The organism is Kordia aestuariivivens, from assembly GCF_014397005.1.
In the GTDB taxonomy this organism is placed as follows: Bacteria; Bacteroidota; Bacteroidia; order Flavobacteriales; family Flavobacteriaceae; genus Kordia; species Kordia aestuariivivens.
This window is the reverse complement of the sequence record NZ_JACGWS010000001.1, coordinates 346,030-576,715: the sequence shown is the minus strand read 5'-3', so window position 1 is coordinate 576,715 and position 230,686 is coordinate 346,030. Positions and strand designations below refer to the sequence as shown.

Annotated in this window: 219 protein-coding genes, 2 tRNA genes and 1 pseudogene (2 of these 222 running past the window's edge); 120 read left to right on the top strand and 102 right to left on the bottom strand. The window is 34.0% G+C overall.

From position 1 onward, the window contains the following. Both H2O64_RS02645 and H2O64_RS02640 read left to right on the top strand, forming a co-directional pair. On the top strand, window positions 1–450 hold the 3' portion of the coding sequence (locus tag H2O64_RS02645; RefSeq protein WP_187560582.1) for a M23 family metallopeptidase. 357 nt of this gene lie to the left of the window's left edge; the window shows 450 of its 807 coding nt (coding positions 358–807); its start codon lies off the left edge, out of view; its stop codon occupies window positions 448–450. Window positions 451–466: 16 nt separating this feature from the next. Beyond that, window positions 467–991, top strand: coding sequence for a hypothetical protein (locus tag H2O64_RS02640; protein ID WP_187560581.1), 525 nt, complete (start codon window positions 467–469; stop codon window positions 989–991). 195 nt (window positions 992–1,186) lie between these two features. Here the strand turns inward: H2O64_RS02640 and H2O64_RS02635 are convergent, their stop codons facing one another. The 9 genes from H2O64_RS02635 to H2O64_RS02595 all read right to left on the bottom strand — a co-directional run bounded on the left by H2O64_RS02635 (window position 1,187) and on the right by H2O64_RS02595 (window position 9,906). Continuing rightward, window positions 1,187–1,465: a tetraacyldisaccharide 4'-kinase gene (locus H2O64_RS02635; RefSeq protein ID WP_317173815.1), complete on the bottom strand. Its 279-nt coding sequence runs from the start codon at window positions 1,463–1,465 to the stop codon at window positions 1,187–1,189. Between the two features lie 540 nt (window positions 1,466–2,005). Next, window positions 2,006–2,164 (bottom strand): hypothetical protein, encoded by a 159-nt coding sequence (locus H2O64_RS02630; protein ID WP_187560580.1) that lies wholly within the window; start codon window positions 2,162–2,164, stop codon window positions 2,006–2,008. A 10-nt stretch (window positions 2,165–2,174) separates the two neighbouring features. Continuing rightward, entirely contained in the window at window positions 2,175–2,909 is a 735-nt protein-coding gene (locus tag H2O64_RS02625; protein ID WP_187560579.1) for a helix-turn-helix domain-containing protein, read from the bottom strand. A 57-nt stretch (window positions 2,910–2,966) separates the two neighbouring features. Further along, the gene (locus tag H2O64_RS02620) at window positions 2,967–4,256 is read right to left on the bottom strand and encodes an HlyD family secretion protein (protein ID WP_187560578.1); all 1,290 of its coding nucleotides are present in this window, start codon (window positions 4,254–4,256) and stop codon (window positions 2,967–2,969) included. A gap of 1 nt (window position 4,257) precedes the next feature. Beyond that, window positions 4,258–6,450, bottom strand: a complete 2,193-nt coding sequence (locus H2O64_RS02615; protein WP_187560577.1) for a peptidase domain-containing ABC transporter — start codon at window positions 6,448–6,450, stop codon at window positions 4,258–4,260. A 7-nt stretch (window positions 6,451–6,457) separates the two neighbouring features. Then, entirely contained in the window at window positions 6,458–7,732 is a 1,275-nt protein-coding gene (locus H2O64_RS02610; protein WP_187560576.1) for an amidohydrolase family protein, read from the bottom strand. Window positions 7,733–7,734: 2 nt separating this feature from the next. Then, window positions 7,735–8,874: a hypothetical protein gene (locus tag H2O64_RS02605; protein WP_187560575.1), complete on the bottom strand. Its 1,140-nt coding sequence runs from the start codon at window positions 8,872–8,874 to the stop codon at window positions 7,735–7,737. Next, window positions 8,864–9,475: a CPBP family intramembrane glutamic endopeptidase gene (locus H2O64_RS02600; protein WP_187560574.1), complete on the bottom strand. Its 612-nt coding sequence runs from the start codon at window positions 9,473–9,475 to the stop codon at window positions 8,864–8,866. The genes H2O64_RS02605 and H2O64_RS02600 overlap by 11 nt, the downstream gene beginning before the upstream one ends. Before the next feature lie 203 nt (window positions 9,476–9,678). Then, window positions 9,679–9,906 (bottom strand): hypothetical protein, encoded by a 228-nt coding sequence (locus H2O64_RS02595; protein ID WP_187560573.1) that lies wholly within the window; start codon window positions 9,904–9,906, stop codon window positions 9,679–9,681. Between the two features lie 1,076 nt (window positions 9,907–10,982). Here H2O64_RS02595 and H2O64_RS02590 point away from each other — a divergent pair. The 4 genes from H2O64_RS02590 to H2O64_RS02575 all read left to right on the top strand — a co-directional run bounded on the left by H2O64_RS02590 (window position 10,983) and on the right by H2O64_RS02575 (window position 15,302). Continuing rightward, window positions 10,983–12,575 carry a hypothetical protein gene (locus H2O64_RS02590; protein WP_187560572.1) on the top strand — a complete coding sequence of 531 codons (1,593 nt, stop codon included), beginning with the start codon at window positions 10,983–10,985 and terminating at the stop codon, window positions 12,573–12,575. Window positions 12,576–12,696: 121 nt separating this feature from the next. After that, window positions 12,697–12,855 carry a hypothetical protein gene (locus tag H2O64_RS02585; protein WP_187560571.1) on the top strand — a complete coding sequence of 53 codons (159 nt, stop codon included), beginning with the start codon at window positions 12,697–12,699 and terminating at the stop codon, window positions 12,853–12,855. 74 nt (window positions 12,856–12,929) lie between these two features. Beyond that, window positions 12,930–14,606, top strand: a complete 1,677-nt coding sequence (locus H2O64_RS02580) for a S8 family peptidase (protein WP_187560570.1) — start codon at window positions 12,930–12,932, stop codon at window positions 14,604–14,606. A 123-nt stretch (window positions 14,607–14,729) separates the two neighbouring features. Beyond that, entirely contained in the window at window positions 14,730–15,302 is a 573-nt protein-coding gene (locus H2O64_RS02575; protein WP_187560569.1) for a hypothetical protein, read from the top strand. 246 nt (window positions 15,303–15,548) lie between these two features. On the opposite strand, the gene lpxK is transcribed toward H2O64_RS02575, so the two are convergent. Both lpxK and H2O64_RS02565 read right to left on the bottom strand, forming a co-directional pair. Beyond that, a complete protein-coding gene (gene lpxK, locus H2O64_RS02570; RefSeq protein ID WP_187560568.1) occupies window positions 15,549–16,571 on the bottom strand; it encodes a tetraacyldisaccharide 4'-kinase in 1,023 nt (340 codons plus the stop codon). Window positions 16,572–16,614: 43 nt separating this feature from the next. After that, window positions 16,615–17,046, bottom strand: coding sequence for a hypothetical protein (locus H2O64_RS02565; RefSeq protein ID WP_187560567.1), 432 nt, complete (start codon window positions 17,044–17,046; stop codon window positions 16,615–16,617). A gap of 175 nt (window positions 17,047–17,221) precedes the next feature. Between H2O64_RS02565 and H2O64_RS02560 the strand changes: the two genes are divergently transcribed. Together H2O64_RS02560 and H2O64_RS02555 are read left to right on the top strand one after the other, a co-directional pair. After that, entirely contained in the window at window positions 17,222–18,316 is a 1,095-nt protein-coding gene (locus H2O64_RS02560) for a Nif3-like dinuclear metal center hexameric protein (protein WP_187560566.1), read from the top strand. Between the two features lie 2 nt (window positions 18,317–18,318). Then, window positions 18,319–19,098 carry a zinc ribbon domain-containing protein gene (locus H2O64_RS02555; protein ID WP_187560565.1) on the top strand — a complete coding sequence of 260 codons (780 nt, stop codon included), beginning with the start codon at window positions 18,319–18,321 and terminating at the stop codon, window positions 19,096–19,098. A 37-nt stretch (window positions 19,099–19,135) separates the two neighbouring features. On the opposite strand, the gene H2O64_RS02550 is transcribed toward H2O64_RS02555, so the two are convergent. Next, the gene (locus H2O64_RS02550) at window positions 19,136–19,939 is read right to left on the bottom strand and encodes a class I SAM-dependent methyltransferase (RefSeq protein WP_187560564.1); all 804 of its coding nucleotides are present in this window, start codon (window positions 19,937–19,939) and stop codon (window positions 19,136–19,138) included. 122 nt (window positions 19,940–20,061) lie between these two features. Between H2O64_RS02550 and H2O64_RS02545 the strand changes: the two genes are divergently transcribed. Then, the gene (locus H2O64_RS02545; protein ID WP_187560563.1) at window positions 20,062–22,002 is read left to right on the top strand and encodes a T9SS type A sorting domain-containing protein; all 1,941 of its coding nucleotides are present in this window, start codon (window positions 20,062–20,064) and stop codon (window positions 22,000–22,002) included. 476 nt (window positions 22,003–22,478) lie between these two features. On the opposite strand, the gene H2O64_RS02540 is transcribed toward H2O64_RS02545, so the two are convergent. The 9 genes from H2O64_RS02540 to H2O64_RS02500 all read right to left on the bottom strand — a co-directional run bounded on the left by H2O64_RS02540 (window position 22,479) and on the right by H2O64_RS02500 (window position 31,693). Beyond that, on the bottom strand, window positions 22,479–24,026 hold the full coding sequence (locus H2O64_RS02540) for a peptide MFS transporter (RefSeq protein WP_187560562.1): 1,548 nt from the start codon (window positions 24,024–24,026) through the stop codon (window positions 22,479–22,481). Window positions 24,027–24,140: 114 nt separating this feature from the next. Next, window positions 24,141–25,280 carry a hypothetical protein gene (locus tag H2O64_RS02535; protein WP_187560561.1) on the bottom strand — a complete coding sequence of 380 codons (1,140 nt, stop codon included), beginning with the start codon at window positions 25,278–25,280 and terminating at the stop codon, window positions 24,141–24,143. 109 nt (window positions 25,281–25,389) lie between these two features. Further along, window positions 25,390–26,478, bottom strand: a complete 1,089-nt coding sequence (locus H2O64_RS02530) for an amidohydrolase family protein (RefSeq protein WP_187560560.1) — start codon at window positions 26,476–26,478, stop codon at window positions 25,390–25,392. Between the two features lie 236 nt (window positions 26,479–26,714). After that, window positions 26,715–27,299, bottom strand: a complete 585-nt coding sequence (locus tag H2O64_RS02525) for a hypothetical protein (protein ID WP_187560559.1) — start codon at window positions 27,297–27,299, stop codon at window positions 26,715–26,717. 179 nt (window positions 27,300–27,478) lie between these two features. Next, window positions 27,479–28,267, bottom strand: coding sequence for an SDR family oxidoreductase (locus H2O64_RS02520; protein WP_187560558.1), 789 nt, complete (start codon window positions 28,265–28,267; stop codon window positions 27,479–27,481). A gap of 329 nt (window positions 28,268–28,596) precedes the next feature. Further along, window positions 28,597–30,042: an aldehyde dehydrogenase gene (locus H2O64_RS02515; protein WP_187560557.1), complete on the bottom strand. Its 1,446-nt coding sequence runs from the start codon at window positions 30,040–30,042 to the stop codon at window positions 28,597–28,599. Window positions 30,043–30,051: 9 nt separating this feature from the next. After that, the gene (locus tag H2O64_RS02510) at window positions 30,052–30,456 is read right to left on the bottom strand and encodes a RidA family protein (RefSeq protein ID WP_187560556.1); all 405 of its coding nucleotides are present in this window, start codon (window positions 30,454–30,456) and stop codon (window positions 30,052–30,054) included. 252 nt (window positions 30,457–30,708) lie between these two features. Then, entirely contained in the window at window positions 30,709–31,020 is a 312-nt protein-coding gene (locus H2O64_RS02505; RefSeq protein ID WP_187560555.1) for a GIY-YIG nuclease family protein, read from the bottom strand. Between the two features lie 124 nt (window positions 31,021–31,144). Beyond that, window positions 31,145–31,693, bottom strand: coding sequence for a DUF1697 domain-containing protein (locus H2O64_RS02500; protein ID WP_215907111.1), 549 nt, complete (start codon window positions 31,691–31,693; stop codon window positions 31,145–31,147). Between the two features lie 518 nt (window positions 31,694–32,211). Here H2O64_RS02500 and H2O64_RS02495 point away from each other — a divergent pair. From H2O64_RS02495 to H2O64_RS02480, 4 genes are all read left to right on the top strand, one after another. Beyond that, window positions 32,212–33,066 (top strand): CPBP family intramembrane glutamic endopeptidase, encoded by an 855-nt coding sequence (locus H2O64_RS02495; protein WP_187560554.1) that lies wholly within the window; start codon window positions 32,212–32,214, stop codon window positions 33,064–33,066. Window positions 33,067–33,175: 109 nt separating this feature from the next. Then, a complete protein-coding gene (locus tag H2O64_RS02490; protein WP_187560553.1) occupies window positions 33,176–33,808 on the top strand; it encodes an HAD family hydrolase in 633 nt (210 codons plus the stop codon). 161 nt (window positions 33,809–33,969) lie between these two features. Next, window positions 33,970–34,212 carry a hypothetical protein gene (locus H2O64_RS02485; RefSeq protein ID WP_187560552.1) on the top strand — a complete coding sequence of 81 codons (243 nt, stop codon included), beginning with the start codon at window positions 33,970–33,972 and terminating at the stop codon, window positions 34,210–34,212. Beyond that, on the top strand, window positions 34,194–34,508 hold the full coding sequence (locus H2O64_RS02480; protein ID WP_187560551.1) for a type II toxin-antitoxin system RelE/ParE family toxin: 315 nt from the start codon (window positions 34,194–34,196) through the stop codon (window positions 34,506–34,508). The genes H2O64_RS02485 and H2O64_RS02480 overlap by 19 nt, the downstream gene beginning before the upstream one ends. 15 nt (window positions 34,509–34,523) lie before the next feature. Here H2O64_RS02480 and H2O64_RS02475 read toward each other — a convergent pair whose 3' ends face one another. Both H2O64_RS02475 and H2O64_RS02470 read right to left on the bottom strand, forming a co-directional pair. Beyond that, window positions 34,524–35,228, bottom strand: a complete 705-nt coding sequence (locus tag H2O64_RS02475; protein ID WP_187560550.1) for a LytR/AlgR family response regulator transcription factor — start codon at window positions 35,226–35,228, stop codon at window positions 34,524–34,526. A 232-nt stretch (window positions 35,229–35,460) separates the two neighbouring features. Continuing rightward, complete coding sequence (locus H2O64_RS02470; RefSeq protein ID WP_187560549.1) at window positions 35,461–36,288, bottom strand: sensor histidine kinase; 828 nt, start codon at window positions 36,286–36,288, stop codon at window positions 35,461–35,463. 206 nt (window positions 36,289–36,494) lie between these two features. On the opposite strand from H2O64_RS02470, the gene H2O64_RS02465 reads away from it, so the two are divergent. The 11 genes from H2O64_RS02465 to H2O64_RS02415 all read left to right on the top strand — a co-directional run bounded on the left by H2O64_RS02465 (window position 36,495) and on the right by H2O64_RS02415 (window position 46,829). Next, entirely contained in the window at window positions 36,495–37,667 is a 1,173-nt protein-coding gene (locus H2O64_RS02465) for a metallophosphoesterase (RefSeq protein WP_187560548.1), read from the top strand. 343 nt (window positions 37,668–38,010) lie between these two features. Then, complete coding sequence (locus H2O64_RS02460; RefSeq protein WP_187560547.1) at window positions 38,011–38,643, top strand: hypothetical protein; 633 nt, start codon at window positions 38,011–38,013, stop codon at window positions 38,641–38,643. A gap of 4 nt (window positions 38,644–38,647) precedes the next feature. Then, window positions 38,648–39,637 carry a 2-hydroxyacid dehydrogenase gene (locus tag H2O64_RS02455; RefSeq protein WP_187560546.1) on the top strand — a complete coding sequence of 330 codons (990 nt, stop codon included), beginning with the start codon at window positions 38,648–38,650 and terminating at the stop codon, window positions 39,635–39,637. Window positions 39,638–40,079: 442 nt separating this feature from the next. Beyond that, entirely contained in the window at window positions 40,080–40,967 is an 888-nt protein-coding gene (locus H2O64_RS02450) for a dienelactone hydrolase family protein (RefSeq protein WP_187560545.1), read from the top strand. Between the two features lie 92 nt (window positions 40,968–41,059). Then, window positions 41,060–42,904, top strand: coding sequence for a hypothetical protein (locus tag H2O64_RS02445; RefSeq protein WP_187560544.1), 1,845 nt, complete (start codon window positions 41,060–41,062; stop codon window positions 42,902–42,904). Window positions 42,905–42,948: 44 nt separating this feature from the next. After that, window positions 42,949–43,395: a hypothetical protein gene (locus H2O64_RS02440; protein WP_187560543.1), complete on the top strand. Its 447-nt coding sequence runs from the start codon at window positions 42,949–42,951 to the stop codon at window positions 43,393–43,395. A 64-nt stretch (window positions 43,396–43,459) separates the two neighbouring features. Continuing rightward, window positions 43,460–44,113 carry a hypothetical protein gene (locus H2O64_RS02435; RefSeq protein WP_187560542.1) on the top strand — a complete coding sequence of 218 codons (654 nt, stop codon included), beginning with the start codon at window positions 43,460–43,462 and terminating at the stop codon, window positions 44,111–44,113. 88 nt (window positions 44,114–44,201) lie between these two features. Continuing rightward, window positions 44,202–44,591, top strand: a complete 390-nt coding sequence (locus tag H2O64_RS02430; protein WP_187560541.1) for a hypothetical protein — start codon at window positions 44,202–44,204, stop codon at window positions 44,589–44,591. A 97-nt stretch (window positions 44,592–44,688) separates the two neighbouring features. After that, a complete protein-coding gene (locus tag H2O64_RS02425; protein ID WP_187560540.1) occupies window positions 44,689–45,480 on the top strand; it encodes a hypothetical protein in 792 nt (263 codons plus the stop codon). An 8-nt stretch (window positions 45,481–45,488) separates the two neighbouring features. Then, window positions 45,489–46,211, top strand: a complete 723-nt coding sequence (locus tag H2O64_RS02420; RefSeq protein WP_262890622.1) for a phytanoyl-CoA dioxygenase family protein — start codon at window positions 45,489–45,491, stop codon at window positions 46,209–46,211. Window positions 46,212–46,301: 90 nt separating this feature from the next. Next, on the top strand, window positions 46,302–46,829 hold the full coding sequence (locus tag H2O64_RS02415; protein WP_187560539.1) for a TPM domain-containing protein: 528 nt from the start codon (window positions 46,302–46,304) through the stop codon (window positions 46,827–46,829). A gap of 5 nt (window positions 46,830–46,834) precedes the next feature. On the opposite strand, the gene H2O64_RS02410 is transcribed toward H2O64_RS02415, so the two are convergent. From H2O64_RS02410 to H2O64_RS02400, 3 genes are all read right to left on the bottom strand, one after another. Continuing rightward, window positions 46,835–48,238 (bottom strand): FAD-dependent oxidoreductase, encoded by a 1,404-nt coding sequence (locus tag H2O64_RS02410; RefSeq protein ID WP_187560538.1) that lies wholly within the window; start codon window positions 48,236–48,238, stop codon window positions 46,835–46,837. A 1-nt stretch (window position 48,239) separates the two neighbouring features. Beyond that, the gene (gene kynU / locus H2O64_RS02405; protein WP_187560537.1) at window positions 48,240–49,499 is read right to left on the bottom strand and encodes a kynureninase; all 1,260 of its coding nucleotides are present in this window, start codon (window positions 49,497–49,499) and stop codon (window positions 48,240–48,242) included. Window positions 49,500–49,602: 103 nt separating this feature from the next. Continuing rightward, window positions 49,603–53,358: a transglutaminase domain-containing protein gene (locus tag H2O64_RS02400; protein WP_187560536.1), complete on the bottom strand. Its 3,756-nt coding sequence runs from the start codon at window positions 53,356–53,358 to the stop codon at window positions 49,603–49,605. A 193-nt stretch (window positions 53,359–53,551) separates the two neighbouring features. Between H2O64_RS02400 and H2O64_RS02395 the strand changes: the two genes are divergently transcribed. After that, window positions 53,552–54,193, top strand: a complete 642-nt coding sequence (locus tag H2O64_RS02395; protein ID WP_187560535.1) for an O-methyltransferase — start codon at window positions 53,552–53,554, stop codon at window positions 54,191–54,193. 187 nt (window positions 54,194–54,380) lie between these two features. On the opposite strand, the gene H2O64_RS02390 is transcribed toward H2O64_RS02395, so the two are convergent. Further along, window positions 54,381–56,795, bottom strand: a complete 2,415-nt coding sequence (locus H2O64_RS02390; protein ID WP_187560534.1) for a TonB-dependent receptor domain-containing protein — start codon at window positions 56,793–56,795, stop codon at window positions 54,381–54,383. Window positions 56,796–56,944: 149 nt separating this feature from the next. Here H2O64_RS02390 and H2O64_RS02385 point away from each other — a divergent pair, with 149 nt between their 5' ends. Genes H2O64_RS02385 through H2O64_RS02375 form a run of 3 tightly spaced genes read left to right on the top strand, consistent with a single transcriptional unit; the run spans window position 56,945 to window position 59,427 of the window. Further along, window positions 56,945–57,646 carry a hypothetical protein gene (locus H2O64_RS02385; protein WP_187560533.1) on the top strand — a complete coding sequence of 234 codons (702 nt, stop codon included), beginning with the start codon at window positions 56,945–56,947 and terminating at the stop codon, window positions 57,644–57,646. A 3-nt stretch (window positions 57,647–57,649) separates the two neighbouring features. Beyond that, window positions 57,650–58,705, top strand: a complete 1,056-nt coding sequence (locus tag H2O64_RS02380) for a sensor histidine kinase (protein ID WP_187560532.1) — start codon at window positions 57,650–57,652, stop codon at window positions 58,703–58,705. Continuing rightward, window positions 58,702–59,427: a LytR/AlgR family response regulator transcription factor gene (locus H2O64_RS02375; RefSeq protein WP_187560531.1), complete on the top strand. Its 726-nt coding sequence runs from the start codon at window positions 58,702–58,704 to the stop codon at window positions 59,425–59,427. The genes H2O64_RS02380 and H2O64_RS02375 overlap by 4 nt, the downstream gene beginning before the upstream one ends. A 201-nt stretch (window positions 59,428–59,628) precedes the next feature. On the opposite strand, the gene H2O64_RS02370 is transcribed toward H2O64_RS02375, so the two are convergent. The 6 genes from H2O64_RS02370 to H2O64_RS02345 all read right to left on the bottom strand — a co-directional run bounded on the left by H2O64_RS02370 (window position 59,629) and on the right by H2O64_RS02345 (window position 65,810). Further along, complete coding sequence (locus tag H2O64_RS02370) at window positions 59,629–61,146, bottom strand: S8 family peptidase (RefSeq protein WP_187560530.1); 1,518 nt, start codon at window positions 61,144–61,146, stop codon at window positions 59,629–59,631. A 37-nt stretch (window positions 61,147–61,183) separates the two neighbouring features. Beyond that, window positions 61,184–61,747, bottom strand: a complete 564-nt coding sequence (locus tag H2O64_RS02365; RefSeq protein ID WP_187560529.1) for a phosphatase PAP2 family protein — start codon at window positions 61,745–61,747, stop codon at window positions 61,184–61,186. Further along, window positions 61,747–62,019: a twin-arginine translocase TatA/TatE family subunit gene (gene tatA / locus H2O64_RS02360; protein WP_187560528.1), complete on the bottom strand. Its 273-nt coding sequence runs from the start codon at window positions 62,017–62,019 to the stop codon at window positions 61,747–61,749. Before tatA ends, H2O64_RS02365 begins: the two co-directional genes overlap by 1 nt. A 106-nt stretch (window positions 62,020–62,125) precedes the next feature. Further along, the gene (locus H2O64_RS02355) at window positions 62,126–64,399 is read right to left on the bottom strand and encodes a M1 family metallopeptidase (RefSeq protein ID WP_187560527.1); all 2,274 of its coding nucleotides are present in this window, start codon (window positions 64,397–64,399) and stop codon (window positions 62,126–62,128) included. 62 nt (window positions 64,400–64,461) lie between these two features. Beyond that, window positions 64,462–64,962 carry a DUF6702 family protein gene (locus H2O64_RS02350; protein WP_187560526.1) on the bottom strand — a complete coding sequence of 167 codons (501 nt, stop codon included), beginning with the start codon at window positions 64,960–64,962 and terminating at the stop codon, window positions 64,462–64,464. An 86-nt stretch (window positions 64,963–65,048) separates the two neighbouring features. Next, on the bottom strand, window positions 65,049–65,810 hold the full coding sequence (locus H2O64_RS02345; RefSeq protein ID WP_187560525.1) for a carboxypeptidase-like regulatory domain-containing protein: 762 nt from the start codon (window positions 65,808–65,810) through the stop codon (window positions 65,049–65,051). A 153-nt stretch (window positions 65,811–65,963) separates the two neighbouring features. Here H2O64_RS02345 and pepE point away from each other — a divergent pair, with 153 nt between their 5' ends. Further along, on the top strand, window positions 65,964–66,668 hold the full coding sequence (pepE, locus tag H2O64_RS02340; protein ID WP_187560524.1) for a dipeptidase PepE: 705 nt from the start codon (window positions 65,964–65,966) through the stop codon (window positions 66,666–66,668). Window positions 66,669–66,838: 170 nt separating this feature from the next. Here the strand turns inward: pepE and H2O64_RS02335 are convergent. Further along, a tRNA-Gly gene (locus H2O64_RS02335) sits at window positions 66,839–66,911 on the bottom strand. 50 nt (window positions 66,912–66,961) lie between these two features. Next, a complete protein-coding gene (locus H2O64_RS02330) occupies window positions 66,962–67,387 on the bottom strand; it encodes a GNAT family N-acetyltransferase (RefSeq protein ID WP_187560523.1) in 426 nt (141 codons plus the stop codon). A 159-nt stretch (window positions 67,388–67,546) separates the two neighbouring features. Between H2O64_RS02330 and H2O64_RS02325 the strand changes: the two genes are divergently transcribed. The 5 genes from H2O64_RS02325 to H2O64_RS02305 all read left to right on the top strand — a co-directional run bounded on the left by H2O64_RS02325 (window position 67,547) and on the right by H2O64_RS02305 (window position 70,939). After that, the gene (locus H2O64_RS02325) at window positions 67,547–67,996 is read left to right on the top strand and encodes a GNAT family N-acetyltransferase (RefSeq protein ID WP_187560522.1); all 450 of its coding nucleotides are present in this window, start codon (window positions 67,547–67,549) and stop codon (window positions 67,994–67,996) included. A 90-nt stretch (window positions 67,997–68,086) separates the two neighbouring features. After that, window positions 68,087–69,055 (top strand): TolB-like translocation protein, encoded by a 969-nt coding sequence (locus tag H2O64_RS02320; protein ID WP_187560521.1) that lies wholly within the window; start codon window positions 68,087–68,089, stop codon window positions 69,053–69,055. Next, window positions 69,048–69,776, top strand: coding sequence for a M15 family metallopeptidase (locus H2O64_RS02315; protein ID WP_187560520.1), 729 nt, complete (start codon window positions 69,048–69,050; stop codon window positions 69,774–69,776). The genes H2O64_RS02320 and H2O64_RS02315 overlap by 8 nt, the downstream gene beginning before the upstream one ends. 39 nt (window positions 69,777–69,815) lie before the next feature. Beyond that, window positions 69,816–70,577: a M48 family metalloprotease gene (locus H2O64_RS02310; RefSeq protein WP_187560519.1), complete on the top strand. Its 762-nt coding sequence runs from the start codon at window positions 69,816–69,818 to the stop codon at window positions 70,575–70,577. A gap of 200 nt (window positions 70,578–70,777) precedes the next feature. Further along, the gene (locus tag H2O64_RS02305) at window positions 70,778–70,939 is read left to right on the top strand and encodes a hypothetical protein (protein WP_187560518.1); all 162 of its coding nucleotides are present in this window, start codon (window positions 70,778–70,780) and stop codon (window positions 70,937–70,939) included. Window positions 70,940–71,020: 81 nt separating this feature from the next. Here H2O64_RS02305 and H2O64_RS02300 read toward each other — a convergent pair whose 3' ends face one another. Further along, the gene (locus H2O64_RS02300; protein ID WP_187560517.1) at window positions 71,021–71,413 is read right to left on the bottom strand and encodes an ankyrin repeat domain-containing protein; all 393 of its coding nucleotides are present in this window, start codon (window positions 71,411–71,413) and stop codon (window positions 71,021–71,023) included. Window positions 71,414–71,849: 436 nt separating this feature from the next. On the opposite strand from H2O64_RS02300, the gene gpmI reads away from it, so the two are divergent. The 5 genes from gpmI to H2O64_RS02275 are packed head-to-tail and all read left to right on the top strand — an operon-like array spanning window position 71,850 to window position 76,008. Further along, the gene (gene gpmI, locus H2O64_RS02295; protein ID WP_187560516.1) at window positions 71,850–73,367 is read left to right on the top strand and encodes a 2,3-bisphosphoglycerate-independent phosphoglycerate mutase; all 1,518 of its coding nucleotides are present in this window, start codon (window positions 71,850–71,852) and stop codon (window positions 73,365–73,367) included. A 35-nt stretch (window positions 73,368–73,402) separates the two neighbouring features. Continuing rightward, the gene (locus H2O64_RS02290; RefSeq protein WP_187560515.1) at window positions 73,403–73,984 is read left to right on the top strand and encodes a thioredoxin family protein; all 582 of its coding nucleotides are present in this window, start codon (window positions 73,403–73,405) and stop codon (window positions 73,982–73,984) included. A 43-nt stretch (window positions 73,985–74,027) separates the two neighbouring features. Continuing rightward, window positions 74,028–74,435 carry a BT0820 family HAD-type phosphatase gene (locus H2O64_RS02285; RefSeq protein ID WP_215907110.1) on the top strand — a complete coding sequence of 136 codons (408 nt, stop codon included), beginning with the start codon at window positions 74,028–74,030 and terminating at the stop codon, window positions 74,433–74,435. Next, complete coding sequence (gene map / locus H2O64_RS02280; RefSeq protein ID WP_187560513.1) at window positions 74,432–75,244, top strand: type I methionyl aminopeptidase; 813 nt, start codon at window positions 74,432–74,434, stop codon at window positions 75,242–75,244. The genes H2O64_RS02285 and map overlap by 4 nt, the downstream gene beginning before the upstream one ends. After that, window positions 75,241–76,008, top strand: a complete 768-nt coding sequence (locus H2O64_RS02275; RefSeq protein ID WP_187560512.1) for a methyltransferase domain-containing protein — start codon at window positions 75,241–75,243, stop codon at window positions 76,006–76,008. Before map ends, H2O64_RS02275 begins: the two co-directional genes overlap by 4 nt. A 29-nt stretch (window positions 76,009–76,037) precedes the next feature. Here H2O64_RS02275 and H2O64_RS02270 read toward each other — a convergent pair whose 3' ends face one another. The 3 genes from H2O64_RS02270 to ppk2 (H2O64_RS02260) form a co-directional block, all read right to left on the bottom strand. Further along, window positions 76,038–76,337, bottom strand: coding sequence for a hypothetical protein (locus H2O64_RS02270; RefSeq protein ID WP_187560511.1), 300 nt, complete (start codon window positions 76,335–76,337; stop codon window positions 76,038–76,040). Between the two features lie 132 nt (window positions 76,338–76,469). Continuing rightward, window positions 76,470–77,231, bottom strand: a complete 762-nt coding sequence (ppk2, locus tag H2O64_RS02265) for a polyphosphate kinase 2 (protein WP_187560510.1) — start codon at window positions 77,229–77,231, stop codon at window positions 76,470–76,472. A gap of 19 nt (window positions 77,232–77,250) precedes the next feature. After that, entirely contained in the window at window positions 77,251–78,099 is an 849-nt protein-coding gene (gene ppk2 / locus H2O64_RS02260; RefSeq protein ID WP_187560509.1) for a polyphosphate kinase 2, read from the bottom strand. A gap of 330 nt (window positions 78,100–78,429) precedes the next feature. On the opposite strand from ppk2 (H2O64_RS02260), the gene H2O64_RS02255 reads away from it, so the two are divergent. Next, window positions 78,430–78,828 (top strand): CBS domain-containing protein, encoded by a 399-nt coding sequence (locus tag H2O64_RS02255; protein ID WP_187560508.1) that lies wholly within the window; start codon window positions 78,430–78,432, stop codon window positions 78,826–78,828. Between the two features lie 67 nt (window positions 78,829–78,895). Here the strand turns inward: H2O64_RS02255 and H2O64_RS02250 are convergent, their stop codons facing one another. The 14 genes from H2O64_RS02250 to H2O64_RS02185 all read right to left on the bottom strand — a co-directional run bounded on the left by H2O64_RS02250 (window position 78,896) and on the right by H2O64_RS02185 (window position 93,522). Beyond that, window positions 78,896–80,143 (bottom strand): FlgD immunoglobulin-like domain containing protein, encoded by a 1,248-nt coding sequence (locus H2O64_RS02250; protein WP_187560507.1) that lies wholly within the window; start codon window positions 80,141–80,143, stop codon window positions 78,896–78,898. Between the two features lie 182 nt (window positions 80,144–80,325). After that, window positions 80,326–81,006 carry a DUF6624 domain-containing protein gene (locus H2O64_RS02245; protein WP_187560506.1) on the bottom strand — a complete coding sequence of 227 codons (681 nt, stop codon included), beginning with the start codon at window positions 81,004–81,006 and terminating at the stop codon, window positions 80,326–80,328. Window positions 81,007–81,023: 17 nt separating this feature from the next. Beyond that, complete coding sequence (locus H2O64_RS02240) at window positions 81,024–81,692, bottom strand: DUF6090 family protein (RefSeq protein WP_187560505.1); 669 nt, start codon at window positions 81,690–81,692, stop codon at window positions 81,024–81,026. Window positions 81,693–81,971: 279 nt separating this feature from the next. Continuing rightward, window positions 81,972–82,232, bottom strand: a complete 261-nt coding sequence (locus H2O64_RS02235) for a hypothetical protein (RefSeq protein WP_187560504.1) — start codon at window positions 82,230–82,232, stop codon at window positions 81,972–81,974. A 217-nt stretch (window positions 82,233–82,449) separates the two neighbouring features. Beyond that, window positions 82,450–82,692 (bottom strand): hypothetical protein, encoded by a 243-nt coding sequence (locus H2O64_RS02230; protein ID WP_187560503.1) that lies wholly within the window; start codon window positions 82,690–82,692, stop codon window positions 82,450–82,452. A gap of 123 nt (window positions 82,693–82,815) precedes the next feature. Further along, the gene (locus H2O64_RS02225) at window positions 82,816–83,844 is read right to left on the bottom strand and encodes an FAD:protein FMN transferase (protein WP_215907109.1); all 1,029 of its coding nucleotides are present in this window, start codon (window positions 83,842–83,844) and stop codon (window positions 82,816–82,818) included. Window positions 83,845–83,847: 3 nt separating this feature from the next. Beyond that, window positions 83,848–84,210, bottom strand: a complete 363-nt coding sequence (locus tag H2O64_RS02220) for a Na(+)-translocating NADH-quinone reductase subunit F (protein WP_187560502.1) — start codon at window positions 84,208–84,210, stop codon at window positions 83,848–83,850. A 248-nt stretch (window positions 84,211–84,458) separates the two neighbouring features. Next, window positions 84,459–87,227 carry an alpha/beta hydrolase family protein gene (locus tag H2O64_RS02215; RefSeq protein ID WP_187560501.1) on the bottom strand — a complete coding sequence of 923 codons (2,769 nt, stop codon included), beginning with the start codon at window positions 87,225–87,227 and terminating at the stop codon, window positions 84,459–84,461. A 147-nt stretch (window positions 87,228–87,374) separates the two neighbouring features. Then, window positions 87,375–88,685, bottom strand: coding sequence for an NADH:ubiquinone reductase (Na(+)-transporting) subunit F (gene nqrF / locus H2O64_RS02210; protein WP_187560500.1), 1,311 nt, complete (start codon window positions 88,683–88,685; stop codon window positions 87,375–87,377). A gap of 1 nt (window position 88,686) precedes the next feature. After that, window positions 88,687–89,403 carry an NADH:ubiquinone reductase (Na(+)-transporting) subunit E gene (nqrE, locus tag H2O64_RS02205; protein WP_187560499.1) on the bottom strand — a complete coding sequence of 239 codons (717 nt, stop codon included), beginning with the start codon at window positions 89,401–89,403 and terminating at the stop codon, window positions 88,687–88,689. A gap of 78 nt (window positions 89,404–89,481) precedes the next feature. Further along, the gene (locus H2O64_RS02200) at window positions 89,482–90,120 is read right to left on the bottom strand and encodes an NADH:ubiquinone reductase (Na(+)-transporting) subunit D (protein ID WP_187560498.1); all 639 of its coding nucleotides are present in this window, start codon (window positions 90,118–90,120) and stop codon (window positions 89,482–89,484) included. A 3-nt stretch (window positions 90,121–90,123) separates the two neighbouring features. Beyond that, window positions 90,124–90,876 (bottom strand): Na(+)-translocating NADH-quinone reductase subunit C, encoded by a 753-nt coding sequence (locus tag H2O64_RS02195; protein ID WP_187560497.1) that lies wholly within the window; start codon window positions 90,874–90,876, stop codon window positions 90,124–90,126. Between the two features lie 2 nt (window positions 90,877–90,878). Then, on the bottom strand, window positions 90,879–92,168 hold the full coding sequence (locus H2O64_RS02190) for an NADH:ubiquinone reductase (Na(+)-transporting) subunit B (RefSeq protein ID WP_187560496.1): 1,290 nt from the start codon (window positions 92,166–92,168) through the stop codon (window positions 90,879–90,881). A 4-nt stretch (window positions 92,169–92,172) separates the two neighbouring features. Then, complete coding sequence (locus H2O64_RS02185) at window positions 92,173–93,522, bottom strand: Na(+)-translocating NADH-quinone reductase subunit A (protein ID WP_187560495.1); 1,350 nt, start codon at window positions 93,520–93,522, stop codon at window positions 92,173–92,175. A 190-nt stretch (window positions 93,523–93,712) separates the two neighbouring features. Here H2O64_RS02185 and H2O64_RS02180 point away from each other — a divergent pair, with 190 nt between their 5' ends. Both H2O64_RS02180 and apaG read left to right on the top strand, forming a co-directional pair. Continuing rightward, complete coding sequence (locus H2O64_RS02180) at window positions 93,713–94,972, top strand: type IX secretion system plug protein (protein ID WP_187560494.1); 1,260 nt, start codon at window positions 93,713–93,715, stop codon at window positions 94,970–94,972. A gap of 143 nt (window positions 94,973–95,115) precedes the next feature. Next, a complete protein-coding gene (gene apaG / locus H2O64_RS02175; RefSeq protein WP_187560493.1) occupies window positions 95,116–95,502 on the top strand; it encodes a Co2+/Mg2+ efflux protein ApaG in 387 nt (128 codons plus the stop codon). Window positions 95,503–95,594: 92 nt separating this feature from the next. Here the strand turns inward: apaG and H2O64_RS02170 are convergent, their stop codons facing one another. Then, window positions 95,595–96,557: a hypothetical protein gene (locus tag H2O64_RS02170; RefSeq protein ID WP_187560492.1), complete on the bottom strand. Its 963-nt coding sequence runs from the start codon at window positions 96,555–96,557 to the stop codon at window positions 95,595–95,597. A gap of 104 nt (window positions 96,558–96,661) precedes the next feature. Here H2O64_RS02170 and H2O64_RS02165 point away from each other — a divergent pair, with 104 nt between their 5' ends. Continuing rightward, the gene (locus H2O64_RS02165) at window positions 96,662–97,264 is read left to right on the top strand and encodes a hypothetical protein (protein WP_187560491.1); all 603 of its coding nucleotides are present in this window, start codon (window positions 96,662–96,664) and stop codon (window positions 97,262–97,264) included. Continuing rightward, window positions 97,261–97,845, top strand: coding sequence for a hypothetical protein (locus tag H2O64_RS02160; RefSeq protein WP_187560490.1), 585 nt, complete (start codon window positions 97,261–97,263; stop codon window positions 97,843–97,845). Before H2O64_RS02165 ends, H2O64_RS02160 begins: the two co-directional genes overlap by 4 nt. A gap of 10 nt (window positions 97,846–97,855) precedes the next feature. On the opposite strand, the gene H2O64_RS02155 is transcribed toward H2O64_RS02160, so the two are convergent. Further along, the gene (locus H2O64_RS02155) at window positions 97,856–98,869 is read right to left on the bottom strand and encodes a DUF6695 family protein (RefSeq protein WP_187560489.1); all 1,014 of its coding nucleotides are present in this window, start codon (window positions 98,867–98,869) and stop codon (window positions 97,856–97,858) included. Further along, window positions 98,862–99,587 (bottom strand): NRDE family protein, encoded by a 726-nt coding sequence (locus H2O64_RS02150; RefSeq protein ID WP_187560488.1) that lies wholly within the window; start codon window positions 99,585–99,587, stop codon window positions 98,862–98,864. The genes H2O64_RS02155 and H2O64_RS02150 overlap by 8 nt, the downstream gene beginning before the upstream one ends. Before the next feature lie 210 nt (window positions 99,588–99,797). On the opposite strand from H2O64_RS02150, the gene pruA reads away from it, so the two are divergent. Beyond that, complete coding sequence (gene pruA, locus H2O64_RS02145; RefSeq protein WP_187560487.1) at window positions 99,798–101,423, top strand: L-glutamate gamma-semialdehyde dehydrogenase; 1,626 nt, start codon at window positions 99,798–99,800, stop codon at window positions 101,421–101,423. Window positions 101,424–101,517: 94 nt separating this feature from the next. Here the strand turns inward: pruA and H2O64_RS02140 are convergent, their stop codons facing one another. The 3 genes from H2O64_RS02140 to H2O64_RS02130 all read right to left on the bottom strand — a co-directional run bounded on the left by H2O64_RS02140 (window position 101,518) and on the right by H2O64_RS02130 (window position 103,499). After that, window positions 101,518–101,679, bottom strand: a complete 162-nt coding sequence (locus H2O64_RS02140) for a hypothetical protein (protein ID WP_187560486.1) — start codon at window positions 101,677–101,679, stop codon at window positions 101,518–101,520. A gap of 150 nt (window positions 101,680–101,829) precedes the next feature. Continuing rightward, window positions 101,830–102,003, bottom strand: a complete 174-nt coding sequence (locus tag H2O64_RS02135; protein WP_187560485.1) for a hypothetical protein — start codon at window positions 102,001–102,003, stop codon at window positions 101,830–101,832. 176 nt (window positions 102,004–102,179) lie between these two features. After that, the gene (locus H2O64_RS02130) at window positions 102,180–103,499 is read right to left on the bottom strand and encodes an Omp28-related outer membrane protein (RefSeq protein ID WP_187560484.1); all 1,320 of its coding nucleotides are present in this window, start codon (window positions 103,497–103,499) and stop codon (window positions 102,180–102,182) included. Between the two features lie 229 nt (window positions 103,500–103,728). Between H2O64_RS02130 and H2O64_RS02125 the strand changes: the two genes are divergently transcribed. Further along, a complete protein-coding gene (locus tag H2O64_RS02125; RefSeq protein WP_235982735.1) occupies window positions 103,729–104,217 on the top strand; it encodes a TlpA family protein disulfide reductase in 489 nt (162 codons plus the stop codon). A 43-nt stretch (window positions 104,218–104,260) separates the two neighbouring features. Beyond that, window positions 104,261–105,940 carry a DUF6029 family protein gene (locus H2O64_RS02120; RefSeq protein ID WP_187560483.1) on the top strand — a complete coding sequence of 560 codons (1,680 nt, stop codon included), beginning with the start codon at window positions 104,261–104,263 and terminating at the stop codon, window positions 105,938–105,940. Window positions 105,941–106,060: 120 nt separating this feature from the next. On the opposite strand, the gene rsmG is transcribed toward H2O64_RS02120, so the two are convergent. Continuing rightward, on the bottom strand, window positions 106,061–106,690 hold the full coding sequence (rsmG, locus tag H2O64_RS02115; RefSeq protein ID WP_187560482.1) for a 16S rRNA (guanine(527)-N(7))-methyltransferase RsmG: 630 nt from the start codon (window positions 106,688–106,690) through the stop codon (window positions 106,061–106,063). A 122-nt stretch (window positions 106,691–106,812) separates the two neighbouring features. On the opposite strand from rsmG, the gene H2O64_RS02110 reads away from it, so the two are divergent. Continuing rightward, a complete protein-coding gene (locus H2O64_RS02110; protein ID WP_187560481.1) occupies window positions 106,813–107,865 on the top strand; it encodes a fatty acid desaturase in 1,053 nt (350 codons plus the stop codon). Between the two features lie 89 nt (window positions 107,866–107,954). On the opposite strand, the gene H2O64_RS02105 is transcribed toward H2O64_RS02110, so the two are convergent. Next, window positions 107,955–108,683: a hypothetical protein gene (locus H2O64_RS02105; RefSeq protein WP_187560480.1), complete on the bottom strand. Its 729-nt coding sequence runs from the start codon at window positions 108,681–108,683 to the stop codon at window positions 107,955–107,957. A gap of 98 nt (window positions 108,684–108,781) precedes the next feature. Between H2O64_RS02105 and H2O64_RS02100 the strand changes: the two genes are divergently transcribed. After that, window positions 108,782–109,963 (top strand): pyridoxal phosphate-dependent aminotransferase, encoded by a 1,182-nt coding sequence (locus H2O64_RS02100; protein ID WP_187560479.1) that lies wholly within the window; start codon window positions 108,782–108,784, stop codon window positions 109,961–109,963. 548 nt (window positions 109,964–110,511) lie between these two features. On the opposite strand, the gene H2O64_RS02095 is transcribed toward H2O64_RS02100, so the two are convergent. From H2O64_RS02095 to trkA, 3 genes are all read right to left on the bottom strand, one after another. After that, complete coding sequence (locus tag H2O64_RS02095; protein WP_187560478.1) at window positions 110,512–110,769, bottom strand: hypothetical protein; 258 nt, start codon at window positions 110,767–110,769, stop codon at window positions 110,512–110,514. A 104-nt stretch (window positions 110,770–110,873) separates the two neighbouring features. Continuing rightward, the gene (locus tag H2O64_RS02090; protein WP_187560477.1) at window positions 110,874–112,364 is read right to left on the bottom strand and encodes a TrkH family potassium uptake protein; all 1,491 of its coding nucleotides are present in this window, start codon (window positions 112,362–112,364) and stop codon (window positions 110,874–110,876) included. A 9-nt stretch (window positions 112,365–112,373) separates the two neighbouring features. Then, entirely contained in the window at window positions 112,374–113,723 is a 1,350-nt protein-coding gene (gene trkA / locus H2O64_RS02085) for a Trk system potassium transporter TrkA (RefSeq protein ID WP_187560476.1), read from the bottom strand. 161 nt (window positions 113,724–113,884) lie between these two features. On the opposite strand from trkA, the gene ubiE reads away from it, so the two are divergent. Next, a complete protein-coding gene (gene ubiE / locus H2O64_RS02080; RefSeq protein ID WP_187560475.1) occupies window positions 113,885–114,613 on the top strand; it encodes a bifunctional demethylmenaquinone methyltransferase/2-methoxy-6-polyprenyl-1,4-benzoquinol methylase UbiE in 729 nt (242 codons plus the stop codon). Between the two features lie 5 nt (window positions 114,614–114,618). Continuing rightward, complete coding sequence (porT, locus tag H2O64_RS02075; protein WP_187560474.1) at window positions 114,619–115,338, top strand: type IX secretion/gliding motility protein PorT/SprT; 720 nt, start codon at window positions 114,619–114,621, stop codon at window positions 115,336–115,338. Here porT and H2O64_RS02070 read toward each other — a convergent pair. Continuing rightward, window positions 115,325–116,062, bottom strand: a complete 738-nt coding sequence (locus H2O64_RS02070; RefSeq protein WP_187560473.1) for a TrmH family RNA methyltransferase — start codon at window positions 116,060–116,062, stop codon at window positions 115,325–115,327. The two genes, porT and H2O64_RS02070, sit on opposite strands and share 14 nt — an antisense overlap. Window positions 116,063–116,100: 38 nt before the next feature. Between H2O64_RS02070 and tamL the strand changes: the two genes are divergently transcribed. The 4 genes from tamL to H2O64_RS02050 all read left to right on the top strand — a co-directional run bounded on the left by tamL (window position 116,101) and on the right by H2O64_RS02050 (window position 122,508). Further along, window positions 116,101–118,647: a translocation and assembly module lipoprotein TamL gene (tamL, locus tag H2O64_RS02065; RefSeq protein ID WP_187560472.1), complete on the top strand. Its 2,547-nt coding sequence runs from the start codon at window positions 116,101–116,103 to the stop codon at window positions 118,645–118,647. Window positions 118,648–118,966: 319 nt separating this feature from the next. After that, entirely contained in the window at window positions 118,967–120,034 is a 1,068-nt protein-coding gene (fbaA, locus tag H2O64_RS02060; RefSeq protein ID WP_187560471.1) for a class II fructose-bisphosphate aldolase, read from the top strand. A 329-nt stretch (window positions 120,035–120,363) separates the two neighbouring features. Next, window positions 120,364–121,221, top strand: coding sequence for an acetyl-CoA carboxylase, carboxyltransferase subunit beta (gene accD / locus H2O64_RS02055; RefSeq protein ID WP_187560470.1), 858 nt, complete (start codon window positions 120,364–120,366; stop codon window positions 121,219–121,221). Between the two features lie 99 nt (window positions 121,222–121,320). Beyond that, window positions 121,321–122,508, top strand: a complete 1,188-nt coding sequence (locus tag H2O64_RS02050; protein WP_187560469.1) for a hypothetical protein — start codon at window positions 121,321–121,323, stop codon at window positions 122,506–122,508. A gap of 52 nt (window positions 122,509–122,560) precedes the next feature. Here H2O64_RS02050 and H2O64_RS02045 read toward each other — a convergent pair whose 3' ends face one another. Beyond that, a complete protein-coding gene (locus H2O64_RS02045; protein ID WP_187560468.1) occupies window positions 122,561–123,388 on the bottom strand; it encodes a hypothetical protein in 828 nt (275 codons plus the stop codon). Window positions 123,389–123,630: 242 nt separating this feature from the next. Here H2O64_RS02045 and rpsO point away from each other — a divergent pair, with 242 nt between their 5' ends. Both rpsO and H2O64_RS02035 read left to right on the top strand, forming a co-directional pair. Continuing rightward, window positions 123,631–123,900 carry a 30S ribosomal protein S15 gene (rpsO, locus tag H2O64_RS02040; RefSeq protein WP_187560467.1) on the top strand — a complete coding sequence of 90 codons (270 nt, stop codon included), beginning with the start codon at window positions 123,631–123,633 and terminating at the stop codon, window positions 123,898–123,900. Between the two features lie 166 nt (window positions 123,901–124,066). Beyond that, window positions 124,067–126,301, top strand: a complete 2,235-nt coding sequence (locus H2O64_RS02035) for a polyribonucleotide nucleotidyltransferase (protein WP_187560466.1) — start codon at window positions 124,067–124,069, stop codon at window positions 126,299–126,301. A 127-nt stretch (window positions 126,302–126,428) separates the two neighbouring features. Here the strand turns inward: H2O64_RS02035 and H2O64_RS02030 are convergent, their stop codons facing one another. From H2O64_RS02030 to H2O64_RS02020, 3 genes are all read right to left on the bottom strand, one after another. Beyond that, complete coding sequence (locus H2O64_RS02030; RefSeq protein ID WP_187560465.1) at window positions 126,429–126,938, bottom strand: hypothetical protein; 510 nt, start codon at window positions 126,936–126,938, stop codon at window positions 126,429–126,431. Between the two features lie 148 nt (window positions 126,939–127,086). Beyond that, entirely contained in the window at window positions 127,087–127,464 is a 378-nt protein-coding gene (locus tag H2O64_RS02025) for a hypothetical protein (RefSeq protein ID WP_187560464.1), read from the bottom strand. A gap of 330 nt (window positions 127,465–127,794) precedes the next feature. Beyond that, complete coding sequence (locus tag H2O64_RS02020) at window positions 127,795–128,910, bottom strand: helix-turn-helix domain-containing protein (RefSeq protein WP_187560463.1); 1,116 nt, start codon at window positions 128,908–128,910, stop codon at window positions 127,795–127,797. A 157-nt stretch (window positions 128,911–129,067) separates the two neighbouring features. On the opposite strand from H2O64_RS02020, the gene H2O64_RS02015 reads away from it, so the two are divergent. The 4 genes from H2O64_RS02015 to H2O64_RS02000 all read left to right on the top strand — a co-directional run bounded on the left by H2O64_RS02015 (window position 129,068) and on the right by H2O64_RS02000 (window position 132,689). Next, window positions 129,068–129,829 (top strand): 7-carboxy-7-deazaguanine synthase QueE, encoded by a 762-nt coding sequence (locus H2O64_RS02015; protein ID WP_187560462.1) that lies wholly within the window; start codon window positions 129,068–129,070, stop codon window positions 129,827–129,829. 135 nt (window positions 129,830–129,964) lie between these two features. Next, on the top strand, window positions 129,965–130,828 hold the full coding sequence (locus H2O64_RS02010; protein WP_007096854.1) for a sigma-70 family RNA polymerase sigma factor: 864 nt from the start codon (window positions 129,965–129,967) through the stop codon (window positions 130,826–130,828). Window positions 130,829–130,961: 133 nt separating this feature from the next. Next, window positions 130,962–131,621, top strand: coding sequence for a ribulose-phosphate 3-epimerase (rpe, locus tag H2O64_RS02005; protein WP_187560461.1), 660 nt, complete (start codon window positions 130,962–130,964; stop codon window positions 131,619–131,621). A gap of 411 nt (window positions 131,622–132,032) precedes the next feature. Continuing rightward, window positions 132,033–132,689, top strand: coding sequence for a sensor histidine kinase (locus H2O64_RS02000; RefSeq protein ID WP_187560460.1), 657 nt, complete (start codon window positions 132,033–132,035; stop codon window positions 132,687–132,689). Here H2O64_RS02000 and H2O64_RS01995 read toward each other — a convergent pair. Further along, on the bottom strand, window positions 132,686–133,387 hold the full coding sequence (locus H2O64_RS01995) for a zinc-dependent peptidase (protein ID WP_187560459.1): 702 nt from the start codon (window positions 133,385–133,387) through the stop codon (window positions 132,686–132,688). The genes H2O64_RS02000 and H2O64_RS01995 overlap by 4 nt on opposite strands. Before the next feature lie 243 nt (window positions 133,388–133,630). Here H2O64_RS01995 and H2O64_RS01990 point away from each other — a divergent pair, with 243 nt between their 5' ends. From H2O64_RS01990 to H2O64_RS01970, 5 genes are all read left to right on the top strand, one after another. Continuing rightward, window positions 133,631–134,146 carry a hypothetical protein gene (locus H2O64_RS01990; protein ID WP_235982733.1) on the top strand — a complete coding sequence of 172 codons (516 nt, stop codon included), beginning with the start codon at window positions 133,631–133,633 and terminating at the stop codon, window positions 134,144–134,146. A 122-nt stretch (window positions 134,147–134,268) separates the two neighbouring features. Further along, a complete protein-coding gene (locus tag H2O64_RS01985) occupies window positions 134,269–135,561 on the top strand; it encodes an aryl-sulfate sulfotransferase (protein ID WP_187560458.1) in 1,293 nt (430 codons plus the stop codon). Window positions 135,562–135,691: 130 nt separating this feature from the next. Beyond that, complete coding sequence (locus H2O64_RS01980; RefSeq protein WP_187560457.1) at window positions 135,692–136,726, top strand: hypothetical protein; 1,035 nt, start codon at window positions 135,692–135,694, stop codon at window positions 136,724–136,726. A 252-nt stretch (window positions 136,727–136,978) separates the two neighbouring features. After that, window positions 136,979–137,473 carry an RNA polymerase sigma factor gene (locus tag H2O64_RS01975; protein WP_187560456.1) on the top strand — a complete coding sequence of 165 codons (495 nt, stop codon included), beginning with the start codon at window positions 136,979–136,981 and terminating at the stop codon, window positions 137,471–137,473. Continuing rightward, the gene (locus tag H2O64_RS01970) at window positions 137,457–138,074 is read left to right on the top strand and encodes a hypothetical protein (protein ID WP_187560455.1); all 618 of its coding nucleotides are present in this window, start codon (window positions 137,457–137,459) and stop codon (window positions 138,072–138,074) included. Before H2O64_RS01975 ends, H2O64_RS01970 begins: the two co-directional genes overlap by 17 nt. A 61-nt stretch (window positions 138,075–138,135) precedes the next feature. On the opposite strand, the gene H2O64_RS01965 is transcribed toward H2O64_RS01970, so the two are convergent. Genes H2O64_RS01965 through H2O64_RS01950 form a run of 4 tightly spaced genes read right to left on the bottom strand, consistent with a single transcriptional unit; the run spans window position 138,136 to window position 141,540 of the window. Next, a complete protein-coding gene (locus tag H2O64_RS01965) occupies window positions 138,136–138,552 on the bottom strand; it encodes a DUF2452 domain-containing protein (RefSeq protein ID WP_187560454.1) in 417 nt (138 codons plus the stop codon). A 17-nt stretch (window positions 138,553–138,569) separates the two neighbouring features. Continuing rightward, window positions 138,570–140,105, bottom strand: a complete 1,536-nt coding sequence (locus H2O64_RS01960; protein WP_187560453.1) for a cryptochrome/photolyase family protein — start codon at window positions 140,103–140,105, stop codon at window positions 138,570–138,572. Beyond that, window positions 140,106–141,404, bottom strand: a complete 1,299-nt coding sequence (locus tag H2O64_RS01955; RefSeq protein ID WP_187560452.1) for a DASH family cryptochrome — start codon at window positions 141,402–141,404, stop codon at window positions 140,106–140,108. Further along, window positions 141,397–141,540 carry a DUF2256 domain-containing protein gene (locus tag H2O64_RS01950; RefSeq protein ID WP_187560451.1) on the bottom strand — a complete coding sequence of 48 codons (144 nt, stop codon included), beginning with the start codon at window positions 141,538–141,540 and terminating at the stop codon, window positions 141,397–141,399. Before H2O64_RS01950 ends, H2O64_RS01955 begins: the two co-directional genes overlap by 8 nt. 93 nt (window positions 141,541–141,633) lie before the next feature. Here H2O64_RS01950 and H2O64_RS01945 point away from each other — a divergent pair, with 93 nt between their 5' ends. The 5 genes from H2O64_RS01945 to H2O64_RS01925 all read left to right on the top strand — a co-directional run bounded on the left by H2O64_RS01945 (window position 141,634) and on the right by H2O64_RS01925 (window position 145,424). Beyond that, window positions 141,634–142,419: an SGNH/GDSL hydrolase family protein gene (locus H2O64_RS01945; RefSeq protein WP_187560450.1), complete on the top strand. Its 786-nt coding sequence runs from the start codon at window positions 141,634–141,636 to the stop codon at window positions 142,417–142,419. A gap of 58 nt (window positions 142,420–142,477) precedes the next feature. Further along, window positions 142,478–143,035 carry a hypothetical protein gene (locus tag H2O64_RS01940; RefSeq protein ID WP_187560449.1) on the top strand — a complete coding sequence of 186 codons (558 nt, stop codon included), beginning with the start codon at window positions 142,478–142,480 and terminating at the stop codon, window positions 143,033–143,035. Between the two features lie 68 nt (window positions 143,036–143,103). Beyond that, a complete protein-coding gene (locus H2O64_RS01935; RefSeq protein ID WP_187560448.1) occupies window positions 143,104–143,454 on the top strand; it encodes a YciI family protein in 351 nt (116 codons plus the stop codon). Between the two features lie 3 nt (window positions 143,455–143,457). Next, the gene (locus H2O64_RS01930) at window positions 143,458–144,705 is read left to right on the top strand and encodes an RNA polymerase sigma factor (protein WP_187560447.1); all 1,248 of its coding nucleotides are present in this window, start codon (window positions 143,458–143,460) and stop codon (window positions 144,703–144,705) included. A 98-nt stretch (window positions 144,706–144,803) separates the two neighbouring features. Continuing rightward, window positions 144,804–145,424 (top strand): hypothetical protein, encoded by a 621-nt coding sequence (locus tag H2O64_RS01925; protein WP_187560446.1) that lies wholly within the window; start codon window positions 144,804–144,806, stop codon window positions 145,422–145,424. Between the two features lie 69 nt (window positions 145,425–145,493). Here H2O64_RS01925 and pckA read toward each other — a convergent pair whose 3' ends face one another. From pckA to H2O64_RS01900, 5 genes are all read right to left on the bottom strand, one after another. Beyond that, the gene (gene pckA / locus H2O64_RS01920) at window positions 145,494–147,098 is read right to left on the bottom strand and encodes a phosphoenolpyruvate carboxykinase (ATP) (RefSeq protein WP_187560445.1); all 1,605 of its coding nucleotides are present in this window, start codon (window positions 147,096–147,098) and stop codon (window positions 145,494–145,496) included. 31 nt (window positions 147,099–147,129) lie between these two features. Then, window positions 147,130–148,959 (bottom strand): SLC13 family permease, encoded by a 1,830-nt coding sequence (locus H2O64_RS01915; RefSeq protein ID WP_235982748.1) that lies wholly within the window; start codon window positions 148,957–148,959, stop codon window positions 147,130–147,132. A 301-nt stretch (window positions 148,960–149,260) separates the two neighbouring features. After that, entirely contained in the window at window positions 149,261–150,022 is a 762-nt protein-coding gene (locus H2O64_RS01910) for a LytR/AlgR family response regulator transcription factor (RefSeq protein ID WP_187560443.1), read from the bottom strand. Beyond that, entirely contained in the window at window positions 150,022–151,809 is a 1,788-nt protein-coding gene (locus tag H2O64_RS01905; RefSeq protein WP_187560442.1) for a tetratricopeptide repeat protein, read from the bottom strand. Before H2O64_RS01905 ends, H2O64_RS01910 begins: the two co-directional genes overlap by 1 nt. Before the next feature lie 21 nt (window positions 151,810–151,830). Beyond that, complete coding sequence (locus H2O64_RS01900) at window positions 151,831–152,415, bottom strand: hypothetical protein (protein ID WP_187560441.1); 585 nt, start codon at window positions 152,413–152,415, stop codon at window positions 151,831–151,833. A 283-nt stretch (window positions 152,416–152,698) separates the two neighbouring features. On the opposite strand from H2O64_RS01900, the gene H2O64_RS01895 reads away from it, so the two are divergent. From H2O64_RS01895 to H2O64_RS01795, 21 genes are all read left to right on the top strand, one after another. Next, the gene (locus H2O64_RS01895; protein ID WP_187560440.1) at window positions 152,699–153,529 is read left to right on the top strand and encodes an SH3 domain-containing protein; all 831 of its coding nucleotides are present in this window, start codon (window positions 152,699–152,701) and stop codon (window positions 153,527–153,529) included. A 14-nt stretch (window positions 153,530–153,543) separates the two neighbouring features. Continuing rightward, window positions 153,544–154,404, top strand: coding sequence for a GNAT family N-acetyltransferase (locus H2O64_RS01890; RefSeq protein WP_187560439.1), 861 nt, complete (start codon window positions 153,544–153,546; stop codon window positions 154,402–154,404). 15 nt (window positions 154,405–154,419) lie between these two features. Next, the gene (locus tag H2O64_RS01885) at window positions 154,420–155,082 is read left to right on the top strand and encodes a hypothetical protein (protein ID WP_187560438.1); all 663 of its coding nucleotides are present in this window, start codon (window positions 154,420–154,422) and stop codon (window positions 155,080–155,082) included. A gap of 28 nt (window positions 155,083–155,110) precedes the next feature. Beyond that, window positions 155,111–155,656, top strand: a complete 546-nt coding sequence (locus H2O64_RS01880; RefSeq protein ID WP_187560437.1) for a hypothetical protein — start codon at window positions 155,111–155,113, stop codon at window positions 155,654–155,656. Between the two features lie 103 nt (window positions 155,657–155,759). Then, a complete protein-coding gene (locus tag H2O64_RS01875) occupies window positions 155,760–157,298 on the top strand; it encodes a sulfatase-like hydrolase/transferase (protein ID WP_187560436.1) in 1,539 nt (512 codons plus the stop codon). A gap of 157 nt (window positions 157,299–157,455) precedes the next feature. Continuing rightward, window positions 157,456–158,370 (top strand): YitT family protein, encoded by a 915-nt coding sequence (locus H2O64_RS01870; protein ID WP_187560435.1) that lies wholly within the window; start codon window positions 157,456–157,458, stop codon window positions 158,368–158,370. Next, entirely contained in the window at window positions 158,371–158,838 is a 468-nt protein-coding gene (locus H2O64_RS01865) for a Crp/Fnr family transcriptional regulator (RefSeq protein WP_187560434.1), read from the top strand. 73 nt (window positions 158,839–158,911) lie between these two features. Continuing rightward, window positions 158,912–159,370, top strand: a complete 459-nt coding sequence (locus tag H2O64_RS01860; protein ID WP_187560433.1) for a hypothetical protein — start codon at window positions 158,912–158,914, stop codon at window positions 159,368–159,370. A 120-nt stretch (window positions 159,371–159,490) separates the two neighbouring features. Then, window positions 159,491–161,107, top strand: coding sequence for an alkaline phosphatase family protein (locus tag H2O64_RS01855; protein ID WP_187560432.1), 1,617 nt, complete (start codon window positions 159,491–159,493; stop codon window positions 161,105–161,107). 272 nt (window positions 161,108–161,379) lie between these two features. Next, window positions 161,380–162,726 (top strand): DEAD/DEAH box helicase, encoded by a 1,347-nt coding sequence (locus H2O64_RS01850; protein WP_187560431.1) that lies wholly within the window; start codon window positions 161,380–161,382, stop codon window positions 162,724–162,726. Between the two features lie 207 nt (window positions 162,727–162,933). Beyond that, complete coding sequence (locus tag H2O64_RS01845) at window positions 162,934–163,878, top strand: polysaccharide lyase family 7 protein (RefSeq protein ID WP_187560430.1); 945 nt, start codon at window positions 162,934–162,936, stop codon at window positions 163,876–163,878. Window positions 163,879–163,887: 9 nt separating this feature from the next. Next, the gene (locus H2O64_RS01840) at window positions 163,888–165,723 is read left to right on the top strand and encodes a T9SS type A sorting domain-containing protein (protein WP_187560429.1); all 1,836 of its coding nucleotides are present in this window, start codon (window positions 163,888–163,890) and stop codon (window positions 165,721–165,723) included. A gap of 108 nt (window positions 165,724–165,831) precedes the next feature. After that, window positions 165,832–167,886 (top strand): polysaccharide lyase family 7 protein, encoded by a 2,055-nt coding sequence (locus H2O64_RS24275; protein WP_215907108.1) that lies wholly within the window; start codon window positions 165,832–165,834, stop codon window positions 167,884–167,886. 30 nt (window positions 167,887–167,916) lie between these two features. Continuing rightward, window positions 167,917–168,264, top strand: coding sequence for a cupin domain-containing protein (locus tag H2O64_RS01830; protein ID WP_187560428.1), 348 nt, complete (start codon window positions 167,917–167,919; stop codon window positions 168,262–168,264). Between the two features lie 258 nt (window positions 168,265–168,522). Next, complete coding sequence (locus tag H2O64_RS01825) at window positions 168,523–171,600, top strand: SusC/RagA family TonB-linked outer membrane protein (RefSeq protein ID WP_187560427.1); 3,078 nt, start codon at window positions 168,523–168,525, stop codon at window positions 171,598–171,600. Between the two features lie 29 nt (window positions 171,601–171,629). After that, window positions 171,630–173,054, top strand: coding sequence for a RagB/SusD family nutrient uptake outer membrane protein (locus tag H2O64_RS01820; RefSeq protein ID WP_187560426.1), 1,425 nt, complete (start codon window positions 171,630–171,632; stop codon window positions 173,052–173,054). 16 nt (window positions 173,055–173,070) lie between these two features. Continuing rightward, complete coding sequence (locus H2O64_RS01815) at window positions 173,071–174,072, top strand: PKD domain-containing protein (RefSeq protein ID WP_187560425.1); 1,002 nt, start codon at window positions 173,071–173,073, stop codon at window positions 174,070–174,072. A gap of 7 nt (window positions 174,073–174,079) precedes the next feature. Further along, the gene (locus H2O64_RS01810) at window positions 174,080–174,991 is read left to right on the top strand and encodes a polysaccharide lyase family 7 protein (RefSeq protein ID WP_187560424.1); all 912 of its coding nucleotides are present in this window, start codon (window positions 174,080–174,082) and stop codon (window positions 174,989–174,991) included. Between the two features lie 165 nt (window positions 174,992–175,156). Next, window positions 175,157–175,858 (top strand): FadR/GntR family transcriptional regulator, encoded by a 702-nt coding sequence (locus tag H2O64_RS01805; protein ID WP_187560423.1) that lies wholly within the window; start codon window positions 175,157–175,159, stop codon window positions 175,856–175,858. A 209-nt stretch (window positions 175,859–176,067) separates the two neighbouring features. Further along, window positions 176,068–177,351, top strand: a complete 1,284-nt coding sequence (locus H2O64_RS01800) for an MFS transporter (protein WP_187560422.1) — start codon at window positions 176,068–176,070, stop codon at window positions 177,349–177,351. A gap of 26 nt (window positions 177,352–177,377) precedes the next feature. After that, entirely contained in the window at window positions 177,378–178,142 is a 765-nt protein-coding gene (locus H2O64_RS01795) for an SDR family NAD(P)-dependent oxidoreductase (protein ID WP_187560421.1), read from the top strand. A 53-nt stretch (window positions 178,143–178,195) separates the two neighbouring features. On the opposite strand, the gene H2O64_RS01790 is transcribed toward H2O64_RS01795, so the two are convergent. After that, entirely contained in the window at window positions 178,196–179,227 is a 1,032-nt protein-coding gene (locus H2O64_RS01790) for a LacI family DNA-binding transcriptional regulator (protein WP_187560420.1), read from the bottom strand. A 148-nt stretch (window positions 179,228–179,375) separates the two neighbouring features. On the opposite strand from H2O64_RS01790, the gene H2O64_RS01785 reads away from it, so the two are divergent. The 10 genes from H2O64_RS01785 (at window position 179,376) to H2O64_RS01740 (ending at window position 187,183) form a co-directional block, all read left to right on the top strand. Continuing rightward, on the top strand, window positions 179,376–180,422 hold the full coding sequence (locus H2O64_RS01785) for a sugar kinase (RefSeq protein WP_187560419.1): 1,047 nt from the start codon (window positions 179,376–179,378) through the stop codon (window positions 180,420–180,422). A 104-nt stretch (window positions 180,423–180,526) separates the two neighbouring features. Beyond that, window positions 180,527–181,195 (top strand): bifunctional 4-hydroxy-2-oxoglutarate aldolase/2-dehydro-3-deoxy-phosphogluconate aldolase, encoded by a 669-nt coding sequence (locus H2O64_RS01780; RefSeq protein WP_187560418.1) that lies wholly within the window; start codon window positions 180,527–180,529, stop codon window positions 181,193–181,195. Beyond that, window positions 181,192–181,722: a LacI family DNA-binding transcriptional regulator gene (locus H2O64_RS01775; protein WP_187560417.1), complete on the top strand. Its 531-nt coding sequence runs from the start codon at window positions 181,192–181,194 to the stop codon at window positions 181,720–181,722. The genes H2O64_RS01780 and H2O64_RS01775 overlap by 4 nt, the downstream gene beginning before the upstream one ends. Before the next feature lie 378 nt (window positions 181,723–182,100). Beyond that, complete coding sequence (locus H2O64_RS01770) at window positions 182,101–182,514, top strand: lysozyme inhibitor LprI family protein (RefSeq protein ID WP_187560416.1); 414 nt, start codon at window positions 182,101–182,103, stop codon at window positions 182,512–182,514. A 194-nt stretch (window positions 182,515–182,708) separates the two neighbouring features. Next, complete coding sequence (locus H2O64_RS01765) at window positions 182,709–183,476, top strand: XRE family transcriptional regulator (RefSeq protein ID WP_187560415.1); 768 nt, start codon at window positions 182,709–182,711, stop codon at window positions 183,474–183,476. Between the two features lie 4 nt (window positions 183,477–183,480). Then, on the top strand, window positions 183,481–184,863 hold the full coding sequence (locus H2O64_RS01760; RefSeq protein ID WP_187560414.1) for an exonuclease domain-containing protein: 1,383 nt from the start codon (window positions 183,481–183,483) through the stop codon (window positions 184,861–184,863). Window positions 184,864–184,959: 96 nt separating this feature from the next. Further along, window positions 184,960–185,634 carry a hypothetical protein gene (locus tag H2O64_RS01755; RefSeq protein ID WP_187560413.1) on the top strand — a complete coding sequence of 225 codons (675 nt, stop codon included), beginning with the start codon at window positions 184,960–184,962 and terminating at the stop codon, window positions 185,632–185,634. A gap of 3 nt (window positions 185,635–185,637) precedes the next feature. Then, entirely contained in the window at window positions 185,638–186,210 is a 573-nt protein-coding gene (locus tag H2O64_RS01750; protein WP_187560412.1) for a hypothetical protein, read from the top strand. A gap of 14 nt (window positions 186,211–186,224) precedes the next feature. After that, window positions 186,225–186,707: a GNAT family N-acetyltransferase gene (locus tag H2O64_RS01745; protein WP_187560411.1), complete on the top strand. Its 483-nt coding sequence runs from the start codon at window positions 186,225–186,227 to the stop codon at window positions 186,705–186,707. 20 nt (window positions 186,708–186,727) lie between these two features. Further along, complete coding sequence (locus tag H2O64_RS01740) at window positions 186,728–187,183, top strand: GNAT family N-acetyltransferase (protein ID WP_187560410.1); 456 nt, start codon at window positions 186,728–186,730, stop codon at window positions 187,181–187,183. Window positions 187,184–187,425: 242 nt separating this feature from the next. Here H2O64_RS01740 and acs read toward each other — a convergent pair whose 3' ends face one another. From acs to H2O64_RS01725, 3 genes are all read right to left on the bottom strand, one after another. Next, window positions 187,426–189,348 (bottom strand): acetate--CoA ligase, encoded by a 1,923-nt coding sequence (acs, locus tag H2O64_RS01735; RefSeq protein ID WP_317173814.1) that lies wholly within the window; start codon window positions 189,346–189,348, stop codon window positions 187,426–187,428. 129 nt (window positions 189,349–189,477) lie between these two features. Continuing rightward, window positions 189,478–191,253, bottom strand: a complete 1,776-nt coding sequence (locus tag H2O64_RS01730) for a sodium:solute symporter family protein (protein ID WP_187560408.1) — start codon at window positions 191,251–191,253, stop codon at window positions 189,478–189,480. Between the two features lie 34 nt (window positions 191,254–191,287). Then, window positions 191,288–191,548, bottom strand: a complete 261-nt coding sequence (locus H2O64_RS01725; protein WP_187560407.1) for a DUF4212 domain-containing protein — start codon at window positions 191,546–191,548, stop codon at window positions 191,288–191,290. Window positions 191,549–191,716: 168 nt separating this feature from the next. Here H2O64_RS01725 and H2O64_RS01720 point away from each other — a divergent pair, with 168 nt between their 5' ends. The 7 genes from H2O64_RS01720 to H2O64_RS01690 all read left to right on the top strand — a co-directional run bounded on the left by H2O64_RS01720 (window position 191,717) and on the right by H2O64_RS01690 (window position 197,304). Beyond that, window positions 191,717–192,430: a DUF6090 family protein gene (locus H2O64_RS01720; protein ID WP_187560406.1), complete on the top strand. Its 714-nt coding sequence runs from the start codon at window positions 191,717–191,719 to the stop codon at window positions 192,428–192,430. Continuing rightward, the gene (locus H2O64_RS01715) at window positions 192,427–192,933 is read left to right on the top strand and encodes a MepB family protein (protein WP_187560405.1); all 507 of its coding nucleotides are present in this window, start codon (window positions 192,427–192,429) and stop codon (window positions 192,931–192,933) included. Before H2O64_RS01720 ends, H2O64_RS01715 begins: the two co-directional genes overlap by 4 nt. Window positions 192,934–193,014: 81 nt before the next feature. After that, complete coding sequence (locus H2O64_RS01710; protein WP_187560404.1) at window positions 193,015–194,100, top strand: hypothetical protein; 1,086 nt, start codon at window positions 193,015–193,017, stop codon at window positions 194,098–194,100. 53 nt (window positions 194,101–194,153) lie between these two features. Beyond that, window positions 194,154–194,714: a Crp/Fnr family transcriptional regulator gene (locus H2O64_RS01705; RefSeq protein ID WP_187560403.1), complete on the top strand. Its 561-nt coding sequence runs from the start codon at window positions 194,154–194,156 to the stop codon at window positions 194,712–194,714. A 72-nt stretch (window positions 194,715–194,786) separates the two neighbouring features. Beyond that, window positions 194,787–195,197, top strand: coding sequence for a hypothetical protein (locus H2O64_RS01700; RefSeq protein WP_187560402.1), 411 nt, complete (start codon window positions 194,787–194,789; stop codon window positions 195,195–195,197). Between the two features lie 4 nt (window positions 195,198–195,201). Next, on the top strand, window positions 195,202–196,680 hold the full coding sequence (locus H2O64_RS01695; protein ID WP_187560401.1) for an alpha/beta fold hydrolase: 1,479 nt from the start codon (window positions 195,202–195,204) through the stop codon (window positions 196,678–196,680). 99 nt (window positions 196,681–196,779) lie between these two features. After that, the gene (locus H2O64_RS01690) at window positions 196,780–197,304 is read left to right on the top strand and encodes a glutathione peroxidase (RefSeq protein WP_187560400.1); all 525 of its coding nucleotides are present in this window, start codon (window positions 196,780–196,782) and stop codon (window positions 197,302–197,304) included. Window positions 197,305–197,387: 83 nt separating this feature from the next. Here H2O64_RS01690 and H2O64_RS01685 read toward each other — a convergent pair whose 3' ends face one another. From H2O64_RS01685 to H2O64_RS01675, 3 genes are all read right to left on the bottom strand, one after another. After that, complete coding sequence (locus H2O64_RS01685) at window positions 197,388–198,047, bottom strand: CPBP family intramembrane glutamic endopeptidase (protein ID WP_187560399.1); 660 nt, start codon at window positions 198,045–198,047, stop codon at window positions 197,388–197,390. A 124-nt stretch (window positions 198,048–198,171) separates the two neighbouring features. Then, entirely contained in the window at window positions 198,172–199,008 is an 837-nt protein-coding gene (locus H2O64_RS01680; RefSeq protein WP_187560398.1) for a LytR/AlgR family response regulator transcription factor, read from the bottom strand. A gap of 84 nt (window positions 199,009–199,092) precedes the next feature. Then, entirely contained in the window at window positions 199,093–199,941 is an 849-nt protein-coding gene (locus H2O64_RS01675) for a sugar-binding protein (protein WP_187560397.1), read from the bottom strand. Window positions 199,942–200,625: 684 nt separating this feature from the next. On the opposite strand from H2O64_RS01675, the gene H2O64_RS01670 reads away from it, so the two are divergent. Beyond that, window positions 200,626–202,371: a T9SS type A sorting domain-containing protein gene (locus H2O64_RS01670; protein ID WP_187560396.1), complete on the top strand. Its 1,746-nt coding sequence runs from the start codon at window positions 200,626–200,628 to the stop codon at window positions 202,369–202,371. Between the two features lie 184 nt (window positions 202,372–202,555). On the opposite strand, the gene H2O64_RS01665 is transcribed toward H2O64_RS01670, so the two are convergent. Then, complete coding sequence (locus H2O64_RS01665; RefSeq protein ID WP_187560395.1) at window positions 202,556–202,705, bottom strand: hypothetical protein; 150 nt, start codon at window positions 202,703–202,705, stop codon at window positions 202,556–202,558. A 211-nt stretch (window positions 202,706–202,916) separates the two neighbouring features. Between H2O64_RS01665 and H2O64_RS01660 the strand changes: the two genes are divergently transcribed. From H2O64_RS01660 to H2O64_RS01645, 4 genes are all read left to right on the top strand, one after another. After that, window positions 202,917–203,693, top strand: coding sequence for a GH25 family lysozyme (locus H2O64_RS01660; protein WP_187560394.1), 777 nt, complete (start codon window positions 202,917–202,919; stop codon window positions 203,691–203,693). Window positions 203,694–203,941: 248 nt separating this feature from the next. After that, window positions 203,942–205,147: an aminotransferase class I/II-fold pyridoxal phosphate-dependent enzyme gene (locus H2O64_RS01655; RefSeq protein ID WP_187560393.1), complete on the top strand. Its 1,206-nt coding sequence runs from the start codon at window positions 203,942–203,944 to the stop codon at window positions 205,145–205,147. Beyond that, on the top strand, window positions 205,144–206,205 hold the full coding sequence (locus H2O64_RS01650) for a fatty acid desaturase family protein (protein ID WP_187560392.1): 1,062 nt from the start codon (window positions 205,144–205,146) through the stop codon (window positions 206,203–206,205). The genes H2O64_RS01655 and H2O64_RS01650 overlap by 4 nt, the downstream gene beginning before the upstream one ends. Continuing rightward, window positions 206,192–206,803, top strand: coding sequence for a hypothetical protein (locus H2O64_RS01645; protein WP_187560391.1), 612 nt, complete (start codon window positions 206,192–206,194; stop codon window positions 206,801–206,803). Before H2O64_RS01650 ends, H2O64_RS01645 begins: the two co-directional genes overlap by 14 nt. Before the next feature lie 99 nt (window positions 206,804–206,902). On the opposite strand, the gene H2O64_RS01640 is transcribed toward H2O64_RS01645, so the two are convergent. Beyond that, window positions 206,903–208,474: a T9SS type A sorting domain-containing protein gene (locus H2O64_RS01640; RefSeq protein WP_187560390.1), complete on the bottom strand. Its 1,572-nt coding sequence runs from the start codon at window positions 208,472–208,474 to the stop codon at window positions 206,903–206,905. A 471-nt stretch (window positions 208,475–208,945) separates the two neighbouring features. Between H2O64_RS01640 and H2O64_RS01635 the strand changes: the two genes are divergently transcribed. The 3 genes and pseudogenes from H2O64_RS01635 to H2O64_RS01625 all read left to right on the top strand — a co-directional run. Beyond that, complete coding sequence (locus H2O64_RS01635; protein WP_187560389.1) at window positions 208,946–212,503, top strand: T9SS type A sorting domain-containing protein; 3,558 nt, start codon at window positions 208,946–208,948, stop codon at window positions 212,501–212,503. Window positions 212,504–212,647: 144 nt separating this feature from the next. Next, window positions 212,648–215,140, top strand: a complete 2,493-nt coding sequence (locus H2O64_RS01630) for a T9SS type A sorting domain-containing protein (RefSeq protein WP_187560388.1) — start codon at window positions 212,648–212,650, stop codon at window positions 215,138–215,140. A gap of 47 nt (window positions 215,141–215,187) precedes the next feature. Next, window positions 215,188–215,406: pseudogene (locus H2O64_RS01625) on the top strand (T9SS type A sorting domain-containing protein); the annotation flags it as partial. A 164-nt stretch (window positions 215,407–215,570) separates the two neighbouring features. Here H2O64_RS01625 and H2O64_RS01620 read toward each other — a convergent pair. The 8 genes from H2O64_RS01620 to H2O64_RS01585 all read right to left on the bottom strand — a co-directional run bounded on the left by H2O64_RS01620 (window position 215,571) and on the right by H2O64_RS01585 (window position 222,534). Next, complete coding sequence (locus H2O64_RS01620; protein ID WP_187560386.1) at window positions 215,571–216,353, bottom strand: cation-translocating P-type ATPase; 783 nt, start codon at window positions 216,351–216,353, stop codon at window positions 215,571–215,573. Beyond that, on the bottom strand, window positions 216,346–217,053 hold the full coding sequence (locus H2O64_RS01615) for an ABC transporter ATP-binding protein (protein WP_187560385.1): 708 nt from the start codon (window positions 217,051–217,053) through the stop codon (window positions 216,346–216,348). The genes H2O64_RS01620 and H2O64_RS01615 overlap by 8 nt, the downstream gene beginning before the upstream one ends. Continuing rightward, window positions 217,050–218,288: a nitrous oxide reductase family maturation protein NosD gene (locus tag H2O64_RS01610; RefSeq protein ID WP_187560384.1), complete on the bottom strand. Its 1,239-nt coding sequence runs from the start codon at window positions 218,286–218,288 to the stop codon at window positions 217,050–217,052. Before H2O64_RS01610 ends, H2O64_RS01615 begins: the two co-directional genes overlap by 4 nt. A 24-nt stretch (window positions 218,289–218,312) precedes the next feature. After that, window positions 218,313–218,756 (bottom strand): nitrous oxide reductase accessory protein NosL, encoded by a 444-nt coding sequence (locus H2O64_RS01605; protein WP_187560383.1) that lies wholly within the window; start codon window positions 218,754–218,756, stop codon window positions 218,313–218,315. Further along, window positions 218,753–219,367, bottom strand: a complete 615-nt coding sequence (locus tag H2O64_RS01600; RefSeq protein ID WP_187560382.1) for a hypothetical protein — start codon at window positions 219,365–219,367, stop codon at window positions 218,753–218,755. The genes H2O64_RS01605 and H2O64_RS01600 overlap by 4 nt, the downstream gene beginning before the upstream one ends. 106 nt (window positions 219,368–219,473) lie before the next feature. Next, window positions 219,474–221,438, bottom strand: a complete 1,965-nt coding sequence (gene nosZ / locus H2O64_RS01595) for a Sec-dependent nitrous-oxide reductase (protein WP_187560381.1) — start codon at window positions 221,436–221,438, stop codon at window positions 219,474–219,476. A gap of 27 nt (window positions 221,439–221,465) precedes the next feature. Continuing rightward, window positions 221,466–222,038, bottom strand: a complete 573-nt coding sequence (locus H2O64_RS01590; protein WP_187560380.1) for a fasciclin domain-containing protein — start codon at window positions 222,036–222,038, stop codon at window positions 221,466–221,468. A 7-nt stretch (window positions 222,039–222,045) separates the two neighbouring features. Beyond that, window positions 222,046–222,534 (bottom strand): c-type cytochrome, encoded by a 489-nt coding sequence (locus tag H2O64_RS01585; RefSeq protein ID WP_187560379.1) that lies wholly within the window; start codon window positions 222,532–222,534, stop codon window positions 222,046–222,048. A gap of 139 nt (window positions 222,535–222,673) precedes the next feature. On the opposite strand from H2O64_RS01585, the gene H2O64_RS01580 reads away from it, so the two are divergent. Continuing rightward, on the top strand, window positions 222,674–223,108 hold the full coding sequence (locus tag H2O64_RS01580) for an RrF2 family transcriptional regulator (RefSeq protein ID WP_187560378.1): 435 nt from the start codon (window positions 222,674–222,676) through the stop codon (window positions 223,106–223,108). 146 nt (window positions 223,109–223,254) lie between these two features. Further along, on the top strand, window positions 223,255–223,731 hold the full coding sequence (locus tag H2O64_RS01575; protein ID WP_187560377.1) for a tetratricopeptide repeat protein: 477 nt from the start codon (window positions 223,255–223,257) through the stop codon (window positions 223,729–223,731). 380 nt (window positions 223,732–224,111) lie between these two features. On the opposite strand, the gene H2O64_RS01570 is transcribed toward H2O64_RS01575, so the two are convergent. The 3 genes from H2O64_RS01570 to H2O64_RS01560 form a co-directional block, all read right to left on the bottom strand. Continuing rightward, window positions 224,112–227,105 carry a TOTE conflict system archaeo-eukaryotic primase domain-containing protein gene (locus H2O64_RS01570; RefSeq protein ID WP_187560376.1) on the bottom strand — a complete coding sequence of 998 codons (2,994 nt, stop codon included), beginning with the start codon at window positions 227,103–227,105 and terminating at the stop codon, window positions 224,112–224,114. Window positions 227,106–227,175: 70 nt separating this feature from the next. Continuing rightward, window positions 227,176–227,481 (bottom strand): hypothetical protein, encoded by a 306-nt coding sequence (locus H2O64_RS01565; protein WP_187560375.1) that lies wholly within the window; start codon window positions 227,479–227,481, stop codon window positions 227,176–227,178. 7 nt (window positions 227,482–227,488) lie between these two features. After that, window positions 227,489–227,734 (bottom strand): hypothetical protein, encoded by a 246-nt coding sequence (locus H2O64_RS01560; protein ID WP_114904660.1) that lies wholly within the window; start codon window positions 227,732–227,734, stop codon window positions 227,489–227,491. 303 nt (window positions 227,735–228,037) lie between these two features. Between H2O64_RS01560 and H2O64_RS01555 the strand changes: the two genes are divergently transcribed. After that, window positions 228,038–228,514 carry a DUF6155 family protein gene (locus tag H2O64_RS01555; RefSeq protein WP_187560374.1) on the top strand — a complete coding sequence of 159 codons (477 nt, stop codon included), beginning with the start codon at window positions 228,038–228,040 and terminating at the stop codon, window positions 228,512–228,514. Window positions 228,515–228,666: 152 nt separating this feature from the next. Here the strand turns inward: H2O64_RS01555 and H2O64_RS01550 are convergent. From H2O64_RS01550 to ftsZ, 3 genes are all read right to left on the bottom strand, one after another. Then, a tRNA-Arg gene (locus H2O64_RS01550) sits at window positions 228,667–228,740 on the bottom strand. 49 nt (window positions 228,741–228,789) lie between these two features. Next, on the bottom strand, window positions 228,790–229,242 hold the full coding sequence (locus H2O64_RS01545; RefSeq protein ID WP_187560373.1) for a GatB/YqeY domain-containing protein: 453 nt from the start codon (window positions 229,240–229,242) through the stop codon (window positions 228,790–228,792). 101 nt (window positions 229,243–229,343) lie between these two features. Continuing rightward, window positions 229,344–230,686: the 3' portion of a cell division protein FtsZ gene (gene ftsZ, locus H2O64_RS01540; protein WP_187560372.1), read on the bottom strand. It continues 598 nt past the right edge of the window; the window shows 1,343 of its 1,941 coding nt (coding positions 599–1,941); its start codon lies off the right edge, out of view; the stop codon is at window positions 229,344–229,346.

Genomic DNA, 230,686 nt, shown 5'->3' with positions numbered 1-230,686 from the left:
AGTTCATTTAGTGTTAATCAAGGCTACAATGGCTCTTTCTCGCACAAAGGACAAAATTTCTTAGATTTTACAATGCCTGTAAACACACCTATTCACGCCATTAGAGACGGCATCGTTATAAAAGTGAAAAAAGATTCAAGAAAAGGATGTCCAACGATATCCTGTGTGGATGATGGCAACTATATTTGGATAGAGCATGATGATGGAACAATTGCAGAATATGTGCATCTGAGGTATAGAGGTACAGCTTTGAAGTTAGGAAATCGAGTTAAGAAAGGACAAAAAATTGCATTTAGTGGTAATACAGGATTCTCACAAGCACCGCATTTACACATGGGAGTATTCATTAATCAAGTTAATGGAGAAAGAATAACGATTCCAATTAAATTTAATGTTGACAATTCAACAGCTATTGAACTTAAAAAAGGAGATAGTTACGTAAAACAATAAAGTATTCTATTGAAGAATGAAAAAATATAGTTTACTTCTCATTATTGTATTTATAGGTTGCACCACTACAAAACAAACAACTAAACTTTCAGAAAAAGAACTATTTGAAAAGCTTTCCAATGGTTTTATAATCCAAAAACTTCCCAATTGGACGTTTCATGGCTTTCACGGTGTTTTAAATTATACACCTACTGATTTGATGAATGTAGGTTATGAACGTATTTATAATGGTATTACAGCTTATAAGCGTCAACTAAAAAATGAAACCTTACAATCTATTGTTGATGAGTTCATAAGCGAACGAAAGTCTTATTATGAAATTAGTAAGCTTAAAAAGGTAAAAGAGCAAACCAAGTATGGAGAAAGTATTGTTGTCATATATACTTCTGTTATTAATAATATTGAATACAAAGCAATAAGACAATTCTATATATATAATAACACTCTTTATGGAGTTAGTTTCTCTGCCAAGTCAAAATTCTTTGATTTTTTTGTCAATGATGCCATTCACATGATGGAAACATTTACAATCACAAAATAAAATTTTCCCACTAAACATTCAATATCCAAAAAAGGTCTTTGCAAATTATAGCAAAGACCTTTTTTTTTATTAAATTAGCTTCATTATTAACTCAGAAACTGAATACGATTCTGAATACGATTTAGCTAAAAATTGAAATTTTAAAAAAGTTAACTAATTGATAATCAGTGCTTAAAATTATCGCTCCCAAATTGGTTACTCGCCTTTCTTGTTTATAAAGGTTTTTATTTTCTCTTGAAAAGATACTTCTTCCGCTAAAAACGCAACGGTAATTGGCAAATAATACAAGGCATCCAAACTTCCTTGCAAACGCATAAAATCCTTCTCTGTTGTCAAAATACGCTTACTTCCTGCTTTTTGTTTAATGGTTGTAATTTCGCTTTCGCTGAAATGGTGATGATCCAGATATTTTAAATGCACATACGACAATCCTTGATCGTTTAAATGTTGCAACAATGGTGTCGGATTGGCAATTAAGGTTTTACAAAAAAATAGATCCCTACTAAAACAAATATTGCAAAGAATATTGCTGCGGATAGAAACCCGTAGACAAACCCTTTGATAAATAATATTCTTTTAGCGTTCATATTCATTTCCCGCGTACTTCGATAAACTCAGCAACAGGCGGGAATCTTAGTTTTAAAAAAAGCAAAGCAGCCTTACAACTTAAGACTACCCTACTCCTGTCTAAATAGCAAATCATACATACGTCAAGAAAATTCAAATTATTGAATCCACTATACTTAATTCAAAGTCGTTTTGACATTAGTTTCTTGATTTTATGTACTCATTACTTCAGCTTCCCCAAACTGATTTCGTTTAGACGTATTTATTTCCCATGAAAACGGGAATCTTATTAATCAATTTTTGTCATTCCCGTGAAGACGGGAATCTTATTAATTATTTTTTTAAATTCCTATAAATATGAGAGTCCAGTTTTAAACAACAAGGCGGCTAGGTCAACCTTACTTTACCTCATACCGCCTTGCCTGTCTAAAAAAACAGCAATCCAACTTATTCTGTATCGCTATCAAAACGTGTTACATATCGTAAAATAGCTTTGTAAAGTTTAATAGTGTAATACCCAACTACAATCCAAAAAATAATTTTTAAAATTGGAAGTAATTGCGCTAAAAATAATAGCCAACTAAAATCATGCATGGTGTTATTCATTGTATCTAATTTATTCGCTTAGTAATTCATTCGTTTGCCTTAAAAAACTCGAAACGGTTTCGCCAGTTTTCTTCTGAAATGCTTTTGTGAACGATTCGGCGGTTGTAAAACCTGCCTCTTTCGCCATTGCCTTTATGGTGTACTTTCGGTAACTCGCATTATTCTCTAATTTTTGAATGCTGTACTGAACGCGTAAATCGTTGATATAATTCCGAAAGGATTTTAGCTTATGTGTATTAATCACTCTCGATAAATATTTGGTGTTCGTTTGTAATTGTTTGGCAAATTCATATAGTGTTATTTTTGACATCAAAAACCCTCTTTCTTTTTCAAATGCTTGCAAATTTTCTAAAATGGCAGCAACAATTGCTTCATCAATTTTGGCATTCTTTTCCCCGCTATCTTTTTGTTGACTGCTATTTTTTTCTAGTAGCGAAACAATCTTTTCAAGTCGCTTATCACCTCGTTTGTTCAAAAAACACAAAACACCAAATACTAATACCAACAACAATAATATGCCAGCCAATACATACACTCGTATTTCAAATGCTTGTTGCTTTTCTTGCAATGCTACCACCAATTTTTCGTGTGTTTCTCTTGTTTGAATACTATCCGTAGTTTGATTGTTTATTTTTACCAACGCTACTTCAAGTGACTTGGCAGTATGCTGTTCAGCTGCATGTAACTTGGCGAGGCTTGCAACACAAAAGCACAGTATATAAATTATGATATGTATACGTTTCATTGTAAAATGTATTACAGTTTAATTTCTAAAGAATTGAATTTTAGCATGACACACTCTTTATTTTATAATTTCTTTAAATTGATAAAATATGCGTTCTATGAGTCTCAAGTCTTCAGTGATGATTTCCGCGACTCCTTGCATTTCTTGTTTAAACGCTATTTCTTTATTGTACGTTGTGATTAATGTTTTAGGGAATTCAACATCTAACAAGTAAAACCCTTCACTATTTGGAACTAAAGAAATATCCTTTATTTTTCCCTTGAGCACTCCATATTCATTTTCGGGATAACTACTGAGTTTAACATTAACTTCTTGCCCAATCTTTACTTTTCCAGAATTCAGAGCTGGCGCTTGTATTTTACATATATAGGAAGCGTGTTCTTTTGGAACTATTGTAAAGATGAAATCTCCACTATTCACAGATTGATGCTTGTTCCAAACTTTCATAAATGAAACTGTTCCATTAATTTTTGATTTGAATAAATAGGTCAATTCCCATTGTTTAATGGCTGTTTTTAACTGATAAAACGATTGGATTACACTTTTCAAAAGATTAATTTCTTCTCTTGTATTATCAATGCGTGTTTGCTTTTTCACGTTGTCTGCATTACTGATATTTTCGCGAATTTGAGATATAGAAACACTCATGTTTTTATAACTTCTTTCAGCTTGTAAAAATTCTAATTTCTTGTTTTCATATTCTTGTGCTGAAATGATTCCTTTGTCAAATAGGTTTTGAGTTCGGGTTAAACCCTTCTGTTTGAACACCAGTTCTTCTTTATTTAATTGTCTTTGATTGATAAGCGTTTGTAGTCTATATTTTAATTGTGAAAGCGAATATGTGTTGGCTACATTGGTATTGAAAAAAGATTGAGATTCTTTGTTCAACATATACTGAACATAGTTATTTTCAAACACAGAAAATTCATTTTCTATGTCGCCTAAAAAAAGGATAGGCAATTCATCTAACGGAAAGTAGAACGAATCTTTTTTGATATGAATAGTATCTATAATTGATTTTAAGTGTATAATATCTGCGTAGTTAGCTGTATTTTCAATTAGTCCTAACGGCATATTTTCGGTGACTTCTTGATAATTTGACACAAATAGCGAATCTATTTTTCCCGAAACTCTTGCATATTCTTTTTGAGGTGGAATTTCTGTTGTCAAAACTGCTTGTGAAGTCACAATGTCGGGGTACTTTATTAAATAAGAAAGTATCAATATCACAATGATAAAGACTAGCAACAATACATTTCCAAACCTAAAAATCATTTTAGGTGGATCTGAAAGTACATCTTTTACTTCTTCGCTGTATATATTTAATTCTTCGTTTAAACCTTCCATATTATGTGCCTAACTCTAGTTGATTTTTTACCAATTCAAAGTATTTTCCTTTTTTGATAGTAAGTTGTTCGTGATTTCCTTCTTCTACAATTTTACCATTCTCTAAAACGATGATATTATCTGCATTTTTTACGGTACTCAATCGATGTGCTACAATTACTGAGGTTCTATCTTGTATAAAACCATTTAAGTTTTCCATAATCGTTTTTTCATTGTTGGCATCTAAAGCACTTGTTGCTTCATCGAAAAAGACGAAAAACGGATTTTTATATACAGATCTAGCAATCATAATGCGTTGCTCTTGTCCGCCACTTAACCTAATTCCCGAAGTACCTAGTTCTGTATTATATTTATTAGGAAGTCTTTCTATAAATTCTTCTGAATTTGAAATGAAGGATGCTTTTTTCAGTTTTTCCCGATCAATGATTTCATTCTGTTCAGATTCAGAAATATTTCCCGCAATGGTATCATTAAAGATGAATGTATCTTGCATTACCGCGCCACAATTCATTCGCCAATAATCATTATTTATACCATTCAGATTATTAGTATCAATCTGAATAGCACCTTTCGTGGGTTCATGAAACTTTAAAAGTAATTTTATCAAGGTTGTTTTCCCGCTACCACTTGCGCCAACAATAGCTGTTGTTTTTCCTTCGGGAAGCACGCAATTAATATTTTTCAAAACGTACGGTGTTGATTTACCTCCATATCGAAATGATAAATCTTTGATAACGATATCTTTGTTTTTTGGTAATTCTTTTACTTTTTTGTGTTTTGACTCGTCTTCGTCTTTTTTAGTATGTACTTGCATTAAACGTTCTAAACTTATCTTAGCATCTTGCCATACTTGTATAAAGCTAATAAAGCTTCTAAGTGGCGAATTAAGCTGTCCTACGATATATTGAATGGATAACATCATACCAAGTGTTATGTCTCCGTTTACGACTGCTGTTGCAGATAAAAAAGTAATGATGATATTCTTTAATTCATTGATAAAACCCGAACCTATTGATTGGTATTGACCAAGTGCCAGCGAACTTATTGACGTTTTGAATAAGCTTATTTGTATTTGTTCCCATTTCCAACGGTTCTTTCGTTGTGAATTGTTGATCTTTATTTCCTTAACACCATTAACGATCTGCACCAATGATGTTTGACTTTGCGCCCGTTCATCAAATCTTTTAAAATCTAATTCGGCTCTTTTTTTCAGGAAAAAGAACGTCCAACCAACATAGAGAACTGCACCAATAAAGAAAACAGCAAATATTGTCAGATTATAAAAAGCTAATACAAAACTGAAAACGACAAATAAGACACTCGAATAAATCATTCCAAACGTGGAAGAAGAAACAAAGTTCTGAACTCTTGAATGATCTTGAATTCGTTGTAAATGCTCTCCTGTATTTCGTGTTTCAAAAAAAGTAACAGGAAGCTTCAACATTTTATACAGGAAGTCAGAAACCATTTTTATATGAAATCTACTTGTAATATGAATTAATAACCATTCTCTAAATATGCGGACTAAGGTTTGTGATATAAATAGAATCAGTTGTGCAATTAGTATTAAGTAGATAAAAGGAATGTTTTGTGTATTTACTCCAACATCAACAATAGACTGCATTAAGAACGGAGTAATAAATTGGATGACCGTTCCAACAAGTAACCCTATAAAGAGTTGGTATATTAATTTCTTATGTGTTTTTATGTATGGATATAAAAATGAAAATCCTTTCTTCTTCGTTTTATCTTCTTCTAAACTATGAAAATGAGTATTTGGCTCTAGTATCAATACAAAGCCAGTACCGTCGGTTGAAGTTGACCAAGCCTTTTGAAAATCTTCATGCGAATACTGTAAAAGTCCTTGCGCAGGATCAGCTACATAAATTTTTGATTTAGATGTTTTGTAAACGATAACAAAATGTTTTTGTCGCCACGGAACTATAAAAGGTGTTGGTGCTTCATTGACTAAACTTTCCAACGAAATACGCATGCCTAGCGTTCGCATTTCTATGATTTCTGCGGCATCTGCAATCCCCGCCATGGTCACACCTTCTCGCGTTATACTTGCCTTGTTTCTTAGGAATTCTCTTGAAAAATTTTTCCCATGAAATTTGGCAATCATGCGCAAGCAAGTTGGTCCACAATCACGATAGTCTAATTGTCGAAAAAAAGGAAATTTATATGTAGTCATTAAAAGTTTACTTAGGAAGTATTTCTTTTGATAGTTTATTGATGGTTTCTCTATCTAAATAATTGTTATTGAAAAAGAGTGCTTCAATAGCATGTAGTGTTTCTAATTTTTCTAACGGATTATCGTTTAAAATTAAAAAATCAGCGTCTTTACCTTTTTGTATCGTGCCGTAATTTCCATTAAAAAAGTCTGCAAAATTACGTGTAGTCATTTCTAAAATTTGATAATTATTTAGCCCTGCATTTTTCAATAATTTCATTTCGCCAACAACACCAAAACCATTAACCATATACTTGGAAGAACTATCGGGACTTAGCAACATTTTTATTCCCAATTCATGCATTTGTTTTATGACTTTGTATTTTTCATCTAGGGTTTTTAATTCTTTTTTTACTTCTTCCTTGTAGGCTTCATTCCCTATTTTTTCTCTATATACTGTTGTTTTTTCAATCCAGGAATCGATCGTCGTTGTTGGGATAAATTTCATTCCCGCTTGATTGCGTAATTCTTCATACGAATAGCGTCCCGAACCCACGCTGTACCAACTAAGTGTAGGGCATATAAAAATATTTTTTTCTTTAATTTTTTGTAATCTGTCATTTAGTAAAGAAGGTCTTCCAATTAAACCGCCCAAATGTTCAAATGATGTATAGTTAGATTCAAATAAGAAATTATCTGAAACGTTTTTAGGAAAGTGTCCCGCTAATGATATATTCTGTGATACACAAGCAGCATTTAGTTTTCTAAAAGTAGCTTCATCTTTAATACTTAAGATTTTGATGAAATCGAATTTTTTAGCACTATTCATATACTCTGCTAATTGGGTATCATCAAAATTATATTTCCATGATATTGGTGGCGATGATATGTAAAGTTTTGGATAGAATGAGGTTTCCGTATTATACGTTTTTCTCCATGTGACATGATTCCAATTTCCTCGCATAGAGCGTACTTTTGTTACTCCATTTATGAGATTTAGTATAAAAAATTTTCGTAGTTCCGATTCATCTTTAGGTAAATGTACATGTGCATCCGATAGTGAAGGTATGATATATTTGCCTTTTAAATTAATGGTATTTTTTGCTTTTAGAGCACTTGAGTTGGCATCTGTAATGGCGATAATTTTTCCGTCTTTTACCAGTACATTTTTGTTTCTTAGCACTTTATTTTCAGTCATTGTAATGACGGAAACATTTGTGAAAGCGTAGTCTGCATCAACCTCTTTTTGAGCGTATACATTTTGTGTAATTAATACTACAATTAGTAATAATATCTTCTTCATAATTAAAATTTAAAAAATCCTTTTTGTTCTTTTTTCAAAAAATCATCAAAAGAATTGAGTTTGCAAAAATCATCATATCTAAAATCAACCTCTCTATTACTGAGGTCAAATACATAGTTTAGTGAATTGTATTTCTTCAAAATGGCTTCACATGTATCATCTAACAGTTTATAAAATGCTGCACCTTGTTTTGTGAAAACGGTGTCTTGGTCTAGTAATTCTAATCCTGTCCGAAAGCGTGAAAACTGATCTGTTAACCTACCTAATAACTCATGCTTATTCCGCCCAGAAAATACATTTTGAGATAACAGTTTGTCAAAGTTTCTCAAGCGTTGTGTGACCGTAAATAAACCATGAAAAGCACCGTAAATAGTTCTATAATCCCACACTTGTTCGGTATATTCGCGCATAACAATAGTATCTACATCAATTTTAAAAAAGTCTTTTCTTTTGTGTACGATATAATACAAATAATTGTGTGAACCTTGATGAATGAGTTCTTCTATAAAATAGATAAGATTATTAGCTCCTATTACATAAAAATAGAGCATTCCAAGCGTTTCAACAGAAGTAAAATTTAATATATTAGAATTATCATGCAAGTATATTTTTTTGTTGGCAAACGTTAATTCTTTGTAGAATTTCGGCAAATATTCTCGTATGATATCTATTGCAACAAATACTTCTTCATAATGCGCATTCCATACAGAATGATGTGTTGGGTTTTGGTTAACAATGTGTCCTTTTTCTACCACTACAAAATATTTTTCATGCGTTGGATGAACTTCTTTTACTATTTCAAAATCATCTTTCTCTAAAATGGGTTCATATAAGCTATGTTGGTCTTTTTTGAAATATCCAATCTTAGGTATATAAGCTATGTTATTTTTGTTATATGAATAGTTCGTTTTTATAGTTGTTTTTTCTAAGAAATACCCTTGCAGAATTTCTTCTAAAAGTTCTTTAGGTAACGGCTTATCTTTTTTACTATTAAAATAAGCAAATAGTAAAGAATCCAAATAAATAGCATCATCATCAAAATCAATACGTTTAAGCAAATTTGGAAATTCGCCATAAATTAACAACTTAATGGTGTTAACAATTTCTTCTTGATTTTCGTGAATGGTTTTTTTAATTTCCATGCGAATCCTTTTTAGGATATTTTTTAGATATAAAAAGTAACAAGGCTATTAAGGCAAAATGATACAGCAATATGGAAACACTTATGGTATCAGTATATTCAATTTTTAAAAATAAAAAACCAAGGTTTATAAAACTGTGTAACAATACTACTATTGATAAATTATTGCTTTTATGATATATGTACCCTATTAAAAGACTACTAAAGAATACTGTGATCGATTGTTCAAAAGCCATATGTCCAACGGCAAAAAACAAACTTGAAATTACAATTGCCCATGTTGCTGAAAATTTTTCTTTTAGCTTGTTTTGTATAATACCTCTGTATAGTGTTTCTTCTAAGAATGGTATGAGTAGTAGCGTTCTAATTACATAATAAAAGCTTATGCCTTTTTGTTCAAAAACGTTTGTTATTGGCATCATCAAACCTGTTTTATTTACAGAAAATCCATTAAGTAAATTCGGAATATTAAATATTGGATATAGTAATGTAATTAATAATCCAATTACTATTAGATACAGAATATGTTTTACGCTCACTATTTTAAATAGTTTCCGAATATCTATTCCCCACATTTTAATCATAATAATGATGACAATCAAAAAAGATAGGTCTATACTAAAAAAGGTAACCTCACTAGCATAATTGATACTAATACTGAAAATTTTGACTAGACTCAGTGTTATCAAAAATTGTAAAAACAATAATAGTAGAAATAAAAAAAATATTTTAAAAAACAACGTTACTTTCATACTTAAAAATATTAGAAATGGTGTTCTCTAACTGAACACCATTTCACATTAGATTAATGATATATCTGATGTACCAACCAAGTTCCCAATGGAGTATGAGTCCCTTGTGATGTTACAACGTCTTGTTGACATTGTTGACAACCATCATCTGCTGGTGGTGGCGGTGGTGGTGGATCGTCATGACATGCGTTTTCAGTTCCACCTGAAATAGAATTTAATAGTTCTTGTGAAACTACTTCGTCAGCTCTTTGTTGAAGTGCTTCAAATGATAATTTACTCATTTTAAATTAATTTAAGTATAACCTACTCGTACGTTTTTCGGTTTCCACGGCTTGTTACATAGAAATGAGTAGTGAGATATTAGTATTTAGATATTTTTCAATCTCTTATCTCAATACTAACTACCATTTACTATAAAAAGGAAAGCATTCCTTCTATAAACATTTGCCGTGATACTATTTAAAAAAATATGTATCTTTGATTTTCGACATCATATAGGCAAATGTTTATTTGTTTATTATAGACTCCCGTTTCACGGGAGTTTTTTGTGTCTTTATTTATTCAAAAACATTTTTTAGAGGTTGACGAACTATATATAATTACTGTTTTATGAATCGGATATACCCAATAATTGGTTTTTAAGTAACTCCGTTTTTTCAGTTTTCTCTATACTTCGGGTATACAGTTCTAGGATGGCGTTTTCAATAGCTTTGTTTTCGTTGAGTCCATTGAGTACATTCCGTATCATAGAAGTTCCATACGCCGTTCCCCTTCTATTGGTTACTTTTTGCTCCTTTAAAATTTCAACACTTTATCTGTATAGTTGTGTCCTAATACTTCTTTTAGCCTTTTCCGTTGCTCTTTGTGTATCATACATCCGTTTCTTTTTGTTCATCAGTGTTTACATTCCTTACGATTAAATATTCCGAAAATTCAAATTGACTTAGTATTCTAATCTCATGTTTGCTGTTTTTAAAAATTATGATTTCATTGTCAAAATGATGCGCATTCATTTTTTTGATGATGTAAATGTAATGGTGTATATGGCTACATGTCAAATTATATCACCCAACTTTCTGTGAATATTATTCAACTAAAAACACAAAAACCTGAAAAACAGACAATTAATTTATTATTGATTGTTTCTCATACTTACCCAACTTTCATAGAAAATAGAGTAATTGTAGTGTAAGAAATTAATTATTTTTTTAAATTGTTGGTTTAAATACGTATAACATGCATAAATTAAAAAATGAATCACTGTAATTCCCTAGTATTTTTTCTTTTTCTTCTGTTTTTTAACACATTATATTCTAAGCAATATGTAGACTCATTGTCAAATAAAAATTTTGATGAGTTGAAACAATTATTTTATGAAAATATTGATGATAAAACGGTTTCCAGAAACATTGCTCTTTATACTTTAAATAAAGCAACTAAAAATAATAATACTAGAGCAATTTCTAATAGCTATATTAGATTGTATGCAACTTATTATAATGATTTAGAAAAAGGTAAACTTTTTTTAGATAGTAGTATTGTTACATCAATAAAATATAAACATAATGATTTACTGGCAGAAGGATATTTTCTTAGAGGGAATCTTTTCTACCGATATGGTAAGGATGAGAAAGCTATAAACGATTTTCTTAAAGCAAGAAAATTTGTTGATAGAGAAAAAGAAATATACTATAAAATATTATATAATATTGGTGTTATTAAGTTGGACATAGAAGAAACCAAGGAGGCTTTAGCTATTTTCAAAAAATGTTATGAACATTATTTATCACAAATTCAGGGTAATGATTATGATTTTATCGAGACTCTTTATGGGTTATCAGTAGCTCATATTAATTTGAAAGAGTACGATTTGGCTTCAAAACACGCTAAAGAAGGGTATATGTTTTCTCGTTCTATTAACGATTCAAGTTACTTTCGTTTTACATATATAGAAGGTAATAACCAATTTTTAAAAGGAAATTTCATAGCGGCTAAAGATAGTCTTTACAAGTCACTAAATTATTTAAAAGAGTCTGATGATTTACAGAACTTGTCAATTGCATACTTTTATTTAGGAAAAGTATATCGAGAAGAAGGTAATAAAATAAAAATGATAAATTACTTTAAAAAAGTTGATAGTATTTTTGATGAGACCAATTATGTATATCATGAAGTACGACCTTCGTATGAATATATTATTAAATTTTATAAAAATAAAAATGATATTAAACAGCAATTGTATTATGTAAATAAGTTATTAATTGTTGATAGTTTAATTAATAACAGATTTAGAAAAATAAGTAAAAATATATATAAAGAATTTGACAGGAAGAACTTGGTTCAAGAAAAAAATAAATTGGAAATTAGCCTAGGGAATTCCAAAAAAAAATCACTTTATAGCACTATTCTTTTTGTATTAATTATCACAATCATTAGCATTATATTATACTTTAACTTCAGTAGGAATAATAAACAAAAAATAAAGTTTGAAGAATTACTGAAAAAGTTAGAGAATGAAAATACACCCGATGAATTAAATGTAAAAAAAGTTAAAGTTATTGAGAATAAAAAACAAAATTTGGATATTGACCAAGAAGTAGTTGATAGTATCCTTAACAAATTAGAAGAGTTTGAAAAAGACAATCATTATATTCAAAAAGGACTAAATGTAGCTTTATTAGCAAAGCAATGTAATACAAATTCTAAGTACCTATCTAAAGTAATAAATATATATAAAGAAAAAACATTTAGAAGTTATGTGAATGATCTTCGCATAGATTATACAGTAAAAAAAATAAAGTCTGATGGAGTATTTAGAAATTATACTATCAGAGCAATTGCAGATGAGGTAGGTTTTTCTAATAGTGAATCATATGCTAAGGCATTTTATAAAAGGACGGGGATTCATACTTCTTATTTTATAAAAAAAGTTAAAAATGTTCAGGGCTAACTATTCATTTTGTGAAAATTTACCCAACTTTCCATGAAAATTGGGTGGTTAATTCAGGGTTTTCAAGGTTTTGAATGAAATAACCTTTTAATTTACAGTTATAAATTTAAATCTATAAAAAATGAAAACACAAGGAAAACAAGAAACACAAAAATTAAGATTTGTTAAGTTTAAAATTTGTAAACTAAGCAATAGTATTTATGGAGGTGATGGTAAAACAACAACATCTGGTAAAATGGCATGCATGACATCAGGGGAACCAGGTTGTCTATGTCTATAAAAAAAAATGAGATATCAATATTAACATAGATGGTATAAACATAATACCATCTATGTTTATAATACTAATAACATATGCTGATTTATAATAAAAAAGTTTTCATTTTATTTTTTTTAATCTTGATGAAGTCATGTAATTCTCAGAGTTTAGAGTTCGAGGTTTTAATAAGTGATTTTAAAAAAGTAGTTGAAAACAAAAAACTAACTGAAACAGAATTTAAAAACTGGCATCATAAAAGTATTGTTAGTGATAGTATCATGGGAATTAGTAGTGAAGCTGTATATGATCTTTTGCCAAAGAAAAAAGAGGTAACTGTAATTGTTGCAGTTCTTGATTTGGAGGTTAATATTAAACATCCAGATTTACAGAATAAAATATGGGTAAACAAAAATGAGATACCAAACAATAATAAAGACGATGATGGTAATGGTTATATAGATGACATTCATGGTTGGAACTTTTTAGGAACTACAAATAAAGATTCAATATTATATCAAACAGCAGAGTCCACAAGGATAGTTCGAACATTTCAAGAAAAATTTAAAGAAAAAGAAATTACAGATATTCATGAGTCTGAAATAAGAAAATATAACCTTTATAAGAGAGCGGTTAAAAATTTAGAAGACAATTTAAAAGATGCTGATGCCAATATTGTTTTTTTTAAGGGCTTCAAAGAGCGCTACATAAAGTTAATTGATACAATGAATATTTTATTTAAAACTAAAGATTATACCTTAAATATGTTAGATTCTTTGGAAATGATATCTAAAGATTCAATAATCAAAACAAAAATAATCAAAACAAAATATTGTGTAGAGAGAAAGATAGATGAATCCTACATTGATGATATAATAAAGCAACATGAAGCTAATAAAAGGAAAAAGTTTAATTTAGATTATTTTGACAGAATTACTTTGGACAATCCTTTGGATATTAATGATAAATTTTATGGAAATAATAACGTTTTAGGTACCAATAAAATGAGTCACGGCACAAAGGTTTCAGGAGTAATAGGTGCTATTAGAAATAATAATTACGGAGTTGATGGAATTGCTAACAATGTTAAGTTAATGCCTATTATAGTTTCTGCGAATGGAAGTGAATATGATAAAGATATAGCCTTAGGTATACGTTATGCCGTAGATAATGGAGCTAAAATTATCAATATGAGTATTGGTAAAGATTTTTCAATGAACAAAGAATGGATTACAGAAGCGATTAAATATGCAGAAGCTAAAGATGTGTTACTAATTTCTGCTGCAGGAAATGAATGGGTTGATCTAGACGATGTAAACACATATTACTACCCTAACGATATGGATGAAAACAAAAATGAAATTTCAAACAATTTTATTGTAGTAAGTTCTTCTAACAATACTGATCGTTTAGTTTCTAATTATTCTAACTATGGACAAAATACAGTTGATATATTTGCTCCTGGTGAGAATATAAAAGTTTTAACTAGAGAAAGTACAGATGAAGATTCGGGCACATCACTTTCTTGTGCAGTTGTTTCTGGAGTAGCCGCACTTATTCGTTCTTACTATCCAAACTTAACAGCATCAGAAGTAAAACAAATTATCATGGAATCGGGAGTCACTTTTGACTTAATGGTTAGCAAACCTTCTTACGAAAAAGAAAAAGAATTGGTTCCTTTCAGCTCACTCTCCAAATCAGGTAAAGTAGTGAATGCGTATAATGCATTACTCATGGCAGAAGAAGTATCAAAAAAGAAGAAAAAACATAAATAACATTCCTACTTCGGCAAGCTTAGCAACTATATTTCGATATATTCAATAACTGCGCTAGGAAATAAAAAAGATTCCCGTTTTCACGAGAAATAAATAAGTTTCCCGCTTTCTCGGGAAGAAATCATGAAAAAAATAACGATACTAATTGTTTCTCTCTTATTCCTTGTAAGTTGCAAATCAGTGCATACAATATACAACAAAGAGAAACTACAAAATATAGATAAGTTAGGGTATGTAGCTCCTGTATATGAGTATACTGAAAATTTAAAAAACACCAAAGCTTTTAAAAAATTTAAAAAGTATTCAAATAACAAAATTGATTCACTATTTTCAGTAGAAGCAACTAAATATAAAATATCAAAAAAAGTATCTTCAAATGCGTTACATGATGTTGATATTCAAAATATATTTAATGCACATAGAAACAATCAAAAAATTGACTTCACAACTAATTTTAAGTCACTCCTTAAAGACAGTAAAGAAGATTATGTGATGATAATTTATTTAAAACCAAAATTTACGCTTGTAAATAGTTCATTTCTAGTGACGAGTGCTTCTAAAATGGAAGTGTTACTAATTGAAACAAATACAGAGGAAGTCATTTTTTATGATAGTGCATATTCATCTATAAGACACACTACAAAGCGACTGCTGGACAATGTGAATGAAATCTATAAAAAAATAAATGAGTTATAATTTTGGTACGTTTAATAATTGCGTAAAAAATCTTTACAATCACAAAATAAAATTTTTCCGCTAAATATTCAATACCTATAAAAAGGTCTTTGCAAATTATGGCAAAGACCTTTTTTTTTATTAAATTAGCTTCATTATTAACTCAGAAACTGAATACGATTCTGAATACGATTTAGCTAAAAATTGAAATTTCAAAAAATATAACTAATTGATAATCAGCACTAAAAATTATCACTCGCAAATTGGTTACTCGCCTTTCTTGTTTATAAAGGTTTTCACTTTCTCTTGAAAAGATACTTCTTCCGCTAAAAACGCAACCGTAATTGGCAAATAATACAACGCATCCAAACTTCCTAGCAAACGCATAAAATCCTTCTCTGTTGTCAAAATACGCTTACTTCCTGCTTTTTGTTTGATACTATTAATCTCGCTTTCGCTGAAATGGTGATGATCCGGATATTTCAAATGTACATACGACAATCCTTGATCGTTTAAATGTCGCAACAATGGTGTCGGATTGGCAATTCCTGTAATCAATACAAACGGTTGTTGTTTCAGTGAAATCAACGGAAGTTTTTCTGTTTCATTCTGAATAGTTTCTGCATACGCAATGGTGGTAAAGAATACTGCTTGATTCGCTTTCGGACGTAATTTTTGCACAATTTGAAGCATCTTGCTTTCCGAAACTTCTGTTGGACATTTGGTCACCACAATCACATCGGCGCGTTTTGCACCCGAAATAGGCTCACGAAGATTTCCCGCAGGCAACATAAAATCGTTTACATACAAATCGTGATACGGCGTTAATAAAATATTGAAACCAGCAGTAACTTTTCGATGTTGAAAAGCATCATCTAGCAATATTACTTCTGGAGGATTTGCCAAATTTCGCAATGCTTCAATTCCAACTGTCCGTTGTGTTTCAACCGAAACTACAATTTCATCTTTGAATTTACTGTAAAACTGTAGTGGTTCATCGCCAATATCAGAAGCGGTTGTTGTTTCATTCGCGACTAAAAAACCTGTCGTTTTCCGTTTGTAACCTCTACTCAATGTTGCCACTTTATAATCGTCTTTGGTCAATCGGATTAAATATTCAATCATTGGTGACTTTCCTGTGCCGCCAACACTTAAGTTTCCAACACAAATCACGGGAAAACTATATGAAGTAGATTTCAACCAACCTTTCGTAAACATCCAATTACGCACAAATACAATCGCTCCATAAAGCAAAGAGAAAGGCAATAATATGAATCGAAGTTGTCGCATAGAAGCGAAAGTATAATTTTTTGAGGAATTGAAACGCTAAAAGTTATTCCTTTTTAATGTAGACCTTATCATTAGATGCAAATAACATCAATTGTTTTTCTTGTTGCTCGCCATGTGTAATCAAGATTTTAAAAAACTTATAACTATCAGGGAATACTGAAATTTGGGGCGAAATTAAATTTTCGGTTTGGTATAATTTTCCTTGTGGCGATTCTTCAAAATCCGCAATTACAATATAATAAAAGCTCTTAAACGCTTGAATTTCGTCGTCGTCGCTCACACGTTCATCACTAACCACTTTAATGGCTTGCATTCTAAAATATTCGTTGCTTCTTGATAATACATTGTTTTCATTAATTTCCAAAACAACTTTAAATAGGCGTTCATCTTCAATCGAAATCAATCCGTTTCGCGACTGCGCAAAAGCAAAAAAATTAAACAGTAAAAATAGCAACGTAAGTATGTTTGTGTTCATAATTTGATATAATTAATTGGTTTATCCATTCAAATTAAGACATCAATCGCTAACTTCCATAAAATAGTTCGTAAGCGTCAAAATAAATTCGTAAGCGTTATAAAAAGTGTGCTTTTCTATGTTTATGACCTGTTTTTCTGATCTGAATTTTTATATTTGAATAAAAGCGCAAAAAATGATCGTTCAAGATATTATTTCACACATTGAAGAATTATGTCCACTCGCCTACGCGGAAGATTTTGACAATGTAGGTTTGCTGGTTGGTTCAAACACGCAAGAAGTTTCGGGCGTATTGATTTCATTGGATACACTTGAAAATGTGGTGGATGAAGCTATTAAAAATAAGTGCAATATGATTGTGAGTTTTCATCCAATTATATTTTCTGGTTTAAAAAAGATTACTGGAAAAACCTATGTGGAACGTGTGGTGTTGAAAGCGATTAAAAACGACATTGCTATTTACGCGATGCACACAGCGCTTGACAATTCGTGGAATGGTGTCAGCGATCGTATCTGTGATGAATTAGGCTTGACCGATAAATCAATTTTAATTCCACAAAAAGGAACGATTAAAAAACTCATTACGTTTGTACCAAAGAAAGATGCTGAAACGCTGCGCAATGCTTTATTTGCCGTTGGCGGAGGAAGTATCGGAAACTACGATCATTGTAGCTTTAATATAGAAGGTTTGGGAAGTTTTCAAGGAAATGAAGCTTCAAATCCGACAGTTGGCACAAAAGGTAAAACACATTTTGAAGAAGAAATTCAATTAGGAATCACGTTTGCGAAACATTTAGAAGGTACTATTATCCGAACACTTCATGAAAATCATCCGTATGAAGAAGTTGCGTATGAGATTACAACCTTAGAAAACACCAATCAACATATTGGTATGGGCATGATTGGTTCGCTAAAAAAACCAATCACTGAAATGCATTTCATGACGTTGTTAAAGACAAAAATGAACGTTCCGGTAGTAAGACATTCGGCTTTATCAGGAAAAATGATTCAAAAAGTGGCTGTTTTGGGTGGAAGCGGCAGCTTTGCCATTGAACATGCCAAACGTGCAGGCGTAGACGCGTATGTCACGGCAGACTTGAAATACCATGATTTTTATAAGGCAGAAGGACAGTTAATTTTAGCTGATATTGGACATTATGAAAGCGAGCAGTATACAAAAAATCTTTTATTTGAGTATCTTACGAAAAAAATTCCTAATTTTGCGTTCATTTTATCAGCAGAAAATACAAATCCAATCAAGTATTCATAGATATGGCAAAGAAGAAAGAAGTTACGGTCGAAGAAAAATTACGCGCGCTTTTTGATTTACAGTTAATTGACTCTCGTGTAGACGAGATTAAAAATGTAAGAGGAGAACTTCCTTTAGAAGTAGAAGATTTAGAAGACGAAGTAGCTGGATTAAATACAAGACTTGAAAAGTTCAATGGTGATCTTGATCAAGTTGATGTAGACATTAAAAGTAAAAAGAATATTATTGAAGAGGCTAAAGCCTTAATCAAAAAATATACAGAGCAACAAAAGAATGTTCGTAACAACAGAGAATACAACGCTTTATCTAAAGAAGTTGAATTCCAAGAGTTAGAAATGCAATTGGCTGAAAAACACATCAAAGAATTTAAAGTTTCTATTGATCAAAAGAAAGCTGTCATTGCACAAACAAAAGAACGTTTAGACGAAAGACAATCTCACTTGAAGCACAAGAAAGCAGAATTAAATGCAATTCTTGAAGAAACAAAAAGAGAAGAAGAATTCCTTTTAGGAAAGTCTGAAGAGTTCGAAAAATTAATTGAAGAAAGATTATTAGCAGCGTATAAGCGTATTCGTCACAATGTACGTAACGGTTTAGCAGTTGTAAAAATTGAAAGAGGTGCTTCTGGAGGTTCGTATTTTACAATTCCACCACAAGTACAAGTAGAAATTGCTTCTAGAAAGAAAATCATCACAGATGAGCACAGTGGTCGTATTTTAGTTGATCCAGCTTTAGCTGATGAAGAACAAGTAAAAATGAATAAACTTTTTGCTAAGTTTTAATTCCAAAAATATATCCATACAAAAACCTCGCTACGTACTAGCGAGGTTTTTTTGTGGCTTTTAGTTCGTATATCAGCGGATACAATTTATCTTTAGTTTCGTATAAACCTGCTGAGTTTTTAATTAAATCGGGCAATACATCGTACGGAGACGCATCGTGTTCTTCAAATAAGTCTATGGTCAATCCTGCGTTTATTAATGCGCTAATTACTTCGCCAAAACCGTGATTCCAAGCGTATTCTTTACTCACCATTTTTGTTTCTCCATCTTCAGCGTACGTACCTTCATATTCTTCGTAAATCACTTCATCTTGATTGTAAGCATATTTTAACGTTGGCGGCGTTTCTAAATAATTAAACATCCACACTATCGGATGAAATTCTACCATATAAAACGTTCCACCTTCGTTTAAACGTGAAGCGATAATTTCTGCCCATTTATTCAAATCGGGCAACCAACCAATCACACCATAACTCGTAAATACAATATCAAACGTATCGGTTACATGATTGTTTACATCATACACATTACAACTATGAAATTGCGCATCTAAATTCAGTTCTGTATTTAACGATTTTGCAAGTTTAATAGCTTCATCTGACAAATCGATTCCTGTTGCTTTTGCGCCCATGCGAGCCCAACTCAAGGTATCTTGTCCAAAGTGACATTGCAAGTGTAATAATGATTTCCCTGTTACATTAGGGAAGCGATTCAATTCGTATTTCATCAATGATGACTTGCCACTTTTAAAAGATTCCATTGCGTACATGTCACTTTTTGCGTGAATAGCGACCTTTTTATTCCAGGTTTCTTTGTTTATTTTGAAATAATTACTGTCCATTTTGTCGGTTTTTTATGCCTTTTATCGTATAATTGTTGTTGAATTTGATTCACTACCACAATTGTAAGGAATTTAATTTAATTGCACCCAAAATAAATCTTACTTAACAAACATAAATGACTATGAAGAAAACTACTTTTCCTATATTCAAAAGTATTTTTGCACTTTTTTTAATGATAAGTGCCACAGGTTTTGCTCAAAATGTAGATGTGATCCTTACGGTAGATTGGCCACAATGGTCCACCGAAAATAAAGTTGAATTCTACGATCCCGCTGGAATGCTATTGGTAACAATCGACAATGGTTTTGACGGAAGTGGTTCTGCTGTAAATCCTTATAATGAAACTACAACTGCGGTAAGTTACCCTATAAATAGTAGTACAACTGCTGGATATTACGTAATTGTATATGACACGTATGGAGATGGCTGGAATGGTGGTGGAAACCTAACTATTACTGCTGACGGAGATACAGCCTTGGCATTTGACGGAACTTTTGATACTTCTGCTACAAATTCTCAAATTTCACAAACAATTTACTTTGCTATAGAAGAAGCTGCACCGCCACCACCACCTTTTCCTGGAGTTTCTCAGTTTGATACAAGTGGAAACAACTATATTGAATACATTCCTGGAAACATGCCAATCATTATTTCTGCACCACATGGTGGAGTACTACAATCTGGACAAACCATTGGTGGAACTTTTTATCCAGATAATGACAGTGCGTTACCAGATAGGAATTGTGGTGGAAGCGTTGAAAGAGATGATAATACAGAAATTTTAATTCGTGAAATACAACAATCTGTATTTGACCAAACTGGATGTTATCCGTACATTATTATCAGTAACTTACATAGAAGTAAACTAGATCCAAACAGAGAACAAAATGAAGCAACTTGTGGAGACGCAGATGCATTGTTTTATTGGAATGCATTTCATAATTTTATCGATGATGCAAGTACAGATGTAATGAGCAAATGGGGAAAAGGTTTGTATATAGATTTACATGGACAAAGTCATACAGTTCCAAGAATTGAAGCTGGATACAACATTTCTGCTTCTGATTTAAATAATACAACTGCAAATCACTTAAACGGAGTTTCCAACTCTACCATTACAAACTTAGTAAGTACTAATTTAGGTGGATTGACACAAGAAGAATTGGTTCGTGGACCAAATAGCTTAGGTGGAATTTTTAGAGATACTGGCGGTGCTTTTTACAACGCACAAGGATATTCTGGTTGTGGTGTATCTTCTGGTTACCGTACAGTTCCTAGTGATTTTGACCAAGGTAGTTCTGATGCCTGTGATGATACACGTCCTAATAGCAATCAATACTTTGCTGGAGATTACTATAATAATATGCGTCACGGATCTGGACCAACTGCAAGCGATGGACTTGGCGGTGGTGGAACTATTGATGGAATTATGACCGAAGTAAACCGACGTGTACGTGACTTAGGAACCTACAACGGAAACTTTTTCGATAGCCGACCACAAACTTTAGTTCCGTTTGCAGATGATTATGCAACAGTGATTAAAAATTATATTGATTTGCATTACAATGATTTTGCAGCGTTTACCTATAGTACAAGTACATACGCAATGGACGATCCTGATCCAACACCAACAAGAACAACTGGTGTAACAGGTGTATTTACAGCAACGCCAGCAGGATTATCAATCAATGCTACTACGGGAGAAATTGATTTATCAATGTCTACAGATGGTTTATATACAATAACACATACTGTTGGCGCATGTGATTTATACAGTGCTTCAACACCTATGACAATTACAAATACATTGAGTACGCCTGATGTATCAGAAGCTACTTTTGCATTGTATCCAAATCCAACAACTGGAAACCTACAGATTGAGTCAACACAAACAATTTCAAAAGTAATTGTGTACAACTTAATTGGACAACAAGTAAAAACTTTTGAAATGCAAGCGGGTCAAAAATCAATTGATATTTCTAATCTAAAAACAGGGAGCTATTTCATTAACCTACAAAGTACAACTGGAAATAGCTATACAAAACTTATTGTGAAGAAGTAATTCGGATCAAAAATTAGTGCTAAATCTTGAAAAAGCCTCGCAATTGCGAGGCTTTTTTGATTTTGATATCTTTTACACATAGTCAATTGATTCTCAAAATATTAATATCTTTTATTGATCTTACAAAAAAGATATCTATATATTCATAGTCGCTACAATTCACGGAATTGTAGGATACAACATTATTTTTTCACTTCTTTCCTCAGTACTTTTGAACCATTGCCTTGAAATAGAAAGTATTACTAGAAACACATATTCGAAACTTATTGTGAAGAAGTAATTCTGATTAAAGTAAATAGTTAGTTAATATCTTTTAAAAGCCTCGCAAATTGTGAGGCTTTTTTGATACTATAAAATTACATCTCGACTGCGCTCGATGTGACATTGAGTAATAAAAAAAGACTGCTTAAAAAAGTTGTCATTGCGAACAGCGTGAAGCAATCTATTTCTTTTAAAAGCAGTCTTCTCATTTTTGATTAATGAACGCCGCTCATCAACCTTTTAATAAAAGGTGATATCATCATGACCAATATTCCAATAACAGCTGTTAATACGCCAAAAACAGCATATACAGACACATATTGATACAATTGTTCAAATGCTGCTCCGTTGGTTCCTGAAAAATTGGGTGTCAATCCTGTAATTGTTTCTGTGATTTGCCCAAAAATTCCGCTTGCAAACATGTTTTCTTCTGTTTCCGAAACTGTGGTTAGTTTGGCAATCTTCCCAGCAAAGAAATGCCCATAGAAAGAAGCCGAAAAGAACACGCCCATAATGAACGCTAAATATTTCTTTGGAGAAAGTTCCGTCATTTTAGACAATCCAATCGGAGAAATACACAATTCGCCCACGGTTAAAATCAAATAACCCACAAATAAATACCACATGTCCGTTTTGGCAAAGGCATCTACCGAATTGGCAGACATGGCAAATACAATAAATCCAAGTCCTAAAAGGAACAATCCTAATCCTGCTTTGATAGCTGAATTCGGGTTTTTATTTTTCTTGATTAAAACGGTCCACAACCACGAAAACGGAATTGCTAACAGAATGATAAATCCAGAATTGATACTGTTGGTTTGTGCCGCGTTCAATCCGACAAGGTTAATATTCCGATCTGCAAAAAGTGTCAAGGAACTTCCAGCTTGTTCAAAAATTGCCCAAAATAAAGCCATTAAAATGGTAAAATATGCGGTGACTAATAATCGCTTTCGCGCGATGGTTCCCACAGAACGATAAATATAAATCATCATTCCTGTAATCGCGATTGTGGCAATCCACACGATATAATGTTCGTATTGATTAAACTTGACAATTATTGCAAATACAGGAACTGCCAAGAATGCGCCAAGTGTTACTAATTGTCCTTTATTTAAACCCAGAAACTTCTCGTTGTACACTTTCTGATCAGGCACATTTCCTTTGTCTTGAAATACATTTTTATTTGTTCCACGATAGAAATAGAACAATCCTAATAACATTCCAAATCCTGCCAACATAAAGCCATAATGCCAACCATACACTTCTGCAAACCAAGCGCATAATAATGGAGCAACAGCGCCACCAATGTTGATTCCCATGTAAAATATGGTAAAGCCAGAATCGCGCCGTTTGTCTTCTTCATTATACAAAGCACCGACAAATGTGGAAATGTTTGGTTTAAAAAATCCGTTCCCGACAATAATCAGCGCCAACGAACCGTAGAAAAATACAGGCAATTCTATCGTTAAGAAAAAATGTCCCAACGCCATCAAAATTCCGCCAAGGAAAATTGCTTTTCGATACCCAATATAATGATCGGCAATAATTCCACCCAAAACTGGTGTTACATATACTAATGACATGTACGCCGCAAAAATCCCGATAGACATATCATCACTAAACAATAACTGTTTGGTCATGTATAAAATCAGCAAGGCTTTCATTCCGTAGAACGAAAAACGCTCCCAGAGTTCAGCAAAAAACAAGTAAAATAATCCTTTTGGATGTCCAAATCGAGTATCGGAAGCAGTAGCAGATGACATTGTATTTAAAATTAATTAGAATACAAATGTGTGCTTCCTATGCTTCAGACTAAAGTGATGTCGTTAAGTATAGTAAAAAATAATAAGTTGTGCGGATTTGTGTCTGAGACACAATTAATTACAAATAGCTTTATATTGATCATTTTCAACACTCTGCACGAACTCATGCAGCAAACCTTCATCAATCGTGATGTTTTCCGGAATCATCCGCAATCGGTATTTTCCTTCGCCTAAAAACGTAAATAAGTCCCTACGTTCGAGTTGTTGATGTGTTTCGAGTTGTAAAATTTCGTTGATATTTTCAATGATACGCGTCAGGTAGGTTTGGTTTTTTATTTCGCCACCAGCACTGACCAAAATACTTTGCAAATCGCCAGTTCCATGTGCGCGACGAATGGCAAACTTTAATAGGTTTTTATATTGTGTGGTTTTTGAGCCAAAATCTACTTGTGCATTGTTGATGTTTTTGGATGGAATACTGAGTTGAATCAACGACCAATCTAAGAATTTAAGGCGCATTTCGTTTGGTCGCGGCGTGTTTGCCAATTGAATTACCCAACTTGTCGCCAATACTAAAAACAAAGAAATCAACGAAGTTTTTGCGATAATCTTGATGAGGTTTGTGGTGAACTCATCATTAAAACTCAGAAATACTTCAGGCAACTGTGACACAAAAATTAAAATCATGATGATCACAGAAATCATTGCAACTGTCTTTAAGCCACGATGTACAAAGGTTTTATAAAATGAAATTAAGAGTAAAAAACATAAAAATCCTGACAAAACTAAATCGGGAATTGCATTGAGTTTAATATTGTGATAAATATTATCATTTCCATACACACTTGACATCAATAAGGTAATTGAAGTGACTGCAATGATGATTCCGACAATGATTTTTACATTTTTGGTATTGTTGTAGATGAATTTTGGTGCGTAATAAAAATAGAATAACGCTAAGAGTAAAAACAAGTTATTGACAATCGATAACAGATTCACACCAACTTGATACGTCATGGTTTCGGAGAACTCAAATCGCTGTGAAACGTACGCCCAAATTCCGGAAACTACCCAAACAAACATGGCAAGACTTAAGTATAACAATCCACTATCTACCCGTTTTTGCGAATCGTCTTCTTCTAAAATTTGACGAAATCGCTTCCGAATATTCGAGTAAATTGCCAATAACAAAATCGCTCCAATAAAGGAAATAAAAATATGTGCTAGGTTATGAAATTGCGCTACATCGGTCATTTAAAAAATATAATTAATGAATTGAAAGATTGAAAGAACATGCTGTGATTACATTTTCAAATCGACACATTTTCAAATTAACACATTGTTACATTGATTAATTGTTACATTATTCATCACCAAGTATTTTACGAACCAAATCTTTCTTAGCTGCTTCATCTTCACCAAATAACCATCGAAGTACATTGTCTTCCCAAATGTCATCGTGTTGTTTTTGATCAATAATATCGCGTTCCATTGATAAATCGAGGAGTTTTCCAGGGTATGAAGATTGCGCATCACTTACCATTTCTCCTAACGGATACGGATCGTCTAATCCCATAATAATTTGCTTACTTCCCTGACGATCAACCATTAATTTAAAAGAATCTGTATCGTGTACCAAGGTATCAAAGTAAATATTTGGATGTCCAACAGCTTTTCGCGGATGTACTTTTCCTTCAAACAAATCTGGTCGTCCATCAAATCCTTGAATCCGTCGTCCTAAGTTCATTTGCGCCAATTGTCCACCGTGTGCAAAACACGTTCGGATATGCGGAAAACGTTCTTGCATTCCGTTTAAAGTATAAAAATGATACGCATCGCCACATTGTGCCAACATCCAAATTAAGTGAAAACGCCAGTTTACATTTTCTAATTTGATCATTTTGTCGCCATCATACGGATGAATTTCAATAGCGAGTTTGTATTTATTTGCCAATTCAAAAATTGGATCGTTTTCTTCGTCAAACACCGATCGCCACTGTCCTATAGAATCCATAAAGTGTGTTGGCAAGCATAAAACGCGCAAGCCGAGCTCTTCCACACAACGTTCTATTTCCCATAATGCACCATGTATAAACCCTGGATGCACCACAAATCCGCAGGTAAATTTTGAAGGATGATCTTGTTGTACTTTTGCATTAAAATCATTCTGAAAACGCAGCGCATGTTTCATCGCTTCCAAACGCAAACCATTTCCATAGAGTTGCGAAAGGTTTAAAATGACCGCATGATCAATTTTATTGAGTTCCATCCAAGCTAGCTTTTCATTCAAGAAAAAACTAGAGTCTGTCACAGGACGTTTCCAATCGTCTTGCAACATATATTTTCGTTCATCATCTACCCAAAAAATCTTTTTATCCTTCATAAACTGAGGGATTTGTTCTGGGTAAGGCAACAAATGTGAGTGTCCGTTTATACGCAGTTTTCGTTTCAAGGTGTTAGTTTTTTTGGCGTGATTTCAATTGCCTTTCGTTTCGACATAATGATTCCTGAGCGAAGTCGAAGGACAATCCTTCACACGTAATTCATTCTATAAAAATACTATTTCTTATAGAAATTGTGCTGTATTTAACGTTTTAATATAGGGAAGTTAAAAAAAAACATAGCCTTTACTCCTTTTTGAATCTTCAAAAGGAATAAAGGCTACTATAATATATGGTTGGTTGGTATTTAACTTATGTGAATCTCTGATTTTTTTCGAGTATTTTTCAACGTGATTGTATTGTCAAACTTATTTTGATAAGCAAATGCAGTTTCACGTCCTTGTTTTTGCGCTACCACTTTCACAGGAAATGCAAACGAAGCTGCATCTAAATCCAATTCGTGTGATTCAGCATTTTGACTGATGCCTTCAACTAATCCGCTAAACTCATTCGCTAGTTTTTCATTTAGAATGTAAAATTTACTAGCACCATTGTTTTTAACTATTAATGCTAATTCTTTACTTTCAAAACCTAACATTGGCTTTTTCTGAAGTGGAATTGCAAAACATGAGCTGTTTAATTTTACTACTTCAGTTGCGTTGTACAAATATCCTTCTTCATTTAAAACTGCCATCAATCGTCCGTGAGTGTTCACAACTCCGCTTGATAAGTTTGAAATAGAAAGGTGTTCAACAGAACTTAACAGACGCTCAAATCCTTTTCCTATTTTGGAAATTGAGATACCGTTATTACTAGCTAAAGCACTACTAGGGAACATAGAGAGCGCACCTGCACCCATTACACTTGATACAATAAAGTTTCTTCTATTCATATGGTTAGTTATTATTTTGCAATGTTTTGCACATTGCTTACGTGTTTTTCAGATTGTTAATTTAAGACTTTTTTAACAAAATCGTGAATCAAATGTTAAAAAAATGCGAAGTCACGTATTTCTACCCTTAACGCTGTAAGATTTTAATTAACATGCTTATGCTTTTTACATACGTAAAATTACAATGACTTCGTTCTTCCACCATCCACAGGAACATTGATTCCGTTGATGTATGAAGCAGCTTCACTTGCTAAGAAAGCAATGGCATTTGCAATTTCTTGAGGCTTTGCAAAACGCTTGGCTGGCACCGCATTTTTCATCGCTGTACTTACCTCATCTTCTGTTTTACCCGTTTTTGCGGCTTTGTTTTTTATGATTTCTGTTAAACGTTCCGTAGCGGTTGCGCCTGGCAATACATTGTTTACCGTAATTCCAAATTGCCCTAATTCGTTTGATAAGGTTTTTGACCAATTAGCTACGGCACCTCTAATGGTATTGGAAACGCCCAAACCATCTAATGGTTGTTTTACAGAGGTAGAAATTACATTGATAATACGTCCGTAACCTGCATCTTTCATGCCTGCTACAACACTTTGCACTAATACATGATTGCATTTTAGGTGTTGCGTAAACGCACGCTCAAACTCGTCAAGTTTTGCATTGAAAACAGGTCCGCCAGCTGGTCCGCCTGTATTGTTGATGAGAATATGAAATGTATGATGTTCAGCAATGAATGCTACTATTTTTTTGCGCAATCCATCCGGATCTTGAAAGTCTGCTACGATGTAACCATGCGTTTGTCCTTTAGAAGTGTCTAATTCGCTTAACACATTTTTGAGCTTTTCTTCGTTTCTAGCGGTGAGTGTTACGTTTGCACCTAAAGCTGCTAGTTGTTGTGCTGTTGCTTTTCCAATTCCTTGTGTACTTCCGCAAACGAGCGCGTTTTTATGTTGTAAGTTGAGATTCATTTTTTGGTTGGTTGTGTGTGTGTTTTGTTGATTCGTTTTTTGTTATTCGTTATTTTGTTTACACTGAGCGGAGTCGAAGTGTTGATTTGCTTTTCCTCTTAACACTGCACTTTTAACTCTTAACTTTTTTGTTATTTGTTTTTGCTCTATTTGTCACATCGAGCGCAGTCGAGATGTAGTTTTAGCACAAAAAGTTCTCGACTGCGCTCGAACTGACAATTTAATCCTATTTTGATTTCAATAATACTCGACATGACATTATTATTAACTTTTAAAAAATTGACTAAAAAGTCTAAAAATCCAAAAATCTAACATGTCCAAAAATCTAATTACTTATACTTGATACATATATTTTTCGGTTCCGTGAAGAAACGTAATGCTTCCATGCCGCCTTCACGACCAACGCCTGAGTTTTTCATTCCGCCGAAAGGCGTACGCAAATCACGCATGAGCCACGTATTTACCCAAACGATTCCTGCTTCGAGTTTTTTAGCCATATTCATCGTGCGATTTAAGTTGTTTGTCCACAATGTTGCTGATAATCCATACCGAACACCATTTGCCATGGCTAAGACTTCTTCTTCTGAATCAAACGGCATCATCGTCACAATGGGTCCAAATATTTCTTCTTGATTCACGCGACATTGATCGGTTTGCACTTCAATCACCGTTGGTTCTAAGTAATATCCGTTTTCAGATCCTTCAACCACAACTTCATTTCCACCACATAAAACAGTGCCGCCTTCTTCTTTTGCAATGTCGATGTATGATTTTACTTTTTCCAAATGTGGCTTTGAAACCAACGCACCTATTTTCGTGGTTTCATCAAACGGATTTCCAACTTTTAAAGCTTTTACACGTGCCACAAAGTCCGTTTTGAATTTGTCATAGATGCTTCTTTCCACAAAGATTCGAGAACCACATAAACAGATTTGTCCTTGATTCGCAAACGACGAACGCACCGTAACGTTGAGCATTTCATCATAATCGCAATCCGCAAAGATGATGTTTGGATTTTTCCCGCCCAATTCTAGCGAAAGCTTTTTAAACATTGGCGCCGCAGTTCTGGCAATGTGTGCGCCAGTGGCAGTTCCGCCTGTAAAAGAGATTGCTTTGATGTTTGGATGCTCCGTAATGGCTTGTCCGGTAGTATGCCCCAAACCGTGAACGATATTTAAAACTCCTTTTGGCAATCCTGCTTTGGTGCAAATCTCACCTAATAGATACGCTGTCATCGGCGTGACTTCGCTCGGTTTTGCAACTACCGTATTTCCTGTCGCCAACGCTGGTGCAATTTTCCATGTAAAAAGATATAACGGTAAATTCCATGGAGAAATACAACCCACAACTCCGATTGATTGTCGCAAGGTGAAATTCATCGCGTTGTGTCCAATACTTTCGTGTGCTTCACTTGAAAATTGTGTGATAGCTTGCGAGAAGAATTTAAAGTTACTCGTCGCTCTCGGAATATCTATTTGCGTTGCTAAGCTTAACGGTTTTCCATTGTCCAGAGATTCTGCATACGCTAAGTCTGCTATGTTTTCTGCTATTAAATCCGCTATTTTACTAAGGATTCGACTTCGTTCGTCCAACGTTGTATTTGACCAACTTGGAAAGGCTGCTTTTGCTGCTTGATACGCCGCTTCTACATCTTCCGCAGACGAATTCGGAATCTGTCCGTAGATTTCTCCATTGGACGGATTGTAATTGTCAATCCATTCGTTGCTTTTGGGTGCAACGTAGCTTCCGTTTATATAGTTGAGAATCTTCTGCATTGTATCGTTTTATTGTTTTTGGTATGCCATTACTTTGATTTCCACTACCAAATCTGGATGTGGCAATTGATGTACCGCAACCGTCGTTCGTGTTGGGCCTGTTTCTTTGTCGAAGAATTCGCCATACGCTTTATTGTAGCCAGCAAAGTCATTCATGTTGACTAAAAACGAAGTGACATCCACCACATCAGCCAAACTTGCGCCTATACTTTGCAAGTTCTTTTCAATGTTTTTTAGGACTTCGCGCGTTTGCGTACCGATGTTTAAGTGTTTCGTGCCCATTTCGTCAATGATATCCACGCCAGCAATCGTATTATCTGGTCGTCGTGAACTTGTGCCTGATACAAATATAAAGTCGCCCACGCGTTTTGTATGTGGATATGCGCCTCTTGGTGTTACTTTTTTTTCTTGCATTACTCCTTGTTTATTTGTTGCTTGTTACTTCGCTTTGCTCAGTTTTTGTTGATTTGTTACGTCGCTTTGCTCCTATTGTTTATTCGTTATTTTGTTTACACAGAGCATTATTCAAATCTAATATAGTGCTTGAGCTTTGTCAGTTCGAGCGCAGTCGAGAACCTTGTAAATTACATGTATCTCGACTGCGCTCGATATGACAATTTTGATTCCATTATTAATACTCGATATGACAGCAGCTGCAATTTACTATTATTCTTTGTATTTAAAATGTGTTGCATTTCTACATTCTGATAATATTTGAAGCATATTGTTGTTTCCATCTATCAATGCTGCTTTCTTTTGACTACTCCATTTTTTAATTTTCTTTTCAAAATAGATTGCTTGTTCAACCTCATTGAATCCTTGTTGAAAAACTAATGCTAAAGGTCTTCTTTTATATGTAAAACATTCTCTGTTCAATCCTTCATGATGCTCATTTATTCTTCTTTCAAGATTGTTTGTCATTCCAACATAAAATAATTCATCTTTACATTTTAAGATATATACATAGTATGTTTTCATTGTTTTTTTGATTAAACACTTTGTCAGTTATTGCAAAGTCAAGAATCTATTAAGTTTTGATGCATCTCGACTGCGCTCGATGTGACAACTTCATTATATTTAAAATTTAGCATTTAACATTTATTTACTCCATCGCTTCCGCGAGATCTAACAATTTGTAAATCGTTTTCCAGTTTCTGGTGGTTGCTCGTATTTTGAGTTTACGCTCAAAGAAATTGTTGGTGAGTTTGGTGCGTCCAAAACCGCCTGGACAGTCTAAATAGATTTCTGAATTGATGATTTCGAAACGATCATCTTTGCTGTCAATTTCAATCGTTGTTGCTGAGGGAATTGTTGCTAAAAATGTAATTCCTTGTTTTGAAATGTCTGCTTCCGCAAATGGATTGTTAGCGATTGCCGTTTTCCATTGGTCAATTGTTTTTACCAACACAGGAACTTCATAATCGTATTGCTTTTTGATTGCTTCCGCGATTTGATTACCTAATTTTTCTTGATGTTGTTTCGCTGCTTTGAACACTACATTTCCACTTTGAATATAGGTTTGTACATCTGTAAAACCAAGTGTTGATAGTAACGTACGGAGTTCCGCCATGGGCAGTTTTTTACTTCCTGAAACGTTAATTCCGCGTAAGATGGCGATGTAAATCATGTTGGTTGGTTGTGTGCGTTTCAAAGATACATTTTTTGTTAGACTTGCTTAGATTTTTAGAGAATTGGATTTCTAGACTTTATATCTTTTAGTAGGATTGAACGTACATTTTAAAGGTATTTAAAAGCTTGTTATTAGCTTGCAGCTGTATTTCTTTAGTAAAAGGGAGCTTGTTGCAGGTCTGCAGGAACGTTTCCGACGCGTTGGAAAGCTTGTCGCACGACTGCGGGAACGTTTCAAACACATTGGAAAGCTAGTTGCAGGTCTGCGAGGACGTTTCAAATACGTCGGAAAGCTTCTCGCACGTCTGCAGGGACGTTTCAAATGCGTTGGAAAGCTTGTCGCATTGCTGCGAGAAGGTTTCGGGAGTATTTTTGTTGCGAATTATTCAATAAAACACATAAAAATTATGATTTTATTGCGGATTCTTTAAAATGAGGTTTTTAGACAGTTTAGGTTTCTAGACTTGTTAGCGCTGTTAGACATCATGTAACAAAGTTACTATCCATTCGTTATACTCAAAACCAACTAAAAGAACATTCATGTTTGTAAAAACTCCAGAACACAAAGAAGCTTGGAACACCATTTTTATCTTCTTAGCGATTGTCACAGTGATTAGTGCTGTGTTTCATTACGCAATCGTTAATTTGTATCCTTCACGAATTTATGTCGGTGCGCTTATGTGGTGTCCGGCAATAGCAGCAATCATCACGTTAAAATTGAGAGGACGCACTATTTCTTCTCTGAATTGGAATTGGGGACATTGGAAATATATTCGATGGTCTTATTTCATTCCTGCTTTGTATGTTTTGATTACCTATGTACTCATCTGGATTTTTGGATTAGGAGGATTGTCGAATGAAGAGAACATTATGGAATGGGCTACAGAACTTGGATTAGTTGGAATTGGAACATTAAAACCAACATTTGTCATAATTATAGGTGTTATTTTGCTAGGAACTGTAGGCGTTATAAGGGCAATGGCAACGGTTTTAGGAGAAGAAATAGGGTGGCGAGGTTTTTTAATCTATGAATCAAGAAAGGTGCTATCTTTTACAGGTGTTTCCTTTTTTGTTGGATTTATCTGGGCACTCTGGCATTGGCCAATATTAGTATATTACAGTGAAAATGTCACTTTGGAATTTATAACTTTTTTTGTTTTTGTAATTTCGATGTCATTTATTATGACCTACTTTGCTTTTAAATCTAAGAGTTTATGGCCTGGAGTAATCTTCCACTCAGTAAGTAATGTGTATGTTCAGAAAATATTTCCTCCGTTGACTAGAACGTTTGAAGAAACCGAGCATTGGCTTGGTGAGAATGGGATTATGTTTGCGATTGTAACATTGGTCTTTGGAATCTATTTTTGGAGAAAAGGTGTGAAAGAGCGTTTGTAGTTAGAGATTTAAAAATACAGCACTTAATAAAGAAGTGGCTAATTTAATTAACTTAGTACTATGATAAAAAGTAATCGTTAATTTCCCGACACGAATCATTCCAAATCCAATGAATAAATTATTAATTTTCGATTTAGATGATACTATTTTTGAGACTAAATCCATAAAAAAAGAATCTGTAAAACCAATTTTTGATCAGTTAGAACCGTTGCTTATCAATAAATTTGGAACAGCACTGACTGCACAAATTATTCCTGAGTTATGGAAATATCCTTTTGATTTTGTAGCTGAGAAATATAAGTTTGACAAACATCAAAATACTGAATTTGCGCGTTTTATCAATGAACATGAGTACAAACTAAACATACGAACCTTTGATGATTTTAGTGTGGTTGAAAATTTAAAACAAGAAAAAATACTCGTCACTACTGGATTTTCAAAACTGCAACATGCTAAAATTCATTATTTAGGAATTAAACAAAAGTTCAGTGAAGTTTATATTGATAACATTCTTAGTTCTGAAAGAGTTTTTAAGAAAGGAATCTTTCAGAGTATTCTTTTAGAGAGGAAAATTGAACCACAATTAGTTTATATTATTGGAGACAATCCGAATTCAGAATTAAAAGCGGGTTTTGAACTTGGGTTACATACAGTACAAGTAGCTAAGTTTGGTCAAGAAAAATCAGACTATGCGAACTATTGCATTTCAAATTTTAACGAACTTATTCCAATTTTGAAATAAAAAATCACTTCAACAACAAATTCACATTCATCTTATACATTTTCCCGATAGGAATTATAGCATCATAATTCGGTTGCCTTCAATACTGTTAATATTTTCTACCATATTAGGAAAACTCAATTGAATTTCGCATATTTAATATATACAATAACAACGTAGAAATGGCAACAATTGATAAAATACGAAATGAGCTGATCGATAAAATCCTTTCAATTAAAAACAAAGGATTTTTAGAAGCACTTGACACACTAGTTTCTTCAAGTGCAGCTGAATCAAAAATAGTAGAATTGACGAACGAACAAAAAATAATGCTTGAAATGAGTGAGGAAGATATAAAGAACGGAAAGCTTATTTCTCAAGAAGCTATGGATAAACGAAATCTTCAATGGCTAAACGAACAGTAGTTTGGACAAGAACAGCAGACCTTCAATTTGTCGGGATTTTAGAATACTGGGCTAAAAGAAACAAGTCTAGCAACTATTCAAAAAAACTTGTAAAGTTAGTTTCAGAAAGAAACCATCAAATTGCAAAAGAACCGTTTATTTCTAAAGCAACTGATTTTAAAGACATACGAGTTGCTTCCTTAGGAAATTTTAGTATTTTTTATAAAGTTACAGATAAACAAATCATAATTACTGCTTTTTGGGACAATCGACAAGATCCAAAAAAGCTTTTGAAAATATTACAGCACAACAAGTAATGTTTTTCAATAATCTCACCTTACCAACCCATTCACATTCACCTTATACATTTTCCCAATAGGAATTATATGTTCACCAATCATAATTCGATTGCCTTCAATACTGTTGATGTGCTTTTTGGCAACGGCAAACGATTTGTGTACTTGCAGAAAATCTTCGCTTGGCAATTGTGATATAATGTCTGAAAGCTTTTCACGAATGGTAATGGTTTCCGTTGCTGTGACGACTTTGGTATAGTTCCCAGAAGCTTCCACATAATGAATGGTGTTCATGAACACCTGTACGTATTTGCTTTGCGCTCTTAAGAAGATACTTTGTGACGCTTCACTCCTTTTTTCCACTACAGTAGATTTCACTTGCGATGAAACACTCACGGTTTTGTTGATTGCTTTTAGAAAACGTTCAAAGGAAAATGGTTTGAGTAAGTAATCGGAAATGTTCAATTCGTAACCTTCCAAGGCATATTCTTGATACGCCGTTGTGACAATTACTTTTGGTGGCGAAACCAAGGTTTTTAGAAAATCGAATCCTTTGAGTTTTGGCATGTTTAAGTCGAGGAAAATTAAGTCTACGGAATGTTCGTTTAAATATTCCATCGCTTCAAGTGCGTTGTAACAATGCTTTTTCAATTCCATATTCGGCAACAAATCACAATATCCTTTTATGATATCGTGCGCAATGTGTTCGTCGTCAATAATTAAATAGCTTATGTTCGCCATATTTCTTTAATTAAAATTTTGAATAGATTGTGAAACTGCCTTGTTAAATAATGTTAGTTCTACATAAGAATTTCGATACTAAAATAATAGCGTTTATTAAAATCAATTCTTGTCACTTCGAGCGCAGTCGAGAAGCTAAAGTACGCTATCGTTTCTATTAAATCTCGACTGCGCTCGATTTGACATTTACATTAAGCTAAGATTTTATATCAAACTGATCTTACATAACTAATCATGAACCTTGAATAGTTAGTTGCGATTTGTATACTTGGTTTTCGCTCGTAAAAGATACAGAATGTTTTTTTGGATAGACCAATTCGAGTCGCCTTTTGAGGTTTTTCAACCCAATTCCTGTTTCGTCCGTAATTGCTTCTGCATCAAAATTGTTCTCCACCGTAAAGTGAATTTCCTTCTGATTCGCAATCAAATTTACATTTACAAAAGCATGTTCATGCAGGTTTTCCACGCCGTGCTTAAAAGCATTTTCCAACAAAATTATAAACAACAACGGCATTACTTTCGCTGTTTCATCTTGAATGTCTGTATTGAATTGAATCGCTATTTCTTTGTGATAGCGCATTTTGTGTAATTCAATATAATTCTTCAGATATTCAACTTCTTCTGCAATGGTCACGCTGCTTTTTTGTCCATCGTAAATACTGTAGCGCATCATGTCGGACAGTTTCAAAATCAACGCTTGTGCTTTCTTTGAATCCTTATCGACCAAACCGTATAAATTATTCAACATATTGAAGAAAAAATGTGGATTTACCTGACTTTGCAAATGTGACAATTCCATTTGTTGCTGTTCCTTTTTTAACATCAAAATAGATCGAATTCGCATGAACAACCAAAATAATCCATAGGCTAACATCGCCATAAATAACATGATGTATAGGTCAAAAAGCCCTAAACTAATTAGAGGATGATAATTTTCTAAGAAAACCACCGAGTCTTTGTCCGTCGTAATTATTTCATAAATAGAGATGACTAACGGATATAATAATATCAAAGATCCAATGATGAATATTATTTTTTTATAGTGTTTTTTAAGTAGCATATTACAAATGTAACCGAAAACGATTCGCTGACAAAAGAAGTTGATAAACGACCTAATATTGAGGTTCTTTTGACCAAAATCTGTGATGAAATCATTTCAACAACACAAAAATAGTTTGTGTCACTTTTGAGGAACTGTTCAACCCAAATCCTTTTGTGAGAAGTGTTTCCCAAATAAGTTTGTGGAAACATTTTAAATCCATCATCATGAAAAAACGAATAGCACGATATGTAAAACATATCACAGTAACCATTTTATTTTTAGCGCTGAGCGCGATTGCGTTCGGGTTGTATCACGGCGCGTCACTTCACTATGGCGATCATCCTTCGCGCATGAATCTTGACAAAGAAGGTCCGTATGTATTTTATGAAAATGATAGTACACTTAGCGTGAAGTATCTCAGAGGAAATAAAAAAGATGGTTTTTACACAGCAACTAAAAGTTATGCCTTGAATGAAGCAATTCCGGGCAGTTGTTATTTTCCGTTAGAAGATACTACGTTCGATTTTACGATTGATGCAACACTTGAAACACCACAAACTGTTTACAACGACGGCAATCCAATTTTGGCGATTTCAGACATTGAAAGTGGTTATAAAACCTTTCGCGATTTCTTGATGCAACACCAAGTGATTGACACAGATTTGAATTGGACATTCGGAAAAGGGCATTTGGTGTTGGTGGGCGATTTTGTCGATCGTGGATTTTCTACCACGCAAGTTTTATGGTTTGTTTATAAACTGGAACAGGAAGCGAAAAACCACGGTGGATTGGTTCATTTTATCATCGGGAATCACGAATTGAAAAACATGCAAGCAAAGTTTGGCGCGGCTTCTCAAAAGTATTTAGGCGTTTCGGCAATTTTAGGCAAACAACAACACGATTTGTACAGTCAGGAATCATTTTTAGGGAAATGGTTAGCGAGCAAAAACGCCATTGAAAAAATCAACGGACATATTTTTGTCCATGGCGGCATTCATCCTGAAGTTGCTGAATTAGGTTTAAGTTTGGAAGAAATAAATACGATTTCGCGCAATCATTATTATACAGCGTATTTTCCAAAACCTCAAAAAACGACAGCACAATTGATCACTTCCACACGCAAAGGAATTTCGTGGTATCGCGGTTATTTTAGAGAAGATTTGTCACAAGTACAAATTGATTCGCAGTTAGAAATATTCAACGCAAAATCGGTGGTTGTTGGACATACCTTGCAATCGAAAGTGAAATCATTCTTCAACGGAAAAATCATTGGAATTGATGTAAAACATCCAAAAGATTATAATAAGAGTTGGCCAAATTCACAATCGGAAGGTTTGTTAATTGAGAATGATGTGATGTTTCGATTACTTCACGATGGAACTAAAACAGCGCTTTAATTTAAATTATTAACATAAATTCTACTTCAAAAATATTTTGAATTAAAACTCTATTATCAAATTCTTATTTTCATTTTCTTTGCTCGCACAAAGAAAACAGAAACAAAAGAAAGTGCGCTTTTTCCAGAGGTGTTTTTAGCTGAAAAAGCTAAAACCGCAAACATTTTTCTAAATTTTCTCCAAGGCTTCAAAAATTCTTAACGAAAAATGTTTACTACACTTCGGAAAAAGAATCCGTTGCGCACAATTTTAGACCGAACTCACTAAATAGTAACCTTCGCTGATATATATCATTGCTGTCCTTCAGGAAATCAAATAGTTTTGTCAATAAAGAATAGAAATTATGAAAGTACTTTATTACACATTGACATTATTACTTTTGGCAAGCTGTTCAACTGCAAGAATGACAGATACTTGGACCAATAAAGAATATACCAATTATCAACCTAAAAAAGTGTTGATTGTTGGACTTACCGAAAACCTAACTGCGCGACAAATATTTGAAGAACAATTAAAGAACGAACTTGCAGATAGAGGTATCGTAGCTGTGGAAAGTTATACGGTATTTAAACCTTCATTTACGAACTTAAAACAAACCCAGGAAGCTATTGAACAAGAAATCAGCAGAGTTTCTAAACAGGGATTTGATGCTATTTTAATTTCAGCAGTAAAAGGAGTTGATGAAAAAGAAACTTATAGCGGAGATCGATACAGAACAGATTATTACTGGAGACGTTTTGGGCGTTATTACTATTTACATCAAGATGTTTACTTAGTGGAAGGCTATTATAATAAGTATAAAGTGTATCATATTGAAGCTTCCTTATACAATTTAAAAGAAGATAGTGATAAATCGCTCGTTTGGGTAGCATCATACAATATTGTTGATCCCAAACAGATCAGTACTACAGTTACAAATTATGTTACTGCGATTATTAAATCCTTAGAACAAGAAGAACTTATCCGAAAAAAATGATATTATGAAAGTACTCGTTTATAGTACCCAAGATTTTATAGCGCCTTATTTAGTAAACGCCAATAAAGGAAAACATACACTCACTTTTATTAAAGAAGCTTTATCGTCAGAAACAGCTATGAAAGCAGTTGGCTATGATGCTATATCTATATTTTCTGCAGATGAAGCTAGTTTTATTACGATTGAAAAACTAAAAGCTTTTGGTGTAAAGTATATCACACTACGTTCTGCGGGTTATGACAATGTAAATTTAACAGCCGCTTCAAAATCACGTATTAAAGTAGCAAATGTTCCTGCGTATTCACCGTATGCAATTGCTGAACATGCTGCAAGTTTGTTATTGACACTCAATAGAAAATTAATAGCCTCCAATAAACGTGTTGAACGTTATAATTTTGATATCAATAATTTAATTGGGTTTGATTTGAATAACAAAACCGTTGGTATTATTGGCACTGGTAAAATAGGTTCCATTATGTGTAAAATTATGCATGGTTTTGGCTGTAAATTAATAGCGCATGATATTGAAGAAAATCACGATTTGATTACTCAGTACAACTTGGAGTATCTACCATTACAAGATGTATGTGAACAAGCTGATATCATTTCCTTGCATGTTCCATTAAACACGGAAACACACCAATTAATTGATGAAAGTTTACTCTCTAAAATGAAAGATGGTGTTGTAATTATCAATACTGCAAGAGGTCGTGTTATTCATACTGAACATGTAATTAATGCTTTAAAAAGTGGTAAAATAGGCGCTTTAGGAATCGATGTTTATGAAAATGAAAAGAATATTTTCTTTAAAGATCATTCTGATAACATTCCCGATGACATGATGCTTAGTACGTTAAATAAAATGCCAAATGTATTGATTACAGGACATCATGCATTTTTAACAGAAGAAGCATTAACTAATATTGCAGAAACGACTATCTACAATTTAGACTGTTGGAGTAAAGGTGAAAATACAGAGAATGAATTGAATTAGTTGTTCATAATCCAAACGCATTATTGTATTATAATTTAACGTGAGTTCGATATAAGTTTCATTTAAATAAAATTTAGTCAATACTTACTACACAAACTTTAAAATACTGAAAATCAGTTTTTTATTTTCTTTTTCTTTGCTCGCACAAAGAATACTGAATCAAGTTCAGCACAGGCTTCAACAAAAGAAAGTGCGCTTTTCCAGAGGTATTTTTAGTTTTTCTTTTATTGAAAACTAAAACCGCATGAATTTTTCTAAATTTTTTCCAAGGCTTCAAAAATTCTTAACGAAAAATTCCTGCTATACTGCGGAAAAGATGAAAATCGCCTTTGAATTTTATATCGAACTCAGGTTAATTTAATGTAAAAAAATAAAACAATCTATCACTGTTTAAAAAGTCTGACAAATTGCATAACTTTAGGACAACCAAAATTCTACGATTATGAGCAAGCTAAAGAAAGAAGACATCAAACAAGAAGTTTTTGATTTGTATGACGATTATGCGCACAGTAAAATCGGGCGACGACAATTTGTGGAACGACTTTCTTTGTATGCCGTAGGAAGTGTTACCGTTGGTTCATTGCTAAGTTTTATGACACCAAATTACACGGATACAATCACAGTTCCGAAAGATCATCCAAGTTTGCAATCTGATTATATCACCTACGATTCTCCAAAAGGTGGCGGAACGATTAAAGGATTGCTTTCCTTACCAAAAGATATTTCTAAAAAAGTTCCTGGCGTAATTGTCGTTCATGAAAATAGAGGGTTGAATCCGTATATTGAAGATGTTGGAAGACGCACTGCGTTGGATGGTTTTATTAGTTTGGCACCAGATGCATTAACACCTTTAGGCGGTTATCCCGGAAATGACGACGATGGAAGAACCATGCAAAAGAAACGTGATCGCAACGAAATGCTCGAAGATTTTATTGCTGCGTTTGAATACTTAAAGAAACACCCAAATTGTAACGGAAAAATTGGTGTTGTCGGATTCTGTTTTGGCGGTTGGATTTCAAATATGATGGCTGTAAAACTAGACGATTTGGCGGCGGCTGTTCCTTTTTATGGCAGACAACCAAATGATGAAGATGCTGCAAAAATTAAAGCGCCATTATTACTTCAATATGCCGAATTGGACAAACGTGTAAACGCAGGTTGGGAAGCGTTTGAAAAAGTATTGAAAGCAAATGAAATAGTACATACGGCACATTTTTACCCAAATGTAAATCATGGCTTTCATAACAATACCACGCCGCGTTACGATAAAAAAGCAGCTACTTTAGCTTGGGAACGAACCATTGCGTTTTTTAAGGAACATCTTGGGTAGTTTTAGGTTTAATGAATTTTATTTTGTGTGATTGCGGGAAACCGTAAAATTGTATTTGTAGTTTCCGTTATGTTTACACAAAACTACACTATATGAAACTAGATAAGATATTGGATAAACTTGGTTCTATTGAAAAGAATTCTTTTATCAAAGTAATTGATCTTATTATTTCTAAAAATCCAAAAAACGGTAAAGAGATTGACACCATTTTAAGTTCATCTGATAAAGGTTTAAAAGCTGTTGATAACCAAAACATTTCAAAAATATTTTCGCTCACTTCTAAAGAGTTTCAAACACATGTAAAATGTGAATTTCAAGATATTACTTCGCAATTAGATATCTTAATAGATATTATTATTAGAGATGGAAATTGTATCATGAAACAAGATTGGTTTTCACGCTTGTACGAAGCAGAAATTAAACACTTAGAATCTAGAATTAAAACACTTAATAAAGATTTTGAAAGTGATAAATCAGATTTATCTGAAATAAGAAAAAGAGATTATCGAATTTATAAATCGTGTTTGTATGTGGCTTATTATAATGATATAGACAATAATAGAGAATCTAAAATAAGTTCTGATGAATTATCAATTCTACTCACACTTTCAAAACAATTAGGACTTTCGCAAGAAGAAACAAAACTGATCAATTATTCTATTCTTCCTATTAAAAAATTAGACATTCAAGATGTTATTAAAAGTTTAAAAAACATTGGAGTTATTTTTTATTCTAATAAAGAAAATACCATTTATGTAGCTGATGAAATGGTTCGAATTTTACGAAGAGTAAGAGAAAAAGAAGTTGCCGAAAAATTCTATCGCAGAACACTTAAACTTTTACGCGAACCAATTATTAATCAAATCGCCAAGGAGCATAATATTGATAGAAAATTGTTGTATTCTGACAAAATCGAAGAAATTATTAAAGAAGGTGTTTCTTTTTCAAATCTTTTATATTCAGATATTTATAAAAACGGAAGTACACTTACCGAACGAAAACGAACGTTGAATGAATTGTGTGAAAAAGGGCTGAACATTAAAAACCTAAAAGGAAGTACCTTAGATGAAAAAATTGAAAATTTAATCACTCATTTTGACAATGTAGAACGCGATGAAAAAGTTGGAATCTCGGTTGATGGTTTTGATAAATTATTGACTGAACTTAACGAATCATTACCAAAATTAAACAAGGAAATTAAAAGTCAATTTCAATTACAGGATGAATATGTTTTAAAAGCTGATTTTCTGCTAGATTACAATATTAAGCCGCGCGATATTTTAGATTTAATTAGTAAAGAAGATTTAAAAAAATTCATTTTAGATAATAGAATCAAGCAACGTGGTGATGATATTTTAAATATTTTAGAACATTACAAAGATGTCGAAAACTTGTATTTAGAAAACTATGAAAATGTTGCTTACAGAGATTTAAATACATTGAAAGATAACGGAATTACAGTCAAAGAAAGTGAACTTGGATTAAAGTTTGAAGAGTTGACTAGAAATATTTTTGAAGGTTTAGGGTTTAATGTTGACGAAGATTTTAAGAAACAATTGAACACTAAAAAGGATATGATGGATATTCTTTTGAATTTAGATAACAACGAAATTATTATTGTTGAATGTAAAACAAGTAAGGAGAAAGGTTATAATAAATTTAGTTCCGTTTCAAGACAATTGAAATCGTATCAAAATTTAGCATTGAAGAATGATTTACGCATTGTCAAAATTTTATTGGTCGCACCGGAGTTTAGTGACGATTTTGTAACTGATTGTGAAATGGACACCGAAATGAATTTATCGTTAGTTACTGCGTCAACGCTGCTAAATATACACGAAGCTTTCAAAGAATCGAAATACGAAAAGTTCCCGTATGTGCTGTTCCGCGATATCGTCCTCAATGAAGAACGCATCTTAAAAGCATTAAGTAAATAAATTACAATTCCTATATTTATAAAATCAACGACTTATAAATAATCATGGGCTTCGAATGGCTTCCTGCTAAAAATTACAAGCGACATTATATTTGTTTAAAATGTCAAAAAGGATTTAAACGTGCTTCAAAAGAAGACATAAAAAACCCTGTGGATGATGATTTTTCAAACTTAATGAGTGATTATTACGAAGCAACTTCGCAAATAGATATTGTAAAATATATCAATGCAGCGTATGAAAAAATAAAAGTTTCCTGTCCGCAATGTAAAAACGCAATGAAGCAAGTTCATTATGATTTTGAAGTTCCTGCGCTACGTGACAACAAATCTTGGAAAAACTTACGAGCAACATTGCTAACTACAATTGACTACGAAACGTATATTCATTGGCATCGTATTCAATTGCAGGAAACTCCACCAAATACTTCAACATATCAATTATTGACTCAAAACCTTGAAAAATTGAGCAAGCTTACGCATTCAAAAAAGTAGCTTGTATTAAGTTTTAAAAAAAGATGTATATTGAATTTTAAACACTACATCTTTACTCAAATTTATGAAAGACGCACATGTACAATTGGCAAATCGCTGGATTCGTATCAACGAACTTGACGCTTCGTTTGCAAAGTTATTAGGAGAATTTAAAGGAAGTAATCTATTTGGTTATGTATACATAGATCATACGGCGGGAATTACACTTGATGTAATTAAGCTTTTTAATGTTGTTGAAGACGAAATTGTATTCCAAAAATCTCCTGTTGACGAAAATACGCGTATTATCTGTCGCTTTGATGATTTTATAAACGCTGGAGAAATTACAATCCTCACTGATAAAGGAGTCGCTAAACACAGCTTACAACTTCCGAACGATATTATGTCTGTCTATGCAAAATCGCATTTGGAAGCATTTAGAACTTCTGAGACTTTTCATCAATTTAGAGCCGAAGGTTTCCCAGATGATATTCAAGTATTGCTACCACCAATTGGGGACTTAAAACCTGAATTAATTTGGGTAAGAGTTGAAAATTATGAAAATAGTATTCTCACATGTCAATTGCTGAATAAACCGCATCAAAATTTTGGTATTGGTCTCAATGACACATTTACCGCATCGCCACAAGCTGTAGGAGATGATTATTATATTGTTGGACATATTTCGCCACAACAAGCATCAACACAAACCGCTAAAAAATGGTGGAAGTTTTGGTAAAACGCTATACCCAATTCTAGAGCATATAAACTATTTACTCAGAATATTGAGCAATTAAAAAATGTTCAAATTCTTAATACATCATGCAATGAACACTCCAAAAAATAACTTTAAACGTGTGCTAAAAATTTATGGCGCAAGTATAGTATTGTTCTGTGTGACCATGATAATCTCTACTATTATCTATGTAAAAATACGGATTGGTGATGATCCTGCTTTTCCGAAAGCTGTAATTTTAGTCTTAATAGGCAGTCTGTTTTATGCACTGTATTTTGCCATAACATCGACAACTCAGTTTATTGTCGTAAAAAAGCCATCTTATCATATACTTGCGTACTTTTCACCGCTGATACTTACGCTTGGTTTACTTATTTTTAACAATGTCCATAATACTTCTGAGTTTGAAATTGCAATTATTTTTTTGACTGCCCAACTATTTACAACTGTGATTTCATATTGGTTTTATCGCAAAAAATAATATAACAAAAAGAAAATAATTCTACATGCATTCTACAAATACATTGCTATAAAAACAACTCGCATTCACTATCTTTGATTTCTCATAATTCCTCTCAATGCAAACTAGACAAAAAGAAATCAACACAAAAGAGCTAACATTTTATTCTCAAAAAGCCATTGGTATTGCCACCTTTATTGGCGGGCCAATAGCCGCAGGTTATTTGATTAGAGAAAACTACAAAGCACTTGATCAAACTGAAAAAGGAAACAAGGCGCTTATTATTTCAATTGTTGCTATGATTACTGTGTTAGCACTTATTTTTTCTATTCCTGAACATATCATAGAAAAAATTCCTAAAGTAGTTATTCCTGCAATTTATACAGGTGCAATATATTTGATTGTAGAAAAAATATTCGGTGCTATTTTTAAGCAACACGAAGAAAATGAATATGCGTTCTTTTCGCGTTGGAGAGCCGCAGGAATTGGTTTTATATCATTATTGGTTTTAGTAGTTTGTCTTTTTGGATATGATTATGCAACTACTGATTTTGAAATGCAAGATTCTTATAATACTAAAATTGATCAGTTTGTAAAAAATGAAAATGAATCATTGGCTTTTTATAGTCATATGGATACTGAAAGTAGTTTTTCGCTCATTTTAGAACTGAACGATAAAGTCATTCCTGCATGGAAAGAAAATATAGTACTTATCAAAGAAGCGAATACGATAGAAGGTTTACCAGATGATTTAGTAGTACAAAATAAAAAATTGATACGCTATGCGGAATTGCGATTGGAAGCATTTGAATTGTTTAAAAAATCACTCAGTGAAGACACCAACAAATACGATGCACAACTTACCGCACTCCATGACCAAATTGATGAACAGTTGAAATTATTAAACTAACATTGCTTTTGATTGAAAATCCACACTACAAATCAACGCTTGAAGAAAAAGGTTTTTCTGTTTTAGATCGAATGTATTCGAATGCAGAAATTGACGCACTCATTTCATGCATTGAAAAAGCTGCTGCTGATAAAAAACTCGATGAAAGTTCGACGAATCTATTTGCGATCCGGCAAGTGATTACCAAAATTCCCGAATTAAAACCATTGTTGTTTACCGAGGAATTTCACGCGTTGCTAAAAATCCTTTTTAACGAAACTTATTTTTTAACCAAAGCGATCTATTTTGACAAACCGAGCGAATCTAATTGGTTTGTTGCATATCATCAAGATTTGAGTGTTTCTGTAGATCGAAAAGTTGACGTTTCAAACTATAAGAATTGGACCTTTAAAAAAGGGCAATATGGTGTACAACCGCCGTTAAATATTTTAGAAAACATTGTCACGATTCGCATTCATTTAGACAAAACAGAAAAAAGAAATGGCGCTTTAAAAGTCATTCCAACATCACACCTAAAAGGAATTTACAGACCTGAAACCATCGATTGGAACACAGAAGCCGAACATGTTTGTGAGGTTGAAAAAGGTGGCGTGATGCTCATGAAACCACTAATTTTACATGCTTCTGAACGTACTACGAATCATAAGCAACGTCGCGTGTTGCATTTGGAGTTTAGCACTAAACAATTGCAAAAACCACTAAACTGGTTAGAGTTTGATGCCACTTTCTAAATGCAGCAAACATTCAAATGTTAATTTTCATTAGCGATTAGAAGTAATTTCTTATATTGCAACTACCCAAACAGATCTTAATAACCTACTATGCAATTCAAAAGTCTCCTGCTTACCCTGTTGGTTACACTTTGTGTTAGCTGTGAAGCAACACACAAGCCGCATTATACTGCAGCTACAGCAGAAAATCGCGCAGACACTGTTTTTCCTATTCCGACCGGATTTATCAATGATTTTGATAATATTTTGTCAGACGAACAAGAAGCCATTTTACTGAATTTAGTGAAACAACACGAAGCCGAGACTAGCAATCAAATTTCTATTGTTACCCTCACTTCTATACAAGAATATAGTGGTTTGGAAGAGTATTCACTAGACTTAGCCAATAATTGGGGCGTAGGTCAAGAAGGTAAAAATAATGGCGTATTGATAGCATTGTATATGAAAGATCGCCGTATTTGGATTCAAAATGGTGATGGCATCATGGAAAAACTCACCGATGATGAAACGCTCGCTATTATCAATAAAACAATCGTCCCTGAGTTTAAAAAAGACGATTATTTTACTGGTTTTCAAAAAGGTGTTGAAGCAATTATTAAAGAGTTGAAGCAACCATAAAGAAATTAATGCTTCATCGTTTTCGCCACATTATCTTCGTCTAAAATTTCGTTGGTTTCTTCTTGTACTTTTTTAAGAATTTCTTGTAAATCCGCAGTTGTGTCAATTTCGTCATCGATAATTAAATTGAGTAACGCTTTATCTTGCGCACGTCCAATTTCCATAGCTTTACTGTATGGAATGTCTTCATTGAAGGTTACCATTGAATATTTAGAAAAATACGTTTCTGGAAATGCTTTTTCTAAATCAATTTCTAATTTTCGTTTTTCTTTAAAGATCGGATTCGCAACATGATCGCGCATTTCGTAATAATTGTCAATCGCTAAATCTGCAATGGCATCTGTATCTTTTTTACGTGTTTTCTCATACACTTTAAAGACCTTTTCCCAATCGCCTTCATACTGATCTAATACTTCGTTTAACACCACAACATCTTCAAAAGATGCGTTCATACCTTGTCCGTAAAACGGAACAATTGCATGTGCTGCATCGCCCATTAATAAGGTGTTGTTTTTGTACGACCAAGGAGAACATTTTACCGTTCCTAATGGTGCTGTTGGGTTTTCAAAGTATTCTGTAGTTAATTCAGGAATTAACGGCACTAAATCTGGAAATTCCTTTTCAAAAAATTCTTGTACAATTTCTTTTGTGGTCAGATTGTTAAAATTATATTCGCCTTCATCGTATGATAAAAACAACGTTACCGTAAAACTTCCATCTAGGTTTGGCAAAGCGATGATCATAAAATTACCTCTTGGCCAGATATGCAACGCATTTTTTTCGGTACGGAAACCGCCAGTTTTTGTCGCTGGAATGCTTAATTCTTTATATCCATGATTGAGAAAGTTCTGCGAATAGCTGAATAAAAATTTACGCTCTAAGTAATAACTTTTACGTAAAATAGAACCTGCGCCATCTGTTCCAATGATCACATCAGCTTTAAGTTGCATTTCTTTTTTTGTCTCGTAACAGTGAAATGTTGCTATATTTTCTTCAATGTCAATTCCTGTACATTCTTTGTTGAATACTATATCAACAGCTTCATGTTCTTCTGCTTCTGTTAATAATAAAGAATTCAAATCGCCTCTAGAAATGGAGTTGATATATTCGTCTTCACGACCAGAATAGTTTGCCATAAATGTATTTCCTTGTACATCATGTACCAAACGTCCGCGCATCGGAATGCATAACGGCATTACTTTATCTGTGAGTCCAACCATGTTCATGGCTTTGATTCCTCTGTCTGAAAATGCTAAATTAATCGATCTTCCCACAGAAATATCTACTTTTCGCAAGTCTGGACGACTTTCCATGACTGTTACTTTGTAGCCACGTTGTCCTAAACGCAGTGCTAATAAAGAACCGCATAATCCTGCGCCTACAATCAGTATATTTTCTTTCTTCTTCATGTTATAAACATTTTTTTAGTTCGTCTACCATACGGTATACATCTTCAAAGGTATTGTATAATGGAACTGGCGCACAACGAATTACGTCGGGTTCGCGCCAATCGGAAATGATATGTTTGTCAATTAATTTTTGATGTAATGATTTGTCAGCATTTTTAACTTGAATCGATAGTTGGCAACCGCGTTCTGCTGGATTTGAAGGCGTAATGATTTTGATTCGATCTGAAGCAACTTCATTGATTAGGTATTCAAAATATCCTGTAAGTTTCTCTGATTTTTCGCGTAATGCGTCCATTCCAACTTCATTGAACATATCCAACGATGCTTTAATAGCTGCCATGGATAGGATTGGCGGATTGCTCAACTGCCAACTTTCTGCACCTGGAATTGGATTAAAGTCGTAACGCATATTGAAACGTGTATTTTTATCGTGTCCCCACCAACCTGTAAATCGGTTCAGTTCTTTGTTGTGTGCATGACGTTCGTGGACAAATAATCCTCCTAAACTTCCTGGACCTGAGTTTAGATATTTGTACGTACACCAAACGGCAAAGTCAACTCCTGAATCATGTAATTCGGGTTGAATGTTTCCTGCACCATGCGCCAAATCGATTCCGACCATAGCACCTTTTGCATGACCGCGTTCACATATTTTTTTGATATCTAAGTATTGTCCTGTGTAATAGTTTACGCCACCAATCATCAACAATGCAATTTCGTCGCCTTGTTCCTCTAGCATGGTTTCCAAGTCTTCCATACGAAGTAATTGTTCGCCAGCTCTTGGCTTCCATTCTAATAGTCCTTCTTTTGGATCGAATCCATGAAATTTTAGTTGCGATTCTACCGCATAGCGATCAGATGGAAATGCGTCGCTTTCAATGACAATTTTGTATTTTGTTTTGGTAGGTTGATAGAAAGAAACCATCAATAGATGCAGATTCGTAGTCAATGTATTCATAATCACGACTTCAATTGGCTTTGCTCCTAGTATTTTCGCCATGTTTTCCGTGAGGAATTCATGGTATGGCATCCACGGGTTTTTTGCATCAAAATGTCCTTCTACGCCTAAGTTTGCCCAATCGTTCAGTTCTTGCTGAATGTACTCTTGGGTTACTTTTGGCTGCAATCCGAGTGAATTTCCGCAAAAATATAGCCATTCGTTGCCAGCAGCATCTTTTGGAATGTGAAATTTAGTTCGGTAGCTTTTTAGAGGATCTATTGCGTCTTGTGCTTTCGCGAACGCCAATGTATTTTGAAACATACTGAATGCTATTTTTACCAAAAATACGGATTCCTTTTTTTCTAAGAAACACATTTAGGAATAAAGACAACAGAATCATCTTTATTCCTAACTATTGTGGTTTTTATTTGTAGCCAATAAATCCTTCTTTCCCTTCAATGGTTTGTGCTACATATTTTTTGAATGCTTCGTATTCTTCTGGAAGGATTAGGTTTCCTTTGTCAACATTTGCTTCTACTTTTATATCTAAACGATTGTCATTTTTGAGTTCGTACGACATTTTATAAGAATGTCCTTTGTATGTTAACGCAATGTTTTTAGGATATTCAATGAATTTTTTTCCTTCCGGAATGTACAATTGGTATTCCGTAATGTATTGGTCTACATTTTCATATTGAATGTACTCAATTGGATAGTTTCTGGTTTCAAAATTAATGATACTATTGTTGTATGCATTTGAAATGTTTGGTATTTGAACGACACTGATAGAACCAATTTTCTTTGCTTTTTCTTCAAGCGTAGCAACCGTTCTAAATTTGAATACTTCACTTTCTTTTATAGCCGTGATATCTGTAATGGTATCTATGGTAATGTTTCCGCCAATTCTACCTTTTAAGTCGTCTTGCAAATCGTTTTTCATTAAATCATAACTACGATTTGTCAATACTCCAGAGTAGAAAGAAACCACTTCACCTTCTAGAGAAGTCACCGATTCTAAGGTTTGTTTGTCAGCTTCAATTGTAACTTTTACCGTGTTTCTAAAAATACTTGGCGTTCTTTTTACATTTTTCAATTTCATTAAATCGTACTTTTCATTTGTACTTGCATCATACGGAATTTTTAATGCGGTTGCGCCTTGTAAGCTTATTGGCAAAGCCTTGAACGGAAGGTTTTTGTCTGTCAATTCTAAGAATTGCGATTCGCCATTTAGTGTTACTTCTGCAATACAGTGATTGAAATCTTGACTTGGCAATACCAATGCGTTTTGTCCATAATCAGATGTTAAGACCAATACCAAGTTGGTGTCTAGTTGTGCTTTTTTAGCCAATGCTACAAATAAGGTTGAGAAATCTTTACAATCACCTAGTTTTGTTTTGATTGTTTTTGATGGTTTTTGTGGAATGAATCCGCTTTGTCTGAAACTTACGTAACTGTAATTTAAGTTTGTTGTGATGTAGTAATAGATTCGCTTAGCGCGCTCTTCTTCTGAAATTTTAGTAATATCTTTTTCAGGAAATAATTCTTTGAATACTTCTTCAACCGTAGTGTTTACGTCGATTTGCGTTCGCACTAAATCTGAATACCATTTTGCTATATCATCCCAAGAACCAATCGTACTAATGTGCAAGAAAAGTGCTAAATCAACTTCTCTTGGCATGAAGTATTCTTGCTCAGGAAGTACTTTTTCTGTGAATAATTCCCAAGTGTATAATGTGTAATCTCCTTTTGCTTCTTTGCGGTGTTTTAGTTCGCCATTAACAACTTTAAATGATATTTCTTGTTCTTTAGGAATTAGGATGCTGTAATTTGATTTTAAACAAGGTACAAAAGAATCAAACTGAAAAGAATCTGTGTAATCTTTGTAGAATCTACCATTTCCACTAAAATTGATTTCGTAATCTAAGTGAATGACATCGCCTATTTCCAATCCGTTGAATACTAAGTTGGAACCTTGACTGTCTGCTGGCGCAACCGAACCATCTTTTTTTACAATTTCAGATTTGATGATACTGTAACTTCCTGATAATCCTAAGTTGTATTCTTTAAATGTGCCAACACCTTCTTCCGCCGTGATTTCATACATAGAAGTGAAACGTGTTTTTCCACCACCTTCTTTGAATAATACCACATCTTTGTCATCTAGTAAAATGGTATATCCGTATCTACTTTCTTTGAGTTTTCCTTTTTCTTTAGCGATGTAATCATATATTTTTGGCTCGTGTAATTCTTCTAAGAAATCTTTTTGATTTTGAATGTCTTGAATTTTTTTACGCAACGACGAGTTTTCCATATTATGTAATAAAGAAGCTTTGTATGCCGCAACAGCTTTGTCTTTTTCGCCTAGTTTGATATATACATCACCTTCGTATCTGTCTGCTACAAACGAATATGGAAAGTTTTCTTTTAACTCTTTGATATACGGCAACGATTCTTCATGACGATCGTATTTGTGCAATTTTTCAATGATGTCTTTGATGGAAAAGTTGTCACCTTTTGAGTTTTTATAAATTTCTTTGTAGAGTTTTAAGGCTTTATCTTTTTTGTTTTGCTTTTCATAGTAATACGCCAAACTACTGATTGCTGGATAGTTGAAGTGTTTTTTAGTTAAATCTTCTAAGATGTCAATTGTTTTTTCTTCATCTTTCAAAATGGAAGCATATAAAGGCGCATACGTGCTTAATAGTTTTGGATAACCATCAGCCGCTTTGACTAATTTTTTCATGCTTTGCTCTAAGCCTCTTTGGTCAGAGTTTCGTATTTGCCATAACACTTCCGAAGATATTTTGAATACTTTTACATCTGTTGCTTCTGAAAAACGTTTTATGAATTTCTCCATTTCATTAATGTCCATACGAAACAATTCATCGGTATCTCGAAACTTATAAGTAAGCGATAAGTAATAATCTGGATCGTCTAATTCTAAGTTTTTGTTGATTTCTTTGATGGTCGTGTAATCTTTTTCTAAAGATAGAATCCCAATGTTTATTTTTCTAAGCAACGAACTCTTTGGATATGCTTTTAAAAGTGGCGCAATTACTTTTCTAGCTTCTTTGTAATTGGAGTTTCTTAAATACATTCTGATCAAACAGTAATCATAGAAAAAGTTATTTGGATTTGCAGCTCTTTTCGCTTTAAAGAAACGTTCTACAGCACTTTCAACTTTTACAGGATTTGCTTTTGTTCCTTTTGTATATTCCTGCACTTTACTACTATACGTTACATCTTTAATAGGCGTTCCGTTTTCGTCTGTAAGTCTGGCAATAAAATAGCTTATGGAGTTGCCTTCTGCATTTTTAATTAACAATCTACTTGTTCCTTTTGGCAAGGTAAACGCAACTGCATACGCATCTAAATCGGTTGTAACATCTTCGGTGTTTGTGTATAGTATTTCATCATTCAACCAAACTTTAAAAGCTGACGAATTTCCTACACGCAATACTACTTTTTTAGCTTCATTTGAGGTGACAAATGTTTGTGCATAATTTACACCATTTCCATATTCATCATGGTTTGTATAAAAATTATATCCGTCTCCGCCTTGAAATTTTGGTGTATACCAATTTACAAAACCATTGCTATTTGCGTTGAAATCTTCTTTTGAAGAAGCGTTCATTTCTGGTCCATATACCTCATCGAGTCCACTTTCGTTTAGGTTTTCAAAAACACCACAATATTGCCAAGCGTTGATGAAATCCATTTTTGCAATGTTTTCATGGTAATCATCCCAATTATTTTCATGTCTGCTAATAATGGCATTCATGTAATTCATAGCGTCTTTCAACGTTTGATTTTTGAATTCCATTTCACTGACATCTTTTACATTCTTCACAATTGTCGGATTGAATCCCGTATCAATGTATAGATTGAAAAAATACGTTTCATTCCATAATCCATACAAGTACATTTCAAAGTCTTTATCATTGATTACTTTGCTAATGAACGTGTCATCTCCGGATAACCTTCCGTTTTCAACATTTAAAATTTGTTGTGTAATGTGTGCTTCAATGTCGTTGTTGGAAGTTGCTTTTTTAAATTCTTTGAGTGCTTTTTTGCGATCGTTTTGCAATAGTGCATTCCAGTATTCTTTTTCTTGAGTTTGTGCTATACAGTTTAGGGAGATCAAAAAAGTAAATACAATTAGCCAATATGCTTTTCTCATAGTAATGGTTTAATTTTCTTGTGAATCTTGTAAGTCAAAAATATAACCCTTTTTTTACGTGGGCAAAAATAAACTGGCAAGCGTCAATATTTATGCACAAACATGCACTTTATCGATAGTTTGAGCATAGTTTTAGGTCATTTTCAAATTTTAGTTTCTATTTAATTGATACTTTTGCACAAATTCACGAGTTATGCATTTTATTCCAGAAGCTTTAGATGCTTACGTTGTAGCACATTCAGAGAATGAACCCGATTTGTTAAAAGCGTTGACACGCGAAACGTATCAGAAAATTTTACAGCCGCGCATGCTTAGCGGACATTATCAAGGAAGGTTATTGAGTATGTTGTCTAAATTGATTCGTCCAAAAACCATTTTAGAAATTGGCACCTACACAGGATATTCCGCATTGTGCTTGGCAGAAGGAATGCAAAAAGAGGGCGAATTGCATACGATAGATATTAACGAGGAACTCCACGATTTTCAACGCAAGTATTTTGATGCTTCTGAGTACGGAAAGCAAATTCACCAATATACAGGCGATGCATTAGCTATTATTCCAACACTAGAAACGACATTCGATTTGGTTTTTATTGATGCTGATAAACCCAATTATCCCGCATATTTTCATGCCATTATTGACAAGATGCGTCCAAACGGAATTATTTTATCTGATAATGTACTCTGGAGCGGAAAAGTATTGGAGCCTTTACAGAAGAACGACATTTCCACCGAAGCGCTTATAGAGTACAATACACTTTTAAAAGAAGATCCTCGCATAGAAACGGTCGTTTTACCTATTAGAGATGGTTTGACGATTAGTCGGGTGAAGTAGGTTTATGAGTTTATGAGTTTATGAGTGAAATTACTTTTTTAGGTATCCACTATGGTCATTTCGAGTGGTTTTTCGCAATACAATGAAGAAAAATTGTATCGAGAAACATGTTCTTTCAAAAATTTCTCGACACTAAATTTCTTTGAAATTTCACTCGAAATGACGGTTTGAACTATTAAATAGACTCCTAACCACCAATTCGGTTTTTTTCATCTTCTAAACTTCCATCGCGGTTTCTAGCTTCTTTTACTTCACTATTCCCAAATGAATATCGAATGTAAAAATTTATATTGCGACTGTCATTACCACCGCGACCATCTATCATTAAATCGCCAAATTGTGTGACACCTTGCCATGGAATTGTATACAACACATCATTCACTGTGATTTTTCCTGTCCAGTTTTTCCACGATTTTTGAACTGCAAGATTGAGTGAACCCAAACTTTTTGTTTCGTACGTTCCGCCCCAAATTGATGGACTGCTATACCAACCGCTTACTTCCAATTTTATGTCTTTTGGTAAGGAAAATGTGTTCTGAGCATAGAACCCAAATGTTTCTTGTTCTGTTGAAATAAAAGTTGGATTTGTCGCAGTGTATTTGTTATATGATCCATATACATTTGCGTATGCGCGCCACCAATTGTTTACTTTGAAAGGGTACGAAATGCTCAAATTATATACTTCTTGATCTGCTACATTACGCGTGCTCAAAAAGTTTCTATTTTCTCCAACAGCTTCGGTTACTTGTGCAAAAAAATCAGATACATACGAATAACTTATGCTTGTTGTTAAGGTGTATTTATAGGTGTGCGAAAGTTTAAAGTTATCGGTATATTGTGGTTGTAAAAAAGGATTTCCACGACTAAAACTTAATTCATCCAATTGATATTCAAAAGGATTTAAAACTTGATAATCAGGTCGTTGAATACGTCGACTGTAACTAAGTGCTAAAGAATTGTTTGCGCCAGCTTGATACGTAATTCCAGCCGAAGGAAAAAAATCTGTATATTTTCTGGAAACTGTTTGATTTTGATTTATGTTTTCGGCGGTTAAGTTTCCTTGAGAATCTGTTATTTCCACACGCAATCCGCCTTGAAATTTCCAATTGTTGAATCCGAAATTATATTTTGAATAGACCGCGTAAATTTTTTCATCATAGTTAAATTGATTACTGCGATCTAAATTGAGATTGCTATTTCCTCCAATTACATCAAAGAAATTAAATGTATTATCGGTCACCACCTGAGAAACCTTGAAACCAGTTTCAAACGTACCTTTCCCTAGTTTTTGACCATAATCTACTTTGGCAGCATAAATATCAATGTCAATCGGCGTTTCCTGATTCGTAATGATCGCATTGAGCACTTCGCCCGTTGGAGTTACATAAAAGTTAGGCTGATTGTTGAAGCGCTCACGACTGTAACGTCTGTAATCTAAATCGACACTAAAACTTTTACCTAACGTATCTTTGTAGCGATAATTGAGATTTGCGCTAAGATTGATACTGTTATTCTCTGAACTACTCGGCGAACGCAAAATACTGTCTGTAACTCCTGTAAATCTATCTATGATGGGTGTTCTACTGTTTGAACGCGATTCAGAATCTCGTAAGTTTACCGATATCACAGTTCCTAAGGTACTTTGTTTAGAAACGTAATAATCTGCGCCAGTTCTAAAGTTATTTGAAAAACCATCATATTCTGAATCGTTTTGCGCATCAAAAATTTTAGTTCCTTGTGTTCTGTATAAATTTATAAATCCTGTGGAACGACCTATGTAATTGGAATACGAACCAAAGATAGTCCACTTTTTGAGTCGCGTATTGACAGATACGGAATTGTTTGTCCGCGCAAAATCACCAACAGTTACTGTGCTGGAAATACTTCCGCGTGTTCCCAATCCTTTTTCTCTTTTTAGTTTTATGTTGATGATTCCTGCAGCTCCAGCAGCATCATATTTAGACGATGGTTGCGTAATGATTTCAATACTTTCAATCGTATCTGCCTGTAACGATTGCAAAAAAGCTGTCAAGTCATCGCCTTGCAAAAAACTTTGACGATCATCGATGTAGATTAGTACGCCCGCTTTTCCTTCCACGATTACGTTGTTATTATTATCTAATCGTACGCCAGGTGCTTTTCGCAAGATTTCAAGTCCGTTATTACCTGCGCTTCCAACTGTACCCGCAACATTAAAAATTGTTTTATCAGGTTCAACCTGAATGATTGGTTTTTCGGCTACAATCGTAACTTGATCTAAAGATTCTGTAGAAACCTTCATTTGAATTGGAGCTACTACAGTTGTTGACTTTGCAATATTTACCTCGGTTTGTATCGTTTCATATCCAACGAAAGATACTTCTAAAAGATATTTTGCAAGTTTTAAATCTTTGATCACGAAGTTTCCCTCACTATCGGTAATCGTTGCTTTGATGAGTATTCCTTCCGAAGTATTTAATAATACATTGACAAAAGGCAAAGGTTCGTTCGTTTCTGAAATTACACTACCTTTTATTACTAATGTTTCTTGTGTTTGACCGTACACAGATTTCGTAAAAGACAGCAAGAGAATGAAAATTATCAACGTGTATTTTGTATTCATAATGATTAAATTTTGAGCAAATATGGACATCAACATTCATTAACCAAATAGAAAACTGACGAACTGTCCTCTAGAAGTCATGAACCGCCTTTGGACCATTCGTGCATGTATAGGGCGACTCGTCAGAAGTTTGTTTCAAACACCAAACAATGATTGTAGTTTTGGAAGAAACGATAAAACAAATCATCATGAATACTATATGGATCTCAATCATTTCACTATTTTTTATTTTAGACACATGCAACGCTGAAACTAATGAATATAGTTATTTAAAGGTCGTATTAAGCGATCAAGAAACCATTAGTTATCCACCGGAAACTGGTTTTTTAGTGCAAGATTCAGAAGGCAAAACTATTTTAAATCCAACTGATTTGGAGCGATTAAAAGTATATAAAATCGAAACTCCAATTACTTTATTTGTATTTGTATCATGGAATAAGAAACCAGATGTATATGAGCTTAATAGTGGGAAATTAGTCTTAGGAAAGACAAACAGAACGTATAAAAAAGTTGCTAAAAACAACGGGGAAACTCCACCAAAAGATCACTTTAGTCGTCCTACAGATAGAGATTATGTTGTTGATACTAAACTAGATAAAAAGAAGAATCATACAGTATATTTACTGAAAGTAAAGTATTTTAGCTATGATGAAGAAACAGGTCACGACATGCGTCTTGAATTTTCAAATGGAATCATTTTTTATTTTAAAGATGGCAAAGCGGAAGCATGGCAAGATGGACATTCGCTCAACATAAAAGGTGCGTATGCAATAAAAATCCCGTATGGTTTCTTAAAAATAAGCTATAACCCATTTACTAAGAAAATGTGGTGGGCTACCAGTAAAAACTAACTTATGAATAAACGTATTTTTGGTATTAAAATTTTTGATATTGCGGCTCTTTTGGGAACATATCTCGTGTTATCTATAGGATATCACATCACACTTTGGTTTAATAGAACTGAGGAGTTTAGAGTGTATTCAGATTTACTGAATTTAGAAAGTTGGTTTAATAATGAAGGATTGCAATATATCATTATGCTTTTTGCAACTTCTGTCGTTTGGATCTTTATTTTTAGAATTTTCAGACAGTGGAAATTATGGCAACGACTGCTTTTACATTTTCTTGGCTTGCCATTTTTTGTACTTTTCTCATGGAAAATATTCTATCTTATTTGTGAATCTTTAGGCTATTGGCACATGAGCGGCCCTGGACAAGTTTGGGATATTTACATTCCGACACTTATCTATTTGATACAATTTTCATTGTTACATGCGTATGAATATTACGTCATTAATCAACGTAAAATGCAGTACGAGATTGAACTAAAAAATGTTGCACTCAAAAGTGAACTCAGCGCCATCAAAGCACAATTGAATCCACACTTTTTGTATAATGTGTTTAATACGATTAATGCCAGTGTTCCGAAAGAGATGGAAACAACACGTGAAATGATTGCTGAACTTTCTGATCTTTTCAGATATCAACTGAAAGCGAGTCGTGAAGATTTTGTCACACTCGAAGAAGAACTCGATTTTGTAAAAAAATACCTAAAACTTGAACAACGAAGATTTGAAGACAGACTTAAAATAAATATCAATGTCCCAGATGATTTACTTTCAAAAAAGATTCCACCCATGATTTTACAGCCATTGGTTGAAAACTCTGTGAAGCACGGAATCTCTCCATTAGTTGAAGGTGGAAAAATTGATATCATCATCAGCGAAAAGGAAGATAAGTTAATTTTTGAAATCAGTGATACTGGTGTTGGCATCAAAAATAAAGAGAATATTTTCAACCTTGGCGTTGGTTTGAGCAATACACAAAAGCGATTGCAGAAGATGTACAACTCTACTTTAGAGTTTTCTGACAACGTACCTTCGGGTCTTAAAGTATATTTTGAATTATGAAGAAAGTAGTCATTGTAGATGATGAGAAATCTGGTAGAACGCTCATCAAAGAATATTTGGAGTATCACAAGGAATTGATCTTAGTAGGCGAAGCTAATAATGGTGTGGATGCTATAAAAATTATCAATGAATTTAAACCTGATTTGGTGTTTATGGATATTCAAATGCCAGGACTTACGGGCTTTGATGTGTTAGAACATTTAGATGAAATACCCACTATTATTTTTAGTACTGCGTATGATAAATATGCGCTCAAAGCGTTTGAAGTGCACGCCGTTGATTATTTATTGAAACCCTATACCAAAGAACGTTTTGACAAAGCCATTAGTAAACTTAAAGACAATTCGCCAAGCCATATTGTTCCGTTGGCTAATGAGCACATTCTTTCTAAACCCACATTTCCTGATCGGATTATTGTGGAAAAAGGCACTAAATACGTCACCTTAGCCACCGCAGATATTAATTATATTGAAGCCTACGGAAGTTATTCTAAAATTTATGATGCTAAAGAAGGTTATTTAAGTAATAGAGGAATTTCACAGTTAGAAGAAAAACTAAATCCTGAACAATTTCTTCGGATCCACCGAAGTGTCATTGTAAATCTTCTGTCTATAAAAGAAGTTTCAAAATATGGAAAGAGTTATATTTTGATTCTCAAAAACAATCAAAAACTCAAGGTTAGTCGCAGTTATGCCAATAAGATTAAGGAATTGATTTTGTAAAGCTTATAAAAATATTCAAAAGAAAATGTTGAGATCTCGTCCTTCGACGAGATTAATTCTAAGCTTTTTTGCTAGTTCGATGTGATCTCGTCCTGCGACGAGATTAATTTAAAGCTTTTTAGGAAAGCTTTAAATTAAAAAAACTCTTGCCATACGACAAGAGTTTCTCCCTATTTACTAAACTAAATATGCCAACTGTTCTTATTGAACGGCTTGCAATGCGTTTATATTTCCATATCCATATTGGGAATTTTTGTTTGGATAGAAATCTGCAGATTGTTTCAATCTGTTTAATACTTGTGTTTTTGTCCAACTAGGATGTCTCGACCATACTAAAGCCGCAATTCCTGCTGTTGTTGCTGTTGCTACTGACGAACCTCCAACATAATCTGTTTGTCCGTTGTAGTAACTTAATACTGGTGTTGTTCTACTTCCGTTACCATCACGCTGCATCACTACGGTAAAATCAATTTTACTTCCTTTGTGACATATATCACACTCTTTATAGTAGTTAGCGTCCGTTACTCCTGTTACAGCAACTGTCTCATCCATTGATGCTGGAAATATAACTCCAACAAAGTTAGTAAAAGTTGTGGAAGTACCGCCCGCTGCGAAGATTAATTTTCCTCTATTATTTGCATATCGCACGGCATCCTCTATTCTACCTACTGAAAAGATGTGTCCAATAGACATCGAAATTATTTTTACGTCGCTTCTGTTTCCAAGTGCTTTTAGTGCATTTGCAACACCTTTTTGCTCATGATAACCATCTAAAAGTACATTTTTGGTTCCACGATAGCTAATTAAATTTGCATTATAAGCAACACCAACTGGCATTCCATTGTTATTTCTTGGTGCAGTTGCTACTGAAGTCATGCTTGTTCCATGTCCACATTTGTCATTTACTCCATCTGTTCTTGATGACCAAGGCCACCACGAATCTACATAAGTACCATATTTTTGAACGTATCGTCCAGATGAATATCCATCATTGAAGTTCCCGTTCATTAATGAATTGTTTGGTGTTAATCCAGTATCAATCACTCCAATTCCAACGCCAGCACCTGTACTGTAGTTCCATGCAGATGGAATACCGTGCTCATAAAACGTCCAAGGCACTTTTGCACCTGGCGCAACAGTTGTATAATCGGCAGAGTTTAACGTTTCAGAATCATATCCGCATCCTGCTCCAGATTTAGCTGTTACTTCATGGTCAAGATATCTATACCCAGCTGGTTCAATGTAACGAATTCCTTTTTGAGATAATAAATCTTCAACAGTTGCTAAGTCTTCTATTTTGACATCAATGATGTTGAGTTTGTCATCTTCATCAATTAGGAAATCGCTTGTTTTCTTTTGTCCTCCAGCTTCAACAGCTGCAATCCGCGCAATTAACAGGTCTTTAATTGCGTTAGCATTAGAGTTTTCTTTGGTAAAATCAGTATCATTAGCTCCATACCCAATGGTAAGGATTTGATCTCCATGAACTGTTGCACTCCATATCATGTGCGCGTCCGTGTTTGTCCATTCAAATTTTTCACGACTTGCAATGGTTTCATTGATTTTTGCATTGATTTGTGTTGGTGAAAGTGGCGTACGTTGTACTAAAACAACATTGTTTTCTTCTTCTAAGTTATCGATGATTGGTGCATCTTTAGAACAAGAAACTACGCCTAGAGCCGTCATAACGATGGCTAATCCTAGGTTAAGATTTTTCATGCTTTATTGTTGATTGGTTAAAATTTTAACGAATATATTAATAAATTCGTAATTTTACTATGCGCGCATTATAAATTCGATAAAATGCAACTCCAATTACAATTCCGACAAGCATTCCAATTAAAATATCTGAAGGATAATGCACCCCAAAATACAAGCGACTGTATATGAAAAATAAAGGCCATGCAAACAACAAATATATCCAAGAGAATACTTTTCTAAGGATTAAAAATAAATACGTAGTTAGCGCAAAAGAAACGGTGGCATGTCCTGAGAAGAAACTATAATTTTCTGGCTTTATGATAATATTGATAAATGGCGCAACCAAAGGATCATTGCAAGGACGAATACGTTCAATTCCAATTTTTACAAGTTCAACTAGTAATAAGGAGAAAAATAGGATGAAAAGTCCGTAACCAATAATGTATTTTGCTTGATGTTTTGGAAATTTTTTATAAATTTTATAGAAAACAAAAAGTAATAATGGAACCCAATAGATAAAGTTCGTCACGAAAACCCAAAAACTATGAAAGTGAATTTCGCCGAGATTGTTTATGTAGATTAATAATTCTTGATCATATGTAATTAATTCATCCAGCATTAAAGTTGCCTTTTGATAGGACCTGACATGTCTTCGATATCCTCTTTTACTTTATTAATTTCTTTTTGAACATCACCCGCAATATCAGTGTCAATACCATTGTCTTCTGCACTTTTTTGGATTTCGTGCTTTATTTCGTTCGTTGCATCTTTTAGCTGTCGCATTCCTTTTCCTAAGCCTCTCGCGATCTCAGGAATTTTGTCCGCACCAAATACCATTACTACAATGAGCATGATTACAACTATCTCTCCTCCACTAATAAATAATGCCATACTTCGTTCAATTATTCTACAAATATAAACAAGTAAATAGTATGTAATAAAAAAACCAGCAATTAAGCTGGTTTTTTATGTGTTTATTTTTAAAATAAGACTCTTACTATTGCTTCATCTTATCCTTTTTGAATTCATTGAAGTCAGTTTTCCCTTCTTTACTTGGCCACGTATTGTTTGATGTATCAATATCTGCAGTTTCAAGTTTAGGATCTAATTGAAGATTTTTGATTTGCTTGCTTGAAGCAATTACAATTTTAGCATTGTTATCATTTTTTCTCCAAATTTGAACAGGATATTTTATTAGTTCCGTAGTACCATCTTCATACGTACACTCAACAATAATTGGCATAACCAATCCGCCTGGCTTGCTGAATAATACTTCATAGAAGTACTTAGGATTGTCCATTGTAGCTCTTTCTTCCTTCGTGAAGTTATCCATTAAATATTCTTTTAATGGCTCATTTCCTTCAGTATCTAATACTGCTTTCCCTTCGTTTTCTTTTTTGTAACGCTCGTCACCTTCAGGGATAAAGTAAACGTAACTACCTCTATTCGTTGTACGCGTTCCAACTTGGAATTTTTTCACTTCTTCAATTGCGATATCAACATAGTCAGTTGTATAGAACCAACCTCTCCAGAACCAATCTAAATCGATTCCTGAAGCATCTTCCATTGTTCTAAAGAAATCTTCTGGACTTGGGTGTTTAAACATCCAACGTTGAGCATACGTTTTAAATGCATGATCAAATGCTTCTGGTCCCATAATAGTTTCACGCAAGATATTTAATCCTGTTGCTGGCTTTCCATAAGCGTTAGGTCCTAATTGATGTACGTTTTCCGGATTTGACATGATTGGTGATAATCTATCTTGACTTCCTTTCATGTAAGGTACAATTTTAGAGGGCTCACCTCTACGAGAAGGATATTTTCCTCCTGAATATTTTACAGATTCTGGATGCTCCTTTGCAAATTCTTGCTCTGCTAAATATTGCATGAATGTATCTAAACCTTCATCCATCCATCCCCATTGACGCTCATCAGAGTTTACAATCATTGGGAAAAAGTTATGTCCTACTTCGTGAATAATGACACTGATCATTCCAAACTTTACACGTTCAGAGTAACTTCCGTCTTCATTTGGACGTCCGTAATTCCAGCAAATCATAGGATATTCCATTCCTTGATTTTTAGCGTGTACAGAAATCGCTTTGTGATATGGATATGTAAATGTATGATTTGAAAATGTTTTAAGTGTACTTGCTACAGCTTTCGTAGAGTATTCTTCCCAAAGTGGATTTCCTTCTTTTGGATACATTGAGACTGCCATTACTTTTTTACCATTGATATCAACGGCTTGCATGTCCCAAATAAATTTACGCGAAGTTGCAAATCCAAAGTCTCTTACGTTTTCCGCATGGAATTTCCATGTTTTCTTTTTTGTAGAAAAACCTTTTTCAGCTGCTTCCGCTTCTTCTTGTGTTACAATGATGACTGGCTTGTCGTACGATTCTTGTGCACGCTCAAAACGATTCATCATTTCTTTTGTAAATACACTTTTTCTATTCTGTAATTTTCCTGTTGCATCCAGCACGTGATCTGCAGGAACTGTAATATTTACTTTATAATCTCCGAATGGTAATGCAAATTCACCATTTCCCCAGAATTGATAATTTTGCCATCCTTCTACATCATTGTAGACTGCCATTCTTGGGAAAAATTGAGCAATTACATATGCATAATTTCCATCTTTTTCAAAAAATTCATATCCAGAACGACCTCTGTTCGTTACGTGGTTATTGATATTATACCACCATTTGATAGAAAACGAAATTTTATCGCCCGAATTTAATCCTTTTGGCAAATCAATACGCATCATCGTTTGATTGATGGTGTATTTCATTGGTTTCCCTTTTGAATCTTTTACATAATCAATATTGAAACCTCCATCAAAAGTATCGCCCACATAACTACTTACAAATGTTGAAGTTCTTTGTAAACGCGGAATACTCGAACCGTTTTTAAGTCTTGCTGGCGAATTTTTAGCGCGGACATTTTGATCTAATTGTACCCAAAGGTATTCTAAATTGTCAGGAGAGTTGTTTGTATATGTAATAGTCTCAACACCATATAATTTTTTGTTCTTATCATCAAGCTCTATATCCATTTCATAATCAGCTTGTTGCTGATAGTAAGCTTTTCCTGGCGCTCCCGAAGCAGTTCTGTACATGTTTGGTGTAGAGAACTCTTGATAGAGTTGTTTGAACTTGTTGTTGTTGGTATGTCCTGGCTCTTTTTTGTCATCTTGACTATCTTGAGCTAAGGCAAAGTTTGATCCCATAAAAAGTAGGGCGAGAATGTAGAAGTGTATACGTTTCATTAGGCTTATAAAATAGGTTTGTATTTTTAACCCCGAAAAGTAACTATTTTAAGTGTTTTTTGTTAAAAATTTAACAAACCTTTATCATTTTCTTTTACTAATAATAAGCTTTTCCGCTGATTGTTGATTTTTACGTGCACTAAGTTCTGCTGATCTTCTTCTATTTCATATAAAATAGCGTTTTCAACTTCGAGAGAAGTTACGCTTTCAACACCTGTAATTTCTAAATAACAAACCGCAACATCATCTTCGTATTTTTTTCCGATAAAGTGGAATGTTTTCAATTCACCATTTACCCAAATTTTCAACTTCTTCGTGAGGTACTTTTTCATCATTTTTTCCACTTCTTCTGTTGCCTTTTCAGTGGTCAACTCTTCCTTCAAATCGTAACGCTCTTCTAATAATTTTTGAAAATCATCGATAAATATTCTGGTTGTTATTTGTAATGCTTTATCGGCTTTGCTGTGCTCAATATTAGTAACACTTACGTAGAATTTATGTACCGTTACAAACGATAGTAGCGGAATGGCAAGAAATAGCAATAGTATTTTTTGAATTTTCATTGAGATTTGTCTCTTTTATTTTCTTGTGACAAAGATATTCAAAAAGCATTCCAAATTACATCTGTTACTTTTTGTTTCAAGTTTAATTAGTCTTTCTTTTTGATAGATTCTAGAAAGTTTTTGCTTTGCTTCACCATAAAATCGATCATTAAAAATTCGTTTTTATTCGTAAAAATATCTTCTGAAGGCATTTGATCATCGCAATAATATAAAAACGCACTTATTTTATCTTTAGGGATACTTAAATTATCTGTGAAAAATTCATCTTTATAGCGATAACGGACTTCATTAAAACTCGTACGCTCGTAAATAGCCTTTTCTTTTTCTTTCTTTTTACCTTTTCCAATAATAGAATTTAGTAACATTCCAACAAGTCCTAAAACGTTCGCTCCTTGAAAGTTTGTTTGTCCTAATGCCTCATTTTTCACTTGTGAGTAGCGGTCAGAAGCAAATTGATAATCTTTATACTTTTCGATTTGTTCTTCTTGAAAATCTAAAAACTTATCTTTATTTTCTGGACTAATGACAACTTCATCTAATTCTTCAATTTTTTCATTAACCTCAACAACCAAGCGATTATTCTTGATAATTTTATCCGTAATTACAATTTCCCTAATGGTGTATTGCACAGAAGAAAAAACTAAAATATCATCTTTCTTCACAAGAATTTCAAATTCACCTTTCTGATTCGTGGTAGTTCCTTTACTTGTGGTATTATTTACAATATTTACTCCAACAACATTGACGTTTCTGTAAATTACTGCGCCACGTAAAATTTTACGTTCGCTATCTTGCGCAAGCAGTAGTGTCGAAATAAAAAGACAGAATATGAGTAATTGTTGTTTCATAGGTTTGGTATTGTTGGTTAAATAGTGTGGTTGTAAATACGGCATAAATAAATGAACAATTGTCCTTAAAAAAATCCCAACGTACATTAAACTTTTGTTAAATCCATTTAATCATTACTTTTACATTTCAGTAAAAATTAGCTCGGAAGCATCATGAAAAATATAATTATTGCCAGTACTTCAACCGTCCACGGAAGTGGTTACTTAGTCTATTTACTTGACGAACTTACTTCGTTCTATAAAGATACGGAAGAAATTTTATTTCTTCCCTATGCACGCCCTGGCGGAATTACACATGACGAATATACTGCTGCGGCTGCCAAAGCTTTTGAAAAGATTGGAAAAACGGTTCGCGGGATTCATGAATTTAAAAATCCTGTAGAAGCCATTGCCAATGCAAAAGGTATTTTTACAGGCGGAGGAAATACGTTTTTGTTAGTTTCTCAATTATACAAACATAAAGTCATGCAACCATTACGAGAAGCAATTTTGGATGGAACGCCCTATTTAGGTACAAGTGCAGGAAGTAATATTTGTGGACTTACGATGCAAACGACGAATGATATGCCAATCATTTATCCACCAAGTTTTAAAACCTTGGGCGTTGTTCCTTTTAATATAAATCCTCATTATTTAGATCCGATAGAAGGCAGCAAACACATGGGCGAAACGCGCGAAACTAGAATTAAAGAGTTTCATAAGTTTAATACACTTCCCGTTGTTGGAATTAGAGAAGGAAGCTGGATTCGTGTCATTGGCGATAAAAATACGCTTGAAGGTCCACTGACCGCAAGAATCTTTGAATATGAAAAAACACCGTATGAACTAGAAACGGGTTCGGAAGTTGTATTTCTATAAAATTGTAAGTTCGTCTTGCAGACTTCTTAAAACTAGATTTCATATCAACATGAGATCCCGCTTTTCAGCGGGATTAGTTCAACTTACAATTTTAAGTGCGTCTTGCAGACTTCTTAAAACTGAGTTTTCACTAATAAAAAAAGCCGACTCATTTGAATCGGCTTTTGAAGAGCGAAAGACCGGGTTCGAACCGGCGACATTCAGCTTGGAAGGCTGACGCTCTACCAACTGAGCTACTTTCGCATTGCGGGTGCAAATATAAAAAAATACTAACACCTTTTCCTAATATTTTTTTAGATTTTTTTCAAAAAATGATAGCCTAGCGCGTTAAATCCTTGATTATAATAGAACTTATGTGATGGAAAATTTTGCACATAGGTATTCAATTCTATGGTTGTAACACCTTTTTCTTTCCCATAAACTTCAATCCATTCAAACAATTGCTTCCCAATTCCTTTACTTCGGTAGGCTTCTTCAATATACACATGATCGGGTTCAAAGCTTTTTCCACAATAATGACGCGTCATGCTCCACAATCCAAAACAACCAATAAGTTGATCATTATCATAAATACCGAAAGCTTCATAATGCTGCGTTAACATTTCGGCAAAACGCGCTTTCAGTAAATCCATTGGCACTTTTTGTTGATTCATGATGTCCAAATATGGCAAAATGATTTCCGCTGCTGAGCCTTTGAGCAATTTAAAAGTAATTTGCATTTGTAAACTTTTTATTCAAAATTAATTTATTTCTGTAAAACTGAACTCCTAAATTAGTTATACTTTTGAGTGTTTTAAAAAAATATGTTAGTTTAACTAACCACTTTGAGTTCGTCTTATAGACTTCTCAAAATCGAGTTGCACTAATTTTTTGTGATTATGAAAGACACCCATTTTATCATTAAAGAGATTACCGCCAAAACTGCTTATAATGTAAGACATCCTGTATTGCGGGAAGGAAAACCAATAGATTCTTGCCGTTTTGATGGAGATGATTTACCAACCACTTTCCACTTAGGCTATTATATCGATACTCAATTAGTGGGCGTAGTTACTTTGTTAGAAAAAGCACATCCCCAATTTACCTCAGAAAATCCTTTTCAACTTCGAGGCATGGCAGTGTTGACCAATTTTCAAAAAAGAGGTATTGGTGATGCATTGGTAAAAAAAGCGGAAGAAATGATTCTCGCTCGTGGCGGAACCGCTATGTGGATGAACGCGCGTGAAATTGCGGTTCGTTTTTATGAAAAATTAGGCTATGAAAAATATGGTGAGCCTTTTACGATTCCAAAAATAGGATTGCACTTTATCATGGTAAAAACATTCTAATCAGAAAGATTAACGACTTTTTAACGGCAATTACGATCTAAAAAAAGTACTTTTTGCATTCCTTACTCCCTCAATCAAATTCATCGTATTATGAAAAAAATTATACTTCTACTCGGATTCATCAGTAGTAGTTTGCTTGCGCAAGATCAAACAAAAATCACTTTTAAGGCAAATTTTGATACACCTGAAATCTTCATTCAGCTACCTGAATTTTCAAATATTAATATGAGAGACATCACAATTTCTCCCACGAATGATGAAATTTTCTTTACGCTAGATACACCAAAGAGTGCGTTTAGAACCATTTTGACTTCCAAGAAAGTAAACGGCACATGGACCGCTTTTGCAGTTGCTTCTTTCTCCGGAAGCTACCATGATATTGAACCTGCATTTTCTCCAGATGGAACACAGTTATTTTTCGCGTCTAAACGTCCAAAAGGAACTGAAAAAACTTCTGAAAATGATTATGATTTGTGGGTTGTAACAAAAGAAAACGGCACCTGGAACAATCCAACGCGATTGCCAGAAACCATCAATACAGATAAAAACGAATATTATCCATCAATTGCTTCAAACGGAACTATTTATTTTACTGCTGAACGTGCTGACGCAAAAGGAAAAGAAGATATTTACAAAAGTGAATTTAAAAACGGAACCTATCAAACACCTGTAAGTTTAGGCGCTGGCGTGAATACAAAAACATACGAATACAATGCGTATATAAGTCCCGATGAATCTTTTATCATTTTTGGATCTTACGGACGAAAAGGAAGTTTAGGAAAAGGCGATTTGTATATCAGTTTCAACAAAAACAATACCTGGCAAGAAGCGGTTCATTTAGGAAAATTGATTAATTCCAATCAAATAGATTACTGTCCGTTTGTCTCTTTTGACCAGAAGTATTTCTTTTTTACGAGTGAAAAAACTACTATTCAAGCGACTTACAATCAACTATCTATAAAACAACTCAAAGAAGTTGTTACTACAGGAAGCAATGGAACTTCAAAAATTTACTATCTTCCGTTTGAAAAATTACTAAAATCAATTCAACTTGAATAGATCAAATTTTATTAAGCTTCTCGGACTCGGAACTGTTGCCTTGCATAGTTTACCGAGTATGGCATTTAACACCCAAAATTCGACGACATTGGAACTTATCGGAAAAGGAAAACCAATGGTTTTTGGTAAAGGATTTTCGTTACGAAAAGAAGCGTATGATGCATTTGTAAAAATGTCTTCCGCCGCAGCTAAAGACGGAATTGAAATTCATGTAGTTTCAAGCTATCGAAATTATGCACATCAAAACCGAATTTGGGAACGAAAGTACAAACGGTTTACACAGCAAGGTTTATCGCCTATAAAAGCAATTGAAAAAATTATAGCATATTCTACCATTCCGGGAACTTCCAGACATCATTGGGCAACCGATATTGATATTATTGATAAAAATACTAGTTATAGTGGTGATGTATTGATTCCTAAAAAGTTTCACGGCGACGGACCATTTTGCAAACTTCGCGAATGGCTAGAAACGAACGCAAACACGTATGATTTCTACATTGTGTATACAGATAAAGCGGATCGGAAAGGTTTTAAATATGAACCTTGGCATTATAGTTATGCGCCATTATCCAAACCGATGTTGCAAGAATATCAGAAATTAAATATCAAAGAAATGTTGCAAGCTGAAAAATTAATGGGAAGTGAGCATTTCAACGAAAACTTTATCAATTCATACATAAAAGAAAACATTCTGGATATCAACCCGGAGCTTTTATAGGAAGGTTTTGTACTTTTATAAGCATCTAAGCAACTTATTATGAGAGGAAATAGATTAAAAATTCGTTTGTTGATTGGACTCGCTATTGTCGGTTTTGCTTTTTTTAAGAAATGTGCAAGCCAAGAAACAAATCCATATACAAATCGTGTGCAGACCATCAATATGACTACTGACCAAGAAATTCAACTTGGTTTTGCCAATCGTGATGCAATGGCGCAACAACACGGCGGATTGTATCCTGATGCGGGCGCACAAGCACGTGTAGATATGATTGGCGAAAGATTGGTTGAGATGAGCATGGCGAAACAATCTGATTATAAATTTGAATTTCATTTACTTGCCGACAATAGAGCTATTAATGCGTTTGCATTGCCTGGCGGACAAATTTTTATCACTAATGCATTGTATAGCAAACTTGATGATGATCAGTTAGCTGGTGTTTTAGGTCATGAAATTGGACATGTTTTGGGTAGACATTCTGCGGAACGCATTGCAGAAACCGATTTTTGGCAAACAATTTCCACGGGCGCTTCTGTTGGTGCTGATATGGGAAACATGGTTGGCGGCTACGCACAAAATACCTTATTAAAAAATGGTCGTGAAGACGAATTGGAAAGCGACGAACTTGGCGTTTTATTGATGATAAATTCAGGGTATGAACCAGAAGCAATGATTGAAGTGATGAAAATTTTAAAATCTGCCGCAGGTCCAAATAGAGTTCCAGAATTTCAAAGCACACATCCCGATCCTGAAAATAGAATCCAAAGAATTAAAGAAGCGATTGCTGAATATAGACAGTAACTGTTAGCTGTTAGCCTTTTGCTCTTGACTATTTTTTCTTGGTTCTATACTCTTTTTTCTTGACTCATATAATCTAACATATTACTACTCAATTCTCAATATTGTGTTTCCAACAATACCATCATGATGGTAAAACAGTAACGCTTCTTCTCTTTTTATCTCTATATTGCTGATTGTTATTAACTTAATATATCAAAACCATGAAAAAAAAGACGAGTCATTTACAGTTAAACAAAAAACAAATTAGTACGTTGATTGCAACCGAAGTAACAGGCGGAATGCGCACGAATCTATGTCCAGAACCAACAGTACGAATCACAATATGCTATGGCGGGAATGTGTGTCAGAAATGGCCTGATTAATTTACTTTCTATTAAAAGTTTAAATACAAGAAAAGCCGTTTCTTCACAGAAACGGCTTTTCACATTAGGTAATCTAGCTTTTTACTTTGATGCTTCCACCAATACTTTTTTAACGTCTAGTGCTTTTGATAATTTTGCATAATCAATAGCTGTATGTCCATTTTTATCTTTAGAATCTAATTTTGCACCATTTTTCAATAATAATGAAGCAATTTCAACTCTGTTGTAACGTGCTGCATACATTAATGGTGTTTTTCCATTGGATGTTTTGTTTACATTTTCTCCGAATTGGATCATTTTTTTAACGGTATCAAAATCTCCTTTTGCAATTGCAATACAAAATGGATTTACTTTTACCACTGTTGTTACAGTTACTTCGTTTGATGTTGCAGTTTCGTTGTTTCCTTCTGTTGCGTTAGCCGTAGTGAATGAAGCTCCTACTATAAGAGCAATCATAAAAATTGTTTTTTTCATAATGTTTGTTGTTTTTTGAATTGATGATTGTTGATTTTTGTAATTTGATTACTCTTAAGAGACGACAGTCAGCAAAAATTGTTGCAAGCTTTTTTCTATTATAACACTTCTTTAACGATTCAGTCATATATCTGTTAAAACCATCACAAAAACTGAAACGGCGTTAACAGTATATATAGAAAGCTTTAAGGATTTCTTTTGTAGCTGTATTTTTTAAATCATTAAAAATTTTGAAAAAGAATCAGTATCAAAGTAAATTTGTCCAAGTTTTATAATGCTTTGATAGTAAAGCACATTTTTGCCGTTTTTATGAAAAAAGCAGCGTTTCGTTATGAATATGATAAACCTTTGCTAAAAAGATTGGTTTTTTAAGTTCGCGTTGTTATTATGTAATGAAATACACTTATTTTTATTTTTTTAAATCAATTTATCTCGAATGAATAAGAAAGTTATTTTAATGATTTTGGACGGATGGGGAAAATCGCCCAATCCAGCAGTTTCTGCAATCGCAAACGCAAATGTTCCATTTATCAATAGTCTATATAAAAACTATCCAAACGCAAATTTGTTAACGGATGGAATGAATGTAGGTTTGCCAGAAGGACAAATGGGAAATAGTGAAGTTGGACACATGAACTTAGGCGCAGGACGCATTGTGTATCAAGATTTAGCCAAAATCAACTTAGCAATTCAAAATAATACCCTGAAAGATGAAGTGGTTTTACAAGAAGCATTGCAACATGCGAAAAAGCACAATAAAGCAGTTCACTTATTAGGGTTGGTTTCTGATGGTGGCGTGCATTCACACATCACGCATTTAGAAGGTTTGCTGAATATAGCAAATGAGCATGAAGTAGAAAATGTATTTGTTCATGCGTTTACCGATGGTAGAGATGTAGATCCGAAATCTGGAAAAGGTTTCATTGCACAAACAGAAGCATTTTGCCAAAATTCCAATGCAACGTTAGCCACAGTTACAGGTCGTTACTTCGCTATGGATAGAGATAAACGCTGGGAACGCGTTCAATTAGCATACAATGCTTTAGTACACGGAAAAGGAACGCTAACTACAAATATTACGGAAAGTATTCAAGAGAGTTATGATGCTGGCGTGACAGATGAATTCATCAAGCCAATTATTTTGGCGGATGCACATAATGAAGCTGTTGCAAAAATTAAAGCGGATGATGTTGTGATCTTTTTCAACTTTAGAACCGATCGTGGGCGCGAATTAACAGAAGTATTGTCGCAGCAAGATTTTCCAGCGTTTGACATGAAAGCGCTTCCACTCTACTATGTAACATTAACTAATTATGACGCTTCGTATAAAAATGTTCATGTAGTATTCAATAAAGACAATATTAAAGATACGCTCGGCGAAGTTTTAGCCAAACATGGTAAAAAGCAAATTCGCATTGCGGAAACAGAAAAATATCCACATGTAACGTTCTTTTTCAACGGTGGACAAGAAACGCCTTTTGAAGGTGAAAAACGATTGTTATGTCCGTCACCAAAAGTGGCAACTTACGATTTACAACCAGAAATGAGCGCCTACGATATTCGCGATACGATTATTCCAGAATTGGAAAACGAGGAAACTGATTTTATATGTTTAAATTTTGCCAATCCAGATATGGTAGGACATACCGGAAACTTTCAAGCTGCTGTAAAAGCCTGTGAAGTTGTGGACGTATGTGCCAAATCTATTATTGAAGTGGCACAAAAACATGGTTATAGCACGATTGTAATTGCGGATCACGGAAATTGTGACACGATGATCAATCCGGACGGAAGTCCAAACACAGCACACACCACGAATCCTGTACCTATTATTTTGGTCGATGAAGACATTAAGCATATAAAAGATGGTGTTTTGGGCGATATTGCTCCAACTATTTTGGAAATGATCGGAATCCCTCAACCAGCATTAATGACTCAAAAATCGTTACTTTAAGAAAATTAGCAAACAAAATTCAAATCTTATTAAACATGAAAAAACTCTTATATATAGTTGTTGCCTTAAGCTTTTTTGCGTGTAAAAACGAAAAGAAAGAAATTAAAATCCCAACTACGGAAACAACTGCAACTACCGAGCAAACAGATTCAATTGCTTCCGAAGAAGAAGAAAAGCTGCCAATTTTGACAGGAATTCAAACACGCGCGTCAATTTCGGCTGCGCCGTATGATAGTTGGTTCAGTCCAACGTATGCTACTTATCCAGCAGACAAAGTAACGCTTGACAAAGTAAAACCATTACTTGCAGATGTCAACGTAAAAATATTTATGGGAACTTGGTGTGAAGATAGTCAACGAGAAGTACCTCATTTTTATAAGCTTTTAGACATTATGAAAGTGGACGATAAAAGTTTAGAATTGATTACGGTTGACGAAGAAAAAGTAACACCTGAACACTTGGAAGATGGATTCAATATTACCAACGTTCCTACGTTTATATTTTACCGTGATGGAAAAGAAATCAACCGAATTGTAGAATCGCCCATAGTTTCTTTGGAAGAAGATATGCTTAGCATTTTATCTGGTAAAGAGTATAAACACAGCTATGCTGAATAACACAGGAATTCTTTGTAGCTTTGCATGCACAAAATAGGAAGTGATGATGAAAGAAAGCTTACTTATTGCCGTTGATTTTGATGGTACTATTGTAGAAGACGCTTATCCTAAAGTTGGTACGCCAAAAATATTTGCTTTTGAAACGCTGAAACGATTAGAGCAAGATGGACATCGACTGATTTTATGGACGTATAGAAGCGGGAAGCATTTGGCGCAAGCTGTAGAGTTTTGCAAAGAAAATGGCATTGTTTTTTATGCAGTAAATAATAGTTATCCCGAAGAAGTATTTGAAGGGAAAATAAGTAGAAAGATTAACGCAGACTATTTTATTGACGATAGAAATATTGGCGGATTTATCGGTTGGGGCGAAATTTATCAATTGCTCACCAACGAAATGCCTAAAGTAGAATTAAAAAAGAAAAAAGGATTGTTTTCCTTTCTGAAGAAATGATCATACAAAAAACACGAGAAGAAATAGAATTGATGCGCGAAAGTGCGTTGGTAGTTTCAAAGACATTAGGAATGTTAGCCAGCGAAATTAAACCTGGCGTAACTACATTATATTTAGATAAACTTGCCGAAGAATTTATTCGTGAGCAAGGTGCAATTCCTGGATTTTTAGGATTGTACGACTTTCCCAATACACTTTGCGTAAGTCCAAATGCACAAGTTGTGCATGGAATTCCAAATAACACACCCTTACAAGAAGGTGATATTATTTCTGTGGATTGCGGCGCTATTAAGAATGATTTTTATGGCGATCATGCGTATTCTTTCCCTGTGGGAGAAGTGTCAATTGAAGTGAAAAAACTGTTGCAAGTCACCAAAGAATCTTTATATGTTGGGATTCGCGAGTTTAAACTTGGAAATCGAGTTGGTGATGTTGGACACGCTATTCAGCAATTTACAGAAGCACACGGTTATGGAGTAGTACGTGAATTGGTTGGTCATGGATTGGGAAAAAAGATGCATGAAGATCCTGAAATGCCAAACTACGGACGTCGCGGTCGTGGAAAGAAATTTATTGAAGGAATGGTCGTTGCTATTGAACCTATGACAAACATGGGAACGAAAGATATTAAGCATTTGCGTGATGGTTGGACAATTTTGACACGCGATGGAAAACCAAGTGCGCATTTTGAACATGATGTTGCGCTTGTAAACGGAAAACCAGAATTGTTATCTACTTTCAAGTATATTTATGAAGCCTTAGGTATTGAAAGTGATGAAGAAGCAGAATTCAGACAAGACCTTTCGTGAGAAAGCTTTTTAAATACATATTAAACAATATTCCAAGACCACTTTTAATTAAGATGAGTTATTGGGTTCGCCCAATTATTACATTTGTTTTGAAAGGAAATACCTTTACCGATCCAATTGACGGGAAGAGTTTCCGAACTTTTTTGTCGTATGGTTATGCGATCAATCGTGAAAATGCATTATCGCCAAGCACCTTGTCTTTGGAACGTCACAGATTACTTTGGCTGTATTTACAGCGAGAAACCGATTTCTTTACCAAACCACAGAAAGTATTGCATGTGGCGCCTGAGCAAGCTTTTTATAAACGTTTCCGAAAGCAAGAAAATTTAGACTACACAACGACGGATTTGTTGTCGCCGTTGGCAGATGTGAAAGCTGATATTTGCAATTTACCTTTTGAAGATAATTCGTTTGATACCATTTTGTGTAATCATGTACTAGAACATATTCCGGATGATACGAAAGCGATGCAAGAGTTGTATCGAATTTTAAAATCTGGCGGCATGGCTATTTTACAGATTCCACAAGATTTAGATCGCGAAGTTACGTTTGAAGACGATTCTATTACAGATGAAAAGGAACGCACGAAAATCTTCGGTCAGTACGATCATGTGCGTGTGTACGGACTTGATTATTTTGATAAGCTTCGAAGTGTAGGATTCAAAGTCGAAGAAGTTGATTATACGGCGACTTTTACTCCTGAAGAACTCGAAAAGTATTGTTTGATGGAAGGTGAGATTATTCCGGTTTGTTTTAAGAGTTAGTAGTGAGTATTGAGGTTTTAGTATTGAGATCAGCTTGTAAGTTCTAAGTAACATTCTGAACAAAACCCTTTTCTACCAATCGAATTGTATTTTTCAGTCACTAGTTTTTCATTTTTACCTGCTTCGGATGTACTTAACATTTCTTCAATATTTAATTTACTAATCTCTCCGAAATGATACGTATTATAACAATTTGTACATATTTTGAGATTTAATATTTGAATAGTATAAACTTCAGATTTCACGCCATTTATAATATCCACGTAGTGATGCTCGCAAGTTTCAAAAAATGATTGTTCTCCATGCTTTTCACATATTAATCTTCCCATTTCTTATTTTTATAATTAAATATTATAATTCATTAATGATTAGCAAGTTACCAGCTGTCAAGATTAATTATCTTGTTTAGCTATTTGAACTAGAATAAACAAGTTCAATGTCCTTTTAAATATGTGCGGTTATTAATAAAGAATTGTTGCCAAAATATGTTCAATTGCTTCTAATCGAGCACTCGATTTTTTGTTGGCATCAATTATTTTCCAAGGGGCATGTTTGGTATTTGTAAGCTTAAACATTTTCTCTTTATACGATGTATATTGATCCCACAACGCTTGGGCTTTTTCATCCACAGAAGACATTTTCCACCGTTTTAAAGTACTTTCTTTTATTTCCTTGAAACGTTTTGCCTGTTCTTTCTTTGAGATTGAGAAATAGAATTTAATGAGATAGGTATCAGACTGAATGAGCATTTTCTCAAAACCATTGACCTGAGACATGAAAATTTTATATTCTTTTTCCGTGCAGAAGCTATTTACAGGTTCCACTACGGCTCTGTTGTACCAACTTCTATCAAAGAATACAATTTCTCCTGGTTTGGGCAACTGGTTGATGTAGCGTTGAAAAAACCATTGATTTCTTTCATCGCTGGTAGGAATGTTTAGTGCAACTATTTTAAAGTGTCTTGGATTTATATATTCCGTAATTCGTCGTATGGCGCCTCCTTTACCAGCAGCATCTCTTCCTTCAAAAAGAATAACTACTTTTTTGTTTTCTCTTATGACCCAATTTTGAAGCTTTATTAATTCTTCTTGTTGTTTTTTTAGGTGATTGATATATTTTACTTCTTCTAAAACTTTAGGAATGTTTACTTTTTTGTTTTTCAAAAGTGCATGTAACCCTATTTTAGAATTAAGAAGCGTAATGTCTTCCTCTGTTAATTTCATCTTGTTCGTTGTTTTGGTTTTACATATCAATTTGAATAGCACTTCTGTGATATCTCATAATTATATTAGGATCGGGCAGCAGCGATATTTTTGATTCTCCTTTTCCATCATAATCAAATTGCGATAGCACATAGCGCATACTTTCTAGCCTTGCTTGCTTTTTATCATTCGTTTTCACGATAATCCAAGGACAAAAATTTGTATGTGTTTTACTGAACATCTGTTCTTTATAGTACGTGTATTTTTCCCATAGTTCTTGCCCTTTGACATCTACGGGACTAAATTTCCATTTTTTTAATGGATTACTTAATCGCGCATCAAACCTCTTTTTTTGTTCATCTTTAGATATAGAAAACCAAAACTTGATGATTTTTAAATTGTCTTCATATAGTAAATGCTCAAATTCAGGAACTTGCATAATAAATTTTTTGTATTCGCCTTTAGAGCAAAAGTCCATTACAGGTTCTACAACAGCTCGGTTGTACCAGCTTCTATCAAAAAACACAATTTCTCCAGGATTAGGCAAAACCTTTATGTATCGCCTAAAATACCATTGTCCTTTTTCTACTTCAGTTGGTTTTGTCAATGCTACAACTCTTGATGTTCTTGGGTTTAAGTGTTCTTTAAATCGCTTTATTGCGCCTCCTTTACCCGCAGCATCTCTACCTTCAAAGATTACAGCAACTCTCATTTTTTTCTGATCTAACCATTTTTGAAGGTTCACAAATTCAGCTTGTAAATCGACTAACTCCGCTTCATATTTTAATTTGCTTAGCGTTTTATCAATTGGAATATTGTTTTCTTTTGCAAGATTAATTAAATCATTCCTTGTTTTTACTTTTTTAAAATGGTCTGCGGTGAAGTTCATCTTCTTAAGTAGTTTTTTTATATAGTTTTTGCTTGCTGCCAACGTGTTTGTGCATGGCTAGCTCTAAAATAATAAAAGAAAACGAACTAACGGAAAATCAGTAATGTTTTCCAAGTACATACAGCATACACAGTTGATTGCAACTGCTTGTTATGGTTCGTTATTTTTACACTGCGCAGTTTACAAAAATTCTGATTGTCATAGCATGATTTTTATCATATTCAGTATGAACCTATATTCATAATTTTACCATAGTGAAGATGCAAAGCGCTGTCATTTGCTTTTTGTTTAAACTATCATACTATTATTACGAACTTAAAAACACTAGTTATGCGAATACAAGTAAAAGATTTTATGTCTTCTCCAGTCATTACTGCGACAGGAGAAAATAGCGTTCAAGAAATTAGAACATTCATGAAGGAAAAAGGAATTCATGCAATTCCTATTGTTTCGTATTCTAAGGATACAACACCTGTTGAAATGATTATTAGAGGAATTGTTACTGCTACAGATATAAATAAAGAAGTACATAACAATGCCATTGTGGAACATGTAATGACTTCTTCAAGTGTTCACGTTGTTCATATAAATTCAAGTGCTCAGGCAGCTGCCAAAATGATGCTACGGCATAAAGTGCATCATATTGTTGCAATGCATGAAGGAAAAATAGAAGGCATGGTTAGTTCTTTAGATTTTGTAAAATTAGTTGCGGAACATTCGTTGGAATAAAAACAGTTTTTCAACTAAAGAAAAGCAAAACACAATATTATTTATTGTTCCCTTACTCATAAGGGCTTTATCGTATTTTCCATTTTTTGTGTAAACCTCTTTTAACAAAAGGGATTTCATTTGCTAATATTCTTACTTTGTATTCTCCTAAAGCCACTCTATTTCCTCTATTATTTGTACCATCCCATGTATATGAATGGGAACCTTTTTTTAAAGACACATGATTAATAATCTCTTTAACGCAATCGCCCTTAAATTGCCAGTTTGCATGTTGAATATGTATACTTACTTTGGCATCGTCTATTAAGAAAAAGTTCAGTTCTACTCTTGTTACTATACTGAATGGATTTGGTGAAAAACGTATGTCAGAGACATATACTGTTGGTTCATTTGGTTTTGGGTCTGTACCTCCAAGTATTCCAAGTTTCTTTTTCAAGCCTTCTTTATATTCAAAATCAGATTCTCCAAATTCGCCTTCAATTTTTACAACATAGTTTCCTTGCATAACTGATTCTCCTTCACGAAAACCATGATCAATTTTTCCGTCCCACTCTAAGCAAACATCATCATTAGCCTTTAGGATTCCATCATTAAAATTTCTAATATTTTTTACATGTGACCATGGATTTTGGAAATAAGTATTCCTGTAGATATCAGCTTTAATCCTTTTATCATAACTTAATTTAAAATATATTTTAGTTTTTTGATCAAAAGGATTTGGCGAAATTCTAATATTACTTATTCCTACAGGCACACTAAAAAATAAAACGCTCCCAGTAGCCAATATAAGATTTGCGCTCGTATTAAAATTTGCGCTCATACTAGTATCTCCTGGTTCAAAACCTTGTGGTATGATATAACTCCATTTTGCAGCCCCATCTGCATTCGTTTGCTGTGATGGAAAGTTAATATAATCACAAGCTATGTCTATTTTGTGGTTTTGAACAGGTGAAAAATTCCATTCGCCATTTTCAAAAGCACATTGATGAAGCGTTGCAAATAATTCAATTTTGTCACCTATGTTTGCTTCTATACCACTGTAATCATTCGTTGAAAGTCCGTTGAAGATACCATGAAAATATCCAAAATAATATATAGGACTACTTACTTTTCCTTTATATTTTTTGTCTAAACTTCTGACTATTTCATCTTTTGTACCTAAACAATGACCACAAGGATCAAAACCGTGATCAATAGCGTGTTTTATACTATTTAGCGCAATCATATTGGCTTCTGGCATGCGCTTTATAGCGAAACAACTAGACTTATGAAATTCTTTGGTCTTTATGTTCCCAGTGATAGTTGATGTTTTCATAAGTGCTTTTTTTAATTAAACTTATGATATCAAAGCTAAAGTGAACCTTTATTTTAACCAATGATGTGCATCATAGTTATTTTAGAATGAAGTTTGTAATACATATACTATCGTTTAGCAAGTTGCAAAATGATATCTTTTCTCTTGGCTCTTTTCTCTAGATTCTTTTTCAGTCATTTTCCCTATTCCTTTTTCAATCGTTCTTTCTCAAATGCTGCTGTTCTTTTGAGTTGTTCTTCCAAATTCCATTCAAAATTAAATCTGTTTTTTAGGAAGATTGCAATAGGTTCGAGTCCAATTTTTGCGCGTCTTTTGTCAATGTTTACAGGATCGAAAACTGGCCACAGATTGAAACTTTTTGTCTCCGGATAGTATTTCATTTGTCCGCCATAGATTTGCAATTGTCCTTTGTCGGTTGCAATTCGGTCTTCTGCACGCACCAAAAATCTTGCTTCTAGTTTGTTGTCCAATACTGCTTTTTTCATCAATGGAATGTAGTGTTCACGTGTTTTTAGATCTGAATGTTGTAATACGTTACATATCGTTCTATTTCCGCGATCTCCGATTTGTTTTTGTTCGGGCCAACCGTAATTTTGAAGAATTTCTTTAATTTTTATAATATTCTGAGCGTGATTTTTCCGATACTGTTTCTGGTATACTTCCGCTTCTTTCGATTCCGCGCCATAGATATTCATCAGAGAATCCCGCAAACGTATTGGTGTTTGTTCTTTTTGCCGTATCGTATCTAAAATAGCGATTAAGTTTTCTGGCTTCTGAACGCTGTTTGTGAAGTCTTTTGAATTGTTCTTACTGAAACAAGCTATTATTAGGATGGAAAAGAATATCAATATCGGTTTCGCCATTATTATTGGGTTTTGCTTTAATTTAATTCTGTCTTTAACAACTTAATTAAGTTCCTTAAATCGGTTTCAGCTTGTGTATATAGTCCATCTTTTTCTTTTCCAATCATGATCATAATTTCAATATCATTGTGGAATTTATAATCATATAATTCCGCTGGCTTCATTACTTGGAATGGTTTCATTTGTATATATTCAGAGATTTTTGGGACAACTGAATACATATATTGTTCTTGATTTTTTTCTAACCTATTGATGTAACTGTAAAGCATTCCCATGTTTTGTAAACGCATCAAAATCTCCTTGTTTGAGATGAGTTCTAATTGACCACTAGTAGCCAATTTACTATACGCCGATTCTTCATTTTTGAAATCCGAAAAGAAGATAAGTTCGGTAGCTATGATTCCTAAAGTGTCTGTCAATTGCCTCAACGAATCATGTAAGATGATGTTACTTGCCTTAGCATATCGCGCTAAGTATTTGCTGTTGTACTGACGATTACCCTCAACGTCCGATAAGTCATTTTGCAATTCTTGTATGAGATCACCGTATAAGTTCTGTTCTACTACTTTTTTATTTTTAGCATTCTTCCAGTTATTTATGGATACCGCAATTAGAATTCCAATGACAACCAATATGATTTCTCCAATAGCATAGAGAAGGTATTTCTTGATTTTGTTTTCTTTCAAGAGATTTTGCCTAATTTTTCTAAAAATTTTTATCATTGGGTAAGTTTTGTATCAAGTAAATACTACCATAATTACATTTCGTTTTTGTTGATAGTCTAAGTTACACGTTTCTTATTTGGTGTCAAAATTGTGCGTAGGTTTTCATTTAGCTTTTAGCTTTTAGCTTTTAGCTTTTAGCAAAAATACTTTTTTATTGAAAGTCAATTGTTTTGTATGTAAAACGACCTTTAGTTTTTACACTAAAGGTCGTTTACTTAAATTTATATGATGATGATTTTCTTAACAGATTCCGTTTTGCGGACAAGAGATACTTAGAATACAAGTATTATCTGTTGGACTAGGGCAGTCACATGTATCTGTTGGACACGCACCTGTTGGACATGCATTTGTGAAGTTACAACCTACCGTTTTGGCACATCTTGTATCGACATCAATAAAGCATGAATTTGTTCCTCCACCTTTTATAACTCCTGATTCTAAGCTAGAAATTACTTTTTTGTTTAATGAAAGTCCGTTGTGATTTAGATTCTTTTTTTTCATGATTTTATATTTTTATGATTATAGCCTAAAGTTACCTTTATCCAAGCTATATTTCATCTTAAAAAACCACACTATATATACTCTAAAACCCTAATTAACATTTAATTATGTTAACTGAAAAGCTTCTAACAAACACCTTTTTGTTGTTTGTATACACAAAAACGACCTTTAGTATGTAAACTAAAGATCGCTTTTTTAAATTATAAGATGGTGTTTCTTAACAGATTCCTACTGGCTCACAAGAGATCGATGGAATACATAATTCTGTTGGAGCGCAACCATTTGTGTATGGACAACCTAAAGCAGTCTGACAGGTTCCTGTAGCTCCTCCGCAATTAGTATCTGCGTCAGCAAAACATGAGAAGGTTCTTCTTCCTCCTTTTAATTCGTCAGTAGAAAGATTGGAAACTAGTTTTTTGTTTAATCTAAGTCCGTTGTGTTGTAAATGCTTTTTTTTCATGATTTTGAATTTTAAAAATTTAATGACACAAGGTACTTTTATTTAGATTCAAATATTCCCGAAAAAACCCGACTTATTGTACTTTAAAACCCTAATTAACATTTAACTAACGTAAAAATAGGCTTACTTTTTTATGATTAAATCCTGAAATCCTTTTGTAGTATATTTTTGAATGTTTCCGTATTCATCTTTACTCACAACATACGCGTCTACATCTTTTAGCTTGCTTAAGAGTTCCTTCGTTTTTTCATAAGGCATTACCATAAAAGCGGTTGCATACGCGTCTGCCTTCATGCAATTATCTGCAACAACAGAAACACTTAATACATTGTTTTTCATTGGATATCCTGTTTTTGCATTCAAGATGTGTACATAATGATCACCCGTTTCAGGATCTACTCTGAATTTTCGATAGTTTCCAGAGGTTGCCATTGCTTTGTTTTCAAGTGTGATGAGTTCAATGTATTGACGTTCATCAGCATTTTGTATTGGACTGTCAATAGCTACTGTCCATTTTTTTACTTTGTGCGTATTTTTTCCTTTGGTTAAGATTTCGCCTCCAACTTCAATGATATAGTTTTTGATTCCTTTTTCATCAAACATTTTACCAATGAGATCTATGGCATATCCTTTTCCTAGCGAGTTAAAGTCAAACGTTACAGAAGGATGGTCTTTTACAACTTTTCGCTCACTTGTTACTTTTACCTTATCAAAACCTGTAAATGTCATAATGCTATCTACTTGTTCTTTGTTAAGGTTATTGATAGGTTTTTCTGGACCAAATCCCCACGCATTGACTAAAGCGCCGACACTAGGATCAAAGTATCCATCTGTTTTTTCATAAACTTCTCTTGAAAAGTCATACACCGTTTTAAAATAATCATCTATTACAACATCTTTTTCTCCTCTGTTAATTCTAGAAATATCAGAGGTTGGTAAGTATGCAGAAATCGATTGATTTACTTCATGAAATACATTTTCGATGTCTTCGCTGTAATTTTCATCTTCACTCGAAATTTCATATTGAATGGCGTAGGTAGTTCCTAATGCAAAACCTGTATTGGTTTGCATGATAACATCTTTGGGTTTGTCAACACAAGACGTTAGTAAAAAAGCTATACACAAGTATAGGGGCAATGTAACTGCTTTCATAATTTATGTTATTTGAATTAAACCATCATAGTCTAGTATGTATGGCTGGTTTTTTAGCACTTCTTCCAATGGATTGTCTGCATTACCAAGTCCAACGCCTGCAAAGAATAATTCGGCTTCAAACTTTTCTACGTGTTGCTTGAATGTTTCCATCCAAACAATATCGTATTCTTTTGGATCTTCAGGATAGGTAACAGCTTTTACAAGTACAAATTTCTTTTTGTTGTGTTCATCTATACAAACAAATTGGGGATGTTTGTTTAGTGTACTGTTTACTGCTAAAAATTCGTATCCTTTTTCTTCCAGTTCTTTTCCTACGATATTCATCGCAAGATTATGCAATTCTTGTTTTGTCAGCTTTTCCATATTTAGAAGCACTATACCAACACTTGCGAAAATATTGGTTTATTGATAGCGTTTAGTATTATTATTTCTTTTGTAATAAATCTCGATAAAGTGCAATTTTTGACGATGAAAATAACAATTATACAAAGATAGCCTGTGAATCAGAGTTTTCCGAATTTAATGATGATTTATATTGCAGTTAGAAATACAAAAGATACGATCGTGTAGTAATCGTATCTTTTGGTATAAATTGTTATGTTATTGTTTAATTAGTCCTTGTCTAAATCATATCCAAAGTTAATTCCTTTTTCCGCTCTTGGAACTCCTTTGGTCATCCACATTGGTGCTGGTGCATCTTTTAGATAATGATCAAAAAACTGCATCATTCTGATAGAAAGATCTTGCTTGTTTTTCGTTTTACGCAAATTATGACTTTCATTGTTGTACACAAGTAACCACGCTGGTTTTTGCAATCTACGCATTCCCATAAAGAGTTCAATTCCTTGATAGTATGGAACTGCTCCATCATTGTCGTTATGCATTATGAGTAGCGGAGTTTCTACACTTGGCAGACTGAATAATGGTGAACTTTCTACGTATAAATCAAATCCTTCCCATAAGTTTTTCCCTATACGACTTTGTGTTTTTTCATATTGAAACATTCTACTGAGTCCACTAGCCCATCGAATTCCGCCATACGCTGATGTCATATTACTTACAGGCGCACCAGCCATCGCAGCTTTGAATTTATTTGTTTTTGTGATAAGATATGCTACTTGATATCCGCCCCAACTTTGTCCTTGCAACGCCATACGATCACTGTCTATATATCCTTTCTTTTCCATGGCTTCTACACCCGAAATAACACAGTTGTACGCATCTTTCCCTGGTTGTCCTTCCTTATATACAATGTCTGGCACAAACACGATATAGTCATTACTTACTGAATATGTAAAATCTACTGTAGATGCACTCGGGCTTGGTATGTAATAATAGTTGAGTTCAGATGCACTTTTTTCGTAGAAATAGACAATCATTGGATACTTTTTTGAAGGATCAAAATCTTCTGGTTTGTATACGATTCCTTCTAGTTTTGTTCCGTCATAAGCTTTCCAAGAAACGAGTTCTGAAGTTCCCCATTTGAACTCTTTTTGTTGTGGATTTACGTCAGATATTTTTTTATATGTTTTAAAATTATCTGTAGTTACATACAAGTCTCCATAGTTATTGAAATTTTCTTTTCTGAAAACTAAAACGTCTGTTGATACTGCTTTTTTATAACCAAATATCAAATACGAGTCAGATTTGATTTTTTCAATAGGTTTTGCATCATCAAGTAAATAGATACCTTCCGTTTTTGTTTTTTCGTTGAAACCGTTTAAAAGTAATTTCCCATCAAGATAACTTGCTAACAAGCGGTTTTCATTGTCTAATCTTGATGTTCGAAATGTTATTTTGTTTCTTCTTCCTTTTTTAGTAATATTTTTAGGTTTTGTTCTTCCATCTAAAGAAACTTTCCAAATATCATATTTATCATAAAGCAATAGGCTTCCATCCTTATCATAACCGCCAGAACCATAAGCTCGTGCCAATGTTGGCGTATCATGATCTTCTCTTTCAAAAGCAACTTTAATATTTTTGGTCAAATTGTGTTTTTGAAGTGTCTCTAAATTAACAGAGAACCAATTTTTAGCTTCCAAATCAAAGTATACAGCATATTCACCATTCAAAGCTATATCAAGTGCTGAATTCGCTCCTTTTACCAGCAGTCGTTTTTCCCCTGTTGCTATATTGACAACATAGTAATCGTGCTTCCAAGGTATTGTCCAAGTTTCTAATTGATACGGTTTACTATCGTAACCTAGTATATATTTTTTAGCATACTTTCTATCTAAAGAAACACTTTCTAACGTATCACCTCTTAATTGCACATATTTCTGAGTTTCTGTATCAAAATAATAAAATCGTGTATCTTCTTTGAGCGATTCTTCTTGTGCTTTCTGTCTGGGTTGCGTTATTTTGTCTTGCCAATTCCAAACATCGACTTGCGGAATTTCATCATCTAATAGGGTCGTATCTTTTTTATGTTCACTTTTTAGTTTTGAATAGAAATAGAGTCGCTTTCCATCTTCCGAGAAGAAAGGCCCACTATTGTCACTTAATGTTTCCTTTGTTCCTAAACGCGTTTCTTCGTTTTCAACTAATAATTTCAGTTTGTTTTCTTTGTAGAGAAATAACTTAAAAGGTACTGAGTCTGTTTTTACAGAATCTCTTTCTGCAATGAATGTCAGTTGATTTCCTAGCTTATTTACATTTAGTTTTTTATAATCATATAATAAAGTATCTATCACTTTCATTGATTTAGAAATCAAATTGTATGCATATACTCCTTTTGCCTTTTTATCGTTCTTTTTATCTTTTGTAGTGTAATAAAAAGTTGTTCCATGTTCAGGAACTGCCACATCTTTTATGTCAAAAATCGTATCTCTACGCTTGGTTTTTAGGTTGTAAATAAGCGCATAATTATTTTTCCAAGCGGGCAAACTATCGCCTTTTATAGAATCTTTTTTGTTTTTAAATTTTTCGATGACCAGATAATCACTATTTTTTTTGGGCAAGCTGTATTTTTTTACACGCAAAATAGAATCGTATAGTGTATTGTTTGATGCATCATAGATATATAGAACATCTTTTTGCTGATCTTCCTTTTTTGTTTTTTCCTTTTTTTCAGCTCTTTTTGTAGCATAAGTCGCCTTCTGTTGAAAGATTACAAATTTTTCGTTTTTTGTAATCGCACTCTTATAGCCATTAAAATAGGTTGCTTTTTGCTGCGTTTCCGTGTCGTAAATTTCCAAATAGCCGTCACCTCTTTTGGTTGATGTTATTGTGGAAAATACAACAAGTTTCCCTTTATCGGAAACCTTTGTCCCATTTATATATTTCCATAAATCGTAATCATCATGTGTGATTGCTTTTTTTTGAGCGAACGAAATTCCTACTATAAAACAGCAGAGTAGTGATAGTAATTTTTGAATCATTTTGTAATCTAAATATTAAGAACACTAAATATAAGCAGATTATTTTTCTATTTATAAGTTTCTGTTGTGTTGACTTCATTTTTAACAAAAAAAAGATCGTTTACTGTGCGTAAACGATCTTTTTTATAATAGTTGTAATGAAGTTTTTTATCCTCCGAAATCATCAAATCGAATGCTTTCATCTGGAATACCGAAATCTTCTCCCATTTTTTGAACCGCTTGGTTCATTAATGGTGGTCCACAGAAGTATAATTCGATGTCTTCTGGCGTTTCATGATGGTTTAAGTAGTTATCAATTACACAGTTGTGAATGAATCCTACAAAACCGTCTCCAGCTTCATCATTAATATCTTTTTTCACTTTCCAGTTATCTTCTTCCATTGGCTCAGAAAGTGCCATGTAGAATTTAAAATTCGGGAAGTCTCTTTCTAATTCTCTAAAGTGCTCAATGTAGAATAATTCACGCTTAGAACGTCCTCCGTACCAATACGTAACTTTTCTTCCAGTCTTAATGGTTTTGAATAAGTGGTATAAGTGTGAGCGCATTGGCGCCATTCCAGCTCCACCACCAACATATAACATTTCTGATTCAGATTCATTGATGAAGAATTCACCGTAAGGTCCTGAAATGACTACTTTGTCTCCTGGTTTTTGAGCAAATATATATGAAGATGCAATTCCTGGATTTACATTCATCCAAGCATTTTTAGCTCTGTCCCATGGCGGCGTTGCAATACGAACGTTTAGCATAATTTCACGTCCTTCTGCAGGGAAAGAAGCCATTGAGTATGCACGTTCAACCGTTTCGTTATTTTTCATCGTTAAAGGCCATAGTCCAAATTTATCCCATTCTGCTTGGAATTTGTCTGGAGTTTCATGCTCTTCTGGATGCGCAGTAATGTCTATGTCTGCATATTTTATTTCACATGGAGGAATTTCTATTTGAATGTATCCACCAGCTTTGTAACCCATATCTTCTGGAATTTCTACTACGAATTCCTTAATGAATGATGCTACATTATAGTTACGAACTACGACAGCGTCCCATTTTTTAATTCCAAATACTTCTTCTGGAATCGTAATGTTCATGTCTTGCTTTACTTTTACTTGACAAGCTAAACGTGCTCCGTGTTTTAATTCTTTACGTGTAAAGTGAGGAACTTCTGTTGGCAATGCTTCTCCTCCACCTTCTAGTACGTGGCATTCACATTGAATACAGGTTCCACCACCACCACAAGCGGATGGTAAAAATATTTTTTCTGCTCCTAACGTAGTCAAAAGTGTGCTTCCTGAAGCTACTTCAATTTCGCGCTCACCATTAATGGTAATTTTTACAGGTCCTGATGGTGATAATTTTTGCTTTACAAATAGCAATAAAGAAACCAATACTAAAGTGATTAGTAAAAAGGCTGCTACGGTTGCTAATACTGTTCCTAATGTACTTGCTGCTAATATCATATTAATCAATTACTTTTGTATTGTTAGCGATTTCCTTTGTAGTACTGTTGTCTTTTACAGTTTCGATCTGAGCTGTTTTTTCTGTTTTCTCTTCTTCATCTCCACCTGTTAACATTCCTCCAAAACTCATAAATCCAATTGCCATTAATCCTGTAATGATGAAGGTAATTCCTAAACCTCTTAAGGCTGGTGGTACGTTAGAGTATCTGATTTTTTCACGAATGGCAGCAATGGCTAAGATGGCTAAGAACCATCCGATTCCTGAACCAACTCCGTACGTAGTTGCCAATCCTAGTGTTGCAATTTCTCTTGACTGCATGAATAATGATCCACCTAAGATGGCACAGTTTACCGCAATTAACGGTAAGAAGATTCCAAGTGAATTGTATAATGAAGGTGAAAATTTCTCTACGATGATTTCTACCAATTGTACCATGGTTGCAATGGTTGCAATGAACATGATGAATGATAAGAAACTAAGGTCGTAACTTGCATATTCTTCTCCCAACCATGATAAAGCGCCAGGCTGTAAAATGTATTGATCCAACAACCAGTTTAATGGTACTGTAATTGCAAGTACAAAAATAACGGCAGCTCCAAGTCCAACAGCAGTCGTTACTTTTTTAGATACAGCTAGGTAAGAACACATTCCTAAGAATGTTGCAAACACCATGTTATCTATGAATATTGATTTGAAAAATAATTCTATATGTTCCATATGTTTTCGTTTTTAGTTGTTTGTTGTTCGTTGTTGGTTTTTACTAACAACCAACATCTGTAAACTAGCAACTAATTTTTAGTCTTCTATTAAAGCTTTATTCTTTGTACGTTGTACCCAAATGATAATTCCTACCACAATTAATGCCATTGGTGATAATAACATAAATCCGTTATTTTCATATCCATAAGCATATAAACCAGATAACTCACCTGGAATTGGGTTTCCTAATACAGGAATTCCTAATAAAGTTCCTGAACCTAATAATTCTCTAAAGAATCCTACAATGATTAAGATAACTGCGTATCCTAATGAGTTTCCAATTCCGTCTAAGAATGATCTCCATGGACTGTTTCCTAAAGCGAATGCTTCAAAACGTCCCATAATGATACAGTTTGTAATAATTAATCCAACGAATACCGAAAGTGTTTTACTCAACTCGTAAGCAAATGCTTTTAGTACTAAATCAACTATAATTACAAGTGTTGCAACAACGATTAGTTGTACAATGATTCTAATTTTTGAAGGAATAATGTTTCTCATTAAAGAGATGACTACGTTTCCTACTGCTAATACAAACAATACGGATATAGACATTACAATAGATGCTTCTAGCTCTGCTGTAATTGCCAATGCTGAACAAATTCCTAATACCTGAATGGTAATTGGGTTATTATCTGCTAATGGGTCTAATATTAGTTTACTATCTTTTCCCATGACTTATTGTTTGTTTTTTAAGTTTTGAAAATATGGTAAGTACAGCTTTAAATCTTTTCTGATCATTGCTGTAACTCCGTCACCAGTAATTGTTGCACCAGCGATGGCATCAACTTCATTATCGGTTTTGTTCACGTTTTTAGGATCTGCATTTCCTTTTGCGACTACGATTCCTTTGAAAGCACCTTTATCGTTCAACAAGTGTTCTCCAATAAAATCATCCATAAAGAAACGCTGCTTAATGTTTGCTCCTAATCCAGGTGTTTCTCCTTTGTGATCAAAATAAGCTCCTTGCACAATCATGTTTTCGTCTAAAGCGACATAACCCCAAATTGCATCCCAAAGCCCTTTTCCTCTAATTGGTGCGATATAGAATGTTTTTCCATCTTTTTCACCAACAAATAAAGGTAATCTTCTCACCTTTCCGGCTTTAGCGTTTGCTTGTTGCTTTTTAACATCAATTAGATATGCAGTAGTATCTTGTTTTACTTCTCCATTTTCAATGACTAATTGTTGTTTGATATATTGGTCAAATAATTCAGGAGCTTCTTCAGTAGATACAAAAACTGCACTCGTTCCTTCATTATTGTTTACGCCCATTGCATACAAAATGTTTTGCTGTTTTTCTAAACGCTGATTTTCTGTAATTCTTGGCTTTAACGCTGATGCTAAATAAGCAAGTAACGCACCTACAACGAATACCATTCCAATGGCAAATAGTATGGTGTATGAATTTTTATCTGTTCTTTTTTCCATCGTTAAGCTGTTTTTACTTTTAGACGCTTCATTCTTTTCTTCACATTACCTTGAATCACATAGTGATCAATAGTTGGTGCAAATACATTCATTAACAAGATTGCCAAGAATACACCTTCTGGATATGCTGGGTTAAATACACGAATCATGATTGATATGAAACCAATTAAGAATCCGTAAATCCACTTTCCTTTGTTTGTTTGTGCGGCGGTTACTGGATCTGTTGCCATGTATACGGCTCCAAATAATATACTACCGATGATTAAGTGTTGCCAAAATGGAACATTCATTAATCCAAAGAACTTGCTTGATTCTTGAATCCATCCAGCACCTACAACTCCGTTAAATATTAATCCCATTGCTAAGGCACCAATTATAGTACTTAACATGATTCTCCAACTTCCGATTTTCGTAAAGATTAGGAATAATGCTCCAATGATGATTAAGAACTTTGAAGTTTCTCCAACAGAACCTGGTATTAATCCCCAAAACATGTCCCAATATGAATATAAGTCTGCAGCTCGATCACCGTATGTTGTAATAATCTCAGATCCGCCATTCGTTCCTGCAATGGTTAACTCTTGTCCTGATTTCGCATAGAAACCAAGTAGTGTTTCACCCGAAATAGCATCTACATTTTCTCCTGCAGCAATTAGCTGATCTCTGTTTACAGCATCATGAACCCAAACTTTATCTCCTGACATCCATGTTGGATATGCAAAGAATAAGAATGCTCTAATCGTTAATGCTGGATTTAAGATGTTCATTCCAGTTCCACCGAAAACTTCTTTTCCGATGACAACTCCAAATATTACCGCTACTGATAACATCCATAATGGAATATCAATTGGTACAATTAACGGAACTAACATTCCTGTTACTAAGTATCCTTCTTCTACTTCGTGTCCTTTGATCACTGCGAATAAAAATTCAACAGCCAATCCAACACCATAAGAAACAATTACGAGAGGCAATACTTGCCATGCACCAAGAATTAAATTGTCAAATGACCAAAAAGAAGCGCCAAAAAATCCGTTCGCAGCTTCAATTTCTCCTAATGCTAAGTAATGTTGGTACCCTGCATTGAACATTCCGAAAATTAAACATGGAACTAACGCCATGATTACGGTGTTCATCGTACGCTTTAAATCGTCCGCCACTTTAATGTGCGTTCCATTGTGCGTAGTTTCGTTAGGTAAGTATAAAAACGTATGCAAAGCATTGAACGCAGGCGCCATTTTGGTTCCTTTATACTTCTCTTTTATATCATGTAATTTACTTTTTAAGCTCATAGTGTTATCCTATTTCTTTAAGCATTAAGTCTAAACCTTCTCTAATAATCTTTTGATGTGGTTGCTTTGAAACACATACAAATTCTGTCAATGCAAAATCTTCAGGAGCAACTTCGTACATTCCTAAAGCTTCCATTTCATCTAAATCTGCATACATACAAGCTTTCAGTGTTTGCATTGGATATATATCTAATGGAAATACTTCTTCGTACGTTCCAGTAGTTACAAATGCGCGATGCTCACCGTTTGTATTTGTATTTAAATCGAATTTCTTATTTGGTGTTAACCAAGAAAATGTAAATGCTCTTGACGTACTTACTTTATTGAAGATTGGTTTATTCCATCCAAAGAATTCATAATCGTCACCTTCTGGAATTGCCGTTACCTGATTGTCGTAATATCCTAAAGCGCCATCTTCTGCTTGTTGCTTTCCTGACAATACGTTTCCACTAATAATTCTAGTGTTATCTAAGTTAATGTTGCTTGCAACCAGATCTTTTATGGATGCTCCAGCAATTGCTGTAACATACGCAGGATTCGTTATTTGTGAACCTGTAACTGCAATTGTTCGTGTTGCGTTGAATTTACCCGTAAGTAATACTTCGCCAATAATCACTAAATCTTGTGCAGTAACTGTCCAAACAGCTTCTCCTTTGTTTACAGGATCAATTTTGTTAATGTGTGTTCCAACGTTTCCTGATGGATGCGGTCCAGAAACTGTATGACTTACTGTTCCGGCAACATTTGCTAGTGGAGAATTTCCACCTTTCTTTGTGGCTACATGAACGTTTCCGTCAGTCAATTTTGTTAATGCGGTCAACGCAGCTGTCAATTCAGCTTCTTTCCCTGCTAAAACATAATCGAGATCCGCAGCTAAAGGAGCACTGTTATGTCCTGAAACAAAAATCGCTTTAGGCGACTTTTCTGCATTAGCAATTACGTCATACGGACGTTGTTTGATAAATGGCCAACATCCAGTAGCACGCAAATGCGCTTTTACTTCGTCACCAGACATTTTAGCAACCTCTTTTTTACCGAAATCATGATGTTCTTGAGTTGCGTCTGCTAAAATTCTAATTTCTAAAATTTTACGCTTTGCTCCTCGAACGATTTCTGCAATTTCTCCACTTACGGGAGAAGGAAAAAGTAATGCTTCGTCTAATTTGGAATGGAATATTGCCTGACCGGCTTTAACTTTATGACCAACTTTCACTAACATTTTAGGAATGATACTGTGAAAATCTTCGGGCTTTATCACATAAAAACTACTTGCCTTTACAGGTTTTGTAGTCTTTTCTGCTTCGCCAACAAGCTTAATATCTAAGCCTTTTTTTATGCGAATGTCTTTTGACATAGTTATGGATTTTTTTCTAAAAAACATGCAAATTTAAGTATTAATACACTCAACTAAAAGTCATATCATCACTATAAAATTTATTTATATTGATTCTAAATTAATATTTTCATTCCTCGTTTTCAGTCTACAAAAATCATTGCCCTGTTTAGGCATACATTTTGCTTATATTTACAAAAATTCTTTTTTAATGAAACATCGCAATTTTTATATTTTCACTTTTTCAGTACTCGTAAGCTTTTATTTACAAGCACAAGTTGAACCATTGGAAGAAGTTGCACCTCCAAATTTTATAAAAAGTATTGAACTTGCTGGCACAAATCAAGGCGATCAATTTCCGGTACTACGATTGGGAGAACCACTGAATGTTACTTTTGATGATATTAATGGCGATGAAGAGGATTATTATTATAAAATTGTGCATTGCAATTATGATTGGACACCTTCAAACTTATCGAAAGCACAATACATGAAAGGCTTTGACAATCAGCGAATTATAAATTACGAAAATTCATTTAACACCTTACAATTATATTCTAATTATAGATTAACGATTCCTAACAACCTTACAACATTGCTCTTGACAGGAAATTATATGCTTTCTATTTATAATGATGATGATGAATTGATGTTTTCCAGAAAGTTTATTGTGTATCAAAATGCTGTTAATGTTGGAGCAGCTGTACACAGAACGCGCGACCTCAGCACCATACAACAAAATCAATTGATTCAGTTTGAGATCAATTCGCCTAATCTATTTTTACGACATCCTGAGCGCGAAGTTAAGATTGCTATTTTACAGAATTACAAGTGGAATACAGCTATTACGAACATTAAACCACAATATACGCTTGGTTCAAAGTTGATGTATCGTTATAATACGGAAACAAGTTTTCCGGGCGGAAACGAATTTTACAATTTTGAGAATAAGGAAATTCGAGGTGGAAATGTTGGCGTTAGAACTATAGAATTACGAGATATTTATCATAATTATTTACATACCGATGCAACACGCGCTTCCGAACCATATACCTTCAATCCAGATATTAATGGTGATTTTTTAATTAATACCATTCAAGGAACAGATCCTTCTATTGAAGCAGATTACGCCATGATTCATTTTTCGCTTGCCAATTATATGACTTTAGAAAATAGCAAAGTATATGTGTACGGACGTTTTAATAATTATCAATTGACAGAAGAAAATCAACTATTTTATAATCCGGAAACAGATTTGTATGAAGCACAAATTTTGCTTAAACAAGGATTTTACAATTATAAGTATGTTGTAGTAAATGCTAAGAATGAAGTAGAAACTACGAAGATTAGCGGCTCTAATTTTGAAACAGAAAACGATTATTTAATCATCGTATATTTTCGAAAGTTTGGCGAAGTGTACGACAGTATTATTGGAATTGGTAGCACAAATTCGAGCGTAATTAAAAATTAAAGAATAATTTTTACACTGAAAAGCGTTAAAATTTTAACGACTTTGAATATAGTAAATAGAAAATTCGTATTTTTGAGTGTATTGATTTGGCATTTTGAAGTAATTACATAGAATGCTCGCAATCATTTATATACAAGCCACAGATGATTCAACAGGTAACCAGAGGTATAAAAATTTCCGTACAGACTAGTTTTGAAGGTACATTCTTCAAGAACTACAAGATGCATTTTGCGTTTGGTTATCAAATTACCATTGAAAACCAAAGTAAAGATTCTGTACAGTTAACATCTAGACATTGGAAAATTTTTGACGCTTTAAATAGCACTGAACTTGTTGAAGGCGAAGGTGTTATTGGAAAGAAACCCGTTTTAAAACCTGGAGAATCACACACCTATCAATCTGGTTGTTTACTTGCGTCGCCAATTGGTGCAATGCACGGTCATTACAATATGGTCAACTTTACAACTACAAAGAAGTTTAGAGTTTTTGTTCCTACGTTTAAGTTGAGTGCGCCTTTTGCGCTGAATTAGCATTTCGACTCCGCTCAATGCTCGGCTCAGGGTTCAAAAGCTTCTACATTCAGTATTCGATATTTTCAGTTTTAACTTCAATTTCATAATAATCACTCAAAATCCAACACATTTTCCGCTTCTATTAAATAGGTTAATGCTTGAATTTTTTTATACATTTTGTTGAAGAAGATGCGTTGTTCTTTTTTTCCTGCGGAAGATAATAGCTTCGAGTTTCGCATTTGTCGTTCTAAATGTTGATCAACTTGCGCTAAGGTTTGTGTGTCACTTGTTTTGTAATACGACAAGATGGTATATGGAACAAATAACGTTTTTATGATCGGCGTTTTGACTAAAACTGTATTGTTCATCAATAATAATTCGTTGTAATACAGTTTGTATTGTTCGTCATTCGCGACTTTATCTTCTATCATTTCCACTAGCTTTTTTAAATCGTCACACAAACGCAACGCCATCGTTTCTGTAAGTAGCATAGATTTGTAATAGAAGTGAATTTGTTTCATGGTACTATTAATTGTAGTGATATCCCAAATTTCGGTTACTTTTAAATTGGCGTACAATTCTCCCAAACGTGAAGCCGCCGAAACCAACGAAACCGAAGGTGCAAAGTTTTCAAAAGCAATCACTTTTTGTTCTTCGCTTAGTAATTGCAACCACACATACATTTTGAATCGCGATAAAACATTGTCGGAAGACGTATAAAATATAGGCAAATCTTTGGCTGAGTAAATGATTTCAGAGCCTTTCATCGCTAGTATTTGTTGTAAATTTTCATGAGAAGCCACAAAATACGCTTCCAATTCTGCTTGCGTTGTAATGGTTTGTGTTTTTTCTACGGCGACAACATTCTGCAAACCAATTCCGAATAATTGATCGATAGACATATTGAAATGACGTGACAATTTTATAGATTCTTCTAACGATAACTTACTTTTCAAACTTGTGCGCCTGTGTGCAGCATCATAACTGATGTCGAGTATTTCTGCGACGGTATCGATTAAGGAAACATTCGCGGGTAACGCGTCTTTTATTTTAGAGAGAAAGAATTCTTGCATGTCGTTTGCGATTTTCACAAAAATAAATATTCTTAGTTGCTATTCCTACGATTTATCTTGTAATTATTGCAATAAATTTGAAGTGTAATTCAAAATCATTCAACATGAAAAAAATACAATACATCGTTATAACACTTATCAGCATCCTTAGTTTAGCAAGTTGCGCTTCGTTTTCTGGAAAAATTATTCGAGATAAAACTGAGATACTAACCAAAGAAAGTATTCGAAATATTGAAGGAACGTATGAAATTCAATGTTATGATTCCTATTTCAAGTCTCGTGTAGGAAGAGAAATTATACAGTTTGACAAACCAAACAGCGATGCATTTATAAACAGTTTCACAAATACCTATACTATTGATTCTACGCTTGTAAAAAAGCTTGTGGTAGATATTAAATTTATTTCTGACAAAGAAATTTCATTCACATATAGACATCAAGATTCTATTGTTAATGAAACAGTTTTAGGCGTAAAACTTCGAAAAAACGGCATGTTGCATTTGAAAAACCGTGAAAGAGATATGATGGGCGTTCCGCTTATTTATGGAAATTTTGAGATTAGCAGATCTCGAATTGGACTTAGCAAAAGTAACGACCTCATCATTAATCATGTATATCATATTACAGGTGGAGCACTGATCCTACTTTCAGATTCAAGAACAAGAAATACTTCTTATTATTTTAAACGAATAGAAAAAACATCATGAAAAAATTACATCAACTAATTCTCGGAGTATTAATAATTAGCTTATCAAGTTGTGCTTCGTTTTCGAATAAGATTTCGAAAAAAGAAAGTGTAAGACTAACGAAGAAAAATATTCAAGATATTGAAGGAACGTACGAGTTTCAACCTTTTAAATCGTTTGGCGCAAGAGGCAACCGCGTATATGATGTTAGTAATGATATTAAAAACATTGATCAATACCTTGTAGGCGAAGCAATAGCATTTGGATCAAAAACTGATTATACTGTTGACCTAAAAGTGGTTTCGCAGCATGAGATTTCCTTCTCCTTTAAAAATAAAAATACACTTGTTTATGAAACGACCCTAAAGATGAAACTTAAATCAAATGGACTTATTCATTTAGATAATAAATATGTAAAAGCAACAGGAATTCCTTTTCTTTTTGGAGGAATCACGAGCAAAAAAATGCGCATTGGACTTTCTAAGGAAGGAAATCTTTTATTGAATTATGCGTACGATAGTTTTGGCTCTATTCTTATTTTTTCCGCAGGAACTTCATATAATCATAGTCACCATTATAAAAAAATAAATTCTTCCTTATGAATCTGGAAGTTTATTGAATGGCTAATATATAATCTTGCTGAAAGCTGAAATAAAATACTTTTCCATTTTGCAGAATATTACAATATAAACAGTTTGAATTGTGTATGAATTGATACGGTTTTTGAATGTCAAAAGCCGGATCGTTTACTTTAAAGATTCCGTCTACATCTATATTTCCGTAAGGCGCAATTCTTCTGATTCTATAACTAAAAGTTCTTGCCGGAAGCGAATGAATTTCAAACCAAGATCCGCATGCGATTCCGGGCAACCATTGCGCATGATCTTCAACTCCTTTGACCTGTTTTGGCTCTAAGGTTCCAATGAAATTAGGCGTATGATCTTTTAATCGATCCAAAAAACAACGTATGGTTTCTTTTCGAGATGTGGATGTAAAAATTTCAACACGATCTTCTATGACTTCATATACATGTTGCTGTGTATTTGCTAATACTACATTCCCAACCGTACTTGGTGTAAACCAAGTAGATCTTTTTAATGCCTTTTTGACTTTTTCATTCGTCAGTGAAGCTATTAAAGTAGTTGTTACAAATCGGGCGCAGTTACAAGATTCTTTTTTAAAAGCGGCATAATACATAGAGCCTTTTCGTTGCAAATGTGTAATACATTCTAGTGCTTTTTCATAGTTAATAGCATCACAAACAGAAGCAAGTAATTTTCCATCACCGTGTGTTAATTTTGGATTGTTTGCTAAAAATTGTAAAATTTCATCCAGATTTGCAATAGTTCCATTGACAATCCTAGCTTTTATTGGGAAATCGAGCTCTCGATCGCGCATTTTCCCTCGAACTCTTCCGTGAGGTTCCGCTGTAATGTATCGTCCAAAATCATGATAGGATAAAACTCCCGTTGTATTATTGATAAGCACCAAAGCGGCATGTCCTGCGCGAACATATTTTTTTTTACCTATTCCTATAAATCGTAAATACGGAGAATACCATTCTTCGGCAGTCATTACAATAGTATCAGGATACGCCAATGTAAGTATAGTACCAGAATTATTCATGCAAAGCCTCTATTGGATTAAAAGATATAACGCTATGCCTATTTTTTGTGAGATCATAATAATTCATTGCGATACTATCTTCGGTTTTTTCTATTTGCGTGATACTAATCGTTTTTATAATGCCTCTATCCATAATGACATCCACATTAGGATCATTAATACCTGCGGTTTTATGAAAGTTGAGCAATGTGTCAGCGTTTAATGTTTTTTCTTGTTTTAACTTTGAAAACCAATCGCGTCGCATTTCTTTCATTTTTTCAGTATATAATGTAGAAGATGACCAAATATGTGATGTTAATGGAAGCTTTTGGAAATGTTTTTGTGCGCCATCCCAAACAAGTTCAAAAAGTTGTAGCGTTTCATTCCAGTCAACAATAACTATGGTAAATGGCTCTATAAGATTAAGATTGTAACGATGTACTGTTTCTGTAATATCAGTAGCTGCCAAAAAATCTTTTACCACAACACCACGACTATGACGATATTCTGGTAAACGTGCATGATTTTTAAAACCTCCATTTAACAAACAAACGACACGTTTTTTATCACTTGTTCCAATCCACGTTCCGCCAGCAATTGCATCTTTTGGAAAAATCATTTTTGTATCCAATGCGTCATAAATACTAGGTGCATGTGTGACTCTCATTGGCGATTCATCTCGATTAGATGTCAACACAAACGCTGAATTTCCTTTATATATAAAACTTACTGTACACATCGTACTTTTTGTCTGACTTTAAGGAGGCAACTTACAAAATTTTCATTAAATATTGAACAAATTGCAACCTGTATGTTTTTTTTGAAAAATAGCTTTAAAATTAATGTAAAGTAGTAAACATGATAAAAAATGATCTCTAAGATTGAGGTGCTTTTTTTTTGTATCTTTGCACCTCAAAATTCTAATCAAATACAATTAAAAATATAACCTATGGGAAAAGGATTTTTTCAAGTTCCAACTGCAATTAACGAAACTGTAAAATCGTATGCACCTGGAACTCCAGAAAGAGCTGCTGTTATTGCTCAATACGAAACATATTTCAATGGAACTGTTGATGTTCCAATGTATATCGGTAGTGAAGAAGTAAGAACTGGGAACACCAATACAATGTCACCTCCACATGATCACAAACATGTTGTAGGAACGTATCATTTAGCTGAAAAGGCACATGTAACTCAAGCTATTGAAAATGCTTTGGAAGCTCGTAAAAAATGGTCGCAATTGGCATGGGAACAACGTGCAGCTATCTTTTTAAAGGCTGCTGAATTGATCGCCGGACCTTATAGAGCAAAGATTAATGCGTCGACAATGATTGCGCAATCAAAAACGGTACATCAAGCAGAAATTGATGCTGCTTGTGAATTGATTGACTTTTTACGTTTTAACGTAGAGTTTATGACTCAGATTTATGAAGAGCAACCAGATTCAGCAGAAGGAATTTGGAATCGTGTTGAATACAGACCTTTGGAAGGATTTGTATATGCAATTACACCTTTTAACTTTACAGCTATTGCTGCCAACTTACCTGCAAGTGCAGCTATGATGGGAAATACGGTTGTTTGGAAACCTAGTGATAGTCAAATTTTCTCTGCAAAAGTGATTGTAGATATTTTTAAAGAAGCTGGTGTACCAGATGGTGTTATTAATGTTGTATATGGCGACCCTGTAATGATTACAGATACTGTTTTAGACAGTCCAGATTTTGCTGGAGTTCATTTTACAGGTTCTACCTATGTATTTAAAGAACTTTGGAAAAAGATCGGAAACAAGATTCATACCTATAAAACATATCCAAAAATTGTTGGAGAAACTGGAGGAAAAGATTTCATTATAGCGCATCCAAGTGCAAATCCTAAGCAAGTTGCTACAGGAATTACGCGTGGAGCTTTTGAATTTCAAGGACAAAAATGTAGTGCTGCTTCAAGAGCATATTTACCAAAATCAATTGCTGATGAAGTATTAAAGTATGTAAAAGAAGATGTTGCTTCTTTTAAAATGGGTTCTCCTGCTGATTTAGGAAACTACATTACAGCGGTAATTCATGAAGGTTCATTTGACAAATTAGCTAAATACATCGATCAAGCAAAAACGGATGCAGACGCAGAAGTTATTATTGGTGGAAATTATGACAAATCGAAAGGATACTTTATTGAGCCAACAGTAATTGTGGCAAAAGATCCAAAGTATACCACCATGGAAACTGAGTTATTCGGACCTGTAATGACCGTTTATGTGTATGAAGATGCAGATTGGTCAGAAACATTAAAGTTAGTTGATGAAACTTCTGAATATGCATTAACAGGAGCTGTTTTCTCTGGCGATCGTTATGCAATTGATGAAGCTACAAAAGCATTGGAGAACTGTGCTGGAAACTTCTACGTGAACGATAAACCAACTGGTGCTGTTGTTGGACAACAACCATTTGGTGGTGCAAGAGCATCAGGAACTAATGACAAAGCTGGTTCTGCACAAAACTTATTGCGTTGGGTTTCTCCACGATTAATTAAAGAAACATTTGTAACACCAATAGATTATAGATATCCATTTTTAGGGTAAACTATAAAGTTATCATATTTAAAAAGCCAGTGTACATGGGATACACTGGCTTTTTCATTCTTCAATTATTGTTATTATTGGTGATTCAATTTGATTAGCAACCTACAAAAGTGCAACAAATGATCATTCCATCTTCATCTTCATAATAAATCTCGCTACATTGCTGAGATGGCATTCCGCCTTTTACACTTCCAACTTTAAGATTTGAAACTACATTTTTGTTTAAACTGATTTTTTTTAACGACTTTTTTTTCATGGTTATGTGATTTTGAATATTAATAAAATTAAATATAATCATTCAAATACATTTCCCGATACGGTTTCACCGTAATAACACACTCACTATCTGTAATTTACATAAAACAATAGTTCTATAAATAATTTTATTTATACTTACTTCAATATTTTAGCAATCAACAGACAAGCACAAACATTCGCCTTTATCATTAAAATAAAAGATCATAGTAGGAAGATTCGTAAGGTACACAGGATCATAACCTTTCCCTTTTACTTGCGTTGAAGTGAAATTTGAAATGCTTTTTTTGTTAAGTTGCAAATTGTTGATTTTTTGTTTCTTCATGATTTTATAAGTTTTGTTGTTATACTATCAAAACTATAAAACATTTTTAAATTTAAAGTACGGTTAAACCATAACAACACACTAAAGTTATAAATTCTGTATATTAAAAAAGCAGCTCTAGTGAGCTGCTTTTATTTTAAGAATTTAAGAGTATTCTAGCTAATTATAATTAATTATTAATTAAAGTCTTTGTCTTCTCCTGTGTGACCTCCATTAGATGCTACAATCTCAAAGTTATTACCAACGATCATTGCTACAACAGATATCTCACTTGGATCATCAATATTAGTAGGGATAGGAATATCAAATACTTGCGTATACTTTTGACCTGCTCCAGTATTTCCTGCAGGGATAGCATCTCCAAGCACAGCTGTAAGTGAACTTCTTAATGTGTGATTGTGTGTAAAACCACTTGCTTCATTAAGTGGATTAACACCTCCATAATAACTTGTACCGTTTACTTGATTAGCATCAATTCCACTTTCAAGAACATATACTACTAATTTAGCGTTTGGCAAACTTTCTGCAAATGCTGCACTCACATATACTTGTAAGTTGTTTCCAACTACCATTGAGTTTACAGATAACCCTCTAGATGTTGTCCCACTAGCTAAGTTAGTTACTTGAGCAACATTGTTTGGCTCTGGGAATGTCCAATCAATAGTACCATTAAGTACTGCTGTTGGGTAAGTTCCTCCTGGATTAATTTGAGCAATTAAGGCTGAACTAGCTGTATTTTGCATGTTATCACCAACATGTGCAGCAATAATAAATGCTTTATCTGTAGCAGCTTCAACTAATTCAATTCCGTAAGATACTCTAGGACAAAATTGGCACCATGTTCCAGTTGCATCCATAACAGCAACTGTTCTTTGAAATGTTCCTGGTGCAACTTCTTCAGTTACAGGTAAAGTAAATGCAGTAGAAGTTACTCCACCATTTGTAGCTGTAGCTACTAAATCTCCCATAACAGTTGCCATGTATCTGCTTCCTTCAATTTGAGTTCCGTTTATAGAAAGTGTAGCATCATCTGTAATTGTATAATCATTTCCTGAAGCATCTGTTCCAATAACAACAAAATCAGCTGTATCTCCTACTTTAATACTTGCATCTGGACTTTCTATGCGCAGTGCAGTAATTACTGGTGGAATTACTTCTACATTAATGTTAGCACTAGATAATGATCCGTTTGTAGCTCTTACAACATACGAACCCGTAGCTGTTGGTGTAAAAGATACTCCTTGAATAGAAGTATTATTTACTAAAATTGTTGAGCTAGTTGTTACGTTACTACCGTCGTTAGCTGTTACAGTAAATGTTACTGAACCTCCTAATTCAATTGAATTTTCACTTGCTGTAACTGTAATTGATGTGATTCCTGATCCACCACCAGTTCCAGGTGTTGTTCCGCCGTCTCCGTCATCACTACCACTACAAGAGTATGTAAATACAGCTATTACCGCGACTAAGCATTTAAAAATGTTTTTAATTTTCATAAGATTTCTTTTTTTATAATTTTTGGTTAAGGTGTAATTAGCGCTCTAAATTATATTAAATTTTTGTTAAATAAAAGAAAAAACTAATAAACAGTTAATCAATCAAATAGCCTATAATTTATATAGAGAATGTGGAGAAAATCGCAAAATTGATTTATTTTACTTTTCTTGCTTTTTTAACTTTTCCTTTTATATATTTACAGCATTCTCACTATTAAACTAAAAAATTATGAAGTCAATTATGAGTTTTGTTGTTGTATTCTTAGCGCTTACACTACAAATAAATGCACAGAAACAAATTCCAAATATCTCTGTGAAAACTTTGGATGGAAGCTCATTAAACATGGATGAAATCACAAAAGAAAAAGGAGTGAAAATTATTAGCTTTTGGGCTACTTGGTGCGTACCATGTATTAATGAATTGGATGCAATTAGTGAAGTATATGACGATTGGAAAGATGAAACAAATGTAGAACTCATTGCAATTGCTACTGATGATGCTAGAACCAAGAAAAGAATAAAGCCATTAATTAATGGTAAAGGCTGGGAATACAAAATTCTTTTAGATGAAAATCAAGATTTACAACGATCTTTAAATATCACAACAATTCCGCATGTAATTGTCATTAAAGATGGAAAAATTGTATTTCGTCACACAGGATATTTCCCTGGCGCAGAAGATCAACTATACGACGTAGTTAAGGAAAACTCGAAGTAAACCTAATAAACCAACCAAAAACTAAACTAACGAACATATTTACATGAAAAAATTACTATACCTTTCTTTTGCATTGGCTTTTTCTGTAGGATTTTCCCAAGACAAGGATGATGAAGAAAAGAAAGATTGGGGAGCACTAACTGGTGGATTTGAATCAATTGTCCAGTGGTACAATGATGACACTGGGCTTGGAAAATTTGCCGAAGATGAACATGTACGATCTAATAATTATCTAAAATTAGACTATAACTATGGAAATTGGTTTGCAGGAATTCAAGTAGAATCTTATGCGCCAATGCCTTTGTTAAACTATTCACCAAAACTAGACGACTCTGGCATTGCGCAATATTATGCAATGTACAAAACGCGAAAATTAGAAATCACCGCAGGTTATTTTTATGAGCAGTTTGGAAGCGGACTTATTTTACGCGGATGGGAAAACAGACCTTTAGGTATTAATAACTCCTTTAGAGGTGGGCGTGTAAAATACGATCCATCAGATGCATTATCGTTTACGGCAATGTATGCGAGACAACGTGATGGTTTTGAAGTGTCGGAAGGTGAAATTTTTGGATTTAATTCTGAAGTTGATCTTACAAATTTATTCAAATTAGAAACTTCATCACTCTCAGCTGGATTTAGTTATGTTGGGAGAAAAGAAGATATTCCTGAAGAATTTCAAAATACTGGCTTTAATGAAATGACGAATGCTTTTTCTGCACGACTTGATTATTCAGGAAACTCATTTTATTCTGGAATAGAATATATTACTAAAAGCAAAGATGCCGTTGTAAATACACAACGATACATAGCAGATTTTGTAGAACCAGGAAACGGTCTTTTAATAAACTTCGGATATTCTCAAAAAGGATTAGGAATCGATGCAACATTTAGAAGGTTGGAAAACATGAGCCTCTTTTCTGAAAGGGAAGCTTCTGGAAATGTATTCAATGAAAATATCTTGAATTATTTACCAGGATTGACAAAACAACACGATTATTTATTGACAAATATATACGTGTATCAAGCGCAACCTACTATTTCAGTTCCAGATCCATCTTTATTAAAATATGGTGAAATTGGAGGGCAGGTTGATGTTTTTTACAACTTTAAAAAAGGGACTCCAATTGGAGGAAAGTACGGGACAAAAATCGCAGTAAATGCTTCATATTGGGCTGGATTAAGAGGAGATTTTAATTTTACAGATAGAGAAGCAGAAATAGACTATTTCGGTTTTGGACAAAAATACTTTTCTGAATTCAGTTTAGAAGTTCGTAAAAAATGGAATCGTAAGTGGCAAAGTATATTTTACTATGTAAATCAATATTACAACGAACGTTATATAGTAGACAAACTTGGTGTAGTAAATTCTAATATTGGTGTAGTAGAAACAACTTACCGAATCAACTCTAAAAGATCGATTCGTGCTGAAGTGCAACACTTGTGGACACCAGACGACAACAAAAACTGGGTCGGAGGAACATTAGAATTTAATGTAACACCAAGACTATCATTCTACTTAAATGACATTTACAATTACGGAAACGATGACAAAGACGAACAAATTCACTATTATAATGTTGGAGGTAGTTATGCAAGAGGCGCTTCAAGAATTGCCTTAAACTACGGAAGACAAAGAGGCGGATTAGTCTGTGTCGGAGGTGTTTGCCGTTTTGTACCACAAAGCACAGGAGTTACTGTTAATATATCAACAGCATTTTAAAACGCTCAATTACCAACCAACCCCAACTAACTAATTACAAAAAATCCCTTATGTGTTATACATAAGGGATTTTTACTTTTATATGCTACAGAAAAGCTCTGAACTCTTACTTGTAATTTTTTAAGGTTTATATTTTAAAGGTACATGCACTACTTTTTTTGTTTCAAAAAATTCTTCTTCAAAATAATCTGGAATTGGAAATAAGGTTGCTTTCGCAAAATCTTTCAATTCTTCAGCAAGATCGCCTCCTTTTAAATATAAAATTCCATTCTTCAATTCGTGTTTTTGCTTTTTAGCAACTTTCTTTCGAACCCATTTTACAAAATCAGGCATATTGGTCACTGCTCTACTTACGATAAAATCGAATTCTCCTTTTACTTTTTCAGCGCGGATATGATGTGCAGAAACATTTGTAAGTCCAATACTTTCTGCAACAGCTTCCACAACTTTAATTTTTTTACCAATAGCGTCTACGAGTACAAATTGTACTTCTGGAAATAAAATAGCCAAAGGAATTCCAGGGAAACCGCCACCAGTTCCAACATCTAAAATTCGGGAACCCGCTACAAACGGTTGTACTTTTGCTATTGCCAAACCATGCAATACATGCCTAATGTACAATTCGTCAATGTCTTTTCTCGAAATCACATTAATCTGTGCATTCCATTCTTTGTATAAAGCTTCTAATTGCTCAAATTGTGCAATTTGTTCTTCTGTTAATTCTGTAAAATATTTTTGTATAATTTCCATATCTTCGACAAAACTAATCTTTATTTATGATTCTGTAAATTTATTGTTTTCAAATTACGATATTTGCAATATATTGTACCGTATAATCGTTACTACTTAAAGATTAAAAAATAGTTCCTCCCATGACGCATCAAAACGTTGATCAAGAAATTAAAGAAGCTTTAAAAAATTGGAAATCAATTATTGCAAAGTATAAAAAGAAAAGTACAGGAAAAGCAATTGGCCAAATAGCATCCTCTTTTTTACCATTCATAGCTGTTTGGGCATTAATGTACTTCACACTTGACTTTTCACTAATACTTACTTTCTTACTAGGAATTGTAAATGCATTTTTCTTAGTTCGAATTTTTATCATTCAGCATGATTGCGGACACAATTCATTTATAAAATCACAAAAAGCAAGTAATTTTATAGGATATGTGTGCAGCATATTTAGTTTTTTACCATTCAAATATTGGGCAGAAACACATACATTTCACCACGGACACAACGGACAACTAGAAAAAGAAGTCAGACAAGTTGGCGATTTACCAACACTAACTGTCGAAGAGTTTAGAGCAAAAAGTCGATGGGGAAGATTCAAATACAAAGTATTCAGAAGTCCAATTGTAATTTTTGTAATTGCTCCTGCATATTATTTAATAATTACCACAAAATATCCTTTTCTAAAATTCAATAACTGGAAAAGAACCACATACTTACTAATTAAAGATAATATTGTAATGATTGTTCCCTATTTAATATTAGGATATTTTATAGGTTGGGCAGATTTCTTTGCGGTTCAGTTTATCATATTATTCTTTTTTGGAATCATTGCCTTTTGGTTTTTCTACATCCAGCATCAGCATGAACACTCATATAAAAAATGGAAAGAAGATTGGGACTTTTTATTATCTGCAATCAAAGGAAGTAGCTACATAAAACTTCCAAAAATTATGGAATGGTTTACAGGACATATTGGAATTCACCACATTCACCATTTAAACAGTAGAATTCCAAATTACAACCTAAAAAAGTGTTTCACTGAGAATAAAATATTATCAAAATATGTGACTACACTTTCGTTTAAAGACGGATTGAAAATGATGTTTCACAAATTATGGGATGAAGAAGAACAACGTATGATTACGTTTAGAGAATATTACCGATTGGAAAAAGTGCGTTTTTCTAACTAAATCTACAAAACTATACAATATCAAAAAAGTCTACTTCGCGTAGGCTTTTTTCGTTTCACATAAACATTACACCTTATGCCAGTTATACTCTAAATGGTATTATATCCAATAATCAAAAGAAGTATCGTAAGGATTCCTATAATAGCCATAAAACTAAGCGCTGGATGAACAAGTTCTGCTCGATACTTTTTTATAGAACTTAAAAATCCACTATAAAAAACAACATAAAAAGCAATCATTCCAATAGCGCCAAGATATTCAAAATTTCCTTCGCATATCGTTACAACATGAACAATAGAAACTGCATGAGCACTCATAAAAATACACATCAACACAATAACTGAAGGCAAACGTAAATCTTTTTTGGAAATAAACAAGGTGTAAAAGAACTCGTAAAACGAACTAGGAATTACGGTTCTTGAAATGTAATGTAATTTATTTGTGATGATTTCCTTTTCAGAAGTTTCTTCGGGAAACAACACATGCTCTTCTTTATAATTTTTAATCAAAAAAATATCATTTAATAAATAATTATCTATTTTTCTTCGCTTGATAATATAATCAATCAATTTAGAACCAATTACTGCAAACAAACCCAACAAACCGAAAATAATCCCTAAATGATATCCAAATGGTGTGATTTTAGAAACTAAAAAATTAAAGCTTTCTGGCGGGTTTTTATAATAAATTGCGCCAATAGCTGTAATCAAAATCAAAAGAAATACCAACCGATCTAGTCGCTTCTTGGTCTCTAAAATTTGTGTTGTGACAGTTGACACAAAATACTCTTCTGAATTCAATTTTTCTTTATTATCCATTTCTATTGTTATTATTGACAACTATTTTTTATCCTAAACCAAAAATAACTAATTTCGCACAATTCAGTTACTAAACACAGAATTAACATAACACAACAATGGCACTATTATCTGAACGCGTATTAAACATGTCTACATCGGCTACGCTAGCAATGGCAGCAAAAGCACGAGAATTGAGAAATGAAGGGAAAAATATTATTGGTTTAAGTTTGGGTGAACCAGACTTTAACACACCTGAGTTTATCAAAGAAGCAGCAATTAAAGCAATTAATGACAACTACAACAGCTACACACCTGTTGATGGTTATGCAGAATTGAAAGAAGCCATTATTCATAAATTCCAAAGGGACAATCAATTAACGTACGAACCTTCGCAAATTGTAGTTTCTACTGGCGCAAAACAATCGTTAGCAAATGTTGCGATGGTTTTATTAAATGATGGCGACGAAGTAATTCTTCCAGCGCCATTTTGGGTAAGTTATAGCGATATTGTAAAACTAGCAGAAGGTGTTCCGGTACAAGTAGCAACATCTATTGAAACAGATTTTAAAATGACGCCTGCACAATTGGAAGCTGCGATTACTCCAAAAACAAAAATGATTTGGTTCAGTTCGCCATGTAATCCTAGTGGTTCTGTATACAGTGAAGAAGAATTAAGAGCGTTGGCTGAAGTCTTAGAAAAACACCCGAATATCTATATTGTTTCTGATGAAATTTACGAACATATCAACTTTACCAGCGAACATTTTAGCATTGCGAGAATTCCATCAATGTATGATAGAACAATTACCGTAAATGGAGTTTCCAAAGCATTTGCCATGACAGGTTGGCGAATTGGATATATTGGTGCGCCAACAGCGATTGCAAGAGCTTGTAACAAGATTCAAGGACAAATTACCAGTGGCGCCAATTGTATTGCTCAACGTGCAACAATTGCAGCCTTAGAAGCTTCTAAAGACAAAATTCAGTACATGATTGATGAGTTTCTAAAGCGCAGAGACATTGTGTTAGGATTATTGAACGAAATTGAAGGATTCAAGGTCAATATTCCTGAAGGTGCTTTTTACGTATTCCCAGATGTTTCACATTTCTTTGGAAAAACATTGCGTGGAAAAACGATCAATAACGCAACTGACTTTTCATTATACTTACTAGATGAAGCTTTAGTAGCAACCGTAACAGGTGACGCTTTTGGAAATCCAAACTGTATCCGAATTTCGTATGCTGCTTCAGAAGAACAATTAAGAGCAGCTATCAAGCAAATTAAAGAAGTTTTATAAAAGAAAAATTAGTTCACAACATATACAAAAGCTGTTTTCTTAGGAGAGCAGCTTTTTTTTAAACTATAAGAAGTTGCAATAAGAGATTCCCGATTTTTCGGGAATAAAAACAAACCAAAAAATGTTTGATAAGGACATCTTTTGGCTTGATTAAGATTAACTATATAATATTAAGGATTAAAAGTGAAATTGTCAATATACTACCACTAAGCATGATAATAGTGTTTGGAAACTTTCGTTCATAACGCCAGAAAAACTCTTTAATTCCGAAAAACAAAAACGTATTAAAGGCGTAAAAAATAACAATGCAATAATTTAAGTCTATTCCAAACAATGTTCTTGATATAGGCATTTCTGCTGAAACGTCCATATTTACAAAAAGCATGACCACTGTACTTGTTAATAAAAGTATGGTGGCCAACAAACAAAATTCTAAGAAGTTGAATGTCTTTCGCATTGTGTTTTAATATCTTGTGATTTACAGATGTAAAGATGATTAAAACATTTGAAGTGCAAAAGGGGATTTTTCCCCTTTTTTTTACCAATTTTTAGATGAAAGCAATTAAATAAGCGATGACGAACACAGAGACCTTTAAAATGGTTCCAACTGCAGGCATGAATCGATATTGATTTGTTTTTACAGTTTGCTTTAAACTAAATAATGACTGCGATTTTAAGTTGCGGAAATTTTCTTTAATTTCTTCTTTATAACTAGAAGTTAACATTCCTCTGTAAAAGAAGTTTGATTGTTCTTGTGACGATTCTATGGGAACCGTAATTGATTGTAATTGATGTGTTGATTTCATGATATTGTTTTTTTTGATTGATACTAGTAAGACGCATGAACATAAATTATGTTACAAGATATTTCAAAAAAATTTGTAGAAATCATTTTTTAAATCACTGTAAATTAGCGATTTCTCCAGAAGAATGGCGTGATTAGGATTAATACCGTAAATAATTCCAAACGCCCGAGAAGCATCAAAAAGGCACACCACCATTTCCCAAAAGCAGGTATTTTATTATAATTTTCAAGCGGATTCAAATCGCCCAAAGCTGGACCGACATTTCCTAAAGAAGAAGCAGCTCCTCCAATTGCCGATTCAAAATCTAAACCTACAAATCCCAACACTAAAGCACCAATAATAAATAACAACATATACAGAATAAAGAATCCTAGAATGTTATATACAATATGTTCAGAAACTGATTTATTATTATATCGCACTGGAATAATTGCGCGCGGATGCAACGTTCGTTTAAACTCTAACAACCCATTTTTGATCATTAATAAATGGCGCACTACTTTTACACCTCCCGAAGTAGATCCTGCGGAACCTCCAAGAAACATCAATCCAAAAAAGAAAATCGTTAAAAAAGTAGTCCATGATGTAAAATTGGCGGTTACAAACCCTGTAGTAGTTACAACTGCAATGACTTGAAACAGCGAATGTCTAAATGAGCTTTCAAATTCTCCCCAAACCATGGGATGATACGCCGATTGTGAAACATCAGCTTGAAAATAGACAATCATTGTTGCTATTATAGTAAAAATTCCTATGAGAATTGCATAGACTTTAAACTCTTCATCTTTGATAATTTTTTGCACTCTTCCTTTAAAAGCAAAATAACTCAATACGAAATTCGTTCCTGCCAAAAACATAAATAGTATGATGATGTATTGAATAATTGGTTGTCCGTTCCAGTGTGCAATACTTGCATCTTTTGTGGAAAATCCTCCTGTAGATAACGTACACAATGCATGATTGATAGCATCAAAAAACGACATTCCAGCAATATTCAATAGAATAGTTTCTGCAACCGTATATCCTACATAAATTAACCATAAACGCTTTGCGGTATCTGTGATTCTAGGATGCAATTTATCAGCACTTGGTCCTGGAGCTTCTGCGGCAAATAACTGCATTCCTCCTATTCCTAATAAAGGAAGAATAGCAATCGCTAATACAATAATTCCCATTCCGCCAATCCAATGTGTCATACTTCGCCAAAACAGAATACCTTCCGGCAAGCCTTCTATTTTTTCAAGAATTGTAGCTCCTGTTGTGGTATAACCAGACATCGTTTCGAAGAAAGCATTGGTAAAACTCGGAATCGTTTTTGTAAATAAATACGGAAACATTCCCGAAAGGGACATAAAAATCCATCCAAAAGTGACGACAATATATCCTTCACGTTTTTTGATTTCTTTTTTATGATCGCGTGTGGTTAGCATTAAAAGTGAGCCTACCAAAATGGTTACCAAACCTGCTAAGAAAAGTTGAAATGTTACACCATCTTTATAGATATAACTAACCAATGTTGCGATAAACATAAAGCCACCATTACAGAGTAATAGCAATCCCATTAAGTGAAATATGATTTTATAATTTACCTTCATTATCAACGATTAGAGAAACATACTTTCTACTTTGTTAATGGATCGTGGTAAACTACAAACGACGACTCTATCGCCTGATTTTATGAGGAAATCTCCCAAAGCGATCAGTCCTTCACCTTCGCGAATAACACCACCAATAATGGCTGATCGAGGAAAATCTAAGTCTTTAATTCTTTGATTGCATACGCGAGAAGTAGGCTTTACAATAAATTCTAATAATTCCGCATTCATATTGTTGAGTCGTGTCATATCCACAACATCACCTTTACGAATGTGTCTAAATATATTGTTTGCCGCCAGTAATTTTTTATTGATCAGCGTATTAATTCCGATCGATTGTGAGAGTTGAAAATAATCCATATTTTCAACCAATGCAATCGTTTTTCGAATGTTTTTTGATTTTGCCACCAAACACGACATGATGTTGGTTTCAGAATTTCCAGTAACGGCAATAAACGCGTCCATATCGTACACGCCTTCTTCTTCCAACAGTTCAACATTTCGTCCATCACCTTGAATGACTAAGGCATTTGGCAAATCGTCTGCTAAATCAAAAGCTTTTTCTTTGTCTTTTTCGATTAATTTTACATTGAATTTATTCTCGCAAAGATCACGTGCAGTTTTGAAACCAATATTACTTCCTCCAAGAATCATGACATTCTTGATATCTTCTTTTACTTTCCCGATTAATTTGTACAATTCCTCTACACCTTCTTTGGACGTAATGAAATATACTTGATCGCCTTCTTTAAATAATGTATCTCCGCGAGGAATTAAAGTATATTGTGTTCCAAAACGCTGAATTGCGATCGGCACAAAGTGTAATTCAGGAAATATATTTGCGGCTTCTTGAACACTTTTTCCAACAAATGGCGCGGTCCGTTGCAAAGTTGTTCCAACCATTGTTAATGCACCATCTTCAAATTCGTAACTATCATTAAATGCAGATTGATCTAATAATAATTTTATTTCGGCAGCAGCTAATTTTTCAGGAGAAATTAATTCATCGATTCCTAAATCTTTAAATCGTAATTCTTCCTGATTGTCTATAAATTCTGTGTTTGAAATTCGCGCAATGGTTCGTTTACAGCCCAATTGCTTTGCCAATACACATATGGTAATGTTTGTAGTTTCTGAAGAAGTTACCGTAATTACCAAATCAGCAGTTGCTACTCTGGCTTCTTTTAATATACTTATAGATGTAGCATCTCCTCTGATCACACGAATGTCTAAGTGTGCATCTGCGTATGCTAAGTTTTCCTTATCACAGTCTATTAGGGTAATATCTTGGGATTCGTAAGAAAGGAGTTTTGCTAAATGATATCCAACCTCACCAGCTCCTGCAATAATAATTTTCATTTATTCAACTTATTGAAAAAGTATACAAATATACAGCAAAAAAGCGATTCTATGCTAATACTTTCATTGTTGCCTATCAGAATCGTATTTCAGACAGAAATTATAGGCATTGCAACACAACATTCATCTAAGGATTATTTATATTTGCCAAAATTTCCTATATGTCGAAGAATGTAACACCGTATAAAGAGTCTAATCTGGGCAAAAAAGAGCAGGTTACAGAGATGTTTGATACGATTTCAAAAAATTATGATGGACTGAATCGTGTGATTTCTTTTGGTATTGATATTAAATGGCGAAAAAAGGTCGTGAAATTAGTTGGAGCAACGAATCCAAAGAGCGTTTTGGATATTGCTACTGGAACTGCCGATTTAGCAATTAATTTAGCCAAAACAAGTGCTGAACGTATTGTTGGACTCGATATTTCACCAGGAATGCTGGAAGTAGGAAAACAAAAAATTCAAAAGAAAGCATTGAGCGAAAAGATAGAAATGGTGTTGGGCGATGGCGAAAAACTACCGTTTGAAGACAATTCTTTTGATGCAATTACAGTCGCTTTTGGTGTTCGGAATTTTGAAAATTTAGAACAAGGCTTGCAAGAAATTTTAAGAGTTTTAAAGCCGAGCGGAATTTTTGTAGTGTTAGAAACTTCTGTTCCTGTAAAAACGCCGTTTAAACAATTTTATAAATTTTACACAAAAAATATCCTACCACTCATCGGAAAATTATTTTCTAAAGACAATTCTGCCTACGGATACTTATCAGAATCCGCAGCTGCTTTTCCCTATGGTGAGAACTTCAACAATATTTTACGAAAAATTGGGTTTATAGATGTGAACGATAAACCACAAACGTTTGGTGTAGCTAGTATTTACACCGCAACAAAATAGATTTTATGAAGAAGATTTTAATAATCATCTGCTGTATTTTTGCTTTGCAACCAGCATATTCTCAGTTATTTAGCAAAAATAAAGTGCGAAATGATGCCAGTGGAGGAAATGGTCAGATTGACAATAACACCTTAACTTGGGGTTATTTTTTAGGGTTTAATAGTTACGATTTTAAGTTTACATACAACACAAATGCGGATGCTATTCAACTAAAACCATCAACAGGTTTTAATGTTGGATTGGTCGGTGATGTAAAGTTGAACGATTATATGAACTTGCGTTTGGAGCCAGGGATTTTCTTTTCAACACGTAATTTAGAATATCCTGCAAGTTATGGATTGACAGATCCTGTGGATCAATTGCGCGAAATAAAATCGAGTTATGTACACATTCCGTTGCTTTTAAAGATAGGAACCAAACGTATCAACAACTTTAAGCCGTTTATTGTGGGCGGATTTTCTACTTCGCTGAATTTATCGAGTAATGAAAATAATCCGGATGATAATAGTAACAATCAGTTTCGTATGAAAAAAACGACCTATTATTACGAATTAGGTTTCGGAGTTGATTTTTATCTTTATTATTTTAAATTCACACCTTCTATACGTGGTGTTTTTGCTTTGAATGATGAATTGGTTCGTGATGTAGATCCAAACAGTCCTTGGACTGGAAACATTCAGAAAATGCAATCGCGCGGAATATTTATTAATTTTACGTTTCAGTAAACGCACTTCGCTTAAACTCATTCAATAAAATTCCAGTTGCCATGGCAACATTTAAACTTTCGGTTTGTTGAATTTCTCCAAATCGTGGAATGGAAATTTTTTGTGTAATATATTTTGAAACTGCTTCAGAAACGCCATTGGCTTCATTTCCCATGACTAAAATTCCATCAGTTGGCAAATTAGTTTTGTATACATTGCTTCCATCCATAAAAGCACCAAATACAGGAAGTTCTGTTGCTGCTAGATAGTTCTCTAAGTCTGTATACACAATATTAACTCGCGTTAACGAACCCATAGTCGCTTGAATTACTTTTGGATTGTAACAATCAACAGTTGCTTCAGAACACACAAGATGTTTCACGCCAAACCAATCACACAAGCGAATAATTGTCCCTAAGTTTCCTGGATCGCGGACATCATCAAGTACAACGATTAAACCTTCTGTATCAACATTTACAATCTCAGAAGTTTTAAAAAGTGCTAACGCTTTGTTGGGCGTTTTAAGAAAACTTATCTTTTTTAATTCTATCTCAGAAATAAGCATTACTTTTTCATCGGCAGCAAATAAGTTTTCATCTGTGGTAAATAAAGAATCAAGCTCAAAAGATGAGTTTAAAAACTCATCAATGACCTTTTTTCCTTCCGCAACAAACAAACCTGTTGATTTTCGGCACTTTTTTTGAGATAGGCTCGTTATTATTTTTATTTGTCTTTTGCTAACCATGCAAATAGTTTATTTTTGAATTTGAAAAATACCACTTATTGAAATCTTATTTAGCAAAAATATCATTATTTATTATAATTGGCGCATTCATTAGTTCTTGTAACTCTATTAAACGAGTTAAGGATGGTGAATTGCTACTGGTGAATAATAACTTAACGGTGAATGATGAAAACTCAAACGATCCAAACGCGTTGAGTCAGATGTATCAAAAACCGAACAGTCGTTTTTTGAACTATCCGTTACGTCTCAATATTTATAATCTTGCGGGTTTAAATCCCGATTCTACCTTTCAGGCTTGGCTTGATAGAAACCCGAATAGAAAGCCACGCTTGCACAAAAGATATTCTAAGAAGCAAGTGAGAGAAATGCGAAATTATAAACTAGGATTTAATAATTGGTTGAAGAAAACTGGGGAAGCTCCTGTAATTATTGACGATAAAAAAACCAAGAAAACGACCAATCGTTTAAAAGTATACTATCAAAATAAAGGATATTTTAACGCGAAAGCTAATTACGAAATTATTCCTTCTGAAAAAGAAAAAAGAGCTAGTATAGATTATACGGTAACCACTGGAAATCCGTATTTTTTAGATAGCTTACAAGTTCAAATTTCGTCACCCGATTTAGATTCTATCTACAATTTACACAAAGACAAATCGATTCTCAAGCAAGGAAAACAATACAATACAGGTGATTTTTATAACGAACGCGAACGTTTAACCGTTTTATTTAGAAATTCTGGAATTTATAATTTTCAGTTGAACTCTATTAAACCAACTGTTGGAATTGATTCTTCTAGCGCAGATCGCGATTATAAACTTCCTGTGTTATTAAAAATAAACAACTTGCGTGAACGAAAAAATGATACCATTGTTGAAACTGAATACAAAGTACATCGCGTTAAGAAAGTAAACATTTATACGGATTATACATTTGCCAATTCGCGATCAAAATATATAGATTCTATTACCTATAAAAATTATACTATTTACTCAAATGACAAGTTGCGTTTTCGTCCAAAAGCGATTACGGATGCAATTTTTATCAATCCAGGAGAAGTATATCGTGACAATGACCGATCGTTAACGTACAAACACATTAGTAACTTACGGACGTTTAAATATCCAACCATTCAGTATCAATACGAAAATGACAGTCTCACAGATTTAGTCACAAATATATATTTAACGCCGCGAAAGAAATTTTCATTGGGTTTTGATATTGATGTCACACATTCCAACATTCAAGATTACGGATTTTCGTTTAGCACATCGTTAATTAGCCGAAATGTATTTCGCGGTGCGGAAACCTTAGAAATTTCTGCAAGAGGAACTTTAGGAGCTTCTAAAGATGTGGCAGATTCGGAAGATCAATTCTTTAATATTTCTGAAATTGGCGCAGATATTCGATTGAATTTTCCGCGTTTCTTCTTTCCGTTTAATACAGATAAAATTATTCCGAAATATATGTTACCAACAACGGTTTTATCGTTAGGAACAAGTGTGCAGCAAAATATTGGATTGGACAGACAAACCTTTACAGGATTGATTCGGTATAATTGGACACCGAGCAAGAAAAACAGTTTTAACCTAGAATTATTCAATCTTCAATTCATTAGAAACCTAAATGCGAGCAACTATTTTAATGTATACCAAAGTTCGTACGATCGTTTAAATGGCGTTGCACAAAGTTCTAATTATATTGCTGATGATGCTTCTTTAAATATCGCAAATGGTGAAACTGATCAATTTATTGAAGATGTTATTTCTAATAACTTTGCTGTAACAGCCAATGAACTTTCTACGGTATTAAGTGTTGAACAACGACAATTCCGATTGACGCAAGACAACTTAATTGCTTCTTCTAAAATCAACTTTTTACACAATAACAAAGAAAATATTTCGGACAATACCTTTTTTCAATTCCGAACAGAACTTGAACTTGCAGGAAACTTATTATCTACCATTGCAAACGTTGCAAACTTAGAAAAAGACGCACGTGGAAAAAACAAACTTTTTGGTGTTCCGTATTCGCAATATGTCAAAACAGAATTCGATTTCATCAAGCATTGGGAACTTTCTGGAAAGCAAGATGTATTGGCTTTTCGTAGTTTCTTCGGAATTGCCATTCCGTATGGAAACTCAGAAAACATTCCGTTTGCACGAAGTTATTTTGGTGGAGGATCCAATGACAACAGAGCGTGGAGTGCGTATCAATTAGGTCCTGGACGTTCGGCAAGTGTGTTAGATTTTAACGAAGCCAACTTAAAAATGACGTTTAACTTAGAATATCGTTTTGATTTGGTTGGAAGTTTTAAAGGTGCATTTTTTGCAGACGCTGGAAATATATGGAATGTATTTGATGACATTGAAGATGAAGAGCGCGAATTTAATGGACTTGAATCGTTGCAAGACATCGCACTTGGAACAGGTTTTGGAATTCGATACGATTTCAGTTTCTTCGTCTTGCGATTTGATGTTGGTTTCAAAACGTACGATCCGGCGTATCCAATAGGCAATCGTTGGTTTAAAGATTACAACTTCGGAAATGCAGTATACAACATTGGGATTAATTATCCTTTTTAATTATTTGGCTCTTGGCTCTTAAAAGAAATCTTATTTAATTTAAAATTCAGCATTCAAAATTTACAATTCAAAAAAAGCGATAACGTTTTCGCCATCAAGCAACTACAAATCACACCCTAATCTTTCCTAAAAAACTACCAACAACAAATCAATTTTTCAGTGAAAACGCAAATAATTTGATAGTATTTCAAGTATCAAATCGCTTTTAATTATCAAATTCGTAAAAGTAGCTTGGCATTCGCTTCTAAAAATAGCAACTACGTAAAAACTCTTTACATTTTTAGTACTTTTGTAAACCAAACAAAAAAAACTAAAGCAGATGAGTCATACAATCAAAGCAGGAGTTGCTACTGGAAACCAAGTGCAAGAAATCTTTAACTTAGCCAAAGAAAAAGGCTTTGCTTTACCAGCAGTAAATGTTGTAGGATCAAACACTATCAATGGTGTTTTAGAAACCGCAGCAGAACTAAACGCTCCTGTAATTATACAATTCTCAAATGGAGGCGCACAATTCAACGCAGGAAAAGGATTGAGCAATGAAAATCAAAAAGCAGCTATTGCAGGTTCTATTGCTGGCGCAAAACATGTACATGAAATGGCAGAAGCGTATGGTGTTCCTGTAATTTTACATACCGATCACTGTGCAAAGAAATTATTACCTTGGATTGATGGTTTACTAGACGCAAGCGAAAAACACTTCGCCGAAACTGGAAAACCTTTATACAGTTCACACATGATTGATCTTTCGGAAGAACCATTAGAAGAAAACATCGAAATCTGTAAAGAATACTTAACGCGCATGAGTAAAATGGGCATGACGTTAGAAATAGAATTAGGAATTACAGGTGGTGAAGAAGATGGAGTTGACAACAGCGATGTGGATGATTCTAAATTATACACACAACCAGAAGAAGTTGCGTATGCATACGAAGAATTGATGAAAGTAAGTCCACGATTTACCATTGCAGCAGCTTTTGGAAACGTTCACGGTGTTTACAAGCCAGGAAACGTAAAATTAACGCCGAAAATCTTAAAAAATTCGCAAGAACACATCTCTAAAAAATATAATGTTGAGCACAATCATATTGACTTTGTATTCCATGGTGGTTCTGGTTCTACGTTAGAAGAAATCAGAGAAGCTATTGGATATGGAGTGATCAAAATGAACATTGATACAGATTTACAATTTGCGTTCATGTCTGGAATTCGTGATTATATGTTATCGAAACAAGACTATTTAGCAAAACAAATTGGAAATCCTGATGGTGACGACATTCCAAACAAAAAAACATACGATCCAAGAAAATGGTTACGTGAAGGCGAATTGACATTCAAAGCGCGTTTAAAACAAGCTTTTGAAGATTTAAACAACGTAAATACATTATAATATTTGGGCGTTCCCTAAAGGTCGGGCTTTCGGTAGTCGCTCTCTTCGAGGAGCTTCAACAAAACCTCAATCCCTAACGCGGAAGTTCCCGTGAAAACGGGAATCTCACAAAAGTGAGAAACTCAAAAAACCTCGTTCACATTGAAATACAATGTGTTAACGAGGTTTTTTAGTATAAAAAAGATACTTATCAATAGATAGCGGATTCAAATTTTGAGTTTAATTAATAAAAACAGTAATTTTGTGGGCTTGGAAAAGTAAAAACTAACTAATTGATCCCAACGATGACGATTGAACATTCAATCGAACATCATAAATCACAAATCATTATGGCTTGGTTTAAAAGAAAAGAAAAAGGAATTCAAACTTCTACGGAAGATAAAAAAGATACGCCCAGAGGACTTTGGTACAAATCACCAACGGGTAAAATTGTAGATTCGGAAGAATTGGCAAAAAACTATTACGTAAGTCCTGAAGACGGTTATCACGTTCGAATAGGTAGTAAAGAATACTTCGAAATATTATTTGATGAAGGAAAATTTAAAGAATTAGATAAAAATCTAACTTCAAAAGATCCTTTAAAATTTGAAGACAGTAAAAAATACGTTGACAGATTAAAAGCTGCCAAAGAAAAAACAGGATTAAAAGACGCAGTGCGAACTGCCGTTGGAAAATCGAAAGGAAAAGATTTAGTCATTGCCTGTATGGATTTCTCTTTTATCGGAGGTTCTATGGGAAGTGTTGTGGGAGAAAAAATTGCGCGTGCCGCAGAATATTCGCTTAAAAACAATGTTCCATTCATGATTATTTCAAAATCTGGTGGTGCACGTATGATGGAAGCTGCGTTATCATTAATGCAATTAGCAAAAACTTCTGCAAAATTAGCACAATTAGCAGACGCTGGAATTCCATACATTTCATTATGTACTGATCCAACTACGGGAGGAACAACTGCTTCGTTTGCAATGCTTGGAGACATTAACATTGCAGAACCTGGCGCATTAATTGGGTTTGCTGGACCAAGAGTTGTACGTGATACAACAGGAAAAGATTTACCAGAAGGTTTTCAAACCTCAGAATTCTTACTAGAACACGGATTCTTAGATTTTATTACACACCGAAAAGAGCTCAAAAATAGAATTAACTTATACATTGATTTAATTCAGAATCAACCGATACGAGCATAATTTTGTTTTAAAATACATTTTATTAAAATCCCCAACATTGGGGATTTTTTCATTTACCACTTCTAAGTACTTTCATGTTAACAATAAAAAACTAACGACATGAAAACAAAACTACTCGTACTTCTATTAGTATGCGCTCCATTTTTAGGGATTGCTCAAAATTCTGGAGATTCAAAAAAACTTATACGCAATATAAGTTTAGATTTATTCTCCTATACACATGGATCATTTACAACTGACAATACTACATTAGATATGATTGAAGATTTCAATTCTTATCTTAAAACTATCGGAAAAATAGGTGAAATTAATTCGTTATCAGGCTCTATAAATTTTGGAATCATTGGAAACGAATCAGATAATGCTGACCAATATACCATTCAAAGTGGCATGAATTTTAACAGCGGTCTTTTTCCATTAAACGTAGAAGCTTCTATGAATATACAAACACAAATTCAAAATGGTGAGTTTAACGAAGTAGTTTCTAATATAGATCTTTCTGTAGATTATCTATCAGAAAACACTACTCATGAAGGATATGCATTTGTAATAAGGAGTAGAAATACGTTTTTAGGCGTCAATCAACGTTATGAAATTGGCGGTGGATATGTCGCAAACTTATTCAAAAGTACAATGAAAGAAGGACAAGCGTTGATAAATAGTATTAAAAAATGGGAGGGGAATTATTCAAAAAATACGCTAGATAATATAGATTATTATACCCATTTAAAAAAAACTTTTGGTGCTGATGACATTGAAAAATTGTTTACAGAAACGGAAAAACATAAAAACACTGTCAAGGTAAAATACAGTCGATACCGTTTTGCTTTTTTAATTGGATTTAATACAGAAGTAGAACAAACTAAAGAGAATTTAGAATTATATGCCAATGACTCAACATTTACTAACAATTTCAAAGGAACTACTATTTTTAGACTGGTTTTAGCTCCTAAGTTTGAACTGAGAGGAGAAAAGTTTAAATGGTCAAATACGTTATTCGGAAAAATCAGAGTTGCTGGCGATGATGAATCTTCAATAGACAATACAAGCCTAATTACAGATCCTAACGATTTTAGAGAAAGTAAACTGACTGATTTTTGGATTCAGTTCCAATCAAAATTTGAATTTAAGTTATCAAAATCACTTTCATTATTGGCTACTATCAACTATATATACGATAATGCGCCCAAACGACAGTTTTATTTAGATGCCAATAACAGCAATCTATTAGCATTTGCCGAACAGCGTTATTTGGGAACTGCTATGAGTCTAAAATATTCTTTCTAATAAAAGGCATCCAATTGGATGCCTTTTTTCATTGCCTAAAACGCTTAAATTGTTAGTTTAAGTAAATTGTTTGTGTATCTCCATTCGGATTTGTCCAAGAAGCTTCGTTATCACAACTTCCATCACCAAAAGCCAATGTTCCTGTTGCATTATTTCTAGATAACAATACAGTTCCGCTTACAATAAAAGGACACGTTAATTCGCGTCGTAATGCGGTGGTAATTGTAGCTGCGTATATGTTTCCTAATACATTTGTAGTTGTTACACTTCCTGTAATAGAATATACATTGTCTGTCCAGGTTCCAGAGCCAACGCCTTCGATCCATTCGCGAATTCGTGTTCCATCACGTGTGTACGTAGCGCCATTTGGCCAAGTAACCTGCATGTTTACAATTGCTGTTGATTGTGGATTCCCTACATCATTTGATAATACGCGCTCTACACTTCTAGTTCCTTCAACCAGTACATCATTTCTGTGAAAATTATCAAAAGTTACTGAAATCATTCTTCGTGCTGGATCGCTATCAATTTCGTGCGTCATGGTCACAACTCCGCTTAGTACATTTCCGTTTGGCAATTCGCAACCAGTACCGAAATCTAAAGTACGTTCTCTAAAACCTGCGGTAAGTACTGTTGTAATGGTAACACATGCTGGTAAAAAGGATACACTCGATTCATCTTCTTGATATGCTTCTTCTACGATAAATCCAATATCATCGGAAATTAAATCAATATCGGCACTCTTTTGTGCCAGTTCGGTGTTTATTGCAACTTCTTCTTCTACTATTGAAGTTGCATCTTCGTTTTGACAAGCTGTCATTACTAAGAGACTTAATACTAAAAATAAAATCCCTTGTTGCTTTTTGAATGTGGTTTTCATATGTTTTTGTTTTTAGTGTTTAAATTTTGTTAGATGAAATTCGCCAAGAGTCTTATTAGTTTGGTACCAACTAATTGTGATAGCTCATTTCATAATTAACATTTTTTAACTTTTATGATTCTAAGACTCTTAGCAATCAAAAAGGTTTAATTATTAATTTGGTTTCAAAAAAATAGTACTATATTTGCCGCTTGATACGAGATACGTATTAATACATAAAAATCATTAAAATTAATATTGGCATGTACTTAACTAAAGAAGTTAAAGCGGAAATTTTCGCAAAGCACGGGAAATCTGCAACAGACACTGGAACATCAGAGTGTCAAATTGCATTATTCACACACAGAATTAATCACTTAACGGAGCATTTGAAAAAAAATCGTAAAGATTATAATACAGAGCGTTCATTAGTAATGTTGGTAGGTAAAAGAAGAAGCTTACTAGATTACTTAAAGAAAAAAGAGATCAACAGATATCGTGCGATAATCGTAGAATTAGGATTAAGAAAATAAAAACTAAAGAGGCTTCGTGCCTCTTTTTTTATATGCAAAAGTGCCTTCTAACAATAATTTAGAAGTAATAAAAAGCTATTATTACTGGTTTTTCATTGGGTCAAAACAACAACTACACACAACAACAACACAACGACCTTTGTTTAATTAGAATTAAAAAAAATTTATGATTCCAAAAGTTTTTAAAGAGGTCATAGACCTAGGAGACGGAAGAGAAATCTCTATCGAAACCGGAAAGTTAGCAAAGCAAGCACACGGTTCAGTGGTTGTTCAGTCTGGAAAATGTATGATGTTATGTACAGTTGTTTCAAACTACAAACAAAGTGATGTTGATTTTTTACCATTAACGGTAGATTATCGTGAAAAATTTGCTGCAGCAGGTCGTTACCCTGGTGGTTTCTTCAAAAGAGAAGCAAGACCAAGTGACGGTGAAGTATTAACAATGCGTTTAGTGGATAGAGTTTTACGTCCATTATTCCCAAAAGATTATCACGCGGAAACACAAGTGATGATTCAGTTAATGTCTCATGACGAAAACGTTATGCCAGACGCAATGGCAGGCTTAGCGGCTTCGGCAGCTATTCAATTATCAGATTTTCCATTTGAATGTCCTATCTCTGAAGCAAGAGTAGCACGTGTAAATGGTGAATTTATCATCAACCCAACAAGAACGCAATTAGCAGAATCTGACATCGATATGATGATTGGAGCTTCAGCTGATTCTGTAATGATGGTTGAAGGTGAAATGGATGAGATTTCTGAAGAAGAAATGGCGGATGCTATTAAATTTGCTCACGAAGCAATTAAAGCTCAATGTGCTGCACAAGTACGTTTAGCGGAAGCTTTCGGTAAAAAAGAAACGCGTGAGTACGAACCAGAAAGAGAAGATGCAGATTTAGAGAAAAAAGTATATGACATGGCGTACGATAAAGTATACGCTATCGCAAAAGCTGGTTCTGCTAAACATGAAAGAAGTGCTTCTTTCGCAGAAATTAAAGATGAAATTAAAGCAACATTTTCTGAAGAAGAATTAGAAGATTTCGGTGATTTAGTTTCTAAATATTACAGAAAAGCTGAAAAATCGGCAATTCGTAACTTAACCTTAGATGAAGGTTTACGTTTAGATGGTCGTCAAACTAACGAAATTAGACCAATTTGGTGTGAGATAGATTACTTACCATCTACACACGGTTCTTCAATATTTACGCGTGGAGAAACGCAAGCATTAGCAACCGTTACTTTAGGTACGTCAAGAGATGCAAACAAAATAGATATGCCATCTCATGAAGGTGAAGAGAATTTCTATTTACATTATAACTTCCCTCCTTTTTGTACAGGTGAAGCAAGACCGTTAAGAGGAACTTCTAGAAGAGAAGTTGGTCACGGAAACTTAGCGCAACGTGGTTTAAAAGGAATGATTCCTGATGATTGTCCATATACAGTACGTATAGTATCGGAAGTATTAGAATCTAACGGTTCCTCTTCTATGGCAACTGTTTGTGCTGGTACAATGGCATTGATGGACGCTGGAGTTCAAATGATCAGACCAGTTTCTGGGATTGCAATGGGATTAATTTCTGATGCAGAATCTGGAAAGTATGCGGTTTTATCTGATATTTTAGGTGATGAAGATCACTTAGGAGATATGGACTTTAAAGTTACTGGAACAGATGCTGGTATTACAGCATGTCAAATGGATATTAAAGTAAAAGGATTATCATACGAAATTCTTGTAAATGCATTACAACAAGCACGTGACGGACGTTTACATATCTTAAGTAAATTGACAGATACGATTGCTCAACCAAATGCTGACGTTAAAGAACACGCACCAACAATGGTTACGCGTAGAATTCCTAACGAATTCATTGGAGCCTTAATTGGACCTGGTGGAAAAGTAATTCAAGAAATGCAAAAAGAAACTGAGACAACGATCGTTATTAACGAAGATCCAGTGACTGAAGAAGGTATCGTAGAAATTTTAGGTGTTGGAAAAGCAGGTATTGATGCTGTATTAGCAAAAATAGATTCTTTATTATTCAAACCTGAAAAAGGAAGTATTTACGAAGTGAAAGTTGTAAAAATGCTTGACTTTGGAGCGGTTGTAGAATATACAGAAGCACCAGGAAACGAAGTATTATTACACATTTCTGAGTTAGCTTGGGAACGTACTGATAATGTAACTGACGTTGTTAAAATGGGCGAAGTTTTAGACGTGAAGTATTTTGGAGTTGATCCAAAAACACGTAAAGAGAAAGTTTCTCGTAAAGCTATCTTACCAAAACCTGAAGGGTATGTTGCAAGACCACCAAGAGATGACAAACGTTCTGGTGGACGTGATAACAGACGTGACGACAGAAAACCTCGTGAAGATCGCAAACCAAGAGAAGATAAAAGTTAATCTTTTCTCACATATAGTAAAAAACGCCTCGAAATTCGAGGCGTTTTTTTTGTTGAAATTTTGTCTCGTCTGTTAGAGCTAATGAGCTAGATTGACTAGAAAAGCTAAAAGCGTTACTGTATATTTTTCAAATATCATATTGAAAAAAAATTCCGCCGCCTCTAACAATTTTTGCTGAATTTATATTTGCTCGAAATTGAATTCCTATTGAAAAATGATTTCCCAACATAAATTTTAATTTAGATAGTAATGGAACTCCTATCGTCGTTTTCTTTTCATCTTCAATTTCATCATTAAAATGTTCCGTTTTAAATAAAAAATATCCTAATCCTGCGTGTCCTTCTAATCGCAACCAATTTTCTATTTTCACTTCTCGTCCCCACAATAAGCTATAATCTTGAAAAGAATCTTCTGAAGTTTTATTATCAAATGGAAATGTAAGTTCCGTTCCTGCATAACCCGATAGTGTATAAATGTTTTTAGAATTCATAAAACTTAAATCTGCATTGATAGCCAAACCTGCATTGGTGACAGATAATGGATTGATAGCTATTGATCTAAAGTTTAACCCATTCTTTTCTTGTGAGAATATAAACATTGGTACGACCATGCATACTATAATAATATATTTTTTCATAATAAATAATTTTAATGTTAATAGATACTAAAACTAGTATACGTCAGTATTATACTGATATCTGAAATATCACTTAATACGATAAATCAAGATGATTTTATTGATTGCCAATTATTTTTTATACTAAATAGATAGAAGCAAAAATCTGCTATCCACCAATATTTATAGAAAGACCACTTTGACTAAACTGAATAAATCCGATGATGAGAAAGCTTGCAATCGAGGAAAGTAGAACCGTGTAAATCGTAGATAATGTTCTATTTTTTAAACGAATTCTATCAATATCTGAAATATTAACTTGCAACGTATCACTTCGCTTAAGTCCATAATAAACTCCATCTTCCTTGAAAATTTTCTTATACTTTATTTTACCTCCAGATTTGGTATGTATTTTTACTCTATGCTTGCTTGCAACTGCTTCATCGATTGTGGAAGACTTCGTTTTGTATACTTGGCAACTTTGAAAAAGCATCAATAAAATTAGTAGCATACTAAAAAATCGAGATTGTTTTTTGAGTGTTTTCATAATAATCGGTTTTAAAATTAATATGAAACGAATGTAACCGTGATTTAGAAGTTCAACATCCGAAATCTTGCCTAATGGAAAAATTCGGACGTATTTAGTTGGTTCTTTTTTGATGAAACTACAATTCGATACGTGATGTTTCAACCTAAAACTAAACATCAAAAAGTTTTCAAACTAGCAAGAAACACGAATGATTCAAGAAAAATTGACTTAAAGCACGATTGCTTTCAGCTTGACTGATATATGAAAGAAAATTGATGCAGAAAATTTAAGTTAGCATGCAGTTTTTTGAATGTCCGAAATCTTATTCGGATGAAAATTCAGGACATATTAGTTTGCTTTCCGATATTCTGAAGGTGTTAAATCGGTGAACTTTTTGAACGCTGTGTAAAAGGTTGATCGCGAATTAAATCCACATTCTAAACCAATGGCGACAATGGTATAATTGTCAAAATCGTCATCTTTTAATAGCGCTTTTGCTTGCGAAACACGCAACGAATTAATGTAATCAGAAAAGTTGTATTCGCTATATGTATTGATCAGTTTTGATAAATGTCCTGCGCTGATTTCCAATTCGTCAGACAATTGATCCAAGCCCAATTTCGCATCTAAAAACCGTTGTTCAGCAATGATATAATTTGCAATACTCTCAAATTCTTGTTGATGTTTCTCAGACAAGCCATTTTCAGTTTGCTGCACTGGTTTTTGAGCAGTTTCTGGTTTTAACTCCGCTAATTTTCCGCGTAGCAAAATTCGATCATGCACCAATGTATATCTAAAAAATCCTTGATAACCAATCCAATATAACAATATGGAAGTCGCCAAACGCAACGGATAATAGACGCGGAAATCATCAAAAAAGTTATTTAACACAATGGCTAAAATCCAAAAACTTAGTACAAATCCGCCTAAGATTAAAAACAGTTTCAACCATTTTATATCGTCGTAGCTTACAATGAAATCGAGTAATTTTCCCTTTTTGAAGACAATCTCAAGACATTTATAAAATAGAAATATAGAAAATCCTGCGTTTACAATTTCTTCAATAGAAGTATAACTTTTTATCAATGACACTTCTGCTTCGGTAGTATTCATAATAAGAATTGTACGCGAAATTAATTCAATCACAAAAAGTACAATCGCAAACGTTAAAAAACCTTTTACTTTATCTTGAATTTTTAAGTAATGAATCAAAAACATATAGAACATTGGCATAATAAACATATACCAAGGCACGAGAAATTGTCTTAAAAAGAAGATGTCAAATCGAAATTCTTTAGCAATTAACCATGCTTGCAAATTGTTTAACGATAAAAAGAAGACGGTTAAATTTAAAAAGATAATAACCTTATCTACTTTTTTTTTCGATAACAATGTCACGCTATTAAAGATAAATCCTTGAATCGCGCCAGCAATCAATAAAAAATTAAAAAAATTGGAACCCATTAATTTTTATTTGTTGTGAATGTAGGAAACTCAATCTAAAATTGAAAAAAAATTACGTTTTATTTAACAATTCAGACTTTTAGTAACTATCTGCTTTAGGTGTTGTGTCTATAGTTTTAATACTTTAATTTTGTTACCTGTTTTACACGTACAATTTATGACTACATTAAAAATTGCAAATCTTGACGGGAAACCTGAAATTTTTCATTCCATACAAGGAGAAGGAAAAAATATTGGGCAACCAAGTGTGTTTATCCGAACGTCACTTTGCAATTTACACTGTATTTGGTGTGATACCGATTATACATGGAATTGGGAGAAAACGCGTTTTGCACATGTAAAAGATACTGATCCGTCGTATAAAAAGTTTAAGATGGAGGAAATGATTATTTCGCTTACGCTGGAAGAAATATACGATGAAGTTGCCGCAAGTGGTTGCAAAAATATTGTCTTAACTGGCGGTGAACCGATGATGCAACTCGAAGAATTATCAGATTTAATGGAATTTTTCAATACGAAAGCTGACGATTATTTTTTTGAGATTGAAACCAACGGAACTCTAGTTCCTGACGCTCGATTTGAAGCATTGATCGATCAATATAATGTATCGCCCAAATTGGCAAACTCTAACAATCCTAAAAAACTTCGCGAAAAACCAGAAGCCTATAACTACTTTTCCACGAATGATAAAGCTGTTTTTAAGTTTGTAATTACCTCCGAGAACGATCTCACGGAAGTGTTAGAAATTTGCGCAACCTACAAAATTCCGAATCGAAAGGTATATTTAATGCCCGAAGGAACCAATCCGGAAGCATTACAAAAAAAGCAACAATGGCTCATTGAAATCTGCAAAAAGCATCAATTTAATTATACAGATCGTTTGCACGTGCATATTTATGGTGATAAAAGAGGCGTTTAATTCATTAATTATGAATTAATTACACTATTTTATTAGTTTTATTTAAAATAATACTGAAACTTCTGTAACATTTTTATGACTTCATACGTATAACCAAGAGCGTAAGCACAATGATTAAAATCCCAAGTAAATTACATGAGACAACTTAAAATTACCAAGCAGGTTACCAACAGGGAAACTGCATCCTTAGACAAATATCTTCAAGAAATCGGTAAAGTTGACCTTATTACAGCAGACGAAGAAGTTGAATTAGCACAGAGAATTAAAGCTGGCGATCAAATAGCGCTAGAAAAATTAACAAAAGCTAACCTTCGTTTCGTAGTTTCGGTTGCAAAACAGTATCAAAATCAAGGATTAACACTTCCTGATTTAATTAATGAAGGGAATTTGGGTCTTATTAAAGCTGCACAACGTTTCGATGAAACACGTGGTTTTAAATTTATTTCGTATGCCGTATGGTGGATTAGACAATCTATCCTTCAAGCATTAGCAGAACAATCTCGTATTGTTCGATTACCATTAAACAAAATTGGTTCTATTAACAAGATTAATAAAACCTTCGCATATTTAGAACAAAGTCATGAGCGTATTCCTTCTGCAGAAGAAATTGCAAAAGAATTAGACATGACCGTGAATGATGTAAAGGAATCTATGAAAAATTCTGGGCGTCACGTATCAATGGATGCGCCGCTTGTAGAAGGAGAAGATTCTAATTTATATGATGTATTAAATTCTGGTGAATCGCCAAATCCTGATAAAGAGTTATTACATGAGTCTTTAAAAACAGAGATTGAGCGTGCATTAGAGACGTTAACACCAAGAGAAGCAGACGTAATTCGTTTGTATTTCGGATTAGGAAACCAACATCCAATGACTTTGGAAGAAATTGGTGAAACTTTCGACTTAACTCGTGAGCGTGTACGTCAGATTAAAGAAAAAGCGATTCGTCGTTTGAAACACACTTCACGTAGTAAAATACTAAAAACATATTTAGGATAAATTCCTAAAACCGCACAGCAGTTTAGTTTTTATAACATAACTGTTCGTTTTTTGATTGATGAATGACGCTCTCGCTTTTGCGAGAGCGTTTATTTTATACTACTTTTGTGCGAACAACAATACACTACAAATTATGTCTACAAAACGAATTGCGCCTTCTATCCTAGCCGCAGATTTTGCCAATTTACAACGCGATATTGAAATGGTCAATCACAGTGAAGCCGATTGGTTTCATATTGATATTATGGACGGCGTTTTTGTTCCGAATATTTCTTTTGGAATGCCAGTTTTAAAAGCAATTAGCAAACATGCTACCAAAACGATTGATGTGCATTTAATGATCGTTGATCCGGATCGGTATATTCAAACGTTTGCTGATTTAGGTGCAAATGTATTGACGGTTCATTACGAAGCGTGTCCACATTTACACAGAACGCTACAAGCGATCAAAGCTGCTGGAATGAAAGCTGGAGTAGCCTTGAATCCACATACTAATATAAATCTCTTAGAAGACGTTATTAAAGATATTGACTTGGTGTGTATTATGAGTGTGAATCCTGGATTTGGTGGACAATCGTTTATAGAAAACACATACGATAAGGTTAGAAACTTAAAAGCGTTGATTACCGAAAAAGGTGCGGCAACTGAGATTGAAATTGATGGCGGCGTAAACGACCAAAATGCAAAAGATTTGATTGATGCTGGCGCAGATGTGTTAGTGGCAGGAAGTTTTGTATTTAAGTCTGAAAACCCAACCGCAACGATTGCAAATTTGAAGAAAATCGTTTCTTAAGAAACATCATTTTATACAAAAAACGAAAGGCAGTATTGATAAAATACTGCTTTTTTTGTGCTCATTTTTTTAGACTAAAAACTTCAAATAGACTTTTTCTAGTCAAGTTTAGTGTAAAAACTAACTTTAATTTCATGTATTTCAACTGTATTTTCACGGAAAAACACTGCAATTCGTGAATTTTAACGATCATACTGCAACATGCACAAGAATGTCATTAAATCGTTAAAAATCAATAATTTAACTCAAAAAATAGGTTTCTACTTTCCGTGAATGTAGAACACGCTTTTCACGGAAAGCCTACAACAACTGTTTGATTATCCTCTGTAACGATGTTACATTTACAAACACCTATATAACAAACCCTAAAAGCCAGCATCATTAATTATAAACTTAAAAAATGTATTGCACATGACATTAAATGAATTATCGTTACGATACGATCTATTGAACTCTCAAATGAATCCGCATTTTATTAATAATGCAATTCAAAGTATCTGTAACGCCATGACCAAAGGAAATGTAACTCAGTCTATAAACTGGCTAAATAGACTTTCACATTTGTACCGATTGGTTCAAAAATCAACAAAGCGCAAAATGATTGAACTGCAAGATGAAATTGAAATTTCAAGATTGTACATCGAATTGCAAAAAGATCTTTTTGACAAAGGCTTTTCATACACAATTGAAATTGATCCGCTTTTAGAAGATGATTTGCAATACACAAAAGTGCCGCCGCTTATTTTTCAACCGCTCATTGAAAATGCAATTTTACATGGATTAAAAGGTAAAAAATGTACTGGAGAAGGTGAATTATGTATCAAGATTACGATAGAAAAAGAAATGCTATACGTTTGCATTACGGATAACGGCGATGGCATTACAAAAACAAAAAAAGAACTCAACGAAGGCTCGGGGATTTCACTAGAAAATATCAACGAGCGACTAAAAATCATTAATGGAGATACTTATAAAAAGAAGCTTCTAGATGTGCGAACATTGAAAAATGACACAGGAATAGCACTTGGCACACAAAGTTGCCTTAGAGTCCCGCTGATTCAACTTTAAAAGCCAGCCACATCCATATTTAACATCAGTTTCACCCGATGGTAAATAGTTGGCAGTTTTGATCTGAATTCCTCAGGTGTCTCAAAGAAATGTTCGATCAAAACGGATAAAAATTCATATTGATTTTCAAATGCATATTCACGAAGATATTCCATTTCTATCAAGCGTTTTTGAGCATCTTTATTTCGGAGCGAAAGCAATAATAATTTGTAATGTTTTAAAAACTGTGAAGCACTATAACTGCGTTCTGTCAAAAAACTAAAATGCAGCGCGTGCGTAAGTTCATGAATTCCTAAATTGAGATTATCATCTTCAACCTTGATTCCTTCCTGAAAATCTTCCCACGAAAAAACAATGGTTTTATAACTCGGATTCGCTTCTCCTTTGTGATATTCTTGTGTAATGTTTGAAAAATAATGTTCTGGATACACCAAAATTGTCTCAAATTTCGATAATAAATACCGATTAAATCCAAACGTAATCATAATGGCTGTTGCCGAAATTAGCAATTCCATACGTTCGGTTACTAACAATTCTTCACGACCTACAAACGTATGATAGCGAATGAATCGCAAGACTCTGTGTTCAAAAACACGTTGCTCTTTTGGCGTTAGTTTGTTATAAAAAGAAATTTCTTCCGCAACAATAGCACGCTGCCTTTCGGAAAATTGATCCGCAGACAACACAAAACGATGCATACGCAATGTTTTATAAAAAAATCCTTGAAAAAGGTTTAGTAACAATAGCAAAAATTTAAGGAATTCGTGCAGTAGCAATGCATGATATTAATTGATAAAAAATGACTTATTGGCTAAAATAAATATTCTAGGTTATAAAACGGAGAATCATTGAAATAATTTCGCACACACTTTTTAAAACTTTTATAGAACCACATACTAGATTATATCACCTACACGTTAGTTGTAAAAACCGATCATACCATGAAACCCAATCATATATTCGTAGTACTCGCATCATTTTTATGTATCATGATAAGTTATAGCCAAGAAAATCGTGATGATCATTTTTATACATCCACAAACATTGAAACAGGGTATAGTTACAGTTTTGGAAAACCAAACAATAGAAATTTTCACTTACTTTCTATCGGAATTAACAAAACAAATTATGGTGGAAGACATGGCGGCGGCTTCGCTTACGGAATTGGAACAGACATTGGACTTAATACAAGAAACTTCACTATTGGACCAAAAATTAACGGTTTTATATACTATCAATTTATTGTAATTGGATCTGAATTAATAATGTATACTGACTTTTCACAAACATCCATACGATATGTTCCTATCATCGGAATTGGCGGGGAAAAGTTTAAACTAACCGTAAATCCACAAGTCATTTTAAGCAATAAAGATTTTCAACCAATTGATAAAGGTTCCATACAACTTACGGTGAATTTTCCATTAGATCGGAAACAAATAAAATTTAAAAAGTAAGGTATCTCTTAAAAAATTGACAAAATTAGATAGAAAATAATTGAAAAATAAAAAACCCTATATTTTTCAATAGAATATTCTCAATAATTCCATACTTTTATAGACTTTAAAAAGAAATGAAAATGAAAATACAATCAACACTAAAACACTTTTTAGTTGCAAGTTTAGTTGCATTTGCAAGCTGTTCAGATGATGATCCTGCAACCACAACGGATCCAGATCCAGTTGTTCCAACACTAGCTGTAGAGGTAGAAATATATGACCCTGCCAAAATTCATGACAATCTAACATTGGCTGTTGTGAACGGTTCGCAAACCGCTTTTTTAATGGACAAAGCTGGTCAAAAATTACACGAATGGACTTTTGACGATAACTTAGGAAATGATTTGGAACTTTTACCGAATGGAAAATTATTAGGTCTCTTTAAAGGTTCAACTCCATCAATCACTTTTGGTGGTTTTGGTGGTGTGGCAAGAATCATCAACTTAGATGGTTCGATAGATTGGGAATATACATTAAATACTGATGATTTCATTTTGCATCACGATGTAGAAATGTTACCAAACGGAAACATATTGTTGTTAGTTTGGGAACGCATCGACGAAGCAACTGCTGAACTACAAGGTTCTGCAAATCCAGGTGATATTTATCCAGAGAAATTAATGGAAATTAATCCTGAGACCAATGCAATTGTTTGGGAATGGAGAAGTTTTGACCATATCATTCAAGATAACGATGCTATGTTTCCAAATTATGGCTCAGTAAGTCAAAATCCACACAAAATCCATATCAATTACAATCCTGCAAATAACGGAGATATCATGCATGCCAATGGTTTTGATTATGATACAGCTAAAGATGTCATCTATTTAAGCGTAAACTTTTTCAGTGAAGTTTGGGTGATTGATCACAGTACAACAACCGCAGAAGCTGCTTCAAGTACAGGTGGAAACTATGGAAAAGGTGGCGATTTATTATACCGATTCGGAAATCCGTTAGCGTATGGAAATACGGTTGGAGAAGTAAGAAGCGATAATAACCATTTTCCTAATTTACTTGAAAATGGTGTTCCTGGTGAAGGAAATATGTTGATTTTTGTCAATGGGTTTAATGCAGGAGCGTCTAAAGTAATGGAACTTGAAATGCCAGAAACCTTTTCGCTTACGCCAGATGCTGACAACGAACCAAATGTAGTTTGGTCTTTTGAACATCCTGATTTCTTCGCAAGTAAACTATCTGGTGCAGTTCGTCTCTCTAATGGAAATACCTTAATATGTGAAGGCGATTTTGGTTTTTGGGAAGTAACACCTGAAAAAGATATTGCTTGGCGCTACAATGGTGGCGATGGTGCAGGTTTCTGGAGATGTTACGATTACGAAGTAGATGATCCAGTATTAAATAGTTTAGGATTATAAAATTCAAGATTTCTTTAAGCAAAACTTAATTGTGAAGTTTTAGCTATACCATAAAATACCTATAAGTTTAGTGTAACAATTACATCAATTGTTACACTAACTCTTAGTACCAAAGCTAAAAAAGAAACGCATGATTATTACACCGCTATTCAATCGCAACTTGCTACGATTTGGAATTCCTGCGCTACTATTCATCACACTTATACTTTTTGTAAAATCACCTTATTTTCAGTTAGATTCCACTGCATTAACTTTAGGAATCACACTTGATTTATTAGTCACAATTCCGATTATTTACTTTCTATTAATCAGAAAAACTACAATTCCAAAAACAACGATTGTTCCGATGATGATACTGGGACTAATCATTGGAATATTTGTCTTACCAGAAACAAATCATCAATACCTCAACGCTTTCAAAACTTGGTTTTTACCAATCATAGAAATTAGTGTTGCTACATTTGTGATTGTAAAAGTGCGAAAAGCGATTCTTTTTCATAAATCACAGAAAGATACTTCGCTAGATTTTTTCACTACACTAAAAAAGACCTGCGCAGAAATCCTTCCGAAACCTGTAGTTGTACCTTTTGCGACTGAAATTTCGGTATTCTATTATGGTTTCATCTATTGGAAACGTAGAAAACTAGCCAAAAACGAATTTAGCTATCACAAAGAAAGTGGTTCTGTTGCATTATTTTTTGTGTTAATTATGCTTATCGCGATTGAAATTACGCCAATTCACCATTTGTTGGCAAAATGGAATGTGGTTGTTGCTTGGATTCTGACAATTTTAAGTATCTATTCAGGTTTTCAAGTATTTGGATTTGCAAAATCGTTGATGAAACGACCAATTAAAGTCACGAAAGACAGCGTATTATTGCGTTACGGAATCATGCAAGAAGCTACAATTCCACTCAGTGAAATCAAAGAAATAAAGCTTTCTAAGAAATCATTCACTAAAGAAGATAACATCACTCGATTTGCATTATTGGGCGAACTAGAAAGTCACAATGTAATTATCGAAGTTTGCAATGGACAAACACTTCACGGATTATTTGGGATTAAAAAACAATTCACAAAATTGGCGCTTCACGTTGATAAAGACATTGCTTTTAAAACTTTTGTAGATGCTGCTTTGAATATTCAAAAAGAAACACTTTCATAAAAAAATAAAATCTTCATGTAATAATTTTCATTTTGAGCCACTAACGAAGTGTAGACAGTTTATAAAACAGTAAAAAAGCTCAATATGTTAGTTCATTTCTATTTTCACACGATATTTATTTATGTATTTTCATTGTTGATGAATACAGGAATCAACACAAAACTATTCGTAGTTTCATTGATGTGTAGTTTACTACTCGCTAGTTTTAGCATTTTAAAATTCATTCAAGCACAATTGAAATACAACTTTTAAATGAGTCACGATTTTTACACTACACACATTCTTCCGCATGCAGGAATTATCATTAAAATTTGCCGTGCATATAGCAATTCGCAAGAAGATTTTGAAGATTATTACCAAGAAGTGTGTTTGCAAATTTGGCGAAGTCGAGATAATTTCAGCGAGAGATCTGAATGGTCAACTTGGATTTATCGTTTATCGTTGAATGTGTGTTTGACACTTTTAAAGAAAGACAAAAAAAAGACAAAGACGTTTGTTTCTGATGTCATTCCAAAAGAAGTCGTTGAAGACAGTCAGTCGTTTTTCAAAGAAGAATCGTTGAATGAATTGTACAAAGCGATCAAACAGCTCACAGAAATCAACAGAGCTATCATTTTACTGTACTTGGAAGAGAAATCATACCAAGAAATTGCAAATATTATCGGAATGAATGCCAATACAATTGGTGTTCGCATCAATCGAATCAAAGAACAGCTTAAAAAATTATTACATGGAAAAATCAATTGAACACATTTGGAAAGAAGGATTCGTCAATAATGACACCTTAGTCGCACCTAAAATTCAAAACCTATACAATCAAAAATCGAAGCATTTAGGCGATAAACTAATTCGTATGCTAAATACGGAACCAAAAGTTTTGCTCATCATGGCTATCGTTTTCATTTTCGGAAATTACGCTATTGGCAATGATTTCTGGTCGGGAAGTATCGCTTCTATTTGGTGTATTATTTGGTATTTTATCATCAAAAAGCAAATTCAGAATATTGAAAATGCAAACAAGGAAACCAATTGTTATGAATTCTTAAAATCGCTGCATAAACTGCTATTACGGAGTAGAAACGAAATAACTAAAATGCTTTGGATTGGAACGCCTATTTTAATTTTACCAATGGTAATTTACACCTATTACAATCAATATGAGAAGACTTTTGGTGAGATTTTCGGTGTAGAAAGTTTGTCATATCCAAACGAATTATTATTTATCATTGTTCCGTTAGGAACTATATTTTCGGTAGTTATTTATCGTTTATCTTTTAAATATGGATATGGACCAATTGCTAATAAGTTGAAACAACTCATTACAGATATTGAAACACTGAAGAACTAAATTCAATATTTAAAAAGTTTTAAAAACGTCCTGCAGAATGTATTTTCAGCAGGACGTTTTTTTATGCTTCTTTCTTCACAACTTCCCACATTTTATCAGCATTCAAGCGGAAGCTTTCTACATAATCAAAACGACATTGATCAGGCGCAATGATAGACAAAAATGGCAATTGTTTTTTATCGCGATATAAATGATAAATTTCACCAACAATTGGTTCAAAGTTAAACTTTGCGCTATAAATCAAATTGTTATATTCAAACTTTTCCATCAACGCGTCATACTCAGCTTTGAGTTCTTCATATTTCGCTTTGACTTGCTTATTTACTTTATCAATATTGACATTTTTCCAAGTCACTGTATCAGGCGTTGTAATAACTGGCGCGCCAACATCAGTAGCATACGGCTTTAATGCCGCATCATATTTTTGTGTTTCTACATCAAAAACTACATTATCTGGTTTCTTATCTTCTTCTTGCATCTTTCGTTCTTTTACAATTAGTAATCATCCGGATTTGCGATGATTGCTTGTGCTCTATTTTTTAACGCTTCTAACTTTGTTTCGTCCATTTTATCTAACAAACTAAACATCATCGACATGCGCTGATTATCTTTTAAATATGTTCTTTTTTCGTCTAAAAAATTCCAATACAACGAATTGAATGGACACGCATCATCTTCCGTTTTTTTAGACACTTTATATGCGCAACCTTTACAATAATTGCTCATTTTATTAATGTAGCTTCCGCTAGACACATATGGTTTTGTGGCAACCAAACCGCCATCTGCAAATTGACTCATGCCACGCGTGTTGGTAATTTCAACCCATTCTATCGCATCAATATAAATTCCTAAATACCATTCGTCAACCGCGTCAGGATGCACTTGTGCTAACAAAGCAAAATTTCCTGTAATCATCAACCGTTGAATGTGATGCGCATACGATTTTTCTAAACTTTGTGTAATAGCATGTTTCAAACAATTCATTTTCGTGTTTCCTGTCCAATAAAAATTAGGAAGCGAATTGGTATTGTTTAATTTGTTCAAAGTTCTATAATTTGGCATTTGTTTCCAATACATTCCGCGCATATATTCGCGCCAACCCAAAATTTGTCGCACAAAACCTTCTACTTGCGAAATTTCAATCGTGTCTTTATTCGATCTCCAATACGAAACCACCGTTTCTATGACTTCTTTCGGATGCAACATTTTGGAATTCATTGCAAACGACAACCGACTGTGAAATAGGAAATGTTCTTCCGTATGCATTGCATCTTGATAATCGCCAAAATGAACTAATAGAGTTGAACAGAAATAATCGAGTAAATCTAACGAATCTTCTCTATTTGTGGTCCAATCAAAATTTTCTACATCAATACTTCCAATAGTTTCAATATCTGCTTTTTGAATCATTTCGTAAATCTCAGCAACTGAATTTTCAATAGTTTTTGCTGCTGGAATTTCGGGCGTTCCTTTCCACTTTTTACGATTGCTCTGATCAAAATTCCACTTTCCTCCTTCTGGATTTTTCTCGGTCAACATCATAATATCGTATTTCTTTCGCATATCGCGATAAAAATATTCCATGACCATTTGTTTCTTTCCTTCAAAAAATTGAGTGAAATCGGTTCGTGAGGTTAAAAAATGTTCGGTGTCAAAAGCTTCTGTTTCAATGTCTAATTCATCACAAAAGTCCGTTAATTGTTCGTCCAAACGATATTCATCGGGCAATTGATATTCAAATTTTTCTATGTTGTATTCTTTGATAAGTTGTTTCAAATTCGCCACCAAATCGTGTTGATTCTGTGAATCATCCAAAGTATAATACACCACTTGATGTTTTTCACTTTGCAACCAATCTGAAAACGAACGCATGCTTTTAAAAAACGCCACCACTTTCTGAATGTGATGTTTTACATAATTCGTTTCTTGCTTCATTTCAGCCATGAAATACACAATATTATCGTTTGTGTTTTCATACCAAGAATGTTTATGATTTAATTGATCGCCAAGTAATAATCGGAGTGTTTTCATCTAAAATAAACTTGTTTGTAACCAACGGTTTTGAAACTTTTTGTTTGCATCATAACGTTCCGCTTGCAATTTCACATTAAAGGTTCGGTTTCTCGGATCGTTTCCAACGCCTGCAACATACATCCAATTTCCATAATTGCTGTGTACATCATAATCGAGCAGGACAGATTCAAAATACGCGGCGCCAATCCGCCAATCGAGTTGTAACGTTCTAGCAAAATACGAAGCTACGTTTTGGCGACCGCGATTGCTCATCCAACCGGTGTGTTTTAGTTCTAACATGTTTGCGTTTACGAAAGGTTCAGAAGTTTCGCCATCAATCCATTGTTGAATTAGTTTTGAATCGTTTTTCCATTCGTAGGTTGCACCCAAAATACCTTCAAGCTTGAAGATTTTATTTTCGTGTTTTAAGGAAATATATTTAAAAAAGTCGCGCCAAATCAATTCAAAAATCATCCAATAGGTAGATTCATTTTTCACGATTTCCGACTCATATTTTTTAACTTCATGATAAATCATCCGTGGAGACAAACTTCCGTTTGCCAACCAAGCTGAAAATTTAGAACTGTAATCGGTTCCAACCAATCCGTTTCTAGTTTTTTTATAGTAGGATAATTTTTTCGTTTCCCAAGTATAGTTATGCAAACGTGCCAATCCAGCTTTTTCGCCGCCTTTAAACGGAAACGCAGTTCGTACATCTTGCTCAAATTCGGCTAAACCTAAATCTTTTAATGTTGGGACTTTCGTCAGATGGTCTACACGATTTTTTCCTGGCATTTTAGAAATTGTTTCTAACGGACGAATGTTTCCGTGTTTTTCACACTTTTTTCGAAATCCTGTAAAAACTTTTGGAATCTTCTCAATTTCGTACGGAATATCTTCCGGATGGTATAAAAACTGATCGTAGCTTTCTACAAAATTCACCTCAATTTCAACATTCGCTTTTACATTTTCAAGTACTTTCACTTCTTCCGAAGTCCATTCTTTTTGCAAATACACAGAAGTTATGTTGTGAACCTTGATGTATTCTGGTAAAATAGTTTCAGGCTTTCCAACATGTACAAAAAGTGGAATATTTAGTTGGTTTAATTCATACTGTAAAGCATCAACTGTTTCTAGTAGGAATTGTCCTCTATATTTTTCCGTTTTCACAAATCCAAACCGATCTTTTTCAAAATGACGCGGATCAAAACAATAAGCCGCTATTACAAAACTGTTTTCTTTACTCGCTTTTAGCAAAGAAATTTGGTCGTGTACACGCAAATCATTTCGGAACCAAACAAGTCCAGTTTTAGTCATTTTTACTATTTTTATTTCTACGACAGCGTTCACTACAATATTGAACTTCGTCCCAAACACGTTCCCATTTTTTCCGCCAATTGAAAGGTTTTTGGCAGACTTTGCATATTTTTGATGGAAGGTGCGTTTTCTTCATTGTTTATTTTGTTTAACAAATGTAGTGAATAATTAAACAAAATTATTTACTACAGAAAGAATTGTATCTTTCGTACGCTAATTTGAAATGATTATGAATATTAAGTATACGCTTGGCGCGATTGTTTCCGTTCCGTTGTTGCCAATTTTGTATGTCCAAGGGAAAAAAATTCAAAAAACGATTCCACAATTGCCTGAAGCGACAGGAATTGAAGGAATCGTAGAAGTTTCAAGCAATCAAACATTCCGGTTGATTACTATTGGCGAAAGTACGATTGCTGGTGTCGGCGCTACCACGCACGAAAATGGATTTACAGGAACACTTGCCAATGCATTGTCAGAACAAGTACAATCTTCTATTTCATGGAAAGTGTATGCAAAAAGTGGCTATACAGTAAAACATGTAAAAGAAAAAATTGTACAATACATTACTGAAGAACCAGTTGATTTAATCGTGATTGGACTTGGCGGAAATGATAGTTTTAAGTTGCATACTCCAAAACAATGGAATGCAGACATTCGTGAGTTGATTTCAAATATTCGTGAGAAATATGCTAAAACACCAATTGTATTCATAAATATGCCGCCAATTAAAGAGTTTCCTGCGTTTACGAGCACAATCAAGTTTGTGATGGGAAACTTGGTATTACATTTTAGTAAAGAACTCGAAAAAATTGTGAACGATTATGAAAATGTGCATTACCATTCGAGAATCATCAAGTTTGAAGAGTACATTGAGCAAATGAATTTAGACGCAACACCAGCCGATTTTTTCAGCGATGGTGTTCATCCATCAGAATTCGCCTATCAAATTTGGGCAAAAGATATCGCGAATTATATTTTGGAAAAAAGAATCCTTTTGACGAAAAACTTATCTTGATAAAATTTCAATCGACTTATAACTAATACAAAAAAATCAATAGTTAAAAATAACATACATGCGTTTACAGTTTACAATCATCACATTCATATTGCTTAGTTTTTCTTCTTGTAAAAAAAATACTGAAACACTTGTTGATGCGTTTATTGACACGCGAAACAACTATGATATTGAGTTACTAAACACAATGATTGACAAAGATTATCAAGAACTTTTTCAAGATGAATTTCTTGAAATTGAAAATAAAGAAACATTACACAATCATATTCTTTGGGCAAAAGAATTAAGTTCAAAAACGACTATTGATGAGGTTATTTTGGCAAACGATTCGTTAATTACAACTATTGAAAGTAATACAAATTATATGGATATTGCCTTGAAAAGAACGCCAAGAACATTTAAGGTTACCTATTACATCAAGAATGATAAAATTCAAAAACAATCTTTTGATACCTTAGTTGGTTACAATGAAAAAAACATTCATGATCAAAAGTTATTAAATGAATTTGAAGTGTATTGTGAAGAAAATGATCTTGGTTATTACACTATGGAAATGACACAAGAAGCTGGGAAATTATTTAGAAAAGCACTAGAATTGTATGCAAATCGAAAATAATTAAAAAATATGTCCTCTTTTATAATTTCTAAAACGTCTTAGAAGTATAACATAAAAAATAGATACTTATGAAAGAATTTATGATGATTTTCGTCGGAGCCGATTATGCCGATTTAGGGCTTTCGCCAGAAGAATTACAAAACCGCATGGGAAAATGGTTCGCATGGGGAAACAAAATGGAAGAAGCAGGAATCCTTCGCGGAGGAAACGCATTGAATCCTCAAATTCGTAGAATTGTTGGAAAAAATCGTACGGTAACAGATCTTTCTTCTGCAGAAGTAAAAGAAATTATTGGCGGTTATTATACCGTGGTTGCCGAAGATTTTGATGCGGTACAAGAAATTGCACAAGATTTTCCAGATTACGATTTGGGCGGAACTGTTGAAATTAGAGAAGTAACCGTTTTTGAAGATCACTAGAAAATGGAATCAAAACTCATAGACCATTTATTCCGTTATCATAGCGGGAAAATGGTCTCTGTGTTAACTCGAATTTTTGGATTGTCGCATCTTGAAATTATTGAAGATGCGGTACAAGATACGTTTATCAAAGCAAGTATTTCGTGGCGACACCAACAACCTGAAAACCCGGAAGCTTGGCTTACAAAAGCGGCTAAGAATAGAGTGTTGGATATTTTCAGAAAACTCAAAGCGGAAAAAAATCTACTTCCAAATTTGCAACAAAGTCGCGATTTTATTGCCGTTAACGAACTTTTTTTAGATACCGAAATTGAAGATGCACAATTACGCATGATTTTCACAGCGTGTCATCCAAATTTAGATCCAAGAGATCGAATTTCGTTTGCCTTGAAAACAGTTTCTGGGTTTAGTATCAAAGAAATTTCTTCTGCATTGTTGACTAAAGAAGAAACGGTAAAAAAGCGTCTTTCCCGTGCACGGAAAACCATCAAAGAATCCTCTATTAGTTTTCACATTCCGCAAGGAAAAGCATTGCCCGAACGTTTGGAAAGCGTGATGGAAGTATTGTATTTGATTTTTAACGAAGGTTTTCATTCCAATAGTAAAGAAAATTTAATTCGTAAAGAATTGTGTGGTGAAGCCATGCGTTTGTGCAAAATGTTACTTAAAAATGAACATACACGCATTTCCGCTGCGTATGCGTTATTTGCCTTAATGTGTTTTCATTCGGCACGATTGGAAGCCAAAATTAATTCCGCCAATGAAATTCTCGATTTGAAACATCAAGATCGGAATTTGTGGCATTCTCCGTTGATTCAACTCGGAAATACCATGATGACAAAAGCTGTTATTGACACCGAATATTCTTGTTATCATTACGAAGCTGCGATTGCTGCCGAACATTTACGCGCATCACATTTTGACGAAACCGATTGGGCAAAAATTTTGTATTGGTATGAGTGTTTGTATGTCATTCAACCGATTCCGATTCACGTATTGACAATGGCAGTTGTCTGTTTGCAAAATTTAGATTTCGCGAAAGCAAAAACCTATTTAGATCAAGTAGAAGCAACTGATTTAGCACAACGAAGTTATTTGTATTACGGAACACTTTCCGACTATTATTTCGCCATAAAAAATATTGAAAAAGCCATCACACATCTTGATTTGGCACTTGCAACGGTTACAAATTCTCTTGAAAAAGAATATTTAGAAAAGAAACGAGCTGTTTTGATTCAAAAAAAAGAATAGTTTCGCACCACAAAAAAATTACAAATTCATCTCCTATATTTTTAAATTTCCCCTAAAAAATAGTAGGTTTACACTTAAACTTAATTAATATTAAAGGTATGAGATTCACTTTTACACTACTTTCCTTCTTTCTTATTGGAAATATTTATTTCGCACAAGCACAAAAATCAGATCCTACAAAAGAGCCAAAAGCAGGAATTGTGATAACGATTAATGGAAAAGAGCATAAAGTTTCCGAAGGCGATGAAGTAAAGCAAGATGGTGCTACGGTTTCTGTAGCTTTAGCAAAATCTAAAAGGTTTAATAATGGAACGATTTCTTTTGATTATCCGACAAGTTTCGGGTTTGAATATGAGGAATCATTTGGTTATAAAAACTGGACATTTGACGGAAATAATTTTGTGATTATGTACTTTGAAGTTGCTGAAGAAAATACCTTAGACAGTTTTGTTGACGAAATTGCAGGACGTTTTGGAAAAGGCAATTGTACTATTGAAAAGACAAGCTTAACACTTGGAGGAAGAAAACTTTTAGGGAAAAGAATCAACGTGAATTTAATGGGCGAAAAGCTAACGTTAGATTTGTTGGAGGTTAAAATGAAAGGTGGTCAAACACGAATTATTGCTTTTCAAGATTCTAACGACGATTATGGAAATGCAACGCAAGAAGGAAAAGAAACAATTGAAATGATTGATAAAACAATGTCTTATAAAAAATAAGACGCTTCGCACCTATAAAACAAAAAAAAGGAGCTTCGTTTGAAGCTCCTTTTTCACATTAATAATCTACTAAAAATGCTCTTCTAAATGATGGTGCTCATCAACAAGAGGTCCGCCTTCCATAATACTTTGCGAAGCTTGGTGTGCAAATTTTTCAAAGTTTAAGTGAAAAGAGTGTGCCAATTGTATTGCTTTACCAACATAAGCACTTTTGTTTTCCCATGTATTTATTGGGTTTAAAATCTCTGTTGGTACTCCTGGACATTCTTTCGGCAAGTGTAATCCAAAAATAAAGTCCTGATCAAATTCTACATTATCTAAATCGCCATTTAAAATAGCTGTAATCATTGCACGTGTGTATTTTAATTTAATACGTGATCCAACGCCATAAGGTCCAGCGCTCCATCCTGTATTTATTAACCAGACATTGACGCCTGCATCTTGCATTTTTTTACTTAACATTTCACCATATACTGTTGGATGCATTGGCATAAAAGGTTCGCCAAAACATGCAGAAAATGATGGTACAGGTTCTGTAATACCAGCTTCTGTTCCAGCAACTTTTGCAGTATAACCAGAAATAAAGTGATATGCTGCTTGTCCTGGTGTTAATTTAGATACTGGTGGTAATACACCAAAAGCATCACAGGTCAAGAAGAAAATATTCTTTGGATTCTTTGCAAAGGATGGTTCTTGAATATTATCGATATGATAAATTGGGTAACTTACACGTGTGTTTTGTGTAATACTGCTATCCATATAATCTACATCTCCATTTTCATTGAATACTACATTTTCTAGTAAAGCACCTGGTCGAATCGCTCTAAAAATATCGGGTTCTTTCTCTTCTGTTAAGTCGATTACTTTAGCATAACAACCACCTTCAAAATTAAAAATAGTATTGTCTGCTGTCCAGCCATGCTCATCATCTCCAATTAGTTTTCTTTCTGGATCTGCAGACAATGTTGTTTTTCCTGTTCCTGACAATCCGAAGAAAATAGCAGTATCACCATCTTTTCCAACATTAGCTGAGCAATGCATAGGTAGTACTTTTTTCTCCACAGGTAAGATCATATTTAGTGCAGAAAAAATACCTTTTTTCATTTCACCTGTATATGCTGATCCACCAACTAAAGCTATTTTTTTAGTAAAGTTGATGATGGAAAAATTTCCTTGACGTATACCATAAGCAGCAGGATCTGGACAAACATAACCTGGTGCACATAATACTAACCAATCTTCATCAAAGTTTTCTAATTCTTCTAAAGTTGGTCTTAAAAACATATTAAAGACAAACATATTAGACCATGGATACTCTGTTATAGTCCTGATATTTGTTCTGTACTCTGGTGCTGCGCACACATAGCCATCTCTAGCATAAATTTCTTTACCAGATAAATAGGCTACAACTTCTTTTTCTAATTTATCAAAATTCTCTAAAGAAACTGGTTTGTTCGTTTTCCCCCACCATACTTTTTCTGTCGTATAATCGTCCTTAACGATAAAACGGTCTTTTGGTGATCTTCCAGTGTACTTTCCTGTGTTAATGGCAAGTGTTCCGTTAGACGTTTCTTTTCCCATGTTTTTCTCAACAGTGATTTTTTGAAGTTCTTCTGGAGATAAATTCCAATGCACAGTTGCATCTTTGATTCCGTAGCGTTTTAAGTCTTTCATTTTATTCAATTTAAAAGATTACTATAATGTGTTAAAATGGCCATATTAGTGGCACAAGTATTAGTGATATAATTAAAAACATAAGTGATAATGGTGCTCCAACTTTTAGATAGTCCATAAACTTATAGCCTCCAGCTGTCATTACCATAGCATTTGTTGTCGTTCCGATTGGTGTAAGAAATGCGGTTGATGCACTTACTGCAACTACAATCATAAATGGTGCAGGTGACAGATTTAGCGAACTTGCTGCGAGAATGGCAATTGGTGCCATTAATACTGCTGTAGCCGAGTTGTTTATTACTTGACTAAATAACGTGGTGAGCAAAAACACACCTCCTAATAATGCAACAGGATGGATGTATCCTAAATATTCTACCAATGCATTGGATATCATTTGTGCTGTACCAGTTTTTTGTAAGGCAATACCCATTGGAATCATAGCTGCAATCATAATAACGCTTGTCCAACTAATGCTTTTGTATGCTTTTGAAACAGGCACACAACCTGATAATAATATTACGCCTGCCGAAATAAGCGTGGCGATGGCGCCAGGTACAATTTTAAAAACCATTAAAATAATCATTAGTACGAGTGCTCCAAGTGCGATATACGATTTTGAACTAAGATTCTCTACATTCTTAGCCATACCTTCAGGACTACCAACAATTACTAAATTTTCATGTTGTTTTTTAAGGTCTCCTATGTGTTCCCAAGTACCTCGAATTAAAAAAGCATCACCTGCTTTTACAATTATTTCCTTGTCTTGTAATGGCTTATTGTTTCTAGAAGCTGCCAATAACTGAATGCCAAATCGCTGAAAATAATCTCCTAGCCTGTATTTTCTACCTACAAGAATAGATTTTGGATTTACAATAACTTCGGTCATTCCGACCTCTTGATTAATTAAATTATGTTTTAGCTCATCTGTAATAGGCTCTAATGGTAGCAGTCCTAATCTGAACTTTATCATCAATTTATTAATTGCTTCGGTATCACCTTTGACCGTTATGATATCGTGATAGCGTAGTTCTGTTTTATGACTCGGGAATTCTTCAAAAGCAGGAACCCTTTTTAATACATTAGGATGTCTTCTTTTTAATCGAATTATCGATACCTGATATTCTTTTTCAAATTGCCAAGAATCAATTGTCGTGTTAATGAGTGGTGACAAAGATCGGATACGCAATCTGTAATAATCATCGTTTATTTTGTAAGCAGCAATCCATTTATGCAAAGTAGATTCAATATCCACAGGTTTGTTATTGGTTTTATTTTTTGGTAAAAGCCTGTATCCTACAAACCGAAAATATAAAAGTGTTATCAGTAATAAGGGTACACCAATCAATCCAAATTCAAAAAAAGAAAATCCTACAAATCCAGCATCAGTCAACGCGTTATTAGCTATAATATTAGGTGGTGTACCAGTTAAAGTTAGTAAGCCTCCTGTGTTTGAGCCAAAAGCTACTGGCATGAGCATTCTAGATGGTAACGTTCCCATACTCCAAGCCGATGAAATGGTGAGTGGCATTAAAGTGGCAACTGTACCTGTATTACTGACAAATCCAGATAAAACGCCTGATCCAAAAGTGATAATAACAAGCAATTTAGCAATACTTTTTCCAGCCCATTCTACGAATTTTTTACCTGCTATCGCTGTCCATCCAGTTTGTGCAATCCCTTCACCTATAACAAAAAGACCAGCAATCATAATTACCGTTGGATTGCTAAAACCACTTAAAGTCTCCTTTAGGTCTAAAATGCCAAATAGAAACAAACTCAGCATCGAAATTAATGCTACGATATCTGGAGTGAATTTTCCCCAAATAAAAAGACCAATGGTAACTGCTAAAATGATAAGCATTAAAGACATAGTAGTGAGTTATTTATAAAATCAAAGTTATTGTGGGTCAGGGAAAATAATTATGATTTATATCATGCTTTCAGTAATAGCACTACTTTTCAATAATTAGGAAAAATCAGTTGAAATATTTACAGATATCAAATACGAAAACGTAATAGGAATGTTGAGTTCATAAAATTTGATAGTGATTAGATCAATTTTATTATGAAACAAAGAAGACAATGAGTATTAATTGGATAAAACCAAATCATAAAATAGTAGCTCAATACTTCTCACTACCATTTTTTTGTTAGTATAATTTTTAAATCGTTCTAAAAAGTTTGAATATATGTTCTTTTTGCGATTTACTTACTGGAATTTTGTGCGTCCCCACAAATAACATATTGCCTTCAAATCCTGTAACTTGACTGATATTGACAATGTAACTTCGATGCGTTCGGATGAAGTTTGCAACAGGCAATTGTTGTTCAACCTTTTTCATGACAACAGCATATACAAAGCGTTCCGATTTTGTATAAATGGTACAATAATTATTATCTGCTTCTATGAATAATATTTCAGCCAACGGAACACGCTCAAAGTGATGATTTTTTTTTAAAAACAAACTGTCTTTTATTTGCAATACTTGCGATGTTTCCACATTGGATTCTTTACTTTCAAATACATCTTTTCCAGGTGTTTTGTTGGAGAAATTCATCAATGCCAATTCAATTGCAATTTTTACTTGTCGATCATTAAAAGGCTTCAAAATATACGCATACGGATGTACTTTTTTGGCGCGTTCTACTAGTGAAGAATCTGCGTGTGATGTTAGGAATATAAATGGAAGGTGATATTTTTCATTGACAATTTTCGCCAATTCAATGCCATCTTGATCGCCTTTTAAAATAATATCAATCATAATGATATCAATATCTTTTTGTGCTTCCAAAATGGCCACAGCTTTTGCAACCGAAGGCGCAATTCCGACAACTTCATAGTTCATATCGGTCAAACGATCGCGAATATCGTGTGCCAAAATAATCTCATCTTCTACTACTAAAACTTTTACTGTTGCGCTCATTAGTTTAATTTTATTTTCATTTCCCAATGTGTTCCTTTTGTGTTGATACGTTCCATAGTTCCTTCCAATTGTTCAATTAGAGATGTAATCAACTTAATTCCGAAAGAATTATTTTTTTCGTTATCAATTTTTGTAAATCCAACACCATTATCAATGACTTGAATGTGTAAGTCTTCAACAGCTTCTTGCATGATGACAATTTTCAACAACGGATCTTCAATATCTTTGTATGCGTATTTTAATGAATTAATGACCATTTCATTGATAATTAGTGCCAATGGAATTGCAACATCAATGCCGATACTAATATCTGCAATGGAAAAACTTGGTTCAAATTTTACGTTATATCCTTCAAACAATCCTAACACCAATTCTTGAATATAATCTTTAAGCGCAATTTTAGTATCCACGCCTTCTTGGTATAACTTTCTATGCACTAACGACAACGCTTCTACTCTATACTTTCCAGATATAATCGCTTCTTGTGCCGGATGACCTGTAAGTTCTCTACTTTGTAAATTGAGCAAGCTTGAAACCATTTGCAAATTGTTTTTCACTCTATGATTTAACTCTTGCAACAACAATGCTTTTTCTTGTTCGCGTTTGCTAATCAGTTCTTTTTGATCGGATAAAACTTGATTCGATTTTTTAATTTTTCGATTTCCTCGATATAACAAATACGCAAAAAATAATAACAATACAAATCCAGAGATTAAGGCAATTCCCCATCTTTTTTGATTTGCGTTTGTAATATTTAAGATGTTTATTTCTGACTCGCGTTTTGTAATTTGATAACCAGCTTTGAGTTGTTCACTTTTTTGAATATTTTCTTTATTGACTAAACTATCTTGATATTTTTGATATATTTTTTGATACTTTAATGCTTCCTCATATCTATTTGAATTTTCATATAAATTAGTCAATGATGCGCTAAAATCTCGAATTTGCTCTTTAAGTCTGGCTTCTTTTGCCATTGTATATGCAACAAGAAATTGTTCTTCGGCTAATTGTATATTGCCTTCTTTTCGATATACATTTCCCAATTCTGAGATATAAATTGACGTAGAATATGCATCTTTTAGCTTTGTAAGAATTGTAATGGCGTCTTCTAAGTTTTCTTTTGCTTCATTAAGCTTTTCCTGTGCAGCATAGACCATTCCCAAATTCCCCAACGTATAACCTTCAATTTCTTCATCTTTTAAGGATTTGTTTAATCGCAAAGCGTTCTCTAAAGTTGTTATTGACTTCTCTAATTGTCCGTTTAAACGATACGTGTCTCCTAAATTTATCAGCGCTAAAGCTTTATACAAATCATCACCAATTTCAGAATAAATTTTTTCTGCTTTTTGAAAGTATGTAATTGCCGGATCATATTCTTTCTCTCCAAAATGATAAGCCGCAATTTGCGCATACGATGCTGCTTGTTTATCTTTCAGGTTTAACGAATCATAAATATGTAATGCCTTAAATATTCCATCTAAGGCATTATTTTTATTTCCTAATCGCTGTTCAATAGCGCCAATTTCTTCCCATGCTTGCGCTTGCAAAACAGGATCATTAATTTCGGTTGCTATTTGTAATGATTGCCTAGCATAATAAGAAGCTTCATCTTGTTGCGGATGGTTAGATGCAATGCTTATCAATAAAGTAACTTTCTCCTTTTTGGATAACTTTTGAGTTTCAAGGACTGTCAACAAACTATCAGTTCGCTGTGCATTTTGTGCAAAACAAGAGAAAGTTAGCATTAGAAATCCTATAGAAAATAGTAGCTGTTTATTAAAAGTCATATATGCTTTTTGATATTAATTTTAAAATGTTCCTCCGCCTCTACCACCAGACGTAATTTTAATCAATGGATCAATCACAAAATAAAAAGTTCTGAGTTTACTTTCCCCAGATGGTTCCGTAATATCGATTGTTGATTTAAAAATAACCTCATAGGAAAGGAACGAAGTTAGGATATCAGTTCCAGCACCTTTGGCTACTGTAATAGCGCATATATCATCAATAGGTTTTATACTTAAAGAGCTATCAGGAAGTTCTAAAATGTTTTCCGGACTTGTATCAAATACTTTTTTCCATGGATCAAGAATTGTTACAGAACTTGCATTAAAATCTTGCCCGACATTGTGTATTCTACAAGCGACTAATTCTAATTCCATTTTTTCAGGAACAGAACCGTCAGGTTTAACTAATTGAAACGCGATTGTTTCGCCACTTTTAAATTCGTATAAATTGGCATCGTTAATGGTAACAAACGTATCTATAGGAATTGGCTTTGCTGAAGTTCCTAAAGCAATATCTGTTTTAGTGATCGCTTCATGTAAACGTTCTACTTGAACTGCAAATGAAATTTTGCTATTGTTTGGATAACTTGTTGATGTAATATGCATAATAAGTGTTTTTAAGTAGTTGGCAGCATATATTTGTTTGGTAAAACACTGTATACTACTCGCTACAAGTTAATGAAATATTGAATCTTAATTAATTTATTATTTAAAGACGCATCAAATGTGACTAATTATCAAACCTAAAAGAAAAAAAATGAGTGAATGGACATATTTCTTTAGTAAACGTTTACTATTTTAATGACAAGCTTTTTTTCAAACTTCAAATTCTCTAAAGTCTTTTAATATTTCTTACATTGAAACATAATTCTAATCAACGAATAGCAACATGAAATTTAATTCCCTAACTTTAAAATTGTGCACGCTTTTTATACTTTTTTCATTAATTTCTTGTGAAGAAAAAACAAAGCAAGAAACACCAAAAACAACTCCTGAAACGACTTCAGAAACCACAGAAACTCCAAAAGAGAACAATACCTATTATGCTTGGGTTGACAATATCAACGTCCGAAATGCTTCCAACACAAAAGGAAAAGTAATTGGAACATATTCATCTAGCGATCCCTTAGAATTTACAGGAACCAAATCTGACGCAAAAGACATCATTGTACTTCGCGGTGTAGCATACGATGAAAATTGGCTAAAAATAACCACAACAGACAACAAAGAAGGTTGGGTTTTTGGTGGCGCTGTAAAAAAAGAAGGCGATAAAAAAGGAAATGGAATCATTACAAAAGATGTGTTTGACTTTCCTTATTTTGGAAATTTCGATGTAACAAAATGGACAGATTTAGGTGTTGTAAAAAGTGAAGCTGGTGACGCAGAAACGAGCACATTTCGCTACATGAAAAACAATCAAATTCTAGAAATTGAAAAAACGGATGTTGGAGAATATGGTTATTATTATACATACAAATTGATGGACACCAAAAATAAGCTTCAAAAAGAACGCAAATTCAGCTTTCAAGCAAATATGGGCGATAACGGAGATCTGATGGAACTCACAGAAATTGTAAAAGATTTTTCAACTAAAAAAGAATACTCGCGCAAACAAATGCTTACGAAGCATTTTATGCAACTAAATTCCAGACCCGAAATGGTAAATGGTGTTTGGAAAGAATCAGGCTTGGAAATAGAAACCAAAAGTGCCTCAGAATAAAAAGTTATAGTTAAATGAACATAGACGAACTCAAATTCGAAAAGTTAAATTTCAACGGTGTAAAAACGCTGGCAACTTGGGCGCAAGAAGAAGGCTGGAATACAGGTCCGCACGATGCGGAAGTCTATTTTGCAACAGATCCTGATGGTTTTTATGGTTTTCATCACAACGGCGAATTGATTGCTGGTGGCTCTATTGTTTCATACAACGGCGAATTTGGTTTCATGGGCTTTTTTATCGTAAAAACAGAATACAGAGCACACGGAATTGGGCGAAAACTATGGTATCACAGACGTGACAAATTGCGTTCCCGATTGCACAAAAATGCTGCTATCGGAATGGATGGAGTTGTCGCAATGCAAGCATTTTATCAAAAAGGTGGTTTTGAAATTGCGTTTAGAGATGTTCGCTACGAGAAAAAAGGAACGGCTTTTACCATTGACAAAAATATTTCTCCCATTGAAGAAACCGATGTTGAAACTATTTTAAAATATGACAAACAATGCTTTGGATTTTCGCGTCCGCAGTTTCTAAAACCTTGGTTGCAACTTCCACTCACAAAAACATTCAAGTATATTGAAAATGGCGAACTCAAAGGATTTGCGATCATTCGAAAATGCAATACAGGTTACAAAGTTTGTCCATTATTTGCGGACAATCTTGAAGTTGCAGAAGCATTGTATAAAGCCTGTTTAAACGCTGTTATTGGCGAATTGGTATACATAGATATTCCCATGATAAATGAAGACGCAAAAGCATTAATCAAGAAATATGAAGCAACCTATATTTTTGAATGTGCGCGGATGTATTTAGGAAATCCACCAGCTATAAACTTCAATAAAGTATTTGGAATTACCACTTTTGAATTGGGGTAAAAACTAAAAAAACAGATGGAACACAAAAAAATAGAAGAAGCGTATAATGAAACTTTCGGTGGACTTACCATGTTTTATAGAGATTGTGAATTGAATCCTGATTATATTTCGAAATACAGGATCAATCAAATTTTACTAGAAAGAAGATTTACAGATGTTTCTGGTTTCGCAGAAGGATTGAGTACAAATTTACGATACGCAATTGCATCTAACAAAGCCAAAGATTTGACGCAAATAAATCCTGCTGTTAGAAAATATCGATTTCATATTATTTCGGCACCATCAAATTATAAAGTGTTAGATATTTATAAAATTGGAACACAAACACAAATTCTATTGCTTCATTTTGATGAAAAATTTAAATCTATTTTTAGCGGAACGACTTCAAATATTGAAGAAAAAGTTATTGGAATGGGACGTGATAGTTTTGACAAAAAAATACAAATGAGTCCAAACGCTGCTTTACACGAAAACGAATGGAAAGATCGTACGCAATTTCCAATTGGAATGTCTGATGATGGTCATTTTTTCTTGGCTTCTACCGATACAACAAAGAATGAGGAAAAGCCCGAAAATATAATTCCGAAAAAGGAAACTCCCAAAAACGATGTTTCACCACAAGAACCTTCAAACCCTACAGAAGAGAAAAAAAGTTTTTGGAAACGTCTTTTCAGCTAACAATTTTAAAATACAAATATACTTCAACATGAATTTTAAAGATGCCGATTTTTATGAAACAAATGCTGAAAACAAAAAACAACTTAAAAAAGAATACCTAATAGCTTACTCTTTTTCGCCAGGTTTGTATGATGATTTGCGAAAAATAAATCTGTTTCTTGACAACGATTTGAATTACCAACTATTTGTATTCTTTTATGAACAGCCGAAAATATTTTCAGAAGAAATAAACGAGGAATTGGTAAAAAAAAGTAGAACATTTATTCAACACCAAAGTAAATTACCAAGTGGAATTAGAACTCTTATACATCAATTCTTAGCACATTCAGAAGCATCTTTAAAAACATCATACTACAACAATAAAAATTTGTTTGGAATTCTTGATAGAACCGAAAAATATTATGAAATCCGTTATAACGATGTATATTATTCTATTGAAATGGGTTTGGATTGTATCGATAAAAAATTATTTGTCACAGAAGTAGATCAACTATTTTTACAATTGACAGCAGCTATTGAAAATTGGTTACAGCAACTGATTGATGGCTTTGTATTCTCACACAACGAAAATTAAAGAATTCTTAAGTACTTCCACTAGCTTTTACAACTACGTAGTTGCACCCTTTTGTAGGTGGAAAATTTATAAGATATTGTTAGTAAACTAAAAACAATTTCTTATGAATTTCTCCAAAAAAAGAGCCAAATTACCTGAACAACCCGATCTCATTTTAATCATTACTGATCAAGAACGAGCAACTCAAAACTTCCCAGAAGGTTGGGAAAAGGAAAACCTGAAAACCATGACATTCTTAAAAGACAATGGTTTTACTTTCAACAAAGCATTTTGTAATTCGTGTATGTGTTCACCAAGTAGAACCACACTTTTCACAGGCGTTTATCCGTCACAACATGGCGTAACGCAAACGCTTACTTTTGGCGGACGTTACTCAGACGCAGAAACACAATTAGATCCAAGAATGAACAACATTGCGCGTATGCTTTCTGGCGATGGTTATGATGTGCAATATCGTGGGAAATGGCACTTAAGTAAAGGCGAAACTGAAAATGGTTTGACAGCTTCCGAAATTGCACTGACAGGTTTTAAAGGTTGGATAGCTCCTGATGCTGGAGAAGATGTAAAACCACAAAATTTTGGTGGCGGTTATGCAAATCATGATGAAATCTACATTCAGCAAGGAATTGATTTTTTACGTCAAGTACGAACCGAACGGGAAAGTGGCGCAAAGCGCGTTCCTTTTTGTTTGGTGCTTTCGTTGGTAAATCCGCATGATGTATTAGCGTATCCAAATGGTGTGAATTACGGATATTCTAAGGAAGATTGGTCTGGAAGAAGTGTTGGATTGCCATATTCTGTGAATGAAGATTTATTGAAGAATGAGAAACCGATGGCGCAATTTCAAATTGTACAATCGGCAAATATACTTTTAGGCGATTTACCTACTGATGACGATAAACTCAATTATATCAACTTTTACGCACATACCTTAACAAAGATTGACAAACAGATTGGCGAATTTATTGATGAATTGTATCTGGTAAGTGACAAAGGAAACCGAATGGCAGACGAAGCTTTATTGATTCGGATCTCAGATCATGGCGAAATGGGATTAGCTCATGGCGGCATGCGTCAAAAAGCATTCAATGTATATGAAGAAACGCTCAATGTTCCGATGGTATTTTCAAATCCGATTCTATTTCCAAGTAAAGATCAAAATGGAGTTCCTATTCCACAACGCACTTCAAATGAACTTGCTTCTTTAATAGACATTATGCCAACAATGGCAGAAATTGCCAATGTAAAACGTCCTTCAAAAGCATTGCAAGGAAACAATCTATTGCCCATTATTACAGATGGAACAGGCGTTCAAGATGAAATCATGTTTACATTTGATGATACAAAAGCAAGTTCGGCGGATCATGCTTCGGCAGTTTTAGCGGCAAATCGCATTCGCTGTATAAGAACCAAAGAATGGAAATATTCGTATTACTTTCACGCTTTAGGAAGTTATCCAACACGTTACGAATTGTATCGCTTAACGGATGCTGAAGATAACGAAATGGAAAACTTAGCGTACAATCCAGAATATGCAGCTATCAGAATTGAATTGGCTAAAAAACTACACGATGCTGAAAAACGACTGTTGCACAGAAACGCTGTTTCTTATGGACCAATTGCGTTGAATCGGAATAATTAAGAAAGTAAAAATCTAGTATAAAAAGCTGTTCGCATTTGTTTGTGAACAGCTTTTTATATTCAGACAAAAGTTATAATATCAAGTTAAATTAGGTATTGAATTGCATTGCTTTCACTAATTTTGCATCATACTTTATACAACTACCTAAAACCACTATATGAAGCAACTTTTCTCAGAGATTTTTCAAATTTTCATAGGAATTCTATTGGCGAGTATTGGCTTAAAAATGTTTTTACTTCCAAACGGATTTTTAGATGGTGGCGTTACCGGAATTGCGATTTTAGTCAGTGAACTTTTTGCCATTGACATTTCTATCATTTTACTCGTTGTTAGTATTCCGTTTTTAGCATTAGCCTGGTTTACGCTGACAAAAAGAATCTTTGTAAAATCGATTCTATCCATTATCGGATTGGCAATTTTTATTCACTTTGAAAATTTCTCTTCAGTTACAGATGATAAACTCTTAATTGCAATTTTTGGTGGTTTATTTTTAGGCGCAGGAATCGGATTAACCATAAGAAATGGTGCTGTTTTAGATGGTTCGGAAATATTAGGGATTTTCATTAACGATCGATTGGGAATTAGTATTGGAAAAGTAATTTTAGGCTTTAACGCCATTCTATTTGCAGTTACAGCGTTGTTACTTTCTGTGGAAATTGCCATGTATTCTGTATTGACATTTTTGGTCACAGCCAAAATTATTGATTTGATGATTGAAGGTTTTGAAGATTTCGTCGGACTCATGATTGTTTCCGAAGCATCGGCAGAAATTGAAGACGAACTTATTCGCATCGTTGGCACAGGAGTTACCTTGTACAAAGGCGCACGCGGTCATGGAAAACGTGGCGCACAAACAGAAAAAGACATCATTCACACTGTAATTAATAGAATTGACATTCGCAGAACGTATAATTTAATTGACAAAATTGACAAACACGCGTTCATTATTGAATTTGATGTAAACAATATAAAAGGTGGAATTCTGACTAAATATTTGACCAAAGAAGGACTCAAGAAACTGTCGCCAGCATTATATAAACAAACTGAGGAATCTGAAGAAAAAGCAACATAAATGGCTACGATAACTGTCAAAAAAGGAGAAATAATTCAACGAAGTGGTGCTTTAAATTCTAAAGTATATTTTGTAAATAGTGGGTTGCTCCGCGGTTATACCATTGACGAAAAAGGAAAAGAACATATTTTTATTTTCGCGCCCGAAAATTGGACAATTGCAGATGCGCAAGCTCCTGAATTTCCATGTGATTTATTCATTGATGCACTTGAAGATTCAACAATTACAGTATTTCAAAAAGATATTACGCAAGAAGGGAAAAATGTAGAAGCTTTAATAAAACGCATGTCCGTTTTACAAAAAAGAATCATCATGCTCATGAGTTATTCGGCTATGGAACGCTTTGAACATTTTATAGAAACCTATCCAAACATTCTTAAAAGAGTTCCCCAAAAAATGATTGCTTCCTACCTTGGAATCACACCAGAAGCTTTAAGCACGATCAAAAAGAGAAAAGGGAAAAAATAAGTGCGTTCTTAATCTACATTAATGGAAAATAGCTATTTGTTCTTCATTTTTGCTTAACTAAACAAATTAAGCAATGAAAAACGCATCACTTTTATTAAAAATTTCAGCTATTTTATGGATCATTTGGGGATTAGTACACATATTAGCAGGCGTACTTACTATGAATTTTATCTTATCAGGAGACATTCCAAGTTCCATTGCAGGAATTGCGGATGCTGTTGATCCAAGTACGTTACAAATGATATATCCTGAAGCTGCCGGCGCAATTATTGGACAACACGGATTTAATTTATTTTGGATTGGAATTGCAACATTTGTAAGTGCTTTTTACATCTGGAAAGGAAACAAAAACGCTATATTCTTTGCTGCAATTACTGGTGGATTGACAGACTTGGGATACTTTTTGTTTTTAGATTTAGGTGGATTTGTAAAATTCGTTCCTGGAACTGTAATGACAATCATTTCGTACTCGGCAATCATTATAAGCTTTTATGTCTATTTTAAAACGAAAAAGGACGCCTCAGCTGAATAATACGCTTCACAAGAATCTTGAAAACTTATTCTTACGTATAGTTCTCCATTTCAATACTTGTATTTGGATTACAGCATATTATACTATAAATTGAAAGTCTAAACCCTTCAAAACTATAAAATGGCTGCCACCGAAAGCAAAAGAGCTTCTGAAAAAAATAAAATTAAACATGTAATTGTTGTCATGTTCGAAAACCGATCGTTTGACCACATGTTAGGTTATTTATACAACGACAGTTATAAAGACAAGAACGTAGACAAAAAGAACATTAACAGATCGCCGCTTGGACATCCATTCGAAGGATTGACAGGAAAAGAAACCAATCCTGACAATAATGGAGAATCGATTCAAGTATTTCCGATTGATAAAAATGACAAATACGCCTATTACATGCCAAAAATGAATCCTGGAGAAGGGTTTATGAACACTAATTTTCAGCTATTTGGTGGATTAAATCCTCCGTATCAATCAGGAATTGCGCCTAATCAAGGGTTTGTGCGTGATTTTGAAAATAAGATTGCAGAAAAATATTTTGGCGATCCACCACTTAAAAAGAAAACAACTAGCAATTCAAATAGTTCATCGCATCCTACTAAAAAAGTATACGATAAAACATACGATCACTCCAAAGATTATAAAAACGAAAACTATAAAAATTGGTATCAACATCATTCACCTCCAACATCAGGTATAGAAATTGTGAGTAAGTTTTCTGGCACAGCTCCTAAAGATATTATGGGAATGTATACACCAGACTTATTACCGATATTATCAAACCTGGCAAAAGGATATGCAGTTTGCGATCAATATCATTGTTCGGTTCCTTCGGAAACACTTCCAAACAGAGCATTTATGCACATGGCAACCTCAGATGGTCATTTGTATGATGAACTAAAATCATATAGCGCCAAAAGTATTTTTAAAAACCTTTCTGATCATAACCATTCATGGGGAATTTTTGCTGATAAATTACAGAAACCGTATACCTATAGTTTTTGTCAAGATGTAGCTGACAATCCAACTCCGGAAAATTGCTTTTTTGGAACTTTTGAAGACTTTAAATTAGGGCTAAATAATGGAACACTGCCTGATTATACTTTCTTGGAACCATCGTGGGGAAGTTATGGAAATAGTCAACACCCAAACTACGATGTAGCAGCTGGAGAAGCATATATGCTTGAAGTTTACAATGCCGTACGAGAATCAAAATATTGGGAAGACACACTTTTAGTAATTAATTACGACGAGCATGGAGGTTGCTATGATCATATAACGCCACCAGAAGGAGCCGTTCCTCCAAGTCCAACTACTCAAAACAAAAATGGATTTAAGTTTGACCGTTTTGGCGTACGAGTTCCATGTATTTTAATTTCTCCTTGGATAGAAGCTGGAACGGTGTACAGAACAAAAAGTGAAACACCACTTGATCATACTTCATTGCTCAAAACAATTGAAGTTTTATTTGATTTACCTCCACTAACTGGTCGTGATGCAGCAGCTTCAGATGTATTGGATGTATTGACAAGAGAAGAAGTTCGAAAAGACAATCCGATGGAAGGTATTAAACCTCCTGTTGCAGATGCATCAGTAAAAATTCCAAATCACGCATCTCAAATTGTAAGAGCGCAAGCGGATGCTATTACAGATAAAATAAACAGAGATAGCGGAGCACAAAATACAACGCCAGCATTTCATTCTGATGAAGAAGCTGCAAAATACATTCATCAAGAATCATAGAATTTAGTGTAAACTATTTATTTACTAAAAAAGCTCAACAGTATTTATGTTGGGCTTTTATTTGAAACAATCTCCCCAATAATTATAATTCCAAGGAGTTGCGCCAAAAAATAAAATTAAGAAGCTAAAAATGAAGTTTTTAACCTAATATATTCTAAAAACTGCTTACACACCTTTTCACAAAACATATATCGAACGCACATTAACACAAAAAACCGCTTTCATCATGCTAACATGATGAAATACATTACCTTTGCGCAAAATTACACAGGATGTCTACTTTTCAAGATTTTGACTTATCTTCTCAATTGCAATATGCCATTGAGGATTTAGGGTATATAACACCAACTCCAATTCAAGAACAATCATTTTCAGTGATTCGTGGCGGGAAAGATGTGGTAGGAATTGCACAAACAGGAACAGGGAAAACATTTGCCTATATGTTGCCTATATTGCGCGATTTAAAATTTTCAAAACAAGTCAATCCGCGAATTTTGGTTATCGTTCCAACAAGAGAATTGGTCGTGCAAGTGGTAGATCAAATCCAATTGTTTTCCAAATACATTAACTTGCGAACTCTTGGTGTTTATGGAGGCGTTAACATGAATGCGCAAATGCAAATCTTAGCGCAAGGAGTAGATATTGTTGTAGCAACGCCAGGACGTTTATATGATTTGGTATTGGCTAGAGCTTTGCAACTAAAATCTATCAAAAAATTAGTCATTGATGAGGTAGATGTAATGTTGGATTTAGGATTTAGATTCCAAATTACCAATATTTTAGAATTACTTCCTGAGCAACGTCAGAACATTATGTTTTCGGCAACAATGACCGATGATGTAAGTGATTTAATTGATGATTTCTTTACAACACCACACAGAATTTCGATTGCAGTAAGTGGAACGCCTTTGGATAATATATCACAAACGTGTTATCAAGTTCAAAACTTTTATACGAAAGTAAACTTGCTAATAGATCTATTAAAAGATAAAGAAACCTTTAGTAAAGTTTTAGTATTTATCTCGAACAAACGCATTGCAGATCGCTTGTTTGATTGTTTAAAACCTGATTTTGGCGAAGAAGCTTGCGTAATTCACTCCAACAAAACACAAAACTATCGTTTGCGTTCGATCAATCAGTTTAATGAAGGTCAGAACCGAATTTTAGTAGCTACGGATGTCATGGCACGTGGATTGGATTTAGACATGATTACACATGTAATCAACTTTAATACGCCAAACTATCCAGAAAATTACATGCACCGAATTGGTCGATCTGGAAGAGCTGAAGCCAAAGGAAATTCTATTTTATTCTACACAGAAAAAGAAAGAGAATATAAAGAAGCAATTGAAACGTTGATGAATTATGAAATTCCTGAATTGGAATTTCCAGAAGATGTTGCAGTTTCGACGTTATTGGCTCCTGAAGAACAAACTAGAATTGGTGAAATTAACAATCCATCAAAAACTACAGGACTTGCACCAGGTTTTCACGAGAAGAAAGAAAAGAACAAAAAAACCAATCAAGGTGGTTCCTATCGAAGAGAAATCACACGAAAATATAAAAAGCCAAAAACAAAAGGCGATAAGAATTACAACATGCGTAACAAGAAGAAGTAAGTGTCAAAACTTACTTCTTTTTTTTTGATCCATTTTTTTCAATACGCTACATCTTCACATTTAGGGTTTCATACCACTTACAGTTTGAATTTACTGTAAAAGAAAATGGTAGATGGTATTATTTCATCAAATCATTTTCTCGCAAAAATTTGCAGCATTCAGAAATATCAGTATATTTGGTAAACCAATCTGGTTAACCAATTTAAGATGTATCCAAAAAATCATACCTTAAGCACTATTAATAAGGCAGTTATCTGCGTGATTTTTCTTGTTGCATTGGCAAATTGTTCAAGTAATGACGATTTAGAAAGACCAACGTCTTCAACTACAGATACACCGACAACGCCGCCAGATACGCCCCCAACAACTATAAACTATGCAGATATTGATTTTTCATCATGGAAAGTAACACTTCCCGTAGATGAAAATAATAATGGTGGACCAGACGAATATCAACCCGCAGATTTGATCAATTTTGGATATCAAACCTTAGCGCCTGTACAACCCTTTATGTATGATGACACAGATGATGAATCGCTGGTATTTTATACGTATCCTGATATTTCTACGACAAATAGTTCATTTTCGCGAACAGAATTACGAGAATTGATCAATCCATCAAACTCAAGAGAAAACTGGACGTTACTTGAAGGTGGTACAATGCAAGGACGCCTAAAAGTTTCCTCCATTTCAGAAAATTCCAATTCAGGTGATACCTATCATAAAGTAATTGTCATGCAAATTCACGGAATCATTTCGGAGGAAGATATGGATATACATGGTTTTGCATCCAACAACGGACCGCCATTAATCAAAATCTATTGGAAAGATGGATTTGTTTGGTCGCACAAAAAATCTTTAGTTGATGAAACCACAAGCGGTGACGATTTGCTAGATACTTCAAGTAGTACTTGGTACGACATCAAAGAAAATCTAGGATATGTAGGCTTTGGAGCATTTGACTTTAAAATTGTGGCTTCCGATGCAAGAATTACCGTGACACTAAATAATGAAACTCCTTTTGTATATGAAGATGTAAGCTTGGACAAATGGCCATTTGAAAACTATTTCAAAGCTGGTAATTACTTAACAACAACAGATGCTAATGCATTTTCTTATGTAAAATATTACAGTCTTTACTTAACTCATTAAAACAATAATATGAAAACAAAATTACTTTTATTAACATTACTTTTTGCCTGTTTTATTGATTTTGCACATTCGCAGACAACACTTACTTTAGGTACAGATACGTCTTCTTCAGCAACTAGAGGTCCTTTTCAACGTTCTGACAGCGGTTCAAGTTCTGTATATTCTCGTGCTAGTATACTTTATACTGCAACGGAATTAGCGTCTTTAGCACCTTCTGCGACAATATCTCAAATAAACTTTGACTTAGGTTCTACAAACATTATTACAGCTTCAGGCGATGCTACGATGACAATTTATATGAGAAATTCTAGTGCCACAGAAGTAGTAGCTAACGGTAGTACTTGGACAGATGCAATAAATGGAGCTACTATTGTAGGGACGTACACATTTAATACAACAAATAATTTTCCTGGTGCCGAAGGATTTATGAATTTTGTTTTATCCACAGATTTTAATTACACAGGCGGCGCTTTAGAAATTGCTGTAGATTGGGATAGTTCAGGTTTAGTACCTCTAGATCCTATGACACCAAATGTATTATTTTCTGGTAATGGCTCATTAAATTGGCATTGGAGCAATACAACGCATCAATCACTTAATTACAGAGCGGGTTCTTCATCTGCTCCATCTACGTTAACCAGTAGAAAAGCGCAACGTGTAAACACACAGATTGTGTATAATGGAGCAACTACAGGACCAACAACTGGTCAAGTAATTGGAGAGTTTCCAATAATGGATGGCGGTATGGAATCGCAAACTGCAGGTAATATGAGTTCTGCTGGAAGTGGTCAAGCAGGTATGGCTCAAACCGAATGGACAGTATCATCAACAGGTAATTCTGAGGTTAGAGATATGACAAATGACGCCATGTTAGCAAGAACAGGAGATTTTTCAGCAGCATGGGCAGTAACACCTGGAGCTAATAATGTGCGTATGCAATCGCCATCGCCAACGAATCCTACAATTCAAACAGGTACAGCTTATACAGTTCAATATTTTTATTCTGCACCAATAGATCCAGGGAACGATTTAGATGCAGGTATTTATTTAAATAACACATCCGGAGGTGTAGCTGGAAACACAACAGATGCAACACCTTTTGTAGCTGACACATATACTAAAACGTATAGAGAAATTACAACTGGCGCTACCTTTAATGCCTCTAATTGGGCAGTAGCAAGACTTGATGGCGATGATAATAATTATACTGCTACAGTACGTATAGATGACTTTGTAGTATATTCAGGTACTTATGATAACACAGCACCAAGCGATCCAACGGCTGGTACTTATGCAGATAATTCGGGTGTGGCTGCTATTGGGTGGACAGCTCCTTCAGGCGGTGTTGACAATGGTGGTTATGTTGTTGTAAAATATACCACAGCACCAAATGCAGATAATGACCCAAATCAAAATGGTATTTATGAATACGGAAATACAATAACCAACGGAACAGGCGGACTTTCGGGAACTGTAATTTACATTGGTACAGACACTAGTTTTACAGATACGTACGTTTCTGGTAATTATTATAAAATATATGCAGTTGATAAAGCATTTAACTATTCAAATGAAATCGTAATTTCGGATGCTACTTTAAGTTTGGATGATACTATAGTTTCTGATTTCAAATTATATCCAAATCCAAGCAAAGGCATTCTAAATATTCAAACTAATACTATTGATTCAGTTTCTGTAAGCATTTATGATATTTTAGGCAAAGAAGTATTAACTGCTGATAGAATAAATAATACTATTGATATTTCTAATCTTAAAAACGGAATGTATATCGTTAAAATGACAATGAATGATATAAGTATTACTAAAAAAATAATTAAAGAGTAATTTTTCAATCCTAATAAAAGTTTATTTTATGAAACACATGCTGATGTATTTAATCAAGCAGTTTCAAACAATAATCAATTACAATTATTACCAAACACATTATATAATATGAGTTTTAAAATATCCAAGTCAGTTTTTGTCCATTATCCATTAATGATAAGTGCTATTTTGTTATTTAATTGCTGTACTGAAAGCAAAAAACAAAACCCTACTAACAAAACTGAAAATGTAGCGACAAGTCGTAATGCAAACGACATTATACCATTTTTTCAACATTGGAATTTAATCTTAGGTGATGGTTCAAATGTAGGTCAGGCAACTAATTATAAAGATAAAAATTTCTTTTACACTGTAAACGATGACAAAGAAGATTGGGTAGTATTTAAAACACCCAATGCCGGAAATACGCATGGTACTTCGAACAATACAAGAACCGAACTGGCGCAATTAAAAAAGTGGTCACCAATGACTGATGCCACAATGAATGCTACGTTGAAAGTAATGAATGTTGCAACTACAGGTGACGCTAGTGTTGCGGCAACGTACTCGGTTGTGGTTGGTCAAATTCATAGCGCAGATGGGCATGAGAACGAGCCGCTAAAAATATTTTATAAAAAATTTCCAGGACATACCAAAGGTTCTGTCTTTTGGAATTATGAAATCAATACTGCGGGTGATGATAATTCAAAAAGATGGGATTACTCCTATCCTATTTGGGGTTATGACTTTTCTGTTGTTGGGGCTGATGAAAATACTTATCCGCCAGAACCAGAAGATGGAATTGCTTTAGGAGAAGAGTTCAGTTATAAAGTGGAAATTAAGGATGGCATAATGCATCTAAGCTTCACAAGTAAAGGACATGAGACCAAAACATTCACTAAAAATCTTATTTCCTCTGAATATACAAACCGTTCAGACATGCCAACGCAAGTCAAGAATTTATTTGTGCCGATAGGTCAAGATGGGATTGAGCGTAAAAATGCGTACACTGAAGAAGGTCTCTTTTTTAAATTGGGATGTTACAATCAAACGAATGGAAAAGATCCTAAAGTAAATAAGGTATGGTGTTCTGGTGCTGAAACGCATGACGGTGATATTCAAAAACAATATGCAGATGGTAATTACGCTGAGGTTTGGTTTAAATCAGCAAGTATTACTATCAGCGATGACGCCATATCTAATGCAGGGTATTTTAAAGCGAATGATGGTTTAAGTACAAAATCAGTGTATCCAAGTGAAGTGATTCCTTTTATGGATAAATTTAAAATATTGATGGGAGATGGAACTAATGAGGAAAATCTTGTCAATCTTGAGCATAAAGATTTTTTCTATACTGTAATTGACGGTACGAGGCGTTGGGTGGTTTACAAAACCCCAAATTCTGGTGTTACTTCAAAAAACTCCAGCAATACAAGAACGGAGTTGCAAGAAAAAAGAGAATGGACTCCTGAAGAAGGAGGTAAACTAACTGGCTCCTGCAAGGTTATGCAAGTTTCCATTTCTGGCGATGCCAGAGTCGCAGCCTCTTACGCAACTGTAGTTGGACAAATTCATAGCGGAGAAGGACATGAAAATGAACCGTTTAAATTATTCTACAAGAAATTTCCAGGGCATAAAAAAGGGTCTGTATTCTGGAATTATGAAATTAATACAGCAGGTGACGATAATTCTGGAAGATGGGATTACTCCTATCCTATTTGGGGACACGATATGTCTGTTGTTCGAACAAGCAAAAATGACTATCCTGCTGAGCCTGAGGATGGAATAGAATTAGGCGAAGAATTCAGTTATGAAGTAAATGTCTATAAAGGGATCATGTATCTTACTTTCAAAAGTGATAATCACGAAACCAAAACATTCACTAAAAACCTCATTTCATCTGAATATGTAAAAAAATCAGATCTTCCAGAGCAAGTAAAAAAATTATTCGTACCAATAGGACAAGATGGTGTTGAACGTGCTATTGCGTATAGCGGAGAATTAAATTATTTTAAACAAGGTGCGTATAACCAAACCAATGGAAAAAGTCCTGAAAAAAATATGGTATGGTGTGCAGGCGCAGAAACCTATGGAGGTAATATCGCTAAACAATATGAAAATGGTTGTTATACGGAAGTATGGTTTAGAGAAGCAACAATAGGTCCAGGTACACCGCCAAAATAAATCGAATTAAAAATATATAACTATACTATTATGAAAACATTTGGAGCAAGTACTAATTTTATTTTTGGCGACACACTCGATTGGGAAGTTGTTGGAGAAGGCTTAAAACGGAAAATTATGGGCTATGATGATAAAATCATGCTCGTAAAGGTACATTTTGAAGTTGGAGCTATCGGAATCATGCATGAACACTATCATTCACAAGTTACCTATGTGGAAAGCGGCGCGTTTGATGTAACGATTGATGGCGAAACAAAACGACTCGTTGGTGGGGATTCATTCTACATTCCACCACACGTAATGCATGGCGCTATTTGTATTGAAAGTGGCGTACTTATTGACGTTTTCAGTCCTATCCGTGAAGATTTTATGGAATAAGTTAAATTTATTTTTTATTTAACAAATAATTAATATATATTTGGTAAACCAATCTGGTTAACCAGTTTTGAATACTATAAAAAAAAGGACAGGTGCACGCCTATCCTTTTTAGTAATTACTTCTTTGGAGGGAAGTAAAATTATACATAATCACTTAACGTAATCTGTACATTGCTAAAATACAAAAAAATTGAATTTTAACAGCACAATTGCGGTGCTAAGTGATTAGTTAATATTAACTAATTAAAAAAACCTATTATGAATTTAAAAACTAAGCTAACCTACATTGCTTTGCTACTCTTCAGCATTTCAATGTATGCACAGGAATCCTTCACATTGAAAGGAAAAGTAGTTTCTAAAACTGACAATCAACCTGTGCCTGGTGTTAATGTGCTTAATGTAAAGACAACTAAAGGTACTGCAACTAACTTTGATGGACTCTATGAAATCTTAGTAACAAAAGGTGATGTAGTACAATTCTCGTTTTTAGGATTTGTGACGCAAACTGTAATTATTGACAACCAAAAAACACTCGATATTTCGTTGGAAGATGATGCATCTGCACTTGATGAAGTAATTGTTATTGGGTACGGAACACAAAAGAAAAGTCACTTAACAGGAGCAATTTCTAAAGTAAAAAATGATGATTTAGATCAAATCGCTGTACCACGTGTGGATGAAGCTTTAGTCGGACAAGTTTCTGGTGTAAACATTCAAGCTACAGAAGGTGAAGCTGGTTCTGCACCAACCATTCGTATTCGTGGAACAGGTTCTATCTCTGGTAGTTCTGATCCTGCAATTGTTGTTGATGGTTTGGTAGTTGACAATGACTTCTTAGGTTCTTTGGATATGAATGACATCGAATCATTTGAGGTATTAAAAGATGCCGCTTCTGCTTCTATCTACGGATCTAGAGGTGCAAATGGAGTTATCTTAATTACAACGAAACAAGGAAAAGAAGGGAAAACAAAATTCTCTTACAATACATTCTTTGGTTTTAAAGAAGCAAGACAAAGTGATGACTACTATTTTACCGTTGCTGAAACAGCTGCTGCTGAAATGGCCGCTACAGGAACACTTTCTGATAGAACACGCTACAAACAATTAATCGGAGTTGATAGAGATTGGCAAGATGTCATTTTTGACGGAGGAACCATTACAAGTCACTCTTTCAATGCTCGTGGTGGAAATAAAGAAACAAAATTTAGTGCTTCATTAGGATACATTCATGATGAAGGAGTTTTACTTACAGATGACTACAAAAGATATTCAATGCGATTAAAAGTAGACTCTAAAGTAAGTGACAAACTAACAATTGGAGCTAACTTAACACCAACCTACACAAACAGAAGACGTTTTGATGGTTCTACACACGATATCTTACGTCAAACACCTTGGTTGCCTTTATACGTTGATGAAAACAACATTCAATTTGTAAACAGATTGAGAGATGGTGGTGTATATGCAAATGTTCAAATTGGAGATTATGCAGTACAACGTATGTTTGATGATTTCGATTTAGATACAATGCAACCTGTTGCTTCTGGAGGAACAGATATTAGTAATACATCAAACACGAATCCAGCTGCAAAAGTATTGGAGCGTGATCGTAATGATTACAAATTTAAAATAGCAGGTAGTTTTTACGGAAACTATAAAATTACAGATGGTTTATCATTCAGAACAACATTATCTGGAGATTACCAAAACACGAAAAGAGATCGCTGGCAAGGTGTTTTATCTAGTAGAAATGGAGCCTCAGCTACACAATTAAATGAGTCAACTCAAAATAGAATTCACATCGTAACAGACAACATTCTATCTTTTAACAAAATATACGACAAACACGAAATCAGTGCTATTCTAGGTTTCTCTGCTGAAAAATGGGATACCACTTTTGAAAGTGTTTCTGGAGCAGGTTATGATTCAGACTTAATAAGAACTATTGCTGGAGCTGATCCAACAACAGTTGTGGGAGACTCCTATAAATTCCCAGAACGTTTATTATCATATTTAGGAAGAGTTAACTATGCGTATGATGACAAATATTTAGTTTCATTAAGTATACGTCGCGATGGATATTCTGCTTTTGGAGAAGACAATAAATACGGAAACTTCCCTGCAGTTTCTGCGGGTTGGATAGTAAGTAACGAAGACTTTCTAAGCGAAAGCGAAGTAGTTTCTAACTTAAAACTACGTATGAGTTATGGTGTATCTGGAAATCCTTTCTTTAACACTGGAAATGTATTAGTAGATAAATTTCCATACTTATCATTATTAGAATCTTCTACAGCAGTAGTAGATGGAACAGTTGCAACAGGATTCAATCCAATCAACTTAGCAAATCCAAACTTAAAGTGGGAACGTTCAGTAGAAATTAACCCAGGAATTGATTTTGGATTATTTAACAATATCATTACAGGTTCTTTTGAATATTACAAACGAACAAGCGATCAATTATTAATTGACAATCCTATTTCAGTAACCACAGGATTTGATAGTGGATTGATTAATATTGGAGAAGTTGAAAACTCAGGTATTGAAATAGAATTACGTTCGCGTAACATTACCAAAGAAAAATTCAGATGGTCTACAACACTTTTGGCTTCTAAAAATAAAAACGAATTGGTAGATTTTGCTGATTCTAACGGACAAATTCAAAATGTAGATAGTAAAAGAGCCGCAGAATGGATCAACCTAGTAGGAAATCCTATTTCGTCTTACTATGGATGGGTTGTAGATCGTGATATTCCTTTAGAATATATCAGCAATCCATACCATCCAGTTGGTGGAGAAGCACAAGATGTATATGTAAAAGATTTGAATGGCGATGGTGTTATTGATGATGATGACAAAACAATCTTAGGGAATCCATACCCAGACTTAGTTTGGAGTCTTACAAACGACTTTAAAGTTGGAAGTTTTGATGTAAGTTTTATGTTTCAAGGTAGCCATGGTGCTGAAATCAGAAACATGGGAGATCAGTACTTATTCAACCATTTCAACAGTTCGCAAGATTTCATAGCAACTACTCCTGATCAAGAATTTATCAAGGAAAAAATCTTTACAGACGATATCATCCAAGATGCTTCTTATGTAGCATTACGAACAGTAAACATTGGATTTACATTTCCAACAGATTTACTTTCAAAAATATATTTAACAAAAGCCAGAATATATGTTACTGGGCAAAACCTACTCTACTTTACGGCAAGTGATTACACAGGATTCAATCCAGAATCTGTAAATACTACTTCGCCAACAACGTATGGATATCAAAGAGCAGGTTCGCCAATAAACAGAACCGTTACATTTGGTTTAAACGTTGAATTTTAATCTAACACATAACTAAAATGAAAAATAGTATGAAACAAACAAAAATTGTAGCATTATTAATATTGCTGGTTACTGTGTTTTCTTGTGAAAAAGATTACTTATCACCAGAACTAGAATCATTAGTAAATGCTGAAACATATTACACTACTGAAGCACAGTTAGAAACTGCTTTGATAAATATGTATGATGGGATTCAAGGAGTGAATTCAACATCTTCAAATGATTACCACTCATTACAAGTAGAATTCTATCTCACTGAAATGCGTAGTGATAATACAAGAACCAAAGCTTCTGAAGGTGAAGCAGCGCAATTTGAAAGTTATAATATTGTAGCTACAAATGGTATTGTAGCCGATTATTACAGAAGTTTTTACAATGTAATATTCAGAGCAAATGTAGTATTAGAAAACTTAGGTGTTGTATCTGAAGCTAACAGACCACGTTTTGAAGCGGAAGCAAAATTTGTACGAGCGTATGCGTATTTTAATTTAGTTCGTTTATATGGAGATATTCCATTAGTAGACAGAGTTATTGGAAATACAGACACTGAAATTTCTTTTACAAGAGTAGCAACAAGTACAGTGTATGATCTTATTGTAGCTGACTTACAAACTGCTGTTGCAGAATTAGACAATACATACAAAACAAGAGGTTCCAAAGCGGCAGCGCAAGCTATGTTGGCTAAAGTATACCTAACACTAGGCACAAACTATCTAGAAGCACAAACGTTATGTGAAGCTGTGATGAATAGTGGTTTTGCATTAGAACCAAACTTTAAAGATGTTTTTTACAATGAATTAAACAATGAAATCATCTTTGCCATAGGATACTTTCCAGATACTGAAGACAGTCAAAACTTTTCAGCAGAATGGTTAAACGCTGTTGGAAGAACAAGTGGAGTAAACTATACAACTGCTGATGTACGTGCTGCACTAGATGCTTTAGGTGGAAACAGAACAATGTTTTCGTACAGAGTAGATATAGAGCAACCATCACAATTTCAAGCTATCAAATACTTACCAGATGGTGATGATACTTTAGGAATTGCAGCAACATCAAGTGATCCAACCAAAGCTGGAAACGACTGGATTGTATTAAGATACTCTGATGTATTACTAATGCATGTAGAAGCTATCATGGCTGGCGGAAATGATACATCTGTACAAGCAGCAAGAGACTCTTTCAATGAAGTAAGACTCAGAGCTGGCATGCCAACAATTGATGCGCCTAACGCAATCTCAAAACAAGAATTACTAGACGAAAGACGTGTAGAATTAGCTTTTGAAAATCACCGTTTATTCGATTTAATTCGTTTCAATGAAGCGCAAAATGTACTCTCTACATTCTCAACGACAAACGGATATAACTATACAGCAACAGATTTACTATTGCCTATACCACAAAGAGAAATCAACTTAAGTAACGGTGTTTTAACTCAAAATCCAGGTTACTAATAAATCATAAAAGACAATGAAAAAACAAATCAAAAAAATAGTTGGGTTCACTGCAGCATTAGCACTTGTTTTCGCATTTCATTCATGTGATGATTTGGAAAAATATGAACTTCCAGAAGCAGGTTCAATAGCAGATGCTACACCACCAGAAGCTGACTTTTCCTTTACACAAGGTGCCGGTCCAGATGAAGAATGGAAAGACTATACCTTTGCGAACCTATCAACAAGCGCAACTACATATAGTTGGGATTATGGTGATGGAAATACATCTACAGATGTAGATGGCGCAAATACATATCCAGGAGAAGGAACATATACAGTAACATTAACAGCTTCAGATGCGTTAGGTGTTGTAAGCGAATCTACGCAAATTGTAGAAGTAGTTGAACCACCAACACCAGCAGTTCCAGATCCAGTTATAATAAATGGTGATTTTGATAAACTAGCGAAACTAGGGTCATCAAACCTTTGTTCTTGTTCAGGATGGGATAATGATGATATTGGTGAACAAGGAGAATCAAGTTCTGGTAATGGAGGTTCTGATAACGTTGTTAAATTTGACAATAATGAACCAGATCATGTATACCAAGAATTTGCAGTTACACCAAATGCAGATTACTCAATAACAATAGTTACATCACATAAAACAATAGCTAGTACTCCTGGCACTTACCCAGGTAGCACGCTTGAAATAAGAATTTTAGCAGGTGCAGGTTATAACGCTGGTTACACACCAACGTATTATACAGCTGCTCCAGATTTTCCTAATTCAGGGTATGGATATACAACTGTTGCACAAGTAGAAACTGCTGCAAATAATCTTTTAGTAGAGACAATACCTAATCCGAACGATGACGATTATTTTACACAAACATATACATTTAATGCAGGAGCTAATGACAGTGTTGCGCTCTTCATCAGAGGTATTGGAGGAGATAGTAGTGTTGGAAGTTATGGATATAGCAGTGGAGATGAAGAAATACGAGCTGATTCAGTAACAATTACAGCTGTTAACTAAGACAAATATGAACTTTAGAACACTATTTATTTTATTCTTTTCTTTTAGCCTAAGTATTGGTTTTGCACAGTCAAATAACAATGCCGAAACTGATGTTGTTAAAAAGGAAACAAAAAGGGAGAAGAAGAAGAAAAAAAAGAAGAAAAAGTTTAAACTACCTAAAATTGATTTATCACATTGGAAAGTGACAACGCCTGCGGGCAATGGAAAAAAACCGCAGGAAGTGTCGCCTCCAGAAATATTGGACTATGCAACCAATAAAGACTTATTACCATATATGTACAATGATTCTGTACGTGGCGCTTTAGTTTTTTATGCATATCCAAGCAAAGCTACGACGGCAAATACAAAATATTCGCGTTCAGAATTGCGAGAGCAAATGGAACCTGGTGAAAACAACGTCAATTGGACATTCAAGCAAGGTGGAATCATGAAAGGCAAATTGGCGATTGATGAAATTTCTCGTGATAAAAACGGAAAATATCACAGAGTAATCATCATGCAAATTCATGGTCGCCTCACAAACGAACAACGTGATTTAATTGGTCAAAAAGATAACAATGCGCCACCAATCTTAAAAATATATTGGAAAGATGGTAAAGTACGTGTCAAAACAAAAGTCTTAAAAAACTTGAGTGCTACAGATACCGAAATACTTCATGAAGATGCTTGGGGTGATGATGAAGGATTTACGTTCGAGCAAAAAGTAGGTTTCAAAAAATTTAGGCTCGAAGTGCGCGTCAGTGAAGGAAAAATGACAATAGTTTTAAACAATAACGAATTCAAAACGTATGAAAACATTCACATGAAAAAATGGGGAATCTTTGAGAATTATTTCAAAGCAGGAAACTATTTTCAATCACGTGATGAAGGTTCATTCGCAAAAGTTCGGTATTACAGTTTAGAAGTAACACATTAATAAAGTTAATTTAGTTTGAATAGATGCTTTTCATTGAATTTTACTGATCTAAATACAGGTCAGTAAGATTCAAGTAAAGATTTTAAAGCGGTTAATAGCTATTCGTAAATTAATTTTATAAATTTAACAAGCTTAATCTGGTTAACCAATTACAGAAGGAAACGTATGAAATTAGATATCCTAACAAAAACAGAAACACTCAATATTCAAAAGGAAATCATCTCTAAAATTAGAGACTTAATCAACCTGAAAAATTTAGAGCCTGGAGATAAACTTCCTTCTGAGCGTATGTTATCTGAAAAATTTGAAGTCACCCGAAGTAATGTCAGGGAAGCTATTCAAAAACTTGAATTCTATGGCTTACTAAAATCAATTCCGCAAAGCGGAACGTTTGTAGCAAATATTGGTGTGATAGCAATGAACGGAATGATTGAAGATATTCTTCGTTTAGAAGAACCCGATTTTAAATCGTTAGTAGAAACCAGAATTTTACTTGAACTCAAAACTGCTCGATTGGCAGCCTTGAGAAGAACTGATGAAGACCTTCAAAAAATGAAAAATGCTTTAGATGCGTATGCTGAAAAAGTACGTAATGGTGAAGATGCAGTTCAAGAAGATTTATTATTTCACTTAGCAATTGCTAAAGCCAGTGGAAATAGTACTATGAATACATTCATGCTGATTATTACACCAGAAATCATTACAAACTTTGAAAAATATCATGTGTGCGATAGCAATCAAGCGCAAGCTGGAATCATTGAGCATACAGAAATTTATGAAGCCATCAAAGCGAAAGATTCGCAATTGGCAAAACAAAAAATGAAAGAACACTTTAAAATATTATATCAATACTGTTATAACATTTAAAAGAAAAAATACACTCAATTCTTGAAGGTGCACAACTTCAGCATTGAAACAAAAAAAAACGGAGGGATTGTAATTTTATATGTAGAAACGTAACACACCTTTCTTCTTAACACAAATTACACACACAATACGAGTGAGCAAATTTGCTCTAAAACAATCAAATACAATTCTTATAACAATATAAGGACTGCATATCTCATACATAAAATATGAAACTAAAAGGATTACGGTGGTGGATTATAGGGTTAATCTTTATAGCTACAGTTATAAACTATATCGATAGAACTGCTTTTGCTTTACTATGGCCTGAAATGGGTAAAGATTTAGGTATGGATAAAACTGATTACGCATTAATGCTTAATTTCTTTTTATTTGCCTACGCAGCAAGTAAATTCTTATCAGGAAGATTGTACGATCAAATCGGAACTAGAATGGGATTTGTAGTCTCTATAGTTGTTTGGTCGGTATCTGCTGCTTTTCATGCAGTAGCAAGAGGTATCGTTTCCTTATCAATAGTTCGTGCATTACTTGGTCTTGGAGAAGCAGGATTATGGCCTGGTGCAGTAAAAAGTAATGGAGAATGGTTTCCCGTAAAACAAAGAGCATTAGCACAAGGTATTTTTAATGCTGGAGCTTCCATAGGTAATGTAGTAGCTCCGGTTATTATCGTTTCATTATATGCCCAATTTGGTTGGAAATCTACCTACATCATACTAGGATTATTAGGGTTACTTTGGATTATTCCATGGCTCATATTAAACAAAACAAAACCAAAAGACCATCCTTGGATTACAGAAGACGAAAGGAATATGCTGCTTAACGACCGAATAGAAAACAATAATGTAGTTGTTGAAGGAGAAAAAAGCTTAGCTGTTTTACAAATATTGAGTTACAAACAACCTTGGGGAGTTTTACTATGTAGATTTTTTATAGAGCCAATTTGGTGGTTCTTTGCAGGTTGGATGCCTATATACTTATTCAATAAGTTTGGATTAAGTATTGAAGAAATTGGAAAAACGATGTGGATTTCTTATTTAATGGCTGCCGCAGGCGGAATATTAGGAGGATTATTTACACAAATAATTATAAAACGAACCTCTGTAGACTTTGGTCGTAAAGCAAGTATAGTATTAGGAAGTGTTCTAATTATAATTGGATTTGTTTCCATTATACTATTTGTAAATAACTCTAACTATATGACATTCATATACCTTGCAGGTTTAGCACTCTTTGGTTTCCAATTTGCCATAGGTAATATTCAAACATTATCAAGTGATTTATTTAAAGGACCATCAGTAGGTACACTAGCAGGATTAGCTGGTACGGTAGCAGCATTTTCACCTATGATAATGAACTGGTTTATTGGACAAATAACAGAAGGAGGATCATATACGCCAGCATTTGTAGCAATTACGGTGTCTGTAGTACTAGCAGTACTGTGTATTTTCTTTTTCATTAGAAAAGTAAAACTTGTAGTAGATACAGAAAAATAAAAAAATAAAAAATAAAAAAAATTAATATGAATAACAATAAAGGAAAAGTAGCCGTAATTACTGGAGCTACTGGTGGTATTGGTTTTGAAGTAGCAAAAAGATTAGGAAAAGATGGATATACTGTAGTTTTAAACGGTATAGATCAGAATGCAGGAGATAAAAGAGTAAAGGAACTTACCGCTGAAGGAATCACTGCTGAATACCGTAATTTTGACGTTACAAAAGAAGAATTAGTAGCATCAAACATAAAAGAAATAGGAGAAAAATATGGTAAAATTGATGTGCTAGTAAACAATGCTGGTGGATTAGGCGGAAGATCTCGATTTGAAGAAATGACCACTGAATTCTACAGATTTGTCATGGCACTAAACCTTGATTCTGTATTTTTTGCTTCAAGAGCAGCCATTCCTTTTCTAAAAAATGGAGAACATCCTTCAATAATCAACTATACATCTAATGCAGGTTGGACTGCTGGAGGACCTGGCGCAGGAATCTACGGAACATCAAAAGCTGGTGTTCATGCAATGACGAGAGCATTGGCAAAAGATTTAGCGGAATATGGTATTCGAGTAAATGCAGTATCTCCAGGTACAATTGACACGCCATTTCACGCGCAAATAAAATCGACAAAACCAGAAGTTTTTGCTTCTTGGGCTAATAATATTATGTTAGGAAGATTAGGACAACCAGAAGATGTTGCCGGAGTAATTTCTTTCTTAGCAAGTAAAGATGCATCATTCATAACAGCGGAAACCATCCAAATTGGTGGTGGACAAGCTTTAGGAATATAAAATAATAAGAATTTTGGTATTTTTATTTAGTAATTAGGCGTTATTGTGAAAGGTCAATAGCGCTTACTTTTTTTAGATGAATCGCGTTCAATCAATTCTGCATCTAAAATAATCTTATTCAGGGTTTGCTTTAAATCGTCCATTTTAACGCGTTCCAAAAAAGTTTGTGCTGCCAACTGCCCTATTTGTTCACTATGTTGATGAATACTCGTAATTGTTGGTGTGACTAAAGATGTAAAAGGTTCGTTCCCGAAACCTATCAGGCAAATATCATTTGGGACATTAATATTCTTCTCTTTCAATAATTGCAAAGCGCCCAAAGCGGCATAATCGCCCGCAATGTAAACAGCATCAGGCGGATTATCTAATGCTAATAACTCTTGCATTTTCAAGCGTCCATCTTCCAATGTTAAGCTACTTTCAACTAGTAAATCATCTTCATGAGGTAAATCGTATTTGCGTATTGCATCTACATAACCTCTAATTCTATTATTAAAAATTCGAGTATGTCTAAAACCACCAATATGTGCAATCCGTTTGCATCCTTTTGAGATCAAATGCTCCACAATCATAAAACTACTATCATAATCGTTAATTCCGATATAATCGACATTCAAATCGTTTTCACCTCTATCAAATAAAATCAATGGAATGCCTTTCGATTTAATCTTTTCATAAAAAGAAAGATCAACAGTTTCATTCGCCATCGAAGCGATAATTCCATCAACTTGGGTAAAAAGCAAGGTATCAATATTATTACATTCCTTTTTAAAAGACTCGTTAGACTGCGTAATGATAATATTATAGCCTTCCTTATTCAGTACTTCTTCTATATTTTGAATAACGGAGGAAAAAAAATTGCTGCTCGTTCTCGGTACAATAACACCAACCAACTTACTTTTCCCGCTCCGCAATGCACTTGCTAAGTGATTTGGTTGATAGTTTAATTCTTTAGCAACACGTTTTACGGCAGCTTTCGTTTTTGCACTTATTCTAGAATCATCATGAAGCGCTTTTGAAACAGCTGCAGCTGAAATATTCAACACATTTGCAATGTCTTTTATTGTAGTTTTTTTTTTATTCACTTAGTTTTTATATATTTGCTTAAACGTTTAAGCAAAAATAGCATTTTACTTTACATAATCAAAACTTAGTGGTTTTGATTTATTTTTAACGATCTGCTTAAACGTTTAACCAAAACATAATTAATCAACTTATAAGACCTCATAAAAAATGAAAAAAGTAGTTACTTTCGGAGAAATCATGCTCAGACTAGCACCTCAAGGATTTTTAAGATTTTCGCAAGCCAACAATTTTGATGTTGTATATGGTGGTGGCGAATCTAACGTAGCAGTATCATTAGCAAACTACGGTGTTCCTGTGGATTTTGTAACACGTTTACCAAAAAATGATATTGGTGCATGCGCCATGATGGAAATGCGCAAAAGAGGCGTTGGTGTCGATAAAATTATTTATGGTGGCGATCGTTTAGGAATTTACTTTTTAGAAACTGGAGCCGTAAGCAGAGGAAGCAAAGTAGTATATGACAGAGCACATTCTGCCATTTCTGAAATCAAACCAGGAATGATCGATTGGAGAGCTGTCTTTAAAGATGTAGCTTGGTTTCACTGGACAGGCATTACGCCCGCAATTTCTCAAGGTGCTGCAGACGCATGTTTAGAAGCTGTAAAAATTGCGAGCGAAATGGGCGTAACAATTTCAACAGATCTAAACTATCGCGCTAAACTATGGACATTTTGTGATGAAGCACATCGCGAAAAAATAATGACTGAACTCACCGCATATTGCGATATTATACTAGGAAACGAAGAAGATGCAGAAAAACATTTCGGGATTCACCCAGAAGGTTTAGACGTTCACAAACACGGACATGACGTAAAAGCAGAAGCTTTCTTATCTGTTTGTAAACAAATGATGGCAAAATTTCCAAAAGCAACCAAAGTAATCACCACACTAAGAGGTTCTATTTCGGCTTCACACAATACGTGGGCTGGCGTTTTATATGACGGAACAAAAATGTACGAAACACGTCAATATCAAATTACGGATATTGTAGACAGAGTTGGTGGCGGCGATTCTTTCATGGGCGGATTAATCTACGGATTACTAAAATACCCAGAAGATGACCAAAACGCATTAGACTTTGCAGTGGCAGCTTCGTGTTTAAAACACACCATCAAAGGAGATGCAAACTTAGTAACCGTTCCAGAAGTAGAAAAACTAATGGGCGGAGACGCTTCAGGGCGAGTTGCACGATAATTTATAAATCGTCATTACAAACGAAGTGAAGTAATCTGTTCAATTTTTACTCAATATTCAAAAGATTCTCGTCTTCACGGGAATGAAAATAAATAGTTAAAAAAATGGCTCAATATACAAGATTAGAAGTAGCAGCAGTAATGAAACAAACCGGATTGGTTCCGTTGTTTTATAATAGCGATATAAAAATTAGCAAACAAGTAATCAAAGCGTGTTACAATGGTGGCGCACGTTTACTGGAATTCACCGCAAGAGGCGATTTTGCGCATGAAGTCTTCGGAGAACTCAACAAATATGTACTCAAAGAAATGCCCGGAATGATTATGGGCGTTGGTTCTATTACAGATGCAGCTTCTGCTTCAAGATTCATGGCGTTAGGCGCAAACTTTATTGTGACGCCTGTACTACGAGAAGACATTGCAATTGTATGTAACCGACGAAAAGTATTGTGGTCACCAGGTTGTGGATCGCTCACAGAAATCGCGAAAGCAGAAGAAATGGGTTGCGAAATCGTAAAACTATTTCCAGGAAGTGTATACGGACCCGGATTTGTAAAAGCCATCAAAGGACCACAACCGTGGACGAGCATTATGCCAACTGGCGGCGTCTCTCCTACTCGTGAAAACTTAGAAGGATGGTTTTCTGCAGGTGTAACGTGCGTTGGAATGGGCTCAAAACTAATTCAGAAAAAAGAAGATGGCACCTTCGATTTAGAAAAAATTGAAACATTGACAAGAGAATCTATTCAAATTATAAAATCATTACAAACATGAATGTTTCGCAATCGGCTATGACACTAAAAGAATTATCACAATTGTCGGGTTTTTCAATTTCGACGGTTTCCAAAGCGTTGAATAATAAATTTGACATCAGTCCGACAACGCGAAAAGTAATTCAGAAAATAGCGTCTAAGCACGAATATGTTCCAAACAATTATGCGGTTGCCTTGCGGAAGAAACAAACGAAAACCTTCGCGATTATCATTCCGCAAATCAATACGCCTTTTTACAGTTGCTTTTTACACAACATTGAAAAAGTAGCGACTAAATTTGGCTATCGCATCATGCTGTTTCAATCTTATGAGGAGCACAAACGCGAACAAGAATGTTTAAAAATGATCAACGACGGAAGCGTTGACGGCGCGATTGTTTTATCGTCTAATTGCCTAAAAAACATCACCTCTCGTAGAAAATATCAACTTCCTATTGAGTGCGTTCAAATCTCAGAACAGTTTGAAGAAACAGCACTCAAACGTGAATGCATGACAGTATTTTCAAACTTACTCGCTGCAATTCACTAACTTACTTTCCGAAAAAATGTATCTTAAAGTTGCGTTAATTCGATTTAAATGATAAATTGAAATATAAGTAACGAATTCTTTTTCCGCAGTGTAGCAGGTGTTTTTCGTTAAGAATTTTCGAAGCCTTGGAGAAAATTTAGAAAAACGCATGCGGTTTTAGTTTTCGATAGAAAAACTAAAAACACCTCTGGAAAAAGCGCACTTTCTTTTGTTGAAGCCTGTGCTGAACTTGATTCAGTATTCTTTGTGCGAGCAAAGAGAAAGAAAATATAAAAAAATGATTTTCAGCAATTTACATCTTATATAATAAGTGTTTACTAAATTTTATTTGAATGAAACTTGCATCAAACTCACATTACATTAAACACCATTATCATCATGAAAAACCTATTCTTATTACTTTCCCTATTCATCACATCATACAGTTTTAGTCAAGAAGACAGACATTCTATTGATATTGAAAATGGAAAATGTCTTGAAAATGCAGTACCAACAACCATCGGAAGTATCAAATGTGAACAAGCGGCATTAGCTTCCTGGAAAACCGAATTGGACACAATTTTAAAACAATTAAAAGCAGATCCAACACTTATAAATATAAAATTATTAGAAGAAACACAGGCGAAATGGTTGGCGTTTCACAAATCAGATGTCAAATTTTACGAATCGTACTATCGAATTCAATATCAAGGAGGAACCATGGCAAGAGCAGCAGCCGTAAGCTATGAAAAAAGACACTTGCGCGAACGTGTGTTGTATTTGTTGGAGTTTTATGAAGAACTTCGCGAGTAAAGCAAAACCAGTAACTGTCACATCGAGCATTATTGAAATCAAAATATATTTTGATTTCAACTACGTAGCAAAGCTATCGAGATGCAACAACTAGCAACAAAAAACCACCATTTCCCATAGTTTCCACAAACAACTACCATTTGTAGCAGCATTTGCCTATATTTGTAGTAATACTGATTTTAACATTCTGTATTATGAAAAATATTCAAGGAAACATAAAACATTTACGAACCCTCAAAGGCTTTTCGCAAGAACGCTTTGCCGAAGCACTCGGTTGGACGCGCTCTATGGTGGGTTCGTACGAAGAAGGTCGTTCCGAACCGCCAATTGATCGCTTAATTGACTTATCGGACTATTTCAAATTGCCCATTGATATTTTGGTCAAAAACGATTTATCGCAAGCAAAAGACACTTCGTTCATGCAACTAGGAAATCAACGCTTGTTATTTCCGATTACAGTCGATGAAAATGATGAAGAACTCATCGAAATTATTCCAACAACAGCTTCCGCTGGCTATTTAGCAGGGTATGCCGATCCAGAATACATTGAACAATTACAAAAAATAAAATTGCCGTTTTTACCAACTGGAACACATCGCGCATTTCCGATCAAAGGAGATTCCATGTTGCCTGTAAAAGACGGTGCATACATTGTGGCAAAATATGTAGATGATCTTTCAGAGATAAAAGATGGACGCACCTATATTGTATTGACAAAAAACGACGGATTGGTCTACAAACGTGTACACAAACACTTCACAGGACAAGCATTGATATTGAGCAGTGACAACAAAGCATACAAATCCTATCATGTTCCAATGGAAGATGTATTGGAAGTTTGGGAATTTACCTGTTGCATCAATACGCAAGAATACGACGAAAAAGAACTCAAATTGAGCAGTATTATGGCAATGTTTAGAGAATTGCAAGTTGAACTAGAAGCTGTCAAAAAAATGTCCTAAATATATGTCTAAAAACCAACTATACACCATCATTGATGTTGAAACTACGGGACGTAGCAATCAGATTACGGAAATTTCTATTTTTAAGTTTGATGGGACAAAAATTGTTGATGAATTCACATCACTTGTAAATCCGAATACCTTAATTCCAGTACACATTACCACGCTTACCGGAATTGACAATGCGCTCGTTGCCAATGCGCCAAGCTTTGCAGAAGTTGCTGAAGATATATTAAACATTACCAAAGACACGATTTTTGTCGCGCACAATGTCAACTTTGATTACAACGTCATTCGCAACGAATTCAAAGCAATTCATGTTGATTTTAATCGAAAAAAATTGTGTACAGTTCGGTTGTCGCGCACACTCATTCCTGGGTATAAATCTTATAGTTTAGGAAAGTTGTGCAAATCGCTTGAAATTCCGCTTTCAGACAGACACAGAGCGAGAGGCGACGCAGCAGCGACCGTAATCTTATTTGAACTATTATTAGCGCAAGAAACCGCTGAGGAAACTTTTGAAAAATTTCTAAAACGTGAATCGAAGGAATCGACGCTTCCGCCCAATTTGCCAAGTCACACCTTTAATGGATTGCCTAAAAAAGCGGGTATTTATTATTTTAAAGACAAAAAAGGCAAGATTATTTATGTTGGAAAAGCCAAAGACATTCAAAAACGGGTGTTGGGTCATTTTTACAATAAGTCAAAAAAGGAACTCGATTTATGCAGAGAAACCGCCGATATTGATTTTGAACTTTCGGGAAGTGAATTGGTGGCGTTGTTAATGGAAGATGCTGCCATCAAACATCATTATCCGAGATATAATAGCGCTTCCAAACGTGCGGCAAAGAGTTATGCAATTTTTGAATATTCCGATCGTCGTGGTGTGAAACATTTAGCATTTAATGATGCAAAAATGATTGCGAATCCGATGATTACTTTTTACAACATTCGCGATTGCAGAACGTATTTGGAACGTTTATGTATGCAATTTGAGTTATGTCCAAAGTATTGTCATTTACAAGAAGGCGTTCAAGTCTGTTCTCACTTTTTAATCCAATCGTGCAAAGGAATTTGCAAACAAGAAGAAGCCATCGAAATCTATAACGAACGTGTTGATGTTGCAGTTGCGCATTCGCGAGAAGCTTCTCAGAATGTTGTTATCAAACGAAAAGGACGAACCGATAACGAAGAAGCCTTTATCATGGTGAAAAACGGTTTGTACTTAGGCTACGGATTCATTGATTTTGATGTACAAATAAGTCACACAGACGAATTGGAATCACATATCATAAAGCAAAAAGATAATGTAGATGTGCAACGAATTTTGCGGAAGGTGTTGTTGGATACGAAAGTGCAATCGGATTTGGTTTTTGCGGTTGGATGATGAAAATGCTTATATTTAGCGAGAGAAAAAAACCGCTCATATAAATAAACAGGAATTCTTACTACACGTACGTAAAATACTAAAAAAGAATAAAATATGAAATTCTTACTCTCAATATTAATCCCAATAATTATAGGTCTTGGGCTCATTGGATTATCTGTTTGGCTTTTTTTCTTGGCAAAAGAGGACAATACGTACCTTCTACTATTTGGATTAGCAACTGCTGTTTTGATTCCAATTGGAATTACTTTGACTACTTATGGATTCAATTTCAAGAATAGAGAAACGACAAATAAATTAAGTCAACTAACTAAAATTACCGAAATTGACACGCTTTTAAATAAAGCAAAGTCTAAAGAAGATCAGTTAGAACTTTTAAAAACAGAATACCAAAATTTAGAAAATAACCTTAGATTTAATAGTGAAAAAATAGCCCTTCAAATTAGGAAGGAACAATTACACAAACAAGCCAAAGAAATATTAAAAGAATTAGGTTCAATTGACAAAGAAATTGGAATAATTAATTCAAAATTTGATGACTCTAATCTTCCAAATGAAGTTCAACTTTTAAGAGAAAGAGTTTTCAAAAAAGAGGTAGCTATAATTAGAATTGGTAAAAAAGAAATTATTTACAAAAGAAATTTTGCTGCACCAATTGGCCCATTTCCTATTGATGAAGTAATTTTTGAACTAGTAAAAAAAATAGAGAGAATTCAAAAGAAACAGCTAAGAAATAAAGTAGATAAAATTGAAGAAAAGAAACAAAGATAACTAATGAATATTATTGAAAAAGAAGCAATTGAATTTCATAGGAGAATTTATCAAATAAGCGCAGGAACACTAGAATCTCTGAAATCTGTTTTAACCTCGAAGCTTTACGATTTTAATAGAGATAGAGACAAACTAGATTTTTTAAAAACTCTTCGAAAAAAGACAGTAGAAGATAAAGAGAAACATGCTAAAACTTGTACTGGTTGTGGGTATGATGAAGAAAGAGAAATTGGTCTTTTTGCAATAGACCAAGAGATCGATGACATAAACAGATTTTACTCTCATGAACCACAATCATATGATAAATTCAATGTTGAACAGGAATCAGAATTACATAACAAACTAAACGATATTCTTGAAAAACTGAAAAAACAAGGTCATGGACAACAGATCATCTTTGAAGAAATAGAAGATTTAAAAAATCATTTTAATCTTGGAAAGAAAAATTGGTTTCAACTTTTAAAAGGAAAAGTTGTAGACTTAACTTTAAAGAAGATATTAAAAGAAACAATTGTCAAAGAGATATATAATCAATTAAGCGAAGGGTTTGAGCAAGTTGTGAAAATGATTGAATAAAACAAACCATTCTCATGAACAGAACAATTGAAATAGAGTTAAGACGTACCAATCTAAATGACTTGGAAACCCTTTTCGTTTTTCAACTTGATGAAGAGGCAAATCGTTTGGCAGCATTTACTTCGAAAAACCCATCTGATAAAAATGCTTACATCGAAAAATGGACACGATTACTATCTGATGAAAAAGTTAATAGTAGAACGATCCTTTTAAAAAAAGAGATCGTCGGTAGTATTGCAAAATATGAGATGGAAGGCGATGCGGAAATCACTTATTGGATTGGAAAAGAGTTTTGGGGAAAAGGAATTGCAACAAGTGCTCTTAAAAAATTTCTTGAAATTGAAAAAACTAGACCCATTTTTGGTCGAATTGCTTTCGATAACTTCGGTTCAAAAAAAGTACTAGAAAATTGTCGATTTTCTAAAATTGGAATTGAAAAAGGATTCGCTAATGCTCGTGAGAAAGAAATTGAAGAGTTTATTTATGAATTAAAATAAACAAATGACTACATATAAAAATGATCAAAAAGCTTCAACATACCAATATAAAAGTAGCTACAGAAATACGTTCCGTTTTTCAAGTTTCATACACGGTTGAAGCCAAATTATTAAATGCAATAGATTTTCCTCCTTTAAAAAGACCGCTGGAAAGTTATATAAACAGTGACACCGTATTTTTTGGTTACTTCAAAAACAAAGAACTCGCTGGAATTGTTGAAATTGATCATACTACAAATTTCACACATATAAATAGTTTGGTAGTCGCTCCAAAGTTTTTCAGACAAGGTGTTGCGAAAAGCTTGCTAGAATTCGTTTTCAATACATTTAATTCAAATCTCTTTGTAGTTGAAACTGGCGTAGATAATGGACCCGCAACTAAATTATATCTAAAATTTGGTTTCAAAGAAGTCAAACAATGGGACACAGATCATGGAGTTCGAAAAATACGTTTTGAACGAAAAATCAATAACTAAGTATCCTAAAACCAAAAAAAACTCCTCAAAATCACTTTCAAGGAGTTTTTATATTTTAATTCATTAGTATTCGATAAAACATTCACACTCTTTTATTGATCTCCATTAGTAAGGAAACTATTTTAGTAAAAAAATATGTAATTATAATTCTTAATTTTCAGTTAGTTACTATTTAGTCTTTATTCTAGTATCTAATAGCGACTTGTGTTGAGTGAAATCGAAGTAAGCGGTCTCTTATCGTTCTACAAAACATTATCCTTTATATCCTGAACAACTTCCGGATTCAACAACGTACTGATGTCTCCTAAATTATCTCCATCTTTTCCTGCAATCTTTCGAAGAATTCGTCGCATGATTTTCCCAGAACGTGTTTTTGGCAAACCATTGGTGAATTGAACCTTGTCTAGTTTGGCAATCGGTCCAATCTGTTCCGTGATAATCTGATTGATTTCTTTGCGTAAGTTATCATGATTTCTGCTTTCGCCTGTTTCTTTCAAAGTTACATAACCGTACAATGCATTTCCTTTAATATCGTGCGGAAAACCTACAATTGCCGATTCCGCAACTGCTGGATGTTCATTGATTGCATCTTCAATGGGTGCCGTTCCTAAGTTGTGACCCGAAACAATAATGACATCATCTACTCTACCTGTAATTCGGTAATACCCAACTTCATCGCGCAAAGCGCCATCGCCTGTAAAGTATTTGTTTTCATAGGCTGAAAAATACGTGTCTTTATAGCGTTGATGATCTCCCCAAATGGTTCGTGCAATACTTGGCCACGGAAATTTAATACACAGTTTTCCTTCTACTTGATTTCCGTTTAATTCAACGCCGTTTTCATCCATCAAACATGGTTGAATTCCGATAAAAGGCAGCGTTGCGTAGGTTGGTTTTGTAGGTGTTACATACGGAATTGGCGTCAACATAATTCCGCCATTTTCAGTTTGAAAATACGTATCTACAATTGGTGCTTTTCGTTTTCCAACATTATCATCATACCAATGCCAAGCTTCTTCATTAATCGGTTCGCCAACGGTTCCCAATACTTTTAATGTGGATAAATCGTGTTTTGCTACATGTTCCACACCTTCTTTTGCTAGTGCGCGAATGGCAGTTGGTGCAGTATAAAATTGACTTACTTTGTGTTTGTCTACAATGTCCCAAAAGCGTCCAAAATCAGGATAACTCGGAACACCTTCAAACATGATGGAAGTCGCACCATTACATAACGGACCGTACACAATATAACTGTGTCCCGTAATCCAACCAATATCGGCACTACACCAATACACATCTTTTTCGCGGTATTGGAATACATTTTTAAACGTATACGCCGTGTACACCATATAACCTGCCGTGGTGTGCAACATTCCTTTGGGTTTTCCCGTAGATCCTGACGTATATAGAATAAATAACGAATCTTCCGCGTCCATAATTTCGGGTTCACAATCAGTGTTCGCATTGTCTAGTAATGGTTGTACCCACTCATCACGGTCTTCTTTCATGCGAATTTCTGAGTTGATTCTTTTTACAACCAACACAGATTCCACACATTCACATTTCTCTAAAGCATCGTCCACAATTCCTTGTAAATCGATTGTTTTTGCACCGCGATAGGATCCATCACTTGTAATCACCATTTTGCACGTTGCATCATTGATCCGAGAAGCTAACGCCGTAGAAGAAAATCCTGCAAACACTATAGAATGAATTGCTCCTATTCTAGCGCATGCCAACATTGAAATTGCCAATTCGGGAATCATCGGTAAATAAATACAGACACGATCGCCTTTTTGAATGCCTTTTGCTTTTAATACATTGGCAAATCGGCATACTTTTTCGTGTAATTCTCTATATGAAATATGTTGTGCTTCTTCCTCTGGATTGTTCGGTTCAAAAATGATTGCGGTTTTATCGCCACGCGTATATAAATGACGATCAATACAGTTCTCGGTAATGTTCAGTTTTGCACCTTCAAACCATTTGACTTCAGGTTTTGTAAAATCCCAACTTAACACTTTGTCCCATTTTTTTCGCCACATAAAATGTTCTTCGGCGATTTCTTCCCAGAATACTTCAGGATTTCGAACTGATTTTCGATATACTTGATAGTATTCTTCTAGGTGTTTTATATGATAGTTACTCATGATTTGTTTCTTTATGTTCTGTGAATAATCTCAATTTCATCAGAAATTTCTACAACTATATTTTCCGTATTGAATACTAAATTACCCAATAGATTGTACTATTTTTTATTGTGTTTGATCTTTCTTCTTAAAAGTAATAAAAATTTAATGACTAGAAGCTTCTCCTGCTCCAGAAGGTATTCTGATGTTTTCTACGAGTTCTTGTACATCTTTTGGTGGCGCTGGCGTTAATCGTGAAACAACTACCGAAATAACCACATTTACAATCATTGCAATGGTTCCGAAACCTTCTGGTGATGTTCCAAACCACCATTCGCTTGCGGGTCTTGGGTCAAATGTCATCCATAAACCCGTTTTATATCTGATCATGTAAAATAACATCAAGCTAATTCCAACAACCATTCCTGCAATGGCGCCTTCTTTGTTCATTCGTTTGTCAAAGATTCCCAAAATAATTGCTGGGAAAAATGATGCTGCCGCCAAACCAAATGCCAAGGCGACCACGGCGGCGACAAATCCTGGTGGATAGATTCCGAATAATCCCGCGATGATAATTGCAACTAGAATTGCTATTCGCGCTGCTAATAGTTCTCCTTTTTCTGAGATGTTTGGTTTTAGTTGCTTTTTGATTAAATCGTGAGAGATTGATGTTGAAATCACCAATAGTAAACCTGCTGCTGTTGATAATGCTGCGGCCAATCCGCCAGCGGCAACCAACGCAATAACCCAGTTTGGTAAGTTGGCAATTTCCGGATTTGCCAACACCATAATGTCTCTATCTACATATAATTCGTTTTCTGCCGTACTTGCATTGGAGATTAAACGTTCTCCGTTTGTTCCTCTAGCTTCTGTATATTCAGGTTTTTTTCCGCTTAAAGCATTTCCTGCTACATATTGAATTTTTCCGTCTCCGTTTTTATCTGACCACGCAATTAATCCTGTGTTTTCCCAGTTTTTGAACCATGCAGGAATTTCTTTGTATTCTTGCTCGCTAACTGTTTCTATTAAGTTTGTTCTTGAAAATACCGCAATTGCTGGCGCTGTTGTGTATAATATTGCGATGAATAGCAAAGCCAATCCCGCAGATTTACGCGCATCTTTTACTTTAGGAACCGTGAAGAAACGCACAATTACATGTGGCAATCCTGCTGTTCCAACCATTAATGCTAAGGTGATTGCAAATACATCCCAGGTTGATTTGGTTCCGCTGGTATATTCGTTGAAACCGAGTTGTGTGTGAAGCGTATCGAGTTTATCAAGCAGAAAAGCGCCGCCTTCTACCTTTCCTCCCATTCCTATTTGCGGAATGATGTTTCCTGTCATTTGCATGGAGATAAAGAATGCTGGCACCATAAATGCGAAGATTAACACACAGTATTGCGCCACTTGCGTATATGTGATTCCTTTCATTCCGCCTAAAAAGGCAAAGATTAAAACGACCGTCATCCCGATGATCACTCCAATATTAATATCTACTTGCAAGAATTGAGAAAATACAATTCCGACACCGCGCATTTGCCCGGCAACATAGGTAAATGATACAATCAACGCACAGATAACCGCAACCGTTCTTGCGGTGTTTGAGTAATAGCGATCGCCAATAAAATCGGGCACCGTAAATTTTCCGAATTTTCGTAAGTATGGCGCTAATAGTAACGCGAGTAATACATAGCCGCCTGTCCAACCCATTAAGAATACAGAACCATCATATCCCATAAAAGAGATCAATCCTGCCATGCTTATAAACGATGCGGCACTCATCCAATCGGCAGCTGTTGCCATACCATTTGCCAAAGGAGAAACGTCTCCGCCAGCTACGTAAAATTCTTTTGTGGAACCTGCACGCGCCCAAATTGCAATTCCAAAGTATAAGGCAAAAGTTATTCCTACTAAGATCCAAGTCCACGTTTGTACACTCATGCTATGCTGTTTTAAAAAGTTTAGTTAGAATTGATTATTCGTCGAAACCGTATTTTTTATCTAGTTTATTCATCAATCGGACGTAGACAAAGATTAGAATTACGAATACATATATGGAACCTTGTTGCGCAAACCAAAAGCCTAGTTTGAAGCCTCCAAGCCTGAATTGATTGAGTTCTTCTCTGAATAGAATCCCGCAACCATACGAAACCACAAACCATATTGATAGCAGAATGGCTAAGTATTTTATGTTTTGTTTCCAGTATGCGGAAGCGTGTTTTTGTTTATCGCTCATCGTTTGGTGTGTTCGTTTTGAATTGTGTCTACTAAGATACTTCTAAATTGAAAAATAAAAAGTTTTTAAGAATGATTCTCAAAGCAACCAGAAAATACTGTGTATGGTTTTGATTTTAGTTGAGAATCGAGTAGTTTCGATTTTAAGTAAACGAACCAAACCCCTATTATGATCTCAACTAGTAAAATTCGTACTTATTTAAATTCCGCTTTAGGCGAAATTTTAAAAGTTGTTATTGGAATTTTGATTGCACTTCAGGTAAATACTTGGGTTGAACAAGCAAAAGAAAACACGGAGGAACTAAGAATTCTCCAGAATCTAAAACAAGATTTACTGAGTGATATTTCTCAATTGGAACGCGATGTCGAAAGTGGTCAAAATAGACAACATAAAATTGATTCTATTTTTGATATCTTATACAAACCTAAAGATTATAATACTACTAAGTTTTTACGCTTAAATTTTGCGTTGGCTGATGAAAATCATTTCGATTTAAACAGCGGTACTTTTGATGAAAGTATGGCTTCAGGTACTATAAAAACGATACGAAATAATTCTATCCGTCAACAAATATTCAATTATTATAGAATTACAAAGAAAAATTATACGGATAACAACACGGTGAAACAGATTTACGAAACTATTTTTCCGCAGTTTTTTAAAACACTTGTTCCTTCTCAGGAATTTATTGGTGGTTTTTTGAATAAGTCAACTCATTTACCAAATTTAGACATAGAAACATTAGCTTTAGATAAAGAATATATAGGAGTACTGACGCTTAAACATAGAACTGAGTATCATCAAATTTTGAGCTGGAAAGAGTATGTAAAATTAGCACGATCACTTCTGGACGATCTAGAAAAAGAACTCGAAGATAAATGAACGCTATCCTGAAAAGAATTCAAACAGAAATTTACGAACGTTGTGGATTAAAAATTTCTAACTTTACCCAAGAAGCCGAAAGTGCAGCGTATGATGCATGTCAATTTGACTTAACAGGATTGCATATTGTGTGTAGAAACGCCAAAATAACGCCAAAGAAAGTTGGACAGTTTGTAACTTTTTGGAAAAGAAACAACAATCAACCTATTGCACCATTTCATGAATCTGATCGATTTGATTTTTTTGTGGTAAACGTTCACACGGAACACAAGTTTGGGCAATTTGTCTTCCCGAAATCTATATTGATTACAAAGGGAATTATTTCAACACCTACAAAAGAAGGAAAAAGAGCGTTTCGTGTCTATCCAAATTGGGACATTACCAATAGTAAACAAGCAGCACGAACTCAGAAATGGCAATTAAATTATTTTTACGAACTTAACGCAACGACTGATTTGAATAAGGTACTTGAATTGTATAAAGAAAGTACGATAAGGAATTGAACCTGCACAGTTTCCTTTTCAGTTTGTATTTATTAAATTAGCAGCTTCATTCATATATATATACTTCACTAATAGGCTCAAATGACAGAAGAACTTAAACAATTTGAAAAGACAATTAAGAAAAAACACCGTTTTAATTGGACGCCTAAATTTGAAAATGAAATAAGAACTGACTTGAATAAAACCGTCGTAATTCCTATTGTAATTAAAACATTTAAAAAATTAGGTTGGGACATTGTATATCAAGATGAAACTAATGCTGAAGCAAAACGCAAAGGCAATTGGGATAAATGGACAGAAAAAATTTCAGTTACTTTTCATCATGGGAAATTAATGGTAAAAAGTACTTCACTCGGTAATGAATTATGGGATCTTGGGCGAAATTCTATACGAGTACAACTATTTATTCACGCATTTAAATTAACAGAAAAAGAATTTGACAAAGAAGCCATTATTGAATTAGAACAAGAAGTTGAAAAAGCGAACAATTTGGACGATTATGAGATGCCCGAAAGTTTACCACAACCCAAAGTCCGTAAAGAACCTCAATTTTGGATTCCTATTGTTGGCGGAATTATCACAGCACTTCTTTTGGGTTTTGTTATTGCTTTTCTCTCCGTAAAAGGGATTTATATTATTGGACTCTTTGAACTAGGAGTTGCGATTTTTATCGGTTTTGTTCTGACACAATTGATTAAATTAAGTAATTATACAAATTATGATAAGTTACATTATCTATTTATTGGAATCATCATTGTTACGTATGTTTCAAATCAATATTTTCAATATCAAATTATACTAAATGAAAACAGTTTATACAACTTTGGTTTTTGGGAATTTATGAGTGCACGAATTGAAGCAGGATTAACGATCAAAGACTTAAATACTGGTTGGATAGGATTGATTATCAGTTGGGCTTTTCAATTAGGCATTACCTATTTCATTGGTGCTTTTAGACTTTTGACAAGCTTAACAATGTATCAATTAGAAAGAATTCCACCTGAAGTTATTGATTTTGCTTATTATCATCTTATAAAAGAAAAATCAATAATTCAAGTAAGAGGTGAACTTTCACAAATGGGTTGGAAAGATACACAAGACCAAAATGAAATTTTTGAAGCAATAGGAGCCGTTCAGGATATAAAAGAATATAGACGAATGGAATAATTGATTTCAGGTAATTCATTTTCAGATAACTAAAAACAAATTACACCGGAAAAATGAAAGAGATTTTACAATCATATATTACGCTATCAGACGAATTGTATCAGCTCTTTCTCAATTCTGCAAAGAAAAAAGAAGCTGAAAAGAATCAATTATTATTTTATCCGCAAAACGTTACTAGAAAGTGTTTATTCATAGAAAGCGGATTACTCCGTGGATATAAATTGATAGACGGAAAAGAGTATACGCATCATTTTTTCACTGCGGAATGGTTTGCCACAGATTTTGAAAGTTTTCTGACCAATCAACCAAGTACGATTTTTATTGAAACGTTGACAAAAGTGACCTATTACGAGTTTGAAAAAGAAACTTTACTAAAACTGTATGCAGCGCATCATCCATTCGAAAAATTGGGAAGAATTATTGCTGAAAAAGCATATTTATCAACGGTTGAAAAGTTAACAAGTATACAAACACTCGACTTGCAAGAACGCTATAAAAGTTTGGTACAGAAAAACCCCGATTTGTTTCAAAAAGTACCGCAAAAGTATATTGCGTCTTATTTAGGCGTTTCAGAACAAAGTTTAAGCAGAATAAAAAATAAATTGATTTCTTAACAAATGTGAATGTAAGCTTCCTAGAAAGAAATGTTCTTTGTGTTTATTAATTTATACCAAATAAACTAGAAGATGAAAATTTTATTTTTTGCAAGTACACTAGCATTATGCATACTGCTAAATTTTACACAAACTGACGAAAACTTATTAAACGAATCTACCGTAGACATTTCACTGTTAAAAGGTACATGGAAAATCGATTTGAGTCCAGAAGACACTACAGATGCTAATTTTGCAAAAATGGTGATCACAGAAGTAGGTAAAAATTCTCTGAATGGTTATTTTTACAGAGATGGTGTAAAAATTCGGGAAGGTCGCATCAATACACAACGCGGAATTATTTATGCGGCGTTAGTTTCTGGTGATAATTCGGGCACGTATCATACTTCTTTTTTTTATAAAGAAGGTTTACTGTATGGTTCAACACATTCCATAGATAAAGATTTTTTGGCTGTATGGATTGGAACAAAAGAAATAGAATAATATCATGAAATTACTCAAAATTATAAGTCTGTTTTTTCTAGTGACTTCGTGTACGATCACACAAAAGGAGAACGCGAGTTTTACACCTATTTTTCAAGAATCAACTGAGGCTACACATAAAATTCCTGATGGACAAATCTATACCTTTGGATATCTGGAAGTGTTAGAGAATAGAAATAGTACTACTGGAAAAACCATCAAAATTCCTGCCTACATTTTTAAAAGCAGAAGCGAAAACCCTAAAAAAGATCCTATCATTTATACTGTTGGCGGACCTGGCGCCACCACCATGCCATCGGCTCAGTATATGAATTATTACAAATACCTTAATGATCGAGATTTTATCTTGGTGGAACAACGCGGAAATTATTATGCGCAACCACATTTGGACTGTCCTGAATGGGCAAAAGCGATTTACACGTCGAATCTTCCAAACTTTGATACAAGTCAAAGTGATGCACTTTTCGCGAAAGCTGCAACAACTTGTCGTGATCGATTGCTTGAAAAAGGAATAGATCTTAACAGTTATACTACCAACGAAATTGCCGCAGATATTAATGACCTTGTGAGTGCATTAGACATCAAGGAATACAATCTGCTTACGATTTCGTATAGCACTAAAATTGCACAAGTATTGATGCGTGATTATCCAGAACGCATCAGAAGTGTTGTGATGGATTCTCCGCTTCCGCTAGAAGTTAATTACGATGAAGAAAGTGTTGGAAATCTGTTAGTAATTGTTGAAAAATTACTTTCCGATTGCGCGTCCGATGCTAAATGCAACAATGCTTTTCCAAACATAAAGCAACGTTTTTTTGAGTATTTACAAGAGAAAACCCAAAATCCTTTAGTTATTGAAGTTGAAAATCCAAACAATGGGAATTTGGAAACTTTTCATCTAAAAGGAAAAGATTTGATTACCGTTTTTACTGCCACAAATACGATTGCGAATGTTCCTTTTGAAATAGATAAATTGTTGAATAACGATTTGAGTTCACTTAAAAAACGACTTTCCAATTTATTTAAAAAACCGAAAGATGGAGCCGGACTTGGCATGCGTCTTTCTGTTTGGTGTGCTGAAGAATATCCTTTTAATTCTCAAGAAATAATTCAAGCTGAAACTAACAAATATCCTGAAACGAAAGGATTATCGCCTGCCGTTTTTAAATCGGAAATTTGTAAGATTTGGAGTGTAGAAAAAGTGAAAGCCATAGAAAATCAACCTGTAAAAAGTGAAATTCCAACAATGCTGATCAATGGCGAATATGATACTGAAACGCCTGTAAAATGGGCAGTCGCAATGCGAGAAAATTTAACCAATAGTCATCATTTAGTTTTTAAAGGTTGGACACATATACCAACAACCAATTGGGGAAATCAATGTGCGATGAACGCTGCAAATGATTTTTTCAACAATCCGAATGAGAAGCCACATCCAGCCTGTTTTGATGAAATAGTGCGTCCTGAATTTAAGATTGAATAAACAACGTACATCTTCTAACTGTTTGCTTATTTTTTATTTTGTTTAATTATTCACGTGTAAACATAAACAAAATGATTAATTTTGTTTTAAAATATACTTATGAAAACCGTTGATAAAGCAAAATTAAGTTCCAATGTTTCTAATGAAACAGAAAGACAATCAATCTATGACATCGCTATTAATGATATTAGTGGCAAGCCTATTTCTCTTATAGAATTTAAAGGAAAGAAGCTGCTTTTTGTAAATGTGGCTTCTAAATGCGGATTTACAAAACAGTATACAGCGTTGCAATCGCTAAGTGATACGTATAAAGAAGAACTCGTTGTTATTGGTTCGCCATGTAACCAGTTTGGAAAACAAGAACCTGGAGATGCTTCAGAAATTCAAGAATTTTGTGAAATAAATTTTGGCGTTACTTTTCTACTTACGGAAAAGATAGACGTAAAAGGAAGCCAACAACATCCGTTGTATACATGGTTGACATCTAAAAAACTAAACGGTAAAAAGAGTTCTAGTGTACGATGGAATTTTCAAAAGTATTTAGTGGATGAAAAAGGAGATTATATCAATTACTATTTCTCAATTACGAAACCGATGAGTTCAAGAATAACTAGGCATTTATAGTTTTTAACGTGAGTTCGATATAACTTTTACAAAATAAAAACTTAAGTGATTCTTGAAAATTAAGAATTAAGTACTTGGTATCGTTACACTAAATCAAAGTAAATACAAGTTAAAGCTATGGTGTTAAAAAAACCGTGTATGGCAATAATAAACCACAAATCGTATTTACGCAAGTAGAATATCAGGGCTAAGAGCGCTCCGACAACCCAAGTAACAAGTTGCCCAGTAATTCCTTGTTGACTATGCATAAAGCCAAAAAAGCCAGTAATTAGGACTATGTTAAGCACAATACTGACTTTGCTTTCTCCAAAGAATTTTACAAATTGTCGCATAAAATAACCACGAAAAATTATTTCTTCTCCAAATCCCGCAGTAGCCCACACTAATAATAAAGTAATTAAAAAGGCTGGAAGATTTCCTTTTAATTGATCAAAACTTGAATAATCTATAGGAGTTCCTGTGAGTTTTGTAATCCCAGGAACCAATACAAAGACATAAAAAACAAAGAGTCCTAGTGCAACTAATGGAGCAAGTACGAAAATGTTTTTGAATGTGAATTTTTCACGTTGAAATCCAAGTGCTGAAAATGGTTTTCCTTTATATTCTATATAATTCGCTATAATGATTACTATAGAAATAATGATATTTTCTATGGTTATACGGAATGGTCCAAACCAAAGAAAGCATATGATTGAAATGGTTATTAATGGAATTAATATTTGTCGTAAGGTAATTTTGTTCATTGTTTTTTGATTTTAAATTCTAAACGAAATAATGAACAAAATCTCTGAAATTCCCTTTAAATACTTATGTTTTTACTGAATGGTCGAAAATTATAACTGAATAGTCGGTAGTTTTCGGCATCTTTTATTGAAACCAATTCATAAATGCTTTTCGCTTGTAACGACTTATATTGATTTCAGCAATTGTATCGTTTTTAATAAAAGTTTTTAACCGAATACGCAACTTGCCATTTTCAACCTTTTCAATTAGGTCTACAGTATCTTTGTGAATGATAATTTGCCGATTGGCTCTAAAAAACAATTGGTCGTTTATTTTTTCTTCGAGCTCATTCAATGTAAAATCGGTGTTGATTGTTCTGCCGTCATTTTGAACAGTATACACAATTTTGTTTTCGCTGTAAAAGCACGCAATATTTTCATAGGCAAGCTTCGTCATTTTCGTGCCACTGTCAATAGTAATTTCAGCATCTCTTATAGATAACTTATATAAATTGTGTATGTCTTGAGCATACAATAAACCTATGAGAATAAAACACAATAATAAGGTAATTAGTAAACCAATTAATAGATAATAGAACACTGTCTGTCCACCTACAACTTTATCTGCAATAATATTCACAGGAATATACATGATTGTAATATATCCTAGAGTAGAAACCATAAACCTTAGGATAGTGACAATTTCTACCTTTTTAGAGAAATACTTTTTCTTGTAAAATTTAAAATTAATATCCGCTATGATTCCAACGAGAATAGATAAAACAATAGTAGACAGAAAACCTTCTATGGGGAATCTATACGATTCACCACCTGGAAAACTATCGCGCGTTGCTAAATGATTTACTACTAAAGAGAAAATCGTCAATACAATTGCTTTCTGGAACCAACGCCATCCAACACTACTGATACATGTATACCATACAGTTTTTACTGCATTCTTGGTTGATTGTGTACTATTCATGAATTAGAAGTTCTTTTTTTGTCAGATTCAAAAGTAAAGAATAATTTCTCTATAGAATTTTCGCTAAGAATCAGCAATTCAGAATTATTCTCTGAATAAGAGCTCACCAAATACATCCGCGTTTATATAGCCACCATCGTTATTATTGCCGTGTGTCTTTTTGGAACCCATAAAGTTTTCACGATTGTTATTTCCATCATTATCGCCATACGCAATTGAAAATCCAATGCTTTTTTGGGCTACTATTTTGACAGGAATATTGTTGGGTGCGTTTTCGTCAAAATCTTTATCAAATAGTTTAATCGCCATTTCCCAAAGATGTTTGTTTCCTTCTTGTGATCGCTTTACGTTCACATGATCATCCAAAAAGATAGGCTTTTGCAACGTACTTTGATCAATAGCATGACCTTCCGTAGAAACATGATACGCAAACGCTTGATGGTTAAATTTATGATCTCCACCAGATTTGTCTTCATCTATAAATACCTCAACATAATCGCCTTTCCAGAAATTTTCCAAACCATCTCCGAGTGTCGGATTTAGTTTATCGTCTATGATTTCGACCAAAATATATAAGTGTTCTTGATCCCAAGCAACTTTGAATCGCCCATGATAATCTGTTGAATCTACTTGATTTCCCATCCATTTGTAATTCATACCATACCATGTTGAGCTAGACCAAATGGCATCTTTACCGCAACCGTCAATTTGTATGGGTGATTTTGTTTTAAGTGCTTCAAAAAAACCAACTTCTTTAGATTCAGTCAACGATGCTGTATTATCTCCTTGACAGGAAACAACTGCTGTTGCCGATTTTTGAGGTGCTGTTTTATCATTCTTACAACTTACTATGCATATACTAAGAATAAGCAATAGGCAATTTATAACTACGAATGCTTTCGCTTTGCTAGGATGGATGTTGATATTCGTCACTTTGTTATCTTTTTTACGAATGTAAAATAATTAATGCTATGTAACATAATTGCGGTTCCTCTTTCTTTCTATTTTTAATTACATTTCATTCACAACAAACCATTTATATAGATGAGATTGTTTTTGAATAGCTACTGCTTTATATCGTGAAACGGAAACTTGTTCCGCAACTGTAAATGCAATCCAGCAGTTGTTGAAAATTACTTGCACAACTGCACTCACAATCCAACAGTTGATGGAAACTACTGCACAGCTGTAAATACAATCCAACAACTGTTAAAAACTACTTGCACAACTGCACACACAATCCAACAGTTGATGGAAACTACTGCACAGCTGTACACACAATCCAACAGTTGATGGAAGCTACTTCAAAGCTGTAAGCACAATCCAACAGTTGATGGAAGCTACTTGCATTAGTGTAAATGCAATCCAACATCATTTTTTTTGCTAATTTTCTAATGAAACCATCAAAACACAAAAAAAATTGCGAAAAGCATAAATCCAGTCTTTTTTTAAAACTTTGTTATTCATACAATACGGATTCTTACTAAATTAGCAATTGATAGTAGCTATTTCTGAGAGCGGATTAAAGGTTCTATTTTCAGTAGCTCCCATTTGGGTAAACAGCATAAATATTACTACTCCTCTAGTATTTATTATGAATCATTATTGCATCTTGAAATGAAAAAAATTACCCTATTTTTAAGTCTGTTTGTGTTCTCTTATGGATTTTCTCAAAGCTTACCTATTGATTTTGAAGCCGATGTTACTACCGCTGACTTTGTTGATTTTGACGGAGGAACGGCAATCGTAACGACTAATCCACAGATGTCAGGAATCAACACTAGTAATTCCGTTGCGCGTATTGTAAGAGATGGTGGCGCTGTATATGCTGGAAGTAAAATTCTCTTGTCTGCCAATCTTGATTTTTCTGTCATGACAAAAATTTCAATGAAAGTATACACTACTGCACCTGTGGGAACTGTCGTTAAGTTTAAGTTGGAAGGAGCTGCTCCTTCTGTAGAAGTAGATGCGCTGACAACTGTTTCAGGTACATGGGAAACGTTGGAATGGATCTTTGCTGGCACACCAAATAATCTTAACGAGATTGTATTTATGTTTGATTTTGGCAATGTAGGTGATGGCACAGCGAACTCTACTTTTTATTTTGACGATGTAGCACAAGTAACAGGACCACCAGCACCGATACCGACTTCGTTACCAATTGATTTTGAAACAGGCGTTGTGAGTAGTGATTTCCTGAATTATTCAGGAGCTACCGCAAGCGTTATTCCAAACCCACAAATGAATGGCATCAATATGAGTAATACAGTTGGTCAAATTGTACGAGATGGTGGTGAGTTTTGGGCAGCAAGCAAAATATTCCTTACCAATACTATAGATTTGTCTACCCAATGGCATATTTCTATGAAAATATATACAACAGCACCAGTTGGAACACGAATTAAATTAGAGCTAGAAGGTGCTAACGGTTCAACCAATTTAGATTACTTAACGACCGTATCTGGAGCGTGGGAAACCGCGAGTTGGAATTTTGACGGTCAAGCTAATGATTATGATAGAATCCTATTTTTGTTTGATTTTGGAAATGTAGGAGATGGTACTGCCACGTCTACCTTTCTTTTTGATGATGTACAACAAATTGCAGGTCCTGCTATACCTGCTCAAGTGCCAACTAGTTTGCCGATTGATTTTGAAGCAAGCGTCGTCACATCCGACTTTACAAATTTCAGTGGAGGTTTAACTACGATTATACCAAACCCACAAATGGATTCAGACAATCCTAGTGCTACCGTAGCTCAGTTTATTAGAAGTGGCGGAGCGCCTTGGGCACAAAGCAAGCTGGTATTGACACAATTTATGGATTATACAACACTGAGTTCAATCTCAATGAAAGTATATACAGACGCACCAGTAGGCACCTTGTTGAAGTTTAAAGTAGAAAGTACGGATGCTGGTTTTGCAAACGAACGAAACGTCAATACTACCGTTTCAGGTGGTTGGGCAACGTATCATTGGGATTTTGCAGGAGATCCGCCAGTGTACAACGTATTAACTTTTATGTTGGGTTATGCCACTCCAAATGATGCTTCTGCCAATGCAACATTCCTATTTGATGATATTATACAAACCACAAGTATATTGAGTACAGGCAATGATCAAGTATTGAATATGGATGATATATATAGCTATCCAAACCCAGCAAAAGATCGTTTAACAATACGGGCTGAGAATAAAACTATTGAAAGAATTGCGCTGTTTGATATTCTAGGAAATCAGGTTATAGTACTTCAACCAAACAGTCTTGAAGTCACCATTGATGTGGCTAGTTATGCCAGTGGTATGTATATCGCGAAAGTTTCAACTGCAACTGGAATAAAGAGTATGAAGTTAATTATTGAATAGGAAACTCAGAAATAGCAATCATCTCACAAATCTAAAAAAAGCGAACCGAAGTTCGCTTGTTATTTAATCAACATCTGTTTCATTATCATCCATCGTTACTATAACGCCTTTTCCACATACGGAATACGCATGTTGAATTTCATATTTTCTAAGTTTTTCTATCATAATAAATCATTTTTTAAAATTAAGCACCATCTAAATCGTCTACAATAACGAAATCTTCATCATCGGAATCTGAAATTGCTCCGTCTAAATCATCAGTAATGATAAAATCATCCGAAGTATCTGCTCCACCAAAGATGCTGCCTGGATTTTGAATTAATTGAAATTTCATTTTTTCTAACATATCTAAAATTTTAAAGTTAATAATAGTATGAAAGTAACCTGCAATAGCCATACATACAAGGAACATAACCTTTGGTTTATAAATCAAAGGTGATGAAATAAAATACCGTTGAATCAATATATTATTTCAAGGAATAGATTTGTGAATATTTTGTTTTTAAGTAAGAAACGTCTAGCTTAGATCACTAACAAACTAAATTATGAAAAACCACGTAGTGCTGTATATTGTTTTAGTCTTATGTCTTCTTGGTTGCGAGAAAACAAAAAAAGAAGAAGTACAAAAAGAAGCAGAGGCTGTTGAAAATGAAGCGGTTCCAACTAAAGTAGAGAAAAAGAAAATGCCATCATTTGTATACGGGATTGATATTTCTATGTTTCAGGGCAATGAGATGAATACGCTTTCGAAACAAAAAGATAGTTTAGACTTTATCATTTGTAAAGCAACAGAAGGTGTGACGTATACCGATCCAAAATTTTCATATAATTGGAAAACAATCAAAGAAAAATCATTCGTAAGAGGTGCATATCATTTTTACAGAAGTGAAGATGATCCCATATCTCAAGCTGCAAATTTTTTGAATGCTATCGCTACTATTGACCCAACAGATCTTCCGCCTATAATTGATTTTGAGGAAGCTGGTATTGACGCTTCTCAATCAGTACCTGACGTCCAATCAAATTTAAAGATTTTCATCAATGAGATTGAAAAAAAGTTAAAACGTACACCTATTATATATACAGACATTCCTGTAGGAAACAAATACTTGAATGATGCTTCTTTTGCAAAATATCCATTATGGATAGCGAATTATGATGGAAAAGAAACGCCCGATTTACCAGATACTTGGAAAGAAAAAGGATGGAAAATGTGGCAAAAATCAGATCATTATAAAACTGATGGCACAACAGATGACTTTGATGTTTTTAACGGTAGTTTACAAGATCTTAAAGGATTTATAAAAAATAGTCATCGGTAAGTAAGCATAGAAAAAACTACGATAAACATTGACCAAACGTCATCAAAAACTATAAAGCGTCACAAAATTTGTTGCGCTTTTTTCTTATAAAAAATAATTCTTAATCCTGTTTAAAGATAGCATCAAAATTAAACAATTGCAGGTTTTTAATTTGTCCTATTTTTTAATTGAGTGATTATTCTAGACATTGCCTACAGCATGTCCGTATACATTTATACTATTATTAATTTTTTTTAAATAATAGTGGAATGGATATTTTTGAAAGAATACAACAGAATAATGGACCCATAGGAGAACTTCAAAACATCATTGAAGGCAATTTTGCATTTCCCAAATTCGAAGGAGAAATTTCTAATCATATTTTCTTTAAGGATAAGAAACTAGTTTGTTGGAGTTATAATAATTATTTAGGATTAGCAAGCTCAAAAGAGATTGATGAAATAGATGCGCATGCTCAGAAAAAATGGGGAATGACCTACCCAATGGGATCAAGAATGATGACTGGCGATACTTTTTTGCATGATGAATTTGAAAACAATATTGCTGATTTTATACAGATGGAAAAAGCATTGCTGCTTAATTTTGGGTATCAAGGCATGTTGTCTGTTGTAGACGCATTATTGTCACCAAATGATGTGGTGATTTCTGATGAGCAGTGTCACGCATGTATCATTGATGGCATCCGATTGCATCGAGGTAAAAAATTAATTTTCAAGCATAATAATATTCAAAACCTAGAACAGCAATTAAAAGCTGCCGAAGAAATTACACAAAAAACAAAAGGAGGCATTCTGGTGATTACCGAAGGTGTTTTTAGTATGTCTGGTGCACAAGGGAAACTCAAAGAGATTTGTGATTTAAAGGCGAAGTATGATTTCAGACTTTTGGTCGATGATGCACACGGATTTGGCGATATGGGACAAGGTAACGGAACTGTTTGCGCACACGGACTAGAAAATAAAGTTGATTTATATTTTACCACGTTCACGAAATCTATGGCTTCTTTTGGAGCAATTATCGCTGGTAAAAAAGAAGTTATAAATTATTTTAAATACAATTTACGTTCGCAACTATTTTCAAAATCATTGCCAATGCCAATCGTGTATGGTTTAAACGAACGCTTGAAAATTGTTATAAAAGCACATGACAATAGAAAAAAATTATTTGAAATAACAGCTTTGCTTCAAGATGGTTTAAAAAAGCGAAAACTTCTTTCTAGTAGTGTTAACAGTTATATCACGCCTGTTTATTTCAATATAAAACTAGACGACGTATTTAGTCTTCAGAAAGAATTAGTGCACAATCATGGAGTGTATTGCTCTGTAATTATTCATCCAGTTGTTCCAAAAGGCGTTGTTATTTTTCGTTTAACGCCAACGAGTTTACACACCAAAGAAGATGTGGATCGCACGCTAAAATCGTTTGATACTGTATTTAAAAAGTATATGCGATGAAAGCAAAAATAACATTCCCAAAAGAACCCGATTTCTTTTATAAAGATGCTTGCAAAGAGGTGCAAGCGTATTTTGAAACGAATCAGATTGATAAATATGGCAGCAACGCTCTTCTACTTAAATATGTACTATTAAAAGTCGTATGTGTCTTTTCATATCTACTGATTTTTTATTTTCAGAATAGTTATCGTGTGTATTTACCATTTGTTATGCTAGGTCCTTTAGGTATTATTTTGGCGCTGAATATTTCTCATGATGCCATTCATGGTGTGGCGCATTCCAAGAAATGGATCAACTCCTATTTTACAATGCAAATGGATTTAATCGGAGCCAATTCGTTTGTTTGGAAAAAAAGACATCAATTTGGACATCATACCTTTCCAAATACCTTAGGAAAAGATCCGGATTTGACACAAACAGAAATCGTCAAAATTTTACCCAAAGCAACACACAAATTTTATCACAAATTTCAACACCTATATGTGCCATTTTTATATTCAGTATACACGATAAACTGGATTTACATTCGAGATTTTACAGATTTTTTCTCAAAAAATTCTCTCCTAAAGAATATTCCTAAAAAAGAATATCTAAAGCTCATCACTTTTAAGTTACTGTACATTTCTATTTTTATACTCGTCCCGTTTTTTTATACGTCGTTATCCATCACTCAAGTAGTGTTTGGTAATCTATTGATGCATATTTCAGCAAGTTACTTTTTAACATTGGTGCTAGTACCTTCTCATGTTTCAGAAAATTCAGTGTTTATAACGCCCGATAGCGATGGCAAAATGCCCTATTCTTGGTCACATCATCAAGTGATTACCACAACCGATTTTGCTACAAATAGTTACTTGACAACTTGGCTCTTAGGAGGTTTTAATCATCATGTAGTGCATCATCTTTTTCCAAACGTTTCTCACGTTCATTATCCTAAAATGACTCCGATTATAAAGCGATTGGCAAAGAAATATGGACTAGAATACAATCATGAAAGCAGTGCTTTACATGCCTATATATCACATTATAATTTATTGAAAAATCATGGAAAACAATAAACTACAATTTTCGAAAGCTGAACTATTACATTACAAGAAGTTAATAAGTAATCGGTTTATTGAAAACCCGCGGATGTCTTTAGTATTTAACAAAGAGAAGAAAAGTTTTAAAAAGAACGTTTTCAACTTAGTTTCGTACTGTTTCCATGTAGCTTTAAGAGCCAATGGCGTGTATGTTTCTAAGAACAAGAAAACGATTGTATTATTTTATGAAAATAAAAAACTAAAAAAGACTTTTAGTGATTATTGCAGGTATTTTAAAGTACTCAAAGGAGTTCCTGTTGCTAATATAAAAAGCATCTTAAATAATGAAAAAGAAATCAAGAAACATCAACTAAAACTAGACAACTACATCTATGTTTGGTTCATTGCACAAGAAGAAGGGTATGGTAAATTGGATGGATTAAATGAAATCAACCAAATGCTTTTTAAATTATCAAACACCACTAAGCTGCCTATTATTTTTGAAACTTCAGATATTCGCTTAATCCGTTTTTATAAACACGTAGGTTTTGATGTGTATAAAAAATTGAAAAGTGGTAGCGAAACGATTTATTTTTTCGCAGATAAAAAAACATTAGAAACTTATAACATGTAAAATTTGAAGGAAACTGCAAAGATGAGTTAATGACACTAGCAACACTTTTCGGATGTTAAACGATCCTTTAAAAAAGTGTTGCTAGTGACTGATCAACCATTATTTTCGGATGATTTTATGAACATATTTTCCCTTTGTTGTATGAAGTGTAATAAAATAAACTCCCGATGGTTGTTGCGATACATCAATTTGTGCACTGAATGTTCCTGTTGTTTTTTGTCCTTTAGCGATGGTTTTTATAAGTCGTCCATTAATGTCAAAAAGCAACAACGTAATGATGTCCGTTTCTGAAATATTAAAAGTGAGGTTGGCAATGTCACTTGTTGGATTGGGATACAGCATTACATCTAATGTAGGCTGATTGTTTTCTATACCTAAAGTTGATGAATCAAATTCATAAGCGCCCATATCTACCGTAGTATTGAATATTCTATTGTTAGAAAGCAGATCTGTCAGAGCGACTCCTGTATTGTCACCAACATCAATACATAGTGAAGTGTTTTGCAATTGCAAACCATCATCAGCAGTCATCCAATTTCCATCTACGCCAGCACCCGATGCACTGTTTAAAAACAAAGGATCTGTATCAATATTTCCTGTTCCCGCTCCAGAAATTACATGTGGAGCACTTTGCCCTGTAAGATCTATGTCTGAATATGTTGCTACAACTTGTGCGCCAGTACCTCTGACATAAAATTGCGGACTCGCTCCTGTGGCTGTATTATTCCAAACAATACAATTTTGCAGCGTAACCGTGCATGCACCAGATGATGTTCCGCCACCGCCTGGATCTAAATTATCTGCTATAAAAGCGCCACCATAACCATTTAAAGCACTGTTGTTTACAAATGCACAATTGATTAACACAGGATGACAATTTCCGCCACCGCCGCCCCAAGCATACATTGCGCCAACATTTGTAGCAGACGTGTTTTCATAAAAAATAGAATTGATTACTGTTGGACTTGCGGTTCCACCAACGCCATAACTGTCCATTCCGCCAGCTTCAATTAAGGCATGATTTTGAGAAAATACACAATTAATATACGTAGGCAGTGTATTGCCGCCACCGTATCCATTATTGAAAGCTCCTGCGCCCCATGAAGCCGTATTTTGCCTGAATACACAATTTCGAACAATCGGATGACAGTATCCACCAGAATTATATCCATGATTGTACATTCCTCCACCTAATCCATTTCCAGTATTTGTCGGAGTTCTATTGTCATTTCCACCTTCTATGATAAAACCATCTATAATGGCAGTATTGTCTAACTCTTGATTGTAGACAACTTTGTAACTATTATCTGCTATTCCAGCAACTCCAATTTCGCCACTTAAGATGCTCGTTAAACCGTTCGTTAATACTCTTTCTGATAGAAGTGTTTCTGTGCCGATAAAACTTCCGTAAATCGTTACACCATTCCGCATACTAAATGAAATCGTTCGGTTTGTTGTTGTTGTTGTGTAATAAGTTCCTGCGGCAACCCAAACCTCATCATTAACACTTGATGCATCAATGGCTAATTGCAGTGAAGTGCCCGGAAAAGCATTTGCCCAACTTGTACCATCTAAAGTTCCAGCTCCAGATGGAGTTACATATCTAATTGCTCCTTGTGCATTTATAGCAAAGACAAGTAAGAGCATTGATAAGAGAATATTCTTTTTCATGAGTATCATTATTTAAAAATTAATAACGATACAAACATATTGCTAACTATGACTTTGAATGTCCTGTATTTTTGAAACTAAAAGAATTGGGACTCAAATGGGTGTTTTTACTGAAAGGTTTCAGGTGACATTCCTGTGGGTTTCTTGAATGTAGTATAATTTTCAATGTTCTTTAACATCGAACATAACTAAAATGAAATAGAAAGAATTCATGCTTAATTCGGTCTAAATTTATGACAATTCACGGAATTAAGGTGTGTATTCTTATTACATCACTTCCCTTTGCATTACTTTCACATCATTATTTGAGTAAGGGATTAGCATGTTTCCATGAAGAGTTAAAAATAATCATCGGATTCCGCATCATAATTCACTTATATAAAGTAACAATTTATTATTTTTATCCGCCCATAAAATTTAAATGAACCGCTCTTTAAATTAATCTTGAGGCTACATTTTTTTTTAAAAACTATGAAGAATACATTACTTTTTTTACTTACACTACTGAGTACAACTTTTGGGTTTGCTCAAATTCAATTTCAAGGAAACACTATTGTAGATCTAACTTTTTCTGCCAATGGCGCAAATTCGATTTATGCCGTGGATATAGATGGCGATGGCGATCTGGATATTATTTCTTCATCTGTAAATGATGACAAAATAGCTTGGTATGAAAATGTAGATGGGCAAGGTGAATTTGGGTTACAAAAAATTATTACAACAAGTGCCAATGGTGCCACATCTGTTTATGCCGGAGATTTAGACGGAGATGGAGATATGGATGTATTGTCAACTTCAGACTTTGATCAAAAAATAGCTTGGTATGAAAATACAGATGGACAAGGTACTTTTGGTGCACAACAAATAGTTGCTGGCAATACAAATGCAGTCTCTTCATTAGCTGTAATAGATATTGATGGCGATGGCGATTTGGATATTCTCTCTCCAAACGGTTCAAATTTTGGAATCTTTTGGTATGAAAATACAGATGGACAAGGAAGTTTCGGCGCACCACAATCCATAGCAACTGACGCCAGTGTTTTACAATCTATTTATGGAGTAGATATCGATAATGATGGTGATATGGATGTACTGTCAGCATCATCTTATGATAATAAAATAGCTTGGCACGAAAACACGAATGGACTAGGTGCCATGGGAACCGAAGTTGTAATATCAACCGCCGTTAATAATCCAGTATCAGTATATGCTAGTGATTTAGATAACGATGGAGACATGGATGTATTGACAGCTTCTCTATATGACAGTAAAATAGCTTGGTATGAAAACACCGATGGACAAGGTGCTTTTGGTGCGCAACAAATAATTTCAACAAATGCCGACGTTGCAGTTTCCGTATATGCCGAAGATTTGGATGGCGATGGAGATATGGATGTTATTTCAGCATCTGCAAATGATGATAAAGTAGCTTGGTATGAGAATACAGATAGCCAAGGTACTTTTGGAGCAGAACAACTTATTACAAACGCTGATGGTGCACGCTCAATTCATGCTGCAGATATGGATAATGATGGTGATATAGATGTACTTTACGCTGCCTCTCAGGAGGATAAAATAGCGTGGTATGAAAACACGGATAGTCAAGGGAATTTTGGACAAGATCATATTGTTATTAGTAATCCAGGTTGGAACAAATCTGTGTATGCCGCAGATATTGATGGCGATGGTGATTTAGATGCAATCTCCGGTTCTGGTGGTAGTTTTGGAAACATTGCATGGTTTGAAAATACAGATGGACAAGGATCGTATGGACCGCAAAAAATAATAACCACTGATATAGATGATGCCGAATCTGTATTTGCAATAGATTTGGATGGCGATGGAGATATAGACGTGCTTTCTGCTTCCTACGACGATAATAAAATAGCTTGGTATGAAAACACAGACGGACAAGGGACATTTGGTCCGCAACAAATAATTACTACAGGAGCGAGCAATGCAGAATCAGTATATGCCGCCGATTTAGATGGCGATGGCGATATGGATATAGTGTCAACATATTCTACGATTAGTAGTGTGGTGTGGTTCGAAAACACAGACGGACAAGGAAATTTTGGTGCACGCCAAACGATTACATACAATGCAGATTTTGCGCAGGCGGTATATGCCGAAGATATTGATGGCGATGGCGATATGGACATACTTTCAGCTTCCTCAGGCGATGATAAGATAGCGTGGTATGAAAACACGGATGGACAAGGAAATTTTGGTACACAGCAAGTAATTTCAACAAATGCAGATAGTGCGAGTTCGGTATATGCTATAGATTTAGATGGTGATGGAGATATCGATGTGCTTTCAGCCTCTAGAGCTGATGATAAAATAGCTTGGTATGAAAACACCGATGGACAAGGGACATTTGGCGCACAACAAATTATTACGACAGATGCAGATTTTGCAACCTCCGTTTATGCCATCGATATGGATAATGATGGAGATAACGATGTAATTAGTGCATCGAGTACTGATGATAAAATAGCTTGGTATGAAAACACAAATGGTCAAGGAGGTTTTGGCGTACAACAAATAATTGTCACAAATGCAAATGGTGCGAGTAGTGTATATGCTGCCGATGTTGATAATGACGGCGATATAGATATTTTAGCGGCATCCCGATTAGATAGTAAAGTAGTTTGGCACGAGAATTTAGGAACTTCATCTAATACAATAAATGGTTTAGTTAGTTTAGATGTGAATAGTACAGGTTGTTCAGGAAACAATCCGCCGCTACAAAATTTGATGATTGTAACCAATAATGGTTCTCAATCTGTATCGACTTTTAGCAATCAGAATGGTATTTATCAACTATTTACAGGTGATGGTGCTTATACGACTTCGATTATTTCAGGATTACCAAATTATTACACGGCGACTCCTATTTCACAAACATCAAATTTTACAGGAGTTGGAAATGTAGATACAGTTAATTTCTGTGTTGAACCAACTGGTTCTGTTAATGAGCTAAATATTAGCGTGTATCCTTCGCAAGACGAGCCACGCCCAGGATTTGATACTGTATATCAAATTGTCTACAATAATGTCGGTACAACGTTATTAAGCGGAAATGTCACTTTTCAATATGACAATACGAAACTACAATTCTTGAATGCTTCCGAAACGGTAAACTCGCAAACTGCAAATACACTAACGTTTAACTTTACAGGTTTAAATCAGTTTGAAACTAGAACGATTGATCTAGATTTTAATGTATTTCCACCACCAACAACAAATATTGGAGAAATTTTAAGTGCCACAGCAACTATAAATCCTATTTCTGGAGACAATACACCAGGAGATAATGTATTTACATTAAATCAAACAGTTATAGGTTCGTATGATCCAAATGACATTCAAGTTTTAGAAGGCGATCGAATTTTATTAGAAGACGCTGATAAGTATTTACATTATATCATTCGTTTTCAAAACACAGGAACCGCTTCTGCAATCAATGTAAATGTTGAAAATGTATTAGACGCTAATTTAGATTGGACAAGCATGCAGTTGGAAACACTAAGTCATGCTGGAAGCGTAGAAATCACGAATGGTAATATGGTGAAGTTTATATTTGATGGTATAAATTTACCCGACAGCACTTCTGATGAACCAAACTCACATGGTTTTATTACGTATAAAATTAAACCAAAAAGTACAGTCGCTATTGGCGATATTATGTATAATACGGCAGATATTTTCTTTGATTTCAATCCGCCAATTACAACAAATACAGTGTCCACAGAAATTGTAGAAACGTTATCAGTAAATGAATTTACGGCGAATGCATTCTCAATCTATCCAAATCCTACTGAAAACATCGTACACATACGTGGAAAAGACACTATAAAAAAGCTATCCATACATGATCTTAATGGGAGATTATTGAAAGAAATAAAACTTCCTAATTCGCAAACCGCTAGGGAAATAGCGATGGATGACTTTTCAATCGGATTATACTTTCTTTCTATAGAAACTGAAAAAGGTACGTATACACATAAGATTATGAAAAAGTAAAGTGCAAATCTGAGTTTTTAAAAAAACCATTCACAATACCTAAACAAATTTTCGATTATTTTTGTAACTTTTTAAGTTACCACTACACCTATACAACACGCCGATTATTGTAAGAAAAAATTACTTAACAAACATTAAAACCACATGAAAAATAAAATTACCATTGTAGCATTCCTTTTTTGTATCACAATCAACGCACAAATTAACTTTGATAACGAAATCTTTCTTTTAGATGAATCGCATGTATCTAATGATGCGACCGATTTAATTATGGTGGACTTAGACAATGATACTGACAAAGACTTAGTTGTCGCTTCTTATTACGATGATTCCATCATTTGGTATGAAAACGTAAATGGAGATTACAGATACCATGAACGAAAGGTAATCTCAAACCAAATTGATATTCCAACCAGTTTAAAACATGCCGATGTAAACAATGATGGCTTTGAAGATATCATTGTAAGTAGTGCTTCTGAGGATAGAATTGTTTGGTTCAGAAATTTAGGAAACGGTTTGTTTTCATCTGAAATCTTACTCGCAGGAGGAATCAATGGTCCTTTGGATGTAGCACCTGTAGATATTGATGGCGATGGAGATATTGATATTTTTACAGGTGGTTATGACAATGAATTGATATTTATAGAGAATTTAGGCAATGCAACATTTAATACTCCCGTGGTTGTATACAGTTCTAGTTATGATGTAAAAACAATTAAAACACACGATTTAGATAATGATGGCGTACTAGATGTTATATCAGCCCACAGTAACGGAACTGTTTATTGGTCTAAAAATATGGGGAGCAATACCTTTGGAAGCAGACAATATATTGCAGGAAGTTCTAATAGCGGAAATTCAATAGCTTTTTTAGATGTTAATGAAGATGGTTTTCTAGATGCAATCACAGTTCGAGACTATAGTACTGATGAACTTCGATTTACCTTAAATCAAAATGGAACCTCTTTCGATTCTTCTAATCCTGTTACTATTGATGCAGCTGCAGAAGACGCTCGTGAAATACAAATTAAAGATATTGACAATGATGGAAAAAAAGATATTGTAGTTTCGTTTTGGACAAATGACAACATTAGTTGGTATAAAAACTTAGGTGAAGTCCCAGCCAACACAAACGATTTTGGCAGCAAACAACTTCTGGTAGCTAATATTGCCAATCCAAGATCGTTTTCAATTGAAGATATCAATAATGATGGAAATCAAGACATTATTTCCACTTCCTACGCACCATACGGTGAAACAGATTTTATTTACAAAGTTTCTTTATTTGAAAGTCAAGTTTCTGGAAATTCATACGACGAAACAATTATAAATTATTTCTATAACGTACTAAATGATGTAAAAGCGAGCGATCTTAACAATGATGGAAATCAAGATATGATTATTGCTAGTGACGCTATACTTTGGATAGAAAATTATGGAAATGAAAAATTTAGTTCTTACAAAACAATCTCAACCATAGATAACGATAATAGATTTGAGGATGTTGAAATTGCCGACATGAATTCAGATGGTTTCAATGACATTGTTGGACTAAGAGCAACTGGAATAGAAATTTTCAACAATCAAGGAGATGAAACTTTCAGTACTGTTGTAATTCCATATTCCTATCTATTACGAGATCTTGAAGTCAAAGATGTTGATGGAGATGGTATTAAGGATATTATCCTCACCATAAGAGAAGGTAATAATTACAAAGTTGGCTGGATAAAAAACAATGGAGATGATACGTATGGAAATGTTACAATTATTATTGATAACACGTATGGAATGCAACCTAATAAAATCACCTCAGGTGATATTGATAATGATGGTGATTATGACATTGTTATTAGTTCTTTCAATTATTCCAGAATACAGTTATTAAGAAATGATGGTACAGGTGTATTTTCCTTTGAACCGATCATATCTTCTTCAACCACAAACGGAATCGTTTTAGGTGATGTAGACAATGATGGATATTTAGATATTATTTCTGGAGGGTTCAAATCAGGAAATAAAGTGATTTTTTGGATTAAAAACAACGCAGGAACCTTTGCCGCTACAAGAACAGATATAGACACTACTGTCGGAGCTTCCGAAATTGACTTTGTCGATCTTGACAACAACGGTTACAAAGACATCGTTTGTGTATACCATGCGCCAAGTGCTTATGGAAACAATGAGACCATTTTTTACTACCTAAATGATGGAACAAGTTTTGGAAACAAAGTATTAATAGACGCAACTGGAAATGCTGGTAGCCTTGACAGAGATATTACTTTAGTCGATTTAAATAACGATAATAAATTAGATATTGTTACGAGTTTTTATTTTAGTAGAATGCTTGCTTACTATATCAATACATCCATACTTTCGGTAGAAGAATTTGGGAACGATGCATCTCAAAACTTTAAAGTATTTCCTGTTCCATTTTCGAATAAATTATCATGGAAAGGTGCTCAGGAATATTTAATGAAGACAATTAGTGTGTATGATATGCTTGGAAATAATATATACAACAGTAGTAATTTCAGCAATAATCAAATTGATTTATCTTCATTAGAAAAAGGAGTTTATATCATTACATTTGAAACATCAAACTCATTAAAATTCACTAAAAAAGTCATTAAGGACTAGTACACTAAAAACAATGCAAACTAAAATTAGTCCGTGCATATCCAAATCCGGCAAATGGATTTGTGAATATAAAATCGATCACTAATTCTAGAATTGAACAATTTGAAGTATCGGATCTATCCGGAAAAAGACTTGGCACATACTTCAATACAGATTCAAAAACAGAAATTACGTATGATGTTAGTCATTTAAATACAGGAATTTATTTTATCAAAGCAATGCTTTCAGATGGAAAAATTACCAATCTAAAATTGATCGTAAATTAATAGTTATATAAGCTAAAAATACAGAAGTGGTTGTCTAAAAAGTCTTGAAAAGCGTCATTCTGAATTTAATTCAGAATCTCAACGTATTAATTTTCAAAGATTATGTGAAACTGAATCAAGTTCAGTTTGACGAAAATTATACTTTTTAGACAACCACTTTTTTCTTAAAAATCTTTTTTTCTACATTTTCTGTAAATATTCAATACTGGTAATAATACCCATAATGACAAGGTTCCTATAGAAATAAACAGCCCGAAATTAGTCCCGAAAAACTTCTGAAAAACGGCTCCTGTATAGCCTAATAACGCTGAAATATCTAACTTTAATAGAATTAAAATACGAGATAAATCAATTGGATTCACTAATGTTGCACCAATGGAAAAAGCATCTAACGGATACGATTGAAAAGCAATTAGCGACATTAAAAATAAACCATCATAAATAACCGCCATAAAAAGCCAGACTAATATTGCATAGCTAAATCCTTTAATTTTATTTTCATTATACAACGCAATATTAAACGCAAGTGCTGTAAATATTAAGGTCAAAAATGTTCCTGTGACTAGCAATAATATAAAGTCCCAAATTTCATTAGATTGAAACAATCCGTACAACACAAAAGGAATTCCTAATCCCAATATCAGACTCATTGTGAGTGATAATGCAACACCTAAATACTGTCCAATGAATATAGAAGATCGCTTAATTGGTTGCGCCAATAATAATTCTGTAAATTCTTTAGAATTATAATAATACATCACTCCAAAAATGGTTCCTATCAGTGGTACTAAAATGATGATTACATTCATTAAGGTAATCACTGCTTTTGACAGGTCATTGTTTAAAAAAAGCAACACAGAACCTAGTAATAAATAAAATAGCAAGTATACATAACTCCACCTACTTCGAATTAAATCATAAAAACTATATTTTAATATTTTAAGCATTGTCGTAGGTTAAAAGGTTAGCAATTGCGCGTTCAAAATTAGCTTCTTTCGTTTGTGTTTTCAGTGCGTCTATGTTTCCTTTGAAGTAGACTTTTCCTTCCAGTAAGAAAACAATTTCGTCTGCCATTTCTTCAACAAAACTCATAATGTGAGATGTAATTAAGATGATTTTTCCTTTGGCTTTTTCTTCTTTAATGAGTTCTTTTAAACGTATTAATGCGATCGGATCTAAACCTGTTGTAGGTTCGTCTAAAATGATTATTGGACTATCAAACATCAATGAAAGCACAATGTTTACTTTTTGTTTTGTCCCGCCGGAAAGGTTACTTAATTTTTTTGTTAGAAAAGGTTCTAGCATGAATAATTCAATCAATTTTTTATCTTCTCCCGGACGGTTTCGTAAATCTTTGATCATGACAATTAGCTCTTTCACCGTAAGGTTTGGTGGAAAATTTGCTATTTGAGGTAAATAATCTATCTGATCTCTGTATTTCCAGTTTTTCTTTATGGAAATACTATCGACTAAAAGTTTGCCTTTGTTTGGCACCACCATTCCCAATATCGCTTTGATTAAGGTCGTTTTGCCAGAACCGTTCGGTCCTAAAATGGCGAAAATTCCTTTTTGGGTGATATTCAAATCGATTCCTTTTAGGACTTGATTTTTGCCAAATCGTTTGTGTAATTGTTCAATTTGAATCATTGGTATCGCTTTATTTGTGGAGTCATATCCAATAAATTATCTGGTGTAAATACAGGAGAAACTTTCTCTGAAAAATCAATAATATCGATGAATAAACTTCGCATTAATATGATGGTTTCAGGTGTTTTGTTCACGATATACGAAAATAGTTTTACAGGTCTGTACGGAACATCACCAACACCATCTTCATCCAAATCATAACCTGTGTAACCACTCCAATAATTATGTTGAAAAACATTGTCATTTATTTTATTATAATATGAAACATCAAAGGAATTGTACAGAAAATTGTTTTTCTCAAAAGTGTTGGCATAACAGGCACCTAGCACTTTGATAGCGTATCCGTTACTAATAAAATCATTATCGGAATACACAACTCTATTTGATCCTTCAATATTAATGGCGACCGTGTTTTCTTCAAATACATTGTGTTTAATTTCGGCATCATTTATTTCTTTTAAGAGTAGTCCAAAAGCTGCCGTTCCCCAGTTTTTCTTGAACGTATTATGGAGCATTTTAATTCGCTTTGAAAACATGACAGCAACACCAGCGCCGTTATTTTCAAAAACATTATTGGTGTACAAATCATCATTAGAAAACATAAAATGCAATCCATATCGCAAGTTGTTTGTGCTTGTATTTTCATTGATGGTAATATCATCTGAAAATTCTAAGTAAATCCCATCACGTACTTTCTGGACAATGTTTCGTTCTACAAGGATGTGTTTTGAATGCCACAATTGAATGCCATTCCCTGAATTGTATTCGTCTTGCGCATCACCAATTACTTTGTTGTGATAGATTTTTCCATGACTGGATTTTTCTATGTAAATACCAAAAAACAAGTTTTCTAATACAACATTCTGTATCACAAAATGTTTACTTCTTACCACACGTATTGCTGCGTGATCACTGGTATAACTGGTTCCTACGTTTATGATAAACAATCCATCAATAGTTACATAGTCTGAAACGATCCGTATAATTTCTCCTTTGTCTTCACCGTCTATTACGGGAAAATTTTCACCTATAATTGTCAATGGTTTATCAACTACAATATTGTACTCTTTGTACGTTCCTTTTTTGACCAAAATCGTATCACACATAGTGGAAACTTTGATGGCTTCTTTGAGTGAACTGACATCGCAATCATTACAGACTTCAATAGTTTGTGCGGTTATTGAAAAGCTGCAAAAGAGCACTAGTGTAAACAGCAATTTTTTGAGTAAATCCATGATTAAATTATAGTGCTAGCAATATTATTTTTTGTGTAAATGTGCTTTTAATGCTTCCCAATTGTATAGCTTCCCTCCTTTTTCAGCTTGAACTTTTTCAGCATTCGCAGTGTTTTCAAATGCAGTTAAATAGGCTCCCATAGGGCTTGGCAAATTTTCACTGATCAAAAAAGTTGCTTCCTGAGTTTTTATTAATTCGGTTGGCGCTTCATAATAATTTGTAAGTATGTTTCCTATTTGAAGGTCTTTGGTTTCTGCCATATAATTTAGCATACATTCGGTAGCGTCAAACTTGAATACTTTTCCTTTATCTGTGATCAATTCAGATCCATGAATTTTATCAACGATGGTCATTTTACAAAAGTGGCAACCGTCATTTCCGTAATCAATTGGTTTAGGATTTGTATTGCAAGCACTCATCAGTAGAAATACTAAAATACCAACGGCGATGTTATGTAGATTTTTCATGTGTTGATTGTTTTTGATTTTTTCCCAAGAAAATAGGCAATAAACGTGAGAAACATTCCTGCTCCCATAAGATAACCTCCCAAACGCGGATATGAATACGCATCAAAGTTTAGTAATTTTTGATGTCCAAGCAACGGCGGTTTATAACTCATAGCTGTACCATCAGGATTTTGGAGTTTCATAATGGCATTCGGATCTAAGTTTGTTCCATAATCTATCATCCAAGCATTGAAATCATACATCCCTAAAACCCCTAGAATGGTTATTACTAGCAACCAACCTAGAAACCAATGGTGACTTACTTTCCCAAAATAGCCGAAGAGTCCTATAATAACACCTATTATTGACATACTTGCAATAACGATTGGGAAGACTTCAAATTCCCACATATCAATAGCTTTCGGAATTGTTTTCATTCCTATATAATGATTCAGTCCGTCTATATTTTGAATATCAAATTCGTTCATTCCTTGGATTCCATCAATATAGATATTCATTCCTAATGGTTCTGGATATTGCGGTGCGCCTAGCATGATATTCCATAAAGGAAATTGAAATAAGCCCATTAATAGTAAGGCACCAAGGATCATCAGAATACTGGCTTTTTTCATCTTAGTAAGAGTTATTGAGATTACGCTTTTATAAAAAGCATTCCTATAAAATATATGAGATATAAGCAGGCAGTCTTTAAACTGCCTGCTTTGAAATATTTAGTCATTAATCTCCACCTAGAGACCAACTTAATTCTAAATCAGAATTTGCGGGAGAAACTCTAACATAACCCTGCATTTCTTGGTGAAGTGCCGAGCAAAAATCTGTACAATAGAAAGGCCAAACCCCTACTTGCTTAGGTTCCCAAACCGAAGTTTTCGTTTGTCCTGGCATGATGAGTAATTCAGAAGTATTCTGTCCTATCATTGCGAAACCGTGAGGAACATCAAAATCTTGCTCTTGGTTTGTGATGTGGAAATATACTTTGTCTCCTACTTTTACACCTTCTATGTTATCTGGTGTAAAGTGACTTCGTATGGTAGACATGTAAACATGTACTTCTTTCCCGTTTCTGACTACTTTTGCCTGATCTGGACTTGTGACTGCATACGGATGTTTGTTTTCATCTAATCGATACAGCTTTTTAGATTTTGGTGCTAGTAAACTTGCGGGACATCCAGCTGCATAATGTGGTTCTCCGTGTGTAGGGAAATCATAGAGAAGTTCCATTTTTTCTCCAGAGATATCATAAATCTGTGCTGAATGCTCCATTTCTGGACCTGTAGGCAAATATCTATCCTTTGTAATTTTATTTAAGGCAACTACATATTTTCCAAATGGTTTTGCGGAATTCCCTCCCGGAATCATCAAGTGTCCTACAGAGTAATACGTTGGTTTTCTATCGATTACTTCCCAAGTTCCGAGTTTCCATTTTACAACTTCCGAAGAGATAAAGAACGTCGTATACGCATTCCCTTTTCCATCAAATTCTGTATGAAGCGGTCCTAAACCACCACTTTTTACAGTTCCTGCAAGTACGTCTTCAAATTTTAAGATAGGAATCCCATAGGCTTCACCGTCAAATTTTTTGCCTTCTATCGCTTCTATCATTCTATCAAATGAATGTACTGTTAAATCCGCAGAAAGCTTTCCATTACCAATGATGTATTGCCCTGATGGATCAACATCACAACCGTGAGGCGATTTAGGCGTAGGCAAAAAGTATACTGCGCCAGGCACATCTAAAGGATTTACCGTAAGCACTTCTTTTTTCATTGTTGTCGTTGCTGTGTGCGTTCCTTCATCGTAAACGTTGTGTGCATAGTTAGCAGGCATTTTTGTTCCGCCACCATTGTTAACATATGCTTCAATTTTTTTCCAATTGATCGCAGCTATAAAGTCTTTATCATTTTGAGAAGCGTTTACTTCTTGTAATGTACTCGCCTCTTCTGTATTATACGTTGTAAAGAAGAACCAACCGTGTGATTTTCCACGTCCTGGATGTGAAAGATCATAGTTAAAACCAGGCATTATGATCTGGAATTTTATATCCATGTGACCGTGTTCTGGATCAACACTGATGAATGATAAAGATCCTTTGAAGTTTCCTTTGTACTCGTTTATGGGCATGTCACGCTGTGGAATTGGCACCGAAAATCGGGTTCCAGCTACTACATACTCTGTGTTTTCTGTTACAAATGAGGAACTGTGATTACCTGCACTGTTTGGCACTTCAATGATTTCTTCCGTTTCAAAAGTGGTCAAACTTATTCTCGCAATTCTTGGCGTATTGTTTCCATTGATAAAAATCCAGCGTCCATCTAGTTCTCCGTTTGTTTGAGAAATATCTGGGTGATGCGAATCATCCCAAGGGACAAAACCATGAGAGGTTTGTAACATCGGTTTTGTTTCTTCAGAATACCCATAACCCGAAGTTGGGAATTGAGAGAATACTGGTATTTCTTTGAACATTCTACCGGAAGGTAAACCATAAACCGTTAAGTTACCACTATATCCACCAGACATGAAAGCATAAAACTCGTCTTGTTCTCCAGGAGCCACATATACTTTTTCTGCCGCACTGGAATTTAATGCACCACTCGATCCTTTTTGACCATTGTTATTACCACAGCTTGTAAGAAGCATTAAGGCAATAAAGAGTGATCCTAATTGAAATTTATATTTTATCATTTGTTCTAAAGTTTAGTTATTATTCGTTTATTCAGGTAAAATCACTTTGTCTACTACATGCACAATACCATTACCCGCTTTTACACTTGCTAGTATTTTTGCACCGCCAACGTATACATCGTCTCCTTTTACTTCTACTTTTACGCTTGTATCATCTGCTTGACCTAGTTTTTTAAAATTCTTTAAAAAGTTTTTATCGTAGTTTCCCGCAGTTACGTGATGCTTTAAAATAGTAGCTAATTTTTGCTTGTTTTCAGGTTTTAGTAATTCTTCCACGGTTCCTTCAGGTAAGGCTGCAAAAGCTTCATTTGTAGGTGCAAATACCATTAAAGGACCTGCATTTACCAATACATTTTCTAAACTTGCCGCTTGCACTGCAGCTACAAGTGTGGTATGATCTGGTGATTTTATAGCAATTTGCAATACATTGGGCGTAGAACTATCATCTGCTATAAAGGCTTGCCCTTTTTGACTATCGGAAACAGCTTTTTGGGAAGTTTGAATAGAAGTATTTTCTTGTTTCCCTTCGTTTTTACAACTGTAAAGAACAACAAGAAATACGGCTACAGTAATTACTTTTAATACATGGATGGTTTTCATAAGGTTATTATTTAAGTGTTCTGAAGTATTCTAGAATATCACGTGCTTGCGCTTCTGTCATATTTTGGTTTGCCATTGCAGCACCATTAAACTCAATCAATAAATCTTTTGCACATTGATCTTCTTCGGTCATTAATTTTGGATCTAGAATCATATTCATAATCCATTCGGGACTTCTACGTTTTAGTATCCCAGTTGGGTTAGGTCCTATAAAACGTTTGTCTATTTTGTGACATGCTGCACAGTTTGTTTTAAAGAGTGCTGCGCCTCTTTCTACCATTGCATTGTCGATAGTAGCATCTAGCGTGAGCGATTTAATTTTCCCAACACCTTTATTATCCAGCGTTATTCTTTTGGATGCGGGCGTTTCATTTTTAGTCTCAACTTTAGAGTTTTTGCCTATTTGAATTTCCCCTTTTTTCTTCTCTTCTTTTCCTCCACAGCTTACTAATATTCCTAATAGTAAGAGGAAAGTTAACTTGATTATTCTAGTCATTATATAAAGGTATTATTTGTTAATACTCATTTTAACATTTCAAATTTAGGTAAGAAAAAAAAGAGAAAAAATGACTTTTATCATATAAAGGACGTTTTTATCTTTTATATATTTGCAGTATTAATTTTATACATAAACTATGTTTTCTAAAGCGTGTGAATATGGCATAAGGGCTCTTATTTTTATAGCCATGAAATCGAGTAAAGACGAAAGAGTTGGCAACACAGCTATTGCCATCGCAATAGATTCCCCTAGTGCTTTTACAGCAAAGATTTTACAAAAATTAGTGAAAGCAAAAATTATAAAATCTGTAAAAGGTCCATACGGAGGATTTGAGATTTCCGAAGAAGGTTTGCATCAAACAAAACTCACAGCTATTGTAAAAGCTATCGATGGAGACGCTGTCTATAACAGATGTGGATTGGGTTTGTCTGAATGTAGTGCATTGAAACCTTGCCCGCTTCACGATAAGTTTAAAGCAGTGAGAGCAGATCTTAAAACGATATTAGACGCTACTACTTTGAAAGAATTAGCATCTCAACTCGAAGATGGTACGGCATTTTTAAAGTTATGATAGAAGTCGTTATAGTTTTAGTTAAACACTAAGTTTTACACATAAAAAAAACCAGCGAAGTTAACTTTGCTGGTTTGATTTAATTTATATAAACTGTCAATCTATTTAGAACGACTCACTCTGTTTTCAGTAGTTTTTATTCTTTAATGCAGCGTATTGCTACACCAAGTGTTATAGAGTTTTCAAAGTATGAAATTGTTGATTCATTAAATAATTGCGCCCATTTTCTTTTTGTAGAAGAATTAATCGGTCCAGCTTCTACATCTATTGTTCCCCATGAGCATATAATTTCTGCTGCAGTTGCGGTTCCTTCTGTGGATAAGAACAATTATCACAATAATATAGGCCTTACATATGTCAAGCAAGGAAAAATGAAATTAGCGTATTCATCCTTTAGTAAGCACGAAAAGTTATTTCCGGATGATTGGAGAACGTATAGGAATAGGAGTCTTTATTATTCAATAATTCAAGATATAGATAAAGCCTTAGATTATTTTAAAAAAGCAGTAGAAAAGGGCTTTATTGATTTTGAATGGTATAAAAAACAAGATTCATTTATGAATTTAACTAATAATCCTAGATTTCAAGAAATACTCTCGATGATGAAATCAAAGGCAACATAAGGACAAATCAATAATAGAATTTTTCAAGTCATTTTAAAAATCTTTATTACCATATTTGAAATATACCGACAGATAAACTAAAAATAAATAAATTTGACTTAAAACTAATATATAATCTAAATGGAATTAAGAGTGAAAAATAAAATTCTTAGATTATTGAATATTAACAAGCTATAAAATAATATCCGCTCGTGTATAAAAACAAAAAACATGTAATCTTTTAAATTACATGTTTTTACAATTTTTGTGAGCCCGAACCTTCAAAGTTCGAACTTTTTGGTGGAGGATTTGAGAGAGATTGGGGTGTTTGTGAAAGAGCATTTCTCACTGTTTAATGTTTCTCAACTTTGATTTAGGCTAGAATTGATTTTATTCAAATTTTAAATCAACCGTTCTTCCAAAGCATTTTTCCATTTATAGAATCCTTTTTTGTCTTCACTATAATCATGAATAACTTTACTGAAATTATCATTTTTAGTTTCCAAAAAAGATTGACGGCCATTATTACGAATCCAATTCAGTTTTTTATTTATTGATTCTAATTGCTTCTTAAAATGAAAGTTATTTTTGGGAAGATGCCAAACATAAGTCGCTTCTTTAGTATCTAAGGTTTCCAAAACTATATGATATTTGTGTTCACCTTCTAATAAAAAAACAAATGAAAATGGATGTAGTACAAATCTGATTTTTAGTTTTTTGTATTGATGATATCTTGACAAATAAAATAACTGTTTATGATGAACAAATTTACTGTTTATTAAAAGGCTTTTTAAGAGATTCTCTTCTGAACCAAATAAAGAGTCAATTGATTTAGAAGTTTTTTCTACTATATCATCACTTTTATACTTTTTGCTCTTAATAAATTGTTGTTCAACAAATTGAAATTTTATACTATCTATAATTTCTTTATTTATACGATTAATATCTTCTGAAGTAGCTATTTGAGAAACAATCAATCCATTTTCTAATCCAATTTGAATGTGTACTGTAATAGATTTAGAGCTTAGAATTTTGGAAAAATATGGTTTTAATACTACAAATTCAGGCTGCATCTCTTCATTTTCGATTTCTAATTGTAGTAATGTTTCATTTGATAATTTATACGAAAAACAAACCATACCATAGTGAAAGTCTAGATCATTAATAGCAACTTTAATGAACTTATCAATATCATTGTTTAGATTCATTTTTGACTCTAAACTTTCTTTAAAGTCATCAAATAGTGTAGCTTGTCGATCAAGATTTCGATAATAGCTATTCCGTTTTAAAAATAGTTTGTTTAGATACGGAATATGTTTGTCTCGATAATCATAAATTACAGGTGTTAATTCAGACCGTTGGACTCTTCCAATATATTGAATTAACTTGCCTTTAAATGCAAAAGGATAGACTAAAAATAGACAAGATATACTTTGAATATCAACTCCTTCACCGAAAAATTGACCTGTGGTTATGATAGCTTGAAAGTCACCTTTTTCAATACTGTTCCATTTTAAAGTTCTTAAAGCAGAGCTATCTTCTCCTGAGATAGGAATAGTTTCATATTGACTTTTTAGATATTGATAAAGTACTAGGACATGCTCTTTTCGTTCTGTGATAAGTACCACCTTTCTACCATTATTTAACTCATGTCGAACATCATTTAATATGAGTTTGTTTCTTTCAGAATCATGGATGAGTATTTTTGAAAGTGTTTCAAATCGATCTGTTTTAGAATTAAAAGGAATATTCAAATGCGTATCTCGAATTACAATTCTAGCCTTTTTATAATTATCAATATCTTGAGGTTTTATCTCTGAAATGATATTACCTAAATACACAAAAAGTAGTTTTTCATCATTGTTTTTACGAAAAGGAGTGGCTGTCAATCCGTATTGGTAATATGGTGAAAGTTTGTGAACAACTTCACGAAAAGATTTCGCAGGAATATGATGACATTCGTCTATAATGATTGTTCCAAAAGCAGATGTTAATAGATTATCTTCATCAGTCAGTTTTTTTCCTAAAGTCTGAATTAATGCAACAGTAATGTGTTTTCCGATTTTTATTTTTCCTTGACCAATTTTCCCGATCTCTCTTTTTGGAATACCAAAAAAAGTTTCAATTCTACTGATCCATTGTTCTGCTATCTGTTTCCGATGTGTAATAATTAATGCTGGTTGCTTCTTGTGTTCTATAATTTTTAAGCCAATAATTGTTTTTCCAGAACCAGGTGGGGCTACAATAATTCCAAAATCTTTTTTTAATGCTATTTCTAATGGAGCATGTTGATGTTTCAATAATTGAATTGAAGATAAGAATTCAACATTTTTTAGACGTTTTCTTTGATCTATAAATTCATATTCAACACCTTGTTGTTTACAAAAACGAATCAAATTTCCTATAAATCCTCTTGGAATTTCTATAGCATTTTCAGTTTCATCAATAAGCTTAAAATAACGATCCGTCTTCCAAGTACTTCTTCCTGTTTTCTTTTTTATTGCATAATCAGCATTGAAAGAATTTAGGTTTTCTTTGAGGAAATTGATTACTGCGGGAGCTAAACCATTTCGATTAATGACAATACTATTCTTTAGTGCGAATTCTAATTTTCCAAAATTTGTAACACTAACATTAAAATCACTTTTATTGTCTTTTTTTTTAAATGTCTTTTTAAAAATTGAATCCAGAGAAACAGTAGAAATTTTTTTAATGGTTTTCAAAAATCCCCATTGATCTTCATAAGGTGTAAATGTATTAATACTTATAAAACAAGAGTTTCCATTTTGTAAAGCCTGTCCTTGAAAGGGAAGTGCTATAAGATTTCCTAACCCTTTACCTGATAAATAATCTTGATTTGGAAATAATCGATCAAAACTTGTATTTCTATCAAATACAGAGAAAATTCCTGCTTGTTCAAAAAGTTTCAATATGATTTTTCTACTTTTAATAGCAGCATAAGGTTCTTCAAAAAATATCCACACATGCCCACCATTTCCCGAACGAGAACGTTCTAAATACGCTGGAATATTATTTTTGTTGCAGACTTCAATAGCTTTTCTAGATTGTTCTTGCCAACCACCTTTATCAAAATCAGCAACAATAAACCATGAAGTATTATTTTTCAAAAGTGGATATATTCCAATATATTTTTCTCCCTTTAGATGTTTAGAGAGATTCAAATTATCTAATCTCACATAGGTTTTATCTTTGTAGTCTTTAAAAGTTCCGCCTCTTTGCTTGTGAAGACGATACATATAAGGATCATAAGAATACGCTGGAGTATAACCACTTTTATTGCCTTTCTCCCATCGTAATGCAAATACATCTTCACGCCCTTTAAATAAAGAACGAAAGAGATTTAGCAAATCTGTATTTCCATCATTACTTTCCAATATGTTTATTGTATATGACTAAATATATGGAATTAGTTTGTATGGAAAAAGATAAATTAAAATCCTGAAATTAAATATTTAAAAATTCTTTTAACTCTTTCGGATTATCTTTATTATTCCAAAATAGCAGTAGTTCTATGGTTTGAGTATCTTCAAAAACATCAAAATACAATGTTGTTTGTTTGGAGATTACAAATGAGCGTAAATTTGTTTTCTGTGATACTTTACCTTCAATTATTCCTGACTCCAATTTTTTAACAAAATCATCAACTAAATTCATAAAGTCCATAATTTCATTAACTGACCATTTTTTATTGATTTTGTCTAATTCTTTTGCGTATGATAATTCAGCAGTTGGTGTCCATATAACATTCATAAGCGTATTAAGCTATATCATATTTCTTTCGAAAATCATCCATTACTTCTTTATGTGAGCGTGTCTTACCTTGACGAGCTTGATCTCTACTTTCCATAAGAATTTCTTGAATTTCTTTAGGGAGTTCGTCATAGAAATCAGTAGTCTCTTGTTCAGAATACGTTTTATGCAATGCACTTACCATTCGTAAAAACCGTTCATCTGACGAGTTAATAATTTCAATTATTTTATTTCTTAATTCAATTGCTCCCATGATACATGAATTGATATACTGTCAAATATAAACAAATTATGGCATATTTAATAAAGATAAAATACATTCAAAAATTCTCATATTGAATGTACTATATATTTTTTAAGATAGAATTCAAATATTGAATTACTCATTTAAGTGGAATTGTTTAAAACGAAATACCAATTATTTGAATAATTCATTATTAATATCGCTTTCCTCATGAAAATTTTAACGAATTTTATATTTTGTTGATATTTGATAATTTAATTATTGAAATAAAAAATACAATAAACGAGCGATATTAAAAACTTATTTACTTACATGAGATTAAGAGATTTAAAAAAAGAACTTCATAAAATGGACAAATCTGAAATGATTAAACTCATATCAGAAATGTACTCAAAGATTCCGTCTGCCAAAGAATTTCTAGATGTTTTTTCTGGAATGAAAATAGAAACTCTTATTGAAAAATATAAAAAGGAAATTGAGCGGTATGTTTTTCCAAGTGGAAGAGAAATGATCTTACGAGAAACAGAGGCTAGGAAAATAATACGAACTGTGCGCAAAATGAAAATCACGGAACTAAACGTTGAACTGGAATTGTATTATGTAGAATGTTGCTTAGAGATAATTCAAGATTTCGGGTATTCTGACGAGAATTATTACATATCTATTGAAAAAATGTTTGATAGTGCTATAAAAGGAATATCAGAAATTGGAGAAGAAGAAAAATATCAATCTAGAATTAATAATATATATAGTGTAGCTAGCGAATATGGAATGGAATTTTATTACTAGGAAAGTCAGCGGCTGACAGTCATCATTTTGGTCATTCATAAAGTTCTAACCTTTAAACTATTTAAAAATCAAAAACTTACATAAAAACCATTCTCTCGGGTATAAAAACAAAAACCTGTAATCTTTTAAATTACAGGTTTTTACAATTTCTGTGACCTCGAAGGGATTCGAACCCCCAACCCTCAGAGCCGAAATCTGATATTCTATCCAGTTGAACTACGAGGCCGTGCATTCCCACGAAAGTGAGAATCTTATGTTATTTTATTGAAATTATATTAATTCGCTAATTTAGCTTTTATAATGGTAGAAATGGTTTTTCCATCTGCCTGACCTGCTAATTCTTTAGAAACAATTCCCATCACTTTTCCCATGTCTTTCATTCCCGAAGCGCCAACAGCGTCAATAGTCATTACGACCACTTTTTCGATTTCTTCTTCACTTAAAGCCTCTGGTAAAAATTGACTAATCACCTCTGCCTGATCAATCTCAGGAAGTGCTAAATCTTTTCTGTCTTGTTCCAAATAAATTGCCGCGCTGTCTTTACGCTGCTTTACTAATTTTTGCAATAATTTGATTTCTTCTTCTTCTGTCAACTCTTCTTTAGCACCACTTTTGGTTTGCGCTAAGAGTATTTCAGATTTCACTGCACGTAATGCCGCTAAAGCTACTTGATCTTTAGCTTTCATTGCCGTTTTTAGCGCTGTCATTATATCTTGTTGTAATCCCATGATTTCTTTGTTTTAAAATGTTTTAGAGGTAAAAAATTAAACCCGGAAATAGAACAGCAATTCCCGGGTCTAAAAAACATATATAATAGTACTAAATCTAATTAGTCAACGTTATCATGCAAAAAAGAATTATTGCTTCTTAATTGCATATCATCATTACTATCCGTACCCAAACTGGTGCGGGAAGCATTGTCTGCCGTATTGGTTTCATCAAGTTCTATACCAGCTCTTTTGTACGCTGGTTGCTTCTCAATTTCTTCAATACGATTGACATTATTATTGAATTTATAATTAAATTCTTTTAATTTTCTTCTGCGTTCGTCCACTCTACTTTTTAAGCTTTCCTCAATAGTAGCATTGAATGGATTTCCTTCATCAACAGCATCCTCTTTCTTATCAGAATCTTCGATTGTTTTCTTCTCAAAAACTATACCATCTTCAGCCGCTTTTGGGATATTTTTTTCTTTTGCCGAATCTTCGTCCATATAGTCATCCAAACTGTAACGCGTGACACCTTTGTCATGCACTTCTGTCACAGGAATTACTTCTACATGATCTGTCACTTCCATAGCATTTACATCTTCAGAAGTCAATTCAAATTTAATGATATTCTCTTCTTTCACTGGAGTTTCTTCAGCAACCGGATTTGCCAATGGCATATCAAATGTAAAAGCGATCTGATTTTCTTCTTCTTCAGCTTCTTTTGTTGCTGCAGTCACAAATTCTGGATCGTTTACTTCAATCGCTCTGATTTCATCTGTCATTGAGGTAATAATGAAATCGTCTTCAGCAATTGGCGCTGCTACTTCTTCATATATTACAGACATATTTTTAATCAATTCCGTTGTTGGAATTAAATTTAATGTCGCAGTATCATCTACTAATGTGTGACGAATTACTTCCGCTTTTTTTGGCGTTACATCTTCCACAGGTTGTTGTAAAATGTTTGGCGTAACCACCGCAGTTGTCTTCGGCGTTAAATCTTGAACAGCACGCTGCTCATCTTCCAAAGTATGAATGATTTTTTTTGATTCCGTATTCACGATTTCATCCTGCTGATCAGTATCAAAACCAGTAGCAATAATCGTTACCGAAACTGCATCTTCCAACGTTTCATCTTCTCCAACACCCATAATGATGTTTGCAACACCACCAGCTTCGGTCTGAATATGATCGTTGATTTCTCCGATTTCATCAATCGTGATTTCTTCTGAACCAGAAACGATAAGCAACAATACGTTTTTAGCTCCAGCTATTTTATTATCATTTAATAATGGAGAATCTAACGCTTTCATGATTGCTTCGCTTGCTCGGTTTGCACCAGAAGCATTTGCCGATCCCATAATTGCCGTTCCACTATTTGATAATACCGTTTTCGCATCGCGCAAGTCAATATTTTGCGTATAGTGATGCGTAATTACTTCTGCAATTCCTCTGGAAGCCG

Excerpts from the sequence above, each read along its gene's own strand:
- H2O64_RS02640 (WP_187560581.1), top strand. The coding sequence starts at position 467 with ATGAAAAAATATAGTTTACTTCTCATTATTGTATTTATAGGTTGCACC.
- H2O64_RS02630 (WP_187560580.1), bottom strand. The coding sequence starts at position 2,164 with ATGAATAACACCATGCATGATTTTAGTTGGCTATTATTTTTAGCGCAA.
- H2O64_RS02625 (WP_187560579.1), bottom strand. The coding sequence starts at position 2,909 with ATGAAACGTATACATATCATAATTTATATACTGTGCTTTTGTGTTGCA.
- H2O64_RS02620 (WP_187560578.1), bottom strand. The coding sequence starts at position 4,256 with ATGGAAGGTTTAAACGAAGAATTAAATATATACAGCGAAGAAGTAAAA.
- H2O64_RS02615 (WP_187560577.1), bottom strand. The coding sequence starts at position 6,450 with ATGACTACATATAAATTTCCTTTTTTTCGACAATTAGACTATCGTGAT.
- H2O64_RS02610 (WP_187560576.1), bottom strand. The coding sequence starts at position 7,732 with ATGAAGAAGATATTATTACTAATTGTAGTATTAATTACACAAAATGTA.
- H2O64_RS02605 (WP_187560575.1), bottom strand. The coding sequence starts at position 8,874 with ATGGAAATTAAAAAAACCATTCACGAAAATCAAGAAGAAATTGTTAAC.
- H2O64_RS02595 (WP_187560573.1), bottom strand. The coding sequence starts at position 9,906 with ATGAGTAAATTATCATTTGAAGCACTTCAACAAAGAGCTGACGAAGTA.
- H2O64_RS02585 (WP_187560571.1), top strand. The coding sequence starts at position 12,697 with ATGAAAACACAAGGAAAACAAGAAACACAAAAATTAAGATTTGTTAAG.
- H2O64_RS02580 (WP_187560570.1), top strand. The coding sequence starts at position 12,930 with ATGCTGATTTATAATAAAAAAGTTTTCATTTTATTTTTTTTAATCTTG.
- H2O64_RS02575 (WP_187560569.1), top strand. The coding sequence starts at position 14,730 with ATGAAAAAAATAACGATACTAATTGTTTCTCTCTTATTCCTTGTAAGT.
- lpxK (WP_187560568.1), bottom strand. The coding sequence starts at position 16,571 with ATGCGACAACTTCGATTCATATTATTGCCTTTCTCTTTGCTTTATGGA.
- H2O64_RS02565 (WP_187560567.1), bottom strand. The coding sequence starts at position 17,046 with ATGAACACAAACATACTTACGTTGCTATTTTTACTGTTTAATTTTTTT.
- H2O64_RS02560 (WP_187560566.1), top strand. The coding sequence starts at position 17,222 with ATGATCGTTCAAGATATTATTTCACACATTGAAGAATTATGTCCACTC.
- H2O64_RS02555 (WP_187560565.1), top strand. The coding sequence starts at position 18,319 with ATGGCAAAGAAGAAAGAAGTTACGGTCGAAGAAAAATTACGCGCGCTT.
- H2O64_RS02550 (WP_187560564.1), bottom strand. The coding sequence starts at position 19,939 with ATGGACAGTAATTATTTCAAAATAAACAAAGAAACCTGGAATAAAAAG.
- H2O64_RS02545 (WP_187560563.1), top strand. The coding sequence starts at position 20,062 with ATGAAGAAAACTACTTTTCCTATATTCAAAAGTATTTTTGCACTTTTT.
- H2O64_RS02540 (WP_187560562.1), bottom strand. The coding sequence starts at position 24,026 with ATGTCATCTGCTACTGCTTCCGATACTCGATTTGGACATCCAAAAGGA.
- H2O64_RS02535 (WP_187560561.1), bottom strand. The coding sequence starts at position 25,280 with ATGACCGATGTAGCGCAATTTCATAACCTAGCACATATTTTTATTTCC.
- H2O64_RS02525 (WP_187560559.1), bottom strand. The coding sequence starts at position 27,299 with ATGAATAGAAGAAACTTTATTGTATCAAGTGTAATGGGTGCAGGTGCG.
- H2O64_RS02520 (WP_187560558.1), bottom strand. The coding sequence starts at position 28,267 with ATGAATCTCAACTTACAACATAAAAACGCGCTCGTTTGCGGAAGTACA.
- H2O64_RS02515 (WP_187560557.1), bottom strand. The coding sequence starts at position 30,042 with ATGCAGAAGATTCTCAACTATATAAACGGAAGCTACGTTGCACCCAAA.
- H2O64_RS02510 (WP_187560556.1), bottom strand. The coding sequence starts at position 30,456 with ATGCAAGAAAAAAAAGTAACACCAAGAGGCGCATATCCACATACAAAA.
- H2O64_RS02505 (WP_187560555.1), bottom strand. The coding sequence starts at position 31,020 with ATGAAAACATACTATGTATATATCTTAAAATGTAAAGATGAATTATTT.
- H2O64_RS02495 (WP_187560554.1), top strand. The coding sequence starts at position 32,212 with ATGTTTGTAAAAACTCCAGAACACAAAGAAGCTTGGAACACCATTTTT.
- H2O64_RS02490 (WP_187560553.1), top strand. The coding sequence starts at position 33,176 with ATGAATAAATTATTAATTTTCGATTTAGATGATACTATTTTTGAGACT.
- H2O64_RS02485 (WP_187560552.1), top strand. The coding sequence starts at position 33,970 with ATGGCAACAATTGATAAAATACGAAATGAGCTGATCGATAAAATCCTT.
- H2O64_RS02480 (WP_187560551.1), top strand. The coding sequence starts at position 34,194 with ATGGCTAAACGAACAGTAGTTTGGACAAGAACAGCAGACCTTCAATTT.
- H2O64_RS02475 (WP_187560550.1), bottom strand. The coding sequence starts at position 35,228 with ATGGCGAACATAAGCTATTTAATTATTGACGACGAACACATTGCGCAC.
- H2O64_RS02470 (WP_187560549.1), bottom strand. The coding sequence starts at position 36,288 with ATGCTACTTAAAAAACACTATAAAAAAATAATATTCATCATTGGATCT.
- H2O64_RS02465 (WP_187560548.1), top strand. The coding sequence starts at position 36,495 with ATGAAAAAACGAATAGCACGATATGTAAAACATATCACAGTAACCATT.
- H2O64_RS02460 (WP_187560547.1), top strand. The coding sequence starts at position 38,011 with ATGAAAGTACTTTATTACACATTGACATTATTACTTTTGGCAAGCTGT.
- H2O64_RS02455 (WP_187560546.1), top strand. The coding sequence starts at position 38,648 with ATGAAAGTACTCGTTTATAGTACCCAAGATTTTATAGCGCCTTATTTA.
- H2O64_RS02450 (WP_187560545.1), top strand. The coding sequence starts at position 40,080 with ATGAGCAAGCTAAAGAAAGAAGACATCAAACAAGAAGTTTTTGATTTG.
- H2O64_RS02445 (WP_187560544.1), top strand. The coding sequence starts at position 41,060 with ATGAAACTAGATAAGATATTGGATAAACTTGGTTCTATTGAAAAGAAT.
- H2O64_RS02440 (WP_187560543.1), top strand. The coding sequence starts at position 42,949 with ATGGGCTTCGAATGGCTTCCTGCTAAAAATTACAAGCGACATTATATT.
- H2O64_RS02435 (WP_187560542.1), top strand. The coding sequence starts at position 43,460 with ATGAAAGACGCACATGTACAATTGGCAAATCGCTGGATTCGTATCAAC.
- H2O64_RS02430 (WP_187560541.1), top strand. The coding sequence starts at position 44,202 with ATGAACACTCCAAAAAATAACTTTAAACGTGTGCTAAAAATTTATGGC.
- H2O64_RS02425 (WP_187560540.1), top strand. The coding sequence starts at position 44,689 with ATGCAAACTAGACAAAAAGAAATCAACACAAAAGAGCTAACATTTTAT.
- H2O64_RS02415 (WP_187560539.1), top strand. The coding sequence starts at position 46,302 with ATGCAATTCAAAAGTCTCCTGCTTACCCTGTTGGTTACACTTTGTGTT.
- H2O64_RS02410 (WP_187560538.1), bottom strand. The coding sequence starts at position 48,238 with ATGAAGAAGAAAGAAAATATACTGATTGTAGGCGCAGGATTATGCGGT.
- kynU (WP_187560537.1), bottom strand. The coding sequence starts at position 49,499 with ATGTTTCAAAATACATTGGCGTTCGCGAAAGCACAAGACGCAATAGAT.
- H2O64_RS02400 (WP_187560536.1), bottom strand. The coding sequence starts at position 53,358 with ATGAGAAAAGCATATTGGCTAATTGTATTTACTTTTTTGATCTCCCTA.
- H2O64_RS02395 (WP_187560535.1), top strand. The coding sequence starts at position 53,552 with ATGCATTTTATTCCAGAAGCTTTAGATGCTTACGTTGTAGCACATTCA.
- H2O64_RS02390 (WP_187560534.1), bottom strand. The coding sequence starts at position 56,795 with ATGAATACAAAATACACGTTGATAATTTTCATTCTCTTGCTGTCTTTT.
- H2O64_RS02385 (WP_187560533.1), top strand. The coding sequence starts at position 56,945 with ATGATTGTAGTTTTGGAAGAAACGATAAAACAAATCATCATGAATACT.
- H2O64_RS02380 (WP_187560532.1), top strand. The coding sequence starts at position 57,650 with ATGAATAAACGTATTTTTGGTATTAAAATTTTTGATATTGCGGCTCTT.
- H2O64_RS02375 (WP_187560531.1), top strand. The coding sequence starts at position 58,702 with ATGAAGAAAGTAGTCATTGTAGATGATGAGAAATCTGGTAGAACGCTC.
- H2O64_RS02370 (WP_187560530.1), bottom strand. The coding sequence starts at position 61,146 with ATGAAAAATCTTAACCTAGGATTAGCCATCGTTATGACGGCTCTAGGC.
- H2O64_RS02365 (WP_187560529.1), bottom strand. The coding sequence starts at position 61,747 with ATGCTGGATGAATTAATTACATATGATCAAGAATTATTAATCTACATA.
- tatA (WP_187560528.1), bottom strand. The coding sequence starts at position 62,019 with ATGGCATTATTTATTAGTGGAGGAGAGATAGTTGTAATCATGCTCATT.
- H2O64_RS02355 (WP_187560527.1), bottom strand. The coding sequence starts at position 64,399 with ATGAAACGTATACACTTCTACATTCTCGCCCTACTTTTTATGGGATCA.
- H2O64_RS02350 (WP_187560526.1), bottom strand. The coding sequence starts at position 64,962 with ATGAAAATTCAAAAAATACTATTGCTATTTCTTGCCATTCCGCTACTA.
- H2O64_RS02345 (WP_187560525.1), bottom strand. The coding sequence starts at position 65,810 with ATGAAACAACAATTACTCATATTCTGTCTTTTTATTTCGACACTACTG.
- pepE (WP_187560524.1), top strand. The coding sequence starts at position 65,964 with ATGAAAAATATAATTATTGCCAGTACTTCAACCGTCCACGGAAGTGGT.
- H2O64_RS02330 (WP_187560523.1), bottom strand. The coding sequence starts at position 67,387 with ATGCAAATTACTTTTAAATTGCTCAAAGGCTCAGCAGCGGAAATCATT.
- H2O64_RS02325 (WP_187560522.1), top strand. The coding sequence starts at position 67,547 with ATGAAAGACACCCATTTTATCATTAAAGAGATTACCGCCAAAACTGCT.
- H2O64_RS02320 (WP_187560521.1), top strand. The coding sequence starts at position 68,087 with ATGAAAAAAATTATACTTCTACTCGGATTCATCAGTAGTAGTTTGCTT.
- H2O64_RS02310 (WP_187560519.1), top strand. The coding sequence starts at position 69,816 with ATGAGAGGAAATAGATTAAAAATTCGTTTGTTGATTGGACTCGCTATT.
- H2O64_RS02305 (WP_187560518.1), top strand. The coding sequence starts at position 70,778 with ATGAAAAAAAAGACGAGTCATTTACAGTTAAACAAAAAACAAATTAGT.
- H2O64_RS02300 (WP_187560517.1), bottom strand. The coding sequence starts at position 71,413 with ATGAAAAAAACAATTTTTATGATTGCTCTTATAGTAGGAGCTTCATTC.
- gpmI (WP_187560516.1), top strand. The coding sequence starts at position 71,850 with ATGAATAAGAAAGTTATTTTAATGATTTTGGACGGATGGGGAAAATCG.
- H2O64_RS02290 (WP_187560515.1), top strand. The coding sequence starts at position 73,403 with ATGAAAAAACTCTTATATATAGTTGTTGCCTTAAGCTTTTTTGCGTGT.
- H2O64_RS02285 (WP_215907110.1), top strand. The coding sequence starts at position 74,028 with ATGATGAAAGAAAGCTTACTTATTGCCGTTGATTTTGATGGTACTATT.
- map (WP_187560513.1), top strand. The coding sequence starts at position 74,432 with ATGATCATACAAAAAACACGAGAAGAAATAGAATTGATGCGCGAAAGT.
- H2O64_RS02270 (WP_187560511.1), bottom strand. The coding sequence starts at position 76,337 with ATGGGAAGATTAATATGTGAAAAGCATGGAGAACAATCATTTTTTGAA.
- ppk2 (WP_187560510.1), bottom strand. The coding sequence starts at position 77,231 with ATGAAATTAACAGAGGAAGACATTACGCTTCTTAATTCTAAAATAGGG.
- ppk2 (WP_187560509.1), bottom strand. The coding sequence starts at position 78,099 with ATGAACTTCACCGCAGACCATTTTAAAAAAGTAAAAACAAGGAATGAT.
- H2O64_RS02255 (WP_187560508.1), top strand. The coding sequence starts at position 78,430 with ATGCGAATACAAGTAAAAGATTTTATGTCTTCTCCAGTCATTACTGCG.
- H2O64_RS02250 (WP_187560507.1), bottom strand. The coding sequence starts at position 80,143 with ATGAAAACATCAACTATCACTGGGAACATAAAGACCAAAGAATTTCAT.
- H2O64_RS02245 (WP_187560506.1), bottom strand. The coding sequence starts at position 81,006 with ATGGCGAAACCGATATTGATATTCTTTTCCATCCTAATAATAGCTTGT.
- H2O64_RS02235 (WP_187560504.1), bottom strand. The coding sequence starts at position 82,232 with ATGAAAAAAAAGAATCTAAATCACAACGGACTTTCATTAAACAAAAAA.
- H2O64_RS02230 (WP_187560503.1), bottom strand. The coding sequence starts at position 82,692 with ATGAAAAAAAAGCATTTACAACACAACGGACTTAGATTAAACAAAAAA.
- H2O64_RS02225 (WP_215907109.1), bottom strand. The coding sequence starts at position 83,844 with ATGAAAGCAGTTACATTGCCCCTATACTTGTGTATAGCTTTTTTACTA.
- H2O64_RS02220 (WP_187560502.1), bottom strand. The coding sequence starts at position 84,210 with ATGGAAAAGCTGACAAAACAAGAATTGCATAATCTTGCGATGAATATC.
- H2O64_RS02215 (WP_187560501.1), bottom strand. The coding sequence starts at position 87,227 with ATGATTCAAAAATTACTATCACTACTCTGCTGTTTTATAGTAGGAATT.
- nqrF (WP_187560500.1), bottom strand. The coding sequence starts at position 88,685 with ATGATATTAGCAGCAAGTACATTAGGAACAGTATTAGCAACCGTAGCA.
- nqrE (WP_187560499.1), bottom strand. The coding sequence starts at position 89,403 with ATGGAACATATAGAATTATTTTTCAAATCAATATTCATAGATAACATG.
- H2O64_RS02200 (WP_187560498.1), bottom strand. The coding sequence starts at position 90,120 with ATGGGAAAAGATAGTAAACTAATATTAGACCCATTAGCAGATAATAAC.
- H2O64_RS02195 (WP_187560497.1), bottom strand. The coding sequence starts at position 90,876 with ATGGAAAAAAGAACAGATAAAAATTCATACACCATACTATTTGCCATT.
- H2O64_RS02190 (WP_187560496.1), bottom strand. The coding sequence starts at position 92,168 with ATGAGCTTAAAAAGTAAATTACATGATATAAAAGAGAAGTATAAAGGA.
- H2O64_RS02185 (WP_187560495.1), bottom strand. The coding sequence starts at position 93,522 with ATGTCAAAAGACATTCGCATAAAAAAAGGCTTAGATATTAAGCTTGTT.
- H2O64_RS02180 (WP_187560494.1), top strand. The coding sequence starts at position 93,713 with ATGAAACATCGCAATTTTTATATTTTCACTTTTTCAGTACTCGTAAGC.
- apaG (WP_187560493.1), top strand. The coding sequence starts at position 95,116 with ATGATTCAACAGGTAACCAGAGGTATAAAAATTTCCGTACAGACTAGT.
- H2O64_RS02170 (WP_187560492.1), bottom strand. The coding sequence starts at position 96,557 with ATGCAAGAATTCTTTCTCTCTAAAATAAAAGACGCGTTACCCGCGAAT.
- H2O64_RS02165 (WP_187560491.1), top strand. The coding sequence starts at position 96,662 with ATGAAAAAAATACAATACATCGTTATAACACTTATCAGCATCCTTAGT.
- H2O64_RS02160 (WP_187560490.1), top strand. The coding sequence starts at position 97,261 with ATGAAAAAATTACATCAACTAATTCTCGGAGTATTAATAATTAGCTTA.
- H2O64_RS02155 (WP_187560489.1), bottom strand. The coding sequence starts at position 98,869 with ATGAATAATTCTGGTACTATACTTACATTGGCGTATCCTGATACTATT.
- H2O64_RS02150 (WP_187560488.1), bottom strand. The coding sequence starts at position 99,587 with ATGTGTACAGTAAGTTTTATATATAAAGGAAATTCAGCGTTTGTGTTG.
- pruA (WP_187560487.1), top strand. The coding sequence starts at position 99,798 with ATGGGAAAAGGATTTTTTCAAGTTCCAACTGCAATTAACGAAACTGTA.
- H2O64_RS02140 (WP_187560486.1), bottom strand. The coding sequence starts at position 101,679 with ATGAAAAAAAAGTCGTTAAAAAAAATCAGTTTAAACAAAAATGTAGTT.
- H2O64_RS02135 (WP_187560485.1), bottom strand. The coding sequence starts at position 102,003 with ATGAAGAAACAAAAAATCAACAATTTGCAACTTAACAAAAAAAGCATT.
- H2O64_RS02130 (WP_187560484.1), bottom strand. The coding sequence starts at position 103,499 with ATGAAAATTAAAAACATTTTTAAATGCTTAGTCGCGGTAATAGCTGTA.
- H2O64_RS02125 (WP_235982735.1), top strand. The coding sequence starts at position 103,729 with ATGAAGTCAATTATGAGTTTTGTTGTTGTATTCTTAGCGCTTACACTA.
- H2O64_RS02120 (WP_187560483.1), top strand. The coding sequence starts at position 104,261 with ATGAAAAAATTACTATACCTTTCTTTTGCATTGGCTTTTTCTGTAGGA.
- rsmG (WP_187560482.1), bottom strand. The coding sequence starts at position 106,690 with ATGGAAATTATACAAAAATATTTTACAGAATTAACAGAAGAACAAATT.
- H2O64_RS02110 (WP_187560481.1), top strand. The coding sequence starts at position 106,813 with ATGACGCATCAAAACGTTGATCAAGAAATTAAAGAAGCTTTAAAAAAT.
- H2O64_RS02105 (WP_187560480.1), bottom strand. The coding sequence starts at position 108,683 with ATGGATAATAAAGAAAAATTGAATTCAGAAGAGTATTTTGTGTCAACT.
- H2O64_RS02100 (WP_187560479.1), top strand. The coding sequence starts at position 108,782 with ATGGCACTATTATCTGAACGCGTATTAAACATGTCTACATCGGCTACG.
- H2O64_RS02095 (WP_187560478.1), bottom strand. The coding sequence starts at position 110,769 with ATGAAATCAACACATCAATTACAATCAATTACGGTTCCCATAGAATCG.
- H2O64_RS02090 (WP_187560477.1), bottom strand. The coding sequence starts at position 112,364 with ATGAAGGTAAATTATAAAATCATATTTCACTTAATGGGATTGCTATTA.
- trkA (WP_187560476.1), bottom strand. The coding sequence starts at position 113,723 with ATGAAAATTATTATTGCAGGAGCTGGTGAGGTTGGATATCATTTAGCA.
- ubiE (WP_187560475.1), top strand. The coding sequence starts at position 113,885 with ATGTCGAAGAATGTAACACCGTATAAAGAGTCTAATCTGGGCAAAAAA.
- porT (WP_187560474.1), top strand. The coding sequence starts at position 114,619 with ATGAAGAAGATTTTAATAATCATCTGCTGTATTTTTGCTTTGCAACCA.
- H2O64_RS02070 (WP_187560473.1), bottom strand. The coding sequence starts at position 116,062 with ATGGTTAGCAAAAGACAAATAAAAATAATAACGAGCCTATCTCAAAAA.
- fbaA (WP_187560471.1), top strand. The coding sequence starts at position 118,967 with ATGAGTCATACAATCAAAGCAGGAGTTGCTACTGGAAACCAAGTGCAA.
- accD (WP_187560470.1), top strand. The coding sequence starts at position 120,364 with ATGGCTTGGTTTAAAAGAAAAGAAAAAGGAATTCAAACTTCTACGGAA.
- H2O64_RS02050 (WP_187560469.1), top strand. The coding sequence starts at position 121,321 with ATGAAAACAAAACTACTCGTACTTCTATTAGTATGCGCTCCATTTTTA.
- H2O64_RS02045 (WP_187560468.1), bottom strand. The coding sequence starts at position 123,388 with ATGAAAACCACATTCAAAAAGCAACAAGGGATTTTATTTTTAGTATTA.
- rpsO (WP_187560467.1), top strand. The coding sequence starts at position 123,631 with ATGTACTTAACTAAAGAAGTTAAAGCGGAAATTTTCGCAAAGCACGGG.
- H2O64_RS02035 (WP_187560466.1), top strand. The coding sequence starts at position 124,067 with ATGATTCCAAAAGTTTTTAAAGAGGTCATAGACCTAGGAGACGGAAGA.
- H2O64_RS02030 (WP_187560465.1), bottom strand. The coding sequence starts at position 126,938 with ATGAAAAAATATATTATTATAGTATGCATGGTCGTACCAATGTTTATA.
- H2O64_RS02025 (WP_187560464.1), bottom strand. The coding sequence starts at position 127,464 with ATGAAAACACTCAAAAAACAATCTCGATTTTTTAGTATGCTACTAATT.
- H2O64_RS02020 (WP_187560463.1), bottom strand. The coding sequence starts at position 128,910 with ATGGGTTCCAATTTTTTTAATTTTTTATTGATTGCTGGCGCGATTCAA.
- H2O64_RS02015 (WP_187560462.1), top strand. The coding sequence starts at position 129,068 with ATGACTACATTAAAAATTGCAAATCTTGACGGGAAACCTGAAATTTTT.
- H2O64_RS02010 (WP_007096854.1), top strand. The coding sequence starts at position 129,965 with ATGAGACAACTTAAAATTACCAAGCAGGTTACCAACAGGGAAACTGCA.
- rpe (WP_187560461.1), top strand. The coding sequence starts at position 130,962 with ATGTCTACAAAACGAATTGCGCCTTCTATCCTAGCCGCAGATTTTGCC.
- H2O64_RS02000 (WP_187560460.1), top strand. The coding sequence starts at position 132,033 with ATGACATTAAATGAATTATCGTTACGATACGATCTATTGAACTCTCAA.
- H2O64_RS01995 (WP_187560459.1), bottom strand. The coding sequence starts at position 133,387 with ATGCATCGTTTTGTGTTGTCTGCGGATCAATTTTCCGAAAGGCAGCGT.
- H2O64_RS01990 (WP_235982733.1), top strand. The coding sequence starts at position 133,631 with ATGAAACCCAATCATATATTCGTAGTACTCGCATCATTTTTATGTATC.
- H2O64_RS01985 (WP_187560458.1), top strand. The coding sequence starts at position 134,269 with ATGAAAATACAATCAACACTAAAACACTTTTTAGTTGCAAGTTTAGTT.
- H2O64_RS01980 (WP_187560457.1), top strand. The coding sequence starts at position 135,692 with ATGATTATTACACCGCTATTCAATCGCAACTTGCTACGATTTGGAATT.
- H2O64_RS01975 (WP_187560456.1), top strand. The coding sequence starts at position 136,979 with ATGAGTCACGATTTTTACACTACACACATTCTTCCGCATGCAGGAATT.
- H2O64_RS01970 (WP_187560455.1), top strand. The coding sequence starts at position 137,457 with ATGGAAAAATCAATTGAACACATTTGGAAAGAAGGATTCGTCAATAAT.
- H2O64_RS01965 (WP_187560454.1), bottom strand. The coding sequence starts at position 138,552 with ATGCAAGAAGAAGATAAGAAACCAGATAATGTAGTTTTTGATGTAGAA.
- H2O64_RS01960 (WP_187560453.1), bottom strand. The coding sequence starts at position 140,105 with ATGAAAACACTCCGATTATTACTTGGCGATCAATTAAATCATAAACAT.
- H2O64_RS01955 (WP_187560452.1), bottom strand. The coding sequence starts at position 141,404 with ATGACTAAAACTGGACTTGTTTGGTTCCGAAATGATTTGCGTGTACAC.
- H2O64_RS01950 (WP_187560451.1), bottom strand. The coding sequence starts at position 141,540 with ATGAAGAAAACGCACCTTCCATCAAAAATATGCAAAGTCTGCCAAAAA.
- H2O64_RS01945 (WP_187560450.1), top strand. The coding sequence starts at position 141,634 with ATGAATATTAAGTATACGCTTGGCGCGATTGTTTCCGTTCCGTTGTTG.
- H2O64_RS01940 (WP_187560449.1), top strand. The coding sequence starts at position 142,478 with ATGCGTTTACAGTTTACAATCATCACATTCATATTGCTTAGTTTTTCT.
- H2O64_RS01935 (WP_187560448.1), top strand. The coding sequence starts at position 143,104 with ATGAAAGAATTTATGATGATTTTCGTCGGAGCCGATTATGCCGATTTA.
- H2O64_RS01930 (WP_187560447.1), top strand. The coding sequence starts at position 143,458 with ATGGAATCAAAACTCATAGACCATTTATTCCGTTATCATAGCGGGAAA.
- H2O64_RS01925 (WP_187560446.1), top strand. The coding sequence starts at position 144,804 with ATGAGATTCACTTTTACACTACTTTCCTTCTTTCTTATTGGAAATATT.
- pckA (WP_187560445.1), bottom strand. The coding sequence starts at position 147,098 with ATGAAAGACTTAAAACGCTACGGAATCAAAGATGCAACTGTGCATTGG.
- H2O64_RS01915 (WP_235982748.1), bottom strand. The coding sequence starts at position 148,959 with ATGCTTATCATTTTAGCAGTTACCATTGGTCTTTTTATTTGGGGAAAA.
- H2O64_RS01910 (WP_187560443.1), bottom strand. The coding sequence starts at position 150,022 with ATGAGCGCAACAGTAAAAGTTTTAGTAGTAGAAGATGAGATTATTTTG.
- H2O64_RS01905 (WP_187560442.1), bottom strand. The coding sequence starts at position 151,809 with ATGACTTTTAATAAACAGCTACTATTTTCTATAGGATTTCTAATGCTA.
- H2O64_RS01900 (WP_187560441.1), bottom strand. The coding sequence starts at position 152,415 with ATGCATATTACATCAACAAGTTATCCAAACAATAGCAAAATTTCATTT.
- H2O64_RS01895 (WP_187560440.1), top strand. The coding sequence starts at position 152,699 with ATGAAATTTAATTCCCTAACTTTAAAATTGTGCACGCTTTTTATACTT.
- H2O64_RS01890 (WP_187560439.1), top strand. The coding sequence starts at position 153,544 with ATGAACATAGACGAACTCAAATTCGAAAAGTTAAATTTCAACGGTGTA.
- H2O64_RS01885 (WP_187560438.1), top strand. The coding sequence starts at position 154,420 with ATGGAACACAAAAAAATAGAAGAAGCGTATAATGAAACTTTCGGTGGA.
- H2O64_RS01880 (WP_187560437.1), top strand. The coding sequence starts at position 155,111 with ATGAATTTTAAAGATGCCGATTTTTATGAAACAAATGCTGAAAACAAA.
- H2O64_RS01875 (WP_187560436.1), top strand. The coding sequence starts at position 155,760 with ATGAATTTCTCCAAAAAAAGAGCCAAATTACCTGAACAACCCGATCTC.
- H2O64_RS01870 (WP_187560435.1), top strand. The coding sequence starts at position 157,456 with ATGAAGCAACTTTTCTCAGAGATTTTTCAAATTTTCATAGGAATTCTA.
- H2O64_RS01865 (WP_187560434.1), top strand. The coding sequence starts at position 158,371 with ATGGCTACGATAACTGTCAAAAAAGGAGAAATAATTCAACGAAGTGGT.
- H2O64_RS01860 (WP_187560433.1), top strand. The coding sequence starts at position 158,912 with ATGAAAAACGCATCACTTTTATTAAAAATTTCAGCTATTTTATGGATC.
- H2O64_RS01855 (WP_187560432.1), top strand. The coding sequence starts at position 159,491 with ATGGCTGCCACCGAAAGCAAAAGAGCTTCTGAAAAAAATAAAATTAAA.
- H2O64_RS01850 (WP_187560431.1), top strand. The coding sequence starts at position 161,380 with ATGTCTACTTTTCAAGATTTTGACTTATCTTCTCAATTGCAATATGCC.
- H2O64_RS01845 (WP_187560430.1), top strand. The coding sequence starts at position 162,934 with ATGTATCCAAAAAATCATACCTTAAGCACTATTAATAAGGCAGTTATC.
- H2O64_RS01840 (WP_187560429.1), top strand. The coding sequence starts at position 163,888 with ATGAAAACAAAATTACTTTTATTAACATTACTTTTTGCCTGTTTTATT.
- H2O64_RS24275 (WP_215907108.1), top strand. The coding sequence starts at position 165,832 with ATGAGTTTTAAAATATCCAAGTCAGTTTTTGTCCATTATCCATTAATG.
- H2O64_RS01830 (WP_187560428.1), top strand. The coding sequence starts at position 167,917 with ATGAAAACATTTGGAGCAAGTACTAATTTTATTTTTGGCGACACACTC.
- H2O64_RS01825 (WP_187560427.1), top strand. The coding sequence starts at position 168,523 with ATGAATTTAAAAACTAAGCTAACCTACATTGCTTTGCTACTCTTCAGC.
- H2O64_RS01820 (WP_187560426.1), top strand. The coding sequence starts at position 171,630 with ATGAAACAAACAAAAATTGTAGCATTATTAATATTGCTGGTTACTGTG.
- H2O64_RS01815 (WP_187560425.1), top strand. The coding sequence starts at position 173,071 with ATGAAAAAACAAATCAAAAAAATAGTTGGGTTCACTGCAGCATTAGCA.
- H2O64_RS01810 (WP_187560424.1), top strand. The coding sequence starts at position 174,080 with ATGAACTTTAGAACACTATTTATTTTATTCTTTTCTTTTAGCCTAAGT.
- H2O64_RS01805 (WP_187560423.1), top strand. The coding sequence starts at position 175,157 with ATGAAATTAGATATCCTAACAAAAACAGAAACACTCAATATTCAAAAG.
- H2O64_RS01800 (WP_187560422.1), top strand. The coding sequence starts at position 176,068 with ATGAAACTAAAAGGATTACGGTGGTGGATTATAGGGTTAATCTTTATA.
- H2O64_RS01795 (WP_187560421.1), top strand. The coding sequence starts at position 177,378 with ATGAATAACAATAAAGGAAAAGTAGCCGTAATTACTGGAGCTACTGGT.
- H2O64_RS01785 (WP_187560419.1), top strand. The coding sequence starts at position 179,376 with ATGAAAAAAGTAGTTACTTTCGGAGAAATCATGCTCAGACTAGCACCT.
- H2O64_RS01780 (WP_187560418.1), top strand. The coding sequence starts at position 180,527 with ATGGCTCAATATACAAGATTAGAAGTAGCAGCAGTAATGAAACAAACC.
- H2O64_RS01775 (WP_187560417.1), top strand. The coding sequence starts at position 181,192 with ATGAATGTTTCGCAATCGGCTATGACACTAAAAGAATTATCACAATTG.
- H2O64_RS01770 (WP_187560416.1), top strand. The coding sequence starts at position 182,101 with ATGAAAAACCTATTCTTATTACTTTCCCTATTCATCACATCATACAGT.
- H2O64_RS01765 (WP_187560415.1), top strand. The coding sequence starts at position 182,709 with ATGAAAAATATTCAAGGAAACATAAAACATTTACGAACCCTCAAAGGC.
- H2O64_RS01760 (WP_187560414.1), top strand. The coding sequence starts at position 183,481 with ATGTCTAAAAACCAACTATACACCATCATTGATGTTGAAACTACGGGA.
- H2O64_RS01755 (WP_187560413.1), top strand. The coding sequence starts at position 184,960 with ATGAAATTCTTACTCTCAATATTAATCCCAATAATTATAGGTCTTGGG.
- H2O64_RS01750 (WP_187560412.1), top strand. The coding sequence starts at position 185,638 with ATGAATATTATTGAAAAAGAAGCAATTGAATTTCATAGGAGAATTTAT.
- H2O64_RS01745 (WP_187560411.1), top strand. The coding sequence starts at position 186,225 with ATGAACAGAACAATTGAAATAGAGTTAAGACGTACCAATCTAAATGAC.
- H2O64_RS01740 (WP_187560410.1), top strand. The coding sequence starts at position 186,728 with ATGATCAAAAAGCTTCAACATACCAATATAAAAGTAGCTACAGAAATA.
- H2O64_RS01730 (WP_187560408.1), bottom strand. The coding sequence starts at position 191,253 with ATGAGTGTACAAACGTGGACTTGGATCTTAGTAGGAATAACTTTTGCC.
- H2O64_RS01725 (WP_187560407.1), bottom strand. The coding sequence starts at position 191,548 with ATGAGCGATAAACAAAAACACGCTTCCGCATACTGGAAACAAAACATA.
- H2O64_RS01720 (WP_187560406.1), top strand. The coding sequence starts at position 191,717 with ATGATCTCAACTAGTAAAATTCGTACTTATTTAAATTCCGCTTTAGGC.
- H2O64_RS01715 (WP_187560405.1), top strand. The coding sequence starts at position 192,427 with ATGAACGCTATCCTGAAAAGAATTCAAACAGAAATTTACGAACGTTGT.
- H2O64_RS01710 (WP_187560404.1), top strand. The coding sequence starts at position 193,015 with ATGACAGAAGAACTTAAACAATTTGAAAAGACAATTAAGAAAAAACAC.
- H2O64_RS01705 (WP_187560403.1), top strand. The coding sequence starts at position 194,154 with ATGAAAGAGATTTTACAATCATATATTACGCTATCAGACGAATTGTAT.
- H2O64_RS01700 (WP_187560402.1), top strand. The coding sequence starts at position 194,787 with ATGAAAATTTTATTTTTTGCAAGTACACTAGCATTATGCATACTGCTA.
- H2O64_RS01695 (WP_187560401.1), top strand. The coding sequence starts at position 195,202 with ATGAAATTACTCAAAATTATAAGTCTGTTTTTTCTAGTGACTTCGTGT.
- H2O64_RS01690 (WP_187560400.1), top strand. The coding sequence starts at position 196,780 with ATGAAAACCGTTGATAAAGCAAAATTAAGTTCCAATGTTTCTAATGAA.
- H2O64_RS01685 (WP_187560399.1), bottom strand. The coding sequence starts at position 198,047 with ATGAACAAAATTACCTTACGACAAATATTAATTCCATTAATAACCATT.
- H2O64_RS01680 (WP_187560398.1), bottom strand. The coding sequence starts at position 199,008 with ATGAATAGTACACAATCAACCAAGAATGCAGTAAAAACTGTATGGTAT.
- H2O64_RS01670 (WP_187560396.1), top strand. The coding sequence starts at position 200,626 with ATGAAAAAAATTACCCTATTTTTAAGTCTGTTTGTGTTCTCTTATGGA.
- H2O64_RS01665 (WP_187560395.1), bottom strand. The coding sequence starts at position 202,705 with ATGAAATTTCAATTAATTCAAAATCCAGGCAGCATCTTTGGTGGAGCA.
- H2O64_RS01660 (WP_187560394.1), top strand. The coding sequence starts at position 202,917 with ATGAAAAACCACGTAGTGCTGTATATTGTTTTAGTCTTATGTCTTCTT.
- H2O64_RS01655 (WP_187560393.1), top strand. The coding sequence starts at position 203,942 with ATGGATATTTTTGAAAGAATACAACAGAATAATGGACCCATAGGAGAA.
- H2O64_RS01650 (WP_187560392.1), top strand. The coding sequence starts at position 205,144 with ATGAAAGCAAAAATAACATTCCCAAAAGAACCCGATTTCTTTTATAAA.
- H2O64_RS01645 (WP_187560391.1), top strand. The coding sequence starts at position 206,192 with ATGGAAAACAATAAACTACAATTTTCGAAAGCTGAACTATTACATTAC.
- H2O64_RS01640 (WP_187560390.1), bottom strand. The coding sequence starts at position 208,474 with ATGAAAAAGAATATTCTCTTATCAATGCTCTTACTTGTCTTTGCTATA.
- H2O64_RS01635 (WP_187560389.1), top strand. The coding sequence starts at position 208,946 with ATGAAGAATACATTACTTTTTTTACTTACACTACTGAGTACAACTTTT.
- H2O64_RS01630 (WP_187560388.1), top strand. The coding sequence starts at position 212,648 with ATGAAAAATAAAATTACCATTGTAGCATTCCTTTTTTGTATCACAATC.
- H2O64_RS01620 (WP_187560386.1), bottom strand. The coding sequence starts at position 216,353 with ATGCTTAAAATATTAAAATATAGTTTTTATGATTTAATTCGAAGTAGG.
- H2O64_RS01615 (WP_187560385.1), bottom strand. The coding sequence starts at position 217,053 with ATGATTCAAATTGAACAATTACACAAACGATTTGGCAAAAATCAAGTC.
- H2O64_RS01610 (WP_187560384.1), bottom strand. The coding sequence starts at position 218,288 with ATGGATTTACTCAAAAAATTGCTGTTTACACTAGTGCTCTTTTGCAGC.
- H2O64_RS01605 (WP_187560383.1), bottom strand. The coding sequence starts at position 218,756 with ATGAAAAATCTACATAACATCGCCGTTGGTATTTTAGTATTTCTACTG.
- H2O64_RS01600 (WP_187560382.1), bottom strand. The coding sequence starts at position 219,367 with ATGAAAAAAGCCAGTATTCTGATGATCCTTGGTGCCTTACTATTAATG.
- nosZ (WP_187560381.1), bottom strand. The coding sequence starts at position 221,438 with ATGATAAAATATAAATTTCAATTAGGATCACTCTTTATTGCCTTAATG.
- H2O64_RS01590 (WP_187560380.1), bottom strand. The coding sequence starts at position 222,038 with ATGAAAACCATCCATGTATTAAAAGTAATTACTGTAGCCGTATTTCTT.
- H2O64_RS01585 (WP_187560379.1), bottom strand. The coding sequence starts at position 222,534 with ATGACTAGAATAATCAAGTTAACTTTCCTCTTACTATTAGGAATATTA.
- H2O64_RS01580 (WP_187560378.1), top strand. The coding sequence starts at position 222,674 with ATGTTTTCTAAAGCGTGTGAATATGGCATAAGGGCTCTTATTTTTATA.
- H2O64_RS01575 (WP_187560377.1), top strand. The coding sequence starts at position 223,255 with ATGCAGCGTATTGCTACACCAAGTGTTATAGAGTTTTCAAAGTATGAA.
- H2O64_RS01565 (WP_187560375.1), bottom strand. The coding sequence starts at position 227,481 with ATGAATGTTATATGGACACCAACTGCTGAATTATCATACGCAAAAGAA.
- H2O64_RS01560 (WP_114904660.1), bottom strand. The coding sequence starts at position 227,734 with ATGGGAGCAATTGAATTAAGAAATAAAATAATTGAAATTATTAACTCG.
- H2O64_RS01555 (WP_187560374.1), top strand. The coding sequence starts at position 228,038 with ATGAGATTAAGAGATTTAAAAAAAGAACTTCATAAAATGGACAAATCT.
- H2O64_RS01545 (WP_187560373.1), bottom strand. The coding sequence starts at position 229,242 with ATGGGATTACAACAAGATATAATGACAGCGCTAAAAACGGCAATGAAA.